181 protein-coding genes, 4 tRNA genes, 2 pseudogenes and 1 riboswitch are annotated in these 211,913 nt (G+C 67.2%); of the genes and pseudogenes, 67 read left to right on the top strand and 120 right to left on the bottom strand.

Features of this window, described 5'->3' with window-relative positions:
- The 6 genes from C9424_RS09580 to fabF form a co-directional block, all read left to right on the top strand.
- Positions 1-881 (top strand): transketolase-like TK C-terminal-containing protein (locus C9424_RS09580; RefSeq protein ID WP_442862024.1); only part of this gene is annotated, 881 nt, incomplete at its 5' end.
- Positions 882-1,098: 217 nt separating this feature from the next.
- Positions 1,099-2,343, top strand: a complete 1,245-nt coding sequence (locus C9424_RS09575) for a PucR family transcriptional regulator (protein ID WP_116766620.1) — start codon at positions 1,099-1,101, stop codon at positions 2,341-2,343.
- A gap of 87 nt (positions 2,344-2,430) precedes the next feature.
- Positions 2,431-3,360 carry an ACP S-malonyltransferase gene (locus tag C9424_RS09570; RefSeq protein WP_116766619.1) on the top strand — a complete coding sequence of 310 codons (930 nt, stop codon included), beginning with the start codon at positions 2,431-2,433 and terminating at the stop codon, positions 3,358-3,360.
- The gene (locus C9424_RS09565) at positions 3,357-4,418 is read left to right on the top strand and encodes a beta-ketoacyl-ACP synthase III (RefSeq protein ID WP_116766618.1); all 1,062 of its coding nucleotides are present in this window, start codon (positions 3,357-3,359) and stop codon (positions 4,416-4,418) included. The genes C9424_RS09570 and C9424_RS09565 overlap by 4 nt, the downstream gene beginning before the upstream one ends.
- 196 nt (positions 4,419-4,614) lie before the next feature.
- Positions 4,615-4,860 carry an acyl carrier protein gene (locus C9424_RS09560; protein WP_091256299.1) on the top strand — a complete coding sequence of 82 codons (246 nt, stop codon included), beginning with the start codon at positions 4,615-4,617 and terminating at the stop codon, positions 4,858-4,860.
- A 178-nt stretch (positions 4,861-5,038) separates the two neighbouring features.
- Positions 5,039-6,274 carry a beta-ketoacyl-ACP synthase II gene (gene fabF, locus C9424_RS09555; RefSeq protein WP_116766638.1) on the top strand — a complete coding sequence of 412 codons (1,236 nt, stop codon included), beginning with the start codon at positions 5,039-5,041 and terminating at the stop codon, positions 6,272-6,274.
- A 143-nt stretch (positions 6,275-6,417) separates the two neighbouring features.
- Here the strand turns inward: fabF and C9424_RS09550 are convergent, their stop codons facing one another.
- The 17 genes from C9424_RS09550 to C9424_RS09470 all read right to left on the bottom strand — a co-directional run bounded on the left by C9424_RS09550 (position 6,418) and on the right by C9424_RS09470 (position 20,434).
- Entirely contained in the window at positions 6,418-6,921 is a 504-nt protein-coding gene (locus C9424_RS09550; RefSeq protein WP_091256295.1) for a DUF3145 domain-containing protein, read from the bottom strand.
- A gap of 427 nt (positions 6,922-7,348) precedes the next feature.
- Positions 7,349-8,275, bottom strand: coding sequence for a tyrosine recombinase XerC (locus C9424_RS09545; protein ID WP_116766617.1), 927 nt, complete (start codon positions 8,273-8,275; stop codon positions 7,349-7,351).
- Between the two features lie 93 nt (positions 8,276-8,368).
- Entirely contained in the window at positions 8,369-9,556 is a 1,188-nt protein-coding gene (dprA, locus tag C9424_RS09540; protein WP_116766616.1) for a DNA-processing protein DprA, read from the bottom strand.
- A gap of 48 nt (positions 9,557-9,604) precedes the next feature.
- Positions 9,605-11,152 (bottom strand): YifB family Mg chelatase-like AAA ATPase, encoded by a 1,548-nt coding sequence (locus C9424_RS09535; protein ID WP_116766615.1) that lies wholly within the window; start codon positions 11,150-11,152, stop codon positions 9,605-9,607.
- The gene (locus tag C9424_RS09530; protein WP_116766614.1) at positions 11,153-11,509 is read right to left on the bottom strand and encodes a YraN family protein; all 357 of its coding nucleotides are present in this window, start codon (positions 11,507-11,509) and stop codon (positions 11,153-11,155) included.
- Positions 11,510-11,657: 148 nt separating this feature from the next.
- Positions 11,658-11,984, bottom strand: a complete 327-nt coding sequence (locus C9424_RS09525; protein WP_018773443.1) for a DUF2469 domain-containing protein — start codon at positions 11,982-11,984, stop codon at positions 11,658-11,660.
- Positions 11,985-12,077: 93 nt separating this feature from the next.
- A complete protein-coding gene (locus C9424_RS09520; RefSeq protein WP_116766613.1) occupies positions 12,078-12,743 on the bottom strand; it encodes a ribonuclease HII in 666 nt (221 codons plus the stop codon).
- A 10-nt stretch (positions 12,744-12,753) separates the two neighbouring features.
- Positions 12,754-13,515: a signal peptidase I gene (gene lepB / locus C9424_RS09515; RefSeq protein ID WP_116766612.1), complete on the bottom strand. Its 762-nt coding sequence runs from the start codon at positions 13,513-13,515 to the stop codon at positions 12,754-12,756.
- Between the two features lie 198 nt (positions 13,516-13,713).
- Positions 13,714-14,388 carry a signal peptidase I gene (lepB, locus tag C9424_RS09510; RefSeq protein ID WP_116766611.1) on the bottom strand — a complete coding sequence of 225 codons (675 nt, stop codon included), beginning with the start codon at positions 14,386-14,388 and terminating at the stop codon, positions 13,714-13,716.
- A 118-nt stretch (positions 14,389-14,506) separates the two neighbouring features.
- A complete protein-coding gene (gene rplS, locus C9424_RS09505; RefSeq protein WP_091256284.1) occupies positions 14,507-14,866 on the bottom strand; it encodes a 50S ribosomal protein L19 in 360 nt (119 codons plus the stop codon).
- A 235-nt stretch (positions 14,867-15,101) separates the two neighbouring features.
- The gene (gene trmD / locus C9424_RS09500; protein WP_116766610.1) at positions 15,102-15,923 is read right to left on the bottom strand and encodes a tRNA (guanosine(37)-N1)-methyltransferase TrmD; all 822 of its coding nucleotides are present in this window, start codon (positions 15,921-15,923) and stop codon (positions 15,102-15,104) included.
- A complete protein-coding gene (gene rimM / locus C9424_RS09495) occupies positions 15,924-16,511 on the bottom strand; it encodes a ribosome maturation factor RimM (protein ID WP_116766609.1) in 588 nt (195 codons plus the stop codon).
- 110 nt (positions 16,512-16,621) lie between these two features.
- The gene (locus tag C9424_RS09490; protein WP_018773450.1) at positions 16,622-16,864 is read right to left on the bottom strand and encodes an RNA-binding protein; all 243 of its coding nucleotides are present in this window, start codon (positions 16,862-16,864) and stop codon (positions 16,622-16,624) included.
- Between the two features lies 1 nt (position 16,865).
- Positions 16,866-17,291 (bottom strand): 30S ribosomal protein S16, encoded by a 426-nt coding sequence (rpsP, locus tag C9424_RS09485; RefSeq protein WP_091256308.1) that lies wholly within the window; start codon positions 17,289-17,291, stop codon positions 16,866-16,868.
- 186 nt (positions 17,292-17,477) lie between these two features.
- Positions 17,478-17,915: a hypothetical protein gene (locus C9424_RS09480; RefSeq protein ID WP_116766608.1), complete on the bottom strand. Its 438-nt coding sequence runs from the start codon at positions 17,913-17,915 to the stop codon at positions 17,478-17,480.
- A gap of 478 nt (positions 17,916-18,393) precedes the next feature.
- Positions 18,394-19,269, bottom strand: coding sequence for a VOC family protein (locus tag C9424_RS09475; RefSeq protein ID WP_116766607.1), 876 nt, complete (start codon positions 19,267-19,269; stop codon positions 18,394-18,396).
- An 82-nt stretch (positions 19,270-19,351) separates the two neighbouring features.
- On the bottom strand, positions 19,352-20,434 hold the full coding sequence (locus C9424_RS09470; RefSeq protein WP_116766606.1) for an amidohydrolase family protein: 1,083 nt from the start codon (positions 20,432-20,434) through the stop codon (positions 19,352-19,354).
- 79 nt (positions 20,435-20,513) lie between these two features.
- Positions 20,514-20,621: riboswitch (TPP riboswitch) on the top strand.
- Here C9424_RS09470 and thiC point away from each other — a divergent pair.
- On the top strand, positions 20,618-22,450 hold the full coding sequence (thiC, locus tag C9424_RS09465; RefSeq protein WP_116766605.1) for a phosphomethylpyrimidine synthase ThiC: 1,833 nt from the start codon (positions 20,618-20,620) through the stop codon (positions 22,448-22,450). Its footprint overlaps the riboswitch before it by 4 nt.
- 118 nt (positions 22,451-22,568) lie before the next feature.
- On the opposite strand, the gene C9424_RS09460 is transcribed toward thiC, so the two are convergent.
- Positions 22,569-23,711 carry a hypothetical protein gene (locus C9424_RS09460; protein ID WP_133247506.1) on the bottom strand — a complete coding sequence of 381 codons (1,143 nt, stop codon included), beginning with the start codon at positions 23,709-23,711 and terminating at the stop codon, positions 22,569-22,571.
- Between the two features lie 288 nt (positions 23,712-23,999).
- Here C9424_RS09460 and C9424_RS09455 point away from each other — a divergent pair, with 288 nt between their 5' ends.
- The 4 genes from C9424_RS09455 to C9424_RS09440 all read left to right on the top strand — a co-directional run bounded on the left by C9424_RS09455 (position 24,000) and on the right by C9424_RS09440 (position 27,775).
- A complete protein-coding gene (locus tag C9424_RS09455) occupies positions 24,000-25,073 on the top strand; it encodes a DNA polymerase IV (protein ID WP_442862023.1) in 1,074 nt (357 codons plus the stop codon).
- A gap of 37 nt (positions 25,074-25,110) precedes the next feature.
- Complete coding sequence (locus C9424_RS09450; protein ID WP_116766602.1) at positions 25,111-26,100, top strand: patatin-like phospholipase family protein; 990 nt, start codon at positions 25,111-25,113, stop codon at positions 26,098-26,100.
- A 189-nt stretch (positions 26,101-26,289) separates the two neighbouring features.
- A complete protein-coding gene (locus tag C9424_RS09445) occupies positions 26,290-27,105 on the top strand; it encodes an MBL fold metallo-hydrolase (RefSeq protein WP_116766637.1) in 816 nt (271 codons plus the stop codon).
- Between the two features lie 55 nt (positions 27,106-27,160).
- Positions 27,161-27,775: a hypothetical protein gene (locus C9424_RS09440; protein WP_133247505.1), complete on the top strand. Its 615-nt coding sequence runs from the start codon at positions 27,161-27,163 to the stop codon at positions 27,773-27,775.
- A 53-nt stretch (positions 27,776-27,828) separates the two neighbouring features.
- Here the strand turns inward: C9424_RS09440 and C9424_RS09435 are convergent, their stop codons facing one another.
- Positions 27,829-28,563 carry an alpha/beta fold hydrolase gene (locus C9424_RS09435; protein ID WP_116766600.1) on the bottom strand — a complete coding sequence of 245 codons (735 nt, stop codon included), beginning with the start codon at positions 28,561-28,563 and terminating at the stop codon, positions 27,829-27,831.
- A 71-nt stretch (positions 28,564-28,634) separates the two neighbouring features.
- Positions 28,635-30,224: a signal recognition particle protein gene (ffh, locus tag C9424_RS09430; RefSeq protein ID WP_091256272.1), complete on the bottom strand. Its 1,590-nt coding sequence runs from the start codon at positions 30,222-30,224 to the stop codon at positions 28,635-28,637.
- Between the two features lie 152 nt (positions 30,225-30,376).
- On the opposite strand from ffh, the gene C9424_RS09425 reads away from it, so the two are divergent.
- Entirely contained in the window at positions 30,377-31,765 is a 1,389-nt protein-coding gene (locus C9424_RS09425; RefSeq protein ID WP_116766599.1) for a glucose-6-phosphate dehydrogenase, read from the top strand.
- A 148-nt stretch (positions 31,766-31,913) separates the two neighbouring features.
- Here C9424_RS09425 and C9424_RS09420 read toward each other — a convergent pair whose 3' ends face one another.
- Positions 31,914-32,252 carry a P-II family nitrogen regulator gene (locus C9424_RS09420; protein ID WP_018773460.1) on the bottom strand — a complete coding sequence of 113 codons (339 nt, stop codon included), beginning with the start codon at positions 32,250-32,252 and terminating at the stop codon, positions 31,914-31,916.
- Positions 32,249-33,613 (bottom strand): ammonium transporter, encoded by a 1,365-nt coding sequence (locus C9424_RS09415; protein ID WP_116766598.1) that lies wholly within the window; start codon positions 33,611-33,613, stop codon positions 32,249-32,251. The genes C9424_RS09420 and C9424_RS09415 overlap by 4 nt, the downstream gene beginning before the upstream one ends.
- 342 nt (positions 33,614-33,955) lie before the next feature.
- On the opposite strand from C9424_RS09415, the gene C9424_RS09410 reads away from it, so the two are divergent.
- Complete coding sequence (locus C9424_RS09410; RefSeq protein WP_425547261.1) at positions 33,956-35,113, top strand: MFS transporter; 1,158 nt, start codon at positions 33,956-33,958, stop codon at positions 35,111-35,113.
- Between the two features lie 241 nt (positions 35,114-35,354).
- Positions 35,355-36,986 (top strand): hypothetical protein, encoded by a 1,632-nt coding sequence (locus C9424_RS09405; protein ID WP_237563382.1) that lies wholly within the window; start codon positions 35,355-35,357, stop codon positions 36,984-36,986.
- Between the two features lie 87 nt (positions 36,987-37,073).
- Here the strand turns inward: C9424_RS09405 and ftsY are convergent, their stop codons facing one another.
- The 3 genes from ftsY to smc form a co-directional block, all read right to left on the bottom strand.
- Positions 37,074-38,288 (bottom strand): signal recognition particle-docking protein FtsY, encoded by a 1,215-nt coding sequence (gene ftsY / locus C9424_RS09400; RefSeq protein WP_116766596.1) that lies wholly within the window; start codon positions 38,286-38,288, stop codon positions 37,074-37,076.
- Positions 38,289-38,397: 109 nt separating this feature from the next.
- Positions 38,398-40,146, bottom strand: coding sequence for an HNH endonuclease signature motif containing protein (locus tag C9424_RS09395; RefSeq protein WP_116766595.1), 1,749 nt, complete (start codon positions 40,144-40,146; stop codon positions 38,398-38,400).
- Between the two features lie 485 nt (positions 40,147-40,631).
- Complete coding sequence (gene smc / locus C9424_RS09390) at positions 40,632-44,306, bottom strand: chromosome segregation protein SMC (protein ID WP_202615821.1); 3,675 nt, start codon at positions 44,304-44,306, stop codon at positions 40,632-40,634.
- Between the two features lie 271 nt (positions 44,307-44,577).
- Between smc and C9424_RS09385 the strand changes: the two genes are divergently transcribed.
- From C9424_RS09385 to C9424_RS09375, 3 genes are read left to right on the top strand one after another with little or no spacing between them, the layout of a single operon-like run.
- Positions 44,578-45,600: a 3-oxoacyl-ACP synthase III gene (locus tag C9424_RS09385; protein ID WP_116766594.1), complete on the top strand. Its 1,023-nt coding sequence runs from the start codon at positions 44,578-44,580 to the stop codon at positions 45,598-45,600.
- Positions 45,594-48,296 carry an alpha/beta fold hydrolase gene (locus C9424_RS09380; protein ID WP_116766593.1) on the top strand — a complete coding sequence of 901 codons (2,703 nt, stop codon included), beginning with the start codon at positions 45,594-45,596 and terminating at the stop codon, positions 48,294-48,296. Before C9424_RS09385 ends, C9424_RS09380 begins: the two co-directional genes overlap by 7 nt.
- Positions 48,293-49,276, top strand: a complete 984-nt coding sequence (locus C9424_RS09375; protein ID WP_116766634.1) for an NAD-dependent epimerase/dehydratase family protein — start codon at positions 48,293-48,295, stop codon at positions 49,274-49,276. The genes C9424_RS09380 and C9424_RS09375 overlap by 4 nt, the downstream gene beginning before the upstream one ends.
- A gap of 43 nt (positions 49,277-49,319) precedes the next feature.
- On the opposite strand, the gene C9424_RS09370 is transcribed toward C9424_RS09375, so the two are convergent.
- The 7 genes from C9424_RS09370 to coaD form a co-directional block, all read right to left on the bottom strand.
- Positions 49,320-50,447, bottom strand: a complete 1,128-nt coding sequence (locus tag C9424_RS09370; protein WP_237563381.1) for a hypothetical protein — start codon at positions 50,445-50,447, stop codon at positions 49,320-49,322.
- Positions 50,444-51,724 (bottom strand): MFS transporter, encoded by a 1,281-nt coding sequence (locus C9424_RS09365; protein WP_442862022.1) that lies wholly within the window; start codon positions 51,722-51,724, stop codon positions 50,444-50,446. Before C9424_RS09365 ends, C9424_RS09370 begins: the two co-directional genes overlap by 4 nt.
- Before the next feature lie 159 nt (positions 51,725-51,883).
- Complete coding sequence (gene mutM, locus C9424_RS09360) at positions 51,884-52,852, bottom strand: bifunctional DNA-formamidopyrimidine glycosylase/DNA-(apurinic or apyrimidinic site) lyase (protein WP_116766592.1); 969 nt, start codon at positions 52,850-52,852, stop codon at positions 51,884-51,886.
- 9 nt (positions 52,853-52,861) lie between these two features.
- Positions 52,862-53,581 carry a ribonuclease III gene (gene rnc / locus C9424_RS09355; RefSeq protein ID WP_116766591.1) on the bottom strand — a complete coding sequence of 240 codons (720 nt, stop codon included), beginning with the start codon at positions 53,579-53,581 and terminating at the stop codon, positions 52,862-52,864.
- 21 nt (positions 53,582-53,602) lie between these two features.
- Positions 53,603-53,806, bottom strand: coding sequence for a 50S ribosomal protein L32 (gene rpmF, locus C9424_RS09350; protein ID WP_056738282.1), 204 nt, complete (start codon positions 53,804-53,806; stop codon positions 53,603-53,605).
- A 36-nt stretch (positions 53,807-53,842) separates the two neighbouring features.
- Positions 53,843-54,367, bottom strand: a complete 525-nt coding sequence (locus tag C9424_RS09345) for a YceD family protein (protein WP_091253231.1) — start codon at positions 54,365-54,367, stop codon at positions 53,843-53,845.
- A 177-nt stretch (positions 54,368-54,544) separates the two neighbouring features.
- Positions 54,545-55,045 carry a pantetheine-phosphate adenylyltransferase gene (gene coaD / locus C9424_RS09340; RefSeq protein WP_116766590.1) on the bottom strand — a complete coding sequence of 167 codons (501 nt, stop codon included), beginning with the start codon at positions 55,043-55,045 and terminating at the stop codon, positions 54,545-54,547.
- 48 nt (positions 55,046-55,093) lie between these two features.
- Here coaD and C9424_RS09335 point away from each other — a divergent pair, with 48 nt between their 5' ends.
- The 3 genes from C9424_RS09335 to C9424_RS09325 are packed head-to-tail and all read left to right on the top strand — an operon-like array spanning position 55,094 to position 57,995.
- The gene (locus C9424_RS09335; protein WP_337189816.1) at positions 55,094-56,002 is read left to right on the top strand and encodes an SDR family NAD(P)-dependent oxidoreductase; all 909 of its coding nucleotides are present in this window, start codon (positions 55,094-55,096) and stop codon (positions 56,000-56,002) included.
- Positions 55,999-57,207 carry an aminotransferase class I/II-fold pyridoxal phosphate-dependent enzyme gene (locus C9424_RS09330; protein ID WP_116766589.1) on the top strand — a complete coding sequence of 403 codons (1,209 nt, stop codon included), beginning with the start codon at positions 55,999-56,001 and terminating at the stop codon, positions 57,205-57,207. The genes C9424_RS09335 and C9424_RS09330 overlap by 4 nt, the downstream gene beginning before the upstream one ends.
- Positions 57,208-57,209: 2 nt before the next feature.
- Positions 57,210-57,995, top strand: a complete 786-nt coding sequence (locus tag C9424_RS09325) for a spermidine synthase (protein ID WP_202615820.1) — start codon at positions 57,210-57,212, stop codon at positions 57,993-57,995.
- Here the strand turns inward: C9424_RS09325 and rsmD are convergent.
- The 5 genes from rsmD to C9424_RS09300 form a co-directional block, all read right to left on the bottom strand.
- Positions 57,992-58,573, bottom strand: coding sequence for a 16S rRNA (guanine(966)-N(2))-methyltransferase RsmD (gene rsmD, locus C9424_RS09320; RefSeq protein WP_116766588.1), 582 nt, complete (start codon positions 58,571-58,573; stop codon positions 57,992-57,994). The two genes, C9424_RS09325 and rsmD, sit on opposite strands and share 4 nt — an antisense overlap.
- Positions 58,574-58,612: 39 nt before the next feature.
- Positions 58,613-60,865 carry an ATP-dependent DNA helicase RecG gene (locus C9424_RS09315; RefSeq protein WP_116766587.1) on the bottom strand — a complete coding sequence of 751 codons (2,253 nt, stop codon included), beginning with the start codon at positions 60,863-60,865 and terminating at the stop codon, positions 58,613-58,615.
- Complete coding sequence (locus tag C9424_RS09310) at positions 60,855-61,871, bottom strand: DAK2 domain-containing protein (protein WP_237563386.1); 1,017 nt, start codon at positions 61,869-61,871, stop codon at positions 60,855-60,857. Before C9424_RS09310 ends, C9424_RS09315 begins: the two co-directional genes overlap by 11 nt.
- 22 nt (positions 61,872-61,893) lie before the next feature.
- Positions 61,894-62,949 carry a thiamine-phosphate kinase gene (gene thiL / locus C9424_RS09305; RefSeq protein ID WP_442862025.1) on the bottom strand — a complete coding sequence of 352 codons (1,056 nt, stop codon included), beginning with the start codon at positions 62,947-62,949 and terminating at the stop codon, positions 61,894-61,896.
- 87 nt (positions 62,950-63,036) lie between these two features.
- On the bottom strand, positions 63,037-65,655 hold the full coding sequence (locus C9424_RS09300) for a hypothetical protein (protein ID WP_133247504.1): 2,619 nt from the start codon (positions 65,653-65,655) through the stop codon (positions 63,037-63,039).
- A gap of 210 nt (positions 65,656-65,865) precedes the next feature.
- Between C9424_RS09300 and C9424_RS09295 the strand changes: the two genes are divergently transcribed.
- The 5 genes from C9424_RS09295 (at position 65,866) to C9424_RS09275 (ending at position 70,329) form a co-directional block, all read left to right on the top strand.
- Entirely contained in the window at positions 65,866-66,453 is a 588-nt protein-coding gene (locus C9424_RS09295) for a YdcF family protein (RefSeq protein ID WP_116766583.1), read from the top strand.
- 133 nt (positions 66,454-66,586) lie between these two features.
- Positions 66,587-66,934 (top strand): hypothetical protein, encoded by a 348-nt coding sequence (locus tag C9424_RS09290; protein ID WP_133247503.1) that lies wholly within the window; start codon positions 66,587-66,589, stop codon positions 66,932-66,934.
- Positions 66,935-66,983: 49 nt separating this feature from the next.
- A complete protein-coding gene (wecB, locus tag C9424_RS09285) occupies positions 66,984-68,129 on the top strand; it encodes a non-hydrolyzing UDP-N-acetylglucosamine 2-epimerase (protein ID WP_116766581.1) in 1,146 nt (381 codons plus the stop codon).
- A 181-nt stretch (positions 68,130-68,310) separates the two neighbouring features.
- Complete coding sequence (locus C9424_RS09280) at positions 68,311-69,195, top strand: glycosyl hydrolase (RefSeq protein WP_116766629.1); 885 nt, start codon at positions 68,311-68,313, stop codon at positions 69,193-69,195.
- A gap of 285 nt (positions 69,196-69,480) precedes the next feature.
- On the top strand, positions 69,481-70,329 hold the full coding sequence (locus tag C9424_RS09275; RefSeq protein ID WP_237563380.1) for a glycosyl hydrolase: 849 nt from the start codon (positions 69,481-69,483) through the stop codon (positions 70,327-70,329).
- Between the two features lie 158 nt (positions 70,330-70,487).
- Here the strand turns inward: C9424_RS09275 and C9424_RS09270 are convergent, their stop codons facing one another.
- Complete coding sequence (locus C9424_RS09270) at positions 70,488-71,864, bottom strand: UDP-glucose dehydrogenase family protein (protein WP_116766579.1); 1,377 nt, start codon at positions 71,862-71,864, stop codon at positions 70,488-70,490.
- Positions 71,865-72,074: 210 nt separating this feature from the next.
- Between C9424_RS09270 and C9424_RS09265 the strand changes: the two genes are divergently transcribed.
- From C9424_RS09265 to C9424_RS09255, 4 genes and pseudogenes are all read left to right on the top strand, one after another.
- Positions 72,075-72,980: a hypothetical protein gene (locus C9424_RS09265; RefSeq protein WP_116766578.1), complete on the top strand. Its 906-nt coding sequence runs from the start codon at positions 72,075-72,077 to the stop codon at positions 72,978-72,980.
- Between the two features lie 58 nt (positions 72,981-73,038).
- On the top strand, positions 73,039-74,334 hold the full coding sequence (locus tag C9424_RS09260; RefSeq protein ID WP_161958215.1) for a glycosyltransferase family 4 protein: 1,296 nt from the start codon (positions 73,039-73,041) through the stop codon (positions 74,332-74,334).
- A 311-nt stretch (positions 74,335-74,645) separates the two neighbouring features.
- A pseudogene (locus C9424_RS22210) lies at positions 74,646-75,008 on the top strand (protease inhibitor I9 family protein); the annotation flags it as partial.
- 87 nt (positions 75,009-75,095) lie between these two features.
- A complete protein-coding gene (locus C9424_RS09255) occupies positions 75,096-76,238 on the top strand; it encodes a S8 family peptidase (protein ID WP_237563379.1) in 1,143 nt (380 codons plus the stop codon).
- Between the two features lie 115 nt (positions 76,239-76,353).
- Here the strand turns inward: C9424_RS09255 and C9424_RS09250 are convergent, their stop codons facing one another.
- The 14 genes from C9424_RS09250 to C9424_RS09185 all read right to left on the bottom strand — a co-directional run bounded on the left by C9424_RS09250 (position 76,354) and on the right by C9424_RS09185 (position 95,572).
- A complete protein-coding gene (locus tag C9424_RS09250) occupies positions 76,354-77,433 on the bottom strand; it encodes a glycosyltransferase family 4 protein (protein WP_116766575.1) in 1,080 nt (359 codons plus the stop codon).
- 24 nt (positions 77,434-77,457) lie between these two features.
- Complete coding sequence (locus C9424_RS09245) at positions 77,458-78,117, bottom strand: hypothetical protein (RefSeq protein ID WP_133247502.1); 660 nt, start codon at positions 78,115-78,117, stop codon at positions 77,458-77,460.
- A 5-nt stretch (positions 78,118-78,122) separates the two neighbouring features.
- A complete protein-coding gene (locus tag C9424_RS09240) occupies positions 78,123-80,276 on the bottom strand; it encodes a glycosyltransferase family 2 protein (protein WP_133247501.1) in 2,154 nt (717 codons plus the stop codon).
- Between the two features lie 659 nt (positions 80,277-80,935).
- Complete coding sequence (locus tag C9424_RS09235; RefSeq protein WP_116766572.1) at positions 80,936-81,850, bottom strand: alpha/beta fold hydrolase; 915 nt, start codon at positions 81,848-81,850, stop codon at positions 80,936-80,938.
- A complete protein-coding gene (locus C9424_RS09230; protein ID WP_116766571.1) occupies positions 81,847-84,141 on the bottom strand; it encodes a glycosyltransferase family 2 protein in 2,295 nt (764 codons plus the stop codon). The genes C9424_RS09235 and C9424_RS09230 overlap by 4 nt, the downstream gene beginning before the upstream one ends.
- 12 nt (positions 84,142-84,153) lie before the next feature.
- Positions 84,154-86,070, bottom strand: coding sequence for a glycosyltransferase (locus C9424_RS09225; RefSeq protein ID WP_116766570.1), 1,917 nt, complete (start codon positions 86,068-86,070; stop codon positions 84,154-84,156).
- A 4-nt stretch (positions 86,071-86,074) separates the two neighbouring features.
- Complete coding sequence (locus C9424_RS09220) at positions 86,075-86,890, bottom strand: hypothetical protein (protein ID WP_116766569.1); 816 nt, start codon at positions 86,888-86,890, stop codon at positions 86,075-86,077.
- A gap of 13 nt (positions 86,891-86,903) precedes the next feature.
- Positions 86,904-88,214: a UDP-N-acetyl-D-mannosamine dehydrogenase gene (gene wecC / locus C9424_RS09215; RefSeq protein ID WP_116766568.1), complete on the bottom strand. Its 1,311-nt coding sequence runs from the start codon at positions 88,212-88,214 to the stop codon at positions 86,904-86,906.
- 7 nt (positions 88,215-88,221) lie between these two features.
- A complete protein-coding gene (locus C9424_RS09210) occupies positions 88,222-90,144 on the bottom strand; it encodes a glycosyltransferase (protein WP_237563378.1) in 1,923 nt (640 codons plus the stop codon).
- A 3-nt stretch (positions 90,145-90,147) separates the two neighbouring features.
- On the bottom strand, positions 90,148-91,038 hold the full coding sequence (locus tag C9424_RS09205) for an ABC transporter ATP-binding protein (protein ID WP_116766567.1): 891 nt from the start codon (positions 91,036-91,038) through the stop codon (positions 90,148-90,150).
- Positions 91,025-91,936, bottom strand: a complete 912-nt coding sequence (locus C9424_RS09200; protein ID WP_116766566.1) for an ABC transporter permease — start codon at positions 91,934-91,936, stop codon at positions 91,025-91,027. The genes C9424_RS09205 and C9424_RS09200 overlap by 14 nt, the downstream gene beginning before the upstream one ends.
- Positions 91,933-93,666, bottom strand: a complete 1,734-nt coding sequence (locus C9424_RS09195; protein WP_237563377.1) for a glycosyltransferase family 4 protein — start codon at positions 93,664-93,666, stop codon at positions 91,933-91,935. The genes C9424_RS09200 and C9424_RS09195 overlap by 4 nt, the downstream gene beginning before the upstream one ends.
- Positions 93,666-94,907: a glycosyltransferase family 4 protein gene (locus C9424_RS09190; RefSeq protein WP_237563376.1), complete on the bottom strand. Its 1,242-nt coding sequence runs from the start codon at positions 94,905-94,907 to the stop codon at positions 93,666-93,668. Before C9424_RS09190 ends, C9424_RS09195 begins: the two co-directional genes overlap by 1 nt.
- 23 nt (positions 94,908-94,930) lie before the next feature.
- Complete coding sequence (locus tag C9424_RS09185; protein WP_116766563.1) at positions 94,931-95,572, bottom strand: hypothetical protein; 642 nt, start codon at positions 95,570-95,572, stop codon at positions 94,931-94,933.
- A 232-nt stretch (positions 95,573-95,804) separates the two neighbouring features.
- Here C9424_RS09185 and C9424_RS09180 point away from each other — a divergent pair, with 232 nt between their 5' ends.
- A complete protein-coding gene (locus C9424_RS09180) occupies positions 95,805-96,305 on the top strand; it encodes a DUF3515 family protein (RefSeq protein ID WP_116766562.1) in 501 nt (166 codons plus the stop codon).
- Between the two features lie 48 nt (positions 96,306-96,353).
- On the opposite strand, the gene C9424_RS09175 is transcribed toward C9424_RS09180, so the two are convergent.
- The 6 genes from C9424_RS09175 to leuC form a co-directional block, all read right to left on the bottom strand.
- Entirely contained in the window at positions 96,354-97,484 is a 1,131-nt protein-coding gene (locus C9424_RS09175) for a D-alanine--D-alanine ligase family protein (RefSeq protein ID WP_425547180.1), read from the bottom strand.
- Between the two features lie 17 nt (positions 97,485-97,501).
- Positions 97,502-98,584 carry an NAD(P)H-dependent glycerol-3-phosphate dehydrogenase gene (locus C9424_RS09170; protein ID WP_116766561.1) on the bottom strand — a complete coding sequence of 361 codons (1,083 nt, stop codon included), beginning with the start codon at positions 98,582-98,584 and terminating at the stop codon, positions 97,502-97,504.
- Positions 98,581-99,327, bottom strand: coding sequence for a lysophospholipid acyltransferase family protein (locus C9424_RS09165; RefSeq protein WP_116766560.1), 747 nt, complete (start codon positions 99,325-99,327; stop codon positions 98,581-98,583). The genes C9424_RS09170 and C9424_RS09165 overlap by 4 nt, the downstream gene beginning before the upstream one ends.
- Before the next feature lie 10 nt (positions 99,328-99,337).
- Entirely contained in the window at positions 99,338-100,663 is a 1,326-nt protein-coding gene (gene murA, locus C9424_RS09160; RefSeq protein WP_091253277.1) for a UDP-N-acetylglucosamine 1-carboxyvinyltransferase, read from the bottom strand.
- Positions 100,664-100,931: 268 nt separating this feature from the next.
- Complete coding sequence (gene leuD / locus C9424_RS09155) at positions 100,932-101,534, bottom strand: 3-isopropylmalate dehydratase small subunit (protein WP_116766559.1); 603 nt, start codon at positions 101,532-101,534, stop codon at positions 100,932-100,934.
- A 92-nt stretch (positions 101,535-101,626) separates the two neighbouring features.
- Positions 101,627-103,081, bottom strand: coding sequence for a 3-isopropylmalate dehydratase large subunit (gene leuC, locus C9424_RS09150; protein WP_116766558.1), 1,455 nt, complete (start codon positions 103,079-103,081; stop codon positions 101,627-101,629).
- Between the two features lie 130 nt (positions 103,082-103,211).
- Here leuC and C9424_RS09145 point away from each other — a divergent pair, with 130 nt between their 5' ends.
- Both C9424_RS09145 and C9424_RS09140 read left to right on the top strand, forming a co-directional pair.
- Positions 103,212-103,931 (top strand): IclR family transcriptional regulator, encoded by a 720-nt coding sequence (locus tag C9424_RS09145; RefSeq protein ID WP_026266447.1) that lies wholly within the window; start codon positions 103,212-103,214, stop codon positions 103,929-103,931.
- Positions 103,932-103,944: 13 nt separating this feature from the next.
- The gene (locus tag C9424_RS09140) at positions 103,945-104,481 is read left to right on the top strand and encodes a DUF1697 domain-containing protein (RefSeq protein ID WP_116766627.1); all 537 of its coding nucleotides are present in this window, start codon (positions 103,945-103,947) and stop codon (positions 104,479-104,481) included.
- Between the two features lie 479 nt (positions 104,482-104,960).
- Here the strand turns inward: C9424_RS09140 and C9424_RS09135 are convergent.
- Positions 104,961-105,033: transfer RNA gene (locus tag C9424_RS09135), tRNA-Glu, on the bottom strand.
- 129 nt (positions 105,034-105,162) lie between these two features.
- Positions 105,163-105,234, bottom strand: a tRNA-Gln gene (locus C9424_RS09130).
- Between the two features lie 347 nt (positions 105,235-105,581).
- Between C9424_RS09130 and C9424_RS09125 the strand changes: the two genes are divergently transcribed.
- Positions 105,582-106,979, top strand: coding sequence for a hypothetical protein (locus C9424_RS09125; protein ID WP_116766557.1), 1,398 nt, complete (start codon positions 105,582-105,584; stop codon positions 106,977-106,979).
- Here the strand turns inward: C9424_RS09125 and C9424_RS09120 are convergent.
- The 17 genes from C9424_RS09120 to C9424_RS09040 all read right to left on the bottom strand — a co-directional run bounded on the left by C9424_RS09120 (position 106,976) and on the right by C9424_RS09040 (position 129,534).
- A complete protein-coding gene (locus tag C9424_RS09120) occupies positions 106,976-108,370 on the bottom strand; it encodes a sialate O-acetylesterase (protein WP_116766556.1) in 1,395 nt (464 codons plus the stop codon). The two genes, C9424_RS09125 and C9424_RS09120, sit on opposite strands and share 4 nt — an antisense overlap.
- Before the next feature lie 178 nt (positions 108,371-108,548).
- Entirely contained in the window at positions 108,549-109,289 is a 741-nt protein-coding gene (locus C9424_RS09115; protein ID WP_116766626.1) for an HAD family hydrolase, read from the bottom strand.
- 61 nt (positions 109,290-109,350) lie between these two features.
- Complete coding sequence (gltX, locus tag C9424_RS09110) at positions 109,351-110,889, bottom strand: glutamate--tRNA ligase (RefSeq protein WP_116766555.1); 1,539 nt, start codon at positions 110,887-110,889, stop codon at positions 109,351-109,353.
- 117 nt (positions 110,890-111,006) lie between these two features.
- A complete protein-coding gene (locus C9424_RS09105) occupies positions 111,007-111,783 on the bottom strand; it encodes a fumarylacetoacetate hydrolase family protein (RefSeq protein WP_116766554.1) in 777 nt (258 codons plus the stop codon).
- A gap of 83 nt (positions 111,784-111,866) precedes the next feature.
- Positions 111,867-112,679 (bottom strand): MBL fold metallo-hydrolase, encoded by an 813-nt coding sequence (locus C9424_RS09100; protein WP_116766553.1) that lies wholly within the window; start codon positions 112,677-112,679, stop codon positions 111,867-111,869.
- A gap of 31 nt (positions 112,680-112,710) precedes the next feature.
- The gene (locus C9424_RS09095; protein WP_133247500.1) at positions 112,711-113,085 is read right to left on the bottom strand and encodes a DUF1304 family protein; all 375 of its coding nucleotides are present in this window, start codon (positions 113,083-113,085) and stop codon (positions 112,711-112,713) included.
- Between the two features lie 176 nt (positions 113,086-113,261).
- Positions 113,262-114,374, bottom strand: a complete 1,113-nt coding sequence (locus C9424_RS09090) for a branched-chain amino acid aminotransferase (RefSeq protein WP_116766551.1) — start codon at positions 114,372-114,374, stop codon at positions 113,262-113,264.
- Between the two features lie 143 nt (positions 114,375-114,517).
- Positions 114,518-115,570: a 3-isopropylmalate dehydrogenase gene (locus C9424_RS09085; protein WP_116766550.1), complete on the bottom strand. Its 1,053-nt coding sequence runs from the start codon at positions 115,568-115,570 to the stop codon at positions 114,518-114,520.
- A gap of 183 nt (positions 115,571-115,753) precedes the next feature.
- A complete protein-coding gene (gene metG, locus C9424_RS09080; protein WP_116766549.1) occupies positions 115,754-117,313 on the bottom strand; it encodes a methionine--tRNA ligase in 1,560 nt (519 codons plus the stop codon).
- 9 nt (positions 117,314-117,322) lie between these two features.
- A complete protein-coding gene (locus C9424_RS09075) occupies positions 117,323-118,090 on the bottom strand; it encodes an ABC transporter ATP-binding protein (protein ID WP_371129565.1) in 768 nt (255 codons plus the stop codon).
- A complete protein-coding gene (locus tag C9424_RS09070; protein WP_116766548.1) occupies positions 118,087-120,873 on the bottom strand; it encodes an ABC transporter permease in 2,787 nt (928 codons plus the stop codon). Before C9424_RS09070 ends, C9424_RS09075 begins: the two co-directional genes overlap by 4 nt.
- Before the next feature lie 205 nt (positions 120,874-121,078).
- Complete coding sequence (serA, locus tag C9424_RS09065) at positions 121,079-122,674, bottom strand: phosphoglycerate dehydrogenase (protein WP_116766547.1); 1,596 nt, start codon at positions 122,672-122,674, stop codon at positions 121,079-121,081.
- A 153-nt stretch (positions 122,675-122,827) separates the two neighbouring features.
- Positions 122,828-123,853 carry a ketol-acid reductoisomerase gene (ilvC, locus tag C9424_RS09060; RefSeq protein WP_091253334.1) on the bottom strand — a complete coding sequence of 342 codons (1,026 nt, stop codon included), beginning with the start codon at positions 123,851-123,853 and terminating at the stop codon, positions 122,828-122,830.
- Between the two features lie 97 nt (positions 123,854-123,950).
- Positions 123,951-124,463, bottom strand: a complete 513-nt coding sequence (ilvN, locus tag C9424_RS09055; RefSeq protein ID WP_018773531.1) for an acetolactate synthase small subunit — start codon at positions 124,461-124,463, stop codon at positions 123,951-123,953.
- 2 nt (positions 124,464-124,465) lie between these two features.
- Positions 124,466-126,364: an acetolactate synthase large subunit gene (locus C9424_RS09050; RefSeq protein WP_091253335.1), complete on the bottom strand. Its 1,899-nt coding sequence runs from the start codon at positions 126,362-126,364 to the stop codon at positions 124,466-124,468.
- Positions 126,365-126,744: 380 nt separating this feature from the next.
- Positions 126,745-128,466, bottom strand: coding sequence for a dihydroxy-acid dehydratase (gene ilvD / locus C9424_RS09045; protein ID WP_116766546.1), 1,722 nt, complete (start codon positions 128,464-128,466; stop codon positions 126,745-126,747).
- 99 nt (positions 128,467-128,565) lie between these two features.
- A complete protein-coding gene (locus C9424_RS09040; RefSeq protein WP_116766545.1) occupies positions 128,566-129,534 on the bottom strand; it encodes a LysR family transcriptional regulator in 969 nt (322 codons plus the stop codon).
- Between the two features lie 200 nt (positions 129,535-129,734).
- Between C9424_RS09040 and C9424_RS21420 the strand changes: the two genes are divergently transcribed.
- From C9424_RS21420 to C9424_RS09005, 6 genes are all read left to right on the top strand, one after another.
- Entirely contained in the window at positions 129,735-130,760 is a 1,026-nt protein-coding gene (locus tag C9424_RS21420) for a sunset domain-containing protein (RefSeq protein WP_161958214.1), read from the top strand.
- Positions 130,761-130,789: 29 nt separating this feature from the next.
- Positions 130,790-131,887 carry a PQQ-dependent sugar dehydrogenase gene (locus tag C9424_RS09025; RefSeq protein WP_237563375.1) on the top strand — a complete coding sequence of 366 codons (1,098 nt, stop codon included), beginning with the start codon at positions 130,790-130,792 and terminating at the stop codon, positions 131,885-131,887.
- A 115-nt stretch (positions 131,888-132,002) separates the two neighbouring features.
- Positions 132,003-132,078, top strand: a tRNA-Lys gene (locus C9424_RS09020).
- Between the two features lie 365 nt (positions 132,079-132,443).
- Complete coding sequence (locus C9424_RS09015) at positions 132,444-132,929, top strand: hypothetical protein (RefSeq protein ID WP_116766541.1); 486 nt, start codon at positions 132,444-132,446, stop codon at positions 132,927-132,929.
- On the top strand, positions 132,926-133,891 hold the full coding sequence (locus tag C9424_RS09010) for a hypothetical protein (RefSeq protein ID WP_133247499.1): 966 nt from the start codon (positions 132,926-132,928) through the stop codon (positions 133,889-133,891). The genes C9424_RS09015 and C9424_RS09010 overlap by 4 nt, the downstream gene beginning before the upstream one ends.
- A 159-nt stretch (positions 133,892-134,050) precedes the next feature.
- Positions 134,051-134,275 (top strand): hypothetical protein, encoded by a 225-nt coding sequence (locus tag C9424_RS09005; protein WP_133247498.1) that lies wholly within the window; start codon positions 134,051-134,053, stop codon positions 134,273-134,275.
- Between the two features lie 135 nt (positions 134,276-134,410).
- On the opposite strand, the gene C9424_RS09000 is transcribed toward C9424_RS09005, so the two are convergent.
- The gene (locus tag C9424_RS09000) at positions 134,411-135,139 is read right to left on the bottom strand and encodes a PKD domain-containing protein (protein WP_116766538.1); all 729 of its coding nucleotides are present in this window, start codon (positions 135,137-135,139) and stop codon (positions 134,411-134,413) included.
- 882 nt (positions 135,140-136,021) lie between these two features.
- On the bottom strand, positions 136,022-136,210 hold the full coding sequence (locus C9424_RS08990; RefSeq protein WP_116766536.1) for a hypothetical protein: 189 nt from the start codon (positions 136,208-136,210) through the stop codon (positions 136,022-136,024).
- 143 nt (positions 136,211-136,353) lie between these two features.
- Between C9424_RS08990 and C9424_RS08985 the strand changes: the two genes are divergently transcribed.
- Complete coding sequence (locus C9424_RS08985) at positions 136,354-136,980, top strand: DUF2510 domain-containing protein (protein ID WP_116766535.1); 627 nt, start codon at positions 136,354-136,356, stop codon at positions 136,978-136,980.
- A 50-nt stretch (positions 136,981-137,030) separates the two neighbouring features.
- Here C9424_RS08985 and C9424_RS08980 read toward each other — a convergent pair whose 3' ends face one another.
- Positions 137,031-137,468: a universal stress protein gene (locus C9424_RS08980; protein ID WP_116766534.1), complete on the bottom strand. Its 438-nt coding sequence runs from the start codon at positions 137,466-137,468 to the stop codon at positions 137,031-137,033.
- A 371-nt stretch (positions 137,469-137,839) separates the two neighbouring features.
- Between C9424_RS08980 and C9424_RS08975 the strand changes: the two genes are divergently transcribed.
- Positions 137,840-138,271 (top strand): hypothetical protein, encoded by a 432-nt coding sequence (locus C9424_RS08975; protein WP_116766533.1) that lies wholly within the window; start codon positions 137,840-137,842, stop codon positions 138,269-138,271.
- 92 nt (positions 138,272-138,363) lie between these two features.
- On the opposite strand, the gene C9424_RS08970 is transcribed toward C9424_RS08975, so the two are convergent.
- Entirely contained in the window at positions 138,364-138,873 is a 510-nt protein-coding gene (locus C9424_RS08970; protein ID WP_237563374.1) for a MarR family winged helix-turn-helix transcriptional regulator, read from the bottom strand.
- 100 nt (positions 138,874-138,973) lie between these two features.
- Between C9424_RS08970 and bcp the strand changes: the two genes are divergently transcribed.
- From bcp to C9424_RS08940, 6 genes are all read left to right on the top strand, one after another.
- Positions 138,974-139,450 carry a thioredoxin-dependent thiol peroxidase gene (bcp, locus tag C9424_RS08965; RefSeq protein ID WP_116766532.1) on the top strand — a complete coding sequence of 159 codons (477 nt, stop codon included), beginning with the start codon at positions 138,974-138,976 and terminating at the stop codon, positions 139,448-139,450.
- Positions 139,451-139,510: 60 nt separating this feature from the next.
- Positions 139,511-139,592: transfer RNA gene (locus C9424_RS08960), tRNA-Leu, on the top strand.
- Between the two features lie 229 nt (positions 139,593-139,821).
- Positions 139,822-140,490, top strand: a complete 669-nt coding sequence (locus tag C9424_RS08955) for a fasciclin domain-containing protein (protein WP_116766531.1) — start codon at positions 139,822-139,824, stop codon at positions 140,488-140,490.
- A gap of 227 nt (positions 140,491-140,717) precedes the next feature.
- Entirely contained in the window at positions 140,718-142,388 is a 1,671-nt protein-coding gene (locus tag C9424_RS08950; RefSeq protein ID WP_237563373.1) for an ABC transporter substrate-binding protein, read from the top strand.
- 79 nt (positions 142,389-142,467) lie between these two features.
- Complete coding sequence (locus tag C9424_RS08945) at positions 142,468-143,970, top strand: malate:quinone oxidoreductase (RefSeq protein ID WP_116766530.1); 1,503 nt, start codon at positions 142,468-142,470, stop codon at positions 143,968-143,970.
- Between the two features lie 169 nt (positions 143,971-144,139).
- Positions 144,140-147,334 (top strand): efflux RND transporter permease subunit, encoded by a 3,195-nt coding sequence (locus C9424_RS08940; RefSeq protein ID WP_116766529.1) that lies wholly within the window; start codon positions 144,140-144,142, stop codon positions 147,332-147,334.
- On the opposite strand, the gene C9424_RS08935 is transcribed toward C9424_RS08940, so the two are convergent.
- The 3 genes from C9424_RS08935 to ectB form a co-directional block, all read right to left on the bottom strand.
- Positions 147,331-151,617 carry a Pls/PosA family non-ribosomal peptide synthetase gene (locus C9424_RS08935; protein ID WP_116766528.1) on the bottom strand — a complete coding sequence of 1,429 codons (4,287 nt, stop codon included), beginning with the start codon at positions 151,615-151,617 and terminating at the stop codon, positions 147,331-147,333. The genes C9424_RS08940 and C9424_RS08935 overlap by 4 nt on opposite strands.
- Before the next feature lie 15 nt (positions 151,618-151,632).
- The gene (locus C9424_RS08930) at positions 151,633-153,099 is read right to left on the bottom strand and encodes an aspartate kinase (protein ID WP_116766527.1); all 1,467 of its coding nucleotides are present in this window, start codon (positions 153,097-153,099) and stop codon (positions 151,633-151,635) included.
- 71 nt (positions 153,100-153,170) lie between these two features.
- Positions 153,171-154,442, bottom strand: a complete 1,272-nt coding sequence (gene ectB / locus C9424_RS08925; RefSeq protein WP_116766526.1) for a diaminobutyrate--2-oxoglutarate transaminase — start codon at positions 154,440-154,442, stop codon at positions 153,171-153,173.
- A gap of 625 nt (positions 154,443-155,067) precedes the next feature.
- Between ectB and C9424_RS08920 the strand changes: the two genes are divergently transcribed.
- Both C9424_RS08920 and C9424_RS08915 read left to right on the top strand, forming a co-directional pair.
- The gene (locus C9424_RS08920) at positions 155,068-156,204 is read left to right on the top strand and encodes an LLM class flavin-dependent oxidoreductase (protein ID WP_091253517.1); all 1,137 of its coding nucleotides are present in this window, start codon (positions 155,068-155,070) and stop codon (positions 156,202-156,204) included.
- On the top strand, positions 156,204-156,665 hold the full coding sequence (locus C9424_RS08915; RefSeq protein ID WP_116766525.1) for a MarR family winged helix-turn-helix transcriptional regulator: 462 nt from the start codon (positions 156,204-156,206) through the stop codon (positions 156,663-156,665). Before C9424_RS08920 ends, C9424_RS08915 begins: the two co-directional genes overlap by 1 nt.
- Before the next feature lie 81 nt (positions 156,666-156,746).
- On the opposite strand, the gene C9424_RS08910 is transcribed toward C9424_RS08915, so the two are convergent.
- Entirely contained in the window at positions 156,747-157,550 is an 804-nt protein-coding gene (locus C9424_RS08910) for a transglutaminase-like domain-containing protein (RefSeq protein WP_116766524.1), read from the bottom strand.
- Between the two features lie 73 nt (positions 157,551-157,623).
- Positions 157,624-158,451 carry a hypothetical protein gene (locus C9424_RS08905; protein ID WP_237563371.1) on the bottom strand — a complete coding sequence of 276 codons (828 nt, stop codon included), beginning with the start codon at positions 158,449-158,451 and terminating at the stop codon, positions 157,624-157,626.
- A gap of 83 nt (positions 158,452-158,534) precedes the next feature.
- Here C9424_RS08905 and C9424_RS08900 point away from each other — a divergent pair, with 83 nt between their 5' ends.
- Together C9424_RS08900 and C9424_RS08895 are read left to right on the top strand one after the other, a co-directional pair.
- A complete protein-coding gene (locus C9424_RS08900) occupies positions 158,535-159,209 on the top strand; it encodes a DUF1684 domain-containing protein (protein ID WP_116766523.1) in 675 nt (224 codons plus the stop codon).
- A gap of 4 nt (positions 159,210-159,213) precedes the next feature.
- Entirely contained in the window at positions 159,214-159,699 is a 486-nt protein-coding gene (locus C9424_RS08895) for a GtrA family protein (protein ID WP_116766522.1), read from the top strand.
- Between the two features lie 87 nt (positions 159,700-159,786).
- Here the strand turns inward: C9424_RS08895 and C9424_RS08890 are convergent, their stop codons facing one another.
- The 5 genes from C9424_RS08890 to C9424_RS08870 are packed head-to-tail and all read right to left on the bottom strand — an operon-like array spanning position 159,787 to position 165,782.
- Positions 159,787-161,001: a cysteine desulfurase family protein gene (locus C9424_RS08890; RefSeq protein WP_116766521.1), complete on the bottom strand. Its 1,215-nt coding sequence runs from the start codon at positions 160,999-161,001 to the stop codon at positions 159,787-159,789.
- An 8-nt stretch (positions 161,002-161,009) separates the two neighbouring features.
- Positions 161,010-161,951 carry a carboxylating nicotinate-nucleotide diphosphorylase gene (gene nadC / locus C9424_RS08885; RefSeq protein ID WP_116766520.1) on the bottom strand — a complete coding sequence of 314 codons (942 nt, stop codon included), beginning with the start codon at positions 161,949-161,951 and terminating at the stop codon, positions 161,010-161,012.
- A gap of 2 nt (positions 161,952-161,953) precedes the next feature.
- Positions 161,954-163,765: an L-aspartate oxidase gene (nadB, locus tag C9424_RS08880; RefSeq protein ID WP_116766519.1), complete on the bottom strand. Its 1,812-nt coding sequence runs from the start codon at positions 163,763-163,765 to the stop codon at positions 161,954-161,956.
- Positions 163,762-165,069: a quinolinate synthase NadA gene (gene nadA, locus C9424_RS08875; protein WP_116766518.1), complete on the bottom strand. Its 1,308-nt coding sequence runs from the start codon at positions 165,067-165,069 to the stop codon at positions 163,762-163,764. Before nadA ends, nadB begins: the two co-directional genes overlap by 4 nt.
- Complete coding sequence (locus C9424_RS08870) at positions 165,066-165,782, bottom strand: NUDIX hydrolase (protein WP_091253495.1); 717 nt, start codon at positions 165,780-165,782, stop codon at positions 165,066-165,068. Before C9424_RS08870 ends, nadA begins: the two co-directional genes overlap by 4 nt.
- 196 nt (positions 165,783-165,978) lie before the next feature.
- Here C9424_RS08870 and C9424_RS08865 point away from each other — a divergent pair, with 196 nt between their 5' ends.
- Positions 165,979-166,593, top strand: coding sequence for a maleylpyruvate isomerase N-terminal domain-containing protein (locus tag C9424_RS08865; protein ID WP_161958213.1), 615 nt, complete (start codon positions 165,979-165,981; stop codon positions 166,591-166,593).
- 13 nt (positions 166,594-166,606) lie between these two features.
- Here C9424_RS08865 and C9424_RS08860 read toward each other — a convergent pair whose 3' ends face one another.
- Positions 166,607-167,080 (bottom strand): Lrp/AsnC family transcriptional regulator, encoded by a 474-nt coding sequence (locus tag C9424_RS08860; RefSeq protein ID WP_116766516.1) that lies wholly within the window; start codon positions 167,078-167,080, stop codon positions 166,607-166,609.
- A gap of 186 nt (positions 167,081-167,266) precedes the next feature.
- Between C9424_RS08860 and C9424_RS08855 the strand changes: the two genes are divergently transcribed.
- The 6 genes from C9424_RS08855 (at position 167,267) to C9424_RS08830 (ending at position 173,749) form a co-directional block, all read left to right on the top strand.
- Positions 167,267-168,667, top strand: coding sequence for an amino acid permease (locus C9424_RS08855; RefSeq protein ID WP_116766515.1), 1,401 nt, complete (start codon positions 167,267-167,269; stop codon positions 168,665-168,667).
- Between the two features lie 226 nt (positions 168,668-168,893).
- Positions 168,894-169,931: a thiamine pyrophosphate-dependent enzyme gene (locus C9424_RS08850; protein WP_116766514.1), complete on the top strand. Its 1,038-nt coding sequence runs from the start codon at positions 168,894-168,896 to the stop codon at positions 169,929-169,931.
- Positions 169,924-170,967 (top strand): alpha-ketoacid dehydrogenase subunit beta, encoded by a 1,044-nt coding sequence (locus tag C9424_RS08845; RefSeq protein WP_116766513.1) that lies wholly within the window; start codon positions 169,924-169,926, stop codon positions 170,965-170,967. The genes C9424_RS08850 and C9424_RS08845 overlap by 8 nt, the downstream gene beginning before the upstream one ends.
- Entirely contained in the window at positions 170,960-171,289 is a 330-nt protein-coding gene (locus C9424_RS08840) for a biotin/lipoyl-containing protein (protein WP_043482513.1), read from the top strand. Before C9424_RS08845 ends, C9424_RS08840 begins: the two co-directional genes overlap by 8 nt.
- Before the next feature lie 4 nt (positions 171,290-171,293).
- Positions 171,294-172,121 carry an alpha/beta fold hydrolase gene (locus tag C9424_RS08835; protein WP_116766512.1) on the top strand — a complete coding sequence of 276 codons (828 nt, stop codon included), beginning with the start codon at positions 171,294-171,296 and terminating at the stop codon, positions 172,119-172,121.
- Positions 172,122-172,444: 323 nt separating this feature from the next.
- Positions 172,445-173,749 (top strand): hypothetical protein, encoded by a 1,305-nt coding sequence (locus C9424_RS08830; RefSeq protein WP_116766511.1) that lies wholly within the window; start codon positions 172,445-172,447, stop codon positions 173,747-173,749.
- Positions 173,750-173,830: 81 nt separating this feature from the next.
- Here the strand turns inward: C9424_RS08830 and C9424_RS08825 are convergent, their stop codons facing one another.
- The 3 genes from C9424_RS08825 to C9424_RS08815 all read right to left on the bottom strand — a co-directional run bounded on the left by C9424_RS08825 (position 173,831) and on the right by C9424_RS08815 (position 177,413).
- A complete protein-coding gene (locus C9424_RS08825; RefSeq protein ID WP_116766510.1) occupies positions 173,831-175,162 on the bottom strand; it encodes an MFS transporter in 1,332 nt (443 codons plus the stop codon).
- Between the two features lie 191 nt (positions 175,163-175,353).
- Complete coding sequence (hpaB, locus tag C9424_RS08820; RefSeq protein WP_116766509.1) at positions 175,354-176,808, bottom strand: 4-hydroxyphenylacetate 3-monooxygenase, oxygenase component; 1,455 nt, start codon at positions 176,806-176,808, stop codon at positions 175,354-175,356.
- Between the two features lie 53 nt (positions 176,809-176,861).
- Positions 176,862-177,413: a flavin reductase family protein gene (locus C9424_RS08815; protein ID WP_116766508.1), complete on the bottom strand. Its 552-nt coding sequence runs from the start codon at positions 177,411-177,413 to the stop codon at positions 176,862-176,864.
- 242 nt (positions 177,414-177,655) lie between these two features.
- Here C9424_RS08815 and C9424_RS08810 point away from each other — a divergent pair, with 242 nt between their 5' ends.
- Positions 177,656-178,372: an IclR family transcriptional regulator gene (locus tag C9424_RS08810; RefSeq protein ID WP_116766507.1), complete on the top strand. Its 717-nt coding sequence runs from the start codon at positions 177,656-177,658 to the stop codon at positions 178,370-178,372.
- Positions 178,373-178,464: 92 nt separating this feature from the next.
- On the opposite strand, the gene C9424_RS08805 is transcribed toward C9424_RS08810, so the two are convergent.
- The 6 genes from C9424_RS08805 to C9424_RS08780 form a co-directional block, all read right to left on the bottom strand.
- Positions 178,465-179,814 (bottom strand): MFS transporter, encoded by a 1,350-nt coding sequence (locus tag C9424_RS08805; protein ID WP_237563384.1) that lies wholly within the window; start codon positions 179,812-179,814, stop codon positions 178,465-178,467.
- A 183-nt stretch (positions 179,815-179,997) separates the two neighbouring features.
- Positions 179,998-183,066, bottom strand: a complete 3,069-nt coding sequence (locus C9424_RS08800) for an AAA family ATPase (protein WP_116766505.1) — start codon at positions 183,064-183,066, stop codon at positions 179,998-180,000.
- A complete protein-coding gene (locus C9424_RS08795) occupies positions 183,063-184,283 on the bottom strand; it encodes an exonuclease SbcCD subunit D (protein ID WP_116766504.1) in 1,221 nt (406 codons plus the stop codon). The genes C9424_RS08800 and C9424_RS08795 overlap by 4 nt, the downstream gene beginning before the upstream one ends.
- A gap of 62 nt (positions 184,284-184,345) precedes the next feature.
- On the bottom strand, positions 184,346-185,362 hold the full coding sequence (locus C9424_RS08790; RefSeq protein ID WP_116766503.1) for an MIP/aquaporin family protein: 1,017 nt from the start codon (positions 185,360-185,362) through the stop codon (positions 184,346-184,348).
- A gap of 160 nt (positions 185,363-185,522) precedes the next feature.
- A complete protein-coding gene (locus C9424_RS08785) occupies positions 185,523-185,864 on the bottom strand; it encodes a DUF202 domain-containing protein (RefSeq protein WP_116766502.1) in 342 nt (113 codons plus the stop codon).
- Positions 185,861-186,217 (bottom strand): YidH family protein, encoded by a 357-nt coding sequence (locus C9424_RS08780; protein ID WP_091253459.1) that lies wholly within the window; start codon positions 186,215-186,217, stop codon positions 185,861-185,863. The genes C9424_RS08785 and C9424_RS08780 overlap by 4 nt, the downstream gene beginning before the upstream one ends.
- A gap of 172 nt (positions 186,218-186,389) precedes the next feature.
- Between C9424_RS08780 and C9424_RS08775 the strand changes: the two genes are divergently transcribed.
- Positions 186,390-187,559, top strand: coding sequence for an ADP-ribosylglycohydrolase family protein (locus C9424_RS08775; RefSeq protein ID WP_116766501.1), 1,170 nt, complete (start codon positions 186,390-186,392; stop codon positions 187,557-187,559).
- A 405-nt stretch (positions 187,560-187,964) separates the two neighbouring features.
- On the opposite strand, the gene C9424_RS08770 is transcribed toward C9424_RS08775, so the two are convergent.
- Complete coding sequence (locus C9424_RS08770; protein ID WP_116766500.1) at positions 187,965-188,516, bottom strand: DUF4395 domain-containing protein; 552 nt, start codon at positions 188,514-188,516, stop codon at positions 187,965-187,967.
- 116 nt (positions 188,517-188,632) lie between these two features.
- Positions 188,633-189,661 carry an exonuclease domain-containing protein gene (locus C9424_RS08765; protein ID WP_116766499.1) on the bottom strand — a complete coding sequence of 343 codons (1,029 nt, stop codon included), beginning with the start codon at positions 189,659-189,661 and terminating at the stop codon, positions 188,633-188,635.
- Positions 189,662-189,776: 115 nt separating this feature from the next.
- Between C9424_RS08765 and C9424_RS08760 the strand changes: the two genes are divergently transcribed.
- A complete protein-coding gene (locus tag C9424_RS08760) occupies positions 189,777-190,544 on the top strand; it encodes a VTT domain-containing protein (RefSeq protein WP_091253452.1) in 768 nt (255 codons plus the stop codon).
- Positions 190,545-190,645: 101 nt separating this feature from the next.
- On the opposite strand, the gene rdgB is transcribed toward C9424_RS08760, so the two are convergent.
- The 6 genes from rdgB to clpS form a co-directional block, all read right to left on the bottom strand.
- On the bottom strand, positions 190,646-191,323 hold the full coding sequence (rdgB, locus tag C9424_RS08755; RefSeq protein ID WP_237563370.1) for an RdgB/HAM1 family non-canonical purine NTP pyrophosphatase: 678 nt from the start codon (positions 191,321-191,323) through the stop codon (positions 190,646-190,648).
- A complete protein-coding gene (rph, locus tag C9424_RS08750; RefSeq protein ID WP_091253448.1) occupies positions 191,320-192,078 on the bottom strand; it encodes a ribonuclease PH in 759 nt (252 codons plus the stop codon). Before rph ends, rdgB begins: the two co-directional genes overlap by 4 nt.
- Positions 192,079-192,138: 60 nt before the next feature.
- Entirely contained in the window at positions 192,139-192,936 is a 798-nt protein-coding gene (locus C9424_RS08745) for an MBL fold metallo-hydrolase (RefSeq protein ID WP_116766498.1), read from the bottom strand.
- Complete coding sequence (gene murI, locus C9424_RS08740; protein ID WP_237563369.1) at positions 192,933-193,973, bottom strand: glutamate racemase; 1,041 nt, start codon at positions 193,971-193,973, stop codon at positions 192,933-192,935. Before murI ends, C9424_RS08745 begins: the two co-directional genes overlap by 4 nt.
- 85 nt (positions 193,974-194,058) lie before the next feature.
- The gene (locus tag C9424_RS08735) at positions 194,059-194,625 is read right to left on the bottom strand and encodes a DUF2017 domain-containing protein (protein ID WP_116766496.1); all 567 of its coding nucleotides are present in this window, start codon (positions 194,623-194,625) and stop codon (positions 194,059-194,061) included.
- On the bottom strand, positions 194,618-194,983 hold the full coding sequence (clpS, locus tag C9424_RS08730) for an ATP-dependent Clp protease adapter ClpS (protein WP_116766495.1): 366 nt from the start codon (positions 194,981-194,983) through the stop codon (positions 194,618-194,620). The genes C9424_RS08735 and clpS overlap by 8 nt, the downstream gene beginning before the upstream one ends.
- A 37-nt stretch (positions 194,984-195,020) precedes the next feature.
- Here clpS and C9424_RS08725 point away from each other — a divergent pair, with 37 nt between their 5' ends.
- From C9424_RS08725 to C9424_RS08715, 3 genes are all read left to right on the top strand, one after another.
- Positions 195,021-196,349, top strand: a complete 1,329-nt coding sequence (locus C9424_RS08725) for a nicotinate phosphoribosyltransferase (RefSeq protein WP_237563368.1) — start codon at positions 195,021-195,023, stop codon at positions 196,347-196,349.
- Positions 196,350-197,018, top strand: a complete 669-nt coding sequence (locus C9424_RS08720; RefSeq protein ID WP_116766494.1) for an isochorismatase family protein — start codon at positions 196,350-196,352, stop codon at positions 197,016-197,018.
- A gap of 84 nt (positions 197,019-197,102) precedes the next feature.
- Complete coding sequence (locus C9424_RS08715) at positions 197,103-197,450, top strand: hypothetical protein (protein ID WP_116766493.1); 348 nt, start codon at positions 197,103-197,105, stop codon at positions 197,448-197,450.
- Between the two features lie 92 nt (positions 197,451-197,542).
- Here C9424_RS08715 and C9424_RS08710 read toward each other — a convergent pair whose 3' ends face one another.
- The 8 genes from C9424_RS08710 to C9424_RS08675 all read right to left on the bottom strand — a co-directional run bounded on the left by C9424_RS08710 (position 197,543) and on the right by C9424_RS08675 (position 207,359).
- Complete coding sequence (locus tag C9424_RS08710) at positions 197,543-199,333, bottom strand: DEAD/DEAH box helicase (RefSeq protein WP_116766492.1); 1,791 nt, start codon at positions 199,331-199,333, stop codon at positions 197,543-197,545.
- A 231-nt stretch (positions 199,334-199,564) separates the two neighbouring features.
- Positions 199,565-199,882 carry a DUF3039 domain-containing protein gene (locus C9424_RS08705; RefSeq protein WP_370122952.1) on the bottom strand — a complete coding sequence of 106 codons (318 nt, stop codon included), beginning with the start codon at positions 199,880-199,882 and terminating at the stop codon, positions 199,565-199,567.
- 82 nt (positions 199,883-199,964) lie between these two features.
- Positions 199,965-200,747, bottom strand: a complete 783-nt coding sequence (gene nagB / locus C9424_RS08700; RefSeq protein WP_116766491.1) for a glucosamine-6-phosphate deaminase — start codon at positions 200,745-200,747, stop codon at positions 199,965-199,967.
- A gap of 61 nt (positions 200,748-200,808) precedes the next feature.
- Entirely contained in the window at positions 200,809-202,380 is a 1,572-nt protein-coding gene (locus C9424_RS08695; protein ID WP_116766490.1) for a transporter, read from the bottom strand.
- The gene (locus C9424_RS08690) at positions 202,362-203,177 is read right to left on the bottom strand and encodes an ABC transporter ATP-binding protein (protein ID WP_116766489.1); all 816 of its coding nucleotides are present in this window, start codon (positions 203,175-203,177) and stop codon (positions 202,362-202,364) included. Before C9424_RS08690 ends, C9424_RS08695 begins: the two co-directional genes overlap by 19 nt.
- Before the next feature lie 113 nt (positions 203,178-203,290).
- Positions 203,291-204,391 carry an NADH:flavin oxidoreductase/NADH oxidase gene (locus C9424_RS08685; protein WP_116766488.1) on the bottom strand — a complete coding sequence of 367 codons (1,101 nt, stop codon included), beginning with the start codon at positions 204,389-204,391 and terminating at the stop codon, positions 203,291-203,293.
- The gene (locus C9424_RS08680) at positions 204,391-205,395 is read right to left on the bottom strand and encodes a tetratricopeptide repeat protein (protein WP_116766487.1); all 1,005 of its coding nucleotides are present in this window, start codon (positions 205,393-205,395) and stop codon (positions 204,391-204,393) included. The genes C9424_RS08685 and C9424_RS08680 overlap by 1 nt, the downstream gene beginning before the upstream one ends.
- Positions 205,396-205,451: 56 nt before the next feature.
- Positions 205,452-207,359: a hypothetical protein gene (locus C9424_RS08675; protein WP_116766486.1), complete on the bottom strand. Its 1,908-nt coding sequence runs from the start codon at positions 207,357-207,359 to the stop codon at positions 205,452-205,454.
- Between the two features lie 207 nt (positions 207,360-207,566).
- Between C9424_RS08675 and C9424_RS08670 the strand changes: the two genes are divergently transcribed.
- On the top strand, positions 207,567-208,868 hold the full coding sequence (locus C9424_RS08670; RefSeq protein WP_116766485.1) for an AI-2E family transporter: 1,302 nt from the start codon (positions 207,567-207,569) through the stop codon (positions 208,866-208,868).
- A 75-nt stretch (positions 208,869-208,943) separates the two neighbouring features.
- Here C9424_RS08670 and C9424_RS08665 read toward each other — a convergent pair whose 3' ends face one another.
- Together C9424_RS08665 and C9424_RS08660 are read right to left on the bottom strand one after the other, a co-directional pair.
- Positions 208,944-209,771, bottom strand: coding sequence for an alpha/beta hydrolase (locus C9424_RS08665; protein ID WP_116766484.1), 828 nt, complete (start codon positions 209,769-209,771; stop codon positions 208,944-208,946).
- Positions 209,772-209,820: 49 nt separating this feature from the next.
- Positions 209,821-210,183 (bottom strand): ATP/GTP-binding protein, encoded by a 363-nt coding sequence (locus C9424_RS08660; protein WP_116766483.1) that lies wholly within the window; start codon positions 210,181-210,183, stop codon positions 209,821-209,823.
- A gap of 65 nt (positions 210,184-210,248) precedes the next feature.
- On the opposite strand from C9424_RS08660, the gene nucS reads away from it, so the two are divergent.
- Complete coding sequence (gene nucS, locus C9424_RS08655) at positions 210,249-210,944, top strand: endonuclease NucS (RefSeq protein WP_116766621.1); 696 nt, start codon at positions 210,249-210,251, stop codon at positions 210,942-210,944.
- 290 nt (positions 210,945-211,234) lie between these two features.
- A complete protein-coding gene (locus tag C9424_RS08650) occupies positions 211,235-211,438 on the top strand; it encodes a cold-shock protein (protein ID WP_011692441.1) in 204 nt (67 codons plus the stop codon).
- A 203-nt stretch (positions 211,439-211,641) separates the two neighbouring features.
- Here the strand turns inward: C9424_RS08650 and C9424_RS08645 are convergent.
- Positions 211,642-211,913, bottom strand: a pseudogene (locus C9424_RS08645) (phosphatidylglycerol lysyltransferase domain-containing protein); the annotation flags it as partial.

Below are 211,913 nucleotides of genomic sequence, written 5' to 3'. Positions count from 1 at the left end.
GTTTCCAGCGCACCGGCGACTCCTTCTGGGCCGCCGCGGACCAGATGACCCGCGGGTTCATCATCGGTGCCACCGCCGGCCGCACCACCCTGACCGGTGAAGGCCTGCAGCACGCCGACGGCCACTCCCCGATCCTCGCCGCCACCAACCCGGCCGTCGTCACCTACGACCCCGCGTACGGCTACGAGATCGGCGTGATCATGCGCGACGGCCTGGAGCGGATGTACGGACCCGACTCCGAAGACCGGAACCTGATGTACTACATCACGGTCTACAACGAGCCGATCGCCCAGCCGGCGGCGCCGGCCGAGCTCGACGTCGAAGGCATCACCAAGGGCATCTACCTGCTGGCACCGGCCAAGATCGACGGCCCGCGCACGCAGATCCTTGCCTCCGGCGTCTCCGTCCCCTGGGCCCTCGAAGCCCAGCGGATCCTCGCCGAGGACTGGGGCGTCTCCGCCGATGTGTGGTCCGTGACGTCCTGGAGCGAACTGCGCCGCGACGCCATGGCCGCCGAGGAAGAGGCCTTCCTCAACCCCGGCCAGCCGGCCCGCGTCCCGTTCGTCACGCAGCAGCTCGCCGGTGCCACGGGTCCGATCGTTGCGGTCACCGACTACATGAAGGCCGTGCCGGACCAGATCCGGCAGTTCCTCCCGAACGAGTTCGCCTCGCTCGGCGCGGACGGCTTTGGCTTCTCCGACACCCGCGCCGCTGCGCGCCGCTTCTTCAAGAACGACATCCACTCGGTAGTGGTCCGTTCCCTGCAGATGCTGGCCCGCCGCGGCGAAGTCGATGCCCAGGCACCGGCCCAGGCCATCGAGAAGTACCGGCTGCTCAACGTGAACGCCGGCACCACCGGCAACGCGGGCGGCGACTCCTAACCGGACGCCCCGCCGGCCGCGAGGCCAGGCCCGGCGCCCGACGGCGGCCCTCACCAATTGGTGAGGGCCGCCGTCGGCGTTTAACCGGTGTGGTCCCCCGTCTCTCCGGGGGCGGGCCTCACCGCGATCCCGGCGCGGGCCGGTGTGATGCAGGACAACGGCAGTTGTAGCCTTCTCACAAATGGAGCTTGGGCGGCGCGCCCCGTATGCTCGATGCATGGCAGAGCCGATCACCACTCCCGAAAAACGCAAGCCGACCTCGCGGGCGATGACTCCGGAGAAGGCTGAGACCCTCAAGAAGCTTCGGGCGAGCGTGGGCCAGTTGTCGACGACGACACTGCGCCAGCTGGAAAAGTCCCTGCCGTGGTACAGCCGGCTGAACTCGGACGAACGCTCCGCCTTGGGCATGGTGGCCCAGAACGGCATCGCGGCGTTCGTGACCTGGTACGAACGGCCGAGTTCGCCGTCGTGGATCCTGTCCGACGTCTTCGGCACCGCCCCCACCGAACTGACCCGCTCCATCAGCCTACAAAAGGCGCTCCAGCTCATCCGGATCGTCGTGGAAGTCGTCGAGGACCAGGTCCCGGTCATCGCCCCGGAAGCGGACCAGGGCGCGCTGCGCGAGGCCGTGCTGCGGTACTCGCGGGAGGTCGCCTTCGCCGCCGCCGACGTCTACGCCCGCGCCGCGGAATCCCGCGGATCCTGGGATACCCGGTTGGAAGCCCTGATTGTCGATGCCATCCTGCGCGGCGAAAACACGGACGCGCTGCGGTCCCGGATCGCGGCCCTGGGCTGGAAGGCGCAGGAACGGTTCACGGTCATGGTGGGGAATTCGCCGTCGGAGCCGAGCGCCAGCTACGTCAGCGAACTGCGCCGCACCGCGGGGCGCTTCGCCGAGGACGCACTGGTGGGGATCCAGGGCGACCGCCTCATCCTCATCCTGGGCGGACTCCAGGACCGGGAGACCGCGTACCTAAAGCTCAGCGAACTCTTTGCCCCCGGCCCGGTGGTGTACGGCCCCGAGGCGGGCTCCCTCCTCGAGGCCAGCGGTTCGGCCCAGTCAGCCTTCGCCGGCCTCACCGCGGCCCGGGCGTGGCCCTCCGCGCCGCGTCCGGTGGCAGCCGACGACCTGCTCCCCGAGCGCGTGATCTCCGGCGACGACGCCGCCCGCCGCTCGCTGGTCAAAAACATCTACCGCCCCTTGCTGGCCGCCTCCAACGGGCTCGTGGAGACCCTGGGCACGTACCTCGAGCTCGGCCATTCGCTGGAGGCAACGGCCCGGGAACTCTTCGTCCATGCCAACACGGTGCGTTACCGGCTCAAGCGCGTGTGTGACGTCACAGGGTGGGACCCGCTCCTGCCGCGGGAGGCGTTCGTGCTCCAGACCGCCCTCGTGGTGGGCCGGCTTTCGACCCCGCCGAAGGCCCCCGCGGAGCGGCAGCCTCCCCGCAACGGGTCCTGAATCGTTGTAGACTTCCTACAAACTGACCCAGTGAGCTTGGTGCATGAAAACACGAATGTTCACGCGGTAATTTGGAAAGCTGGTTACGTGCTTGCAATCGTCTGCCCTGGACAGGGCTCCCAGACCCCTGGTTTTCTGGCCCCCTGGCTGGAACTACCACCCGTCGCAGGCCTCCTGGCCTCCCTCAGCGAAATAGCAGGCATCGACCTCACCGCCCACGGCACCACCTCCGATGAGGAAACCATCAAGGACACTGCCGTCGCGCAGCCCCTGATCGTCGCCGCGGGCCTCGTGGCCGCAAAGTCACTGTTCGACGTCGAACTCAGCACGCTTCCGGTCATCCTGGCCGGCCACTCCGTCGGCGAAATCACCGCGGCCTCGCTGGCCGGTGTCCTGACGGAAACCGAAGCCATGACGTTTGTCCGCGAACGGGCCAACAGCATGGCCGCCGCCGCTGCCGCCACCCCGACCGGCATGAGCGCCGTCGTGGGCGGCGACCCGGCCGACGTCCTCGCGGCCATTGAGGCCTCCGGCGCCACCGCGGCCAACGTCAACGGCGCAGGCCAGACCGTGGCCGCCGGAACGCTGGAGCAGCTCAAGGCCCTGGCCGGGAACCCGCCGGCCAAGGCCCGGGTCATTCCGCTGAAGGTTGCGGGCGCGTTCCACACCCCGCACATGGCCCCGGCCGGCGCCGCCCTGCAGGCACTGCGCCCGTCGCTGCACCCGCGGAACCCCCAGGTGCCGCTGCTGTCCAACTTCGACGGCGCGGAAGTCACCGACGGCGGCGCCGCCGTCGACAGCCTGATTGCCCAGGTCTCCCGCCCGGTCCGCTGGGATCTCTGCATGGAGACGATGGTGCAGCGCGGCGTGACCGGCCTGATTGAACTGGCTCCCGCCGGAACACTCGCCGGCCTCGCCAAGCGCGGTATGCCCGGCGTCAAGACCGTCACCGTCAAGACCCCGGACGATCTTTCCGCGGCCCTGGCCCTATTTGCAGAACTGGAGGGAGGGGCATGAGCGTTCCCACTCTGAAGCAGGCGCCCGTGCAGGAAAACACCCGCATCATGGGTATCGGCGCCTACCGGCCCAGCGTCATCGTGACCAACGAGGACGTGTGCCAGTGGATCGATTCCTCGGATGAATGGATCCGCCAGCGCACCGGCATCATCACCCGGCACCGCGCGCCCGCCGATGTCAGCGTGATCGACATGGCTGAAGGCGCCGCCCGTGAGGCCCTGCAGAAGGCCGGCATCGAAGCTTCCCAGCTCGGCGCCGTGATCGTCTCCACGGTCACGCACCCCTACGCGACCCCGTCCGCGGCCGCGAGCCTGGCCGACCGCCTCGGCGCGACGCCGGCCCCGGCCTTCGACATCTCCGCGGCCTGCGCCGGCTACTGCTACGGCATCGCCCAGGGCGACGCCCTGGTGCGCTCCGGAGCGGCCACCTACGTCCTGGTGGTCGGTGCCGAGAAGCTTTCCGACGTCATCGACAACACGGAACGGACCATCTCCTTCCTGCTCGGCGACGGCGCGGGCGCCGTCGTGATCGGCCCGTCCGACACGCCGGGCATCGGCCCCTCGGTCTGGGGTTCGGACGGCAGCAAGTGGGACGCCATCGGCATGACCCACTCCATGCTGGATATCCGCGAGCTCGCCCTGACCGGCAAGCGCGGCGCCGCTGTCAGCGCCGAGGAAGCCGCCGTGACGGACGCCTCCCTGTGGCCCACCCTTCGCCAGGACGGCCAGACTGTCTTCCGCTGGGCCGTGTGGGAGATGGCCAAGGTGGCCCAGCAGGCCCTGGACGCTGCCGGCGTCACGGCTGAGGACCTCGCCGCCTTCATCCCGCACCAGGCCAACATGCGGATCATCGACGAGATGGCCAAGAAGCTGAAGCTGCCCGAGACCGTCAAGATCGCCCGCGACATCGCCGACGCCGGCAACACTTCCGCGGCGTCCATCCCCCTTGCCACCCACCGCCTGCTTGAGGAAAACCCCGAGCTCAGCGGCGGGCTGGCGCTGCAGATCGGCTTCGGAGCCGGACTGGTCTTCGGCGCCCAGGTGATAGTGCTTCCCTAGGTAGCCACCGCCTTCCCGAACTAAATACGTTTCACCTGTTTCACCATTGCAGAGCATGAGGTTCACTATCTGCCCCCAAGCTCTGCACAGCTCGCATTTCCCGCACCAAGCCGAATCCCTCGGTTTGAATCATTTCCGCCCTGACGGCCGGCATTTCACCGGCAGCCTGGGGCAACAACTAGAAAAGGAGCCATCAATGGCTAACAACGAAGAGATCCTGGCCGGCCTGGCTGAAATCGTCAACGAAGAGACCGGTCTGGCCCCGGAGGCTGTCGAACTGGACAAGTCCTTCACCGAAGACCTGGACATCGACTCCATCTCCATGATGACCATCGTGGTCAACGCCGAGGAGAAGTTCGGCGTCCGCATCCCCGACGAAGAGGTCAAGAACCTCAAGACCGTCGGCGACGCCGTGAGCTTCATCGCCAACGCCCAGGCCTAAGTCTGGCTTTCCGCCGGCAACGGCGGACCCGGTGGCCGGTCCGGGCGTTCCAGCAGCGCCCGGACCGGACCGCCAGCACCACCATCAAGTGCACGACCCCAGTGATTTCCCCACGCAGGCCCCGGCCATCCCCTTCACGGTTCCGGACACGGCAGGCGCACCGACAGAGAGTGATCCCATGGCACGCAAAGTAGTCATTACCGGGCTGGGTGCCACCACACCCATCGGCGGCGATGTCCCCACGATGTGGAAGAACGCGCTCAAGGGCGTCTCCGGCGCGCACACGCTTGAGGACGACTGGGTGGCAAAGTACGAACTGCCCGTTCACTTCGCCGCACGCGCCTCCACCCCGGCCCTTGAGGTCCTGAGCCGTGTCGAAGCCAAGCGCATGGACCCCTCGACGCAGTTCGCCGTGGTTGCCTCCCGCGAGGCCTGGGCCGACTCCGGGATCACCGAGATCGACCACGACCGCCTCGCCGTGGCCTTCGCCACCGGCATCGGCGGCGTCTGGACCCTCCTGGATGCCTGGGACACCCTGCGCGAAAAGGGCCCCCGCCGCGTCCTGCCCATGACCGTTCCAATGCTGATGCCCAACGGCCCCGCCGCCGCGGTCAGCCTCGACCTGGGCGCCCGTGCCGGCGCCCACACCCCCGTCTCCGCCTGCGCATCCGGCACCGAGGCCGTCCACATGGGCCTGGACCTGATCCGCTCCGGCAAGGCCGACGTCGTCGTCTGTGGCGGCGCCGAGGCCGCGATCCACCCGATGCCGATCGCCGCGTTCGCCTCCATGCAGGCCCTCTCGCGCCGCAACGACGATCCCGAGCACGCCTCGCGCCCCTACGACCGCGACCGTGACGGCTTCGTCATGGGCGAAGGCGCCGGTGCCCTCGTGCTCGAAGCCGAGGAACACGCCCTGGCCCGCGGCGCCCGGATCTACGCCGAACTCGCCGGTACCTCGGTCACCGCCGACGCCTACCACATCACCGCCCCGGACCCCGAGGGCCTCGGCGCGACCCGCGCGCTGAAGGCTGCCATGTTCGACGGCCGCATCCAGCCCGAAGACGTGGTGCACGTCAACGCGCACGCCACCTCCACCCCGGTCGGCGACAAGCCCGAGTACACGGCGCTCAAGGCCGCCCTGGGCAAGCACGTGGACAGCGTGGCGGTCTCGGCCACCAAGTCGCAGATGGGGCACCTGCTGGGCGCCTCCGGTGCGGTGGAGGCCGTGCTGACCGTCATGGCCGTGTACGACCGCAAGGCACCGGTGACCATCAACCTCGAGAACCAGGATCCGGAAATCCCGCTCGACGTCGTCACGACGGCCCGCGACCTGCCCGCCGGCAGCATTGCGGCGCTGAGCAACTCGTTCGGCTTCGGCGGACACAACGCCGTGATCGCGGTACGCAGCGTGTAGTTGCCGCACGGCCCCGGCCGAATGACGGCAGGCCCGAATGACAGATGGCGGCAATGTTCCTCGTGGACATTGCCGCCATCTGTGTTTGGCGCCTAGCTATGGAAGTGCTGCGGTGGTGCGCCTGGTGCTGGGCCGGGCGGGCCCTAACCGACCTGGTGGAGCCAGCGAACGGGGGCGCCTTCGGCGGCGTGGCGGAACGGCTCGAGTTCCTCGTCCCAGGCCTCGCCCAGGGCGAGCGAGAGCTCGTGGTAGACGGCCGAAGGGTCGCCGGCACCGGATTCGTAGGCGTACCGGATGCGGTCCTCGGAGACCATGATGTTGCCGTGGACGTCGGTGGTGGCGTGGAAGATCCCCAGCTCCGGGGTGTGTGACCAGCGTCCGCCGTCGACACCCTGGCTCGGCTCTTCGGTCACTTCATAGCGCAGGTGGGCCCAGCCGCGAAGAGCGGACGCCAATTGAGCCCCCGTGCCCGGCGTACCGGTCCACGACAGCTCGGCCCGGAACATTCCGGGCGCGGCAGGCTGCGGGGTCCACTCCAGATCCGTCCGCTTGTCCACGACAGACCCTATGGCCCACTCGACGTGGGGGCACAAGGCAGTCGGGGCCGAGTGAACGAACAACACACCGCGGGTCAGTGCAACAGACATTCCATCCTCCATAGCTGTAGGTACGTCTTCCCCAACGACCTCTGCCTGGATGTCTGTCTGTTGCGCGGATCCGAAATTGTGCCGGCGGTCCCTGCCAGACTACTAATATACAACCGGGTTCGAAGCTGGGACGTGGTGCATTCCAGCTTCAAGTTCAACTTGAAACTTCCCGGGCGTGAGTTTTATTCTGCCCTACCCCTCCTAATTACGCCAGTGCGATTCGGCGCGTCCTTTTCGGCGCGCCGAATTCGTCTCCGGAGACCGCGAGGGGAGCGCCCGGCGGGGCGGATCACGGGCTGACGGGGCTGACGGCGAAGGGCTGCGGGGCGGATGACGGGGCCCGTGAGGAGGCTGGGGCGCGGATGCTGTCACTCCACGCGGCGGCCGCTGTACCGGAGGGCACGGACGTCGCGCTAGAAGCCGGGGATCAGGCCCGGGGGTGCGCCTGCTGGTAGCTTTGCCGGAGCCTCTCCACGGACACGTGGGTGTAGATCTGCGTGGTGGCAAGGCTGCTGTGGCCGAGGATTTCCTGCACGGCCCGCAAGTCCGCCCCGCCGTCGAGCAGATGCGTCGCAGCGGAGTGCCGCAGCGCGTGCGGGCCGGTGGCTGCGGTGTCCCCCAGCCTCTCCAGCATGTCCTTGACCACGCTGCGGACCTGGCGCTGGTCCACCCGGCCGCCGCGCGCGCCCAGGAAGAGCGCCGGGCCGCTGGACCCGGTGGCGAGGGCCGGCCGACCCCGACGGAGCCAGTCGTCGACGGCGAGCGCCGCCGGAAGCCCGTAGGGCACCGTGCGTTCCTTGTTGCCCTTGCCGAGTACCCGCAGGGTCCTGCGGTCCGGGTCGAGGTCATCCACATCCATCCCGGCCAGCTCCCCGACCCGGACGCCTGTGGCGTAGAGCAGTTCGAGCATGGCGCGGTTGCGCAGGGCCAGCGGTTCCCCCTCCGCGGAGGCGGCTTCGGCATCGTCCACGAGCCGCTGGACCTGTTGCTGGTGCAGGACGCCGGGCAGGGACTTCTCCCGTTTCGGGGCCTTGAGCCGCAGCGCGGGATCGGCGTCGATCAGCTCCTCGCGGACGGCCCATGCGGTGAACGCCCGGGCGGTGGCGGCGCGGCGGGCCAGCGTGGCGCGGGATTTGCCGGACTCACTCTGGGCACCAAGCCAGCGCCGCAGGGTTCCGAGTTCCAGCCCGGCGAGGTCCTGGATCCCTTCGGTCGCGGCATGGGCCAGCAGGCTTTCGACGTCGGAGAGATACGCCCGCACCGTATGGGCCGACCTCCCCCGCTCAGCTTCCAGGTAGCGGCCGAAGCGTGCGGCGGCGCCGTCGAGTGCGGCGGGGAGATCCTGTGTAGACACCCTCCTACTGTGGCAGTATTCCGGGCGCATTCTCAGGAGCCGGGCGGCGAGCCGCGGCATACCGGCCGCTGCATGCGGACGTCGGCGGCCATGTCAGGTCGCTTTCCCGGAGCGTTTCCAGCCGCCGTGCCGGGATTCGGCCAGCCCCAGCAGCCCGAGCCGGCCAAGTCCGGCACGGACCGATTCCACGCTCAAGCCGCCCACTACGGCCAGCTTCTCGACCGAGCTCGTGGTCCGCAACGGCAACGCATCGAGCAGGATCAAGTCCTCGAGGGTGAGGCCGTCATGGACTTCTGCCCGGCCGGCCTTGTCCGGGGGCAGGGCCTCACCACTCGGGGAGGCGAGCTCGGCGATTTCCCCCGCGTCCGTGACGCACACGGCCCCGCCTTCCCGAAGCAGCCGGTGGCAGCCGGCGGAGTTGGCGCTGTGGATGGATCCGGGCACGGCGCCCACGGCTCTGCCCAGGCTTTCGGCGTGGTGGGCCGTGTTGAGGGCGCCGGAGCGCCACCTGGCCTCGACAACCACCGTGACGGAGGCCAAGGCCGCAATGAGCCGGTTCCGCTGGAGGAACCGGTAGCGGGTGGGTGCGGATCCGGGCGGGACTTCGGCCAGGACTGCGCCGTGGTCCGCCACCGCCCGGAGCAGGTCCTCGTTCCCGGCGGGATAGAAGCGGTCCACTCCCCCGGCCATGACCGCGATGGTGGGCAGGGCGCCCGTGCCTCCGGCCAGCGCGGCCCTGTGGGCGTGGGCATCAATCCCATAGGCGCCGCCGGAGACGACGGTGAAGCCGCGCTGGGCCAGGGAGTACGCGAGGTCACCCGTCACCGAGGCGCCGTAGCTGGTGCTGTCCCGGGAGCCCACCAGGGCGATGGCTTTGGCCGCGGGCGGCAGCTCCTGCTCGACGCCGCGCCACCACAGGCACACGGGCTCCTGGAGTCCGAGGTCGGCCAGCTGCCGGGGCCACAGCTCATCTGAGGGGATGATGATCCGTCCGCCGAGCCGGCGCATGGTGGCCAGGTCCCGTTCCGGTGCGAGGTCGGGGATGCGCGGCGCCCAGCGCTGCAGCGCCCCGGCCAACCCTGACCAGCCGCTGCCGGAGCCGCTCTCTGCCAGGATCGCGGTGATCTCCCGTTCCAGCTCGGGACCGGCGGCGAGCCGGCCGCACGCGATCCTCAGGGCGTCCTGCGCTCCTGCGGCCTGCACCAGGGCCAGGGCCGCCGCGTCCTGAGGCTCGAAGAGGCGGGACAGTGCGGCCCGGGCGGTTCGTACGTCGTCGCTCATGGTGCTTCCTTTCGCGTGGCGTTTGGGGGTACGGGGTCGTGCCCGGGCTCAAGGAGTCGCCGTCGCGGCCTGGCGGAGGCCCAGCGCCTGGCCGACGTCGTCCGTGTCCGGGACGTCGTGCCGGGACAGGTCCGCCAGCGTCCAGGCGAGGCGCAGCACGCGGTCGTAGCCGCGGGCTGTCAGGACGCCGCGTTCCAGGGCGTAGTCCAGGACGCGCGTGGTGGGTGCACTAAGCCGCAGGGCTCCGCGGAGCAGCCGTCCCGGCACCTGCGCGTTCGTTTCCAGCCCGAAGGGCAGCAGCCGCTCCAGCTGACGGGCCCGGGCCGCGCGGACGCGCTCTGCGATGCTCGCAGTGCCTTCCTCGGCCGCGGGCTGGCCGAAGCCGGCGAGCGAGACGCGCTCCACTTCGAGCTGGATGTCCACCCTGTCCAGCAACGGGCCGGAGAGCCGGGCCTGGTAGCGGCGACGCATGGTGGGTGTGCAGACGCAGTCCACTCCCTTCCCGGTGGCCTTGCCGCAGGGACAGGGGTTGGCCGCGAGGACCAGCTGGAACCGGGCGGGATAGGCCGCGGCCCCCGCCGAGCGGTGGATGACCAGCTCGCCGCTTTCCAGCGGCTGCCGCAGGGCGTCCAGGACGCCGCGGTCGTACTCGGGGGCCTCGTCGAGGAAGAGCACTCCGCGGTGCGCGCGGGACGCTGCCCCGGGGCGCGGCAGCCCTGACCCGCCGCCGATGATGGCCACCGCCGTCGCGGTGTGGTGCGGGTTCTCGTAGGGCGGCCGGCGCAGCAGCTGCACGGAGCCCGAGGGCAGCGAGCACAAGGAGTGGATGGCGGTCACCTCCATGGCCTCGGTGTCGCCCAGGTCCGGCAGGAGGCCGGGCAACCGCTCGGCCAGCATGGTCTTCCCGGCACCGGGCGGCCCCGTCAGCAGAAGGTGGTGGGCACCCGCGGCGGCCACTTCCAGGGCGCGGCGCGCCGCGGCCTGCCCGGAGACATCGCACATGTCCGGCGCCAGTGCGGGACCGGTGCCGGAATCAGGGCTGTCGGCGTCCTCGGGCTCGGGCTCGAAGTCCAGGGCGAGGTCCTGCGGATCCGCGCCGCAGTCGAACGCGAGTCTGGCCAGCGTGGCGTAGCCGCGGACCCGTGCGCCCGGGACGAGTTCGGCCTCGGCCACGTTGGCCCTGGCCACCACGACGTCCGGGTAGCCGGCCCGCACCGCGGCCATCACCGCCGGAAGGATGCCCCGCACGGGCCGCAGACGGCCGTCCAGGCCGAGCTCGGCGATGAAGACGGTGCGGCCGGTGGACCGGATGTCATTCGCCGCCAGCAGGACGGCCATGGCAATGGCGAGGTCGAAGCCCGAGCCGCGCTTGGGCAGGGAAGCCGGGATCAGGTTGGCCGTAATTTTCCGGCGGCTCAGCGGGATTCCCGAGTTCTGGGCGGCGGAGCGGATCCGTTCCTTGGCCTCGTTGAGCGAGGCGTCCGGCAGTCCCAGGATCACGAACGCCGGCAGGGTCTGGCCGATGTCTGCCTCGACCTCCACGATGTAGCCGTTGAGGCCCACCAGGGCGACCGAATAGCTCCGGCCCAGCCCCACCTAGCCCACCCCCTTGAGGTGTTCGACGGCGGGCTCGCCGGTGCCGTCGTCGATCACGGCGATCACGTCCACGCGGCAGGGCGGCGCGCCCAGCCCCTGGACACGGCACCACGCCGACGCCAGGCGGTGGAGCCGGGCCAGCTTGTCCGCGCCGACTGCCTCGAAGGGATGGCCGTAAGCGAGGGATTTGCGGGTTTTCACCTCGGCGATGACCAGGGCGTCGCCGTCGAGCGCGACAATGTCGATCTCGCCCTCAGGGCAGCGCCAGTTGCGCTCCAGCACTCGCATACCAAGCGATTCAAGGTAGCCGGCGGCGAGGTCCTCCCCGCGCCGGCCCAGCACATCCTTAGCTCTCATGCCTCCAGCGTGCAGCGCCGCCGGGAACGGCCATAGAGCACACTTGGGCTATGTGGAAACCCTCATGGAAAGTCCCTGCGCGGGCCCTGTGGAGGAAGAGTCGAGCAAATACAGCGGCAACCGGCTGCCGCGAAAGTTCCCGCGGGGATCAGTTGCCGAGGTCCTCGACCTTGGGCAGGGCCAGTTCCTCGCTGCGGGGCAGTTCCTCGACGTTGACGTCCTTGAACGTGATGACGCGGACGCTCTTGACGAACCGGGCGGAGCGGTAAACGTCCCACACCCAGGCGTCCTGCAGTGTGAGGTCGAAGTAGACCTCGCCGTCGGCGCTGCGGGCCTGCAGGTCTACGTGGTTGGCAAGGTAGAAACGCCGCTCGGTCTCGACCACATAGCTGAACAGCCCGACGACGTCGCGGTATTCGCGGTAGAGCTGTAGCTCCATGTCGGTTTCATAGTTTTCAAGGTCCTCGGCACTCATGGTTCCATCTTGCACCATCCGGCGCCGGCCGCGCGCCACAAGTCCGGTCCGCGCCGGCCGTCGCAATGGGGACGGGAGTGCGGCCGCGGCACGCTAGAGCAGCTGCCAGCTGACCCTGTGGTACGGCGTTGGACCGGCGGCACGGAGCGCTTCCTTGTGCGCGGCGGTACCGTAGCCCTTGTTCTCGTCCCAGCCGTAGGCCGGGTATTCGATGTGCAGCTCGCTCATCATCCGGTCCCGTTCCACCTTGGCAAGGATGCTGGCCGCGGCGACGCTGAGGCACTGCATATCGGCTTTCACGAGCGTGTGCACCGGGGCGTCGCAGCCGGGGTCGGCGGGAGCCTCGTCAAACAGGGAGGGCTGGAGATCGGGCGAGAGCCAGTTGTGGCTGCCGTCGAGCAGGACGACCTCGGGCCGGACGCCGGCGGCGAGGACAGCGCACCAGGCGCGGTTGCCGGCCAGCCGGAGGGCGCCGATGATACCGAGCTCGTCGATCTCGTTCGCGGACGCGTGTCCGACGGCGGACGCGACGCTCCAGTCCCGGACCACCGGCACCAGCCGCTCACGGTCGGCGACCTTGAGCAGCTTGCTGTCCCGGACATCGGCCAGGAGCTTCTGCCGTTGCAGGTCGACGACGGCGATCCCCACGCTGACGGGGCCGGCGAGGGCACCGCGGCCGACCTCGTCGATGCCCGCGAGCAGCCGCGCGCCGGAGCGGCGGAAACGGCGTTCGTAGTCGAGGGTGGGGGCGTCGGACATGGCGGGCGGCTTACTTTCCGGCCGGGGCGGGCACGCTGCGGAACACGCCCGGATAGTTGTCCAGTGCCGAGATCCTGTTCAGCGGCCAGGCGATGACGGCGGCCTGGCCTTCGATGTCCGACTCGTTGACGAATCCACCGTTGGTGCCCATGTGGGCGCGTGAGTCCGCGGAGTGGTTGCGGTTGTCGCCCATGACCCAGACCTTGCCGGCTGGCACGACGACGTCGAAGTCGCGGACCTGGGGAATCTCGGCGGGATTTATGTACTTCTCGTCCAGCGGCGCGCCGTTGATGGTGAGCTGTCCGCCGGCGTCGCAGCAGACCACGTGGTCGCCGGGTAGCCCGATGACGCGCTTGACCAGGTGCTGTTCGGAGTTGTCCGGGAGCAGGCCGACGAACGTCAGCCCGTCCTGCACCCAGGTGAAGGGGCCTTTCGTCTTCTGGGCTGCGGGGGCGAGCCAGCCCTGGCTGTCCCGGAACACCACGACGTCGCCGCGCTGGAGGGCGATGGGCTGCGGCACGAGGAGGTTGACGAAGATGCGGTCGTTCACGTCGAGGGTGTTGACCATGGATTCGGAGGGAATGTAAAAGGCCCGGAACAGGAAGGTCTTGATCAGGAAGGACAGCACGACCGCCACGACGACCACGGTGGCCACCTCCTTCAGCCACAGGAAGAGCGGGCTGCGCCCTTCACGGGCCTTGGCCCGCTTGGCCCGCCGGGAGGACTTCCCGGCGTGGGCAGGTCCGGCGGGCCGCTCCTCGTGGGCAGCCACGGCGGCCCCACCAGCGTCGGCACTGTCAGAATCAGGCCGGTGAGAATCAGGCCGGTCAGAACCAGGCCGGTCAGAATCAGGCCGGTCCGCGCGCGGCGCTCCACCGCTGGTGTCCTGCTCGTCGGGGATCGCCGAGGAGGTCACCCGGGGTAGGTCCTGACCCTGCGGATCAGGACTGCGCGGTTCGGTCTCGGGCATCTACTGTCCGTTCGTCGTCGTCGTTGTCGCAGCCGATTGAGGCCGCGCTACTGCTGCAAATCTATCAAGCGGCCAGATGATCTGTACCGGCCGGCCGATGACGCGTTCCAGCGGCACCATGCCGCCGCCGGGGGCGCCGAGGAGGCTCCGGGAATCGGCCGAGAGGGAACGGTGGTCCCCCATGAGCCACAGCCGCCCGGCCGGCACCTCAACACTGAACTTCATTTCACTCGGGGTGTCCCCCGGGTACACATAGGGTTCCGCAACTTGCTGGCCGTTGACTGTGAGCCGGCCGCTGGCGTCGCAGCACACCACGCGGTCTCCGGGCAGGCCGATCACACGCTTGACGTACGTGGTGTCGCTGCCGGCGAGGCCCAGCCAGCGTCCGGCTTCGGCGAGGGCGTCCACCACGGGTCCGTTGCCGCTGTTCAGCGGGGCGAAGGAGCCTCGCCCGTCGAAGACCACGACGTCGCCTCGGTTCAGGGACTCAGGGCCGGTCCGCTCCACAAGGATCCGGTCCCCGGTGAGCAGGAGCGGTTCCATGGACGCGGACGGGATGTAGTAGACATCCACCCACAGCGAGCGGACCACGGCGCTGATGGCCACCGCGAGCACCAGGGCCAGCAACGCAAAACGCCAGCCCGGTTTCCTGGGCTGGCGTTTTGGCTGTTCCATGTTCCGTATCCCTTGGCGCTGTCGTGAACTAAAGTGCGCTGTTGCGGATAGCTCCGGCGGCACGCCGGGCACGGTCCGTGGACCCGCGGCGGAAGACTGCGTGGAAGTCCGGGAGGACTTACTTGGCGGTCTGGAAGTCGCGCTTTTCCTTGATCTTCGCGGCCTTACCACGCAGGTTACGCATGTAGTAAAGCTTGGCGCGGCGCACGTCACCCTTGGAGACGAGCTCGATCTTGTCGATGATCGGGGAGTGCACCGGGAAGGTACGCTCCACGCCGACGCCGAAGGAGACCTTGCGGACGGTGAAGGTTTCGCGGACGCCGTCGCCCTGGCGGCCCAGGACGAAGCCCTGGAAAACCTGGACGCGGGAGTTCTTGCCTTCGATGATGTTCACGTGAACCTTGATGGTGTCACCCGCGCGGAACTCGGGAACATCGGTGCGCAGCGAGGCTGCATCTACGGAATCGAGGATATGCATTGATCCACTCCTGGTGAACGCCACAGGTCACTCACGTTGGGTTACGGCGGCCAGGCCAGGGGGCGTTTGCCGCCCGGAATTGTCCGCCGAAAGTTTGTCAATCCGGCCCTGTCAGGAATAGACGGGACCGGGGTGCCGGGCTGTTGGTAGCGCTCCCCCTGTGGCAGGTTCGCAACCCAGCAGGCACAAGGACTAATTTTGCCACATTTGGTGCGGGTTAGCCCAATCCCCTCGGCTAGGCGTCCGGACGCCGCTTGAGCCGGCCGTCGACGACGTCGTACCCCAGGTCGGCGAAGGCCGTGCGGTCCGCGCGGGGCAGTTTGCCGGCGTCGAATTCGGCGAGCAGATCAGGGCGGCGTTCGGCGGTGCGCCGGTACTGCTCGTGCCGGCGCCACTGGGCGATCTTGCCGTGGTTGCCGCTCAGCAGCACTGCCGGGACGTCCCGGTCCCGCCAGCTGGAGGGCTTCGTGTAGACGGGGTACTCCAGCAGCCCGTCCGAGTGGGACTCTTCCACGAGGGACTCGGGATTGCCGACGACGCCGGGCAGCAGGCGCCCGATTGCCTCAACCATCGCCAGCACGGCGACCTCGCCACCGTTGAGGACATAGTCCCCCAGGCTCATCGGGCGCACCGTGAAGTGGTCCGCCGCCCATTCCAGGACCCGTTCATCGATGCCCTCGTACCGGCCGCAGGCGAAGACCAGCTGCTCCTCCTCCGCGAGCTGATGGGCGGTGGCCTGGGTGAACCGCTCCCCCGCCGGCGACGGGACAATCAGCACCGGCTTGCGGGCATCCCCGGAATCCCCGGCACCCGCAGCGTCCCCGGACCCCTCGGCCGCGACGGCGGTGAGGGCCTGCGCCCAGGGCTCGGGCTTCATGACCATCCCGGCGCCGCCACCATAGGGCGTGTCGTCGACCGTGCGGTGCCGGTCGGTCGTGAAGTCCCGCAGGTCATGGACCCGCAGGTCCAGCAGGCCGTCCTGACGGGCCTTGCCGATCAAGGACAGTTCCAGCGGGGCCAGATACTCCGGGAAGATGCTGACGACGTCGATTCTCATCTACGCGTTGCTCCCGGCCTCGGTGCCGCGTTCTCCAGCCGGCTGGTTCCCGGCGGCCGGCTCGTCAGCGGACTCGTCCGCGTTGACCTCGAAGAGTCCGGGCGGCGGGGTGACCACCAGGTACTTGTCCCCCACGTTGACCTCCGGCACGATCTGCTCGACAAACGGGACCAGGACCTCCTGACCCGCGGCCGTGGTGACCACCAGCAGGTCCTGGACGGGCATCGTGTGCAGTCCGGAGACCTTGCCCACCACGTTGCCGCCCACCCGGACGTCCAGGCCCACGAGCTCGTGCTCGTACCAGCCTTCATCGTCGTCGTCGGCGCCGATGTCCTCGGTCTCGATGAACAGCTTGGCCCCGCGCAAGGTCTCGGCCTGGTTGCGGGTCTCGATCTCGTCGAAGGCCAGCAGCAGGATGTCCTTGTTCCAGCGGGCGCTGAACACCGTCAGCGGCCCGGAGGACGCGGGTTCCACGATGAACTGCGTACCGGGGACAAAGCGGTCGCCGGGCGCATCGGTGAGCACCTGGACGGTCACTTCGCCGCGGATGCCATGGGGTTTGCCGATTCGTGCGACCTGGAGCTGCATCTGTTCCTCTGTTCGGGGTGGGTCGGGGTTGGTTGGCGCGGAAAACAGTCCGGCCCCTCCACCATTATCTGGTGAAGGGGCCGGGCTAAAGACAAGTAATGCTGAACGCGTTAGCGGCGGCGGTCCGTGTCGACGACGTCGACCCTGACCGGCTCGCCGTCCGCCAGCGCCGCAACCACAGTGCGCAGTGCGCGTGCGGTCCGGCCCTGCCGGCCGATCACCCGTCCGAGGTCGTCCTGATGAACGCGCACCTCGAGGGTTTCCCCGCGGCGGTTGTTCTTCGCACTGACCTTGACGTCCTCGGGGCTGTCAACAATCCCGCGGACCAGGTGTTCGAGCGCTTCTGCCAGCAATTTACTCAGCCTCGGTGGTCTCTGCTTCGGCGGCGTCGGCGGGAGCCTCGGCAGCTTCGTCCTTCTTGGCCTTCTTGGTGATGGCTTCCGGGATGATCACGGAACCCTTTTCCGGCGTAACGAAGGCAGCCTTGGGAGCCTTCGTCTTCAAGGTTCCCTCCTGGCCCGGGAGACCCTTGAACTTCTGCCAGTCACCGGTGATCTTGAGGATCGCGGCAACCTGCTCGGACGGCTGTGCGCCGACGCCGAGCCAGTACTGGGCACGGTCCGTGTCGACCTCGATGTACGAGGGCTCTTCGGTCGGGTGGTACTTGCCGATCTCTTCGATGGCACGGCCATCACGCTTGGAGCGTGCGTCCATGACGACGATGCGGTAGTACGGTGCGCGCATCTTACCGAAGCGCTTAAGGCGAATCTTTACGGCCACTTTTGTGGTCACTCCTGTTTCTGAAACGGGGTCGAGCCCGGCGTTCTGCACCCGTGGGGCGGGCCGTACTAGGGGGTTCTAAAGGACAAGATCCGGACGCGGAGAGAGGGGCCACGCAGATCGAGTACCTGTTCATTGTGCCAGATGACCGGCAGGATTTCGACTTGACACGGCCTGGCCGTCCGGTCAGGACGTCCAGACGTAGAGACCGGACTTGGTGGCGGGGTCAATTCCGGCGGCCAGTTCGGCGATCCGGCGGACATAAGCCCGGGCCTGGTCCGCACCGAAGGGCATGTCCTCCTCGGCGGCCCAGTTGGCCGCAACGTCCTCGAGGACGTCGCCCTCCCCCTCGGTTTCGTAGGTGAGCAGTTCCGCGAGCGTCCGGACCATGGCGGAGGGGACGCCGAGCAGGGAGTCGCTGGCCACGTCCACCATCGCCAGTTCGTAGTCCGCGCCCGGGGCGTGCACGGCCACTCCGGCGAGGTCGCCGAGCCGTTCGACCTCGAAGTCGCTGATGTCCGGGATGCGCACGGCGTCCGGGGCGGCCGCGCCGCCCGCTTCGAGCGCGCCGGCGCGTTTGAGGGCGGCGTCGTGGGTGGACACAAAGATTTCGGTAAATCCCATGCAGCTGGTCCTTAGATGTCTGGCGGCGCTTGGCCGCTGTTTTTGGCGTCGCTTCAGCCTAATCGCTTCAGCGCAGCCGCGCCCCGGCCGCTGGACATGCCCTCGGTGACCGTGTCCTCGGTGACCGTGCCGGACTGCGCGTCATCTGGCCCCGCCCGTGGACATGCCCTCCCCTGACCGTGAGCAATGGACATATGGCCGCTATGTCCATTCCCGGCCGCGACCGATGGACATGTCCAGCGGTCCTGTCAGCGAACAGCGTGCATGTCCGGCGGGGAGCTGTGAACGCTGGACATGTTCAGCGAACAGCGGGCATGTCCAGCGGGCGGCCGCGACCGATGGACATGTCCAGCGGTCCTGTCATTGGACGCTGTGCATGTCCGGCGGGGAACTGTGAACGCTGGACATGTTCACCGAACAGCGTGCATGTCCAGCGGGGAGCTGTTAACGCTGGACATGTTCAGCGAACAGCCCGCCCTTAGCGCACGGCTACGCGGATGCGGTTGCGCCACGGGTCCTCGAAGCGGAGCTCGGCGCCGGTGTGGTGCGAGTCGACGCCGGCCACCTTGAGGCGGTCAGCCAGGGAACCGACGTCGTCACCGGAGGGCACTTCGATGAGCACCTCGCCCAGGCCCAGGGTGTCGCGTCGGGGGCCGGCGCCGCGGCTGTTCCAGACGTTCATGGCCATGTGGTGGTGGTAGCCGCCGGCCGAGACGAACAGGGCCTGGCCATGCCAGCCCGCGGTCTTTTCGAAGCCCAGGGTGCCGACATAGAACTCATGCGCCGTGTGGACGTCGCCCACCTGCAGGTGCACGTGCCCGACGCCGGCGGCCGCCTCGCGCTGGCCGCTCAGGGACTCTTCGGTCAGGTGCTGCTGCAGGTAGCGCTGCGGCGGCAGCGCCAGACTGTCCATGACGACGTTCTTGCCTTCCCAGGACCAGTCCTGCCGCGGCCGGTCCCAGTACAGCTCGATGCCGTTGCCTTCGGGGTCGTTGAAGTAGAAGGCCTCGCTGACGAGGTGGTCCGCGCTGCCGGTGAAGGACTGGGGCTCGTACTGGGCCGCGCTGGCAACGGTGGCCGCCAGGGAGTGTTGGTCCTCGAAGAGGAGGGCGGTGTGGAAGAGCCCGGCTTCGCCGCGGGAGGGCAGATTCAAGCCCGGGGCGGGCGCCAGGTGGACCAGGGGCTTCTGCCGGCGGCCAAGGTAGAGTCCGCCGTCCTGTTCGGCCACGATGTCCAGGCCGAGGGCGCGCTGGTAGTAGTCGGTCATGAGCTTCATGTCGCCGACCTTGAGCATCACGGTGCCCATGGTGAGTGCGGCAGGAAGGAGATCCTGGGTGCTGGCTTCTGCGGTCATTGAAACTCTCCGGGGGTTCGGTGGCCACCGGGCTTTCGGTGACCTTGCATAGTATTAAATTACTTGAAGCTTCAATTTATTCCTAACGGGTTGGCCGGCCCCGCAGGACAATGTGCTTCAGTCCGGCCAGGGTCCCGAGGTCCTGTCGGGGGTCCTTCGCGCACACCAGTACGTCGGCACTGGCCCCTTCGGTGATGCCGTCCGCGCCGAGCCAGGTCCGCGCGGACCAGCTGGCAGCGCCGAGGGCAGCCGCGGCGGACAGCCCGGCGGCGTGCAGGGCCCGGATCTCGTCCACGATCCGGCCGTGCCTGATCACGCTGCCGGCATCGGTGCCGGCATAGATGGCCACCCCGGCCTCGTGGGCTTCGAGAACCCGCTCCGCGCGCCGCTCCCACAGCGAGCGCATGTGGGCCGCATAGCGGGGGAACTTGGCCTCCGCCCGCGCCGCGATGTCCGGGAACGTGGCGATGTTGATCAGCGTGGGCACGATCGGGACGCCTTGTTCGAGGAAGCGCGGCAGGTGCCTCGGCAGCAGGCCGGTGGCGTGCTCGATGCAGTCGATCCCGGCGTCGAGCATGTCATCGAGGGTGTCTTCGGCGAAGCAGTGCGCGGTGACGCGGGCCCCTTCATCATGGGCGGCTTGGACGGCATCCTTGACCGTCCGGGCCGGAAAGCTGGCGGCGAGGTCGCCGGCGTCGCGGTCGATCCAGTCCCCCACGAGCTTGACCCAGCCGTCGCCGGCACGGGCCTGCTTCCGCACGGCCTCGACCAGGCCGTCCGGTTCCACCTCGACGGCGAAGCCGCGCAGGTAGCGCCGGGTGCGGGCGATGTGCCGGCCGGCGCGGATGATCCGCGGAAGGTCCGTGCGCTGCTGGAGCCAGCGCGTGTCGTGGACGGCGCCGGCATCGCGGACCAGGAGGGTCCCGGCGTCGCGGTCCGTGACGGCCTGGGTCTCCGCGGCGTCCTCGGCAACGTCTCCGCCCGGGCCGAGGCCGATGTGGCAGTGTGCGTCCACCAGCCCGGGAATGACCCAGCCATCCAGCACGCGCTCCGGCGCGGCGCCGGGCCGGTGGAACGTGAGCCGGCCGTCGACGGACCAGAGGCCGTGGCGTACCGTGTCCGGCCCGGCAAGGACGGGGCCGCTGAATTCGATGATGCCGGTCATGGCATCAAGGGTAGTCCCCATGTCGCTGCGTCGGCCGCGTCACACTGGACAGCCGTCCGGCGGCGCGTGGTAGCTTCATCTACGACCACACGGGTGCCCCTGCAGGGGCTGAGATCGGGCTGACGCGGCCTGCGACCGTTGAACCTGTCCGGGTAATGCCGGCGAAGGAAGTGAGTATTTTCCGTGAATACGCAAATTGCACAGCACAGCCCTATCCAAAACCAGTCCGGCCAAAACCTGCCTGCCGACTCTGAGGCGGGCGCGACGCAGTCATTGAAGTCCCACTCGCTGGCCTTCACGACGGACCCGGAGCACGGCATCCGCGTCCCGGTGACCGAGATCGCGCTGGAACCCTCGCCGGGCGGCGTCGAGAACCCTCCATTCCGGGTCTACCGCACGGCCGGGCCGGGCAGCGATCCGGTGGTGGGGCTGGCCCCGTTCCGCAACGGCTGGATCGCCGGGCGGGGTGACACGGAGCCGTACCGCGGCCGGGAACGCAATCTGCTCGACGACGGCAGGTCCGCGGTGCGCCGCGGTGCCGCCTCCGCGGAATGGCGGGGCGCCCCGCCAGAGCCCCGCCGCGCGGTCGAGGGCCGGACGGTCACCCAGATGCATTACGCGCGGCAGGGCATCGTGACACCGGAAATGCGGTTTGTTGCGCTGCGCGAGAACTGCGATGTGGAGCTGGTCCGCAGCGAGGTGGCAGCGGGCCGGGCCATGATTCCCAGCAATATCAACCACCCGGAGTCCGAGCCGATGATCATCGGCAAGGCGTTCCTGGTGAAAATCAACGCCAACATCGGCAATTCCGCGGTGACCAGCTCCATCGCCGAGGAAGTGGACAAACTTCAGTGGGCCACCCAGTGGGGTGCGGATACGGTGATGGACCTCTCCACCGGAGACGATATCCACACCACGCGCGAATGGATCATCCGCAACTCCCCCGTCCCGATCGGAACGGTCCCGATCTACCAGGCGCTGGAGAAGGTCAACGGCGAGGCCAACGCCCTGACCTGGGAGATCTTCCGGGACACCGTGATCGAACAGTGCGAGCAGGGGGTGGACTACATGACCATCCATGCCGGGGTGCTGCTGCGCTACGTCCCCCTGACGGCCAACCGGGTCACCGGGATCGTGTCCCGCGGCGGTTCCATCATGGCCGGCTGGTGCCTGGCGCACCATCAGGAGAACTTCCTCTACACCCACTTCGACGAGCTCTGCGAAATCTTCGCCAAGTACGACGTCGCGTTCTCCCTCGGCGACGGGTTGCGGCCCGGCGCGACGGCGGACGCCAACGACGCCGCGCAGTTCGCCGAACTCGACACGCTGGCCGAACTCACCCAGCGGGCCTGGGAGTTCGATGTGCAGGTCATGGTGGAGGGCCCAGGACACGTGCCGTTCCACCTCGTCCGGGAAAATGTGGAGCGCCAGCAGGAGCTCTGCAAGGGTGCCCCGTTCTACACGCTGGGGCCCCTGGTTACGGACATCGCACCGGGCTATGACCACATCACCTCGGCGATCGGCGCCACGGAGATTGCCCGTTATGGCACCGCGATGCTCTGCTACGTGACGCCCAAGGAGCATCTGGGGCTGCCGAACAAGGACGATGTGAAGACCGGAGTGATCACGTACAAGATCGCCGCCCACGCCGCCGACCTCGCCAAGGGCCACCCCGGAGCGCACGAACGCGACGATGCCCTGTCCAAGGCGCGGTTTGAGTTCCGCTGGCGGGACCAGTTCGCGCTGTCCCTGGATCCGGTGACCGCCGAGGCCTTCCACGATGAGACGCTCCCCGCGGAGCCGGCCAAGACGGCGCACTTCTGCTCGATGTGCGGCCCCAAGTTCTGCTCCATGCGGATCAGCCAGGACATCCGGGACGAATATGGTTCCGCCGACTCGCAGGCGGCACTGGCGCAGATGGCCGCCGGGATGCGGGAGAAGAGCAACGAATTCCTGGCAGCGGGCGGCAAGGTCTACCTGCCCCAGCCGACCGTGGGAGCACAGGCCTCGGCCTAGTCCGCGGTCCGGGACGCCTGCCCTGCTGGGCGGGCGCCCCGGACAGCCATGGGGATGGCCCCCTGATGAGGCACTAGCGGGATGCGACAAGGCGTTCCGACCGCGCGACGCGTCGCTCTCAGGATGTCGGCGTCGGTGCCGGCGTCCGTGCCGGATTCGGCGTCGGCGTCCGTGCCGGATTGGCGGCGATGTTCCTGTAGAGCTCGGAGTTGAGCGTCGTGTGGCCGTGGTCGTCGGTGACGTAGACCTCGAAGGTGAAGATGCTTGCGTCGTGGTCGAGCGCGAACTCGATCGTGGGGCTCGTTACGGAAATCGCCCCTTCCGAGATGATTCGGCCATACTTCTGCTCCGGGGGACTGAGGTCTGTGCCGCGCTGCGCGGGGTCGCGGATGAAGTATCGGACCGTGTACGGCGCGGACGGCAGTGACCGCAGGGTCGGGAAGAAGCTGAAGTCTCTTGTGCCGGGCTTGAACTGCTCCGCACGCCACTGGTAGGCGGTTACGGCGGGCGTGAGGGCGTCGTCGAGGTCGCGGATGCCGGTGCGGTTCGTTTGGGCGTCGAAGCTGCGGTCATGCCCGCCGAAGGCTTTGGCGACCGGTCCGAGACCGAAGCCGAGGGCCAGGCCGAGCCCAATCGAGACCATCGGGATGAGGATTGCCGCCACGCGTGCCCGGCGCAGCAGACCCGTCCTCACGGATTGTCGGTGCATCGAGAGCGTGTTCGGCACAGCGCCTGTGTACACAGTTCTCGAGTACGGGCTGCCGGCCGCGCGAGCCCATGCCTCGATGTGCGCGGCGCGCGGCGGCAAGGGGGCTTCCGCGCCCCCAACGTAGTTCCAGTAGGCCAGAAACGGCAGCGGCAAGTCCCGGAGCCGGCCATACGGGTCCCTAAAGGTGAAGGTCGGGACCATCCGGTACTGGATGCCCCCGCGCCCGGCGTACCGGTGGGGATAGGGGTGGAAGTCTTCAAGCTGCGTGCGATCGACCCTGGCCCGGGCGAGGAACGCCTTCGTCACGATCGCCGCGTCCGGCGTGAGCGTGACCCACTCGCCGGCGTACCAGAGCAGGACGGCGCCGAAGACCGCGAAAATGATTGCCCCCGCCATGATGAGCGCCTCCGCCCAGGCCGCGATGATCGTGCTGTCGCGCTCGTTGACCAGGATCGAGCCGGCTACCGCCGCGACCGCGAGCGCCAGCAGGCCCGCACCGAGGGCCGCGCCAGCCCAGCCCGGCATCCGCAGCGCACGAATGCGGGTCGGCAAATCATCCTCCCGGAAGTGATCCCCTGAACTTGGAACGACCATCGCTACCCCCATCCCCGCTCCCCCGTCGCCGAGTGTAGTGCCCAGACACCGTTTCCGACAATGAATGCGCAGGTCAGGGGCAGGAATGAGGGCGCACCCCTTTTCACCGCTTGGTGTTGCTCGACGGGACTTTGAGTTGTCTTGCAACCCATGCGTTCCGAGGCAAGGTCAGGACGCCGCAGTCTCCGCGGCCAAGCCCGGTGGAGAGCCGATGCTTGCCAGGGATGTTTAGGGCAGACTGGTGGCGTGAGCGGAATCCGGTGGGTGCTGCACGTCGATCTCGACCAGTTCATCGCGGCGGTCGAAGTGCTCCGGCGGCCGGAGCTTGCGGGCAAGCCGATCATTGTCGGCGGTCGGGGCGACCCCACGGAACGAGCTGTGGTGTCGACCGCATCCTACGAAGCCAGGGCGTTCGGCGTGGGTTCCGGAATGCCCTTACGCATTGCGGCCCGGAAAGTGCCCGACGCTGTGATCCTGCCCGTCGATCAGGAGGCTTACCTCGCGGCGTCTGAAACGGTAATGGCTACCCTGCGCGCGCAGCCCGGCGCCACCGTGCAGGTGCTGGGTTGGGATGAAGCCTTTGTAGGCACGGAGACGGAGAATCCGGAGGCCTACGCCCGGCAGGTGCAGGCCGCTGTCCTGGAGCAAACGCGGCTGCATTGCAGCGTGGGCATCGGCGACACGCTGGTCCGGGCAAAGGTCGCTACCGGGTTCGGCAAGCCGGCCGGCGTCTTCCGCCTCACTGCCGGGAACTGGCTCGATGTCATGGGCAGTCGGCCCACCAAGGACCTGTGGGGCGTCGGAACCAAAGTGTCGGGCCGCCTGGCCAAACTCGGCATCAACACAGTGGCCGAGCTCGCCGCGTCCGAGCCCCAGGTCCTGGTCCCGGAGTTCGGCCCCAGAATGGGTCCTTGGTACGCGGAGCTCGGACGCGGGGACGGCACCAGCGTTGTGGACGATACCCCGTGGGTTGCCCGCGGGCATAGCCGGGAGACCACCTTCCAGCGCGACCTGACCGAGCCCGCCCAGGTGGACGACGCCGTGAGGGAGCTGACGGCGCGTGTCCTTGAGGATGTTGTGGCCGAAGGACGGCCCGTGATTGGGCTGACCCTCAAGGTTCGGTACGCGCCGTTCCTCACCACGACCCACGCGAGGAAGATTCCCGAGACATTCGACCGGAACGAAATCCTCGCGCGGGCCTTGGACCTCGCAGCCGGAATCGAAGCCGGCCGTCCGATCCGGCTCCTGGGCCTGCGGGCCGAAATGGCAATGCCCGACGATGCCCGAAAGGGACATACGCCGACGCGCGGCGGTTGGTGACGACGTCGCTGCAGGCAATTCGCGAAAGGCGACTCCCATGAACACAACACCTTCTTCGAGTCTGCACCTCACCTCGGCGACGGCCTCCGACCGGCCGAGGTCGGACCAGGATCTGCCGCAGGTCGACGCCATACGGCGGGTGCGTGCCGCGGGTGAGCGAGCATTGGTCCTCGGTGGTGGCGGATCGGCAGGCAATGCGTGGTTGATCGGTATCGTCGCCGGCCTGTCTGAAGCCGGTTTGGATGTCACCGAGGCTGATCTGATCATCGGGACGTCGGCCGGATCAACGGCGGCGGCCCAAATAACTGGCGCGGCGCCGACCCAACTGCTTGCCCAAATCCTTGCTTCTGCGCCCCAACAACGGACTGGTCCGGTCGGATCCGACGGCGGACGCGTTCCAGGTGGGCCGGCCGACCATCTGGAGAGAACGAGGGGAATCATCGGGGCCGCTGATGATGCGGCCGATATGCGCCGCAGAATGGGCGCGGCGGCGCTCGACATGGATGCGGCGTCGGATGGCTCCGGGCAAACGCGGTGGCGCGCTACCGTCGCCGCGCGGCTGCCCAGTCAGCTCTGGCCGCAACGAACGGTGCTCATCACGGCGGTCGATGCCCATACCGGTGAACCGGTCGTGTTCGACCGCGACAGCGGAGTCGACCTGGCGGACGCCGTCGCCGCCAGCTGCGCCAGTGGCTTCGCCTACACCATCGGCGACAACCGATACATCGACGGCGGCTACCGGCGCAACGAGAATGCCGATCTGGCAGCCGGATACGGGCGGGTGCTGGTGCTGTCACCACTTGGCGGCAGAACACGGACACCGTTGGACTGGGGCATGCATCTTGCCGCACAGGCCGACGAACTCCGCGCACGCGGCAGCGGAGTCGAAACGATCTTGCCGGATAGCAACTCCCTCAACGCATTCGGCAGCAATCTGATGGATCTGTCAACGCGTCCGGCCGCCGCTCAAGCGGGTTACGACGAAGGCAGAGCCCTTGCCGAGCAGCTCACCGAATTCTGGCGTTAGCGCCCACGAAATCAGTCGGCTCGGTGGGCATGACGTCATCTGTTCATGCCTCGGATGCCTGACCCGACGACGTTCACGCGCCTGGACGGCCTCGGATGTGAAGCCATCGGGCAACGACTCAGTGACCTCCAGGCGGCCCGTTCCCGCGAATCATTGTGGGCCGGCGCCGGGCAAGCTACTATTTCACCCGTGCTGAGGCAGGTTGCGGATGGTGTGCTGGTCCACGAGAGCGGGTTCTGCCAGAGCAACGCCGTGGTCGTGCAGGGGCGGGCTGGCGTGTTGCTCATCGACGCCGGTGTGCACGACGCCGAGATGGCCTGCCTCGCGAAGGATCTGTCCGATTCGGGTCAGGCCGTTGCGGCGGGATTCTCGACGCATCCGCATTGGGATCACTTGCTCTGGCACCCCGGTTTTGGAGCTCCTGTCCGTTGGGGCACCGCGCTCTGCTCGGATACGGCCCGCGAGCGGCTGTCGCACGGCATCGATTCACATCGGCTCGGCATCCCCGCTCAGGTGCCGATGGACCTGCTCGGCCTCATCACCGGCCTGCCAGTCGGGGCTGTGCAGATTCCCTGGGATGGCCCTCCTGTGCGGATCCTCGAGCATCAGGCGCACGCCCCTGGCCATGCGGCGCTGTTGATTGAGGAACGAGGGGTTCTTGTCGCCGGGGACATGCTTTCCGATGTCCTGATTCCAATGCTCGACCTGAGCGACACCGCTGACCCGATCGAGGATTACCTCGCCGCGCTGCATCTGCTGGCGAGCGTGGCCGGTGACGTCGATGTCGTCATCCCCGGGCACGGGTCCGTCGGAGGAACCGACCAGGTCCACGCACGGATCGATCAGGATTTGGCATATGTGCACGCCTTGCGTGACGCACGTGATCCGAGCGACCCGCGCGTCGGCCCCTCGGCTCAAGAGGGCTGGGACTGGGTGAGCGACGTTCACTCACGGCAACTCGAGCGTCTCGCCGAAAGAAGCGCCCGCGGCGGGATCCCCGGCTAGCGGTTGCTCAAACCAGTATCGCGGCCAGCATGGCCGGCCTTTTGGGGGAGGTCTAATGAGTATGAAGCGTCCGCTGGGCACGGCACTGGGGGTCATGGGAGTTGCGGCCCTTCTCGTCAAACTTGTCGTCAAGTTCCACGAAGCCATCAGCTATCCGGACGGTCTCAAGGTCTTTGGGGTGGCCCTGCTCATCATGGCGGTTGCCATACCGCCCTGGTTGGCGTGGCTGTTCCACAGTGCGAGAACATTCAAGACGCGGCTGCAGAAAGACCATCCTGGAGCCCTTGTTGTCGACACCTTTTGGACCGGGCAGGAACTCGGGAGATTCCTCAAGAAAGGGCCGTTGATATCAAAGACGAAAGGGAGGGGATTCATCCTGGACCTGGTCGCAGACGCCCGCGGTCTCCAGCTGGTCAGACAACGACGGCGACCAGTCTATTTCGGAATCGTGCCTTGGGAGCGGGTTGTCTCAGTGAGAATGGATACCCTGCGGAGGCCACTTAGTCGCCGTGCCCTGTTGGTCATTGAGATTGAATCGCGGGACACCCCGTATGTCGCAATCATCCGTTTGGTGCCTTCCGGAAGGCAGAACAGGGAAACTGGAATGTCGCTTGCCGACCTGATCCTAGCGAGGCGGCCTCGCATTCCCTTCCTGGAGGATCGTGCATAGCCTGGGCTGCCCGTCGGAGGCGAAACGACACCCCGCTTGGGGGACGCTAGTTCTCAGGAAGCCCGGGCATGCTGGAGCCGACTGACCTCGCCGATGAACGAGCGGATGACCCGGTCCCCTTCGGTGGAATCCTGGGGCCGGTGTCCGCCCGGGGCGGTGCGGTGCAAGGCGCCGGTCTCGCGCAGGTAGCCCGCGATTTCCTCGTAGAGGGGTTCCCAGCCGCCGGTCAGGACCAGCGTCGGCACGCCGGGCACGATCTGCAGCGGCGCGTCCCACGGCGGAGCCTGCAGGCGGAGCCGGCGTGCGGCCCGGAGGGCCTCCGGCGTCGTGGCCCCCGGGGCGTCGGCGGCGAAGACACGGCGGATATATTCGCGCTGGAAGTCGTCGTCGCTGAGGTTGTGCCGGACATCGAAAAGCGGCTGCATGAGCGCCCGGTGCGCGGCGGTGGCCGGGAGCTCCGCGGTCAAGGACAGGCAGGCCGGTTCCACCAGGGTCAGGGACTGGACGAGGTCGGGGCGCTCGACGGCGGCGATCATGGCGGCGATGGCGCCCTGCGAGTGGGCCACCACGTGGCCGCCGGCCTCGCCGCGGCCGTCGTCCGCCAGTGATGCGAGCACGATGGCGGCGTCGGCGGCGAAGTCGGATTCAAGCGGTTCCGCAACGGGGTCAAACCCGTGCCGGCGCAGGAACAGGGCGTCGTAGTCCAGCGCCATCCCGTGCTGCTTTGGCCACGCGGCGGCCCCAAAGCTGCCAGCCCCGTGGACGAAGACTACGCGCTGCTTGAACATGGTCTAACCCTATGGCACTTCAGTGCTGATGCCGCCGGCGACACAGCCCCGGCGGCATCAGCGTGCGGTGGCTATTTGCTGCCGCCGAGGAACTTGTCGAAGCCCTTGGGCAGGTTCAGCTGGGACGGATCGAAGTCGCCGCCCTGCTGGCCGAACGACGCTCCGGTGGGCAGGGCCTTGGCGCCGGCCGCACGCCGGGCCTCGGCGTCGCGCAGTTCCTGCGCGGCCTTGGCCGGGTTGCCGGAGCGGGCCTTCTTCTTGGGCGCTGACTTGGCACCCTTGCGGGCGCCTCCCCCGCCACCCATGCCGGGCATCCCCGGCATTCCGGGCATGCCGCCGCCGGCGGCCATCTTCTTCATCATCTTCTGGGCCTGGGCGAAGCGCTCCAGCAGGCCGTTGACCTCGGAGACGTGCACACCCGAGCCGCGGGCGATGCGGGCCCGGCGGGAGCCGTTGATGATCTTGGGTGCCACGCGCTCGTGCGGGGTCATCGAGCGGACAATGGCCTCGACCCGGTCGATCTCGCGCTCGTCGAACTGCTCCAGTTGCTGCCGGATGTTCTGTGCACCCGGCATCATCATGAGCATCTTCTTCATGGAGCCCATGTTGCGGATCTGCTGCATCTGGGCGAGGAAGTCGTCCAGGGTGAAGTCTTCCTGGTCGGCGAACTTCTTCGCCATCCGGGCGGCCTCGTCCTTGTCCCAGGATTTCTCGGCCTGCTCGATCAGGGTGAGGACGTCACCCATGTCGAGGATGCGCGAGGCCATGCGGTCCGGGTGGAAGAGCTCGAAGTCGTCCAGGCCTTCGCCGGTGGACGCGAACATGACCGGCTTGCCGGTGACCGACGCGACGGAGAGCGCGGCACCGCCGCGGGCGTCGCCGTCGAGCTTGGACAGCACGATGCCGGTGAAGTTGACGCCCTCGTCGAAGGCCATTGCCGTGTTGACGGCGTCCTGGCCGATCATGGAGTCGATGACGAACAGGACTTCGTTGGGGACGATGGCGCGGCGGATCTGGCGCGCCTGTTCCATCATGTCGGCGTCGACGCCGAGACGGCCGGCGGTGTCCACGATCACGACGTCGTGGAGGGTGCGCTTGGCTTCCTCGACGCCGGCGCGAGCGACGGCGACCGGGTCACCGGCGGGGTGGTCAAGTTCGGTGGACGTGGCGCCCGGGTGCGGGGCGAAGACGGGCACGCCGGCGCGCTGGCCGACCACCTGCAGCTGGGTGACGGCGTTGGGGCGCTGAAGGTCGCAGGCAACGAGCATCGGGCTGTGGCCCTGGGCCTTGAGCCACTTGGACAGCTTGCCGGCCAGGGTGGTCTTACCGGCGCCCTGGAGGCCGGCCAGCATGATGATGGTGGGCCCGGTCTTGGCCAGGCGGATCCGGCGGGTCTCGCCGCCGAGGATCTCCACGAGTTCCTCGTTGACGATCTTCACGATCTGCTGGCTCGGGTTCAGCGCGCCGGATACCTCGGCGCCGAGGGCACGCTCACGCACGCGGCCGGTGAACTCCCGGACCACGGGCACGGCGACGTCGGCGTCCAGGAGGGCACGCCGGATCTCCCGGACGGTGGCGTCAACGTCCGCCTCGGTCAGGCGGCCCTTGCCACGCAGATTCTTGAAGGTTGCTGTCAACCGGTCAGAGAGTGAATTGAACACGCGCCGTGCACTTCTTTCAGTGGATCTACAGGTGGCGGCCGGTCCGGCACGCCAGCGTCGTGACTGGTGTTCGCCTGAACGAACCGCCTCGACAACGGGACTCGACTATCTAGGGTACCAAGATGAGCCTTCAGGATGGCATGCTGGCTTAGGTGACCAGCCAATTAACTGTAAAAACCCTCCTCATCCTGGGTGCCTCGGGCGATCTCACCGGCAGGCTCCTGCTTCCCGGACTCGCCCGCCTGGTGGCCCGGGGCCGCGCAGACGGCCTCGCGTTAGTCGGTGCCGGATCCGACCCGTGGACGGCCGAGCAGTGGCTGGAGCGGATCGAGGAATCTTTCGCGGACGAGAACTCGCAGGCCGATACCGAGGGCAAGCATGAGCTGAAGCGGATCCGCCAAGAGAGCACGTACCACCAGCTCGACGTCACCGCCGGCGGGCAGCTCGCCGGGCTGCTGAAGGAGCTGGAGGGCCCCGTAGCCGTCTACTTCGCCCTTCCGCCGCACGTCAGCCAGCTCGCGTGCGAGGCGCTGGCCCCGGAAGACGTGCCCGCCGGGACCCGGCTGGTGATGGAGAAGCCGTTCGGCTCGGACGAGCAGTCCGCCCGGCACCTGAACAAGACGCTGGCGGCGCTGGTCCCGGAGGACCACATCCACCGGGTGGACCACTTCCTGGGCAAGGCAACCGTCCTGAACATCCTGGGCCTGCGCTTCGCGAACACGTTCCTGGAGCCGGTGTGGAACCGTCAGTACATCGAAAAGGTCGAGATCGTATTCGACGAAGACCTCGCCCTGGAGGGCCGGGCCCGCTACTACGACGGCGCCGGCGCCCTGCGGGACATGATCCAAAGCCATCTGCTGGAGATCATGGCGCTCATGGCGATCGAGCCCCCGGCGTCCGTGGACGAACGCGACCTGCGCGATGCCATTGCCACGGTGCTGCGCGCCAGCAGCATCAAGGCCCCGTACCGCCAAAGTACCCGCCGGGCACGCTACACGGCCGGTTCCATCGACGGCCGGAAGGTCCCGGACTACGCCAAGGAAACCGGGGTGGACCCGGCCAGGGACACCGAAACCCTCGCCGAGGTGCAGCTCGGGATCGACAACTGGCGCTGGCAGGGCGTGCCGTTCATCCTGCGTTCGGGCAAAGCGCTGGGCACCAAGCGCAAGGAAGCCGTGGTGACGTTCCGGCCGGTGCCGCATCTGCCGAAGGGGTTCAGCGGCGTGGACGCCCCCAACCAGCTGCGGATCGGTTTTGGCCCGGACACGCTGAAGTTCGACGTCGATGTGAACGGCCCCGGCGATGTCCTGAGCCTGGACCGGGCCACCCTGCAGGCCGAGCTGAGCGCTTCCGAGCTCCTGCCGTACGGTGAAGTGCTGGAGGGCGTCCTCACCGGCGATCCGCTGCTCTCAGTGCGGGCGGACACCGCCGAGGACTGCTGGCGCATCCTGGACCCGGTACTGAAGTCCTGGGCGGCCGGACATGTGCCGTTGGAGGACTATCCCGCCGGGACCTCCGGCCCGGAGGACTGGCCGGCCTAGGCGGACGCGACAAGGCCGCTTAGTAGCGCGCAACCCGCTGGAGGCGACCGCAGAAACGACGAAGCGGGCCGGATGCCTTTTCAGGCATCCGGCCCGCTGTGTCAGGACCGCTGTGTCAGTGCCGCGTTCCGCGGCGGAGCGGGTGCAGCTAGATAGCTGCCGCGCCGCGCTCTCCGGTGCGGACCCTGACGGCCTCGAACACATCCATCGTCCAGACCTTGCCGTCGCCGGCCCGGCCGGTGTTCGAACTGGCGATGATGACGTCGAGGATGTCGTCCGCCTGTTCGTCGGTGGCCAGGACTTCTACCCGGATCTTGGGCAGGAGGTCCACGTTGTACTCAGCCCCGCGGTACACCTCGGTGTAGCCGCGCTGCCGGCCGTAGCCGCTGGCTGCACTGACCGTCAGGCCCTGCACACCGTAGGCTTCGAGACCTTCGCGAATAGCCTCCAGCTTTTCCGGACGGACGATTGCCGTGATCAGTTTCATGCCCCCACACTTTCCTTACCCGTTGCGTTCTTCTTGCCGTTGGACGTGACGTCCATCGGGGCTGCGGAGACTGCGTCTTCGCCCGGCTTGCCGGTGATGAGTTCGTGCAGCGGCTGGAAGCTGCCGCCGTGGCCGCCGACGCCGAACTCGTAAGCGGTCTCTGCGTGCAGGCTCAGGTCCACACCGACGACTTCCTGTTCCTGGGAGACCCGGAAGCCCATGAGCTTGTGGATCGGGAAGGCGATGATGAACGTCATCACGGCGGTGAAGACGATCGAGAACACTGCGGCGAGGGTCTGGGCGACCAACTGCGTGGTGCCGCCGCCGTAGAACAGGCCCGCGGTGCCCTGGGTCGGGGTGGCCAGGAAGCCGATCGCCACGGTGCCGACAACACCGGAGACGAGGTGGACACCGACGACGTCGAGCGAGTCGTCGTAGCCGAACTTGAACTTCAGGCCGACGGCGAGCGCGGAGGCCACACCGGCGACGACGCCGAGGGCGATCGCACCGAGCGGGGAGACGTTGGCACAAGCCGGGGTGATGGCGACCAGGCCGGCGACCACACCGGAGGCGGCACCGAGGGACGTCGGGTGGCCGTCGCGGAAGCGTTCCACGGCGAGCCAGCCGAGCATGGCGGCGGCCGGGGCGGCCAGGGTGTTGATCCAGATCAGGCCGGCCTGCTCAACGGTCGCGGCGGCACCGGCGTTGAAGCCGAACCAGCCGAACCACAGGATCGCGGCACCGAGCATGACGAACGGAATATTGTGCGGGCGGTGGTTCGGGTCCTTGCCGAAGCCCTTGCGGTTGCCGATGATCAGGACCAGGATGAGGCCCGCGACGCCGGCGTTGATGTGGACCACGGTGCCGCCGGCGAAGTCGATGACCGGCGCGAACGTCTGGCCGAACCAGCCGCTGGCAGAGAAGAGACCGCCGCCCCAGACCATGAAGGCCATCGGGGCGTAAACCAGCGTTGCCCAGATCGGGGTGAAGACCACCCAGGCGGAGAACTTGGCACGGTCGGCGACCGCACCGGAGATCAGGGCCACAGTGATGATGGCGAACGTGGCCGCGTAGCCGACCTTAAGCAGGTCAGCTGGTTCGGTGAAACCGTGGAGGCCGAAGTGGCTGAACGGGTTGGCGAAGATCTGGAAGAAGTTGTCCTCGTTGGCCGTGGCCATCGAAGCGCCCCACAGGACCCACATGATCCCGACGGTTCCAATGGCGACGAAGCTCATCATCATCATGTTCAAAGCCGACTTGGCACGAGTCATGCCGCCGTAGAAGAATGCTAGACCCGGGGTCATGAACAGCACGAGTGCCGCGGCGACCAGGAGCCAAACGAGACCTGCGGTGAGTTCCATGGTCTACGTCCTCTCTTGCTATTAGGTGCGGAGTAGTCCGCCGGTCCCAACGCATTATTTGCGTTCTACATCGAGTTTCGCGGGGCCGTGTTTCGCTGGCGGAGGATTTAGATTGCCGGGTTGTTACAAGAACCTCCCGGACGTAAATGGTGCATCTCACACTTGTTACGGTTATGTTTCATCCGCATAATCCCGCGCTTTAGGACCAGCAGCCCGCCGGCCCCTCTTCTCCCCAAGGACTAACGCACTATGAGCAAGACCTCCCGCCCCGCCGGCGAAGCCGCCCCCAAGCTGCCCGCCGTGGCGCACGGGCGTTCCCGGCTTCCCCGGGACATCAAGGTGATGCTGGTGGCGGCCTTCCTGATCGCGATCGGCTTTGGCCTTGTCGCGCCGGTACTCCCCCAGTTCGCGACCACTTTCAACGTCGGCGCGACGGCGGCGGCGGTGATCGTGAGCATCTTCGCCTTCATGCGGCTGGTCTTCGCCCCGGCCGGCGGCGCGCTGATCGTAAAGTTCGGCGAACGGCCCGTCTACGTTGCCGGTCTGCTGATTGTGGCGGCGTCGACGGCGGCCTGCGCCTTCGCCCAGGACTACTGGCAGCTCCTGATCTTCCGCGGGCTCGGCGGGGCGGGGTCGGTGATGTTTACCGTGGCATCCATGGCGCTCGTGGTCCGGCTCGCGCCGCCGAAAAGCCGCGGCCGCGTCTCCGGGGCCTACGCCTCGGCATTCCTGATCGGCAACGTCTGCGGACCGATCGTCGGCGGCCTGCTCGCCAACTTCGGCCTGCGCGTGCCGTTCCTTGCTTACGCGGCCGCCCTCGTGCTGGCGGCCATCGTGGTGCAGACCCAGCTCAGCCACGTCCCGGCCGCCTCGCGGGAGCCCGGCGCCACGGCCCCGGCGATGGAACTGAAAGACGCGCTGCGGGACAGCGCGTACCGGGCCGGCCTGTTTTCGAGCTTCGCCAATGGCTGGGCCACCTTCGGGGTGCGGATGGCGACGGTGCCGCTATTCGCCGTCGTGGCCCTCGGCGCCGGTCCGGAATCGGCCGGCTGGGCACTGGCCGTGTTTGCGGGCGGCAACGCGGTGGCGCTGACGTTCTCCGGCCGGCTCGCGGACAGCCTCGGCCGCAAGCCGCTCCTGCTCGCCGGACTGGTGGTCACCGGCACGGCTACGGCGGCTATCGGGTTCACTCACCAGCTGCCTTGGTTCCTGCTCGCGTCCGCCTGTGCGGGGATCGGCTCCGGGCTGTTGGGACCGGCCCAGCAGGCTGCCATCGCCGACGTGATCGGCAATGAGCGTTCCGGCGGCCGCGTCCTGGCCGTCTTCCAGATGGCCTCTGACAGCGGCGCGATCGTCGGACCCGTCGTGGCCGGGCTGCTGGCGGACCGTCTGGGCTACGGCTGGGCCTTCGGCGTCACGGGCGGCATGCTGCTGGCCGCCGCCGCTGTGTGGCTCCCGGCCCGGGAAACGTTTGTCCGGCACACCGCGAACCGCGCCTAGCCCGGCGTGCCGGGGAACGCCGCAAACTGTATCCGGCCCGGGCCCCCGGGGCCAATGACCGCAGACGGTGCCCTGACACGAACCCGCTGGTCAGCGACTGCCTCCGCCCTTGGCTAAGCTGGGGTCACTTGCCACAACCCTCCGGAGGTAATCCCCCATGGCCAGATTCGACTCTTCCCCCGGGAAAGCCGATAGCCCTGACCCAACCAACCCCGCGAATGCGGCTAATCCGGCGAACGCAGTGACTGCCGGAAAGAAGAAGCGCGCACGGATTATCGCCGGCACCGGAATCGTCGCCGTCCTCGCGGCCACGGCGGTGCTGGTTCCCCTGGCTCTCGGCGGACCCACCCAGGCACCGCCGGCACCACAGGCCACGTCCGAATCCGCCCCGGCGTCCGGCCCTGCCGAGGTGGGGCCGCCGGTGACGTACTACCAGCAGGCGGGTCCGCCGGCCGGGTCGCCGCTGGAAAAGGTTGAGCCCCTTAAGGTGGACGTCTCCAGCGACCTCGTGGGCACATCCCTGAACAAGGGCCTGACGGGAATCTCCCTGGAGGCAACGGACTTGGCAGACCCTGACCTCAGCGCCGACAACGCGTCGATGGTCAAGCTCCTGAAGGAGATCGACCAGCCTGTCCTGCGCTTTGGCGGCAATGCCGTGGACCGGCGCTTCTTCTGGACCTCCACCGGCGAGGCCGTCCCCGCCGGCTACAAGGGAGACAAGACCCACCCCGTCAAGGCCGTGGGCCCGGCGGACCTGGCACGGGTAAAGACTCTTCTTGAGGCCGGGAATGCCACGATCAGCCTGACGGTGGACCTGGGCCATTACGATCCGGCCCGGGCGGCAGACATGGTCAAGAACGCCTCGGAGATCTTCGGCGACCGTTTGCTCAGCGTCACGGTGGGCAACGAACCCAACGGCTTCGTCTTCAACGATGTGAAGACCGGCACCGGCTACAGCCTGGACCAGTACCTCCGGGAACTGAAGGACTACGCCAACGCCATCTACGCGGTGGCCCCCAAGGTGCCCATCTCCGGCCCGGGTGCCTATGACCAGAAGTGGTGGCAGCCGTTCGTCGATGCTGACCTCCCGCAGAAGAAGATCCTCACGTTCCATAACTACCCGCTGTACAGCTGTGACGGCAGCGACCCCAAGGGCTCGCCCACCATGGCCAACCTGATGAGCCAGCTGATGCACGACCGCGCCGCCGATTACCAGAAATCGGCCCTCAAGGTCGGCCAGGACGCAGGCCTGGAGACATGGCTCCCGGAGACCGGGATCGCCGCCTGCCCCGGCTCGAACGAGACCTCCCGCACCCACGCCTCGGCCCTGTGGGCGGCGGACTATGCCCTCAACGCCGCCCAGCTGGGCATCACCCGGATCGGTTTCCACAGCTCCCTGCAGACCTGCAAGGGCGGCCCGCCCCTGTCCGCGATCTGCAGCGCCGGTGCCTACCCGTTCGGCAACGGCCAGATGTCCGGCCGGGCCAACTTCTTCGGCATCTCCATGGTGGCCGAGCTTGAGGCCGGCAAGTTCATGAAGCTGAACAGCTCCGGCGGCGGGCTGGCGTTCAGCTACGCGCTGCAGAACGCGGACGGCAGCACCAGCGTGGTGATCGTCAATGAAAACGACCCCGAGAAGGCCGCGCAGACCGACGTCACCCTGAACCTGCCGGGCAAGCCGGTGACCGGGACGATGACCCAGCTCAGCGGCCCCAGCTACAAAGCCGAGGACCAGACCGTGATCGACGGCGCCAAGTCCGAGCCGAAGCCCCTCGCCGAGCGTGCCACGGTGCCCGGCTTCGCCTATAAGTCAGGGACGCAGCAGTTCAAGCTGACGGCCGGAACCGTGACGGTGCTGCACTTCACGTACTAGCGACATCCCGCTGACTTCGCGCAGCACAGCCAGCAGCAAAAAGTGCCCCGGTCCTCTGCGGACCGGGGCACTTTTTTGCGTGCGTGGTTAGTTCAGCAACGCGTCGACGAACGCTTCGGCGTCGAACGGCGCGAGGTCATCGGCGCCTTCGCCCAGGCCGATCAGCTTGACCGGCACGCCCAGGGACTTCTGGATGGCGACGACGATCCCGCCCTTGGCGGTGCCGTCCAGCTTGGTCAGGACGATTCCGGTGATGTTGACCACCTCGGAGAACACCCGGGCCTGGTTGAGCCCGTTCTGGCCGGTGGTGGCATCCAGGACCAGCAGGACCTCGTCCACCTCGGCAAGCTTTTCGATGACCCGCTTGACCTTGCTGAGCTCGTCCATGAGGCCCACCTTGTTCTGCAGCCGCCCTGCGGTGTCGATCATGACGACGTCGACTTCCTGGTCGATGCCGGCCTTGACGGCCTCGTAGGCCACCGAGGCGGGGTCAGCGCCGTCGATGTCCGACTTCACGGTGGGGACGCCCACGCGCTGGCCCCACGTGGCCAGCTGCTCGGCGGCGGCCGCACGGAAGGTGTCGGCCGCGCCCAGCAGCACGTCCTTGTCCTCGGCGACGAGCACGCGGGCCAGCTTGCCCACGGTGGTGGTCTTGCCGACGCCGTTGACGCCGACCACCATCATGACGGCAGGTTTGTCGGCGTGGCGCTCCACGTGCAGGGTGCGGTCCATGGTGGGGTCCACGAGCTTGATGAGTTCTTCGCGGAGCAGGGCCTTGACGTGCTCGGGGTCCCGCGTGCCGATCACCTTGACGCGTTCGCGGAGCGCATCCACGAGCTGCATGGTCGGTTCGGTGCCGAGGTCCGCCAGCAGGAGGGTCTCCTCGACCTCGTCCCAGACGTTTTCATCGATCTTGTCCGCCGAGAGCAGGGCCAGAAGCCCCTTGCCCAGGATGTTGTTGGACTTGACCAGCCGCTCGCGCAGCCGGATAAGGCGCCCGGCCACCGGCAGCGGCGTTTCCACCGGTACGGTTTCCAGGCCGGCCGCGTTGTCCGGCACCTCGACCGTTTCGAGTCCTTCGACCTCGACGCCGCCCGGCGCCTTCCGTTCAGGCGCCGGCGCTGGCGCCGGACGGTCCTCCACAAGGGTCCCGGCTCCCGGGGCCTGCACGGGGTCGTTTGCGTCGCGCGTGCCGGGATAGTTCTTGACGTTCTTCCGGGTCTTCATGAGCACCGGGATCAGCGCGCCGAGGACCACCAGCACAGCGAGAATGGGCAGAATAATGGGGAGGATGTCGTTCACTCCCCTAGCTTCTCACAAACCCCAAATGGGCCGTGGCCAGCGATTTCGTTCTGCTTGGACCTCTGAGCTGCTCAGACGTCGACACCGCCCAGAGACGTGAGGTTGCCGATCATAGAAATGAAAGCACGAGTTCTTCGGGGGTGGGGTCGTCGAGGGGTGCCGGCCAGCCGGGGTCGTCGGTGTTTGCGGCGGGGAATGGGTGCCCGGCCGTGAAGTGGTGCCAGTCGGGGAAGGGGTCCGGGGGCAGTTCCGGCTCGGGACCTTGGTCGGGATCCTGGATGGGGTCCTGGTCTGGGTGCCCGGTGGGGCCCGGGCCCGGAGGATGGTCCGGATCCGCGGGCACGCGTCGCTCCGGCCGTGGGTCTGTTGCTGTAGCCGTGATCGGGAGGTGGTCCGGCCAGCGGGGCGGTTCCCAGTCCTGGCGCTCGCTCGGATAATAGCGTTGTGAGGGTGAAATCCAGCCCGGCGGGCTCGTTGTGCTGGCCCCGCTCGGTGTCCAGGCGGAGGCGTGTTTGAGGCGGTGATGTTTCGGGCAGGGCTGGCCCAGGTTGGCGATACCGGTGGTGCCCCCGTCGGCCCAGGCCAGGAGGTGGTCCGCGTCGTTGTCCAGGGAATGGTTGTTGCAGCCGGGGAACGGGCACCTGCCGTCGCGGAGCCGGAGCCAGTGCCGCTGCGCCGCCGTCAGGCGGTAGCTGCTCCGCCCGATTTCCAGCGGCGCCCCGTCCCGGGGATCGGTCAGGACCCGGTAGAAGGAACCCGCGCCGCCGGCAACGAGGCGGCGGGCCATCGACGGCGGGATCGGCCCGTACCCGTCCAGGACGGCCGGCTCGTCCGTGAGGCCCAGCAGCGACAGGACCGGCACGGTGACCAGGACCTGCGCCCGCGGGGTAGGAACACCCCCGCCCACACCGGTTCCGCAGTGAACCATTCCACCGCCGGCCGTCCCTCCCGCGGCAAGTCCGTTGGTGCCGCCGCCGGCGGCTGTTGCGGCTGTGGTCCCTGGGGTGGGGCCGGTGTCGTTGGTGAGGAGCCAGGTCGCGGTGATGTCGGCGCGGAGCTGGGCCAGGGTGCGGGTCTCGGCCGGGAGCCGGGCCGAAAGCCAGGCCATGCCGTCCCGGTCCGGGACGAACTCGACCCGCCGGTCCGCGACGCTCACGGTGTGGCGTGCCTCGATGCTCTCCGGATGGTGGCGTTCGCGCCAGGTGCGGGCCTTGGCCCGGAACCGGGACGGCACAAGCTCCCCGGCCGCACAGCCCCGGGCCGCCCCGGGCGCGGCGGGGTCCAGGAAATGCCCCTCCAGCGAGGCCGCCCCGGCAGAATCCAGGCCGCCGGTTTCCTCGGCAAGGATCCGGGCGTGCTGCCAGGAAATCGTCCCGGCCCGCAACGCCGCCCAGGTCAGCGACAGCCCGGTCGTCAAGGCCCGGGCCTCGGACAAGAGCGCCCCGGCGGTGCGTTCGCTCACGGTCAGGACACACGCGACCTCGGCGACCAGGGCCATCTCCTGGACGGCACGGTCCCGCACGGATCCCGCCGGCGGGGCCAGGAACCTCGCCGCCCGGGCGTAGTCGGCGGCCAACTGAACCTTCAGCGCCGCCGTCCGGGCCTCCAACCGGGCCACCTCAGCCAACCCGTCCAACAACCCATCCGCCAAATCCCGCAACGGATCAGAGTCCCGGAGGGCACCGGCATCCCGCAGGGCGCCCGCATCCCGTTCGGCGGCGGCCGGATCAGAGCGGTCCGGGCCCTCGGAGCCGGACCCGAGCAAGGCAGCCAGCACAGCCACAGACGCGGCAACGGCCTCCACCGCCGCCTTGGCGTCCGCGCCGCTGTCCCCGCTCCAAGCCACCCTGCTTTGCATACCCCAAGTCTATGAAGAGGCACCGACAATCTTGATGCTGCTCCGACGGGACGCCGGCACTGATATCAGTCCTGCGAGGGGTTACCGTCAAGAGAGGGAGGACCGGGTCGCTGAACTCATCGGGCGATCGAGCCGGTGGTGCTAAGCCAATGCGGCGGCGCTTGTGGGATTGGAAATCGGGTAGGCGGTGAACGACTTCATGTAGCGCGGCTTCTGCGGCAACGGTCCGGCGTCACGGGGAACGCCTTGCGGACACCGCGAACGTCCAGTGACCTTACCCGGTCCGTGGATTCGTCCTCGACGGCCGCAGCAGCACCGGTTCTTCCGGACACCGTCGCTGAGCTATTTGCCCTGCTGCGCCCGCGGCGCCGGCCCGCAACAAGAGCGGTGACTACCGGCTCCGGACTTTTGCCGGGAAACGGTCGCACCGGCCGGCCAAAGCCGTCACATCCAGCTGGGAGGCACGTCCTAGATCTTGGCTCTGGCTAGACCTCCGCTGTTAGCCGCTGGCTGATGACCGTGGAGACACCGTCGCCGCGCATCGTGACGCCGTACAGGGCATCGGCCACCTCCATGGTGCGTTTCTGGTGCGTGATGACGATCAGCTGGCTGGATTCGCGCAGCTCTTCGAAGATGGTGATGAGCCGGCCCAAGTTGGTGTCATCGAGCGCTGCTTCCACCTCGTCCATGACGTAGAAGGGCGAGGGCCGGGCCTTGAAGATGGCCACAAGCAGCGCCACCGCCGTCAGGGAACGCTCCCCGCCGGACAGCAGCGAGAGCCGCTTGATTTTCTTTCCCGCCGGGCGCGCTTCCACCTCGATGCCGGTGGTGAGCATGTCCGAGGGGTCCGTCAGGACCAGCCGGCCCTCGCCGCCTGGGAACAGCCGGGCGAAGACCCGCACGAACTGCCGCGAGGTGTCCTCGAACGCTTCGGCAAAGACCTTCTGGACGCGGTCGTCGACTTCCTTGATGATGTCCAGGAGGTCCTTGCGGCTGGATTTCAGGTCTTCGAGCTGGGTGCTGAGGAACTGGTGGCGTTCCTCAAGCGCGGCGAATTCCTCGAGGGCCAGCGGATTGACCTTGCCCAGGGCCGAGAGGTCGCGTTCGGCGCGTTTGAGCCGCTTTTCCTGTTCCTCGCGGTCGAAGGGCTTGCCTTCGCTAATTTCCCGGCCGTCTTCGTCCACCGGGGCGCGCAGCGGGGCCCACTTGTCGCCCGATTCGGCGGCCGGCACCGGGACGGGCTGGTCCGGGCCGTAGTCGGCCACGAGTTGGTCGGCCGTCAGCCCGAGCTCTTCGATGCTCCTGAGTTCCAGCGCCTCGATGCGCAGCCGCTGCTGGGCGCGGGCGAGCTCGTCGCGGTGCACGGAGTCAGTGAGTTCGGCCAGTTCGCGGGCCAGGGCGTCGTTGCCGGTGCGGACCGCGGCGAGTTCGCGCTCCATTTCGTCCCGGCGTTCCTCGGCGCTGTCCCGCTCCCGGCGCGCCAGCTCCACGGAGACGTCGATGAACCCGAATACCTGCTCCACGGCGTCGGCGACGGCGGCGGCGCGCCGGGCCTGGAGCCGGCGGCGGCGGGCCCGTTCCGCAGCCTCTTCACGGGCGCGGCGTTCAGTGGCGGCGGCGCGTTCCAGCGAGGTGGCCCGGTTGCGGGTGGCTGTGAGTTGTTCCTCGGCGCTGCGCAGGGCGAGCCGGGCCTCCATCTCGGCTGTGCGCGCCAGCGAGGCGGCCAGGGCCAGGGCGTCGCGGTGTTCCGGAGAGGGTTCCTGCTCCGCGGGGGCTTCCTGGGCCGCGGCGTGCCGCGCCGCCACCGCCTCGAGTGCCTCCTGTTCGCCGGCGATGTTGGCCTCTGCCCTGGCCAGGGACGCGGTGAGCCGCTCACTTTCGCCGACGGCGCTGCGCAGCACCGAGTTGAGGTGGCCCAGGCGTTCGGCGACGGCGGCGAGCTTCGCGTCGGAGTCGTGGAGCTTCGCGAGGGCCCCGTCCGCGCGGTCCTGGGCTTCGGCTCGCCGGGACCGGGCGGTAGAGAGGGCGAAGCGGTTGCGTTCGAGGCCGGCGGTGACGGCGGCCAGCTTGGCGGCGGCATCGTCGACGGCGGCCTGGACTTCCAGCAGCGACGGCGCCGTCGCGGAGCCACCGGTGACGGTCAATGCCGTGACGACGTCCCCGGCCCGGGTCACGGCGGTGAGCCCGGGATATGCGGCAATCAGGTCCGCCGCAACGTCGAGGTCGTCCACGACTGCGACGCCCGCCAGCAGGGCGGCCAGCGGCAGCCCGGCGGTATCGGGTGCCGTCACGGACACCAGTTCCGCCGCCCAGCGCGCTCCGGCTGGAAGCGATGTGTCGGCGGGAAGCGTGGTCTCGGCACCCAGGGTGGTGCCGATGCGGTGTGCGGCAGCAGCCCCAGCCGCACCGGCAGTCGTCGCCGCACCGGCGGAAGGATCGGCGAGCAGCAGCGCGGCGCGGCCGGCGTCGTCCTCGCGCAGAAGCCGCACGGCGGCGGCGGCCGTCTCCCGGTCCCGGACCACCACGGCGTCGGAGGCGGTGCCGAGGGCCGCGGCGACGGCGGCCTCGAAGCCAGGCTCGACCGTGATCATGGACGCCAGAGAACCGAGCACGCCGGCGGCCAAAACTCCCGAGTCGCCTGCACCGAGCACGTGCTCGGAGCCGTCCTTCCGGTTCAGGCCCAGCTGGAGGGCATCGCGTCGGGCCACGAGGGCGCCACGTTCCCGTTCGCCCTCGCGCTCGGCCGCTTCCAGTTCCTCGATGCCGGCGAGGATGTCGTCCAGCTCCGCACTGGCGGCCTCGTACTCGGCGTCGAGCGATTCCTCGCCGTCCTCAACGCCTGCCACCTGTGATTCCAGTGCGGTGAATTCGCTGTGTGCCTGTCGGCGGCGCTCCTCCCCCGCTTTTTGCGAGTCGCGGAGGCGTCCAAGCTCGGCCTGGGCCGATTCCACTCGGGACCGTGCCGCGCCGACCTGCCCGGCGAGCCGGGCCAGGCCTTCGCGCCGGTCCGCGGCGGCGCGTAGCAGGGCCGCCAGCCGCTTGTCCTCGGCGGCGGCGGCCTGTTCGGCGGCCTGCTTGGCGGCAGTCGCGGCGTCCAGCGCCCCGGTGCGGTCCAGGATCTGGCGTTCCAGCCCGGCCTGCTCTTCGCGGACGCGGGCGGCCTGTTTCTCCAGCTGGTCCGGATCCCTGCCGGTGTCGGGAACCACGTCCGCGGCGCCCAGCAGGCGGCGGCGTTCCTCGGCGAGCGAGCCCAGGGAACGGAGCCGTTCTCGTCCCGTGGAAAGGGTGTACCAGTTGTCGCGGGCGGCGTTCAGCGCGGGCGTGGCCTCGGCGGCAAGCTGCTCGAGGACCGCCTGGCGCTGCCGGCCGGCCTCGAGGTCGCGTTCGACGACGCCGCGGCGCGCCTTGAGCGCCGACTCATCCGCGACGTCCCGGGCCAGCGCGGACTGCAGCTGCACGAGGTCGTCGGCCAGCAGGCGTGAGCGGGCGTCGCGGACCTCGAACTGGACGGTCTGGGCACGCCGGGCCACTTCGGCCTGCTTGCCCAGCGGTGTGAGCTGCCGCCGGATTTCGCCGGTGAGGTCGCTGAGCCGGGACAGGTTGGCCTGCATGGCTTCGAGTTTGCGGACCGTCTTTTCCTTGCGGCGTCGGTGTTTGAGGATGCCGGCGGCCTCCTCAATGAACCCGCGCCGGTCCTCGGGGGTGGCGTGCAGGACCTTGTCCAGCTGCCCCTGGCCGACAATGACGTGCATTTCGCGGCCGAGGCCCGAATCGGAGAGCAGCTCCTGGATGTCCAGCAGCCGGCAGGCCGCGCCGTTGATGGCGTACTCCGAGCCGCCGGTCCGGAACAGGGTACGCGAGATCGTCACTTCGCTGTACTCGATCGGGAGGGCGCCGTCGCTGTTGTCGATGGTCAGGGAGACGTGGGCCCGGCCCAGGGGCGGACGGCCGGAGGTGCCCGCGAAGATCACATCCTCCATCTTGCCGCCGCGCAGGGTTTTGGCGCCCTGCTCGCCCATGACCCAGGCCAGGGCGTCCACCACATTGGACTTGCCCGATCCGTTGGGGCCCACCACGGCGGTGACGCCGGGTTCGAATTCAAACGTTGTCGCTGAGGCAAACGATTTGAATCCCCGGACGGTCAGACTCTTCAGGTGCAAGGTACTTCGGATCTCCTGGCTGGCGGACTGGGCACGCTGTTGGGCGAAAGCATGATTCGGACGGACATGGATGGTCGGGGACGGCCCCGGGTACCTACAATCTACTGCGGAGCTGCGGCAATTCCGCGCACACCCGTGCGAGGCCGCCGCAGATGCCGCAGGCGGCATGTGCAGAAACCTGCCGGCACCGGGCATAGTTAAGCTCTTGGGCTTGTGTTTGAAGGGGCAGTCAACCGCTGGAGCGCAGGACGGACATGAACAGGGGCTTGAATTGGTAGGGAATGCGACATTCCGGCACTACAACACCGCGTTGCTTTCGGTGAGCAGCGTCGAAGCTCCGACGATCGTCAGTTCCAAGGATTTCGACCACAGGCTGGCTTTGACCCTGCGGCGGCTGAAGTTCCCGCCGAAGCTGCTCGAACGGGTCGCCGGCATCACGCACCGGCGCTGGTGGGCCCCCGGGACATCGTTCGACGACGCGGCCATCGAGGCCGGCGCCAAGGCCCTGGCCGAGTCCGGCATCGAAGCGGCCGACGTTGGCCTGCTGATCAACACCTCGGTCACGCGGCGCAACCTCGAACCCTCTGTCGCGGTGAAGATCCACCATGCACTCGGCCTGCCGTCGTCGGCCATAAACTTCGACCTCGCCAACGCCTGCCTCGGATTCGTCAACGGTATGACCCTGGCGGCCAGCATGATCGACTCCGGCCAGATTAAGTACGCGGTGATCGTCAACGGTGAGGATGCCCAGGCCACGCAGGAGGCCACCCTGGAGCGGCTGCAGCGGCCCGAGACAACCCGCGAGGACTTCAACCGCGAATTCGCCACACTCACCCTGGGCTCCGGAGCCGCTGCTGCCGTCCTGGGCCCCGCGGACCAGCACCCCGGGGCGCACCGGATCGTCGGCGGCGTGATGCGCGCCGGCACCGAGCACCATGAACTGTGCGTGGGCGGCATCGACGGCATGGCCACCGACACCAAGGGCCTGCTCGACGGCGGCCTGCAGCTCGTGGTCGATGCCTGGAAGGAGGCACAGCCGGAGTGGGACTGGGCTTCGATGGACCGCTACGTGACGCACCAGGTCAGCAACGCCTACACCCAGGCCATCATCGACGCCATCGACCTGGACCCGGACAAAGTGCCGATCACGTTCCCGCACTGGGGCAATGTGGGCCCGGCCTCCCTGCCCATGACCCTCGCGGCGGAGGCGCAGACCCTCGTGACCGGGGATCGCGTGCTGTGCATGGGCGTCGGCTCCGGCCTGAACACCGCCATGGTGGAAATCGTTTGGTAACCGCCGACTGGACCGGCGTCGACCCCGAATGGTCGCGCGACATCGATGTGGCGTCCACTTCCGCCGCGGATGAGCCTGGAACCCTGCGCCGCTGGCACCTGCTCGATAACGGCGCCCAGCTCGCCCGCCGCGGCCTGACTCCCGCCGGCACGCTGCTGTGCGTGCACGGCAACCCGACGTGGTCATACCTGTGGCGGACCCTGCTGGCGGCCGGTTCCGACCCCGCGCATCCGTGGCGTGTGATGGCCGTGGACCAACTGGATATGGGCTTCTCCGAGCGCACCGGCACGTTCCGGCGCCTGGCGGACCGGATCAACGACCTCGGCGACCTCACCGCCGCCCTCGGGCTGGACGGGCCGGTTGTCACCGTCGGCCACGACTGGGGCGGCGTGATCAGCCTCGGCTGGGCCCTGGCGCATCCGCAGCAGCTCGCCGGTGTCGTGCTGACCAACACTGCCGTCCACCAGCCCCCCGGCTCACCCATCCCACCGGCCCTGCGGCTGGCCCTGCACCCTGCCGTACACCGCTGGGGAACGACGACGTCGGACACCTTCCTGCGGGTGACGCATTCCCTGGCCCGCCCGCCGCTCGCAGAGGACGTCCGCAGTGCCTTCATGGCCCCCTACCGGGGCGCCGGCCGCCGCGCCGGCGTGGGAAACTTTGTCGCCGACATTCCCGCGGACGCCTCCCATCCGAGTTTCCCGGCGCTCACCCGCGTCGCCGAAGGCCTGCGCAGGCTGAGCGTACCGGCCTTGATGCTCTGGGGACCGCGGGACCCGATCTTCTCCGACCGGTACCTCAAGGACCTCATCAGCCGGCTCCCGCACGCGAAAGTCCACCGCTTCGAGGGCGCCGGCCACCTGGTCGCGGAGGACCGGGACATTGCCGCCCCCGTCTTCGATTGGCTTGCCGAGCGCGGCCGGGACAGCAACCCCGCGGACGGTCCGGCACCGGTAAACCCGGCGCCCGAACCACCAATGCCTGAACCCTCGACGCCGGCCCCCGGCACCGGGCTCGCGCCCCTGTGGGCGCCGCTTACCGGGCTGGCGGCAGGACCCCATGCCGGGGACACCGCCGTCGCCGAGATGGCCGCGGAAGGCAGCGTCGCCCGCTCGCTCAGCTGGCAGGAGCTGGAACGGAATATCACCGCCCTCGCAGCCGGCCTGCAGGAATCCGGTGTCCGGCAGGGCAGCCGGGTGAGCCTGATGGTCCCGCCGGGCGTGGACCTGACCGTGGTCCTCTACGCCTGCCTGCGGCTCGGCGCCGTGGTGGTGGTGGCCGACGCCGGCCTCGGCACCCGCGGCCTGAACCGCGCCGTGAAGGGTGCGACCCCGGATTACCTCATCGGAATCGACAAGGCCCTCGCCGCCGCGTCGGTGCTTGGCTGGCCCGGCCGGCGCATCAGTGTGCGGGACCTGCCCGCCGCCCGCCGCCGCGTCCTCGCCGTCGAGACTTCCCTCGCCGCCCTCGCCCGCCGCGGAGCCACACTCAGCCCGGACCCCGGCGAGGCCCCGGCCCCGGGCCCGGACTCCCCCGCCGCCGTGCTCTTCACCTCCGGCTCCACCGGTCCGGCCAAGGGCGTGGTGTATACGCACCGGCAACTGGCCGCAATGCGGGACACCGTGGCCGCGACGCTGGCGATCCGCCCCGGCGCACGCCTCGTGGCAGGCTTCGCACCGTTTGCCCTGCTGGGACCCGCGCTGGGGGCAGTGTCGGTGACGCCCGCCATGGACGTGACAGCGCCCCGCACCCTCACGGCCCGCGCGCTGGCGGACGCCGCCGCGGCGATCGACGCCACGGTGGTCTTCGCCTCGCCCGCTGCCCTGCGCAACGTCCTTGCGACCCAGGGCCGCTTGGACGGTGCCGGCCACGAGGCCCTGGGTCGCGTGGAGCTGCTGCTCTCAGCCGGCGCGCCCATCCCCGCCTCCCTCCTCGCAGAGGTCCAGCGGCTGCTGCCCCGTGCCTCGCTGCACACCCCGTACGGGATGACCGAGGCGCTGCCCGTCACGGACATCAGCTTCGAACAGATCTGCGCCGCTGAGGCCGATGCCGCCGCCGGCACCGTCGCAGGGGCCGGCAACGGCGTGTGCGTGGGCCGGCCGGTGCACGGCGCCCGAGTGGCCGTCATCCCGCTCGACGCGGACGGCTCAGCCCCCGGGAACCGACCCGTCACCCAGCCGGGATTGACCGGCGAGATCCTCGTCAGCGCCCCGCATGTGAAGGAAAGCTACGACAGGCTCTGGCTGACCCAGCGCGAAAGCGTCCGCACGGCCGGATGGCACCGCACCGGCGACGTCGGGCACTTCGACGCCGCCGGGCGGCTCTGGGTGGAAGGCCGCCTCGCGCACGTCGTGACCGCGCCCGGTGCTGTTGTGACGCCTGTCGGCGCCGAGCAGGCCATCGAGCGCCTGGACGCCGTCGGGCTGGCCGCCGTCGTCGGGGTCGGCCCCGCCGGGACGCAGGCCGTCGTCGCCGTCGTCGAAACCATTCCGCCGGTGCGCCGGGCCGGCCCCGCGGCGCCGTACCTCGCCGGGCGCGTGCGCGACGCGGCCCGTCAGGCCGGCGTCAGCGTCTCCGCCGTGCTCACCGTCCCCTCCCAGCCGACCGACATCCGCCACAACGCCAAGATCGACAGGGTCCGCCTGTCCCGGTGGGCTTCCGCGGTGCTGGCCGGCGGCCGGCCGGGCACGCCGTGAGAGTCCTCGTCACCGGCGCGAGCGGCCTGCTCGGGCGGGAAGTCACCGGGCTTCTGGTGCGTCAAGGCCACGCCGTCACCACCTTCCAGCGCCGTCCTGCAAGCGTCGATGGCGCCGCGGACCTCTCCGGGTCCGTCACGGACGACACCGCTGTCCGCCGCGCCGTCGCCGGGGCCGAGGCTGTCATCCATCTGGCGGCGAAGGTCTCCTTCACGGGCCGTGCCGCCGATTTCGACGAGGTGAATGTCGACGGCACGCGCCGCCTGCTCCGTGCGGCGCGCGACGCCGGCGTGCGGGATCTGGTGTTCGTGTCCTCCCCGTCCGTGGCCAATTCCGGGGCTGCTATCGCCGGACTGGGCGCCGAGCCGGCGGACCCGGCCCGCGCGCACGGCGACTACTCGCGCACCAAGGCCGAGGCCGAGCTGCTGGCGCTGGCCGCGGACTCGCCGGACTTCCGGGTTGCGGCCGTGCGCCCGCACATCGTCTGGGGTCCGGGCGATACGCAGCTGGTGGAACGGGTGCTGGAACGTGCCGGCCGCGGACGCCTGCCGCTGCTCGACGCCGGGGCGGCCCTGATCGACACCACTTACGTGGACAACGCCGCCTCGGCCATCGTCGCCGCCCTGCACCGCATAGAGCACATTCACGGCCGGGCGCTGGTCATCACCAACGGCGAGCCCCGCCCGGTCGGGGAGCTGCTGGCGGGCATCTGTGCCGCGGGGGGCGTCCCCGCGCCGTCGTGGCGGGTGCCGGGCAGGCTCGCTCGGGCGGCCGGATCAGTGGTTGAGAAGCTCTGGGCCCGTTCCGGCCGGTCCGACGAGCCGCCGATGACCCGGTTCCTCGCCGAACAGCTCTCCACCGCCCACTGGTTCGACCAGCGCGAGACCCGCGAACTCCTCGACTGGACCCCCGCCGTGTCCCTTGATGACGGCCTGGCGAGGCTGGCCAAGCACTACGGTTCACTTTGCGGCGGCGCTTGAGGGTGCTGGCCGGTTCCTAAGGACGTGGGCGACGTCCGCCGCTCTACCGGACCACCGAGGGGGAAAACCCGTGCTCGATGAAGAGGACGGGCTGCGCGGCCGGGTCCGTTGTGATGGACCAGATGTCGCTGTCCACTTCGGAGCCGTCCCGGGGAAGGGCGTACAACAGGGTGGAGTTGTCCAGCCACTCAATCTGATCGTCAATGCTCTGTTTCTCCGCCAGGACGGTTTCCGTGCTGCGGGCGAGGTCCAGGACGGCGACACTGCGGTGGCCGGTCAGGGTGCCGTTGTCGCTCTTCTTGTAGGCGATGCGGGTGCCGTCCGGGGAAACGGACGGGCATTCTATGCCGCTGCGGACCACGGTGAGCGTCCGGCCGGCAATGCTGCCCTGGACCAGCCAGATGTGCCCCTGCGAGGACGCCGTGGCGTAAAAGACGTCGGGCTTTCCGGGAGCAAACGTGACGCCCCAGATGTTCCTGTCCGTGGCCTTGATCCGGGTGCCGTCCAGTATCAGGGCGAAGCCCTCGAGGCTTCCGCTGCTCTGGCCTGTTTTACCCCGGATGACTGTTTCGGTGGAGAACCCGGCGGCGGAGTAGGAATGACCTGACACGAAGACGGTGGTGGCCATCAGGGATCCGTCGGCGCTGGTCCTGGCCCTGTTGGGGATGCCGGGCAGCGGCCAACTTCGCGTCTCCTGCCAGGTGCTGTTGTACACGCTGGCCTGGAAGGTGGTGGCCAGTCCCTGCTTGGTCTGCAGGCACAAGGTCTGATCGTGCGTGCCGTAGACGCGGTCGCAGCTTGCTCCGCTCAAGGCGCGCTGACCGCCGGGCCCGGACAGCGGCACGGTGGCGGCCGAGCCGAACCCCTGGCCCGGCGCGGTGTTGCGGAACAGGACGAAGGGTGCCGCCGGCAGGGCCATGGATGTGGTGACGTCGACCGGCGGCGGTGCACTCTGGCTGGCCTGGGCGTCCCGGAAGGCCAGCCCGGCGTAGAGTCCCGCCGCCGCAATGGCGCCCACGGTGATGAGCACCAGGGCGAGGAGGCGCTTCCTGCTGATCGCGACCCGCTGGGCTGAGGTTTCGGTTCCGGTCGTGGCTTCTTTCCCGGGCTCGGATGCCTTTCCTGTCGCGGAACCCTTTCCGGGCGGCCGCCCGGCGCGGGTGGCCGTCATGCGCCGGCCTCCTGTGCACGGGACGTGCGCATCAGCACGGCCGCGGCCACCAGTGCCGCGGCCAGGCCGACGGCGGCCGTCGTCATTGCGGCGGGGGCCCCGACGGCGAACCAGAGGATGCCGAAGCCGGCCGACGCCGCCATCCGGCACAGCGCCACCACAGTCTGGGCGGCCCCGATGCCGGTGGCCACTTTGTCGGGGCTGACCAGCCGGCTCGCCAGCGCGGCCAGCACGCCGTCGGTTGCGGCGTAGAAGACTCCCAGGAGCACCAGGCACGCCACCGTGACGCCCAGGCCGCCGAACGGCACTGCGGCCAGCAGGTAACACGCCAGCAGCGCTCCGTGTCCGCCCAGAAACACCCGGATCCTGCCCCAGCGGTCCGCGAACCGGCCCAGGGGAACGGCCAGCGCGAGGTACACGACGTTGGTTCCGACATAGAGCAGCGGGAACCACTGCACGGCGAAGGAGTCCCGATCCTGGAGCACGAGGTAGATGAAGCCGTCCCCGACGGTCAGCAAGGCCAGGATCCCCGCGGTCACGAGCAGGCGGGTCAGTCCGGCGTCCTTCAACTGGCTCCACGTGAAGGGCGGCCGTGCCCGGTCCGGCTTCTGCGCGGTCCGCGGAGTCCTGCGGTCCGGCACCACCAGCACCAGGAGGGCGACGCCGATTACCGCGAAGGCGAGCGAAACTACAAAGACGGTGCTGAACCCGTTGGGGATGAACAGGAGGATCAGGAACGCCAGCAGCGGCCCTGTTGCGGCGCCGACGGTGTCGAGCATGCGGTGCACCCCGAAGGATCTCGCCAGATGTTCCGGTTGGGCAGCCGATGAGATCAAGGCGTCCCGCGGCGCGGTGCGGATGCCTTTGCCGATGCGGTCGCCCGTCACGATCCCGGTGATCGCCCAGAACCCGCCCGCAAACAGGAAGCCGACCCGGGCCAGCATGGAGAGCCCGTAGCCGGCCACCGCCACCCGTTTCGGGTGGCCTGTGCGGTCCGATGCCCACCCGGCGGCAATACGCACCACCGCGCTGACGCCCTGGTTAAGCCCGTCAATGAACCCGAAGGCAATGGTCGAGAGGCCCAAAAATCCGGTGACGTACAGCGGCAGGATGGCGGACACGGATTCCGAGGAGATGTCCGTGGCCATGCTGACGATGCCCAGCCAGAGAATGACAGGCGAAAGCCGGAAGGCCACGCCCGGTCCGGGCAGGGTCTGCGTCCCGGTGGCTCCGGAATTCTTCCTGCCGCCGGTGCGGTCGGCCATTGAGATGTACACGACGGCCTACCCGTGCGCGTCCGGCGTCGTGTCGGCCCTTTTGACTCCGCCTTTAACGCCGGAGCGATAACGATTCCTATTGTCCCCAGCTCCCATGGCGACAGTTTGTCACCGGCCAAGAGGGGTGCGTAAGCGTAGGACTACTTGTTTTTGGTCTGCCTACCAGCGGCCGTTACGCGGTCTGGGCTGGCAGACGGGGCAGGTATAGGACGAGCGGTTCATGAACTGCTCCCGCCGCATGATGCTCACGAGGCCTGCCGCGGCGCAGCGCTTGCACTCCTGGCCTTCACGGCCGTAGGCGTTGAGGGAGCGGTCGAAGTATCCCGAGGCGCCGTTGACGTTGACATAGAGCGAATCGAAGCTCGTGCCGCCGGCGGCCAGGGCATCCGTCATGACCTCGCGGGCGGCGTCGAGCACGCGCAGCGCGTCGGCCCGGCGCAGGGTGTCGGTGGGCCGGGCATAGTGCAGCCGCGCCTTCCAGAGGGCCTCGTCGGCGTAGATGTTGCCGATCCCGGAGACCAGGCCCTGGTCCAGGAGCGCCCGCTTGAGTCCGGTCTTGCGGGCACGCAGGCGCCGGTAGAAGGTGTCGAAGGAAAAGTAGGGATCCAGCGGGTCCCGGGCAATGTGCGAGGCTTCCTCGGCGATGAGCGGGAGCGGGGTTTCGGCGAGGCCGCCGGGGCCGCCGTCGTCCGTGGGAATCAGCGAGGTCAGGAACAGGCCGCCGAAGATGCGTTGGTCCACGAACCGGAGCTGCTCCGGCATGCCCAGGGCCGGGCTGAGCCGCAACCGGACTTTCAGGTGCTTCTCGTCCGGCACGCCGGGGTCCTGCATGAGCAGCTGGCCCGACATCCCCAGGTGGGCCATGAGGGCAACGGCGGGGGCCGGTTCTCCCGGGGCAGCATCTGCGGAGGGGGCCGGGGTGTCCGCCAAGGGCATCCAGAGGAATTTGCCGCGGCGGACCACATCCAGCACGCGCGCGCCTTCAAGGTTGCCGGCGAAGTCCTCCGGTCCCAGGGCGTGCCGGCGCAGGGAGCGCGGATCCAGGACGTCGACGGCGGTGATGGTCCGGCCCCGCACCCAGCTCACGAGCCCGCGCCGGACCACCTCGACTTCGGGCAGTTCAGGCAATGCCGCTGCCTAGCTGCCGGTTTGGGTGTCGGAAGCCTGGGTGTCGGCAGCAGGGGTGGTCAGCCGGCGCCAGGCGTCGGCCGCAGCTTCCTGCTCGGCTTCCTTCTTGGAGTTGCCGGTGCCGGTGCCGTAGTCCGTGCCGCCGATCCTGAGGACGGCCTCGAACGTCCTGGCGTGGTCCGGTCCGGAGCCGTCAACCGCATAGTTGATGGTCCCGAGCTGCCGGCTGGCCGCCAGTTCCTGGATGCTCGTCTTCCAGTCGGTTCCCGCGCCAAGGGCCGCGGCGTCCTTCAGCAGCGGGCCGATCAGCCGCATGACCAGCTGCCGTGCCGTCTCGATGTCGTTGGAGAGGTAGGTGGCGCCAATCAGCGCCTCCATGGTGTCCGCCAGGATCGAGGCCTTGTTCTTGCCCTCGGTGAGCTTCTCGCCCTGTCCGAGGTAGATGTACTCGCCCAGGCCGATGCTGCGGCCAATGCCAGCCAGCGCCCGTGTGCTGACGACGGCGGAACGGCGCTTGGCCAGGTCGCCTTCGGGCAGCGTGGGGTTGTCACGGTACAGCGCGTCAGTGACGGAGAACCCCAGGATGGAGTCGCCGAGGAATTCGAGCCGTTCGTTGGTGGGGATGCCGCCGTTTTCGTAGGCATAGGAACGGTGTGTGAGCGCAAGACGAAGCGTCCCGGCGTCAATAGTGACACCGAGACGCTTCAGAAGCTCTTCAGTTGAAGACATCTTTTTCAGCCTGTTGGCGGATTAGACGTCTGCGACCTTGCGGCCCTTGTACTCAAGGAACAGCGCGGTGCCAGCCGAGTCGGTAACGACCTTTGCCTGGTGCGGCAGGCTGTAAACAACCTGGCCGTTCTCTACGGTCTTCACCAGGTGGGGGGCAGTTGCCTTCCACTGGGAGCGGCGGGCGCGGGTATTCGAGCGAGACATTTTCCGCTTCGGGACAGCCACGGCTAACTCATTTCTCTCTAGTCCAACACTTACAAATCAGTTTTGCCGGTCAGGCTTAGCCAAGTCAGCCAGGGCGGCCCAGCGAGGATCTACGACCTCGTGGTGATGCCCCGGCTCGTCTTCCAGGCGAACTCCGCATTCGGAGCAAAGGCCCTGGCAGTCTTCCCGGCACACCGGCTGGAACGGCAGTATGGTGACAACTGCGTCCCGCAACACCGGCTCAAGATCGATTAGATCGTGCTCGACTCGACGTTGCTCTTCTTCGTCTTCTTCGTCCGAGAACACAGCGTCCTCATAGAAGAAAAGTTCTTGCACATCAACCTCTTGGTCATACGCAAGGGGATCCAGGCATCGGCCGCATTCGCCAGTTACTTCAACGAGCGCGGTTCCTGATACCAGAATTCCTTCGTGTACGGCCTCGAGCCGCAGATCCAGCTCGACATCCGAGCCTTCCTGCACGCCAATGAGTGCCACACCAAGATCACTTGGTGCGGGTACATGTTCCTTCAGCGTCCGCATGCTTCCCGGACTGCGTCCGAGGTCCTTGACGTCGAACGCCAGGGGCGAACTAGCATCTCGTTTAATGAGAACTCCTGTTGAACATATGACCGACGTACCATCTTAGCCTGAACTTCCGGACGGACTCAAACCGGGCAGCAGGTCAGCAGCATGATGCCGCAAACCGGCCCCCGGGACGGGCCGCGCAACCGGCAGCAGGCCGCCGAGTACCGGTCAAGCTTACACTTTGCGGGCACGGTTCTGGACCGGCTCCCCCGGAGCCAGCCGCTTCAGCACGGACCGGGGCACAAAGTCCGAGATATCCCCGCCCAGGGTGAAGACCTCTTTGATGAGGGTGGAGGACAAGTGCAGGTAGTGGCTCTCCGCCGGCAGGAACACCGTCTCGACGCCGGTCAGCTGCCGGTTCATCGTGGCCATCGGCAGCTCGTAGTCGAAGTCCGAGGACGAGCGCAGGCCCTTGACGATTGCGGAGACGCCGCGCTGCCGGCAGTACTCGGCCAGCAGTCCCTCCCCCACGGGTTCCACCACGATGCCGCGCAACGATGCGAAGGTTTCCCGGGCCATGTCGATCCGCTCTTCAAGGCTGAAGCGGTACTTCTTGGCGTAATTCGTGGACACGGCCACGATCACCTCGTCGAAGAGGCCCGCGGCACGGGCAATGACTTCCAGGTGGCCATTGTGAATGGGATCAAAGGAGCCAGGGCATACGGCGCGTCTCATGGTCCGAACCTACCGTATACGCGCCGCGGGCCGGGATAGCATGGCTGAATGTCAGCATCGAAGAACCGCTTCGCCCTGCCTTTTGCCATGCAGCCTGCTGCCGCGCAGCCGTTCACCATGGACGGGGGCGTGGCCCTGGTCACCGGCGCCGCCATGGGCATGGGCCGGCTGTACGCCCTCCGTGCCGCCCGGGAAGGCGCCGCGGTGGTGATCCTGTGGGACATCGACGCCGACGCCCTGGCCAGCACCGCCGCCGAAGTCACCGCCCTGGGCGCCCGCGCCGTCCCCCGGACAGTGAATCTGGCGGACCCCGCCGCGATCGCCGGGGCCGCCCGGGAAGCCCGGGCCGAAGGGCCGCTGGCGCTTCTGGTGAACAACGCCGGGATCGTCCGCGGCGCGTACTTCTGGGACCACACCCCGGACCGTGACATCGCCCTGACCATGGATATCAATGCCCTGGCCCCCATGTATGTCACCCTCGAATTCCTGCCAGACATGATGGCCGACGCCGGCCGGCCCCGCCGGATCCTCAACGTCGCCTCCGCCGCCGGCACGGTGTCCAATCCCCGGATGAGCGTCTATGCCGCGTCCAAATGGGCCGTCATCGGCTGGAGCGACTCGCTCCGGCTCGAGCTGGAGCAGCAGCGCTACCGCCACCTGGCCGTCACCACGTTCTGCCCCAGCTACATCTCCACCGGCATGTTCGAGGGAGCCCGCGGTCCCCTGCTGACCCCGCTCATGACACCGGAGGATGCCGTGGACCGGGCATGGCGGGCCACCGTCGCCGGGCAGCCGCAGCTGATCGCCCCCGGTATGGCCAAACTCGGCAAGGTGCTCAAGGGCATCCTGCCGGTGCGGGCCTGGGACTTCGTCGGCGGGAAGGTCTTCGGGATCTACTCCACCATGGACAAGTTCACCGGCCGCGCCGTCCCCGACACGAAGGCCGGCCCCCGATGACCGCGCCGCTCCCCCTTCCGTGGCAGCGCGCCGCGACGGGCGCCAACCTGCTCTCCCCGGACGGTTCGCTGGGCGTAACGATCTTCGAGGAGATGACCACCCTGGCCCTCAGCACGGGTGCCATCAACCTCGGCCAGGGCTTTCCGGACGAGGACGGCCCCGTGGAGATCAAGGAGGCCGCCCAGGCCGCCATCGCCGCCGGCGCCAACCAGTACGCGCCCGGCAAGGGCATCCTGCCGCTGCGGGAGGCGATCGCCGTCCACCAGCAGCGGTTCTACGGGCTCGCTCCGGACCCCGAGACGGAGATCATCGTCACCACCGGCGCCACCGAAGCCATTGCCGCGTCGCTGCTCGCACTAGTGGGCCCCGGAGATGAGGTGCTGACGTTCGAACCGTTCTATGACTCCTACGGCGCCATCATCGGGCTCTCCGGAGCCACCCACGTCACGGCCCCGCTCCTGGCCCCGGATTTCATGCCGGACTCCGCCGCGCTGGAAGCTGCCTTCAGTGCGCGCACCAAGGTGGTGCTGGTCAACAACCCGCACAACCCCACCGGGGCCGTGTTCCCCCGCGAGGTCCTTCAGCGCGTCGTCGAACTCGCCGAGAAGCACGACGCCGTCATCATCACCGACGAGGTCTACGAGCACCTCACCTTCGGCGTCCGCCACATCCCGATCGCCACGCTGCCCGGAGCGGCCGAACGCACGCTGACCATTTCCTCCGCCGGCAAGACTTTCTCCTTTACCGGTTGGAAGATCGGCTGGATCTCCGGGCCGGCGCATCTGGTGGCCGCCGCACGGACCGTCAAGCAGTTCCTGAGCTACAGCTCCGGCACGCCCTTCCAAGCGGCGATCGCGGTGGGGCTGGGCCTTCCGAACGAGTTCTACACCGGCATCGCAGACACCCTCCGGTACAAGCGCGACATCCTCAGCGAGGGACTCCGCGCGGCCGGCCTTGACGTCCTGACGCCGCAGGGGACGTACTTCGTGAACGTGGATACCTCTCCGCTGGGGATCACTGATTCCGTGGAGCTGGCCCGCCGGCTCCCGGCCCTCGTGGGCGTCGCCGCGATCCCGGTGCCGGTGTTCTGCCACGCCGACGGCGCCGAGCGCACCCGCAGCCTGCTGCGCTTCGCGTTCTGCAAGAAGCTGCACGTGCTGGAGGAAGCGGCCGAGCGGCTGGCGACCCTGCGCGGCAGGCTGTGAGAATGGCAGAGAAGCAGCCCGGCGCCTCACGGTTCCTGCGGACCACGGGACAGCACGCCGAAATCGAACCGGATCCCTTTACCGACGGCGGCTTCGTGCTGAGCATCGGCGGCGCGGAGCAGTCCCACGTCAATCTGGCCGATCCCGGCGACATCTTCTACGAGTACCTGCGCAGGATCGGGCACGTGGTGGACCTCGCCGCTCCGTGGGGCGAGCCGATCACGGCGCTGCACCTGGGCGCTGGTGCCCTGACGCTGGCCCGCTACATCCAGGCCACCCGGCCAGGCTCGGTCCAGTACGCCGTGGAGCTGGAGCGCGAACTGCTGGACTTCGTGCTGGCGCAACTGCCCCTGCCGGAGGGAACCCGGCTGCACACGGTGATCGGCGATGCCCGCGACGCCCTCGCCGGGCTTCCTGCGGAGCTGCGCTTCGACGTCGTAATCCTGGATATTTTCTCCGGGCCGGAGGCGCCGGCACATATCGCGTGCACCGAGTTCTATGAGGAGGCTGCAGCACGGCTGACGCCGCGCGGGGTCCTGATTGTCAACGTGGGCGACGAACCCGGGCTGACCCTGGTCCGCAGCCAGGTCGCGGCCCTGCGCCGCGCCATGTGGGACGTCGCGGCCTTCGCGGAGGCCGGGATGTTCACCGGCTGCTACCCCGGCAACATCATCCTGACCGGGACGCAGGGCCCGTGGCCGGAGGTCTGGACGGCGGCCCTCACGGCCCGCGGTCCGCATCCGGCCAAGGTCCTCGCCGGCGTCGAACTGGACGTACTGTCCGATTAGTCCGCGGCCGCGACGCCGGGTTCGGCGAACCACAGGCGGGTTTCCCCGTACTTCTTCTCGGCAAATCGTTCCACGCCGTCGGGCCACTCCGGTTCGGGGCTCCTGGAGGAGCGTTCCACCACGACGACGGCCCCCTCGCCCAGGTGCGGCACCAGCTTGGCCAGCACGGCGGCGAGCGCCGGTTCGTCCAGCGGGTAGGGCGGGTCCAGGAACACCAGGTCCCAGAGCACGGCATCGGCGGTCCGTTCCAGGAACGATTCGACCTTGGAGCGGTGCACGGAGACCACCTTGCGGCGTGCCACGGTGTTGACCAGGTCCGCGTTCTTCTGGCAGACAGCGCTGGCCTTGGCGTCGAATTCGACCAGGTCCACAGAATCGGCGCCACGGCTGCCGCTCTCCACGCCGAGTGAGCCGGATCCCGCGTAGAGGTCCAGCACCCGGGCACCGGCAATGACGTTGAAAGCGTCCAGCCGGGAAAACAGCGCTTCCTTGACGCGGTCGGTCGTGGGACGCGTCATGTTCCCGGGGACGCTGGTCAGGGGGCTGCCGCCGGCCGAGCCGGCAATGATCCGGCTCATGCGCGGTCCCCCGTGGACGTGTGTGCCTGGCTCGTGGTCCTAGCCGCGTTCAAGGAACGCCTCCTTCTCGGGGTTCAAGTATTCGTCGATGGCCGCGGCGAGCAAGGGCCGGCCCGCCAGCGTGGGATCGGCGGCCACGATCCGCTGGGCGTCCTTCCGGGCCCGGGCAATCACGTCCTCGTGTTCGAGCACGCGCAACAGTTTCAGTGTGGAGCGCCCGCCGGACTGCGAGGCGCCCAGGATATCGCCCTCCCGGCGCAGTTTGAGGTCCTCCTGGGAGAGCTCAAAGCCGTCCGTGGTGGCCGCCACGGCGTCCAGCCGGCGGCGGCTCGGATGGCCCGGCTCCAGTGTGGTGACCAGCAGGCAGGTCCCCGGCAGGCCGCCGCGGCCCACCCGGCCGCGCAACTGGTGGAGCTGGGAGATGCCAAAACGGTCCGCGTCCAGGATCACCATGAGCGTGGCGTTGTGCACGTCCACGCCGACCTCGATCACGGTGGTGGAGACCAGCAGCTTGGTCTGGTTGGCCGTGAAGGAGGCCATGGTCTCGGACTTCAGGGCGGGGTCCTGCCGGCCGTGCAGTGGCGCGACCGGCACCCCGGCCAGGGCCGGCTCGTCCCGGAGGTGTTCCACGACGCCGGTGACGGAGGCGAGCTCCCGCGCGCCGTTCTCGCCTTCCAGGTCCGCGGCGGACGGTTCGGCCTCGCCCGGGGTGAAGTCGCCGTCGTCGTCCTCGCCGATCTTGGGGCACACCACGTAGACCTGGTGGCCGGCGTCGATCTCCTCCCGCGAACGGGACCAGATGCGGCCGGCCCAGGCCGGGTGCTCGGCGAGCCCCACCACGTGGGTGGAGATCGGCGCGCGGCCCGCGGGGAGTTCGTCCAGGACCGAGGTTTCGAGGTCCCCGAATACAGTCATGGCCACGGTCCGGGGAATCGGGGTGGCTGTCATGACCAGCAGGTGCGGGGGTTTGCTCGCCTTGGCCCGGAGGGCGTCGCGCTGTTCGACGCCGAAACGGTGCTGTTCGTCCACCACGATCAGTCCGAGGTCGTAGAAGGACACGGTCTCGCTGAGCAGGGCGTGGGTGCCGATCACGATTCCGGCTGTCCCGGAGGCCGCGTCGAGCATGGCCTGCTTCCGCGCCGCGGTGGGCATGGAGCCGGTGAGGAGCGTGACCTGGACGGCGTCCGGACCGAACCCGCCGAGCATCCCGTCCCGGGAGAGCGGTCCGAGCGTGCGCCGGATGGATTCGTAGTGCTGGGCGGCAAGGACTTCGGTGGGGGCGAGCAGGGCCGCCTGCCCCCCGGCGTCCACCACCTGCAGCATGGCGCGCAGGGCCACGATGGTCTTGCCGGAACCCACCTCGCCCTGGAGCAGCCGGTTCATCGGCGAGTCCTGCGCGAGCTCTTCGGAGAGCGTCTTGCCGACGGCGGCCTGCCCGGCGGTCAGCGTGAACGGCAGCTGGCGGTCGAAGGCGGGCAGAAGCCCGTTTGGTGCCGGGCGCCGGGCCGTCGCTTCCTCGGCGGCCAGCTGGGCCCGGCGGCGGGCCAGGGCCGACTGGAGCACCAGGGCTTCCTGGTAGCGGAAGCGGTCCCGGGCGCGCTGCCAGTCGGCCGGGGTTTGCGGGGCGTGGATCAGCCGGTAGGCGTCCGCGACCGGCAGGAACTTCTCCCGCGCCGCGATCTCCGCGGGCAGCGGGTCGCCGAGGGCCTCGAGCTCGAGGGTGTCCAGCAGGGTCGAGATGACCTTCTGGATGGACCAGCTGGTGAGTTTCGCGGTGGCCGGGTACACCGGAATCGGCATGGCCGCGAGCTTCTCCGGGTCCAGGCCCGGGGTCTCGGGGTCCTCGTCGAGCAGCAGGAAATCGGGGTTGGTCAGGCCCAGGGAGCCGCCGTAGCGCGTGACCTTGCCGGAAAACATGGCGCGCCGGCCCGGCTGGAGCTCGGCCTTGGCCCGGAACCCGTTGAAGAAGCTGACCTTGAGCGTGCCCGGCAGTCCGCCGCCGGTTCGTCCGGAACCGGCGGTCCCGGCGTCGTCGGAAATCACGACGTCGGTGAGTGAACCGCGCCGGGCGCGCATGGCCCGGGTGCTGTTGGAGATCACCCGGGCGATCAGGGTCACTTCCTCATCCAGCGGGACCTCGCTGATGGGTGTCAGCTCGCCGCGGCTGAGATAGCGGCGCGGGAAGTAGTTCAGGAGGCCGCCGACGGTGGTGATGCCGAGGTGTTTTTCGATGACAGCCGCGGAGCGCTTGCCGATCCGGCGTTCCAGGCCCAGTTCAAGTTCAGCGTGCATATCCGTCGGGGTTTCGGGTTTCAGCGGCCAGGACCGGGGCCACGGCGGCCGCGGTGACGGCGGCCTCTGTCTCCGGGTCGCGCGGCAGGGCGAGCTCGCTCACGGAGATGTCCGTGGGCTCGCCCAGGGAACGGATCAGCGCAACGGCAGGTTCGGCATCCAGGACGTGGACGTGGACGCGCCAGCGGTAGTGCCCGGCAGCATCCACGGCGCCGCCCACCTGGCTCATGATCACGGAGTCGCCCATTTCGTCGAGCCGCTGCCGCATCATGGCGGCGTCCAGCGGGGACAGGGAGATGGTGCACATGAGTTCGACGCCGTCGTCGCGGGGCATGCCGACGTGGATGTGCGGATCCTGGACGTCGTAGCCGTGCAGGCCGTCCAGCAGTTCGCTCTGGAGCTCCTCGCCCAGCACGGCGGAGCGGAGGCAGTCCAGGATCAGGAGCATGCCCACGCCGCCGGCGTCCACCACATGGGCGGCGTGCAGGGCAGCGAGCTGGTCCTCCGTGTGCACCACGGCGGCCAGGGCTGCCTCGACGGCGGCGTCCAGGGCCAGGCCGAGGGTCTGGTTGCTGTCATCGCCGTCGTGCGCGGAGTCCACGGCAGCCACGGCGCGGGCGGCGGCTTCCATGACGGAGAGCATGGTGCCGGGCACGGGATCGCTCAGCGCGGACCAGGCCCGGAGCTGGGCCCGGTTCAGGGCCGCAGCCAGCAGCGGCGAGCTGATCCGGGTGTGTCCGGCCAACGGTTCGGCGGCGGCGCAGAGGAACACGGCAAACAGTGTTCCCGAGTTGCCGCGGGCCTGTTCCATGGCCGCCTGGCCGGCCTGCGCCAGGACGGCGCCGACGTCGTGCTGGGCGGGGTCAGCGGCACGCGCCGCAGCCCGGGCGGTCAGGTAGAGGTTGGTGCCGGTGTCGCCGTCGGCCACGGGAAAGATGTTGATGGCGTTCAGGCGGTCGCTGTGGTTTCCGAGCGTTGTCTCCGCCTTGCTCAACCACCGCTTCATCGCTTGCGCGTTGGCGGCAATTTTAGTCTGCAAAGTGATCCCATCCCACAGCGTCAGCGGGCCTGCCCGCGATCTTTACTCCCGTGCTTTCAGTTGGTGCAGGGGTCTCTACCGAGCCTATCGCAGTGAAACCGGCAGGGAGCTGAACCCCCGCGGGGAATGTAGCCAACAGCCCGTGGTCTTCGCCCCCGCCCAGGACCCAGGGCATCGGGTCTGCCCCCAGCAGCTCCGACGCCGGCAGCAGCGGAACAGCGAGTTCCTTCAGGGCGGCGGCGTCCAGGTTCAGCACGGCATGGCTGGCCGCGGCCATGCGATTGCCGTCGCGGACCAGGCCGTCCGAAATGTCCATCATTGCCGACGCGCCGGCGTCACGGGCCGCAGGGCCCGCAGCGAGCGGCGGCAGCGGCCGGCACTGGGTGTCCATGAGGGCTCGCTGTGCGGCCGTCAGCTCCACGACGCTGATCTCCGACTCCAGCAGCGCCAGGCCGGCGGCGGCGCGGCCCACCGTTCCGGCCAGGGCCACAGTGTCCCCCGGCCGGGCCCCGGAGCGCAGGACCGGCTCCTTGCCGTCAAGGGTGCCCACGACCGCCACGCTGACGGCCAGTTCGCGGCCGCGGCCCAGGTCCCCGCCGGCCACCGTGCAGCCGCGGGCGCCCAGCTCCCGGATGCCGGCGGTGAGGCCGTCCGCGAAATCCTCCACCCAGGACACCGGGGTTTCCGGCGGCATGGTCAGGCTCACCACAAGGGACGTGGACCGGGCACCCATGGCGTTGATGTCGCTGAGGTTTTGCGCGGCCGCCTTCCAGCCGACGTCGTACCCGCTGGTCCGGTAGCCGTTGTTCCATTGCAGCCGGAAGTCCTGGTCCGCCACCTGGGTGTCGATGCTCAGCACCGTGCGCCCGTCCGGCGCCGCGACAATCGCGGCGTCATCCCCCGGCCCGAGCAGCAAGGACGTGGGCGCCTCCGGCCCGCCGGCGGGCACCGGGATGATGAGCCGCGGGAAGATGCGCTCCAGCAGCTGGGACTCCGAAAGCCCGGCGACGGTCAGGCCGGCCTCCGCGGGCTGGGTTTCGGACACGGAAGTTACAGGCACGGGAGCTTCAGGCACGGGAGTTTCAGGCACAGCCCTACGCTACCGCGAGGGGCTGACACCGCCGAACGGGGGCTAGAAGGTGGCCTTGAGGCAGCCGAGCTGAGTGTTGCCGGAGGACATCCCGGCTACGCCCAGGCCCCAAGCGCACACGGTGTACACGCCGCGTTTGGTGACGGGGATGACAATCCGGTAGCCGTGGTTGCCGGAGATCTGGAGGACCGAGTTGACGTCGGCCCTGTACCGGTTGGCCACGTAGGCCGTCCCCTTCGTGGTGCCGTCAGGGGACGTGACGTAGAGGTGGATGGGAACGTTTGCCCGCGTCATGCCCGGGTCCACGCTCCAGCCGCTGGCCACGAGCGCGGATCCCATCCCGCCGAGCTGGACCTTAACGGACTCCAGGTACCCGACCGGCGCGGGCGTGGCGGCAACGCTCACCGTTGAGCAGCCCAGGAGGCTGTTGCCCAGCGGGAAGACGCTGACGGCGATGCCGTAGGCGCAGATTTTGTAGTTACCCGGCGTCGTGACCGGCAGCGCCACCCGGTAGCCGTGGTTTCCGGTGGTCGCCATGACCGTGTTGACGTCGGCCCGGGACTGGTTGGCCGTATAAGCGGAACTCTTGGTGACACCCTTGGGGTCGGTGACGTAGAGGTGGACCGGGATGGAGGCAGCCGGAGTTCCGGGATCCAGGCTCCACCCGGTGGCCGTGATGGTGGCCGTCGCCGCGTCCGTCTTGACCACGGTGCTTTCCAGGAAGCCGGCGGGCGCCGGTGTTGCCCGTGGCGTCACGTATTTACAGCCCAGGATGCTGTTGCCCAGGCTGAATGCCGTGACGGCAATGCCGTAGGCGCATACCTTGTACTGCCCGCTCATGGTCACGGGGAGGTCCGAGGTGAAGCCGTGGCTTCCCGTCACGGACATCACCAGGTTGACGTCCGCGCGGCTCTTGTTGGCGGTGATGGCCTGGGACGTCGTCTTGCCTGCCGGATCGGTCACGTAGAGGTGGACCGGGATGGACGCAGCGGGCGTTCCGGGATCGTAGCTCCAGCCGGTGGCCCGCAGCACCGTCGCCCCGCCGGCCCTGGTGAGTGTCAGGGACTCGAGATAGCCGGCGGTGGCCGGCGTCCCTGCAAGGGTCAGGGACTTGCAGCCCAGGTCCGTCGGTTCGGCGCTGCTCAGGGCGTAGACGCAGACCTTATATACGCCGGCCGCGGTCAGATTGAAGGAACGGGTGAACCCGTGGTTGCCGGTCACCTGCATGACCTTGTTAACGTCCGCGCGGACCTGGTTCGCTGCCACGGCGTAGCCGGTTGCGGTGCCGCCGGGCGGCGTCACGTAGATGTGGACCGTGGATGATTCGGAGGGCTTGGCGGTGTCATACGCCCAGCCGGCGATGTCCAGGCTGGCCTTGGCGCCGGAGCGGTTGATGGCCATGGACTCGACGTAGCCGACGGCGGGCGCTCCGGGCGGACGGATGGTCACGCTGGCCGCGGTGTCGGTGACCGAATCGATGCTCACCTTGGTGCCGGCGTGCGTTGTGAAGGTCTGTCCGGCCTGCCAGGCCTGGGTGTTGCTGTAGTAGCCGTTGAAGGCGGCCGCGCGGGTGTCGGGCGGGAGCAGGATCGAGGAGTTGCCGCCGCCCTGCTGGGTGATCTTCACACCGCGGTTTCCGGCCTGAGCGATCACGGAGTCGTAGCCCACCGGAGCCCGGAGCTCGAGGTAGTAGACCTCGCCGGATTTCGGGTCAGTGAACTTCACTGCCCGGTTGGCGGCGTCGCCGGCCCAGGGTGCGAGGGTCACCTTGCGGGGCCCGGAGACTGTGCCCAGGTTGGTGATCTCGTTGCCGTTGCCGAACCGGCCCATTTCCCAGAGGCTGGCGCTGATTTCCGGCATGACGTCCCAGTGCGAGATCCCCATGAGGTCCAGGTTGTCGCCATAGGGCTTGATGCTGCAGGTGGGATCAGCAAAGCCCGCGTAGGGACCGGAGGCCACGTCCATGGCCCCGCTGCCGCACAGCAGGCTGTTGGCGTGGTCCATGCCCAGGGCATGGCCGAACTCATGGGTCAGTACGGGGGTTGCGAGCCGGCTGTTCTGCGGCATCAGGATCCGGCCGCCCGTGGTGCCGTTGCTGTAGGTCATGCCGGCGGTGCCGTTGCTCAGGTACGCGCCGGGGATGAAGATCACAAGCGCAGTGTAGGCACTCTGCGTCCAGCCCAGCTCCTGGGAGACTATGTCCACGATCTGCGACGGTGACTGCGTGGATTTCGCGGCCGACTTGTGCAGCAGGCGGGACGAGCTCAGGGCAATGTCCACGCGCCCGGCGGTGGCGTGCGCCCAGTAGCGGTTGGCCGCGCTGAGGGAGGCCTTCGCCGCCGCCATCGGCACGGCGGCGTCCGTCTCCGCTGCGGTCTTGTCGGCCAGCTGCACGGTCACCAGGGTGGTCTTCAGGGTGCCTGCCAGCGGCGCGCTTACGTAGGTGTACTCGCTCCTCGCCTTGTTGGCCGGCTGCTCGGGCCGGACAAAGTCATCCACCTGCCCCTGCGGGCTCGGGTCCGACACGGCTGGAACAGCAACGGCCGGAACAGCAACGGCTGGAACTGCAACGGAGGGAACGGCCGCCACAGCGGTTTGGGGCAACGCTGCTGCCAGCATCACGGCGGCAATCACTGTTGCCGCTATGTTCAGTTTTCGCAAGATTGCTCGCTTAGGGGTGAGACCGCCGGCGGAGACCTGGTGGTGGGAGCGACGTAAGGTGCCTATAGCATAAACGCCAATTCCCGCCTGTCACCCCACTAACTTTGATCCCTTAAATCACAACTGCATCACGCATTTTTGTTTGCAAGCTTCTGCGCAGTAATGGCGCACCATTTCGCCACCTGAAAACCGCGTGCCAAACTCTTAGCCGTGCCTCCTTCCGTCGCCGCGGTCAATACCGCCACCCGCAGGGTGCTTGCCTTCGCCGTCGGAGGCCTCCTGTTAGCGCTGATCATTGCCACCCAGATGTTCGTCAACGTGGATCCGCTCAGCGTTCACCGGACTGACGCAGTCATCATGCTCGGCGGGGCGGCATCTGAGCGACTCCCGGTGGCACGCCAGTTCCAAGCCGAATTTCACATCCCGATCCTGGTGATCTCCCACACGGACACCGTGGGCAACCGGAGCGCGGATGAGACGTGCAATTCCGCAGCCTTCCCCAACCCGGACCTCATCTGTTTCAGGCCCCCGGACCTGGACACCCGCGGCGAGGCTGAGTCGATCTCCCGGCTCATCGAAGCCAACGGCTGGAAGTCCGTCACCGTGGTGACGTCCAGCTATCACGTCACCCGCGCGGGTCGCCTGATCGGGCAATGCACGACGGCGGACGTCCAGATGGTTGCCTCCCACCCGGACCTGGATGTCTTCCAGTGGATCCGGCGGTTTGTGATCGAAACGGGAGGCCTGATCGATGCCACCTTTAGGCCGGAATGCGCCAATCACGGGGCGGAAATGTAACAATTGAACCTCATCCGGTTGAACTGGTCAGCCGGTTCGGGCATCTGACCGAGGCGAGGAGGACACGCTGGAACACTCTCCCGACGGCGCTGCCCCGCTGGTTGCCGCACCCCGGCACCTGCGCAAGCGGCGCATGCACACGGAGATCCCGGATGCCCTTCTGGTGCCCGGGGCGGAGCCTCTTCCGCTCAACGGGCCGCCGCCAGCCGCCGCGCAGGCTCCTGTATTTCAGGACCCGGCAGACATGGACAACGCCTACTGGGGGCCCGCCGACCAGGACCCGGCTGACACTGAAGCCCCGGAGGAACCCGCGGATTCAAACCCGGCAGAGTCGGGCCTGGAAGCCGCCATCCAGGAGAAGGAATCCCAGCAAGTCGCCCGCGACATGCTCCACCGGCGCAAACGGCGGGTGGCCCTTCTGGCCGTTCTCGTTGTAGTCCTGGCCGTGCCGGCCATCGTGCTGGCCCTGCTGCTCGGCTAAGCCGGGCCACAGACCTTACCAACCACTCGCACACACTTGGGGAATAACCATGCACAGCATCATGCCGATCTTCGGAACCAGGCCGGAAGCCATCAAGATGGCGCCGATCGTCAGCGCGCTGCAGGAGTCTCCGCTCTTCCGCTGCATCGTGACGGTCACGGGGCAGCACCGCGAGATGCTGGATCAGGTCAACGAACTCTTCGGCATTGTTCCGGACCATGACTTGAACATCCTGCAGCAGGGGCAGTCCCTCTCGGCCATCATGACGCGGACCATCGACGGGCTGGAAAAGCTCTTCGCCGGCACCCGGCCGGACGCCGTCGTCGTCCAGGGCGACACCACCACCTCCACGGCCGCCGCCATCGCGGCGTTCTACCACGGCATCCCGGTGGTCCATGTCGAGGCCGGGCTGCGCAGCGGAGACCTGCTCTCGCCGTTCCCCGAGGAAGCCAACCGCAAGATCACCAGCCAGATCACCCGCTTGCACCTGGCGCCCACCTCCACCAGCAGGGAGAACCTGCTGAGGGAAGGCATCAACGCTGAAGACATCGTGGTCACGGGAAATACCGTGATCGACGCCCTGCTCGCCACCGTCGACAAGCAGCTCCCCTTCACAGACTCCCGACTGGAAGCACTGGCCGCCGGCGACCGTCCGGTCCTGCTCGTCACCACGCACCGGCGGGAAAACCAGGGCGAATCCATGCGCAGCGTGGGACGGGCCCTGGCCCGGATCGCCGACGCCGAGCCGGACCTGGTGATCGTGCTGCCGGCCCACAAGAACCCGGTGGTGCGGGAGGCCGTCCTTCCCGCGCTGGAGGGCAAAGGCAACGTCCTGGTGACGGAACCTCTGGCCTACGGCGAATTCACCCGGCTGCTCTCCCGAGCACACATCGTCCTCACGGACTCCGGCGGAGTGCAGGAGGAAGCACCCAGCCTCGGCAAGCCGGTCCTGGTGATGCGGGACAACACCGAGCGGCCAGAGGCCCTGGAAGCCGGCACCGTGAAGCTGATCGGCACGGACGAGGAACGGATTGTTGCCGAGGTGACCAGCCTCCTGCACGATTCTGCGCACTTTGCGGCCATGGCAAACGCCGTGAATCCCTACGGCGACGGCAAGGCTGCGGCCCGGACGGTGGCAGCTATTGAGGAGCTTCTCGGCGTCGGCTACCGAACCGCGGAGTTCAGCGGCGCGTAGGCTCCGTACGTCGCCGGCCAAGCCGCCCGGCACCCGGCCTTCGATGTGAGTCGGAGGGGCCTTTCGTGAAACAATTAGTGTTCAGCAGGCAAGGATGCGGGTTGCCAGCATCACGTTGTCCGTCGGCGGATCTGGTACCCCGGATTCGACCCTGAACCGACGGCGACGCCAGGGGGTGCAAGTGGACCGCAGGGACTTTCTACGACTATCAGTGGCGGCCTCAGCCGCCGCCGCCCTGGCGGCGTGCACCCCGGATACGACGCCCGGCCCCCGGCCGCCGTCGACCTCGCCCACACCACTGCCCCGTCGACCCATACCGCCGTTCGCGAGCAAGGGCCTGGGCATGCCGCGCTTCGGCGGATTCGGTTTCAAGGAGCTGGATTCCCTGAACCTGGACTGGTTTTACGACTGGGGACCTGACTACCCGCCCCTCCGGGCTGCTTCGAGCCAGGCCGCTGAATTTGTGCCCATGGTCTGGGGGCGCGGCTCCTTGGAACGGAAGGCCATAGAGCAGGTGCGGTCCGAAGTGTCCTGGACAGGCGCCGACAATCTCCTCGGCTTCAACGAACCCGACCACACCGGCCAGGCAGACATGTCCGTGGACACTGCCATCAGTCTCTGGCCCCAGCTGGAACAGGCCGGCCTCAGGCTGGGCTCTCCGGCCCCGGTTCAGGCGCTGGGCGACTGGCTCAAAAATTTCATGGACCAGGCATCCAAGAAGGACCTGCGGGTGGATTTTGTCGCGATGCACTGGTACGCGCCGCCCCACGGGGACTCGTTCCTCCGCACGGTGGAGAAACTGCACGAACGCTACGGGAAGCCCGTCTGGATCACCGAATACGCCGTCGCCGACTGGAAGGCCACTGCGAAGTCGCCCAGCCGGTTCACGGAGAAGGAAATCCTGGCGTTCATGAAAGAGACCGTCACCGGACTCCGGAAGATGCCGTACGTGGAGCGATTCGCATGGAAAACGCGGGCCCACGGCGACCCCATCATGGGCGCCTCCGCCCTGTTCCGGAGCAACGGCTCCCTCACCCCCACCGGCGAGCTCTACCACTCCCTCTAGGACCTACCTCCAGCCAGTGTCCTGGTGCCGCTAGGGGCCCGCAGAAAATTGCGTCTTTCCTGTGTAAAACCGGGACTTTCCTGAGTGTTCCCCGTGCTATGTTGACTTCAGCCACAACTGAATCAGGGACCACACAGGCCAGAGCAGTCACATCCCGACGCCGCCACTCGTGAGCGGAATCCGTCGGGACGCACCCCGCCGCTGGCCTTTGTTGTCCCCGCAGCTGTCACAGAACCCAGCAACCCTCCACGAAGGGAACTCATGGAACGCCGTAAGTTTCTCACTATGCCCCTGGCTGCAATGGCGGCGCCCGGCGCCCTGCTGGCCGCCAACGCCGGAACCGCCCAGGCTGCTACGGCACCGACCGCAATCCCGACCGTCCCCGCCGTCACGCTGCCGGCTGATACTCAAAAGGGATTCGGCTGGGGCGGCAAGGACGCCCTGGCGCTCACACAGATCAAGAGCCTCAAGCTGGACTGGCACTACACCTGGGGTGCGCACTACAACGTCACCACCAATCCCCCGTTTGTTCCCATGGTCAAGAGCGAACGCACGCTGCTGGAGCAGGACGCCCTGGGCTGGGTATCGCGCCAGCTGGCGGAAACGAAGACCAAGCACCTGCTGGGCTTCAACGAGCCCGACAACACCTCCCAAGCGAACATGAGCGTGGACAGGGCCATCCAGCTCTGGCCAAAGCTGATGGCAACCGGGCTGCGGCTCGGGTCTCCGGCATGCACCAGCCCGGGCAGTGCATGGCTGGCCGATTTCATGGCCAAGGCCAAGAACAAGGGCCTCCGTGTGGACTTCTTGACTACGCACGTCTACGCCTGGCCCAGGGCCGATGACTTCCTGAACAAGATCACTATGATGCACGAGAAATATGGCAAACCCATCTGGGTGACCGAGTACGCGGTGGCCGACTGGAATGCCACGGCCACACGGCCTTCCATCTACACCCGGGCCCAGACCGAGGACTTCATGCGGGCCACCGTCGCCGGCCTGCGCGCCATGCCGTTCGTCGAGCGCTTCGCCTGGAAGACCCGCCCGGCTGGGGACATCAAGATGGGCTGCTCTGCCCTTTTCCACACCAACGGCTCCCTCACCACCACGGGCAAGCTCTACGCGTCCCTGTGAGGCGCTGAGCGCCTCCTGCTGTGGCCGGACACCCAGGTGTCCGGCCACAGTCCGTTAACTAGTCTGTTAGAACAAATGAAGGATCCCGCCGGAGCGCATGCTCCGGCGGGATCCTTCCCTGTTGAACCTGTTGTATCAGCTGTGAGGCCGATGTGCCGCTAGTTGGCGGCGGCGAGCTCCAGCAGTTCGCTCTTGTGGCCGAGCGAGACGATGTCCCAGCCTGCCGCGGTCCATTTCTCGTGGTCCAGGACGTTGCGTCCGTCAAACATGCGCTTGTGGGACACAGCGGCAGCAAGCTCCGCGGGATCGACGTTTACGAATTCGTTCCATTCCGTCAGCAGCATGACCAGGTCGGCGTCCGCCACGGCCGTCGCCAGGGAGTCAACGTAGTTCAGGCGCGGGTAGCGCTTGGCGGCGTTGGCGTTGGCGGCGGGGTCGTAGACGCTGACGTCGGCTCCGCTGTTGAAGAGCCTGGCGGCTACGTCCAGTGCCGGTGAGTCACGGACGTCGTCGCTGTTGGGCTTGAACGCGACGCCGAGGACGGCGACGCGCTTGCCTTCCAGCGCGCCCAGCAACGTCTCGGCGACGTGGACGGCGCGGTCACGACGGCGGAGGTTCACTTCGTCGACTTCGTTCAGGAAGCGCATGGTGCTGTCCAGGCCGAGCTCGGATACCCGTGCCTGGAGCGCCCGGATGTCCTTGGGCAGGCAGCCGCCGCCGAAGCCGATGCCGGCGTTGAGGAAGCGACGGCCGATCCTGGCGTCGAGACCGATTGCGTCGGCCAAGGTGCGGATGTTGCCGCCGACGGTCTCGGTGACCTCGGAGAAGGCGTTGATGAAGGAGATCTTGGTCGCCAGGAAGGCGTTCGCCGCCACCTTGACCAGTTCAGCCGTCTCAAAGTCGGTGGAGATGAATGGGGTTTCTCGGCTGATGGCGTCGGCGTAGACCTCGCGCAGAGTCGCTTCAGCGGAGGCGGAATCCACGCCGATGACCAGGCGGTCGGGGCGCAGGGTGTCCTCCACGGCGAAGCCCTCGCGCAGGAACTCGGGGTTCCAGGCGAAGTTTACTGTGACGCCGTCGCGCGCTTCTTCGGCGACGAGGCCCTTGAGGCGGCGCGCGGAGCCGACCGGAACGGTGGACTTCCCGACGATCAGGGAGTCCTTCGTCGCGGCGCGGGCAATGGCTGCCACGGACGCGTCAACGTAGGTCATGTCGGCAGCGTGCTCACCGGCGCGCTGCGGGGTGCCGACGGCGATGAAGTGGACATCACCGAAAGCGCCGGCTTCTTCGAACGAAGTGGTGAAGCGCAAGCGTCCGGACTCAGTGTGCTTGCGCAGGAGCTCCGGCAGGCCGGGCTCGTGGATGGGCAATTCGCCTCGGCTGAGGCTGTCGATCTTTTCCTTGTCGACGTCGACCCCGAGTACCTCGAAGCCGAGCTCCGCCATGCATGCCGCATGGGTCGCGCCGAGGTATCCCGTACCGATCACGGTTAGTCGTAGTGTCACTAGTCCCCCAGTAGCTGCAGTAAATTTCATTGCGTTGGGCGCAGATGGCGCATCCAAACGGGACCACTATATATCGTTTGGTCACGGTGTCCCTCCCCTTGCCCCTGGAAGTGACATAGCTCTAGCGGCTGGCACCCCATCGCACGTCACCTGAAATTACTGGAATCCCTCAGTCATCGAGGCCAGCGAGGACAGCCGCGGTGAGGAAATGGCTGGTCGGAACATGACTACCATGTATCCATGCTGCAAACGATTCCCGTGATACCTGCCGACAGGATCGACGCTGGTGCGACGAACGTACCCGTCACAGAGGTCTCTGCCCACCTCCCCTTTGCGCCAGCTTCTGGTCACGGGGCTAGCAGGTACTCTGCCGTCTTGTCGGACGGCCTGCCCCTGGAGGCACTTCTCGTCAACAAGAACTCAGATCTGCTGGTTGTAAGCCTCCACGGCGCTACCGACCGCAACAAATACCACCTGCCCCGCTTCGAGTGGCTCCGGAGCCTGTTGACCACCGAATTCAGCAGCTTGTACTTCTCGGACCCCACGCTTCATCATCGCGACGATTTGGAGCTGGCCTGGTACACGGGCTCCACAAACCTCGACTTGTACCCGCTCCTGGCGGAGTGGGCCTGTTCGGCTGCCGATGCCGTCGGCGCGAAAGGAATTCTCTTCCTGGGGTCTTCGGGGGGCGGGCTGGCGGCATTGCAGATGGCAACTTACATTCCTGGGAGTATGGCGTTGCCGTTCAGCTGCCAGACGAGCATCGCGAACTACCTCATTAACGGGACCCTCATGGGAGCACAGCGCAGGTACGTCGAAACCGTCATGCCGCACCTCGCCCCGGATGGGCCATGGGCACTGACACCGGATGAAGACTGGTCTGTCTCGCTGGGCGCCAGGTCTTCAGCTCTAGTCCGATACAGCCAGCATCAGCCCAATCTTGTGTACTACGTTCAGAACAGCAATGACTTCGCACACGTCGAACAGCACTACCGGCCGTTCCGCGATGTCATCGAGGCGAGCCCCAACACGGACAATGTGCGGTTCCACGTCTACGAGGGTCCGAAAGCCCACAACCCTCCCGTTCCCACGGTATTTCACGAGCAATTGGACAATGCCGCGGAATGGCTTCGGGGCACGCTTTAGTTAGTACGGCGCAACCATTTTTGCGTGTCAATCTGCCCCAATGACAGGAGTAAGCCACGTGGCTGAAGACAGATATTTGGTCATAGCTAATGCTTACCCCAATGATTCCAATATCTATAACTATGGGTTTCTGCATCGCAGGGTGAAGAAATATCTCGACGCCGGCCTGGCTATTGACGTTTTTCGCGTCGATACCAACGAACCCGAGCTAAGAACCTACGTTTTCGACGGAGTCACTGTCACTACGGGGAATCGAGACATTTACACGCAATATATTATGGCCTCTGATCACGCAAGCTTTCTGGTCCATTTCCCATTGGACTACATCATTGCCCCGCTAAGCACCCACAAACCGTCAACTCCGATCATCGCGTGGCTTCACGGCTACGAGACCCTAAGTTGGCACCGGCGATGGTACGACGCCGTCGACGTTGCGGGATTCATGGATAGAGTGAAGAGCCTCAGAGCGCACGGCGAGAACAAAAAAGTCCCGTTCCTGCGAGAGCTCTATCAGGCCGAACATCGTGATATCAGGTTTGTCACCGTCTCCAATTGGTTCCTGAAACACAGCGTAGAGCCGGATGCGGGAGTTCGCGTTTCGAACGTAAGCGTCATACCGAATGTGGTTGACACCGAGCTTTTCTCTTATATTCCTAAGGATCCGGCCCTGCGCCATAAAGTGCTCATTATTAAACCGTTCACGGGGTATAAATATGCCAACGATCTGGTTGTGAAGACAATCCTTTCCCTTCGCCAATCGCCTTCCTTTGACAAGATGCAGTTCAGCATCTATGGAGATGGCCCGTTTTTTGATGAGACCGTCGAGCCGCTTCGGGAGTTGGAAAATGTGCAACTCACTAAGGCATTTCTACGCCAGGAGGAAATTGCCCGCCTTCATGCCGAACATGGCATTTTTCTCAGCCCTACGCGCTGGGATTCCCAGGGAGTCTCCATTGGCGAGGCCATGAGTTCCGGACTTGTTCCGGTGTCCACGGCGATTTCAGCTATTCCCGAATTCGTAACCCACGGGACGAGCGGGCTCCTAGCCGCCCCTGAAGACCCTGACGATCTGGCTTCCTGCGTGGAAATGCTGGTGGATTCGCCTGAAACTTTTGCTCGCCTCTCCGAACAGGCGACAATCCATGCCCGAGAGGTTTGCGGGCCAGAAGCGACCACCGACCGGGAAATCCAACTCATCAAGAATCCGGAGCTCGGACGGAATACGGACACAGGAGAAGTGGCCTGGGAAGCTGCGTATTCCGACCTTGAGGACGAGCTGTTCTCTGTATTGAACCATTTCTCGGAAAGACTGGATGCTCCGGGCGTTGCTGATTCCGCTCCGCCTTCGAAGTAGTCAAATCCCCCCGGCAGCATCTGCACGCTGCCAACATATCGGGGGTGTCCCGTGGGGCAACGCGAGTAGGGCCAAGTAGGCCGGCGGTGAGTGGACCACCCGTGTGCTTTTTCCTCTTGAGGGATTGACTGCGCTCTAGCAGCCAGAAGTCGTTGAGGCGCCGGCTGCTGTCAAATGTTATCCGCCTCTCCCCATATGGTTCGTTCTATCGCATCCTCCAGAGGGACAGGAGCACATCATGAGCGTCGCGCCCGGCACGGATTCGGGGAAAGGGACTTCTGTAGGGGCCGCAAAAACCACGAAGGAGTTCGATGAGCACTTCAGTCAGGCGTGCATCCGCGAGAAATGAAGCACAATCCCAACGACGAACCGTCCAGCGCCTGAGCATCGTGGCGACGTGCCTGAGTGCCCTGCTTGTCGCCGGGGGCGCACTACCCGGCCAGGCGTCTCCGCCAGCGGATGCCACGCTTAAGCCTGGGCACGGCAAAGTCCTCGCAGATCACTTCATCGTCGTCCTCAAAAATGGATCTGATGCTGCGGCGGTTGCGCGCCGCAATAATGTGAAGACGAAGTATGTCTATACCGCTGCGTTGTCCGGGTTCGCAGCAACCTTGTCCAAAGCGGATTTGGCCAGAGTCCGCAAAGACTCCGCCGTCGACTACGTGGAACCAGACGGCGAAGTTACTGCGTCGAAGCAAGCCCCACCGCCTGATCCCGCAGCCAACAAGGCACCGGGCCAGCCCGGGTCAGCTTCTCCGGATGTGACCACCGACGCCACACAAACAGGAGCCACGTGGGGCATCGACCGCGTGGACCAACGCACCGGCATCAATGGCACTTATAACTACACCGACACCGGGTCAGGAGCCACCGCCTACGTCATCGACACCGGCATAAACACCGCCCACGCCCAGTTCGGGACCAGAGCCAGCGTCGGTTTCGACTCCGTAGGCGACGGCCGCAACGGACAGGACTGCAACGGCCACGGAACGCACGTCTCCGGGACCATCGGAGGATCCACGTACGGCGTGGCCAAGTCGGTGTCCCTGGTGGCAGTCCGGGTACTGGACTGCACAGGTTCCGGGACATTCTCCGCGGTGATCGCCGGGATTGACTGGGTCACCTACAACCACAACGGACCCTCCGTCGCCAACATGAGTCTCAGCGGCGGTTTCAACCAGGCAGCCAATGACGCCGTCACGCGATCTATCGCAAGCGGAGTCACGTATGCCTTAGCGGCAGGCAATAGCAACGACAACGCCTGCAACTATTCTCCGTCCTCCACTCCATCAGCACTGACTGTCGGCGCAACCAGCCTGACTGGCGGCACAGACGTCAGGGCATCCTTCTCCAACTGGGGGACGTGCCTGGACGTATTTGATCCGGGAGTCAACATCACCTCGGCGTGGATCGGAAGCACGACTGCGACCAATACCATTTCGGGAACGTCGATGGCCGCCCCCCACGTGGCCGGTTTGGTGGCACTGTATCTCAAGAGCAACCCATACGCTTCGCCCGCAACCGTCATGGCGGTTATCAAAAGCACCGCGGTCACCGGAATCGTGAGCAACCCCAACGGATCACCGAACCGCTTTGCCCGCAAATGGAACGGCAACCTCACCGCGAACGGGGTCAGCGGCTATCAACCTGACGGTTCCTCGTGGTATCAGGCTGGCGCCGGCTATATCCAAGGCTGGCTCGCCGGGGCCGCGGGGCGGGACACTGATCTCTACCTCGAACGCTGGAACGGCACCACATGGGTCACGGTCGCCGCGTCAGCGACCCTGACACCACGCGAACGCATAGCGTATCTGGGGACAGGGGCCTCGTACTATCGGTTCCGCATCTACCAATTCACCGGCGGGGCTGGAAGCTACGATCTCTGGAGCAACCACCCCTCCTGACGAGGCGAAGGTCGTGCAGGGCGCAAGAAGAGAGGCTTAGGTGGTTTGACCTTGTCAACCCACCTAAGCCTCTTCTGATCCCCAAATGAATGAAGGGGTAAAACCCGTGCTTCTGTCAGGAAGCAAATACCGTCAGCGCATTGACCATCATCGCTGCAGCGTTTTGTTGACTTCGATCCGCAAGTATCCTGGAACGGCCCTCGACCTGCGCATCCGCGTAGGCTTCGGGAATCAATATCCGTTCCAAGTCAGTTTCCAGATCGACAATCTTGCGACCGACTATCGGGTAGTCGGCAAAGTTGGACCAGACGCCTACATCGAGGTTGGGTCCAACCTGGAGCCCGGCGATGCCCCTTGCCCCGGCGGCCAAACACGGAGTGCCCACTGCCAGGCTCTGCATTGCGCCTCTTCCGGCTGAGACGCTAAAGACTGCCTTATTCATCAGGCGTGGGACATCGTCAGCAGGTACCCAGCCGCGCATGACGACAGAGACGTTCGGGTAGTCGACAATGTAGTTTGCCAGCTCGCGATCAACTCTGTTCCGCTCGGGACCGTCTCCCAGAATCTCAATGTCCCAATGGATATGTCGAGCCTGGTGGAAGAGTCCGCTAATCAGGAGCTTCAGAGCCCGAACTTGGCTGCGTTTGTCCTTGTCGATTCTTGACGCCATAACGATGGAACCGTGTCCGTCCACGATCTTCTCGTCGAGACCCAGGAGAGGATATTCGAATCGATCCATGTCCACGCCGTTGGGAGCGACATGGACGCGCTCCGGTTCGATTCTGCACAGGTCCACCAGAAGATCGCCGATCTGCTCCGTGGTCACCAGAAAACCGTCAACCAGGTGCTGCCATGTGTAGACAAAGTCGTGGTGAAAGCCATGGAACATGGCGACGACTTTGGTCTTCATGACCTCGTTCACGAACAGGGCGAATTTCCGCGACTCGAACGGTTGCGCGAATACCATGTCATAGCGGGGCCCATTTCGGACCTCTTCGGCAACCGCGGTCCAGTCTGTCCAGTCAACACGAATTACCCGGGCTCCGACTTCCTCGCCCTTCTCAGCCACGAGCCCGTCCCGCACGACCAGCGTCACGTCGTGGCCGCGCTCAAGAAGCGTTGCCGCAGCCCCAACAACGTATTCGTGGAGCCCACCCCATTCGGCAACGGTATAGGCCGGTAACAGAATTCTCACGAAGTCTCCTCTACGGTCAAGATGTCAGTGGCCCGGTTCGGAGCGGTCAAACTCCAGACCCAAGCCGACCGATCCGAGGAGATCAAGGAGAGACGCCAGCTGTTGATCAGTAAATTCAGCGTCCGCCGGGCACACAAGTGTGGAAACTTGGAGATCAGCAGCGAACAGGACGGCAACGGCAAGGAATGGATAGAGTTGCTCATTCCCGGCACGCTGTCCCGCGTGAAGCCAGGCGTTGCTGGACAGCGTCAGACGGTCGAACGTAAACAGCCTGCCGGTCGCAATGTCGGAACGGACGACGTTCAGGCCGATTCTCCGGGTTGCATCCAGCGAGTTGATCCGCTCCGACCCCATGACCGCGTCCGTTTCAAGCGCCAGCTCGAGTCCTCCGCGCCACGTAAGCGTTCCAGCACCAGAGGACACGTTGGTCGGAACTATCTGTCCGTTGCCGGAGAAACGGCTGATGGCAGCTGCTACGTCTGACGACATTGCGAAGGGTGCGTGGAACCGTCCACCCATGTGCGAGCCGAAAACCAAAGTCGTGGCAACCGCCACCCTGTCGGCCCAGTTTGATGCCGGCGAGGCATCCATCCAGAATTCCGAGACAACCGGAAAGGCGTCCAAGTATTCGAGGTCGTGAGCCACGAGCCCGGCACGTCCGGATTTGTCGTTGATCCAAGACACCTTCATTATCGATTCACCAATTCCTGAATGCGCAATTCCGCTACTTCCGAATCCAATCCGTCGCTACCGCGCCGGTAGAGCGCCAGATCGGCCTCGTTCCGGCCTTCCACCGCACGCGCAAAGGCCTGAAGGGCCTTCGGCTCGTCTTCGAAGACATACACGGTGAAGGCGAATCGGTAATCCTGACTGATGGAGAGGGTGATTTGCCGCTTGAGGTCTGCCTCTTGCTCCAAGCCAGTCGGAGCGTCGGCGGCATCTGTATTCGTCCAAACGATGGCTGCAGGGATTCGGCCCGGCTTGGCCATGAGTCCGGTCAGCCCTTGGAGCCGACTGCGAAGGGCCCGGTCCAGGATTTCCGCCGGCGCCTCCCTCGGGAGCTCCATTGAAGGGTTAAGTTCGCCCTCCAATCGCCCGCTAACGCCCAACTTCTGCATGGCAGCAAGGTCCTCCAGCGTCACGTTCAGGAAGTCGGCGTATTCGCCGACGATCTTTCCGGTTTCATCTTCCTCGCAGAGGATGAAGCTCGTGCTCTTGAGCTTCTGCAGGCGGCTGGCCTTGTTGGCTACATTGCCCTGAACGTGGAGCGAACGTACTGCCAGGTGGTCTGGCAGGTACTTTCCGAAGCTCTCCTCGAGCTTGCCCTTCTCCGCAATCTTGGGCCAAAGGATTGCTTTGCTTTCTTCCTTCAGTGCGGCGATGTCGTCATCGGAACCAGCGAACTGCAGCATGAATCGGGAAAGCTCAGCCGCGTACTTCTGCCGTGTGCCGTCTGAGTTACTCACCTGTGTGGGGTGCATACGACGCAGGAAGAGCACCTTTCCCGTGTGTACCCAGGACACCCCTGACCTCATCATGCGCAGCGCCAAATTGTGGTCCACAGCGCTGGAGATCGTCTCGTTGTATCGGAACTGCCGGATAAGGCGGGTCTCCACGAGCCACGTTGCGTGGCCCGGGGTTTGGCCGGTGACCAATGACACGGGCATGCAGAACTGTTCCCTGATGACATGGAGGACCATCTCGCCGGTGATGTCGTCGAAGTTGACCCAGGAACCGTAGCTGGCTTGAACGCCGGCCTTGATTCCGGAAAGGCTCACTTCGAGTCGCCAAGGCAACATGATGTCGTCGTCGTCGTGGACGGCGGTGAAGGTGCCTCGTGAAATGTCCGCCACCGTGTTCCTGGCAGCGGCGATCCCGCGGTTCTCCTGGTAGACATATTTGACGCGCTCATCGTCGAATGATTCGACAACAAGCCGGGTAGCGTCAGTGGATCCATCATCAACGACGATGAGTTCGAAATCTTCTACTGTCTGCGCCAGCACTGAGTTAATGCTGTCCCGCAGGTAGTCGGCCCGGTTGTACGTCGCAATTGCAACAGTAACCAGGGGCGGGGCGTCTGCTGGGCGGTTCTTCCAACTGGTCACGTTGCGGATGTAGGTCTCGTCTTGCTCAAGCCGGTTGAGCCGCTCGGCAATGTCACCGGCTGAATCGGCACGGGCGGCCGCAGCGTCAGAGTCATCCACGGCCGGAGCCACAAAGCAACGAATTCCCTCGGCAGAGCGCTGATCGAAGATCACTCCCATGCGTTTCATGCGCAGCTTGAGGTCGCAGAAGGCACGAGCGGTTTTCTTTTGTTTCTCGTCGAATCCACGAAGCCGCAGCAGTGAGTCACGATCAACGAGCACCGGGCTTCCCGGAGCCCAGACGGAACGACTCACGGGGACACGTGCCGCGTCAGACCATTCCAACGTGTCCGTCAACGCGGCCGTGGCGAGACGAGGCGGAAGATCCCGCCCGGGGATGATGACCATACTGGCCGCTGCAGACCGGACAGACTCGATGGCGTCCTTCAGACCAGCCGGACTAAACATCATGCAATCATCGAGCGCAAGAATAACGTCGCCCGTCGAAATTGCGACGCCCGCGTTTAACTGAAGGCCTGCACTGTCCTCGGGATCGCATCCGATGACCTGCAACCCGGTCGCCGGCCTGGACCGCAAATCCAACTCGATGTCGTCGGCACGCTCGCCGTCGACCAGCAGGATAATTTCGTGGTCTATCCCGCTCAATGCAGCGCCGATTGTTTTCGCCGACAGCCATATCCGATCGGGGCCCGAGGTCACGGCATTCACAATGACGGAGACGGTCACACGCGTGCTCAATTGAAACTCCCTAGTGGACTCGTGCGAACTACGCTGTGAACCGGACCGGAGGCGGCAGTCACGCTCGGCAGGTCGACTTGGGAATACCAAAGTCTGCCAATGACTGTTGGTATTTGCTCGGGGGCCATTTCCGCGTGCCAAACCCGAACGCCGATCCGCATGGAATCAAAAGGTGTCTCACTGGCAAGGAGGCGGGGGATTTTTGTCACGGTCCCTGCCTTCATGGCTGGGACATATGCGAAAGTCCGCTGTAACGCCTTGGAGTAGTTCCAGTTCATGTCCCGAGGATCCAGAACTTCGGAGCCAGCCGAGACATTCTCCAACGTGAGCATGAATTGCTTATCCGCATCCACATCGGCTAGTGCCTGAATCCCAATCGATAGAGAATTTCTCGGCACAAGAAGTTTTATTTCAAAGCTGTGGAGGCATTTATTATCGCCAGTCAATCTGTAATCCCTCGTCATAGTAGATTTCGCCGTATCTAGCGCTCCGCCAAATGCAAATCCGCATGCTAATCGGGATGTTCCCCATACTTATCACTGTCAACGACCCTAGCACGCTCGCCGTGACCGATTTTCGACACCGTTAGGTATGAAGTCCCCCGCTTGGCTGCTCCGCGTCCAAGCCCTTGATCTCCGATCAGATGACAGGAGAAAGTTTCATTCACCGTCCATCTTTGCTTCACCCAGCCGGGACCCGAAGAACTCCTGGTGTGCCTCCTGGATATTCCGCAGGAAACGGTGCCGCGCGGGCGGCTCGTGGCCTTTGGACATCGGCTCGAGCACGAAACGGAGCCGTCCCGATGGGTCCATCCCGCCCGTTTCAGGATCAGTGGACCGTACTTGGGCGAACGGCGCGTAGTGTTCCTCGATGTGATCCAGGTCGTTGGAGTTTTGGACATAGCGCACGAAGTTGGGGATTTCCGGCTCGGCATAGAGCCGGCGAAGGTTGACTCGCTCCGCAAAGTCCGCTTCTACGGCGTCAATCGTGTCGTAGCCGGGGAATGCTGCATTCACGAGCACTTTGGCAACCCAAGGAATGTAGTCACCCACGCGAGTCTGGGGCGAGAAACTAACAGCAAGGGACCCCGGTATGCGGCGCGAAATAGCCATCGCCGCATACCCGCCTCCGCTGGACCCGGCCAGAACAATGTGCTCGTAGCCGCCGTCGGCCGCCACCTGCTGGACAACAGCAGCGATGTCATCGGCAAGGTCCTGCTCCTTTGTGCCGATGTACCACCCGAGGGGAATCTTCTCCCCCAGCTCAAGGGTGGTGTCAGCAATGAGAAGGACGCCGGCGTCCAGGTTGCCGAGCGTCCGGCGCCATTCAAAGCGCGGGAGCTGGAACTTGGACCGCACCAGCGAGCCATGGAAGCTCACAATCAGTGTCTTGGACGGCCTGGGAGCGTACAGGGTAACGATATCCAAGGGTCCGCCGGAAGGGGATGGCACCACGTACTCGTAATGCTGCGACGCCTTGTGGTCGATCTCGCTGGCCGAATCGATGCGGCGGATCTCTACAGCATTCCGCTCGTCCCAGGCCGTGCTGGTGGTGGTTGTTTCTTGCGAATTCACGGAGTTTCTCCTGTTTCAAAGGCGCCCACGTTGGAGCCTGTCAGTGCAAGCGGAGCTTCCTCCGCCGGGGTATCGGGAATGGTTAGAATTTCCGGCTGGGCTACGTGGTCACCGACGGACTTTTGTCCGTGCCCGGACTCGGCGATGACCCGGAAGGTGCGTTCGTTGAGCGGAAGCCACCGTACGGGACCACCGAACACGGACAACAGGTTGCGTTCCACTGTCCCGACCTCGTACTTGTGTTCATCCGTTTCCCAGTTGTAGGGCGGCTCATCCGTCCACACGGACACGGCGTCCGCTGTGTGACCGCTGCGCAGCTCGCGGCTGTACTGGAATGCGGTGGGGTCATACACGTTGACTTGCGCAGAGCGCACGCGGTCCGTCGCTTCGACCCGGATAAGACGCCCTTCGTGGAAGGCCTCCATGAGCTCGTCTGAATACGATGAGTCGATGGAACTCGTGTGAAGCAGGCTCGGATAGTGCATCAGGCCAATCCTCTGTCCCTTCGCGGCCGCAACTGCCAGATGCTCCAGCATCAGCTCGGCCACCAAGGAGTCGGCGCCGAAATCGCCGACAAGCAGAATATCAAGTTCCACGTCCTGCTGATTCGCGCCGGACGGCAGGAACCGTGCAGGTGCTGGGAACGCACGTTCGGCAAGCGGGAAGTCCAAGTAGCCCGTGTGCTCGCCGGCGCGGATCTTCTTGTGCCAGTGCTCGTAGGAGTCGCGGTAGGACACCCGGTCCGGCGACCTGTACCCGAGACGGAAATCCTCCATGGAAAGGTTCGAGGATCCCACGAGGGACAGCGTCAAGGGAGCCTCGCAGACCTCGAGAGGCTCTTTGTCATTGACGAGGGCCATGTAGCGGAGGATGAACTCCGTGTCCGCGGCCTTCCGGACGGAATCCCAGTGACCCAGGTGCTCCCGGATGGTGGCGGTGTGGAACATGGTGGAGACGTGGGCCGGGGTGATGAAGGCTCCGCGCCATCCGCGGTAGTGGAAGAAGAGGTCTTCGTCCGCGCGCGTCCAGGGAGCGGAAACAAGCCTTCCGTCGCTTTGCTGCCGGGCACCTCGGACCAGTCGCTCGATCTTCTGCGGGTGCTGCCAGTCGTCGCCGTCGAAGATCGTGATGAATTCGCCCTGAGCCATGGTGTAGCCGATGTTGCGCGACGTGTACGCACCGGCGTTGGGCTCGTTGAGCACCACTTTAATGCGTGCGTCCACGGTCAGCCACTTGTTGAGCCGTTCCGCGGCGTCCCCGCCGGAGCCATCGTCAACGATGATGATTTCGATGTTCCGGTAGCTCTGATCCAGAGCCGACTGGATCGCGAGATCCGTGTACTCGTCCGGCTTGTAGACGGGCATGACGATGCTGACGAGGGGGCCGTCCGTCACCGGGGTCGGCACCTCTGCCTTCAGCCGGAGAAATGCCGGGGCGGACCCTTCGGCGAGCGAAAGCCGGGAAAGCCCTGCCCGCACGTAGATGTCGTTGATCTCGGCGAGCCAGCGCTCGGCGTCGGCTGAACTGTCCTTGAACGGGTTGGCAGCGTTGGCACGGTAGAGGTGGAGGTCGTTGCCGTTCAGTTCGTCGGCCTTGTAGAGACCTTGAAGCCTGATGACTTCCCCGCCCTGACCGGTCCGGGCCAAGGCGTCGAGGAAGAACTCCCCGCGGCGCTTTTTGCCGAACGGCTTTGCGCCGAGCCGCTGGTAGGCGTATTTGTACAGCGTGGCCGCGTTGAGGATGTCGTCCTGGAGAATGTTCTGCCGGAAACACAGATCGGCCAGATGCAGGAGTGCGGAACGCGGCGCCTTGTCCAGGACGGGTTCCACGCTGCGCCGGCTCTTTCCCCCGATCCGGTACATTTCCAGGGCAGCCGACATGTCCCGCCAGCCCCACCGGCCCATGGTTGCCGTGCTCACCAGCACGTCGCGCCCATCAACGGAATGCAGCTTGGTCAACCGCTGGGCAAGACGCGCCTCCGGGATCCGGGAGCGGGCACCCCATTCGACGAGAGCCCCGGGGCGCGGGGCCGGCGGAGTCGCGGCCAGCTTGGCCCGTGCGGCGATGGCGCGCTTGGTCGCTTGCCGGGACGCCCTGAGAAGCCGGTCCACGTACAGCGCGCCGACGGCCAGTGCGGCTGCGAAGACCACCACCACCAGCCCCAGGAGCCACGGGTTGCGTGCGTAGGCAGCCGCAACAACCAGGGCGAAGAGGACAGCGAAGCAAGCGGCGGCCGCTTTCTTCTTCGGGGACAGGCGCGCAATTCTGCGGAGAGCTTGTTGAAGTTTCATTCGCTGAGCATCCTAAACGTGCGGTTTGGTGGTGTAAGCGGAAGGGGAAGGAACGGGCACCCGGGCGAAGTGGCTGCGCATGGCATCGAGCCGTGCTCCTGCCGAAGGCCCCGGAACGGCGCCGATCTGCGGCGGCGGGACGAAACCGTCCCATTGTTCGGCCACGCTCTGCAGGAAGATGCTGTCGTCCGGATTCCAGGTGTGGCCACCGTGTGAATCCGCGCCGGAGTGGCGTTGCATCATGTAGTTCTGGCCGTGGGAGCGGTAGATCAGTCCCCCGGCGGCCTGGACGGCCTGCAGGAGGCAGCGATCGACGGCGCGGTGGACCGGCCGCCATCCGCCCAGCTGCCGCAGCTCGTCCCGGCCGAGCATCATGGTGCCGCCGGCAACGTGGTCCGAGTACTGCTCGCCAAGCGGCGGCCGGCGGGTGGTGATGTCCAGGCTTTCCAGGTAGACGAATTCAACTTGTGCCCCCACCAGGGTGGCGCCGCTGAAGTCTTTTGCATGAACGAGGTCCCGCAGGTGGTGCGGGCCGTACCAGTCGTCGTCGTCCATCTTGCAGACCAGATCGCCGCTGGCGGCACTGACTCCGGTGTTCAGCACCTCGCCAAAAATCATCTCGGCCGGGACGGAGCGCAGCTGCAGCTCGCCGGGATAGGCCTCGACGGCGCGCCGGACCTCGGGCAGATCGGCGTCGAAGCCGTGCAACACCACCACCACTTCCAGGACTTCCCAGCTCTGGCGCGCCAGCTGACCCAGTGCGGAGGCCAGCTTCTCGGGCCGGCGGGTGGCCAGGACCACGCTCACGGACGGCACGGGAAGCAGGGGCCTGCCGAGCTGGCCCAACAGGGTGTTCCAGACGGCCTTCGGGCTGAAGAGGTCCAGCGCCGTGCGGCGAAGGTCGATCGACTTCGATTCCCGCAGCACCGTCGGGTCTCCGGCGTCGAATGCCTGGATACGGTTCACCAGCTGATCGCCGAGCAGGGAACGCACCGGTGCAGCTAAGTCTCGTGCCAGCAGCGGCACGCCGGCGACGGCGAGCTGGCTCAGGCGCCGTGCCAACTGCCAGTCCAGGCCGCCAAAGCGGGTGCCGTCCACCTCGAGGTACTTGTGGGGGCGCAGGGCCGCCAGGCCGGCTTCGCTCAGCTCTCCCCCGTGGCCGAGCTCGCCCGGTTCGAGTGCGCGCGCCGGCTTCTCGGCGTAGGGCAGGAAGCCCATGGGCGAGACGACGGCGGTATCGACCGGGGGGAGCACGGTCCCAGGCGGTGTCCAGACGGGCGGGGTGACGCGTCCGGGGTTGTCCGCTGTCTGCCCGCTCAGCTGCTCCGTGAGTTCGGCGGGCCCGATCAGCACGTCGACGGAATAGATGTCATCCGGCTCGGGCTGCAGGAGCTGCTCCGTCATGAAGCTGCCCAGGGCGTCCCCGGCGAGCCAGGCGCTGGCCGAGGGCTCGGTGATGCCGACCCGCAGTCCGCCCAGCACCGGCCGCGGCGCAACGGGGGCACAGCAGCCCAGTGCGGCCAGGGCGGCAGCATGCACGTTCACCCATTTGCCGCCTTCAACCACGACGGCGAGGCCAAGCCCGGGCACGGTGAGTGCGGTTGTGCCGGCCTTGACCTGGAGGCTGCGCGGGGTCCAGGCCGGGAGATCGGCAGCCGGGAAGAGTCCGCGGATCACCAGCACAAACCGTTGCGCCCGTCCCTCGCTGCGGAACAGGGGAAGCAGTGCCCGGGCCTCGGCCAGCGATTCCGCCTGCACAACGTAGGTGGCCCACCAGAGCTGGTCCGCAGGGACGGCGTGCTGCCAGCCGGCCCCGGTCCGGGGATCACGGTGTTCCCAGTCCGTGCGGGCGTAGTCGAGTCCAAGGTCCAGTGCCAGCTCAGCCATGGAGTGGTCCGTGGAGCCGACCAGGACGCTCTTGATCTGCATGTTCCTAGCTCCCGGCCCGGCCGGTGCGGGCCTTCAGCCGGCCCAGGATGTAAGCCGGCCCCTTGCGGGCAATCGCGCGGGCACGGGAGAGGCCCCGGTTCGGGGCAAGGCCCTGTTCCAGGCGGCGGCGTTCGATCTCGGACTTCTTAAGCCGCGCCTCGAGCTGCCGGATCTGCTGCTCATAGTCGTGGCGCGTGGCGCTGTCAGCCAGGTCCCGGACCACGATATTCAGGTCAAGGGTGGCGGCAGCGCCTTTGCGCAGGTGGAGTTTGGGCTTGGGCCGGCGGAAGTCGTGCAGGCCCAGGGCACTGCCGGAGACCCATCGCTCGCCGCCGGCGCTGCGCGCAGATTGCTCGGGGTCGCCGGAGCCGGACAGCTCCCGCAGGGTGGCCGTCGGCCAGAGTTCGATCGCGCCGGGCTGCCCGTCCACCAGTGCCCTGAGGACCAGGGCCTGCGTCTGCCGCAGGGTGTCGATCATGGCCTCCAGCGAGTGCAGGGCCACGGCCGTCCCGGCGCTGAGCACCAGGGTGTAGGAGGACTCGGCAATGTGCTGTCCGTCGGTCCGGACAAAGGCGAAGCGGCGGTCGGTGGCCAACCATTCCTCGAGCTTGGGCCGGGCTCCGTCTTCCACGAGTATGTCCACGGCGAAGTCCTGGCACGCCGAGCCGAATAGCGATGCGACGGTCCCGGCAATCTCCAGATCCGTAGCTTTCGCGGCCCGGATCAGGATCCGGACAAGAGGAGTCTCCCGCCGCGGCGTGTGCAGGGCCTTGAGTGCAAAGCCGGCCTCGCGCAGCTCTTCTTCAATGGACGCTGTCACTGCGTGGCTTCCCCTATCCACCTACGCTTGCTCCCACGGGGGTGTGCGGCCGGCTGGAATCCGCAGGCTCCTGCTGGTTCCAGATGCCCTTGGTGTCAATGACCTGCTTGCCCTCCAGGGCCACGGAGTCAAGAGTCAGGAATTCGTCGTGGTCCACCAGGAGCATCACCAGATCTGCCTTGGCTACGGCTTCCTCCATGCCGTGGAGGCGCGCGAGCCCGGACGCTGTCAGGGCAGCGGGGAGTTCCTCGACGTTCGGGTCGACCACCAGGACGGTGCTGTCCGGCAGCTGCCGGACCAGTTCCTGGACGATCGTCACCGACGGCGACTCCCGGACGTCGTCGATGTTGGCCTTGAAGGCCAGTCCGAGGACAGCGACGGTGGCACCCGGCTGATCGGCCAGTGCCTGAACTGCCTGCCGGACCACGTGGTGGGGCTTGGAGTCGTTGACTTCCCGCGCTGTCCGGATCAGTCCGGAGTGCTCCGGGACGGCGTCCACGATGAACCAGGGGTCGACGGCGATGCAGTGCCCGCCGACGCCGGGGCCGGGGCGCAGGACGTTCACGCGGGGGTGGTGGTTCGCGAGCTCGATCAGCCGCCAGACATCGATGCCGAGGCTGTCGCAAATCAGCGAGAGCTCGTTGGCAAAGGCGATGTTGACGTCGCGGAACGTGTTTTCCACCAGCTTGGTCATCTCTGCGGTGGTGGCATCCGTCAGCAGGATTTCGCCCTGGCAGATGACCTCATACAGCCGCTTGGCCAGCTGGGCGCCTTCCTCGGTGAGGCCGCCGATCACGCGGTCGTTGGTGACGATTTCGATCATGATCCGACCCGGCAGAACGCGCTCCGGGGAGTGCACAACGTGGACCTGCTTCTTCCCGGGAGCCGCGTCGAGCGACAGGTCCGGCCGCAGTTCCATGAGGTGGGCGCCCAGGCGTTCGGTGGTGCCGGGAGGCGACGTCGATTCCAGGACCACCAATTCACCACCGCGGAGCTTCGGCGCGAGGGCCTCGACCGCGCTGCGGAGGTAGGAGAGATCGGCCCCGTTGCCCTCGGCCAGCGGGGTGGGCACGGCAATGATGTAGGCGTCGGCCGCAGGCACGGTGGTCATCGCCACGAGGTTGCCCAAGCTGACCGCGCCCGAGACCACCACGCCCATGTCGGGTTCCACGAAGGGAACCTCTCCACGGTTGACGGCGTCAATGGTGGACTGCTTCACGTCGACGCCGGCCACGAGCTTGCCTTTGGCGGCGAAGCTGGCCGCGGTGGGCAGGCCGATGTAGCCGAGCCCGATGACGGCAACATCAAAAATCGTCTCGTCCATGTTTTCCCTAAACTAAAATGTGGTCTTCGGGCGAACCGAAGAACTGAACTTTTGAAGTAGCCAGGAGCTCTTCATTGGTGATGGGCCAGGTGTGCGAGGCCACGTCGGCGCCGCGCATCTGGCAGTAATTGAAGCGGTCTGCCGAGTAGATCCTGGCGTCGGCCTCGATGACGTCGCTCAGGAAGCGCGAGTCCTCTCCGCGTGGCACAGGCTGGAACGGAAAACGCCTGAAGGTGTCCGTGGCGGCGAAGATGGTCGGCCCGGAGACTGCTTCGACGTAGCGGTGTTCCAGTTGCGGGTTGCGCAGGATAGTAGCCCCCGCCCCGGCCAGGTGCATGTAGTGCGCCCGCTTGCCCACAACTTCAGCTTCGGAGTACATCATGGCGTGGACCTGGTCACCCAGGTACAGCGGGCTGTACAGGTCATCGTCGTCCCATTTGGTGGCGAACCGGCCGTCGGCCTTCGCCACGAGGGAATTGAGGCACTCACCGAGCATGGTCTGCTGCGGCTCCTGAAGAACCACGACGTCGAGAATCCCCGCTTCCAGGCATTTGCGCCGGAACGCGGATTCGTCGATCTCAAACCCGTGCGCGAGGTACACCAGCTGGACGTCCACGCCCTGCTGGGCGGCCACCCCTGCGATAACATGCTCCAGCTGCTGCGGCCGGAAACTCGACACGAGGACCGACACCTGGGCACGGGGGCCCGGGACGGCCAGCTCGGGCCGGGCCGCGGCCGCGATGCTCTGTGCCCGGTGGCTGAAGGTGTGCTCGGCCCAGATCCTGCGCTGGGCCTTGTGGACCAGGCGCTGGGCATAGCCCGGGTTGGCGGTCAGTGCCTTCAGCAGGTGTGCGGCATCTTCGCGCGTGCCTGCGGTGGGGATTTCATTGCCCGGGAAGAATTCCGTGATGGCGGCGCTGGGGGTCGAGACCACGCAGGATCCGGCCGCGGTGATCTCAAAAATCCGCCGCGCGCACATGGACGGCGAGTCCGTGACGGAGTTGACGTTGAGGAAGACTTTGTACGCCTTGTAGGCGGTCAGCATCTGTTTGTAGGACAGGGAGCCCACAACATGCTTCTTCAGGATCCCGGGGAACTGATACTGCGGCTGCCGGCCGAGCTGCCGGGAGAAGATCTCAAAGCCGGGGCGCTTGCCGGCCGTCGCGTCCACGGCCGCTCCCAGCAAGTACTCCATCTGCCGACGGCGATCCTCGTACTTATGCGCAAAGTACATTCCGGCGAAGGCGATCTCCCGTGCGTGCCAGCCGTGCCGGGGCCGGGCCGGGTTGTGGATCCGCGGCTGCGCGGCAAACGGCAGCACGGAAATCCGGTTGTGGCCCAGGTCCTCGCGGTAGCGGGGAAGCATGTTGGAGTCAGTGGTGAAGACGTGGTCGAAGAGTTTCGCGGCAGGCAGGAAGTCCTCGTAGTGGGGCGGGTCTTCCTTGTTCCAGAAGACCGCCGGAAGTCCGGCCGCCCGGCAACCCTCAACGAGGTCGCGGAAGACCGGCGAAGGCCCTGCAGGGCTTGTGATTTTTCCCCGCCAGAGACCGGCGTTGCCGGCCCAGGCGGACTCGACGACGACGAAGTCCAGGGCCTCGTCACGCAGCTGCTCTTCCCAGCTGTCCGGCCTAAGCGCCACGACCGTCCACTCAGCGGAGAACGCGGCAGCGGAGAAATCATCCATGATGATGCCCACGCGCAGCCGGGGATTCCTTGGCTCAGCAACGCCAACCTCGGCTTCACGGAAGATCAGGTGCCGGCCACGTCCCAAGCCGCGCCAGGCCCCTTCCGCTCCGCGGACACCGGAAAGGCTGGCCTCATCGCGTTCGGCGGTGCTGCGGTGCAGGTAGCTCTTGACCTGTCCCATGCCGCCCTGGCGGGCGTGCCACAGCGCGCGGCGCCAATACGCCGTCTTGTCTCGAAAACTCATTGGCTACCTGGACCGCTTCCAGCCGTTGGGAAGCAGGGTGGTACGCATTTCGGGCAGGCTCGCCATCAGCTCAGCACGGATTTGGCGGCCGTAGTCGGCATTGCCCTCATTCATGCGCCAGATGAAGTTCCGGTATTCCTTGGCGACTTCGTCCGGGGTTCCGTCCATGATGAAGTCGCCCTTGTCGATCCAGATGGCGCGGTTGCACATGCCCGTAATGGTCCCGAGACTGTGGCTGACCACAAACACCGTTCCAGCCTGGTTCGTGACCGTCTCCATCCGTTGCTTGGAACGTTCCTTGAACTGGGCATCGCCGGTGTTCAGGGCCTCGTCAATGAGCAGGATTTCGGGGTCCACCGCAGCGGCAATGGCAAAGCGGAGGCGCGCGCCCATGCCCGAAGAATAGGAATTCATCGGGTGGTAGACCTCGTGCTCCAACCCGGACATCTCCACGATGTCATCGAACTTGGCATCGATTTGGGCGTGGCTCATGCCCATGGCCAGGCAGCCGAGCCTAATGTTCTGGGCGCCCGAGATGGAGCTGATCAAGGCGGCGTTGACGCCCAGCAGGATGGGGTTGCTCGCGGCGTAGACGGTGCCGGAGTCGGGGATGATCAGCCCGGCCAGAACCTTCATCAGTGTGCTCTTGCCTGAACCGTTGCGGCCGATGACACCAATGGAGTCACCTTGATTGGCCACGAAGGAAATCTTGCTCAAAGCCGTGGTCTTTACCGCTGTGTCGCCGAGACGGCGGTTCCTCAGGCTCTTCACAATGGAGGTCCGGGCATTTGTCCGCCCGGGAGTATGGTTCTTGGTCCGATAGACGACCGAAATGTCATCCACGACCACTGTTGGCTCCAGGATAGGGCCGCCCGATGCCTCAAACACGTCCATAGCTCTCCTCCCCGCGCCAGAAAACAAAGAGTCCCACGGCGACCGATCCCAGTGCCCACAGGCCCAAGACCGCCCAGGCCCGCCAGGACGGTGTGGTGTCGTAAAGAACCGTGTCACGGATGACCTTGATGACCTGGAACACCGGGTTGAAATCCATGATGGTGCGCATCACCGGGTACTTGCCAAAGCGCTCCTCGGCAAAGAAGACCGCCGAGGCATACATCAGGAATCGAACCACAAATGTGAGCAGCATGCTAAGGTCCGGGACCTTCATGATCAACGGTGCCAGCATCATGCCGATCCCCAGGTTGAACAGGAATTGCAGCAGGATCGCCGGAATGATCAGGAACCACCGCCACGTGATTTCCTCGGCCGGTGCCGTGAAGATCACGAAGAGCAGCATGACGATCGTCACGGGAATGTTGGAGATGAGTTCCCGCACGTTGAGCGCCAGGGGCAGGGCCGCCCGGGGAAACTGGAAGGCCCGGATCATGGACTTGTTACTGGTGAGCGACTTAGCCCCACCCAGGATGGACCGCGTGCTCATCTGGAACGTAAAGACGCCGATGATCAGGTAGCCGATGAAGTTTTCAATGCCCTTGCTGGTGCTCAGGAACACGCCAAAGATCAGGTAGTAGCTGAGGCCGCTCAACAACGGGGTCAAGACGAGCCATGCGGTACCCAGATTGTTTTTGTCGTGGCCGCTCTGCACCCTGGCCCGGGCATCGAACAGGATGAAACTCCGGCGGTCCCACAACTGGACCAGGTAGTCCAGGAAATCGGGACGCTGCCCCACTTTGCTCAGCCGGGCAAGGTTCACGGGCACCGAGACGGTGGCGGGTGCTTCCGTCTGCACGGCTTCGGTTTGTTCCGCTTCCGTTTTTTCTTGGATGCTCATTTAGTTACTCCCAGCATTTCCAACTCTCGTGCCAGGGCAACCGCGTTGGCGGCCCATGTTCTTTCCTGCAACACGCGTTCCCGGCCGGCAGCTCCGAACTTTGCTCCAAGCTCCGGGTCCGAAAGCAACTCCCGGATAGCCTTGGCGAAGGCGGCAGGATCCCCCGCCGCCGCCAGAAAGCCGGTCACCCGGTCCTCGACGATTTCCGCCAGTGCCGGCAGGTCGCTGGCCACTACAGGCCGGGCGGAGGCCATGGCTTCCACGGGTTTGAGGGGTGTCACGGATCGCGTCACCTCCAAGTCCTTGCGCGGCACAACGAAAACATCCAGCGCTTGATGGTACAGGGCCGTCCGGCTCCGGGGCACGCGGCCTGTGAAGATGATGCGATCGGCGTAGCCGCTTCGCTGCGCCTGGATCTGCAGCGCTGGCAGGGAAGAACCGTCGCCGACTATCAGGAGACGGAGCTGAGGAAGGTCCTCCGCGAGCAGCACAAACGCGGCCAGCAGGTCCTCAATCCCTTCATAGGGTACCAAGCTGCTGACTGTGCCAATGAATTGCCCGTCTTCTGCAAGACCGAGCTCGCACCGGGCGCTGGCTTTCTCCTGCGGCTCGGAGAGGAAATCACCGCCAACGGCGTTGGGGGCAATCAGGACCTTGCTCCCCGGAATCCCGGCGGCGACAATGTTCGCCTTCATGGCGGTCCCGAGGGTCAGCACCAGGTCAGCGTCCTGCATGACGTCCGTTTCCCGGTTCTGAAACAGCCGGTATCTCTCGCTGTTCCGGGCCTCGGGCCCGCGGGTGGAGGCCCACGTGTCGGCCAGCTGGCCGCGGACCTCGTAGACCCAGGGAATGCCGAGGGCCTGGGCCACGGCCCGCACTACCAGTCCGTTGACGTAGTGCGTGGTGGTGTGCAGGACGCTCGGCTTGAAGTCCAGGGCCACGGCGAGCAACTCCTCCGCCTGCTGCTGCAGCCGGGCGTCAATGGTCTGGGCCATCGTGGCGGGCAGGAGCCGGCGGTACCGGATGCCGTCCACGGTGTCTGTGGCTTTGGCCAGGAGCTTCCCCACCTGCACGGGGTACCCCATCCGCGTGACTGCCAGCACTTCCCAACCGGCCGCCTGCTGCGCCAGCAGCGTGGAGTGGGAGCGCTGGGCATAGCCGCTGGCGGTGTGCGGCAGGGAATTTGTCAGAAGATGAAGGATCCGGCCGGGAACCGGTGTGTACTCCCGGCGCTCCAGCGACGGCGATGCGTCCGCCAGAATTGCCGCCTCGGCCGCCAGGCGCGCCCGTTGCCGCAAGCCCGCCGCTCCCGCGCCGTCGAGCGCCTCCACAGCTTCGCTGACGGCGCCGTCGTACCAGAGCCGCCGTGCCCGGGCCTGCTTCGCATGCTGCGCCGTGCCAGCCTTGGCCAGAAAGACATCCGACATCGCCGGAAGGTTGGCTGCGAGGGCGACGTCGGCGAGGCGCCGCGCGCGCTCACCTTCGACGTTGCCGCCGGCGGCGATGCGCAGCCGGCGTTCGACGTCGGAGCCGTCTCCGGCGGCGAGTGCCGCGAACAGCACGGCCGCGGAGGTGGAGTCTTTAGGGGCGAGTTGGCACAGGCGCTTCGCGAGCGGAAGCACGGCCGAGGGCATCCTGCGCGAAAGCTGCAGGAACAGGATGACGGGATCGTCGGTCAGGTGCTGCCTGACGACGCTCTGGGCCAGCCTGACGTTGTTGAGGAGCTGCATCATCGGTTAGTGCGGGTTTCCGCGAGCAGTTCGGTGATGAGTTCCATGTACCGGCCGGCAAGTTGCCCGTACTCGGCGTTCGCTTTGACCCACTGGCGGCTGTCGCCGTTGCGGACCAGGCGGCCGCGGTCGGCCGCCAATTCGCGCCACAGAGCCGCCAGCTCTTCCGGATCACTGGCCACGATGTCGCCGGCCTCGGCATCAGAGACGATTCTGGCCGCTTCTCCACGCACCACGGCGGTGATGTGCCGGCCGATGGCCAGGACCTCGTAGGTCTTGGACGGCACGGTGGTTTCGAAGGACTTCCAGTCGTCCCGCAGGGAGACGATGCAGGTGTCAGCCGACGAGTAGCGCTCCAGCATGTCGTCACCGGTCAGGGGCGGGTGGAAGGTGACCGGAGCCTTCAGCTCACGTGCCAGCTTCTCCAGCGCGGGCCTCTGCGTTCCGTGGCCCACCATGTGCAGGTGCATGGAGTCCCCCACGAGGGCGCTCGCGCGGATCGCGACGTCGAGCTTCTGGCTCTCGCCGTGGTTGCCCAGGTACAGGGCCTCGAAGACGTCCCGCTCGGGTTCAGGCGGCCCGACGACGGGGATGGCGTCCAGGTGCACGCCGTTGCTGACGGTGGCCACATTGCGGACTCCGCGCGATCGCAGCGTGGCGGCGAAACCCTCCGTGACGGTGACCACGAGGTCCGCCCGGTGCTGGACAAAGTCCACCACGTGTTCCACAACGCTCTTGACGCTGCCTTGGACCAGACGGGCGTCACGGGCCAGGTCCGGCCAGGCATCCCGCATTTCCACGATCAGCGGGACACGGCGAATTTTGGCCAGGGCATAGCCTGCTGCCAGTGACGGCAGACCGGGTGCGGTGACAATGACCACGTCGGGCTTGCGGACCATCATTCCGGCCGGGACTGACAAGAAAGCGGAATAGCACTGATCCAGCAGCCGTGCGGCACGGGAGTTGCCGTGGCGCAGGTACGGAACGTGAAGAATCTTCTCGGTGAACTGGCCGTTGCGCAGCCGGAACGGCCTGCCCGCCATCCAGCGCGGGAGGGCCCGCCTGCCGAAGGGGTAGTGCGCCACCGGCGTTACGACGTCGACGTTCCAGCCCGAGTGGGAAAACTCCTTGATCATGGCCGTCCAGCGCCGCTGCGGCGGACTCTGTTCGGGCCAGTAGGAGTGGGTGATCAGCGTGATCTGCAGGCCGTCATCCGTGGTTTTGGCCGCACTCGACTCCATCAAGACTTGATCTTGCATGGGTGTCAGGACTTACGGGTGCGCGGAAGACCAGTGGCTTTTTTCGAGCTGATGAACCTGAAGTAGACAAAGCCCAGGCCCAGCAGGACGAGCACAGTGATGGCCTGAACGGCCAGGGGGCTGCCGGTTGCAACGGCCACCGCGGCCTGGACCTCTGACTTCACCATGACGGGAGGGTCAGTGGGAGTGGCGATGACGGCGGGGGCCGTCGACGGCGCGACCGACGGGGTGGGCGTGGGGGTCGGCGTCTCCGACGGGGTTTCCTCGACCACGGGAGCCGGGGCAACGGGTGCAACGACGGCCGGGGTTTCCACCACGGGAGCGGGCGTTTCGAGGGGCACAGCCGGCGGCTCGACGGGCACGACAGGTACCACGGGCGGGACTACCGGTGCCGGGGCGGGGTCCACCGGCGGAGCCGGTGTCACAACGGGCGGGGCCGGAGTTTCCACGGGCGTCGGCACGATCACGGGTTCGGTCGGCGTTACGGGCGCCGGATCCGTCGCCGGGGCTGTCGGTCCCGGGTCGGCGGGCGTCTGGGAGGGTGAGACCGCCGGAGCCAAGGGGCTCGGGACCACCAGGTCATCGGCGTTTGCGGCTGTCGCCGTGCCCGCGACTGAGGCGGCCAGGAGCAAAGCTCCCAGCCCCATTCGTATAGTTTTCTTTCGGCTGCACGACGTCATCGACAGTCCCTCCCCCACAGTGCGAGATTGAATCAGGTGTGCGTTATGCGGCCAACACTAACGTCATTGTCGGCAGAGCCCCAGAGGTGCACGAGGTCCCAGTCTACTCGAAGGCTAGAGTCAGGCTGTTCAAAGAGATGCTACCCGCAGACCCTAAAGTGTGGCCATAGCGCCACGCGGGGCGGGTTAAGCTGGATGAATGCTCCCGTTCAGCCGCCTTGTTTCCGCGCGTTTTCCCCTTCTTGTGGCGGCTGCCGCAGCCGGCCTGGCGTTGACATCCTGCTCGCCGGTAGTCGACGTCACGCCCGCGAAAGACGCCGCGAACGCGGCCTGTGCACCGATGATGCTGGCCCTTCCCGATGCCATTGGCGACGCCAAGCTGCGCAAGACCAATGCCCAGGCGACGGCGGCCTGGGGAGACCCGTCCCTGGTGATCCTGCGCTGCGGTGTCAACGTTCCGGGCCCCACGACGGACCGCTGCGTGAGCGTCAACGGCGTCGATTGGGTCATCAAAGAAGGCAACCCGGTGTGGACGCTGACGACGTTCGGCCGCGAACCGGCCACGGAGATCCTCATGGATCCGGACAAGATCAGCTCGGCTACCGTGCTGGCGGATCTCTCCCCGGCGGCGCTGAAGATTAAGGCCACCCGGAACTGCGTCGGCCAAGAGGACCTGCAGAACCTGCCGACCAGCAAGTAAGGGACCCGGCGCCGTGACGCCGGGCCCGGCGCTAGTGCCCCGCGGGGCCTAGCGCAGCCCCGTCTTGCGGTGCAGCGCGAGGTAGATCAGCTCGTCGATCAGTTCCGCATAGCCCAGGCCAGTGGCCTTCCACATCTGCGGGTACATGCTCTTGGGCGTGAACCCGGGCATCGTGTTGATCTCATTGATGATGAGCTCGCCCTCAGGTGTGTAGAAGAAGTCCACCCGGCTCAGTCCCTCGGCGCCGACGGCGTCGAAGGCGACAGCGGCCAGTTCCCGTACCCGGGCGATTGCCTCGTCGGGGAGGTCGGCCGGGCAGCTGAGCGCGGCAGCGTCGTCGACGTATTTGGCGTTGAAGTCATAGAACTCGTGTCCCCCGCCCGCCACGGAAATCTCGCCCGGCATGGACGTCCGGGGAGCATCGGTCCCCCGGCCTTCCAGCACGGCGCATTCAATCTCGCGGCCCGTGATGCCGGCCTCGATGACCAGTTTGGGGTCGTGCTCGCGGGCAGCCTCGATCGCGGCGTCCAGGCCCTCAAGCGAATCCACTTTGGAGATGCCCATGGAGGACCCCGCCCGGGCCGGCTTGACGAACACGGGGAAGCCGAGCTGGTCCACGCGTTTGCGGACGGTCTCGGGATCCGTGAGCCACTGCCGGTCGGTCACGGCGATGTACGGCCCCACGTGCAGCCCGGCCGACTCAAAGACCACCTTCATGAAGTGCTTGTCCATGCCGACGGCTGAGGCCAGCACGCCGGCGCCCACGTAGCGGGTGTCGGAGAGTTCCAGGAGGCCCTGGATGGTCCCGTCCTCGCCGAACGGCCCGTGCAGGAGCGGGAAAACGACGTCGACGGCGCCGAGTTCCTGCGGAACCGCGTTCGGGGAGGCGACGATCAACTGGTGCTCGCCGCCGATCTCGGCCAGCGCCACGGTCTGCGTCGACGGCGCCACTTCAGGCAGCGACGTCGCCGAAAGCGACCATTCGTTGGTGTCGCCGGAGGCCAAAACCCACTGGCCGGTCTTGGCGATCCCGATGGGGATGACGTCGTACTTGTCCTTATCGATCGCACCGAGCACGCCGGCGGCTGTCACGCAGCTGACGGCGTGCTCGCTTGAGCGGCCGCCGAAGAGTACCGCGACGCGGGGTTTGGACTGGCCTGTGCGGGCTTCTGTGGTCATGTTGTTCTCTGACACTCTCAGTAATCGCCTTCGGGTTTCAGGTCCCGGGACAGCAGCAGCGGACCCAGTTCGTCTACGGACAGTTTTCCGGCCAGGACGGCGACGACGGCTGCCGTGATCGGCATGTCGACGCCGAGCTTTCCGGCAAGTTCGTGGACCGCCTGGCTGGACTTGATGCCTTCCGCGGTCTGCTTCATCTCGGCCGTGACCTGATCGAGCGTCAGTCCCTTGCCAAGAAGCCGGCCGGCGGTGTGGTTTCGGGACAGCGGGGAGGAGCACGTGGCCACGAGATCGCCCAGGCCGGCGAGCCCGGCCATGGTCCGGGCCTCACCGCCCAGGGCAAGGGTCAGCCGGGAGGTCTCCGCCAGGCCGCGGGTGATCACCGAGGCCTTGGTGTTGTCCCCCATTTTCTTGCCTTCGCAGATACCCACGGCCAGGGCAATGATGTTCTTGACGATTCCGCCGATTTCGACGCCGACCACATCAGTGGTGGTGTAAGGGCGGAAGTAGGGCGCGGTGCAGCTGCGGGCAATCCAGCCTGCCGTGATCGGATCCGTGCAGGCCACAACGGACGCAGTCGGCTCGTCCCGGGCGATCTCCATGGCCAGGTTGGGCCCGGAAACCACGGCGACGCGGTTGGCGGGCAGGTCCAGCTCCGCGCAGATGACCTCGCTCATGCGGGCATCGGTGTGGAGCTCGAGGCCCTTCATGAGGGATACGACGACGGCGCCCGGCGTCAGGTGCTTCTTCCAGGCCCGCAGCTGCGGGCGCAGGGTCTGCGCCGGAACTGCCAGGATCACGAGTTCCGCACCGGCCAGGACCGCGGCGACGTCCGTGGAGGCCGTGATGCTGGACGGCAGCGCGACACCGTTCAGGTACTGCTCATTGCGGTGCACGGCATTGATCTGGTCCACGACTTCGGGCCGCCGGCCCCAGAGGCGTATGCTGCGCTGGACTCCGGAGGCGGTGGCCGCGTCGGCGACCACTTTGGCGAAGGTGGTCCCCCATGAGCCCGCCCCCAGGACGGCCACGGTGGTGGCGGAATCTGTTTCGCGGAAGGCCGGCGCCGGAAGGTCCGCCGTCACTGATTCCGCGCTCATGTGGTGACGTCCGGGTCAATGCGGCCGTGGCTGGGCTGGTTGTGCGCTGCCGGGTCCCAGCGCTCTGCCGGCGGCTGTTCGCCGCGCAGTCCGGCCAGGAGGCCGGTTATCGCGTTCATGATGACGTTCGTGGCGGCGGTGAGCGTCGCCCGGTCCAGCGGGCGGCCTTCGAAGGCGCTCAGGTCTACGGGATCCCCTACTACCAGGCGGGAAGTCTTGCGCGGGAAGAGGTGCAAACGCTTGGCGTAGCGCGGCAGGACCTCTTGGGCACCCCAATGGGCCATAGGCACCACGGGGATGCCACTCTCCAGCGCCATGCGCGCGGCGCCGGTGTGGCCCTTCATCGGCCACAGGTCAGGGTCCCGGGTCAGGGTCCCTTCCGGGTAGATGATGATCGCCCCGCCCTCGTCCACGATCTCCTTGGCGAGTTGCAGCGAGCGGTTCGCCCCCGCCGTCGTGCGTTCCACCGGGATCTGCTTGGTGGACCGCAGGATCGCCCCCAGAACCGGAACCTTGAAGAGGCTTGCTTTGGCGAGGAAGTGCGGCATGCGCTTCTGGTTGTAGAGCATGTGCCCCACTACCAGCGGGTCGATCTCCGTGCAGTGGTTGGGGGCGGCGATGAAGCCCCCGGCGGGAAGCTTTTCCAGGCCTTCCCAGTTTTTGCGCATCAGCAGATTCATCACCGGCCGGACGATCCCGGCGACTGTCACAAATGTGGCGTGGCTCTTGGCCGTTTCCTTCACAAGGTCCCCGCTACTTGGCCGACGTGATGTCGAAATCGGCGCCGAGGCCCGCGAGCTTCTCGGTGAAGCGCTCGTAGCCGCGGTTGATGATGTCAATGCCTGTGACGCGGGAGGTGCCGGTGGCGGCCAGTGCGGCGATCAGGTGGCTGAACCCGCCGCGCAGGTCCGGCACGTCGATGTCGGTGCCCTTGAGCTGCGCCGGTCCGGAGATCACGGCGGAGTGCAGGAAGTTGCGCTGGCCGAAACGGCACGGCACGCTGCCGAGGCACTCGCGGTGCACCTGGATGTTGGCGCCCATGCGGATGAGGGCCTCGGTGAAGCCGAAGCGGTTCTCATACACGGTTTCGTGCACGATCGAGACGCCCTCGGCCTGGGTCAGGGCGACGATGAGGGGCTGCTGCCAGTCGGTCATGAAGCCCGGGTGAACGTCAGTTTCGAGGACCAGCGGGTTGAGCTTGCCGCCGCGGTGGTAGAAGCGGATGCCGTCGTCGCCGATGTCCATGCCGCCGCCGACCTTGCGGTAGGTGTTCAGGAACGTCATCATGTCGCGCTGCGTGGCGCCTTCAACAAAGATGTCGCCGCGGGTGACCAAGGCCGCGGAAGCCCAGGAGGCCGATTCGTTGCGGTCGGAGAGGGCGCGGTGGTTGTAGCCGCCGAGGTCCTGAACGCCTTCGATCCGGATGGTGCGGTCAGTCTGGACGCTGATGATCGCGCCCATTTTCTGCAGCACCGCGATGAGGTCCACGATTTCCGGCTCGGTGGCCGCTCCGGAGAGTTCGGTGATGCCCTCGGCGCGCGTGGCGCTCAGCAGGACCTGCTCGGTCGCGCCGACGGACGGGTACGGCAGGGCAATTTTGGCACCCTTGAGGCCGTTCGGGGCGGAGATGTGGATGCCGCCGGGGCGCTTCTCCACCACGGCACCGAACTGGCGCAGGACATTCAAGTGGTAATCGATCGGACGGTCGCCGATCTTGCAGCCGCCCAGGTCCGGGATGAAGGCCTCGCCGATGGCGTGGATCAGCGGCCCGCACAGCAGGATCGGGATGCGCGAATCGCCGGCGTGGGCGTCGATCGCCGTGCTGGAGGCGGTCTTAGCACCCTTCGGGTCAAGCGTCAGATCACCGGTGACAGGGTCCTTATCAACCCTGACGCCATGGAGTTGAAGCAGGCTCGTGACAACCTCGACGTCCTTGATTTCCGGGACGTTGCGCAACACCGATGGTTCATTGCCCAGCAGGGCAGCCACCATGGCTTTGGGGACAAGATTCTTGGCCCCGCGAACGGTGACGCGGCCAGTTAGCGGGACGCCTCCGCGGATTGTCAGAACACTACTCATATACCGGTTTCCTCACGACTACTCGCCCCCAAATCCTTACAAAGGCTCCAGCTAAGCATAGGAGTATCCGTTACCGATCCGAAATACGGAGCCCTTCGGCGGGGCGCGCGGCGGGTGTTTGTGCGGATGTCCAGCCCCGACAAACACGAACGAACACGAATGCCGCCGTCGAGTCTTATAACTCGACGGCGGCACATCATCACCGGGCTCAGCGGCCGGCGGCGTCCCGAAGTCCGGAGCCCCGGAGCCGGGGCACTGCCCCGCGGTCCTAGGACAACCGGGCGGGCAGCGTCTTGGGCTTGAAGGCGGGCCGCGTGGCCTCGTACGCGGTGATGTCTTCTTCGTGCTGGAGGGTCAGCCCGATGTCGTCCAGGCCTTCCAGGAGGCGCCAGCGGGTGTAGTCGTCGATCTCAAACGGCGCCACAATGTTGCCGCACTGCACAGTCTTGGAGACGAGGTCCACGGTGACCTCGGTGCCGGGGGCGTTCTCGAGCTCCTTCCAGATCAGCTCGATGTCGTCCTGGGCCAGCTCGGCGGCGAGCAGTCCCTGCTTTCCGGAGTTGCCGCGGAAGATGTCGGCGAAGCGGGAGGACAGCACGGTCTTGAAGCCGTAGTCCTTAAGCGCCCAGACAGCGTGTTCGCGGGACGAGCCGGTGCCGAAGTCGGGGCCGGCCACCAGGACGGATCCTGCGTTGAACGGCGCCTGGTTGAGGATGAACGACGGGTCCTTGCGCCACGCGGCGAAGAGCGCGTCCTCGAAGCCGGTGCGGGTGATGCGCTTGAGGTACACGGCGGGGATGATTTGGTCCGTGTCGACGTTGCTCTGGCGCAGCGGGACACCGATACCGGTGTGGGTGGTGAACTTTTCCATGGCGGATCCTTCTCAGGCTGTATGGATCGAGGCTGTGTGGATCTGGGCTTCAGGCCTGGGTTTGCGGCCTGCGCTTCAGATCCGGGGAGGGGCTAGGCGACGCCGGTTCGGAGTGCCGCGGACTCCGGAGCGGGGTCCAGGTCCGAGGGCGAGCTCAGCGTGCCGCGCACGGCCGTCGCCGCCGCCACGACGGGCGAGACGAGGTGGGTCCGGCCGCCCTTGCCCTGGCGTCCTTCGAAGTTGCGGTTGGAGGTGGAGGCGCACCGCTCGCCCACTTCCAGCTGGTCCGGGTTCATGCCCAGGCACATTGAGCAGCCGGCGAACCGCCATTCGGCGCCGAAGTCCTTGAAGACCTTGTCCAGGCCCTCGGCCTCGGCTTCCAGGCGTACCCGGGCCGAGCCCGGAACAACGAGCATGCGGATGTTGGGGTCCTTGGTGCGGCCGCGGATGATGTCCGCTGCGGCACGGAGGTCTTCCATCCGGGAGTTGGTGCAGGAGCCCAGGAACACCGTATCCACGCGGATGTCTTTCATCGGCGTGCCGGCCTCGAGCCCCATGTACTGCAGGGCGCGTTCGGCGGCGGCCTTGGCGTTTTCGTCGCCGAAGTCGTTCGGCGAGGGCACCTTCGCGGACAGGGATACGCCCTGGCCCGGGTTGGTCCCCCACGTCACGAACGGTTCCAGGGTGTCGGCGTCGAGGTCCACCTCGACGTCGAACACCGCGCCGTCGTCGGTGCTCAGCGTGTTCCAGTATTCGACGGCGGCGTCCCACTCTGCGCCCTGGGGCGCGTGCGGGCGGCCGTACATGTAGTCGTACGTGGTCTGGTCCGGAGCCACCAGCCCGGCGCGGGCGCCGGCCTCGATGGACATGTTGCAGATGGTCATCCGGGCTTCCATGGACAGGGCCCGGATGGCGGAGCCGCGGTACTCGAGCACGTAGCCCTGGCCTCCGCCGGTGCCGATCTTCGCGATGACGGCCAGGATGATGTCCTTGGCGCTCACCCCGGGGCGCAACGTGCCCTCGACGTTGATGGCCATGGTCTTGAACGGCTTCAGCGACAGCGTCTGGGTGGCCATGACGTGCTCCACCTCGGAGGTGCCGATGCCCATGGCGAGCGCCCCGAAGGCGCCGTGCGTTGACGTGTGCGAGTCGCCGCAAACCACGGTCATGCCCGGCTGCGTGAGGCCCAGCTGGGGACCCACCACGTGCACGATGCCCTGCTCGGCGTCGCCGAGGGAGTGCAGGCGGACGCCGAACTCCTGGCAGTTGTTGCGCAGCGTCTGGATCTGGGTCCGGCTGGTGAGGTCGGCAATTGGCTTGTCGATGTCCAGCGTGGGAGTGTTGTGGTCCTCGGTGGCGATGGTGAGGTCCGGGCGGCGCAGCTTGCGGCCGGCGAGCCGCAGGCCTTCAAATGCCTGCGGCGACGTAACCTCGTGCACCAGATGGAGGTCGATGAAAAGGAGGTCCGGCTGGGCGTTGGCTCCTTCGCCGTCCCCCTTGCGCACCACGTGCGCGTCCCAGACTTTCTCGGCCAGTGTCTTTGCCACGGCCTTCTCCCTTCACTGCGGTGATTAATGTGCGTTCCTGCGGGCTGTTGCTTCCACTGAACCAGCACAGCCAAGTAATACGCCAGCGCATTGACTTGCATCTCAGATAATGAGACGTCAATATCATTACATGGACAATTCTAGTGGAGTCGGTGTCATCGATAAAGCGGCCCATGTGCTTGACGCACTTGAGGCCGGCCCCACCACCCTGGCGCAGCTGGTTGCTGCGACCGGGCTGGCACGGCCCACCGTGCACCGGCTGGCCCTCGCCCTGGTGCATCACCGGCTCGTGAGCCGCGATATCCAGGGCCGGTTTGTCCTGGGCAGCCGCCTGGTGGAACTGGCCTCCGCCGCCGGCGAAGACCGCCTCATCGCCTCCGCCGGGCCCGTGCTCATGCAGCTGCGCGACGCCACCGGCGAGAGCGCCCAGATCTTCCGCCGCCAGGGTGACTGGCGCGTTTGCGTGGCCTCCGCCGAGCGGCCGATCGGCTTGCGCGACACCATCCCCGTCGGCACCCAGTTGTCCATGAAGGCCGGCTCCGCCGCCCAGGTGCTGCTGGCGTGGGAAGATCACGACCGCCTGCTGGAAGGCCTCCAGTCCGCCCGCTTCACCCCCACCGTTCTGGCCGGAGTACGACGCCGGGGCTGGGGGCAGAGCCTCGGCGAACGCGAGCCTGGTGTCGCCTCCGTTTCGGCCCCGGTCCGCGGGCCGTCCGGCCGCGTGATTGCCGCCGTCTCCATTTCCGGTCCAATCGAGCGCCTGACCCGCCAGCCGGGACGGCTGCACGCCGAAGTGGTCTGCAACGCCGGCCGTGTCCTCACGGAAGCGCTCCGCAAGACCAACGACTAAGTATGCTGTGCCCATGAAAAGCTATGCGGTGTTCCTGCGGGGCATCAATGTGGGCGGCATCAACATCAAAATGGCCGACCTCAAGGACGCGCTCAAATCCCGTCCCTTTGCCGGCGTCAAGACCTTGCTGGCCAGCGGCAACGTGGTGCTAGCCAGCGAGCTGGACCAGGCCGGCGTCAAACAGGAATTCGAGGCGTGCCTGCGGGAGACCTTCGGCTATGACGCCTGGGTGGTGGTGCTGACGGCGGACCGGGTGGCGGCCCTCGTGGAGGCCTGCCCCTACCCGGCCGACGACGCGTCCACCCACACCTACCTGACCCTCGCCTCCGATACCGGCGTGCTCGCAGAACTCTTCGAGTCCGGCCGCGCCCTGGACGGGACCGAGCTCACGCAGCTGGGTCCGGAAGCGCTGGCGTGGCTCGCCCCCACCGGCGGAACCCTGGACAGCCCGTTCAGCAAGCTCTCCTCGAAGGCCAAGTACAAGGCCGCCACCACCACCCGGAATCTTCGGACCATGGTCAAAGTCCGCGACGCCGCGGCCGGGCTGTAGCCGGCCGACCTCGAGCCCGCCGGCCCGCCGGACCGGAGCGCGCAGCCCCTGCCGCCGGGCCTCGAGCCTGCAGGCCGGGCCTCGAGCCTGCCGGCCGGAGCCCGCAGCCCCTGCCGCCGGGCCTCGAGCCTGCAACCGTTACCCACGCGCGACTGCACGGGCGACTGTCTTCAGTTGCGCGTTGAACGACTTCAGGCGGCGGCGGACCTCAAGCTATGCGGGCCACAACGGGCTCCACCAAACCGCCGCGCTACACCGGGAGATCTACGAAACCGTTGCCTCGGCGGACATGGTCCCAATGGCCTGATTCCTTTTCACCCTGCATCGATTGCTCCGTAGCCGCCCTTTTGACCCGCCAGAAGGGCAGTTACGGAGCAATCGACGGGATGAGCGGGGGTTCCGGGGTAAGGGGGGTTCCCGGGCGGCCATCAGGGAAAAGCAAAACGGCCCCGGGCTGATGCCCGGGACCGTTTTCGTTGTGACCCCAGCGGGATTCGAACCCGCGTTACCGCCGTGAGAGGGCAGCGTACTAGGCCGCTATACGATGGGGCCGCGTACTTCCAGAACAGCATTTCTGCCATTCAAGCCAAATGATTGTTTCATACACTTGGCCGCTGTTTCAAATCGGCTCAGCCGATTCAAAACTTCCGAATATTCGCGGAAATCCGAGAATTTTCAGAGCTGGGATACCAGGACTCGAACCTAGAATGACGGTACCAGAAACCGTAGTGTTGCCAATTACACCATATCCCAATGGCACTTTCGGACCGGATGTTTGGGCCTAAACCCTCGCTCCCGGCGCCTCAGCACGAGTAATTACTTTACCCGAGAGTTTTCACTTGCACAAATCGGGGATCTGGCGCCGGGGCGAACGGCCCCCTCCGCCCCGAACGGGACGGCCCCAGCCGGAAAACCCGGGCCCACCCTTGCCAATCCGGCGGAAACAAGTTTACGCTCGGTAAGTTACCAACGAGTAACCACCCCTCCCCCACTCTGCTGCGGGCAGCTTTGCGACTATTTTCCAGTGTTAGCTGCATCACAGCTTCCGGGGTGGCCGGTGGCAGAGCAGCTGCCGGCGAGACCGTCGAGAGGATTCACTTGTGTCACAGAGTCGTGCCGCCGCCAGTCAGACCCGCGCCCGGACCCGCGGGCAGCAAATTGCCATCGCCATCCTGGCGCTGCTGCTCATTGCCGTACTGGGGTTCTATACCCTCGTCACGGGACGCATCACGGATGGGTCGGCCAAGCTCAAGGACGGCGCCGGCCAGGCCTCGGCCGGGGCTGATCAGTTGAAGGACGGGGCCGGTAAGCTCGCCAACGGCGCCAGCCTGGCCGATGCCGGGGCCGGCAAACTTTCCGCGGGGGCGGAAAAGGTCTACTCGGGCATCAGCAGCCAGCTCGCCCCGGGGGCGGACAAGCTCCAGGCCGGCGCCGGGGAACTGGCCGAAGGCGCCGTCAAGATCGAGACGGACGTCAACGGCAAGCTCGCCCCCGGCGTCTACAAGGTCGATGACGGTGCGCAGAAGCTCGCGGCAGGGGCCGTGCAGCTGTCCGCCGCCCTGACCCCGACGCCGGCAGGCAACGCCGAGAACAACCTCGCCGACGGCGCCACCCAGCTCGCCGACGGCGCCGCCCAGCTTGCCGGGGGCGCCGCCGCACTCGCCGCAGGAACGGACCAGCTCAAGGGCTACCGCGGTGCCAACGGCAATCCCGAAGCCGGAACCGGAACCGCTGCCTTGGCTCAGGCGCTGGAACTCCTGCAGGCCGCGGCCAACGACCCTGTCCAGGGCCTTGTTCCTCTGTCCGTCGTGAAAGACAAGATCGCCAAGATCACCGCAGGCGCACGCAAGCTGGATGCCGGCGCCACCCAGCTGCAGGCCGGCGCGCAGCGGCTGCAGGACGGCGCGGGCCAATTGCATGCGGGTACGGGAAAGCTCACGGCCGGTTTCGCCACGCTGGCCGGCAAGCTCAACAGCCAGGACCCGGCCAACCCGGGCGTGGTGCTGGGCACCCGGCTCCTGGCCGACGGCACCTCCAAGATCCGTGTTGGGATGGACGGGGTCCCCGGCGATCCCGAACACCCGGGTCTGCTCAAGGCCGCCGCCCGGATGACCGACGGCAGCTCCCGGCTGGCCGACGGAACCGTTGCCCTGAACGCCGGCATCAAGGGAACTCCGGGCGATCCGGCCAACCCCGGCCTGCTCAACGGCTCTCAGGCGCTGGCATCAGGGGCCTCCGAACTCTCGGCCGGGAACACCAAGCTGGCCGACGGGTTCTCACGGCTTGCCACGGGCGCGGACAAGCTCGCGGACGGGAACGCCCGGATCGCTGACGGCACCGGCACGCTCTATTCCGGTGCCGCAGCGGTGTCTCCCGGCACTGTGCTCCGGCAGTCCGACGCCGCGATGGCTCTAGGACTCGTCGGGGTGCTTGGGCTGGGTTCCGTGGGCGCCTTCCTGACACTGCGGCGGAAGCAGGCAGCGGCGCAGAACTCCTAGCGCGTGCCGGCGACCTTGGCGGTGCCGGCCGACGTCCTCGACGCGGAGACGTACCCAGCCTTGGAACCAGTGACTTTCACCGTCAGCGTTCGGCCCCGGTCAGCGGGGCCAGGCTTGTACGAAGGCCCGGTTGCTCCGCCAATGGCCTTTTGCGAGCGATACCACTGGTAGCTCAGCGTCACCGGGCCGGGGCCCCAGGTGCCGGGCAGCGCGGTAAGCCTGGCCCCCACCTTCGCGGTGCCCCGAATCGTCGGCACCGAGGGGACGAGGGGGCCGCGGACCACCTTGGTGGTGCCGCCCGAGGTCCTCGAGGCGGAGGCGTAGCCGGCCTGGGAACCGGTGACGGCCACGGTAATGGTTCGCCCCAGGTCAGCGGCAGCGGGCGTGTACGAAGCCCCGGTCGCTCCGCTGATCTTTCCATGCGAGCGATACCACTGGTAGGCCAAGGCCACCGGCCCGGGGCCCCAGGCACCGGGCATCGCGGTGAGCGTGGTGCCCACCTTGGCGGTGCCCAGGATCGTCGGCACCGGTGCGCTGAGCGGAATGGCGACCACACCTGCGGCCTTCCAATAGCCGGCCAGATAGGAGCTCCCCAGGTACTGGATACCGTCCCGGGAGAAGTGGGTGGTATCGCCGGCATTGACGCCGCCGGTCTTGGACTGCGCCAGTGCGGTGTAGGGCACACGCGCCGGGGTCTCCTGGTGGCTCGTGTCGACATTGCTCCGGCCCGGCACGGCTGCAATGCCCTCAGGTGCCATGCGGCCCAGCACAAAGGGCAGCGTGGGCGCAGCGAGTTTTGCCCGGAAGAACCCAATCAACTCATCCAGCTTCGCGCCGTATGCCGCGGCCGACATCGTCGAATTGTTTTCGCCTTGATGCCAGAGAATGCCCTTGACCTCCACCACGTAGCCGGCGGCCCTCGCGGCCGCCATTCCCTCGAGAGTCTGCGTGACCGCCAGGCCCGGGAGATCCAAAGCCGGTGCCGTCGCTGCACCGACTGACCAGGTGAGGGTAGCCGGGGCACTTGTGAATCCGGTGCGGCCGTGCGCTGCGGGAATGATGAGGACCCCAACATTAGCGGGTTGGGTTTCCAAGTATTCGCGGGCCATCGTTGTAGCGGGCGAGATCCCGGTCGAAGTGTCGTGCATGTCCAGGGGCACCGTCGCGGCCCGAAAGGTGCGCGCTTTTGCGCCGTACTGGAAGATCCGCGGGTCCGCCGCGTCGGCGGCTCCGCCGATCGGCAGGCCGCGGCCGGACATGTTCGACTGCCCTGCCGCCAGGAACACATGCAGAATCTTGGTGGACGTCCCCGTGTGTGCGGGAACCACCCCCGCCAGCATCAATCCGGCAACCGCCAGGCCAATCACTAGCCCCCGATAGTATCTGGCCATAGCTTTATACACGGATCCCCCATCCGTCGTTGGGCGAAGCCGCCCGTGCCACTAAAGAACTTGCATTCGCAGGAAATACTACAGCGTCTTTAGTAAAACCTGCGCAAATCCTTGGGAGATTCCGGGGAGAGACTGCGGCGGAAAGGCGCCGTCATAGGGCGGAGGCCTGGGGAACCGGCTACGCCAGCAGGTCCAGCAGGGAGCTGACCTGGCGTCCGAGGAAGCCCGGGGCCGGCTCCCCGCCGCGGTTCAGCCAGACGCCGAGGAGGCCTGCCGCCGTCGAACCTTCAGCATCGAGTAGCCGGTTGTCGCCGATGTACAGCGTTTCGCCCGGGCCGGTGCCGATGCGGCGGACACCCTCGAGATATATGGCGGGGTCCGGCTTGGCGGCACCGACGGTGTCGGTCCCCACCAGGACGGCAATCCGTGCCAGCCCGGCCGCGTCCAGCTTCACGCGCTGGTAGTCGTGGACGTTGTTGCTGACGGCGCCGTAGGGAATGCCGGCGGCGTCCAGGGCATCCAGCAGCGGTCCGACGTCGTCAAACGCCCGGACGTAGCCGTGCTGGCGGCTTGCGTAGGACGTCACCCAGTGGTGGGCTTGCTCGCCGTCTTCCAGTTCGACGCCGAAGTGCTCCAGCGCCGCCCGGCCGCGGAGCAGCCGTTGCTCGTTGAACGTCAACTCACCGGCCAGGTAACGGTCGTAGAAATGGGTGGTCTCGTGGGTGAAGATCCGCCCGAACCTCACCCACCCGGCCTCATCGAGGCCGGGCAGGAGATGCTCACTGACGTCACGCAGAGCGGTCGTCATGGCGAATTCGAGGTCCACCAGGGTGTCATCGATGTCGAACAGAACCCCACGGACAGCGCCGGCGCCCAGACCCGCCGCCAGGATGGCGGGGCCCGGCGTGCGGCCAGCCATGGTCTCGTTCACAGTCTCGTTCACAGTCCCGGGTCCGGGCGCGGTCTCCATCGGCGGAACGTCAGCCGCGGAAGGCGCGGAGGCGGGCCAGGGAGGAGTCCTTGCCCAGGATGACCATGGATTCGAACAACGGCGGGGAGATCCGGCGGCCGGAGACGGCCGTGCGGACGGGCCCGAACGCCAGGCGCGGCTTGACACCGAGGCCTTCCACGAGGGACTCCTTGAGGGCGGCCTGGATGTTCTCGGCCGTCCAGTCGGCAACGGGCTCCAGCGCGGCCAGGGCGGCGTCGAGGACTTCGGTGAGGTTTTCCGGCAGGCCCTTGCGGGCGTCGTCGGCGACGTCGATCGCGTCGTCGGCCTTGAACAGGAACGCGATCATCTCCGGCGCTTCGCCCAGCAGCGAGATGCGTTCCTGGATCAGCGGCGCGGCCTCGGCCAGGACTTCCTCCTCGCGGGCGGTGAGGGTCTCCCCCACGAATCCGGCGGCCTGCAGGTAGGGCACCAGCCGGCCGCGGAAGTCCTCCGGGTCAAGCATGCGGATGTGGGTGCCGTTGATGGCTTCGGCCTTCTTAATGTCGAAGCGGGCCGGGTTGGCCAGGACGTCGTTGACGTCGAAGTTCTCGATCAGCTGGTCCACGGTGAAGATGTCCTCGTCGGCGGAGAGGCTCCAGCCGAGCAGGGAGAGGTAGTTCAGCAGGCCCTCGGGGATGAAGCCGCGGTCCCGGAGCAGGAACAGGTTGGACTGTGGGTCGCGCTTGGAGAGCTTCTTGTTGCCCTCGCCCATGACGTACGGCAGGTGGGCGAAGACCGGCATGTAGCTTGCGACGCCGATGTCCATCAGCGCCTTGATCAGCACAACCTGGCGGGGCGTGGAAGAGAGCAGGTCCTCGCCGCGGAGCACGTGGGTGATGCCCATGAGGGCGTCGTCCACGGGGTTGACCAGGGTGTAGAGCGGGGAGCCGTCGGCGCGGACAATGACGTAGTCCGGGATGCTGCCGGCCTTGAACGTGATCTCGCCGCGGACCATGTCGTTGAAGGTGACGTCTTCATCGGGCATGCGGACGCGCAGCACGGGCTGGCGGCCCTCGGCCTTGAACGCGGCGAGCTGCTCGTCGGTGAGTTCGCGGTCAAAGTTGTCGTAGCCGAGCTTGGGGTCGCGGCCGGCGGCACGGTGGCGGGCTTCGACTTCCTCCGGTGAGGAGTAGCACTCGTAGGCGTAGCCGGCGTCGATCAGCTTGGCCACGACGTCCTTGTACAGGTCCAGCCGCTGTGACTGGCGGTAGGGCTCGTGCGGGCCGCCGACTTCCACGCCTTCTTCCCAGGTGATGCCGAGCCATTTGAGGGCCTCCAGCAGCTGCTGGTAGCTCTCCTCCGAGTCGCGCGCCGCGTCCGTGTCCTCGATCCGGAACACGAACGTGCCCTTGGTGTGCCGGGCGTGGGCCCAGTTGAAGAGGGCGGTGCGGATCAGGCCTACGTGCGGGGTGCCCGTGGGTGACGGGCAGAACCGGACACGGACCGGGGTGTCAGTGGTGACTTCACCGGTGGAGGCAGCAAGCGGGGCGGAGCTGGAGACGGCGTCGGACGCGGAAGCAGTAGTCATAGTGGTACCAACATTACCAATCTCTACCGCGGCCGCTTGTCCGGAATACCGCTACGAAAACGGACAGCCGCACCGTGGATCCACGGTGCGGCTGTCCGAAATCGGCGCGAAAAACCCTTAGCGGCGCACCACCGGGTTGGAGAGGCGTCCGATGCCCTCGATCTCGACCTCAAAGCGGTCCCCGGCCTGCACCGCGCCGACGCCGGCCGGGGTGCCTGTCATGATGACGTCGCCGGGCAGGAGGGTGAAGGCCTGCGAGACGATGGAGACGAGTTCCCGGACGCCGCGGATCATCTGGTTGGTGCTGCCGTCCTGGCGCAGTTCGCCGTTGAGCCGGCCCTGGATCTGCAGGTCCTCGGTGTCGAGTTCGGTCTCGATCCACGGTCCCAGCGGCGCCGAGGTGTCAAAGCCCTTGGCCCTGGCCCACTGCAGGTCCGTCTTCTGGACGTCGCGCGCGGTGAGGTCGTTGCCGCAGGTGTAGCCGAAGATCACGTCGTCCACCCGGTCCTCGGGCACGTCCTTGCAGATCCGGCCGATCACGACGCACAGCTCGGCCTCGAAGGACACGTCCTCGGAGAACTCCGGCAGCACAATGGGATCGTTGGGCCCGATCACGGAGGTGTTGGGCTTGAGGAACAGCAGGGGCTGCTGCGGGACCTCGTTGCCCAGCTCACGGGCATGTTCCGCGAAGTTGCGGCCCACGCCGATGACCTTGCTGCGCGGAATGATCGGCGCCAAGAGGCGGACGTCTTCCAGCTTGTGCTTCATGGGGGTTCGTTCCACGCCGTGGAAGAAGGGGTCGCCCTTGATGACAGTGACTTCCTCACTGCCGGGCTCACCTTCCACGATGCCGTAGAGGGGATCAGAATCAACTACAAACCGGGCGATACGCATGGTTCCAAGCGTACCGTCCCCGGCGGGCGCCCCTCCCCCAACTGGCTCGCACTTGGGGCCGTTATGAGCGCTGAAAACGGCTTCTACTGCGAGTTAGTTGGGTGGATGCGCAGGTAGTCCAGCTGCGCAGCGACCGAAAGCTCCGCGGCGCGGCGGACGGAAGGATCGACGTCGGCGTACACGGCGTCCGTGACTGCGCGGACATCGGCGTCAGCGCCGACGTCGGCGCCCAGGGCCGCGAGGGCGGCCCGGACCTGCTTGAGCCTGCCCTGCCGGTGGTCCCGGTAGGCGCGGGCGACCGCGTCGAGCGCCGGGAGTACGGGGCCGTGGGCAGGCAGCACTGTGGCGGGTCCGAGGCGTTCCAGCTTGTCCAGCGAGTCGAGGTAGTCGCGGAGCGTGCCGTCGGGGTAATCCAGCACGGTGGTTCCAGAGCCCAGGATCGTGTCCCCGGTCAGCACCGAGCCGTGCGGGCCGTCCTGCGGCAGGTGGAAGCACAGCGAATCCGAGGTGTGGCCCGGCGTCGCCAGGACCCTGATCTCCACCCCGGCGGCATGGAGCGTTTCGCCGTCCTGCAGCGGGAGCGCGCCGTGGCAGTGGGCGGGATCCGCGGCCCGTACCGGCGCGCCTGTGAGCTCGGAAAACCTCGCGGCGGCGGCTGTGTGGTCCGCGTGCCGGTGCGTGATCAGGATGAGCTCGATCCGGCCCTCCCCGGCCAGCGCCTTCAGGTGCGGTTCGTCGAGGGGCCCGGGGTCGACGGCGACGCTGGCCGCCGCCGCCGGGGCGCCGATGAGATAGGAGTTGGTTCCGGCCAGGCTCATGGGCCCGGGGTTCGGGGCGAGCCGGAACCGGGTCAGCTCGCTGCTGCGGACAATGCCGGCGGAGGTCTCGGAATTCACGGTCCCATCCTCGCACTTCTTCCGGAAGGCCTTAGACGAGCAGGAGGGTCGCGATGATGAGCGGCAGGAGCCCCTCTGCGATGGCGCTGCCCCAAAGCCGCCGCTCGGACAGAAACAAAATGAGGCCGAGTACCACATGGCTGGTACAAATGAACAACAGGAGCGCCTGGCCGGCTGCGGCATCGGCTCCCCCGAGCATGATGGCCCCCGCGATGGCACCGATCCCCCAGATCACGTTGTAGAAGCCGAGATTCAACGTCCCCAGCCAGGCGGCCTGGACGTCGTCCGGTTCGGCGACGAATAGCCGCTCCAGACGCTGGTCGCGGATGAAGAACGACTCGGCTACACCGACGACGATCAGCAGGCCCCCGAAGACCACGCCCAGAACCTGGATAAGCCCGGTCATCTGCTCATTGTGCACCCGCGGCTCCGGCCTCGAACAGGGCCGATTGGACAGGTTACGCCGTACTTCAGCGCATTTTTCACCAAATCTCAGACGCCGACGGCGGCCCCCACCGAAAGGTGCGGGCCGGCGTCGAGAGTCACAATGTGTGTCCTACATGCTGCGCCTGGATTTTGTACCTAGGCGAGGCGGGTCAGCCAGCCGTGAGTGTCCTCCACGGTGCCGGTCTGGATGCCGAGCAGCTGGGCGCGGATGGCCATGGTGGTCTCCCCCGCCTTTGCGTCTTCGGAGCCGATGAACTCCGTGGCATCCTTGAGCACGCCGATGGGGGTGATGACGGCGGCGGTGCCGCAGGCGAAGACCTCGGCGATCTCGCCGGAGGCAACGCCGTCGCGCCATTCATCCAGGGTGATCTTGCGTTCGGTGACTTCGCGGCCCATGTCCCGGGCCACCTGGATCACGGAGGAGCGTGTCACGCCCTCCAGGATGGTGCCGGACAGCGCGGGGGTGACGAGCGAGCCGTCCTTCATGACGAAGAAGACGTTCATGCCGCCGAGTTCCTCGACCGCGTTGTCATTGAACTGGTCCAGGAAGAGGACCTGCTTGCAGCCGTGGGCCTCGGCTTCCTGCTGGGCGATCAGCGAGGCGGCGTAGTTGCCGCCGCACTTGGCAGCGCCCGTTCCGCCGCGGCCGGCGCGGGCGTATTCACGCGAGATCCAGATGGAGACGGGCTTGAGCTCGCCGCCGAAGTAGTTGCCGGCCGGGGAGGCGATCACGCGGAAGGAGACCTCGCGCGCTGCCCGGACGCCCAGGAAGGCCTCCGTGGCGATCATGAACGGCCGCAGGTACAGGGCCTCGCCGTCGCCGGACGGGACCCAGTCCTTGTCCGCCGCGACGAGTTCGCGGATGGCGCCGAGGAAGTACTCCTCCGGCAGCTCAGGGAGCGCCAGGCGCCGGGCGGACTTGTTCAGGCGGGCGGCGTTGGCCTCGGGGCGGAACGTCCAGATCGAGCCGTCAGCGTGCCGGTAGGCCTTGAGTCCCTCGAAGATCTCCTGGCCGTAGTGCAGCACCGCGGCGGAGGGGTCCAAGGAAATGGGACCGTAGGGCTCAATTCGCGCGTCATGCCAGCCGCCGTTGCCCTCGGCGTCGACGCTGTAGTCGACAACCGCGGTGTGGTCGGTGAAATAGTCGCCAAATCCCGGGTTCGCCAGGATGGCTGCACGCTCTTCAGCAGACTTCGGGGTCTCCGACAGGTGCTGGGTGAATTCGACGCCATGGGCAGTCTGAGTCATGGTTCCTCCACGATCGGCTGCCTGGTGTGGGAACGTGGTTCACCGTCGGACCACGGCAGCATTTTGGTGATTCGAAACTAGCTTACGCCCGTTGGCAGTACCGGTTCTGCGCTGCCTGCAGTGCAGTGACTGCGGCCGGGGGGCTACAGCGCCGCCGCGATGGCGTCGCCCACCTCGCTGGTGGTGCGGACGGCGCCGTTGCGGGCCTCGACGTCGGCGGTGACGGCCGCCTCGATCTTCCGGGCGGCGCCAGCGAACCCGAGGTGGTCGAGCAGGAGCGCGGCGGAGAGGATCGCGGCGGTGGGGTCGGCTTTCTGCTGGCCGGCGATGTCCGGGGCGGAGCCGTGGACCGGTTCGAACATCGACGGCGCGGTGCGGTCCATGTTGATGTTGCCGGAGGCTGCCAGACCGATCCCGCCGGTCACGGCTGCCGCGAGGTCGGTGATGATGTCTCCGAACAGGTTGTCGGTGACGATCACGTCGAAGCGGGCCGGATCGGTGACCATGAAGATCGTGGCGGCGTCGACGTGGAGATAGTCGTGGGTGACCTCGGGGAACTCCTGGGCCACGGCCTCGACCGTGCGCTTCCAGAGCTGGCCGGCGAAGACCAGGACGTTGTGCTTGTGCACCAGGGTGAGCTTCTTGCGGGGACGGTCGTTGGCCCGGCGGAAGGCGTCGCGGACCACGCGCTCCACGCCGTGGGCGGTGTTCAACGAGACCTCGGTGGCGACCTCGTGCGGCGTGCCGGCGCGCAGCGTGCCGCCGTTGCCCACGTAGGGGCCCTCGGTGCCTTCGCGGACCACGATGAAGTCGATCTCGCCGGGGTTGGCGAGCGGGCTGCCGACGCCGGCGTAGAGGCGGGAGGGCCGCAGGTTGACGAAGTGGTCCAGGCTGAAACGCAGCTTCAGCAGGAGCTCGCGCTCGATGATGCCGGAGGGGATCCGGGTGTCGCCGGGGGCTGCGCCGACGGCGCCGAACAGGATGGCGTCGCGGGTGCGGAGGTCCTCGAGGGTGGCTGCGGGCAGGGTCTCCCCCGTCTCCAGCCAGTGCTCCGCGCCCAGTTTGTAGTGGGTCTGCTGGAGCACGATCCCCTCGGCGGCCGCGGCCTGCTCGAGAACCTTCAGGGCTTCGGCGGTGACCTCGGGGCCGATGCCGTCGCCCGGGATGACTGCCAGATCAATCGTGGATGCGCTCATATTTTCAGGGTAGCCAAGTGATCCACATTCTGGTCAAGTCGTCTCACTATTCAAACACCCCCGCCGACGCACCCTCACGTCCTGCAGGAAAAAGCGAAACGCTCCCGCTCCTCCAAGGCGGAGGTGCGGGAGCGTCACTCGAAACGCCGCAGGATCTGCGGGAGCGTCCGGAGGTGTGCAGGCTCAGGCGTCGGCGGGTTCCTCGTACTTCGGGAACACCGGGGCCGGAGCGGGCAGCTGGGTGCCGGCGGCGATCGGCGTGCCGAGGGCCGCGAACTGGCGCGCCTCGCCCTCGGGCTGGCCGAGCGTGTCCAGGATGGCCGCCGTCGCCGTCGGCATGACCGGCTGGGCCAGGATGGACACGATCCGCAGCACCTCAAGCGTCACGTACAGGACCGTGTTCATGCGCTCGACGTCGGTCTTGCGCAGCACCCACGGGGCCTGTTCGGCGAAGTAGGCGTTCGTGTCGCCCAGGACAGCCCAGATGGCTTCCAGCGCGCGGCTGAACTCCTGCTTCTCGAACGCGGCCCGGACGGTGTCCAGCAGGGCGTTGGCCTGGTCCAGCAGCGCGGTGTCCTCGGCGGAGAAGCCGCCCGGCGCCGGCACGCGGCCCTCGCAGTTCTTGGCCACCATGGACAGCGACCGCTGGGCCAGGTTGCCGAAGTTGTTGGCCAGGTCCGAGTTCATCCGGCCCACGATGGCCTCGTGGTTGTAGTTGCCGTCCGCCCCGAACGGGACCTCGCGCAGGAAGAAGAACCGCACCTGGTCCAGCCCGTACTGCGCGACGAAGTCCGCCGGCGCCACCACGTTGCCGAGGGACTTGGACATCTTGACGCCGTTGTTGTGCAGGAAGCCGTGGATCATGATGCGCTTGGGCAGCTCCAGCCCGGCGCTCATGAGGAAGGCCGGCCAGTAGATGGCGTGGAACCGGGAAATGTCCTTGCCGATCACGTGGACATCGGCCGGCCAGTACTTCTTGAAGGATTCCGATTCGGTGTCGGGGTAGCCGACGCCGGTGAGGTAGTTGGTGAGGGCGTCGACCCACACGTACATGACGTGGGTGTCGTTGCCGGGCACCGGGACGCCCCAGTCGAACGTCGTGCGGCTGATGGACAGGTCCTCCAGGCCGCGCTTGACGAAGCTGATGACCTCGTTGAACCGTGACTGGGGGGCGCCGAATTCCGGGTGCGCCTCGTAGAGTGCCAGCAGCTTGTCCTGGTAGGCCGAGAGCCGGAAGAAGTAGCTCTCCTCGGCCGTCCACGTCACAGCGGTATCGGTTTCGCGGGAGTAGCGGAGCCCGTCATCTTTGAGAACGGTCTCGTCCTCGCCGTAGTACGCCTCGTCGCGGACCGAGTACCAGCCTTCGTACTTGGACAGGTAGATGTCCCCGTTGGCTTCCATCTTCTTCCAGATGGCCTGCGATGCCGCGTAGTGGTCGGCGTCGGTGGTGCGGATGAAGCGGTCGTAGGAGATCCCCAGGGCGGCGTGGGCCGCCTTGTAGATCTCGGCGTTCCGGTCCACCAGCTCCTTGGGCGTGACGCCTTCCTTCTCGGCGGCCTGGGCGATCTTCATGCCGTGCTCGTCCGTTCCGGTCAGGAAGAAGACGTCGAACCCGTCCAGGCGCTTGAAGCGGGCCATCGCATCGGTGGCGATGTACTCGTACGCGTGGCCGATATGCGGCACCCCGTTGGGGTACGTGATGGCCGTGGTGATGTAGAACGGGGTTTTTTCAGAAGAAGTCACGGTCTAAATCTAGATCAGTTCGGTCAGGGTATCGCTCTGGCGGACCAGTTCGTGGTCATGTGAAGCCACCAGCACGGCAATGCCGTCCGACGTCGTGTCCTTGAGGATGCTGATGATGCGGTTAGCCGCGGCACGGTCCAGGCTGGCCGTCGGCTCGTCGACCACCAGGACCCGGGTGCCGAGGATGAGGGCGCGGGCGATCGCCACGCGCTGGCGCTCACCGCCGGAGAGCTGCGCCGGGCGGTGGCGCATGCGCCGGCCCAGGCCCACGAGGTCCAGGAGGTCCTTGGCCATGTCACGGCGCTTCTCCACCTCGCCATCCGGCACGGCCGGCAGCAGGACGTTTTCGAGTGCGCTCATCCCGTCGATCAGGGCGCCGCCCTGGTCGACATAGCCGATCAGGGCCCGGCGGCGGTCGGCGATCTCGTCGTCGCCCATGGTCTCGAGCGAGTCGCCTTCCCAGAACACCCGGCCCGACGTCGGCAGGGTCAGGCCCGCGCCGACGGTCAGGATGCTGGTCTTGCCGGAGCCGGAGCGGCCGGCGACACAGTGCATCTCGCCGGCGTGCAGCGTCATGTTGAAGTCGTCCACGACGTTGACGGGCTCGGCACCGCCCTTGCCGCCGCCGTAGTGGATGGTGATGTTGCTCAGTTCCAGCGGGGTGGCGTGGTCCGTGGCCTTCACGATCGTGTTGGCGCGGGTCTTGTGCGCACCGCGACGGGTGCTGGCGGTCATCCGGTCGTGTGCCTCCCGGTCAAGGTTCAGCTCGTTAGTCATTGGACCACTTTCGTTGCAATCGGAATCCAGCAAAGTACAGCCACGAGGCCGGCGAGAGCGGCCCACAGTGCGGCATAGGGGGCGAGGAGGAGGCCGATGCCGAGGGCGCCCACAATACCCAGCGGCAACGCGACGGTTCCCACCATGGCATTTTCGAAGAAGCGGACCTGGCCCAGCATGTCCGGGTTCCAGCCCATGGCCCGCAGCGTGCCGAGGTACTGGCGCTTGGCCTGCAGCTCGAACCGCCCGGTGACCATGGTCAGGACCAGGCCGACGGCCACGCCGGACAAGGCCAGGATGATGCTTGGGAGCGCGATGCTGGCCGCAGCCAGCCCGCCCAGCGCACTGGCGCCGGCGGCCCGGGGAATGTCGATCAGCAGGGCGACCAGTCCGCCTACGGCGGCGGCGAAAACACCGACGGCAACAGCCAGCGCGATGGTGTTGAATTTGTTGGTGCTCAGCTGCCGGTTGGCGAAGGTCAGCGGGGAATCAATCGCCATGAGCCGCTCATCGTGCTGCGGTTCCTGGTCCACTTCCTCGCGGTGGCGCAGCTGCTGCGCGGCGAAGAACGCTGCGCCCACGTACAACGCCAGGACCGAGGCCGAGACGATCGCGGTGGCCGCACTCCAGGTGATCAGGCTCAGGGCGATCCCGACGACGGCCAGCAGGCCCGCGCCGACGCCGAATTCGGCCAGCACCCAGGAACGGATCCTGCGCTGCGTCCAGCCCATGGCACGCAGGGTCCCGGCCTCGCTGCGCCGTTTGCGGACGTAGCTGACGGTGGAGGCACCCGTTAGCAGGGCGGCACCGCAGAGGGTCAGGAACAGCAGGGTCAGGTTCGTGGTGGTCAGGGAGCCGGAGACGGCGTCCGCGGCGTTCTGGCGGACCCACGACTGCTGTACGGTGCCCAGCGGTGATTCCTTGCCGGCGTCGTCCTTGGAGTAGCCGGGAACGGCGATGCTGGCGTCTTCGCGGGCGGACCCGGCCACGACGGTGGCTTCCAGGCCCATGTCGCGGATCTCGTTGGCGAGCTTCTCGATGTCGGGCTGCGCCTGCTTCCAGCTGCCGGGGACCTTGGCCCGGACGCGGACGGCGTCGATCACGTTGGCGTTAGTGTCGTACCCGCGGGCGGCGGCGAGGCCGTAGTAGTCGGTGATGGCGCCGGCGGACTGGCTGACCAGGCCTGTGGCGCTCAGGGACGGCTTGAGTTCGGTGCTGGTCTGGTTGCCGGCCGCGTCCTTGGTCAGGGTGAACGGCGCGGGGTCGTAGCCGCCCAGGGGCAGCCGGTTGACGTCGCCGGCAGCTTCCTTGACCGCCGAAGGGTCGAACGTGCCGTAGACCATGGCCAGCGGGGTGGCGAGCTTCTTGCCGGTCTCGAGGTTGTCCCGGTAGGAGCGCTCGTCAACGGGATCGCGCTGAGTCTGGTCGACGGCGGCGCCGTTCGCGGCCTTGTCCGGGAGCCGGTTCACGGTGACCCAGTCGCCGGGCGTGGCGCTCTTGTTCGCCGCGCCGTTGGCGGCGGTTTCACCGTCTTTGTACTTGGGGGCAGCGGCGAAGTTGGTGGTCCAGGTGGCCGGGTTGTAGAGGCCCTGGCTGAAGGATGCGGTGTCGCCCATGAGCTGGGTGAGGTCCTTGGACCCGGGCCAGGCGAGGGCGAACGGGGACTTGGAGACGAACGGGAGGTAGTCCTTGTCCAGCGAGCGGGTCACGGTGCCGACGTCCTTGGTGACGTTGCCGGAGTCGTCGATTTCCTCGATCTTGACCGAGTACTTCAGGTCCAGGGCGGTGCCGGTGCGCACGATCAGCGGAATCGCCTGCGAATCGGCGGTGAGCTGGCCGTCGCGCTTGGCCTGCTGGTACTGGGTCATCAGCGGGGCCCAGTACTTGAGCTTGACGCCGAGGAAGTCGGGGCCTTCCTTGAGCTCGTCCATGCTGATGCCGTTGGTGAAGAGGCTCTCGAAGTGGCGGCCGATCGCGCCGGCGTTGCGGGCATCCGCGGGCGGGGCCTTCTCCAGCGGAGCAAGGAAGTCACCGGCCGTGCCGAGCAGGGCGCGTTCGGAGACGGGGTCGACGGCGACCACGGACTCGGTCACCTGCGGCGCCATGGGCAGGGAGACCGAGAGGTTGAAGAGGTTGTGCTCGGAGCCGCCGGCGGGGGTGGGGAATTTGATGCCGGTTTCGCCGGCCGGGCCCTGAATGCGGACGTTCTTGCCGCCGGCCACCTGCTCTTCGACCAGCTTGGCCTTGCCGAGGGTTCCTTCGGCCGTGGTCTTGAAGAGAGTCTGGTCGGAGTGGCCGTCGGAGCTGACGGCGCTGGCGGTGAGGCGGTATTTCTTCGGGGTGTCGCTCAGGACAGATTCCGCGGCCGGCCATTTGCTCGGGTCCGTGGCGGTCGGGTCGCCGGCCGTGCCGGCGAGGCCTGCGTTGAAGCCGAGGTAGTCGGTGGCGTCCAGCCGGGGTGCCTCGAGGTTCTGGGTGACGCGGGAGACCAGGCTGATGGGCGCGGCCACCGACGTGCCGGAGAGCTTCCGGATCGCGTCCAGCTGGTCGAAGCTGATGCCGCCCTGCCCGGTGGCGATGTCCGGCTGCATCAAGCTGCCGTTGTCACCGGCCTTGGCCTGGACCAGGACGTCGTAGAGCCCCCGGGAGTTTTGGTCCACGGTCCTGCTCAGCGCCGCCTGGGACTGACCCTGGACGAGGACTGACAGGCACATGGCCACGATCAAAATGGACGCGGTCAGCAGAAGCACTCTGCTTCTGATGAACCTCTGGACGGCGTTCATTGGGCTCCTGAAAGCTGGATTGCGTGCGCACGCCGCAGTTCATTTCCTGCGGAATTGAAGGCGTCCCGTGCCGGGCGTGCAAAAGTAAAGGCCGGTCTGCCGGCCAAGACCCGAAATTCGGTCCTAGCCATTGTACGCAGACCGGCCGCCCGCTCACGGACGCCGGCGGCTCTCAAGCCGCCGCCGGCGCCCTGCGGGGAGGATTTCAGTCCTCGAGGTCAACCTCGCGGACCATGTCAGCGCCGATCCCGGCCTTGATCGCGTCAAGGACCTGCTGGGGAACGGAGCTGTCGATGGTCAGCAGGGCGAGCACCTGGCCGCCTTCTGCCTGGCGTGCCACCTGCATACCGGCGATGTTGATGTTGTTCATGCCCAGGATGTGGCCGATGGTGCCGATCACGCCGGGGCGGTCCGAGTAGGCCACCACCACGAGGTGCTCGCTGATCGGGATCTCCACCTCGTAGCCGTTGACGCCCACGAGCTTCTGGATCTGCTTCGGGCCTGTGAGGGTTCCCGCGACGGAGATCTGGCTGCCGTCGCTGAGGGCACCGCGCAGGGTCAGCACGTTGCGGTAGGACTCGGTGTCCGGCGTCGTGATGAGCCGGACGTTGATGCCGCGCTGTTCGGCGATCACCGGGGCGTTGACGTAGGAGACCTGCTCGGTCACGACGTCGGCGAAAATCCCCTTGAGGGCCGCGAGTTCCAGGACCTTGACGTCGAGGGAGGAGATCTCGCCGGCCACCTCGATGTCGAACTGCGTGAGGGAGGCGTGGGTCAGCGCGGTGAAGATCCGGCCGAGCTTTTCGATCAGCGGGATGCCGGGGCGGACGTCCTCGGCAATGACACCGCCGGCGACGTTGACGGCGTCCGGGACCAGTTCGCCGGCCAGCGCGAGGCGGACGGACTTGGCGACGGAGACTCCGGCCTTCTCCTGGGCCTCGTCGGTGGAGGCGCCCAGGTGCGGGGTCACCACGACGTTGTCGAGCTTGAAGAAGGGCAGGTCGGTGCTGGGCTCCTTGTTGAAGACGTCGACGCCGGCACCGGCGATGTCACCGGCCTGGAGCGCGGTGTAGAGGGCTTCCTCGTCCACCAGGCCGCCGCGGGCGACGTTGACGACGTAGGCCGTGCTCTTCATCTTCTTGAAGGCGTCGGCGCCGAGCATGCCGACGGTCTCCGGAGTCTTGGGCATGTGGATGGTGATGAAGTCCGACTGCGCGAGGAGCTCATCGAGGGTCACCAGCTGGACGCCGAGCTGGGCGGCCCGGGCGGAGGTGATGTAGGGGTCGTACGCGAGGATCTTGGTGTCGAAGCCCTTCAGGCGGGCGGCCACCAGGGCGCCGATCCGGCCGAGGCCGATGATGCCGATCTTCTTTTCGAAGAGTTCGATGCCGGTGTACTTGGAGCGTTTCCACTCCCCGTCCTTGAGCGCGGAGCTGGCCTGCGGAATGTGGCGGGCGAGGCTCAGGATGTGCCCGACCGTCAGTTCGGCGGCGGAGACGATGTTGGAGGTCGGCGCGTTGACCACCATGACGCCGGCCTGCGTGGCGGCCTTGATGTCCACGTTGTCCAGGCCCACGCCCGCGCGGGCGATCACCTTGAGGTTCTTGGCGGCGGCGATGGCTTCGGCGTCCACCTGGGTGGCGGAGCGGACCAGGATCGCGTCGACGTCGGCGATCGCGGAGAGCAGCTGGGAACGGTCGGAGCCGTCAGTCTGGCGGATTTCAAAGTCCGGGCCGAGGGCCTCGACTGTGGCGGGTGAAAGTTCCTCAGCGAGGAGTACGACAGGTTTGGTGCTTGTCACCGGTGACCTCTTTAGCTCTCTTGTGTATCTGGTGGGGATTTTGGTGAATCAGGTGGTGCTGGTGAGACGGGTGGTGCTGGACAGCAGGGAAGCCGGACCCCCAGGAAAAAGGTGTCCGGCTCCCCTGCCGGGCAATATTTAGCGGGCCGCGGTTTAGCGGGCTGCTGAACCTTCGACGTAGTCCGCGTCCTGCTGCTGCCAGGCGAACAGGGACCGCAGTTCGCGGCCCACGGCCTCGATCGGGTGCTGCTCGGCCTTGGCACGCAGCGCCTTGAACTCGGGAGCGCCGGCGTCCTGGTCGTCGATGAAGCGCTTGGCGAAGGCGCCGTCCTGGATGTCCTTCAGGACTGCCTTCATGTTCTCCTTCACCTCGGGGGTGATGACGCGCGGGCCGGAGACGTAGTCGCCGTACTCTGCGGTGTCCGAGACGCTCCAACGCTGCTTGGCGATGCCGCCTTCCCACATGAGGTCAACGATGAGCTTGAGCTCGTGAAGCACCTCGAAGTAAGCGATCTGCGGCTGGTAGCCGGCCTCGGTCAGTGTCTCGAAGCCGTACTGGACCAACTGGGACACGCCGCCGCAGAGGACAGCCTGCTCGCCGAAGAGGTCCGTTTCGGTCTCTTCGGTGAAGGTGGTCTTGATGACGCCGGCGCGGGTGCCGCCAATGGCCTTGGCGTAGGACTTGGCCAGCTCCCAGGCGGAACCGGTGGCGTCCTGCTCAACGGCGATGATGTCCGGGATGCCGCGGCCGGCTTCGAACTCGCGGCGCACGGTGTGGCCGGGAGCCTTCGGGGCGATCAGGATGACGTCAACGCCCTCCGGTGCCTTGATGTAGCCGAAGCGGATGTTGAAGCCGTGGGCGAAGGCGAGGGCCTTGCCCGGGGTCAGCTTGTCCTTGATGGAGTCGTTGTAGATCGAGCGCTGGTACTGGTCCGGCGCCAGGATCATGATGACGTCGGCCCATTCGGCGGCGTCTGCGACGTTCTTGACCGTGAAGCCTGCGTCCTCGGCCTTGGCGATGGACTTCGAGCCTTCCTTGAGCGCGATGGCAACCTCGACGCCGGAATCGCGCAGGTTCAGCGCGTGGGCGTGGCCCTGGGAGCCGTAGCCGACAATGGCAACCTTGCGACCCTGGATGATCGACAGGTCTGCGTCGTCGTCGTAGAACATTTCAGTCACTTGCGTAACTCCTCTTGAGTGGTTTTTCGATGTTGTCTGTGGTGCTGCGGTTTGGGACGCAACGCTCGGCCAGGCAGTTGCCTGCGCCGTTACTTGCCTATGCGCTGCGTAAGGCCCTGTCACTCATGGAGCGGGATCCCCGCCCAACGGCCAAGGTGCCGGACTGCACGATTTCGCGGATGCCGAAGGGCTCAAGCACTGACAGGAGTGCCGTGAGCTTCTCGGGGTGGCCCGTTGCTTCAATGACCACCGACTCTGTGGAGACGTCGACCACTGAAGCGCGGAACAGGTCTGCAGCCTGGGTGACCTGCAGGCGTGTTGCGGCATCCGCACGTACCTTGACCAGGATGTGGTCGCGCTGTACGGAAGATTCTGAGGTGAGCTCGACGATCTTGATCACGTTGACCAGCTTGTTCAGCTGCTTAGTGACCTGTTCGATCAGCTCGCCGTCGGCGTCGACCACGACGGTCATCCGGGACATGCCCGGGACCTCGGTGGGGCCGACGGCCAGGGAATTGATGTTGAAGGCCCGGCGGGCGAAGAGGCTGGCGACGCGGGTCAGCACACCGGGCTTGTCTTCGACCAGAACGGACAATGTGTGGCGGGTCATGTTCAGTCCTCCTCTTCCCATTCCGGGGTCATGTTGCGGGCAACCTGGATCTGGTCGTTGCTGACCCCCGAGGGGACCATCGGCCACACCATCGAGTTGGGGCTCACGACGAAGTCGATGACCACGGGGCGGTCATTGATCTCCAGGGCCTTCTGGATGGTGGCGTCGATGTCCTCGTCGCGTTCGCAGCGGAAGGCAGCGCAGCCGTAGGCGTCCGCCAGCTTGACGAAGTCCGGAATGCGGATCGTGTCATGGCCGGTGTTGAGGTCGGTGTTGGAGTAGCGGCCCTCGTAGAAGAGGGTCTGCCACTGCCGGACCATGCCCAGCGAGGAGTTGTTGATGATGGCAACCTTGATCGGGATCTTGTTGATCGCGCAGGTGGCCAGTTCCTGGTTGGTCATCTGGAAGCAGCCGTCGCCGTCGATCGCCCAGACCACGCGGTCGGGTTCACCCACCTTGGCGCCCATGGCCGCCGGCACGGCGTAGCCCATGGTGCCGGCGCCGCCGGAGTTCAGCCAGGCGTGCGGGCGTTCGTACTTAATGAACTGCGAGGCCCACATCTGGTGCTGTCCGACGCCGGCGACGTACACACCCTCGGGTCCGGTCAGGGCACCGATGCGTTCGATCACGCGTTGCGGGGCGCTGAGGCCGTCCTCGGGTTCGGTCCAGCCGAGCGGGTAGGTTTCCTTGAGGTTGTTCAGGAATGCCCACCAGTTGGTCAGATCCGGGGTGCCGAAGGCTTCGAACTGCGTGCGCAGGGCCTCGCTCAGTTCCGGAATGATCTCCTTGACCGAGCCAACGATCGGGACGTCGGCCGTGCGGTTCTTGGAGATCTCCGCCGGATCGATGTCGGCGTGGATGACCTTGGCGTTCGGGGCGAAGGACTTCAGGACGCCGGTCACCCGGTCATCGAACCGTGCGCCGAGGGTGATGAGGAGGTCGGACTGCTGCAGGGCGGTCACGGCGGAAACGGTGCCGTGCATGCCCGGCATGCCAACGTGCTGCGGGTGCGAGTCCGGGAACACGCCGCGGGCCATCAGGGTGGTCACGACGGGTGCGCCGGTCAGCTCGGCCAGTTCGCGCAGCTCGGCCGAGGCGTGGGCCTTGACCACACCGCCGCCGACATAGAGCACGGGCTTGCTGGCGGCGGTGATGAGCCGGGCGGCCTCGCGGACCTGCTTGCTGTGGCCGCGCAGCACCGGCCGGTAGCCCGGCAGATCGATCTTGGGCGGCCAGGAGAACGTCATCTGGCCCTGCTGGGCGTCCTTGGCGACATCGACGAGGACGGGTCCCGGGCGCCCGGTGGAGGCCAGGTGGAAGGCCTCGGCCATGACGTGCGGGATGTCGTTGGGGTCGGTGACCAGGAAGGAGTGCTTCGTGATCGGCATGGTGATCCCGACGATGTCCGCTTCCTGGAATGCGTCGGTGCCGATCACCCCGCTGGACACCTGGCCAGTGATGGCCACCATCGGCACGGAGTCCATGTGGGCATCCATGATGGCGGTGACGAGGTTGGTGGCACCCGGGCCAGAGGTGGCGATGCAGACGCCAACCCGTCCGGTGACCATGGCGTAGCCTTGCGCGGCGTGGCCGGCTCCCTGTTCGTGACGGACCAGAACGTGGTTCATTTTGGAGGCCATCAAGGGGTCATAGGTGGGCAGGATCGCGCCACCGGGCAAACCGAAAATGTCCTGGACGCCGAGTTCTTCGAGCGAGCGGACAATTGCTTGCGAACCGGTCATAACGGTCGGGGGTACGACGTTGTTCGGTCCGAGGACAGGAGAGACGGCAGCAGTGTCGACGCCGGCGTCAGCCGGACGTTCGACGCGATCCGGAGCCTTGTGGGCTCCAGCGGACTTTGTGGCCATCAGCGAGGGGCTGATCGGCGATCCTTTGCTCATCGGACTCTTCCTTTGTGGATCTTCGGTGATCGTGGAACTTCTTGGGTCTTGCGTGGTGCTGGTGCTGCGGGAAATAAAAAAACCCCTCAGCCGAGTGGCTCTTCGAGGGGTTGCGCGTGACGGTTCGTTACCAGTCGGGCTAGTCAGCCACGCGCTTGGTAAGTACGACGACGGATGCACCGGCGGTAACGATCTCGATCATGCGTTCAGTTTTCCCTCTGAGTGAGACAAGTGTCAACGAGCCGGGCACCTGTCTCACTATTTGGACAACGCTGTCCACTGGATGAACGCCACCCCAACTAGCTCGCAGTTATTGGCCGTTATGCCCGCTCATAACGGCCACAGGTGCGAGCTAGTTGGGTTTAGCTGTTCAGCGTGCGCTACCCGCAGTAGGCGCCGGTGGAGGCGCTGTGGACGAGCTTGGCGTACTTCGCGAGGACGCCCTTGGTGAACTTGGCCGGCAGGGGTTCCCAGCCGACCTTGCGGGACTCGAGCTCGGCCTCGTCGACCAGGAGGTCGAAGGTGCGGGCCGCGATGTCCACCCGGATCCGGTCGCCGTCCTTGACGAACGCGATCGGGCCGCCGTCGACGGCTTCCGGTGCGACGTGGCCGATGCACAGGCCCGTGGTGCCGCCGGAGAAGCGGCCGTCGGTGAGCAGCAGGACGTCCTTGCCCAGGCCCGCACCCTTGATGGCGCCGGTGATGGCGAGCATCTCGCGCATGCCGGGGCCGCCCTTGGGTCCCTCGTAGCGGATGACGACGACGTCGCCCTTGTGGATCTCGCCCTTGTCCAGCGCGTCCAGGGCGCCCTGTTCGCGTTCGAACACGCGGGCGGTGCCTTCGAAGACGTCCGCGTCGAAGCCGGCGCTCTTGACGACGGCGCCCTCGGGGGCCATCGAGCCGTGCAGGATGGTGATGCCGCCGGTCTTGTGGATCGGGTTGTCCATGGCGCGGAGCACTTTGCCGTCCGGGTCCGGCGGGTTGATCGCGGCGAGGTTTTCCGCGACGGTCTTGCCGGTGACGGTGAGGCAGTCACCGTGCAGCAGGCCGGCGTCGAGCAGGGCCCTCATGATGACCGGCACGCCGCCGATCTTGTCGACGTCGGTCATCACGTAACGGCCGAACGGCTTGAGGTCGCCCAGGTGCGGGATCTTGTCGCCGATCCGGTTGAAGTCGTCCAGGGTCAGCTCGACCTCGGCTTCGCGGGCGATGGCGAGCAGGTGCAGCACGGCGTTGGTGGACCCGCCGAAGGCCATGGTGACGGCGATCGCGTTCTCGAAGGCCTTCTTGGTCATGATGTCCCGGGCGGTGATGCCCAGGCGCAGGAGGTTGACCACGGCTTCGCCGGACTTGTGCGCGAATGCGTCGCGGCGGCGGTCCGCGGAGGGCGGCGCGGCCGAGCCGGGCAGGGACATGCCCAGGGCCTCACCGATGCACGCCATGGTGTTCGCGGTGTACATGCCGCCGCAGGCGCCTTCGCCCGGGCAGATGGCCTTTTCGATGCGGTCCAGGTCCTCGCGGCTCATCTTCCCGGCGGCGCAGGCACCGACGGCCTCGAACGCGTCGATCAGGGTGACTTCCTTCTCGGAGCCGTCCTCGAGCTTGACCCAGCCGGGCATGATCGAGCCGGCGTAGAGGAACACGGCTGCGAGGTCCAGGCGGGCCGCGGCCATCAGCATGCCGGGCAGGGACTTGTCGCACCCGGCCAGCAGGACGGAGCCGTCGATCCGCTCGGCCTGCATGACGGTCTCGACGGAGTCGGCAATGACTTCGCGGGAGACGAGGGAGAAGTGCATGCCCTCATGCCCCATGGAGATGCCGTCAGAGACGGAAATGGTGCCGAACTGCATCGGGAACCCGCCGCCGGCGTGCACGCCTTCCTTGGCGCCCTGGGCGAGCCGGTTCAAAGAAAGGTTGCAGGGAGTGATCTCGTTCCACGAACTCGCCACACCGATCTGGGGCTTGGCGAAATCGTCATCGCCCATGCCGACCGCCCGGAACATACCGCGCGCGGGCGCGGCGTGGATTCCATCGGTAACGACCCGGCTGCGGGGCTTGATGTCCGGCTTGGTGTCTGCTGCTGTTTGGGTGTCCTGACTCATGGCTCAAAGTCTAGGGGTCTGCCCCGGACCCCAACGACCCCATGAGGGAGCGTTAAGCGGAAAACCGGGAATATTTCGATCAAATAGTGGACTCTCATCTCACATGATGAAATCCGCGGCCGCTTGGCCGCGAATTCGGTGAGCCGCGTCACGCTGTTGCGGAGCTTCGGCGACAGCTTGGGCCTCGGCCTTCAGCATCGCCAGGACCTGCTGGATGGTGGTCCGGGCCGCGACGTCGGGACGGGCGAGGGCAACAATGCTGCGGTTGGCCTTTACGCCTTCGAGCGGGCGCAGGACGAATCCGCGGTCCTGGTTGCTGACAGCCGTGTACCGCGGCAGCAGGCTCAGCCCGTGGCCGGCGCTGACAAGGGCTTCGAGCACACGCAGATCGGGGAACTGCTGGGCGCGGACAGCCTGCGAGCCGGCCCGCAGCTCAATCTGGCGCAGCACGGTGTCGAAGGGAAAGCCCTCGGGAACGCCCATCCAGGGGAAGCCGACGACGTCCTCGGCGCACAGCGTGGCCTTAGCGGCCAGCGCGTGCCCCGCGGGCAGGGCCACGTCCAGGGGTTCCTCCAGCAACGGCACCACGGCCAGGCCCTGGCCGCCGAAGACTTCGGGACCGTCGACGCTGTGGGCCAGGACGATGTCGTAGTCCGCGGTCAGCCCGGCGAACCCGGCAACGCCGGGATCCTCGAAGTGCGCTTCGAAGCGGAGGCCCTCGATGGCCTTGACCCGGTGCAGGAGGCCCGGGAGGAACATCTCCGCGGCGCTGGGAAAAAAGGCCGCCACAACCCGCGTCTGCCAGCCCCGCCGGTAGGTGTCGATGGTTGCCTCGGCCCGTGCCATGGCGGTGGACACCTCGGCAGCAGCGCCTGCCATGGCCAGGCCAGCCTCGGTGAGCCGCACTCCCCTGCCGGACTTCTCCACCAGGACCACGCCCAGTTCTTCCTGCAGGGTTTTGAGCTGTTGAGACACAGCCGACGGCGTCACGTTCATGGCCTCGGCGGTGGCGCCTACCGTGCCGCGGTCGGCGAGTTCGCGCAGAATCCGCAGTCGCTTGAAATCCATGAGGCGAGGCTACACGGCGGGCCTTGCTCGTTTTCGGTTTCCGGCCAGCTCGCGGGGCCGCCCGTGCCCTCGCGGCAGGCGGCCGTGTCGGCCCCGGGAAGGGTGGACAGCCGGCTTGGCCCGGACGTACCGTCAAGCATCGGCAACCGTGCCTCATGGACTGAATCTCATGGACTGAATATGGACTGAAAGGCTCTGCTATGGACTGGATAGTCTGGCTCGTCGTCATCATCGTGGTGGTCGCTGTGGTCTGGGCCGTGCTCAACCGCAATAAGAGCCGCCCGGGCGCAGGTTCCGCCTCCGCCGGAACCACCAGCACCGGCAGCTCTTCCGGCACGGCGGCCGGTTCGACGGCGGCGGGTTCGACGGCGGCGCCAGCGCCAGAAGCGATGCAAACACCTGAGGCGCCCTCGGCGGCGATGCCGCCGGCCGAGATGGCTGCACCGGAGACCCCTGCGCCGCAGGCCACTGCAGAGAAGATGACCCCCGCTCCCGAACCGGCAGCGCCCCCGACGATCGAACCGGCCGCGGGCGCAGCCACGGCCGCGGCAGGCGCGCCGGAAGCCGCCGGCGTTGCGGACAGCACCGAGTGGGAGACCCAGTGGTCCGAGACCGCCGCACCGGCCGATGCGCATGCGGCCACGACCCACCACGAACCGGCCCACGCTGCGCACGTTCCAGGAGTTGCCGCCGAACCGGCGGCTGCTGCCGGGCCTCCGGTGCACCATCCCGAATACACCGAGCCCCACTCGCCGACCCTGCCCGGAGCTGAGACGGCAGCCGCGGAGGCAGCCGACAATGAAGGCGCCAACGTCAGTGCCGGGAGCGCTGCCCCTGGTGTTGCGAATGCCACCGGCGCCGCCGCCGCAGCGATGCCCGAGTCGCCCGGCCCCGCTACAGGAGCAGCACCAGCGGCAGCGCCCCTTGCCGACATGGAGACCACGCAGATGGCCGCCTCGTCCGCGGCAACGGAGGCTTCCGCAAGCCACACGACCGAGCCCACGGGCCACCTCGCTACTGACCAGCCCTACGGCGAGGGATCGGCGGCCCCGGCGGCCGACGGCAGCGGACCGGAAGGCTTCACCGTCAAGGGCAACGCATTGTCGATGACCTACTACGAAGACTCCAGCCCGGCCTACGAAGAAGCCCGGGCGGAAGTATGGTTCGTCTCCGCAGCACACGCCGAAGCCGCCGGATTCCGGCCGCCCCGCCGGACGCGCCAGTAGCAGCCGGCCCGGTTCCTACAACTTTCGCCTTGCTGCTCCGCCATGTCGTGGTCAGGGCAACAGCCCTCGCCGTTGCCCTGTTTGTCTCAAGCGCCTGCACCGGCGGCGGTGCCTCCTCTCCCACGCCCCCGCAAGGGGGCGGCCCTGCCACGGGCGCGCCGGGGACGGCGGGTGAGCCCACGGTGGCGGAGCGGATTGACGGCCTGCAGTTGCCGTGGTCCACGGTCTACCTGCCGGACGGCACCGCCGTCGTCTCCGAACGCGACTCCGCCCTGCTACGGACCATCAACGGCGGACAGCTGGGCACCCTCGGCAAGGTGCCCGGCGTCGTACCCGGCGGCGAAGGCGGCCTCCTGGGCCTTGCCCTGTCCCCTGACTTCGCGACGGACCACTACCTTTACGCATATTTCACCGCGGCCCAAGACAACAGAATCGTCCGCATGCGGCTCGAGGACCGCGGCGGGCGGTGGGAACTGGGCGCCCCGGAGACTGTTTTCACGGGGATTCCGAAGGCTGGCACGCACAATGGCGGACGGATCCGTTTCGGTCCCGACGGCTTTCTGTATGTGGGAACCGGCGATTCGCAGCGCCGGGAGCAGCCGCAGGACAGCAGGGCCCTCGGCGGGAAGATCCTCCGGCTCACCGCCGATGGCCGGCCGGCGCCCGGAAACCCTTTCGGCGAGAACCCGGTCTACAGCCTGGGCCACCGGAACGTGCAAGGACTCGCCTGGGACAGCGCGGGCAGGCTGTGGGCCAGCGAATTCGGCCCCGATGTCAACGACGAGCTCAACCTAATCGTGCCCGGCGGCAACTACGGCTGGCCGGACGTGACGGGCGCCCCGCACCGCACCGGCTTCCTCGACGCCAAAGTCGTGTGGCCGTCGACGGCGGATTCCTCGCCCAGCGGGCTCGAAATTGTCGGCAACACCGCCTACCTGGGCGCCCTGCGCGGGCAAAGGCTGTGGGCCGTTCCCCTCAAGGGCGAATTCGCCCGCGATCCTGTGAGCTATTTCACAGGAAAGTACGGTCGGATCCGGAACGTTTCACTCGCCCCCGACGGCCGCCTGTGGCTCCTCAGCAACGGCGAAAACCCTGATTTTGCGCTGATTTTGAACCTTCACGCCTAGCGCGACTCCTCCCCCGCGCCTCGATTTCACACCGCGGCCAAACTCGTGTAGAGTTTCATGTCGTTGCGGAGAACAACGGGGAAAGAAAAAGCCCCGATGAACAAGAACAACAGATGCACCTCTAGCTCAACTGGCAGAGCAATTGACTCTTAATCAATGGGTTCCGGGTTCGAGTCCCGGGGGGTGCACCACAGAGAAACCCCGTCTTCGCAGGCTTAGCGGCCTGCAGGGCGGGGTTTCTTCTTGCCATAATTCCTCCGAGGCGATATTCACGGGCTAGTTATTTGCGCCAAGGTGTCCCGATCTTTCGTCCGCCGCGCGGTTGCGAGTCACAGGGCAGCTCAACAGGTAACACCTACCTCGGTGAGGGCGTCAAGGCGCGCTTTGTCATTCCTCCGGACATGGGTGACGCTCCAGACGAACAACTGGCAGAGACGAACGTTACTTCTTCCGACACGCCGGGTGCCGGGAAGGCCCCTGAACAGGGCTGATAGGCTCCTCCTTTGGAGTCAGGGGACTCTGGCCACTTATCGGACTATCCCAAGGATCAGCTCCCATGGACTACAGCGTCGCCCGAGCACGGGCACGGACTGCGGAAGACAGCCTGCGGCTACAGGAACCAGTCTCCATGCGCTCCATCCAGGCCCACCTGGAGTCCGCCAGGGGGCGCCGGATCGTCATCAAGCCCATCGACAACACACCCACGGACAAGGTCTGCGGCCTGTGGTTCGGACTGGACGACCTGGATCTCATCCTCCACGCCAAGGCGGCATCGGAGGTGCACCGCCAGCAGATCGTGCTGCACGAGTTCGCCCACATGATCCTCCGCCACGAGCAGGAGGACCTCTCGCACGACTACGCCAAGACCTTCTTCCCGGACCTCGGCCCGGAGCGCGTCGTCTCGGCCCTGAAGCGCACCGATTTCTTCAATGAGCTCGAGGTAACTGCCGAACTCCTTGCCGACCGGCTGGCCTCCCGCATCCGCCGCTCCTACCGGCAGCCGGACGCGGAGCCGGGCAACTTCGGGGCGGTCTTCGGATGATGCAGTTCCTCATGGCCGCGGCACTCTTCCTCTTGGCCGGGGCCCGCATTCCCGCCCTGCTTCGCAACCGCACCGATCTGGTGTTCTCCTGCGCCGTGTACGGAGCCATGGGCTCTTTGCTCATGTCCCCGATTGTCTATGTCCCCGTCGACACAGCCCTGGGCGGGATGAACCTGGTCAAACTGATCCTGAACTCCCTGATGATTATTTCCCTCTGGTATCTGCGCCTCGCCGCATACGCGGCCATCGCCCCGGAAGCCGGCGGTCGCCGGTCCTGGTGGACACGCACCCTGCCTCTGACGCTCACGCTGACCCTGCAAACCGCGTTCTTCATCCTCACAGGGCCCACCATCACGACCCCCGCCTGGGGCATCTACGAGGACCGCTTCCCAGCCCTCCTGTTCTCGCTGATGCTCACCCTCTTCATCTGTTCGATGAGCGCGGAAATTGCCGTGATCTGCTTCCGCTACGTCCCGCGTATGAGCCGCTCGTTCCGAGTCGGCTTCTCCATGCTGGGCGCCGGCTGCATCATGGGTTTCCTGGTGATGGCCGAGATGTGTCTCTCCCTGCTGGCCCGACACCTGACATTCCTGGCCATACTGGTCAGGCCTGATTTCCCGTACCATCAGCTGGAGCTGGCCGCGACCGTCCTGGCCGGCGCCGGACTCACGATCCCGGCGGTTGCCGGCAGGGGCGCCCGCAAAAAGCTCCACCGCTGGAACACCGAAACCCTCGCGCGCGTCGAGACCATCTGGGCCAAAGCGTTGCAGAACACTTCTCTTGACCGGACCCTTGAGGCCGACCCCCAGGCGCCGGTACAGGACCGGCTGCACCGGATGGTTGTCGAAATCCGGGACGCTGAACTCGCTGCGGGCACTTCGGCGACCTTCCTGACCGCGGAGGAGCGCAGCTACCTGCTCTCGGTCGAAGCAAAGCTCCACGTCGCCCCTGCCCTGGCATAACCTGCGGCAGCTACAGAAAGCTCCCCTGTACCTCCTGACGCACCCGACCCGCCGAACACGCCCGAGCGGTACGGACATGTACGGGATCTACCGGTCGGGGCCTTCGCCAGCCGTATCCCCACCCGGCTTCGCCGGTTCACCCCGACCATCCTGGCGCTGATGATGGACAAACCCGAGGTCGCTGTTGCCCTGGGCCTGAAACCTGCCCCGGCAGTGCTGCGCGTACCGTTCAACGCGGTGCTGCGGTTCCGCTCCCTCAAGGCCAGGCGGCGCCCCTTGCCAACCGAGCCCATATTTGTGCCGGGAAGGATGAACGTCGTGGCCTACCCGGACGGATACACCCTGGACCAGATCGGCCCCTGGGGGAAATCAGCCAACGTCTGAGGCTCGGGGCAGCCCGGGCCCGAGCCGCTTCCGCTGACCGGTTAGCCCTTGATGCCATCCGGTGCGGGATCACCCGTCTTCGCAGGCTCAGGGGCCCGCGGGGCCGGGTTTTCTTTTTTGTCCGCTAAGCTTCCCTCATTTCGCGGCCGGCAGGGTCGTTCCCGCCCGGTCGCCGACGGCGCCGTCGGCGGTGATGCCGAAGACCTGCAGGAGGACGTCCTTGTCGCGCTGGATGTCGGTGACCGTGACGGACCGGGCCGACTTGTAAGCGCGGCCGGCCGGGAACCCGTTCACGGCCACACCCCAGGAGTCAGCCGTCGGGTCGTTCGATTCCCACGTGACCTTCACCTGGGTGCCGTCGGCGGAGACGACCTCGGCCTTGACGTTGGTCGGCGGGACCGGGCGGACGCCCCCGGGTCCCGGGCCCGTGCCGACGTGGACCGGGGTCTTCAGGATGTTGGCGCTGCCGAGCGGGTTAGAGACCCGCAGGATCATCACGCCTTCGAACGGCCGGGCGTAGACGTGCTTGAGGATCGGCGACCGGGTGGTCGTGTCGTAGGTGCCGTCCCCGTCCAGGTCCCACTCGTACTGGCCGATGACGCCCTCGGAGGATGAGGCGTCGAAGTTGATCTCCTGGCCGGGCCTGGCCCAGTAGGCGTTGATCGGCAGTCTAGCTACGACGTCGACCCGGCTGCCGCCCAGGGGCATCGTGTTGACCTGCAGGGCCCCGCCGGCGGCCTGGCTGGGTTGGGCCTGGCTGGGTTGGGCTTGCCCCGTTGGTCCCTGGCTCGCAGACGCCTGGCTGGCGGGTGCGGAGCTGCTCGGTGCCGTTGCCGGGACCTTGGACTCCGACGGCGGGCTCACGGCAGGTGTTGCCTGTCCCGGCTCGTGTGCGCAGCCTGTGGCCAGCATCAGTAATGCCACCGCGGTGGTCCAGCAAATTGCCCGGCACAGCCCCATAAAATCCCCCATTGACCGATCCTGCCACGGGTAAACGCCTACGGATAGATCAAGACGCCAGCAGGAAGCGTCGTTCTACCGCGACACTCACCGGGCCGAGGTTCCGTGCCGGCAGGAGGTGGAACCCTACGATGGGGAGGATGAACTCCATCCGGAAGGCCTGTCGCATAGCCGCCGTGGTTCTCGTGCTCGCGGCGTCGCCGCTCCTCCTGGCGCGGCCCGCAGTGGCGGCTCCCTGCACGCCTGCCGGCCTCATCCCCGTGAAGATCTGCCCCGCCGCGCCGACGCCGGGCCCGCCGTCCGCTCCCCCGGGTTCCGGTTCGACACCGCCGAGCACCCCGGCACCGTCGACGTCGGCCGCCGCGCCGTCCCCAACGCCACCCGCGCCACCGTCACAAGGACAGACGGCCCGGCCCGCACAGGTCCCGGCGCCCCCGACGCCCGGCCCGGTTCCATCCGCCGGTCAGGGCGCCGCCGGTCAATCGGCCACGGGGGCCGTTCCGGCCCCGGTCACGGCTGACACATCCGGGACTCCGGCATCGGGCGCCGGCCACGGGACCGTGCCCTCACCCGCCACGCCACTGGGCAGCCCTGCCGGACAGGATGTTCCCGGACCTGACGGGCAGAGCGGCCTCACCGGCGGTGCTCTGTTGGCGCTAGGCGGGCTCCTCCTGGGCTCTTCGGCAGCGATTGGCCTCCGCCGGCCAGGCCGGTCCTAAAGAGGCCGTCGAACCGTCACAGCGAACTGTGGCGGTTCGGCGGCCGCTTGAATGACATCCTGTTGTCTTAGACCTTCTCGCGGGACCGGTCTACGACGTGTTCCGGCTCCTCGACGGTGAATTCCTTGGTGCGGCGGGGGAAGGCCCAGAACTTGAATTCCTTTGCCTCCGGCCGGGGCTCCCGGCGTTCCCCGGATTCCCGTGCGGCATCCTTCCTGGTATCACGCCCGAAATCCTTGTAGTTCGAATAGCACATCACTGGCCTCCTTCATGGTGATTGCCCCTTAATCGTCCTCCCGATCCGTTGGCACGTCGAGACTCTCGCTACCACCGCCGCCCCGATGTACGCTCAGTCTCAGTAACAGAGATCGCCCGCGCACCGGAAAAGGATGAACAGCCATGACCGTCCCGCCCAGCACGTCAACCCCCGGTCCTGGCTGGTATCCGGACCCTGCCGGATCGGGCCGGCTTCAATGGTGGAACGGTACGGCGTGGACCGGGCAATTCAACGCACCGCAGTTCCAGGGCCAGACCCCGCGACCGGTAGAACCCCGGAGACGCATCAGTGACCGGACACCTGTCTACAACGCGTACGTCTGGACGATCGTGGCCCTGCCGCTCGTGCCGCTCATTCTGCTGATGTTCTGGAACCCGGCGATCCGGTTGCGGACCGTCGGTGCACGGCAGGTCCAGACCGTTGATCCGGCGTCGATCTTTACAACGCCGTACTTCCTGCTGGTGGCCAGCGGCTTCCTGGTGTACGGCGTCTCCGCCCTCCTGGCCTATCTGGACTGGGACAAGCTGCGCAAGGACGGCGTTGTCAGGCCGTTTCACTGGGCGTGGGTATTCCTCAGCAGGGAGGTCTACGTCATCGGCCGTTCCGTGATTGTCCACGAGGTGGCGCCGCGGCGCGGGCTCGCCCCGGTGTGGGCCACGATCGGCGTAACGGTCCTCGCGGTGGTGCTGGTCGGCTTCAAGATGTCCTCGCTTGTGGCCACCCTGGCGAACCAGGCGGCGTCGATCTAGGCAGCGTAGACGTAGGCAGCGTAGACATAGGCTGCGTCCGGGACAGGTGCCTAGCTTTCATCTCCTGTCCGGATGATCAGGAGCGGACACCGGGCGTGGTGAGCCAGCTGGGAGGACACGGAGCCCAGCAGCATCCCCGTAAACCCGCCCAAGCCACGGGAACCGACAATCAGCAGGTCCGCTTCGCGCGACGCCTCCACAAGAGCGGCCGCCGCATTGCCCTCGACAAGACGCCCGGTGACCGGAACCCCCTGATCGGCCACGCGCTCAAGTTCGTCGTTGAGGATTGTCTGTGCGTCGCGCTCGAAGCCGGCGTAGTCCCAGGCCTGGCCCGCGGCATCCGTGACGTAGGGGTAGTGCCACGAAGCCAGGACAATCACTTGTCCGTTCCTGAGCTTTGCCTCCTGGATGCCCCAATCGAGGGCTGCTTGGGACTCTGTGGAGCCGTCGACCCCTACGACGACCACGAACGGACTGCTGATAGCCATACCATTTCCTCCGACCCGGTTGAGGCTCTCTGGTTGGCACCATCATCCTCTCGCGGCCCGCGTCCGGACATCCCCCAAACAGCATGGGAAGCAGGGACTTTAGTCCCTGTCGAGAGCCCGAAACCGCGCGTTGACTGGGAAGGTGCTCCGGGCAACGATCCCGGAACGACACCGGTCCCGCAGACCCGGACCGCAGACCCCCGGCCAAGTTCCCGGGCGGAAAACTCCAGTGTTTATCATGTCGACTCCCCGATTCCCTGTCTGGGATCGCGTCCAGAGACGCGGGCTCCCGCCGACGCCAGGCCGGCCTTGCGTGGGCCGTGCGTCGGCGGGAGAAATGGGGGCGTCGATCCCCTCTAAGGATCAAGGTAATGAACAAGGCTATTCGCATCATCGGAACAACTGCTGTCACGGCGGCATTGGGTTTGGGCGCCAGCGCCCTGCCCGCCAGCGCCGCTGTGACTACTTCCAACATCTCTTGGAATCAATCTTCGTTCGAACACCGGCACCAGATGCGGGACAACCACCAGCACGATACCAATAACGGCTGGTGGGACGGTGAGGACCGGTGGCATGACAACGGCGACGGGTGGGGCTGGCGTGACGACAACGGCAATTGGCGTGACGACAACGACCACAATGGCTCGTGGACCGGCCACGACGGCTGCCGGCATGACAAGGACGGATTCTGGGACCATAACGGAAACCGGCACGACAACAACAACAACAGGCACGACAACAACAACAGGCACAACGACAACAAGCACAAGGACAACAAGCACCACCCCCACACAATCTGGTGACCGGGCGCCGCTAAGGGCCTGGGGATAGGACTGAGCAAGACGGCGGGAATTCTCCCGCCGTCTTGCTCATCTTCGTCTTCCGTGCGGGGTGGCTAGTTCAGCGGGGTGGCATTCGCCGCGAGACCAGGCTCCGAGGCGACGGCAGGATCCGCGGCAGTGACAATGGCCTTGACCTCGGCAGACGTGGACTTGGTGGCCAGCACCCGCACCACCGCTTGAAGCTCCTGGCGCAACACGTCCGGGTCAATCGGCGTCGCGGCGAGCACTGAGCGCTCCATGTCCGCGGCGGCGGTAACGGCCTCGCGGCCTTGGTCTGTCAGCGACACCACCTGGCTGCGCCGGTCCGAGGCGCTGCGCTGCCGCGAAATGTGGCCGTGCGCTTCCAACCGGCTCAGCGTCTTGCCCATGGTCTGGGCCTGGACCCGCACCAGCTGGGCTAGTTGGGCTTGCGTCATCGGCCCGTTCGCCGAGAGCACCTCCATGGCGATCACCCCGGCATGGGTCAGGCCAATGGCCCCCAATTTTTCGTTCCAGGAGTGTTCTACGAGACGTGCTGCCGTGGACAATAGGCGGCCCGTGGGCCAGCGATCCATATCAGGCATACCCAAGAGTATAGCGAGCAGCGGATTCGTCGGGGGCCATTCCGCTCACTACGCTGGATAATCACGCCACTTAATCCCGCACTTCGCCAAGGAGACACCCGTGCCTGAACGACTCATTCCCGGTGCTGCAGCACCGGACTTCACCCTCAAGAACGCCGAAGGACAGGAAGTCAGCCTCCGCGACTTCCGGGGCCGGAGCACCGTCATCTACTTCTACCCGGCGGCCTCCACCCCGGGATGCACCAAACAGGCCTGCGACTTCAGGGATTCCCTCGCCTCACTGCAGCAGGCAGGCTATGACGTGGTGGGCATCTCCCCCGACCCGGTCGGAAAGCTCGCAAAATTCGCCGCCGCCGAGGGGCTGACGTTCCCGCTTCTCTCCGACGAAGACCACGCCGTCGCGGAGGCCTATGCGGCCTGGGGCGAGAAGAAGAACTACGGCAAGACCTACCAGGGCCTCATCCGCTCCACAATCGTTGTCGATCCCGACGGCACCGTGACGATCGCGCAGTACAACGTCCGGGCCACCGGGCATGTCGCGAAACTCCGCCGGGACCTGAAGCTCGACGCCGAATAGGTACAATGGAGCCTGACGTCCGCCGCCGGGGTTCTTCCCCCCGGACGACGACGGCGCCGCGCGCGAGTGGTGAAATTGGCAGACACGCAGGATTTAGGTTCCTGTGCCTTCGGGCGTGGGGGTTCAAGTCCCCCCTTGCGCACACAGAGAGAACCCCGGTCTTCGGACCGGGGTTCTCGTCGTTTACAGCGGATTTTCCGGGGATTCCCCGGGGTTGAAAAAGAATTTCAACCCCTCACCCATCCGCGTCCTCCGAGCAGCCGAATACCCATTGAGACACCAACCAAGGGTCGGTGCCCAACAGTCGGGAAAGGGCCGCAGCGGCTAAGTTCGCCGCCGGCAACCATCGGCACAACAAAGGAGAAACCGAAATGCAGACCATCAAGCGCACCACGTTCGCCGTTGCAGGTATCGCAGCCGCCGCCATGCTCAGCCTCACTGCCTGCGGCGGATCCAGCTCCAGCGCAGCTCCTGCCTCCTCCGCACCGTCGGAAGCCAGCACGGCGCCGTCCCCGTCCATGAGCACCTCCGCCGCAGCGATGGATCCGGCCGCCAACCTCGTCGGGCCCGGCTGCGCCGCCTACGCCGCCCAGGTTCCCAGCGGTGCCGGCTCCGTCTCGGGCATGGCCCTTGACCCGGTAGCCACCGCCGCGTCCAACAACCCGGTCCTCACCACCTTGACCGCTGCCGTTTCCGGCAAGCTCAACCCCAAGGTAAACCTGGTGGACACCCTGAACGGCAGTGAATTCACCGTCTTCGCCCCGACCGATGACGCTTTCAAGAAGATCGACCCGGCCACGATCGAAGCACTCAAGACGGACGACGCCACGCTCAGCAAGATCCTGACCTACCACGTCGTTCCCGGCAAGATCACTCCGGACCAGATCGTCGGCACCCACAAGACCGTTGAGGGCGGTTCCGTCACGGTGACCGGCACCAAGGATGCCCTGAAGGTCGACGGCGCCAACGTTGTTTGCGGCGGCGTCCAGACCGCCAACGCCACTGTCTACATGGTCGACTCCGTCCTCATGCCCAAGTAAGCAGCATCCAAGCACTCCTGCCCCGGCTCCAGCCTGACTCCCTGGACCACTAGGAGAAGCGATGGCCCGCACCTCGTGGTGCGGGCCATCGCTTTTGCGGGCGCATGCGGCCCGTGACGGTGCGCCGCAAAAGATCCCGGACTCCGCCGTCAACTAGACTGGGGCTGTTCCGCAGCCGGCGGACCATCCAGCTCCCAGAGGTGATTCCTTCAGTGCCCAGCAGTAGAGTGCCCAGCAAGATAGCGCGGCGTATTGCCGCCAGCATCGGGGCCGTTCTCCTTGTGCTGCCGCTTGCCTCTTGCACCGGCGCCCTCAGCCCGGCACCCGGCTCCGCAACCTCCTCGGCCGCCTCCAGCGCCGCGCCCACCGCGCTCTTCACCTTCGGCACCGGCTCCGATCCGCTGGGGCTCGATCCCGCCCTGGTCTCCGACGTCGAGTCCTACCGCGTCACCCGGCAGGTCCTCGAAGGACTGGTCGGCGTGGACCAGACCACCGGTGAGCCCACACCGCTGCTGGCCACCGAGTGGTCCCAGAGCGATGACGGCCGCGCGTACACGTTCAAGCTGCGCGAGAAGGTCACGTTCCAGGACGGGACGCCGTTCAATGCCGCCGCCGCCTGCACCAACTTCAACCGCTGGTTCAACTTCCCCGCGGCCCTCCGCCAGCAGGCCACTGGCACCACGTTCAAGGGCGTCTTCAAGGCCCACGCCGACCAGGCGCCGCTGTCCATCTACAAGAGCTGCACCGCCGTGGCGCCGGACAGCGTAAGGATCGACCTCACCCAGCCCTTCACCGGATTTCTCCAGGCCCTCACCCTCCCGGCCTTCGCGATGTCCTCCCCGCAGGCCCTCGCTGCCGGACACGCGGACGTCCTGGACCAGAGCCGCGGCGGCCAGCCCGTGTCCGCCTACGGCCTCCACCCGGTGGGCACCGGCCCCTACTCGTTTGGTTCCTGGGACACCGGCAGCGTCACCCTGACCAGCAACAAGAACTACTGGGGGGACAAAGGTCAGATCGGGACCATCAAGTTCGTGACCTACGACAACCCGCAGACCCGGATGCAGGCTCTTCTCGACGGCAAGATCGACGCCTACGACGCCGTCACCGTGGGGAACTTCGACCAGCTGGTCAAGAGCGGCAAACAGATCATCCAGCGGGACCCCTTCTCCGTCATGTACCTGGGCATGAACCAGCAGGTTCCGATCCTGCAGAACCTCAAGGTGCGCCAGGCGATTGAAATGGCGCTGGACAAGGACACCCTGATCCGGCGGTTCTTCATCGACAACACCGCGCAGGCATCCCAGTTCGTTCCGCCCAAGCTCAGCGGCTTCAACAACAACGCCCCGTCGCTCGGCTACAACCCGGACAAGGCTAAGGAACTCCTGGCCGAGGCCGGCTACAAGGGCGAGGAACTGAAGTTCTACTACCCGCTCAACGTCACCCGGCCGTACCTGCCGACGCCGGAAAAGGTGTACGCCGAGATCAGCCGGCAACTGACCGCCGTCGGGCTCAACATCAAACCGGTGCCCGTGGACTGGACCGACGGCTACCTGCAGAAGGTCACCTCGCCCGGCGACCACGCCCTGCACCTGCTCGGCTGGAACGGCTCATACTCCGACCCCGACAACTTCGTTGGTCCGCTGTTCGGCGAGGACACCGGCGAATTCGGCTACCAGGATCCCCAGGTCTTCTCCAAGATCGCCCGGGCCCGGGGATTACCGGACGGCAAGGACCGCACGGCCGAGTACCAGACCATCAATGCGCAGATCGCGGCCACGGTGCCCGCGGTTCCCATTGCCTTCCCGATCTCGGCCCTGGCCTTGTCCGATCGGGTCCTGAAGTACCCGGCGTCCCCGGTGTTGAACGAAGTTTTCACAAAGGTCGAGCTAAAGCCTTGACGCCCGGGCCCAATTTCAGTTAGTGGGCCGTGCGGGGATATTCTGTGACAGCCAGAGCCGCTGCTATCGGAGACTGATTGTGACTTTCATTTCCAAGACCCAACATGCCGACGTCGTCCTGATTGGCGGCGGCATCATGAGCGCCACGCTCGGCGCTTTCATCAAGCAGCTTGAGCCGAACTGGACCATCTCGCTGTTCGAACGGCTCGACGAGCCCGGGCTGGAAAGCTCCGGCCCCTGGAACAACGCCGGCACCGGGCACGCCGCCCTATGTGAGCTTAATTACTCCCCCGCAGCCAAAGACGGCTCGGTGGACCCCGGCAAGGCCCTGAACATCAACGAGCAGTTCCAGCTGTCCCGCCAGTTCTGGTCCCATCTCGTCTCGAATTCCCTGATCGGCTCCCCCAAGGGCTTCATCAACACCGTCCCGCACATGAGCTTCGTGATCGGCGAGGACCACTCCAAGTTCCTCCGCACCCGCTATGAGGCGCTCAAGCCGAACCCGCTGTTCCGTTCCATGGAGTACTCCGAGGACCAGGCCCAGATCGCCAAGTGGGCCCCGCTGATCGTCAAGGGCCGCGACCCCAAGCAGCGCGTCGCGGCAACCCGCGCCGCCGAGGGCACCGACGTCGACTTTGGCGCCCTGACCCGGGAACTGACCACCTACCTCGGCAACAACGGCGTCGAGATCAACTACGGCCACAACGTCAGCGACATCAAGCGGGCGTCCGACGGCGGCTGGGACCTCTCGCTGAAGCACCCCCGCAGCGGCGAGCACGGCTCGATCCACGCGAAGTTCGTGTTTGTCGGCGCGGGCGGCGGCGCCCTCCACCTGCTGCAGGCCTCCGGAATCCCCGAAAGCAAGGGTTTCGGCGGCTTCCCGGTCTCCGGACAGTTCTTCCGCTGCACCGACGAGACCATCGCGGCCCAGCACAGCGCGAAGGTCTACGGCCAGGCATCGGTCGGCGCCCCGCCCATGTCCGTACCGCACCTGGACACTCGCTACGTCAACGGCAAGCGCTCCCTGCTGTTCGGCCCGTACGCGGGCTTCTCCACGAACTTCCTCAAGAACGGCTCCTACCTGGACCTGCCGCTGTCAATCCGCCCGTCCAACATCATCCCGATGCTGGCCGTGGCCAAGGACAACATGGACCTCACCGCCTACCTGGTCAAGGAGGTCGCCAAGCGCCACGGCGACAAGGTCGAGGCCCTGCGCGAGTACTACCCCGAGGCCAAGGACGGCGACTGGGAGCTCATCACCGCCGGCCAGCGGGTCCAGATCATCAAGAAGGACCCCAAGAAGGGCGGCGTGCTGCAGTTCGGCACCGAGGTCATCGCCGGACGCGATGGCAGCATCGGAGCCCTGCTCGGCGCTTCCCCCGGCGCGTCCACGGCCGTGCCGATCATGATCGAACTGCTCCAGAAGTCCTTCCCCAAGAACTTCAAGGGCTGGCAGTCCAAGCTCAAGGACATGATGCCCGGCTACGGTATCAAGCTCAACGACAACCCTGAGCTCGCCGCGCAGCTGGAAGCCGAGACGGCCAAGACGCTGCAGCTTGAACAAGTCGCCGCCCACAGCTAAACCCTCCGGGCGCGGGCCGCGGCGGCCCCTGGTTTGGGAGCCGCCGCAACGCTTATGTTGTTCCCGTTGTGCACCAGGGCTGCGCAGTACATCTGGGCACTACATCTGTGCAGTACGTCTATGCAGTACATCTGTGCAATACGTCGTCGACCCGCCAGGAGACTATGAGATGTTCCGGCTCGCCAAGCTGTCCCTCGCCAACCGGGCCCTGATCGCACTGGTCACGGTGTTCGCCTCGGTGTTCGGCGTGATCACGATGTCCTCGCTGAAGCAGGAGCTCATCCCGTCCATCGAATTCCCGCAGATCACGGTGATCACCTCGATGCCCGGTGCGTCTCCGGAAGTCGTGGACAAGCAGATCAGCGCTCCGCTGGAAACGGCGCTCAACGGCGTCGAGGGGCTGGAGTCGACGTCGTCCACGTCCCGCAACGGCGTCTCACAGATCACCCTGGCGTTCACGTACGGCACCAACCTGGACCGGGCCCGCAACCAGATCGACCGGGCCATCTCCAACGCCCAGCAGGCCCTGCCGAAGGACGTCCAGCCGCAGGCCATCGCCGGCAGCATCAGCGACTTCCCGATCGTGTTCCTCGCCGTGTCCTCGGACAAGCCGCTCAGCGAACTCAACGCCGATCTCGCCCGGCTCAGTGTCCCCCGACTGCAGAAGCTCGACGGCGTGAGGGGCGCCGACGTCACCGGCGGCGCCACCCAGCACATCCAGATCCTGCCGCGGCCCCGGGACATGGCGGCGTCCGGCGCGAGCATCCAGTCCATCAGTGATGCGCTGAAGAACAACGGTTCGCTGGTTCCGGCCGGCACCGTCGAAGAGCAGGGCAAGACCCTCTCGCTGCAGATCGGCAGCCCGGTGGACTCCCTCGACGCGATCAAAGCCCTGCCCCTGGGCGCCGCCCGCAACGCGGCAACGATCGGCAGCGTCGCCGATGTCAGCCTCGTCGAGGATGCCCGCACCTCCATCACGAGGACGAACGGCAAAGAAACCCTCGCCCTGTCCGTGACCAAGAAGCCCGAGGGCGACACCGTCGCGATCTCCCATGCGGTCAAGGACGCCATCCCCCAGCTCGAGGCCGAACTCGGCTCCAACGCCAAGTTCACTCCGGTCTTCGACCAGGCGCCGTTCATCGAGAAATCGATCAAGGACCTCACCACCGAGGGCCTGCTGGGCCTGGGCTTCGCCGTGCTGGTGATCCTGGTGTTCCTGATGTCCGTGCGCGCGACCTTGGTGACCGCCGTGTCGATCCCGTTGTCCCTGCTGATCACCTTCATCGGGCTTTCGGCGACCGGCTATTCCCTGAACATCCTTACCCTCGGAGCACTCACGATTGCGATCGGCCGCGTGGTGGACGACTCGATCGTGGTCATCGAGAACATCAAGCGCCACCTGAGCTACGGCGAGGACAAGATCACCGCCATTGTGACGGCGATCCGCGAAGTCGCCGGCGCCATCACGGCGTCGACCCTGACCACCGTGGCCGTCTTCCTGCCGATCGCCTTCGTCGGTGATCTGGCCGGCGAGCTGTTCCGGCCTTTCGCCCTCACGGTGACCATCGCCCTGCTCTCCTCGCTGCTGGTCTCGCTCACCATCGTGCCGGTGCTGGCGTACTGGTTCCTGCGCGCGCCCGCCGTCACGGACTCCCCGGCCGGTTCTGCCGCTGGCATTGCCGCCAAGGCGCACGAGGCCGAGCAGCGCACGCTGCTTCAGCGCGGCTACCTGCCCGTCCTGTCCGGCACGCAGCGCCATCCGGTCCTCACGCTCGTCGCCGCCGCCCTGGTGCTCGGCGCCACCGTGGCGATGTCCCCGCTTCTCGCCACCGACCTGCTGGGCCGTTCCGGCGAGAACAGCATGACCGTCCGGCAGGCCCTGCCGGCCGGCACGAGCCTTGCCGATGCCAGCGCTTCGGCCATCAGGGTCGAGAACGTGCTGCGGGGCATCGACGGGATCCAGGACGTCCAGTCCACCACCGGCAACGCCCAGACCGGTTTCTCGGCCCTTCTATCCGCCGGCGCGTCGAATTCGACATTCACGGTGGTAACGGACGAAAAGGCCAACCAGGACAAGCTCCAGGACACAGTCCGCGCCGAGCTCGCCAAGCTCGGCGACGTAGGCAAGATCACCGTCGGTTCCCAGCAAGGCGGCTTCGGCACGTCCTCCACCGTGGATATCACCCTCAAAGCCGCCACGACCGCTGACCTCCGGACCGCCAGTGACGTGATGGTCAAGGCCATGGACGGGGTCCCCGGCAGCAGCGAGGTGGCCACCAACTTGGCCGCCAGCCAGCCGGTAGTCCAGGTCAAGGTGGATCGGGCCAAGGCCGTCGCGGCCGGCCTGAACGAAGAGCGCGTGGCCGGGGTCCTGGCCGCCACGATCAGCCCTATTCCCGCGGGGACGGTGCGGATCGACACCGACGACTTCCCGGTCCGGATCGGCGAGGGCACCCGCTTCACGAGCATCGACGCCATCCGGCAGATCCCGCTCCCGACGGCGGCCGGCGCCGTGCCGCTGGGCAGCATCGCCTCCGTGGAACAGGTCGACGTCCCCGTCTCCATTACCGCCAGCAACGGCCAGCGCACCGCGAAGGTTTCCGTGACGCCGTCGGGCGCGAACCTTGGTGCGGTGAGCACGGAAGTCCAGAACCGGCTCACGTCAGTCCAGCTCCCGCCGGGGGTTACCGCCACGATCGGCGGCGCCACGACGCAGCAGGCCGATTCGTTCCGCCAGCTGGGGCTCGCGCTGCTGGCCGCCGTCGCGATCGTCTACGTGATCATGGTGGCTGCGTTCAAGTCCCTCGTGCAGCCTTTGATCCTGCTGGTCTCCATCCCGTTCGCGGCGACGGGAGCCATCGCCCTGCTCGTCGTGACGGGGGTGCCGCTGGGGCTGCCGTCACTGATCGGCATGCTGATGCTCGTGGGCATCGTGGTGACCAACGCGATTGTGCTGATCGACCTCATCAACCAGTACCGCCAGCCGCGCAACGGCGAACCCGGAATGAACGTGGCGGACGCGATCACCCACGGCGCCCGCCAGCGCCTCCGCCCCATCCTCATGACAGCCCTCGCCACAGTGTTCGCCTTGACGCCGATGGCGCTGGGCCTGACCGGCGGCGGGGGGTTCATCTCCCAGCCCCTGGCGATCGTGGTGATCGGCGGCCTGATCTCCTCCACCGCGCTCACGCTCATTCTGGTGCCGGTGCTGTACCGGCTCGTGGAAGGGCGTCGTGAGCGGAAGGCGCTGCAGAAGTCGCTCCCCCGGGGACGCCATTCCGGGCCGGCCGTGGCCAAAGATGTCCCCGACGGTTTCCCTGACGATTTGCCCGAGGACGCTCCCGTACCCAGCAGTTCGCGCTAGGAGTGGGATCCCGGTGCCCCAGCCTTGGCCCGCGCTGCCCTGTGCGGCCTGTGGGTCCCCCTTGACAGCCTGAGCAGGCCACCGGCCGGCTCGACGGCGTCCCTGTGGCGGGGGCCGGCATGGCGGGGTCCGCCGTTGCGGGGTGCGCCGGGGATTCCGGCAGGACGCGGCTCGGGTATGGCGGGGGTCATCACTTCGCGCGCCGGATTGCCGGTATATGTTGCATTTTCCGGGACGTCTTCGCCCTTCATCAGGAGAGCGTCGGCCCCCAGCACTGAGCCGTCGTGCATCGTCACCCCGTAGTTGACCCAGGAATCCACGCCGAGGGAGCAGCGGTTGCCGATCACGATGTGATCGGACTTGAACGCGCCGTCTTCCATGGAATGACCCTGAATGGTGGTTCCTTCATTGAAGGCACAGTCATCACCGATTGCCACGAGCGTTTTCTCCGGCAGGTTGGCGCCTGCATCGTAGAGCCGTTTGCCGACTTTGACGCCCAGCATTCTCCAGATCAGGGGCTTGAAGGGCGTCCCGTTGAACGCCGGCATGGCCAGGAGCTTCCAGAGGCGTTCGTGCCGCCAGAAGTAAGGATCGTAGATGGAGCAGTATTGCGGCTTCAGGCGGCGGAAGCCCATGACCGAACGCTCGGCAAGCACGGCAACCAATACGCGGAACACCAGCAGGGCGAGCATCATGGCGGCGATCGCCGGCACGCCGACAAGACTGAAAGCCGACACGGCAACGGCGCTGCAGAGCGTGGCGACAAATAGCAGGACCCAGCGCACGGCCAGGAACAGCACCATGCTCACGATGTTGTGCCGGTTTTTTGCCGGTAAGGCCCGGTTCCTCGCCTCCTCGATCTTTTGGTCATCAAATTGGGCGTCACGCTGAACCGACCGCGGAATCTCGAACGGAGGCGACCCCAGCAGCCCCACACCCGACCGAACCGGACCGTCGATCGGAATCATCACTTTCGTGGCCAGCAGGCAGTTCTCCCCGACCCGGGATCCAATCGGAACGGTGATGGCGTTGCCGAGGAAGTTGTGGCCGGCGAGGCGGACGGTCGACAGGCGGAACGAGGTGTTGGAGAAGTCGGCGTTCATCATATTCAGGCCGTCCGCGACCATCGTTCCGGTCCCCACGGAGTTCAGGAACGGGGACTCATGGGCCAGCGTGGGGCCGAAATTCGATCCTGTTTGTTCCACCTTCCCAAGGTTGTAACCCAGGGCCTTCAGATAGTGCACGATGTAGGAACTGTCGCCGAAGACGTCTTTGTACAGCCTGACGTTCGAGAGACGGGAGATCATCCGTTGGATGGTGAAGTGCACCCCGTACAAGGGATAGACCTTGTCCGGCTTGATGAAGCGGTTAAGCAAACGCGGGACGGTGAAGACCGTGATCAGCCCGGTGATCAATCCGACAACAAAGAGCACCAGCGTGACGGCAAAGACGTCGGCAAAGAAGCTCATGGCGCCCAGCTGCAGGTGCCCGGTGCTCAGATAGGGCGGCAGGAGCGCCGCCAGCGCGAGGATGACGGCCGGAGCCACCAGGACGAGCCGGTTGAATAGCTGGAGCAGACTGAAAATCACCCTCCGGCGCGTGCTGCACCGCATGGGCGGGACCCGCCGGTATTCGGTGGTGGTGCGCGCCGCCGGTGAACCGTGCCAGACTTGCCCGTCGGGCACGGCCTGCGGCGTCTGCAACGACGAGCTGTGGCCCAGCTGGGTGTCGTCCCCCATTGACGTGCCGATGTCCAAGGTGGTCTTCTCCGACACCAGGACATTTCTCCCCAAGGTCACTGGACCGATATCAATCATGCCTGAACGCGCCCGGAAGCAGAGCAACGAAGAGTTCTTGTGGATTACCGTATTGTCACCGATAGTGAGCAGGTCCGGGCAGGCGGGCACCTTCCGGGAGAAGATCACCACGCCCTTGCCGATCTTGGCCCCCAGGAGCCGCAGGTAGAGCACGTAGAGCGGCGAGCCCACGAAAAGCACAAGGGGGTTTGCGCGGGTAAGGGTCTTCGCGGTCCAGAACCGCAGGTAGGCCAGGCTCCATAGTCGGATGTGCCCCGGCTTCCACCGCCCCACCAGAATCCACTTTGCGAGGATCGGGGTTACGGAAAGGATCACGAACATGGCGGCGCCAAAACCGATCGACCGCACCCACATGTCCAACAGGTTGCTTCCCCCGGACGTCCACTGGAAGCCGATAACCAACAGGAAAGCCGCGTACGTGGTGTAGCCGAGGAAAATCAGCAGCTGGATAACCCCGCACATGAAGTAGCTGAACGAGCTGGCCTGGGGCATCGGTGCCGGGACCGCAGTGCCGGTGTCCGGCACGGCCGCGCTGAGAACCGATGCGCTGTGCCTGGCTTCCAGGCACGTGGCGAGCTGCCGGACCGTGGGGTTCTCGTAGATGTCCTGCATTGCTGCCGGCGGCAGGGCGGTTTCTTTTCTGATGCGGGCGCAATAGCGCGCCATCAGCAAGGAGTCAGCCCCCAGGTCGTTGAAGAAGTGGGCGTCTGTGGACACCTTGTCAAGGCCCAGCACTGCGCCCAGCTGCTTCGCCAGGGCCTCTTCGGCAGGAGTCGTCGGGGCGGTGTAGGAACCGGCGGCCGCCTGACTGATCCTGTGCTCCGGCCGGGGCAGCCGCTTCCTGTCCACCTTGTCACTGGCCATCATGGGCAGGGCATCCAGTTGTTCAAAATAGGCCGGAACCATGTACCCGGGAAGCCTGGTGCGCAGCATCCGGTGGAGGTCATGGGCATCAACGCCCGTGATGTCATGGCGGAGGGTGTAGTAGGCGGCCAGTTCCACCGTTCCGGGTTCCGGTTCATAGGTTTGAACGACTGCCTGCGCAATTCCGGGCAGTTGCAGGAGGACGGATTCTATTTCGCTCAGCTCGATGCGGTAGCCGCGTATCTTGACCTGCGTGTCGATCCGTCCGAAGTACTCGAGGTCTCCGTCGTCGTTGATCCGTCCGAGATCCCCGGTGCGGTAGATCCGGCCGGAGGGGTTGTTCTTGATGCCCAGGAAGTCCGGGATGAAGGCCCGCTCCGTCAGGTCCGGCCGGTTGACGTAGCCCCGTGCCAGCCCCACTCCTGCCAAGCCGATTTCCCCGGTTTCGCCCGCCGGCAGGGCCCGGGGCTCCACGGGATCAACAATGACGGCCGTGTAGGTGGGCAGGGGCACGCCGAGGGACACGGGCGTGTCCGGGTCAAGGAGGGACCAGGTGGCAGTCACCGTCGCTTCGGTCGGGCCGTAGACATTCAGGAATCGACGACCCGGGCGGTGCCAGCGCTGGACGAGATCCCGCGGGCAGGCCTCCCCGGAGACCAGGAGAAACCGGAGACCGGGCAGATCATCCTCAAGGGTGGCCAGCAGGGTTGGAACACAGCAAAGGGCTGTGATCCGTTTCGCCTGCAAGTACTCCGCGAGCTCGGCGCCCAGCATGCTGGAGCGTCCGGGTTTAGGTACCAGGGTCGCTCCCACCATCCAGGCAACCCAGATTTCCTCCACCGAAAAATCAAAGGCGATCGTCATGCCCTGATACACGCGGTCCGTGGGCTCCATGCCGTAGACGTCAGCGGCCACCCGGACAAAATTGCAGATGCTGGCCTGGTCCACCGCCACACCCTTCGGCCGGCCCGTCGAGCCGGACGTGTAGATGATGTACGCCAGCTCATCCTTGGTTCCGCCCTTGGCCGCACCGTTCAGGCGCGAGGGGTCCTTGGCGTCGACCTGGGCCTGTACATCGTCGAGACACACCGTCACAGCGGCCACTTCGGGCATCAAGTCCTTCAGGTGCGACAGTGACAGGATCATCGCCACATTGGCGTCTTCCACAATGTACTGGAGACGGTCGGGGGGAAATCCGGCGTCCAGGGGAACATAGGCCGCGTGGATCTTCAGGACGGCGAGCATCGCCACGTAGGCACGCCACGGCTGGTCGAACAGCAACGCAATGCGGTCACCCGGGCGGGCACCACACACCAGGAGATGCCGCGCCAGCTGGTTCGCGCGTTCATCCAGTTGCAGATACGTCAGGACGATGTCCCCTGAATCCACGGCGACCTGATCCTCCAGCCCCTGTTCCCGCAGGCGGTCGCAGCGATCCTCAAACAGCTGGTCCAGCCGCTCCCCCCGCTGCCAGCGGGCGGTTTGATCCGGTGCGGCCGATGTGAGGATCGTTCCCCCCTCAGAACCGCCGTTCACCGACATCTTTCCGCGCAACTCAGGGGGCCGGGTGAGGCCGTTGCCGATCCTCGCGGTCTTGCCCATCCTTTAGCTCCTTCGCTAGAAGTGACGTGCCACGGCTCTGTCGCCTCGCGCGACAGCCGTCCTGTCTTTGCCGGATATCGCAATCCAGGTGCCGACCGGGCGGCCGCCGGCGGGCACGAGAGTGCCCATGCGACCCGTCGCCGCCGCCCCGTCCGCCGTCGCCATGCCAAACGCCAGGCGAACGGCCCGTTCGGCATCCGCGAGCCGGTCGGTGGGCGTCGCGGCCCCCAGGCAGGTCTCCGACATATCGACCAGATCGAGGCCCACATCGGCGTCGGAAAGGGCCTTCAGGAATGTGCAGAAGATTTCCGGCGAGGACCTCATGCCCAGGCCGGTGACGGACACTCTGCCCATCTCGCTGTCGTGCTGCAGACCCTGAAATCCGATGGCTCCCTTGGCCGCGTTCAACACGGAAAGGGCTTGCGCCGCCTGGGCTGCCGGAAGGATCAGGGCAACGTCCGAGCGCCGCGACCCCGTGCCGGCCGGTGTCTGGACGACCGTCTGGACGTTGGCCCCGGACCGCGAGAGCACTTGGAAGATGCGCGAAATGCTGTCCGGTTCGTCCGGAATGCCAACGACGATAATTTTCGACGCCGAGTTGACCCCGGCTACCGCAGTCACCACGGGTTGCTCGCCCGCGGGCGGGCGCAGCGCACCGCGGTCAAGGCCAGGCAGAATCAAGGTTCCTGCTTCCGGCACGAAAGAGGACCTGACATGGATCGGAATACCGAACCGGCGGGCATATTCCACGCACCGCAGGTGAAGTACCTTGCACCCGGAGGCCGCGAATTCAAGCATCTCTTCGCTTGAGAGGACGTCCAGCTTGCGCGCTGTCGGGACAACACGCGGGTCCGCGGTATAGACACCGTCAACATCCGTGTAGATCTCGCAAATACCGGCGCCCAGTGCCGCGGCAAGCGCCACCGCGGTGAGATCCGAACCACCGCGCCCGAGGGTGGTGATTTTCCGCCGCTTCTTGGTTCTGCCCTGGAATCCAGCAACGATCGGCACTTCGCCGCGGGCCAGACTCGTGCGGACACGGCCCGGCCTGACATCAGTGATGTGCGCCTTGCCGTGAATGTTGTCGGTGATGAAGCCGGCCGCGCTGCCGGTGAACGTCCGCGGCACCTGGCCCAGATCTGCCAGTGCGATCGCCAGGAGTGCCGAGGATACGAGTTCGCCGACGCTCAGGAGGGCATCGAGGTCGCCGGGAAGCGGCCGGGTGGAAACTTCGGCCGCCAGGTCGCAGAGATCATCCGTGGTGTCGCCCATGGCGGACACCACCGCAACTACCCGGAATCCCTCCTCACGCGTCTTGGCGATCCGCTCGGCGGCACGGATGATGCCTGCGGCATCGGCCAGCGACGAACCACCGAACTTTTGCACGATGACGCTTCCCGGGGGGACACTTCCCGGGGGGATGCCCCGTGCTGTTTCCGCTGGATCGCCATCGTTAGCCGCTGTGGCTTTGCGGGTACCCATTTCTCCCCCGAAATCTACTTCGATTCTTGCGAGCGGTCCTTGCCCCACTGTCGGGGCGTCCGTGCGGATGATCAAACAGTGGATGCCAAGGCGACAGGAACGCCGGTGACGGCCTCTGCGGCCCCGGCGAGAATATCGAGTCCCTTCCGCAGGTTCTCGTGGCTCATGGTCAGCGCGGGCATTGCCTTGATGACCTCACCCTGCGGACCCGACGTTTCCACGAGCAGCCCACGGGCGAACGACTCAGCCGCGATCTTTTCCGCAGTCCCCGGGTGGGGGTAGTAGACACCGGCGAGCAGGCCCCGGCCACGGACGGTGGCGCCGTCGATGCCGGTCGCGATCTGCGAAAGCCCCTCGTGCAGTTGCGTAATGAGCCCCGCGACATGCGACTCGAACCTGCCGTCCTGCCAGTAGTGCTCCAGGGCAGCGGCTCCGGTGACGAAGGCGGGGTTGTGGCCCCGGAATGTTCCGTTATGCTCGCCGGGTTTCCAGATGTCCAGCTCGGGCTTGAACAGTGTCAGTGCCATGGGCAGCCCGAAGCCGGAAATGGATTTTGACAGGCAGACGATATCCGGGGTTATAGCCGCATCCTCGAAACTGAAGAATGTTCCGGTGCGTCCGCAACCGGCCTGTACATCGTCAACAATGAGCAAGATGTCATGCTGGTGGCATAGCTCCGCGAGGCCCTGGAGCCACGATGCCCGGGCGGCCCTGAGCCCGCCCTCGCCCTGGACCGTTTCCACGATCACGGCGGCGGGTTTGTCGAGTCCGGATCCGCTGTCCTCCAGCGCGTGCCGGAGCCACAGGAAGTCCGGCGTCTGACCGTCGAAGAATCCGTCATAGGGCATGCTCGATGCATTCGTCAGCGGCACACCGGCGCCCTGCCGTTTCATGGAATTGCCGGTCACCGACAATGAGCCCAGGGTCATCCCGTGGAATGCGTTGGTGAAGCTGAGGATATGTTGCCGGCCGGTGACTTTACGCGCCAGCTTCAGGGCCGCTTCCACTGAGTTTGTTCCGGTGGGACCGGGGAACATTACTTTGTAGTCCAAATGCCGGGGCTTGAGGATGAGCTCCTGGAATGATTCCAGGAAGCGCCGCTTGGCAGGCGTTTTCATGTCGAGCGAATGAACGATGGCGCCGGAAAGTAGGTAATCCACGAGCGGCCGGAGCAGTACCGGGTTGTTGTGGCCGTAGTTCAGTGCTCCGGCCCCGGAAAAGAAGTCCAGATATTCCCTGCCATCCTCACCGTAGAGGGTGCTGCCGGCGGCCCGCTCAAACACGGTGTCCCAGCTGCGGCAATAGCAGCGGACTTCAGATTCCAAAGTTTCAAAGATGTCCATCTTTCGATGTCCCCCGTACTTCTGCGACTAGCGAAGTGTCCCGAGCGTGGATTCAGCTCAGGCTCCCGGATGACGGGCAACGGAAGGATGCAGCACGACATCTGCGGCGTGCTGATCACTGCTCCCACGGAGCCCGTATTTTTTTCACCAATGGAGTATTTCCATACGTGAACGTGGCAGCTAATGCCTGCCCGAATGTGTTGCTATGCCTAGGCTAGTCTCAGGCAGCTCTCAGCACCTGAGTATTAGGTACTTGTTTTTTCCACCCAAACGGCTGGTGGACTACCCGATTCGGTGGAGATCCAACAATTCTGCCAGCGCCTGGCAATGTCGAATAAGGACGTCCGGCCCTTGCGTTGTTGCATCAACCCTTCCGGACATTGGCGTCTGACACGGTCGCGGACGTCAGGCCCACCGGACATTTCCTTGAGCAGGTCCGGGTTGGTGTTGGCGAGGGTGCCGCAGGCTTCGTGGCAGCAGGGTGTCAGCAGCCAGGATGGCCGCAGCCGCAAGGTAAGGGAATATCCGGCCGCTCCGGGCGTTGTACCCACCGATACATGCAAATGCATGTAACTCGGTTATAGTGGAAACAGTTCCCGGATCACCGGCCATGGAAAGGCACATCATGCAGATCGGCGTCTTCAGCGTCAGCGACATCACCACCGACCCCACCACGGGCCGCACCCCCACCGAGCACGAGCGCATCAAGGCGTCTGTGGCGATCGCCAAGAAGGTCGAAGAGATCGGCATGGATGTCTATGCCATCGGCGAGCACCACAACCGCCCGTTCTTCTCCTCCTCCCCCACCACCACGCTGGCCTACATCGCTGCCCAGACAGAGCGCATCATCTTGTCCACGGCCACCACGCTGATCACCACCAATGACCCGGTCAAGATCGCGGAAGACTTCGCGATGCTCCAGCACCTCGCGGACGGCCGCGTGGACCTGGTGCTGGGCCGCGGCAACACGGCACCCGTCTACCCCTGGTTCGGCAAGAACATCCAGGACGGGATCGAACTTGCGATCGAGAACTACAGCCTGCTGCGCCGCCTCTGGGATGAGGACACCGTCAACTGGTCCGGCAAACACCGCACCCCGCTGCAGAACTTCACGTCCACGCCCCGCCCGCTCGACGGCGTCGCCCCCTTCGTGTGGCACGGCTCCATCCGCACGCCGCAGATCGCCGAAGTGGCCGCCTACTACGGTGACGGCTTCTTCGCCAACAACATCTTCTGGCCCAAGGAGCACTACCAGCAGCTGATCGGCCTCTACCGCGAGCGCTACGAGCACTACGGCCACGGCAAGGCGGACCAGGCCATCGTGGGCCTCGGCGGCCAGTTCTTCATGCGGAAGAACTCCCAGGACGCCGTCAAGGAGTTCCGCCCCTACTTCGACAACGCCCCGGTGTACGGCCACGGCCCGTCGCTGGAAGACTTCACCTCCCAGACCCCGCTGACGGTCGGCAGCCCGCAGGAAGTCATCGAGAAGACCCTCACGTTCCGGGAATACTTTGGCGACTACCAGCGCCAACTCTTCCTGATCGACCACGCCGGCCTGCCGCTGAAGACGGTCCTGGAGCAGCTGGACCTGTTCGGCGAAGAGGTCCTGCCGGTGCTCCGCCGGGAATACGCCGCACTCAAGCCCGCGCATGTCCCCGAGCCTCCCACGCACGCCGGCCGGGTAGCCGCCGCGCTGGCCGCGGGCACCGGCGACGGCGCAGCGGCAGAGACAGCGACAGAGACCACCAGCCAGGACGCGTGATGCACGCCAAGACCACAGAATCGCCGGTGCGCCTCGCCGCGGAAACCTGGGAATCACTGTTCCGCGCCCAGGTGGCGGTGATGCGCAAGCTACAGGCGGCACCGGCGTTCAAAGCCCTGGCCCTCAATGAATACGACGTCCTGTTCACGCTCTCCCGCTGCCCCTCCGGATGGCTGCGCCTGAACGAGCTCAACGACAACGTCCTGCTGAGCCAGTCGAGCCTGAGCCGGCTGGTGGAGCGGCTCGAAAAGCGCGGCCTCGTGGAACGGACGCCGGCCCCCGACGACGGCCGGGGCATCCTGATCCGGCTCACAGATGCCGGAAGAGACCTGCAGAAGCAGATCGGCCGGGAGCACGTCCGGGACATCGCCGCCCTGGTGGGGCCGGCTCTCTCGGCCGCCGAACAGCAGGAACTGCTGCGGCTGACCGAGAAGCTCCGCGCCTCGGTCGCCGCGCGCTGACGGTGGCCGGCCGGCCGGCTGCCGGCTCGCAAAGGCGCCCCTTCCGGAAACGTCCGGAAGGGGCGCCTTTGCATATGGTGCCTACCGGATGGCGACGAGCTTCGCCGGGTCTTCCACCGGCAGCACATCCACGATCGCGGTGACTTTGATGTCCTGCAGGGACAGGCTTCCGCCCACCGTCGAGAGGAAAGCTGTGTCCGAGGAATCGCGCCCGGCCGTGATTCTCAGCATGCTTTCCCGCGGTGCCAGGCCGGTGGGGTCGATGATGTGCCAGGCTCCGTTGATGTGTGCTTCGGCCACAGCGTGGAAGTCCATCGGGGTCAAGCCCGGCGCATACACGGCCGCCAGCCGGGCCGGGACGTTCTTGGACCGCAGCAGGGCAATGGCGAGGTGGGCGAAGTCCCTGCAGACACCACGACGGTGCAGGAGCGTTTCGACGGCGCCGTCGGTCCCCCGCGAGGAACCGCTGACATAGCGCAGTTCGCTGAAGACCCAGTTGCGGACAGCGTGGAGCAGCTCTTCGCCCTGAAGGCCGCCGAATTCGGCATACGCTGTGGGCAGCAGCCGGTCAGACTCCGCGTAGCGGCTGGGCCGGACATACCGGATCAGTTCCATGAGGCCCGGTTCTTCGGGCAGAGCTACACCGGTGACCGTGGCCGAGTACTCCACCAGGACTTCTGCGGGTTCGGCGAATTCCATGTAGTGGAACCGCCCGCCGTGGTGGTCCGAGAGCTCCGTCAGCGGCACCTGCCCGCCGCCCGCGGTCACCGACAGCGACTCTTCCAGGGAGTCGTACCCGGCGTTCCGGGCCACGGCCACGGCGAGCGCCACCTTGGTCTCGGCGACGGTTTTGAAGGCCAGGCGGGCGGCTACAGTGCGTTCCATGTATCTCCGGGATGTGAGGTGAGGGCAAGGTGAAGTCGCCGTCGACGGCCCGGGGATGTGCGGGTGTGCGGGACTAGTTTTTGATCTTCAGAGACATTAGCATCCGCTGGACGTTGGCAAATTCGGACCCGTCGTTAACGTACTTGGCGGCCTGGTCAAGGGTGTCGAACGCCTTTGCCGGAGCGACCTTCTGGTCCGGAGCCAACGGCTTGAGCACCGTCAGGTCGGCAAAGGAATAGTCGCCCTTGCCGTCCGGGCCGCGGACCACGTTCGGCAGCGCGCAGCTCTTGCCGCCGGCCCCGCCCACCACGTTCGTGATGCCGTAGGAGCCGAAGTACTTGTAGCCCTGGATGACCCGGAACACCACGTGCGGATCGATGGTCCCCTCGCCGCCCCGGTGCGGCAGGTCGACGGGCACGCTGCTGACCACGACGTAGTTCCGCGCGTCGCCGTCCGAGCAGGCGGGGACGGGCTGCGGCGCGAGCCCCGTCTGGAGGGTGGCCAGATAGGCGCCCTTGGCGTCTTTGACCTCGATTTTCAGTGCGCCCGGGAGCGTGCCGGCGTCGGGGGCAACGGACTGGACAATCCAGTCCTGCGGCACCTCAAAACTGACGGTCTTTGCCGGATCGGTGAAGAGTTTCCAGGCCGACGCCGTGGAGCCCGGGGTGGTGGAAACGCTGGCGGACGGCGTCGGGCTCTGGGCGGGAGCCGACGTCGTACTTTCCGTTGCGCTGCTGCCGGCCGTCCACACGGGCGCCCCTTTGCCGTCGCTGCTGCAGCCCGAGAGCGCCACCGCCGCGACCGCGAGCGCGACGCCGGCGCGCAGCGCGGCGTTCCGAGTCCCGGTGGTGCCTGATCCTTTGGCGGTGCCTGATCCTTGAGCGAGGTCCCTCCCAGTCATGGAGTCAGCGTAGCTTGGGTCCTGGTCCAGCGCCGGGATCCGGGGCAGAAATACGGCACAGGGAAAGCGGATACGCTGGGGGCATGGCCGAACAGCACTTTGACGGAACGCATTTTGGGGAGCACGGTGATGCTGCAGGCATGTCAGCGCTCGATATCGCGGACTGGCGGCTGCGCACCTTTGCCCTGTACGCCACCACGCGCAAGATCGCGGCCGACAGCCCGGCGGAGGCCCATTCCTACTGGCGCCAGGAGCGGGACCGCATGTTCGGCACGCACCCTGCGTCCGCGCTGACCGCCGAGGCCAAGGCGAGCTTCGGCGGATTGAAGACGGCGGACTACGATCCGATCTACCGGTTCTATGTTCCCCTGACCTTGGAAGGCGCAGGCCGGGAAATGAACGTGGAGACCGGGACCGACGGCCTGGTGCGGTTTGTCCGGCTGGGTACGTTCGATCTTCCCGAGATGGGACAGCTCGCGGTCTGGAAGCTCAGGGGCTACGGGGGCGGCATCTTCGTGCCGTTCCGTGATGCCACGGCCGGTCAGCCGGGCGGCAGCTACGGGGCCGGACGCTACCTGCTGGATACCATCAAGGGCGCTTTCCACGGTGTGCGGGGCTCCGGGCCCGACGCCGAATTCATCCTGGACTTCAATTTCGCCTACAACCCCTCGTGCGCCTACAACGAAGCGTGGGCCTGTCCCCTTGCGGGTCCGGCCAACCGGCTGGCCGTGGACATCCCCGTGGGCGAACTGTACTGAGCGGATGGAGTCCCAGCTCGAACAGCAGTCCCCCGCACCCGGCGTCGTCCGCGGGCCGAACACCCGGCGCCACCGCGGAATCCTGCGTTACCCCGTGGTCCGGCAGCTCCTCCGGTTCACGGGCGTCGGCGTTGTCTGCACGCTGACGTCCCTGGCCTTGTACGCCCTGTCCCGGCCCTGGTTCGGTGCCCAGCCGGCCAACGCGACGGCCCTGGTCCTGACCTCCTTCATGAACACCGCACTCAACCGGCGCCTGACATTCAAGATCACCGAACGCCGCCGGATGAAGCGCGACCACCTCAACGGCCTGATCGTGATCCTTGTGGCACTGCTGATCACCGGCGGCAGCCTGGCCGTCCTGCACTGGGTCCGTCCCGAGGCCACGGTGGCCGAAGAGCTCTGGACCACTACCCTCTCCGGCTTCGCCGCCACCGCGGTGCGGTTCACGATGCTGCGGCACTGGATCTTCCGCCGCGCCCGCCACCGCTAGCGTCACCCCCGCTGAATACCCCGGTTGCGCTATCACTTATGGCTGCTCCGGGCGCCCCGGAACAGCCATAAATGATAGAGCAACGATTCAGGTGCCGAGGGCCTGGACCCCGGCGACGGCGATGCCCACGGCAGCGGCGGCCTGACGGAGCTCCTCCGCGGTCACGGTCGCATCGAAGCTGAACCGCACGGCCGTTTGGGCGACCTCGGGTTCGATGCCCATGGCCAGCAGCACGGGCGACGGCGCGTCCGAGCCCGCCGCGCACGCCGACCCGCTGGAGCAGATCACGCCCTGGCGTTCGAGTTCCAGCAGCACTGACTCGCCGCTGGTGCCCGGGAAGCAGAAGGAAGCCACGGAGGGCAGCCGCTCGGTGGGATGCCCGGTGAGGATGGCCCCGGGAACACCGGCCAGCACAGCTGCAATGAAGTCCTCGCGGAGGTCCGCGACGCGCCGGGCCGGGTCCTGAGCCGGTTCTGCCGCCACGTCGGAAACAACGCCCTCGGCCGTTTGTCCCGCCGGTCCCGGCTGTGCGGCCCCGGCAAGAGTCAGTGCCGTCGCCAGCGCCACGGCTCCGGCGACGTTTTCCGTGCCGGAGCGGCGCCCGCGTTCCTGGCCGCCGCCGTGGACCAGCGGTTCCAGCCGGATCCGGCCGCGCACGAACAACGCGCCGCTGCCTTTGGGCGCGCCCAGCTTGTGGCCTGAAATGCTCAGCGCATCCACGCCCAGCGCGCCCGTGTCCAGCGGCAGCCAGCCGGCGGCCTGGACGGCGTCGGTGTGGAACGGGATTCCGCGGCCCCGGGCCAGCGCCGCGAGCCGGGCGATGGGCTGCACCGTCCCGACCTCGTTGTTGGCGTACATCACGCTGACCAGCGCGGTCCGGGGCCCCAGCACGGCAGCCAGCGCCTCTTCCGTGACCTGCCCGTAGCGGTCCACGGGAATCACGTCGACGATGAAGCCATGGACGCGTTCGAGGTACCGGGCGGATTCTTCCACCGCAGGATGTTCGACGGCGCTGATGGCCACCCGGTCCAAGCCCGGGTCGGCGGCGCGCCGGGCCAGGGCGATGCCCTTGACGGCGAGGTTGTCCGCCTCCGTGCCGCCGGACGTGAAGATGATCTCCCCGGACCGGCAGCCCAGGGCCTTGGCCGTCGCGGCCCGGGCCCCGGCGAGCGCCGTGGCAGCCGTGTCCCCCAGGGAGTGGTGGCTCGACGGGTTGCCGAACTCGCCCGTAAGGTACGGCCACATGGCTTCCAGCACCTCGCGGCGGACCGGGGTGGTGGCCGCGGCGTCGAGGAAGATCACGGCGGGCCTCAGCCCGCTGCCGGGTCGACGGCGGGGGCGACAGCCAGCTCGATATCGAGGCCGAGGTCCAGGGCCGTGACGCTGTGGGTCAGGCCGCCGATCGAGATGACGTCCACCCCGGTGGCCGCGATGTCCGCCACGGTGGCGAGGTTGACGTTGCCGCTGGCTTCGACCCGGGCCCTGCCGCCCACCAGCCGGACGCCGGCCGCCAGATCGGACAGGGAGAAGTTGTCCAACATGATGGTGTCCACCCCGGCGGCCAGGACCGGCTCGATCTGCTCCATGGTGTCCACTTCCACCTCGAAGTGAGTCGTGTGGCCGAGCTGGGCCTTGGCGCGCCGCAGCACCTCGGTGAGCTTCGCCGGATCGCCCCCGGTGAGGACCGCCAGGTGGTTGTCCTTGGCCAGGACGGCGTCCGAGAGGCTGAAGCGGTGGTTGGCGCCGCCGCCGCAGCGCACGGCGTAGCGTTCCAGGACCCGGAGCCCCGGCGTTGTCTTGCGGGTGTCGGTGATCCGCGCGCCGGTACCGTCCACGAGCGCCACGAACTCGGCGGTCCTGGTGGCGATGGCGCTCATCCGCTGCACCAGGTTCAGCCCGACGCGTTCGGCCAGCAGCACGGCGCGGGCGTTCCCGGTCACCCGGGCCAGTGCAGTTCCGGCAGCAAAGGACTCGCCGTCGTTGACGAGGAGTTCGACGACGGCGTCAGGGTCGGTCAGCGTCATCGCCGCGGCGAACACCTCGCCGCCGCTCAGCACGCCGGGAACGCGGGCGTTCAATACCGCCCTCGCGCGCGCCTGCGCGGGGATGAGCGTCTGCGAGGTGATGTCGCCGTACGGGGCGTCCTCCTGGAGCGCCGTGTGCAGGACGGCCAGGACGGCGGCCCGGGGCAGGCTCCCGGCGAGCGCCGCGGTGCGGGAGGGCAGGGTTTCCGGGGCGGCGGTTGCTGTCATGGCTAGATCCTTTGCATGGAGCGGGCAGCGGCATGATGCCGGCCGCTGGAGGTCAGTGAGGCGGGACCGGACTGCACGGCAGCCTCGGCATGGTCTTCCGTGGGTGCAGTGTCGTTCGAGCGGGCGGCGTCTGCCAGGCGGGAGGTGTCCGCCCGGGCGGTGTCCGCCCGGTAGTGGGCTCCGACGGACTGCGTGCGGTTCAGGGCAGCCGCCACAAGCAAGCGGGCCGCGAGGAGCAGGTTCCGGTCCTCGCGGGCGCCCTGGTCCAGGCCGGCACTGTCCCCGGCGGCAAGCCCCGCCGCCCACTGCCCCAGCTGGAGCGCGGCGGCGGCGAGCTCGGCGCCGGTGCGCGTCACTCCGGCAGCCGCGGTCATGAGCCGGCCGAGGGCTGCACGGCTGAAGGGAACCCCGGCGGCGCCGGTGCGTGGAGGAACAGCGGCCGCGGACAGGTCGAGGCTACCGGCGTGGACGTCCCCTCGCGCCGGTGAGAACCATGTCGTCTCCGGCGCGGGGGCACGCAGGAAGTCTTCGACGGCGCGGCGGCCGAACACGAGACCCTCCAGCAGCGAGTTGCTCGCCAGCCGGTTGGCCCCCTGGGCGCCGGTGCGGGCGACCTCGCCGGCGGCATAAAGGCCCGGAACGGACGTGCGGCCCCACAGATCGGTGCAGACGCCACCCATCCAGTAGTGGGCGGCCGGGGACACGGGTACCGGCTCGGCGGTCCAGTCATACCCGGCGCCCCGGGTGGCGGCCGTGATGGTCGGGAACCGCCGGGCGAGGAATCCGGTGCCGCGGGCGGACTCGATGCCGCGCGCGTCCAGGTAGACCGGGCTGTCCGGTGCGGCGCCCGTGGCGGCCAGGTGTAGGGCGATGCTGCGGGAGACGACGTCGCGCGGGGCGAGCTCGGCGTCCGGGTGGTAGTCCGGCATGAAGCGGTAGCCCGCGGAGTCCAGCAGCACCGCCCCCTCGCCGCGGACCGCTTCGGAGATGAGCAGGGCCGGCGGCCCGCCGGGGACCTCCTCGGCGGCAAGGGTGGTGGGGTGGAACTGGAAGAACTCGAGGTCCCGCACCGCGGCGCCGGCACGCCAGGCCAGGGCGAGGCCGTCGGCGGTGGCGACGGAGGGGTTGCTCGTGCGGGCAAACAGCCGGCCGGCACCCCCGGTGGCGAGGAGGACGCCGTCGGCGGCCAGCTGGTGGGTCCGGCCGCCGGCCAGATATTCCACGCCGGTGACCCGGGGCGGCGTCGTGCTGCCGGGCCGCGAGGGTGATCCGGGCTGGCAGTCGGGCCCGGCGTCGGTCAGGAGGTCCGTGACGAACGCACTGGTCTCCACCCGGAGCAGGCCCTGGACGGCCCGTTCCAGGACAGCGGCGACCAGCCCGCGGGCGATGCAGGCGCCCGTCGCGTCCCCGCCGGCGTGCAGGATGCGCGGCGCGGAATGCGCGGCTTCGAGGCCCAGGGCCGGGCCGCCGTCGGGACGGGCGTCAAAGTGCACGCCGTAGCGGCCCAGGCCGGCGATGTCCCGGACGGCCTCCGTGCAGAGGACCCGGACGGCCTCGGCGTCGTTGAGCCCGGCGCCGGCGGCGAGGGTGTCGGCGATGTGCGCGGCTACGGAGTCCCCGGGGGCGGCGTCCTCGGCCGCCAGGACGGCAGAGACACCGCCCTGGGCGTAGAAGGTATTGCTTTGCTCCAGCGTCCCCTTGCTCAGGAGGACCACCTCGATGTCACGGCCGCTGCCGGCAGCCGCGTCGGAAGCGAGCAGCGCGGCGTAGAGCCCGGCAACGCCGCTGCCGACGATCACCAGCCGCCTGGTCACGGCCGCGCCGCCAGCATGCGTTCCAGCGCCACCTTTGCCGGGGCCGCGACGTCGTCCTCCACCGTGATGCGGTTGACCACTTCGCCCCGGACGAGCGCTTCCAGGACCCAGGCAAGGTAGCCGGGGTGGATGCGGTACATCGTGGAGCAGGGGCAGATCACCGGGTCCAGGCAGAAGATGGTGTGCTGCGGGTACTCCGCGGCCAGCCGGTTGACGAGGTTGATCTCCGTGCCGACGGCGAAGGTGGTGGGCTCCGTGGCGGCGGCGATCGCCTTGCGGATGAAGTCGGTGGAGCCGGCGGCGTCGGCGGCGTCGACCACCTCCATGGGGCATTCCGGGTGCACGATGACCTGCACGCCGGGGAACTCGGCCCGGGCCTTGTCGATCTGGCCGACGTTGAAGCGCTTGTGGACGGAGCAGAAACCGTGCCAGAGGATCACGCGGGAGTCCTGCAGCGCCTGTTCATCGTTGCCGCCGAGGTCCTTGCGCGGGTTCCACATGGGCATCCTGTCCAGCGGGACGCCCATGGCCTTGGCGGTGTTGCGGCCCAGGTGCTGGTCCGGGAAGAAGAGCACGCGCTGGCCGCGCTCGAACGCCCATTCGAGCACGGTGGCGGCGTTCGAGGAGGTGCAGACAATGCCGCCATGCTCGCCGCAGAAGCCCTTGAGGGCGGCCGAGGAGTTCATGTAGGTGACCGGAATGACCGGAACCCGGCCGTCGGCGTCGGGTTCCGTGCCGAAAAGCTCCTCGAGCTGTTCCCAGCACTCGGTGACCGAGTCGATGTCCGCCATGTCCGCCATGGAGCAGCCCGCGGCAAGGTTGGGCAGGATGACGGCCTGCTCGGGCCGGGACAGGATGTCCGCAGTTTCGGCCATGAAGTGGACGCCGCAGAAGATGATGGCTTCGGCTTCCGGGCGGGTCAGTGCCGCGTTGGCGAGCTGGAAAGAATCGCCCACGAAGTCGGCGTATTCGACCACTTCGTCGCGCTGGTAGAAGTGCCCCAGCACGACGGCGCGTTCCCCCAGTGCCGCTTTCGCGGCGCGGATGCGGGCGTCGAGTTCGGCGTCGCTGGCGAGCTTGTACTCCTCCGGCAGCTGCCCCTGCCGCGGGGTCGACGCCGGGGCGGCGTCGGCGGATGAGGCGCCGGGACCGTACGCGGGCACCCCGGCGAGGGCCTCGGCGAGGTCGAAGTCCCACGGCCCGCGCGCCAGGGCGGGGCTGCAGGTGTTGGCCGCCGCGCCGCCTGCCATGGTGGTGGCCTGCTCGCGCGTGATCAGCTGGATTGCCGTGTTGACGCTGCTCATGGTGTGCTCCTGTTGTCTGGGTCAAGGCCGGGGCGGCCGGTAAAGCGGTAGAGGCGGGGCGGGCGGTGCTTGCCGCCCTGCAGGTATTGGTCGGTTTCTTCGATTTCCGGCGTGGCCTTGACCTGCCGGCGGAAGTTGGCCGGATCGAGCTCGCGGTCCAGGACGGCCTCGTAGACTTCCCGGACCTGGGCGAGGGTGAAGTACTCGCCCAGCAGGTGGTACGCGATGGATCCGTAGGCCATCTTGTTGCGCAGCCGCCACAGGGCGTAGTCGATGATCGCGTTGTGGTCGAAGGCGAGCTCGCCGAGCCGGTCGGCGCGGAACCAGCGCACGTTCTCCGACTCGTCCGCGAGCGCGGCCTCCGTGGGCTGGACCAGCGCCCAGTACACGATCGAGACGACTCGCTGGGTGGGTGAGCGGTGCAGGCCGCCGAAGGCGTAGAGCTGCTCGAGGAAGTTCGGGGCCAGTCCGGTGGTCTCGCGCAGGTTCCGGGACGCGGCATCCTGGAGGGACTCGGAGTGCGTGAGCGGGCCGCCGGGCAGTGCCCAGAGGTCCTTGAACGGTTCCCGGATCCGGCGCACCAGCGGGATCCAAAGGGTGGGCCGTCCGGACCGCTCGCTGGGACGCAGCGCAAAGATCACGGTGGAGATGGCCAGCGACGGCGGGGCGAGCTGGCGCTCCGAGACGTTGGCAGCTGTCGTGTAAACGGCGATTCACCCCGCATTCCAGACTTCTGGGCGGTCCCCGTGGGGACCCCCGGAAGGTGCCGGCCCGACCGCCGGACTAGTTATAGTCAATGTGACTAGAACTAATTCTACGACCACTGGCTCCTGAAGCGAAATGTTGCGGGCCCCGCCGTCACTGCCGCCGCGGTTGGAAGCTCACGCCGGCGGGACAATAATCGGCGGTATGGATGCTGCGGAGATTAGATACTGCTACCTCGGAGCGGCGCGTGCGTTCCTGGACCTTGTGGAACACGTGCCCGAAGCCGCCTGGACCAGGCCGGCGCTGGGCGAGTGGGACGTCCGCGCACTGACCGGCCACACGAGCCGTGCGCTGAGCACCGTCGAGACGTACCTCTCCACCCCCGCCAGCGGAGACAGGCTCGACGGCCCGGTAGCCTATTTCCTGGCGATCCGCGGCGGCGTGCCGCCCGAGGCCATCGCCGCGCGCGGCCGGGAGGCCGGCGAAGCCCTCGGGCACGACCCGGCCGCCGCCGTCAGCAAGCTCGTGGACCGGGTCACGGAACTCGTCGCGAAGACCCCGGACGACGCGCCCGTCGCCACCGCCGCCGGGGCAATGACCCTCATCGACTACCTGCCGACCCGCAGCTTCGAACTCGCCGTGCACGGCCTGGACCTGGCCCGCGCCATCGGCCTCCCGCCGCCCGATACGCTCTCCCCCGCTATCGCCGCGTCCCTGGAACTCGCCGGGGCCATCGGCGCGCGGCTGCCCTCGGCCCCGGACCTGCTGCTCCTGCTCACGGGGCGCTCCGGACTGCCCGGGAACCTCAGCGTCGTGTAGGGCCGCCGTGGATTCACCGGCGTCCGGCCGCAGCCTCCAGCAGCGGCAGGGTGCGCCCCTGGAAGTGGGTGTTGAGGACGATCACGGAGGAGGAGCGCAGGACAGTCCTGGTGCCGATCATGGCATCGAGGACGCGCTGGAGGTCTGAATTGGAGCGCGCGGCTATGCGGGCCATGAGGTCCGAACTCCCGGAGACTGTGTGGATTTCAATCAGCTCGGGGATCTGCGCCAGGGCCTCCACGACGGCGTCGTGCCCGAGGTCCTGGTTGATCGTGAGGGAACAGAACGCCACCACAGGGAAGCCGAAGTGCGCCGGATCGGGCTGCGGCACCCAGGAGCCGATCACGCCGCCGCCCTGCATCCGGTCCAGCCGCGACTGCACTGTGGCGCGGGCCACCTTCAGGACCCGCGAGGCTTCCAGGACAGAGGCCCTCGGTGAATCCGTGAAAAATCGGACAATCTTTGCATCCAGCGGATCGACGTCCATGAATTCTTCCCTCCCAAGCAGCCCGGGCCGGACAAACCGTTGCCGAATTCCCGATTCAGTGAGCAAACTGCCACCATGGTCTCACGGCCTTGGCACTACGGCAGCCGGAAAGGCCGGGCGAAAGACGGTAAATTCAATAGGTCCCATAAGGACGCGCAGATCAAAAACCACACGAAGGTTCGCCACATGACAACGAAGTCCACCGCGAAGTTACCCGCCGCCCGTCCGGCCCCGACCCTGGGGCACAGCATGAAGCCGCGGCAGCTGACCATGATGGGACTCGGCAGCGCGATCGGCGCCGGCCTGTTCCTCGGCTCAGGTGCCGGAATCCAGGCGGCGGGGCCGGCCGTACTGATCTCCTACCTCGTCGCAGGAACCCTGATCATTTTGGTCATGTGGGCGCTTGGCGAGATGGCCGCTGCCAACCCCAACAGCGGCGCGTTCTCCGTCTACGCGCAGAAGGCCATGGGCAAGACCGCCGGCGCCACCGTCGGCTGGCTCTGGTGGCTGCAGCTCGTGGTGGTCATCGCCGCTGAGGCGCTGGGTGCGGCCGCCCTCCTGTTCACCGTATGGCCGGTGATCCCCGTCTGGGCGCTGTCCCTGATCTTCATGGCCCTGTTCACGGCGGTCAACCTCGCCGGCGTGAAGAACTTCGGCGAGTTCGAGTTCTGGTTCGCCATCCTCAAGGTGGCTGCCATCCTGCTGTTCCTCGGCATCGGCGCAGCCCTGCTGCTGGGCTGGCTGCCGAACGTCCCGTCCCCGGGACTGAGCAACTTCACCTCCAATTTCGCCCCGGCGGGCCTGGGCGGCATCGCCACCGCGCTCTTCGTGGTGATCTTCGCCTTCGGCGGCACGGAGATCGTCAGCGTCGCCGCGGCCGAGACGGAGAACCCGCAGCACAGCGTGGCACAGGCGATCCGCACCGTGGTCTGGCGGATCCTCGTGTTCTACATCGGCTCGGTATTCGTCATCGCCGCCGTCCTGCCCTCGACCTCGGCGGCCTTGAAATCCCCCTTCGCCGGCGTGCTCGACGCCGCCCGGATCCCCGGCGCCGGCGCCGCGATCACTCTGGTCGCCGTCGTCGCACTGCTGTCCGCCCTGAACGCCAACCTCTACGGCGCATCGCGCATGGTGTACTCGCTCGCCGAGCGCGGGGAGGCCCCGCGGTTCCTCTCAAGGCTCAACACGGCCCGGGTCCCCGTGCTGGCCGTCAGCGTCTCTGTCGCCTTCGGCTTCCTGGCCGCCGTCCTGGAGTTGCTCTTCCCGGACCGGATCCTGCCGGCCCTGTTCCAGCTTGTCGGGTCCACGTGCCTCGTGGTGTGGGGCTCAGCCCTCGTGTCGCAGCTGATCCTGCGCCGCCGCGCGGACCGGGACGGCACCCCGCTGCCGCTGCGAATGAAGGGCTTCCCCGGGCTGACGATCTTCGGCCTGGCGCTCCTGGCGCTGATCTTCGCCGTCGGCTTCAGCAGCCCCGAGAGCAGCAAACAGCTCTTCAGCACCCTGGCCCTCGTCGCCGGCATCGCGGCGGCATGCTGGATCGGCGCCCGCGTCACCCGCAACCGGGCCACCGCCCGGCAGTCGGAATAGCCTGGAGGGAGTGCCGCTTCGCTTCCGCGCAGCGGCACTCCCCCGGCACGGCCGTTACGCCCGCGCGGCACCCCGGAGGCGGGGCACGGCCATGGCAGGCCGGATTCACCGGGACGCTGGACAAATTGCCACATGTTTAGGCTTAGGGTGACGCAGAATTATGCAGTCTGGCCAGCAATACCTAGGCTGATTGCCCACCCTGCCGCCGGTGACTAGGGTCACAGGCATGGACACACTTCTCCCCGTGGCTTCCGGCGCCCATGCCGGGGCCCTTACTGCCGATGAGCTCCGCGAGCTCTATTCGCTGATGGTGGCCGTCCGGCACCTCGACACCTCGGCCATCGCCTGGCAGCGGCAGGGCATCATCCCCGGCTACGCGCCCGAACTCGGCCAGGAAGCGGCCCAGGTGGGCAGCGGCTACGCCGTGGACACCACCCGCGACTTCGTCTTCCCCACCTACCGTGAGATGGGCGTCGCCCGCACCATGGGCGTGGACATGGTGGCCTACATGTCCACCCACAAAGCCACGTGGCATGGCGGGCTGTACAACCCGGTGGAATCCCGGCTGGCCCCGATCCAGGCGGTCGTCGCAGGTTCCGTGCTGCACGCCGTCGGCTGGGCCCACGGCCAGACGCTGGACGGGAAGGACGGCGTCGCCCTGACGTATTTCGGCGACGGCGCGTCGTCCCAGGGCGATGTCCATGAGGCCATGAACTTCGCCGCCGTGATGAAGGCGCCCGTGGTGTTCTTCATCCAGAACAACGGGTGGGCCATCTCCGTGCCCACCGAACATCAGGTAGCCGGTGGTTCCGTCGCCGCCCGCGCCGCCGGGTACGGCATCCCGGCACTGCACATCGACGGCGACGACGTCGCCGCCGTCGTCGAGGCAACCCGCCGCGCCTTCGCGCACGCCCGGGCCGGCAACGGACCCGTTGTGATCGAGGCGATGACCTACCGCCGCGGACCGCACTCCACCTCCGATGATCCGGGCCGCTACCGCTCCCTCGACGAGGAGCGCGACGGCGCCGGCATCGATCCGCTCGAACGGCTCCGCCAGCGGCTGCTCGCCGACGGCATCGCCGACGAGGCCTTCTTTGCGGAGGCCCTCGCAGCGGCCAAGGCCGAAGAGGAACAGATCCGTACCGGCGTCCAGGCGCTCGGATCCCGGCCCGGCACTGAAATGTTTGACCTGGTCTTCCAGGAAACCACCCCTGCCCTGCAGGCCCAGGCCGCCAGCTGGCGCGAGGAGTCCGAACATGTCTAACTCGATGCTTGAAAGCGAGGCTGTGGTGGAAAGTCCCGCATCAGCCACCGTGATGTCCATGCAGCAGGCGCTCAACCGCGCCCTCGACGAGGTCCTGGCGGACAACCCGAGAACCCTGATTTTCGGCGAGGACTGCGGCCGGCTCGGCGGCGTCTTCCGGATTACGGACGGCCTGCAGGCCAAGCACGGCCCGCAGCGGGTCTTTGACACCCCGCTGGCGGAATCCGGCATTCTCGGCATGTCCGTGGGCCTGGCGATGGCCGGCTTCCACCCCATCCCCGAGGTCCAGTTCGACGGCTTCGCCTACCCGGCCATCAACCAGATCGTGTGCCAGATCGCCCGGATGAACTACCGCAGCCGGGGCACCATGCCCATGCCGATCACGCTGCGCGTGCCCAGCTTCGGCGGCATCCGGGCGCCCGAACACCACGGCGAAAGCCTCGAGGCGCTCTTTGCCCACGTCCCGGGCCTGAAGGTCGTCTCGCCGTCGAACCCGCACGAGGCCTACCACCTGCTCAAGTACGCCGCGACGCGGCCGGACCCGGTCATCTTCATGGAACCGAAGTCCCGCTACTGGCAGAAGGGCGAGGTCGACCTCGCCCGGCACGATGCGGCCGGGGTCTCCCCCACCGGGGCCAAGGTCATGCGCGAGGGCCGCCACCTGACGCTCGTCGCGTGGGGCGCCATGGTGGCCCGCTGCCTGCAGGTGGCCGAGCTCGCCGCGGAAGACGGGATCGACATCGAGGTCCTGGACCTGCGCTGGCTCAAGCCGATCGACGCCGAGGCGCTGGCCGCCTCCGTGCGCAAGACGCGCCGCGCCGTCGTCGTCCATGAAGCGCCGCTCACCTCGGGCCTCGGCGCCGAAGTGGCGCAGCTGATCACACAGAGCTGCTTCGGCACGCTCAAGGCGCCGGTGGAGCGCGTCACCGGCTTCGACGTCCCGCATCCCTCCGGCGATCTGGAAGACGAATACATCCCGAACATTGACCGGATCCTCTTCGGGATCCAGCGAGTATTGGAGTACAAACGTGGCTGAAATTTCCTTCCCGCTGCCGGATCTCGGCGAGGGCCTGATCGAAGCGACCGTGCTGGAATGGCTCGTTTCCCCGGGAGACCAGGTGGAGCGCAACCAGCCGCTCGTGGAGGTCGAAACCACCAAATCGGCCGTTGAATTGCCCAGCCCGCAGGCAGGTAAAGTGGTGCGTATCCACGGCGGGCCCGGTGACAAGATCAATGTCGGCGAGCCCCTGATTGTGTTCGAGGTCCCGGACAATACCGCCGGCATCGTGGGCACGGTCCCGAAGGAAGAGGCACCGAAGCGCCGGGTCCGCCTGAGCGCCGTACTTGATGAGGACTGACACCATGAGCGGCAGACACACCGGCGAACAGCATTCCCACACCGTGGAGGGCACCGACCCCCAGCTGTATGTGGAGGTGCATGAGCCCCAGAACGACGCCGGGCTCCGTCCGATCCTGCTGCTGCACGGGTTTTCCTCCTCCTCCAAGCTCAACTGGGAGGACACCGGCTGGCTCACCGCACTCCTGGACGCCGGCCGTCGCGTCATCACCGTGGACCTGCCAGGTCACGGCCGCAGTGGCGCCCCCGAAGATATGGACTCCTACTCCCCCAGCCGGATCCGTGCGGACCTGCTCCAGATCGCGTTCGACGCCGGCGCGCGTCCCCTGCGCGACGGCGACCCGTCCAGCGGGCTCGACGTGATCGGCTATTCGCTGGGGTCCCGGCTGGCCTGGGAGTTTGGCGCCACCCAGCATGAGCTCGTGCACCGCCTGGTGCTGGGCGGGCCGAACACCGCGGATCCGCTGGCGGACTTTGACCTCGTGGCCGCGCAGCGGTACCTGGCCGACGGCACCCCGATCGCCGACGCATCGACCGCCGAACTGCTGAAGATGGCCCAGTTGCTGCCCAGCAACAACATTTTCGCGCTGCTCTCGCTCGTGGAGGCCATCAAGGGCGAGCCGTTCGATCCTGCCGAGGCAATCCCGCCCATGCCGATGCTGCTGGTGGCCGGGGAGAAGGACGACCGCGCTGCTTCCATGCCGGACCTCGCCGCCCTGGGGGCCAAGTCCGGCGCCATGGTGGAGCAGCTCACCCTGCCCGGCCGTAACCACACCAACGCCGTCACCAGCCGCGCCTTCAAGCAGGGGGCCATCAGCTTCCTGGCCGTCTAGGGCCTCCCTCAAACAGCAACGCGGGGTCACTTAGCGCCGGTCCGATTCGACAGGATGGGCGCCAAGTAACCCCGCGTTGCTTTTGCGCGGACTACTGATGGCTGCTGACGGCCCGGTTTCCGGCATGGCAGGTGCGTCCCGTCCCTCGGCCCAACCTTTTTCAAAGTTGCACTTCCTATCCTGCCCAAAGGGGGGGCCTGTATTTGGAGGATCAGCAAGGCCCGGTCACTGAGCGGATCCACAAGCGTCGGAGGAATGGGGAGCTGTAGGAATCGGCGTGATTCCAAGTGTTTTGACCGATCGCCTGAACATTGGAGATCAATATGTCACCCCTGGAGCAGTTGAAGATCGGACGCCGCTCAATGTTGGGTTTAGTCGCAGCGACATCGCTGCCGGCCGTTCTCCCGGTCCTGGGCGCTCCACCAGCTGCCGCCGCCGTGACCGCGCCCGAAGCACTGCTGGCCCCGGTCGCCTACGCGGTCCCGGACCGGGCACCCCTGACCGCCACGACCCTCACGGGAACGTCCCGGCTGCAGTCGGAGATCATGGTGGCCATGGACAGGAACCGGGTCCGGGGATGGAACTGCTACAGCGGCACTTTGAAGGAAACCCGGGACGAAGGGCTGACCTGGACAACTGTCAGGACGTTTGCCGGGGAGTTCGTCGAAGCCGTCGTTCCCCTGGACAACGGCGAGCTGCTGGTGTTCGTCCTGATTACGGCCACCAACATGCGGCGCGCATATGTGTCCAGCGGCTACGGGTCCGGCTCGGCCTCGTGGACGGTGGTCCTGAACGGGTCCAATCCCCAGGTCAAGTTTGCTTCCGCTTGGGGGCTCGCCGTCCACGACAACATTGTCCTGGCCAACGAATACGGACCGAAATCCGGCTACACGTGGTCCGGTGGCACGGAAATTATCGCCGAGGGCAAGAACGCGCGTTACACGTATCTGTCCCTGGACTACGGCAGGACGTGGACGACAATCTTTGACCTGAATGCATGGCTGACGGCAAAGGGCCGCAGCACGAAGGGGCATCACCTTCACGGAGTGGCCTGGGATCCCTACTGGGACCGTATCTGGCTCAATTTTGGGGACAACATGTCCGGAGCCGGCTCCAACGGCGTCCTCTACTCCGACAACCTCGGGGCAACATGGCAGGAAGCCCACTACTTCTCGGGTACGAACGGAACGCAGACTGTGGGCATTCTGCCCCTGCCCCGCTGCGTCCTCCTGGCGGGGGATGTCAATCCTTCCGGACTGCACCGGATCAATCGCACCGAGGGCAAAATTCACACAGGGCACTACACGCTGGATCTCGCCTATGACGCGCCGGCAAGTCTGGGTATGCATCTATGCCAGGGCATCAGCCGGATCAGGCGCGTGGGGGATGACGCGCCGGCCTTTTTTGGCTTCTGTCCCGATGTTGCCTCCGGGTACTCCTTTGTCATCGCAACGTTCGACGGCTACACGGTGACCGAAGTCTGGCGGGACAAGGATGCCCGGCCTGCCGGCCAAGGTATCCGGAACGTCCTGGGCCCGACCTTGCGCGGAGACCTCATCGTCGCCTCAAACGACGGCAGGGTGGCCGGGAAATGGTCCCAGTTCAAGGGCAGCGCCCCCGGGTACTAGAACAGCAACGCGGGGCCACTTGCGGCCCGTCCGAATGGTTCGGATGGCCCGCAGGTGACCCCGCGTCGCTGTTGTGCGGTTCTAGTGCTTGCTGAGGCCCAGCGGGCGGCCGCGGGTTTCACCGGCCAGCAGGACGCCGACGGCGGAAATGACGCACAGGATCATGATGTAGATGCCGATGGAGCCCGTCCAGTGCGTGCCCTGCAGGAGCGCTTCGGCGATCATGGCCGCGAAGGCGCCGCCGAGGATGGCGCCGAACGCGTAGCCGATCGAGATGCCGGAGTAGCGGACCTTGGCCGGGAACATCTCGGCGTACATGGCGGACATGGGGCCGTAGGACAGGCCCAGGCCGATCGTGAGGACGAACAGCGCCACGCCGTAGAGCACGATGTCCTTGGTGTCGATGAGCGCGAACATCGGGATCATCCAGGCGAAGACGATCGCGTAGCCGAGCAGGAACGTCTTGACGCGGCCGATCTTGTCCGAGAGCCAGCCGCCAACCAGCGTGAAGATCAGCCAGCCGAAGGAAGCCAGCGTGGTGGCCAGCAGGATCTGCGGGGTCTGCATCTTCAGTGTCTTGGTGGCGTAGGAGATGAAGAAGGCGATCAGCAGGTAGCCGGCGGCGTTGTTGCCGATGAAGATCATCGTGGAGTAAAGGACGGCCTTCTTGTGCTTGCGGATCAGCTCGCCGAGGGGAGCCTTGCTCTCCTCCTTGCGGTCTTGCATCTCCTTGAAGACAGGGCTTTCGGACACGGCGCGGCGGATCAGGTAGCCGACGACGATCAGCACGATGGAGAGCAGGAACGGCACACGCCAGCCCCAGGAGGCGAAGTCTTCCTTGGACATGCTGGTGTTCAGGAAGTACAGCAGGCCCGTGGCGAGGATCATGCCCACCGGTACACCGATCTGCGGGTAGGCGCCGAAGAGGCCTCGCTTGCTCAGCGGAGCATGCTCCACGGCCATCAGCGCGGCGCCGCCCCATTCACCGCCGGCGGAGAAGCCCTGGATGACGCGGAGCGTGATGAGCAGGATGGGGGCCCAGACGCCGATCTGCGCGTAGGTGGGCAGCATGCCGATCAGGGCCGTAGCGGCACCCATCATGACCAGCGTAAAGACGAGCATGGCTTTGCGGCCGAGGCGGTCGCCCAGGTGGCCGGCAACGATCGCGCCGAGCGGGCGGAACAGGAAGCTGATGCCGATGAGGGCAAAGGACAGGATCTGTGCCAGGCCGGGGTTGGATGCGTTCAGCGGGGCCAGGAACAACGGTGACAGCAGCGTTGCCGTCAGCTGGGCAAAAATAAAGAAGTCGTACCACTCGATGGTGGTGCCGACCAGCGTCCCGGCGAGGACCTTGCGTTCCTCATGTTTGTTGCTGGGACCCGCTACTGAATCTACGGAAGAAGTTACGGTCATTGGAACTCCGTTGCTGGGGGCAGAGGTACTGCCCGGGGTGGGTGCGAAGTGACTAGCTGGTGCCTCGTGGAACTCGTGCCGCAGGAGCTGCGGATCACTCTAATTACTGATCGAACGGTCAGTTGGTATGTAGGATACTACTATGAAAATGTGATATCCCGCACACATTTCCGGGGTGCGTCTTGCGCGCCTCAGTCGGTGCGGGCCAGGAAGTCGCGGATCCGGGCGCGGACCGGCTCACGGTCGTAGCTGTTCACGAGGGCGCCGGCCATGCGGACGGGGTCCCCGAAGAAGAAGTACTCGTAGAGCGACTGCCGGCCGGAGAACCCGGAAATCGAGGCGTCGAAAGCCAGCTTGAAGAGCCGGACGCGCTCGGGACCGGTCAGGGTTTTGCCCTGCAGGTACAGCTCGATGTCCGCGCGGGCCTCGCTGTTCACGTCCGCCTCGCCCGGCAGCGCCATGAGGCCCGACGCAGAGAACTTGCGGATGATCTGCGGGAAGCGCTGGGCGATCTTCGGGTACCAGTTGCGGGCGGCGTTCAGGGTGGACCACTTGGGCAGCATGACGCCGGCGTCGTTGAGCTCGGCGTCGGCTTCGGAGGCGCGGACCAGCGCCCGGCCGATTTCGACGTCGATAATCAGCTCCGCGATGTCCTCCTGGATGTGCTGGAAGCCGTCGATGCCGATCGATTCGGCCAGCTCGGATGCCAGGCCCAGGAAGAACTCGCTCTTGGCGATGGTGCGGGTGACCACCTGGTGGGTCATGAGCGCGCCGGCGCCGGTTTCGGAGTAGAAGCTGTTGCACAGTTGCGGGTTGCCGAGCATGAAGATGCGCTCGTTGGGCACGAAGACGTGGTCGAAGACCGCGACGGCGTCCATTTCCTCGTAGCGGGAGGCGAGCGGCTCGTCGTGGGTGCTGCCGCCGTTGTAGAGCGAGGTGCGGCAGAGGTAGCGCAGGCCCGGAGCATCGTTGGGGATGGCGAAGGCGTAGGAGTAGGGGGCGTCTTCCGGGGTGCCGCGGAGCACCGTGGACGGGAAGACGAGGAGCTCGTCGGCGATCGGGGCGATGGTGGCAAGCATGCGCGCACCGTGGATGACGATCCCGTCCTCGCGCTCCTCGATGATCCGGGCCGACAGCTGGCCGCCGAGCTGCTCCGAACCGGAGACCGAGCGGTTCACTTGCGGCGGGATGAGGGTGTGCGTGGCGAGGACGTCGTTCTCCCGGGCCCACTCGTAGTAGTTGCGGATGTTCTCACCGAACTTCGGATCCGCCTGAGAGAACCACTTCTCGGCAGTGCTGAGCGCGGTGAGCGAGGAGTTCATGTAGTCCCCGGAGCGGCCAAGGAAGCCGTTGGAGGACTCGGCCCACGTGGAGATGGCCCGGCGCCGGCGCTGGAGGTCCTCAATGGTCCTCGGCACCAGGAAGGACGCGTTGACGAGGTCGCCGGTGCTCGGCGAGGTGTAGGTCAGCGCGTCCTGGTACTTCGGATCATGCTGCATGTCGAAGAGCCTGGCGTAGGAGCGGGCCACATTGCGGAAGGCGGGGTGCTCGGCGATCTTCTCGCTGACCACCTCGCCGTCGATCACCACATGCGGGGTCATGGCGTTGAGCTTGTCCAGATACTGCCGTCCGGTGCGGATACCCATTGGTCTTTCTCCAGTCGTCGTTGAGCTGAGCGGTCTTGAAGGGGGTGCGGGGGCTAGAGCAGGTCTTCCATGCCCAGCTGGCTTTCCGGGATGGTGGTGAACGATCCGTTGGCGAACGCCAGGGCATCGCCGTTGCGGTAGTTGAAGTCCGCGACCTCGCCGATGTACAGGGTGTGGTCGCCGCCGTCGTAGGCCGCCCAGGGCCTGCACGCGAAGTAGGCGAGCACATTGGACAGCCGCGGTGCGGTCTCCCCTTCCACCCACAGCGGCTCGGGCCCGGGGCGGCCGGCGAAGTGCATGGCCAGCTGCCGCTGCTCGGCGCCGAGAATGTTCACCGTGAAGGGCCGGCCGGCGAGTTCATCGTGCGCCTTGGCGGTGCGGGCGATGCTCACCAGCACCAGCGGCGGGTCCATCGAGACGGACGTGAAGGAGTTGACGGTGATGCCGTGGCGCTTCGTCACCCCGTCGAAGGTGACGATCGCGACGCCGGTGGCGTACCTGCCGAGGCTGCCCCGGAAATGGTTGGCCCGCGGGTCGGCCGCCCGGCCGTGGACACGCCCGGCGCCCGGGGCATCCCCGGCATGGTCGCGAGGCTCGGCAATCATCGATGATCCCTTGGGTTCGGTGGCGGTCTTCCCAGGCTGCGCTTTCAGCGCGTGCTCTCACGGGCTGTAGTTGTCCTGGCGCTGTATTTTCTCTTGGGCTTTTTATGCTCGGGCTTTTTATACGCTGTTGTTCTATAATCGAACAAATAGTTCCCATATAGAACGCTAGCGGACCGTGAGCCGGAACACAAGAGCCTCCGGCGAAGCCGGCTTACCGCGACCCCGCCCCTAGGATGGATCCCATGACCCCGAACGCCGGCAGCGCCCAGGCCTCCCCATCCCAGACGCTCTCCCGCGGCATCAGGGCCCTGGAGATCCTCGCCGAAGCACAGCAGCCGCTCACCATCGCCGAACTCGCCGACGCCATGGGTGTCCACCGCTCCGTGGCCTACCGCATCCTGCGCACGCTCGAGGACCATTCGCTGCTGGTGCGCGACGACGGCGGCCGTGTCCAGCCGGGCCCGGGCCTGGCCGTCCTGGCGCGGGGCGTCTCGCGCAACCTGCAGTCCGCGGCCCTGCCGGAGCTGACCCAACTGGCCAACACCCTGACGATGAGCGCCTTCGTGGCCGTCTGGGACCGGGAGGAGTGCGTGACGCTGGTGACCGTTGATCCGCGGCACAGCGGCCCCGCCGTCGTGCAGCACCCGGGATCGCGGCATCCCATCAGCGCCGGCGCGCCGGGCATCGCCATCCAGTCCGCCTTCACGGAACAGGAGTGGCAGTCCCTGGCCCCGGGCATCCCGTACCGGGCCGAAGCGGCCGAGGCCCGGCGACGCGGCTTCGCGGCGAGCCACGACGAGGTCATTACCGGCGTGTCCTCCCTTGCGGTGCCGCTGCGCGTGCCCGGAGGCCGGCCGGCTGCCCTCGCGGTGGTCTACATCCGCGCGGCACAGGATCCGGACGAGGTCGCCGGCGCCCTCACGGAGGCGGCCCGGCGCATCGAGGCACAGTTGGGCTAAACGCCCGCGCCCTGGCCCGTCGTCCTGTCCCAACTGACTCGCAGCTAGGGCCTAGGGCCGCTTTCAGCGCTCAAAACGACCATAGCTGCTAGTCAGTTGGGGGTGTTCTTCCCGCGTTGCCGGAGGACGACGGCGGCGGCGGTCCCCAGGAGGAACAGCGCCGTCGCGGCGCACACCGGCACGAGGAACGCCGTTGAAAACCCGAAGTTCTGGGCGAGCTGTCCGGCGATGGAGGATCCGAGCGCTGTGCCTGCGACGATGCCGCTGGCCAGGGCCGTCATGACCGTGCCGAGCTTTCCGGCCGGAGCCACGAGGCCGCCGATCGCGAAGACGGTGACCATGAGCGGGCCGACGGGCAGGCCCAGGACGAGCAGCACGAGAACCATGGGCAGTGCCGTCGCGGGCAGCAGCAACAGCGGAGCAAGGCCGGCCATGAGTGCCGCGCAGGCGATCCAGCGGGCGTTGACCGTGAGGCGACGGGGCCAGTACGCGACCGAGAGGGCGGCCGCGGCAGAGCTGAGTCCCATGGCGGCGTAGAGCAGGCCCGCGAGCTCGGACGTGGCGAAGCTGGCGGAGAAGGAGCTCAGCGCTGTCTGGGTGGAGCCGAAGAACGTGCCCATGCACACCATCGCGAGCGCGGGAAGGGCGACGGCGGCCAGGGTCCGGAGGCGCCGTGGCGTCGGGGCGTCCCGGTCCCGCTCCCCTGCCGTCCCGGCGACGGAACCGGCAGCCGGCCGCCGGGGGGTGCGGATCACGGCATGGTGCGTGGGGTGGACGGCGAAGGCGGGTACGAGGACAACGGTCAGTGCCGCAGCGAGGGCCAGCGGCAGCCACGGCGCGAGCAGGCTGGCGAGGACACCGACCAGTGCGGGACCAAGCACGAACGTGAGTTCGTCCGCTGTGCTCTCATAGGACAGGGCGGTGTCCAGGTCCGCGGAGGTTGCGCCGGCCGCGCGGCCGGCACCGGACGTCCGGGATGTCAGTGCCATCCAGCGGACCCGGGCGAGCGGGCCGACCTGCGGGCAACTGGCCCCGGCCACGAAGGCCGCGGCGAGCGCGGGGGCGCCAGCGGCAAGGTCCTGCACACCGGAAATCAGGTACGCCGCGAGGATCAGGGCGACAATGGCCGCGGTATTGGCGATGGCGGACACCAGCAGGACTCCGCGCTGGCCGAGCCGGTCCGCGAGGACGCCCAGGACGGGAGCACCCAGCGCGGAACCGATGCCGACCGCACCGGCTGCGGCGCCGCCCACGGCATAGGATCCGGTGACGGCGGTGACAAGGGTGAGGGCGCCGACGGTGAGCATGGCCAGCGGCAGTCGCGCGAAGAGCCCCAGCGGGATGAAAGTCCGCCCGGCCAGCAGCGGCAGGCGGGCGAAGCGGCCGCCCTTCCCGGGCGCGGGGGCGGGCAGCGCGGGGGCCTGAACGGCCGGTACGGGCATGGGGTCGGCAGAGGTGGTTTGGCCGGCCGAGGGGATCGCGTCAAGAGCAGACGCCAATGAAGACGGTGAAGGGGACATGGTTTCCGGGTTCGTTCAATGGTGCGCATCGTCCCTCCTCCCGATGCGCGCGACCCGGTAACGAGTCCATGGTAGCTGACCCGGCGCCGCGACGGCAGGTCCTAGTCAGGCCCGGGCGTCGTCGCTGATGTGCAGGGTGGAACCGTTGCGGGCCTTGACCACCTGGAGCTGGGTGCCGATGCGCTGCTTCATTTCTGCCACATGGCTCACGAGCCCCACTACCCTGCCGCCGTCCCGGAGGCCTTCGAGGGCGTCCATGACCTGTTCCAGCGCCTGGTCGTCGAGGCTGCCGAACCCTTCGTCCACGAAGAGGGTTTCGATGTCCACGCCGCCGGACTCGTGCTGCACGACGTCTGCGAGCCCCAGGGCCAGGGCCAGCGAAGCCATGAAGGACTCGCCGCCGGAAAGTGTGGCGGTGTCCCGGCGCTGGCCGGTCCACTCGTCCACCACTTCCAGGCCGAGGCCGGACTTGGCGCCGCGCGCGGCCTTGGCATCGGTGTGCTGCAGGGTGTAGCGGCCGTCGCTCATGCCGATCAGTCGTTCCGAGGCGGCGACGGCCACCTGCTCCAGCCGGGCGGCGAGGACATAGCTGTTCAGGCTCATGCGGTAGGTGTTGTCGCCTCCGCCCCTGGCCGCTTCTGCCACGGCGCCAAGCAGCGCGGCACGGTCCCGCGGCGCCCGGCCGGCCGCGGCAAGTTCTACATACTCGCCGGCGATGCGCCCGAGGGTCCGGACGGAATTTTCTGCCAGGCCCGCCGCGAGCTCGGCGTCCCGGGATTGGCGTTCCGCAGCCGCCGACGCGGCGTGGAGTTCTTCGAGGGCGGCCTCGCTGACCAGCTCCCCGGCGGCCCGCTCGGCGGCGGCCAGGGCGAGCTCCTCTCCGGCGAACAGCTCCTGGATCCTCGCGGCCTCGTCCTGTCCCGCCCGGATGGCGGCTTCGAGCCCTGTCGCCTCCGGAGCCGGCAGCAGGGCGGCCCGTGCCGCGGCTTCGGTGCTGAAACCTGTGGCGGGGAGCGCCTGGTCCAGCTGTCGGCGAGCCTCCGCGGTGCGGGCCCCGGCCTGTTCCAGGGCCGACTGGGCGGCGTCTGCCCGCTCCAGGACCGCTGTTGTTCCGGTGAGGGCGGCGATCCGCTCCTCAAGGCTGGCGTGGCCGGCGCGCAACTTGTCCAGGGCATGCTCGAGAACTTTTGCCTGTTCGTCGACTTCGGCGATCGTGGACTGCGTTTGGGCGATGCCGGAGGCGGCCTCGGCCTTCGCCCGCTCTGCCGAGGCGATTGCCGTCTCAAGTTCTGCCAGCCGGGCCCGGCCGGCAGCAAGGTCCGTGGCAGCGCGGGCGGCATCGTCGGCCCGTTCACGGGCAAGTGCTGCATCGGCACGGGCTTCCTCGGGAGGCGTGCTGCCGCCCTGGGCCGCCAGCACGGCGACATCCTGCCGGGCCTCGGCGAGTTCACGCCCGAGGGCGGCCAGCGCCGCTTCTGCATCGTCGCTGGCTTGCTGTGCGGCCTTCTCGGCCTCCGCGACGGCCAGTGCAGAGGCCGCGGCCGGAGCCGGCTCCGGGTGCTCCGGGCTGCCGCAGACCGGGCACGGCACTCCGGCGAGGAGTTGGGCGGCGAGCTCGGCGGCGGCGTTGGTGAGCCGTTGTTCGCGGAGGTCGAGCCAGTGCTGCCTCAGATCCTGGTGGTCGTTCCGGACCGCTGCGTGACGTTCCGCGATTGCCGAGGACCCGGCCTCCGCAGTGAGGTAGCGGCCAACAATCGCCACGAGTTCGTCCGCCGCCGTGGCCTCCTTGGTGCGGAGCTGGGCTTCGGCGGCGAGCTCCTCAAGGGGGACGATTCCGGTGAGCAGCGCCTCCGATTCAGTGCGCAAGGCGTCCAGGGCCGCGGCGCCGGTCCGCTGCCGTGATTCCAGGGCCGTCAGTTGCAGGCGCAGCCGGCTGCTGCGGTCCGTGAGCTCCATAAGCCGGGATTCGTCGGGCAGGCGCTCGGTGAGCACGGCGCGCAGTGACCGCAGCCGTCCGAGGCCGTTCCGGAGGGCTGCGCTGTCGAAGGCTTCGGGCTCGCGGCCGGTGTCCGCCCCGGCATCGACGAGGTCCAGCCCGGCGAGCTCGGGGTCGGTGACGGCCGCGGACCTCAACTGCCGGGCGGCCTCCAGCAGGGCCGTTCCCGCCAGGTCCTCGGCGGCCCGGGCACTTTCGACGGCCCGCAGCTGACCGCCGAGCACTTCGGCTTTCCGATGCAGGCCCAGCGTGATGGCTTGTTCCGCCAGGGCGGTTGCCGCGGCGTCGGCATCATTCCGGCGCTGTTCCGCGGCGGCAAGTTTGGCGTGGCGGCTGGCCCGCGCGGTGGCAGCTTCCAGCAGTGACGCCTGATCCGCGGCGTGTTGCCCGGCTGCCGCGGCCGCGGTCCGGCGCCCGGTCGCGACGGCTGCCGCCGCATCGTCCAGCCAGGCCAGGAGGGCATCGGGGGCGTCCCTGCCGGGGGCATCGGCCGGGTCGAGGTCGAGTGCCGCGGTTTCGGACTCGGCCTGGGCCAGCAGCAGGTCGAGCCTGGTGGTGAGGTTTGCCACCTCCGCCTTCGCGGTCTGCGCCTGCCGGGACAGTTCCTGCTCCACCGCCTCGAAGCGCTGGGTCCCGAAGAGGCTCTGTAGCAGCTCCAGCCGGTCGGACGCCTTGGACCGCAGGAAGGCGGCGAAGTCGCCCTGCGGCAGCATGACCACGCGGGTGAACTGCTCCCGGTTCATGCCCAGGACGTCGGCGATCTCGGCTCCGGCCTCGTCATTCCGGCCGGATTTCTCCACCCACACGCCGTCGATGCGTTCGCGCAGCAGCGTGTTGGCCTGCTGGACCGTAAAGCCGTTCTTGCCCCGGGCGCTCGGCTTGTCCCAGGCAGGCGAGCGGGAAACTTCGAAGTGCCGGCCCTTGGCCGAGAACTCGCAGGTGACGCGGGGCTCGGCGGCGGCTTCCGCGTGGTCGCTGCGCAGCCGCTTACCGTCCTGCCGGGCACCGGGAACCGCGCCGTATAAGGCGAAGCAGATGGCGTCCAGGACGCTGGTTTTTCCCGCGCCGGTGGCGCCGTTGAGCAGGAACAGCCCGTGTGCGCTGAGACGGTCGAAATCGATCCGCTCCGTGCCGGCGAACGGGCCGAAGGCGGAAATCTCAAGGCGGTGGATCCTCACAGGGACACCCCTTCCAGGCGCACGGCTTCGAGGGCCTCGGCGAGAACCTTTGCTTCGGCGTCGGACGCGGGCCTGCCGCGGACGTGGTCGAGGAATCCGCAGCAGACGGAGAGGTCGTCGTCGGCCTCGGCCAGCCGGCTGCTGTAGCTGGCCTTCGGCGCCGCGCCGGGGCCGTCGGGATCGAACCCGAGCACCAGGGTGTCGGGGAACCGTGCCCGCAGCCGGTCCATCGCCTGCGCGGGGCGCGCGGCGTCCGTCAGCGTGATCTGGCAATAGGCGCCCTCCGCCCACGCGAATTCCTCCGACGCCAGGAGGTCCTCGATCTTCCCGCGCAGCACGGCAAGGGCCCGGGGTGCGTCCCACAGCACTTCGCGCACCTCGCCGATTCCATCGGCGTCGACCTCCACGAGCCAGCCGCCCTTCTTGTGCTTCGCTTCGGAGAAGGAGTAAGCCAGTGGCGAGCCGGAGTAGCGCACCGCCGTCGAGAGTTCCTGCCGGCCGTGCAGGTGGCCCAGTGCCGTGTAGCCAAAGCCGTCGAAGAGATCCAGCGGGACGGCGCCCACGCCGCCGATGCTCAGATCCCGTTCGCTGTCAGAGCTGATGCCTCCGCTGGCAAAGGTGTGCGCCAGGACCACCGAATGGACGGTCCGGGTCTCGCTCCGGCGGCTCACGTCTGCCCGGATCCGTTCGGTGGCGGCGCGTGTGACCTCAAAATGGCTCGCGGTCTCGACGCCCAGCTGTTCAGCTACGAGCCGGGGCTCAAGCCACGGGATTCCGTAAATCGCCAGCACCGGCCCTGTTTGGTCCCCTGTATCCCCACCGGCATCCCCATCTGCGGCGTCGTCCGCTGCGGCATCGCCGAGAGGAAAGAGCACGGGCTGGTCCAGTTCGTTCAGCCGCGTGCGCAGGTGCACTCCCCCGCGCTCAAGCAGCCGTGAGGCGAATCCCAGCCGGATGGCGGAGTCGTGGTTGCCGCTCGTCAGGACAACTTGGGCGCCGGCTCCCGTGAGACGCACCAGGGCGTCATCGAGCAGGCCGACGACGTCGACACCCGGCAGCGCGCGGTCGTAGACATCCCCGGCGATGAGGACGACATCCACTGCCTCGTCCCGGACAAAGGTGACAAGCTGGTCGATGAAGTCGCGCTGGGCATCCAGCATGCCGACGCCGTGGAAGGACCGGCCCAAGTGCCAGTCGGAGGTGTGCAGTAACCGCATATTCCTACGGTATCGGCTGGGGCCGACACTCTTGCGCCACCACCCCGCAGGGGTGACGGGGGTTACTCGCGGCCCTTGCGGTCGAAGAAGCTGCGGGCCTCGTCGTCCCCGGCGCGGACGGCGCCGGCCAGCCGTGCGTCGGCCAGCTCTGCGTTGTCCATCTCAGCATTCGCCGGCTCCGCCTCATCCAGCTCTGCATTCGCGAGCTCCGGGTCAGCCTTGTCGGCGGTGGCCCGGCCAGCGGGGGCCTTGCCGGCGGACTTGCCGCGCGCGGGCCGCGCGGGACGGGCGTCCGGCCGGGGAGCTGCCGGGGCCGTCGACTGGGCAAAGCCGCGGAAGACGAGTCCGGCGATGGCCGCACCCACCACGGGCGCTACCCAGAACAGCCACAGCTGCCCCAGCGCATCCGGACCGCTGAAGATGGCCGAGGCCGTGGCGCGGGCCGGGTTAAACGGAACATTGCCGATCGCCTGCCCAAACTGCAACAGCATCGCCATCGTCAGGCCGACCGCAAACGGGGCAGCCGCCTTGGCGGGGTTCCGGCCGGCCGTCGTGGCCAGGAAGACGGCCACGAGCAGGGCCGTGCCGAGGACCTCAACGAGCAAGACGCCGGCCATGGGGACCTGGATGATCGAGTGCTCGCCGAAACCGGCCGTCACCGTGGCAAACGCGGCCTGGCTGTCGTCAATCTTCGGCACCGTACGCAGGACGCCGAACAGGGCGACGGCGCCGAGCACGGCACCCACGAGCTGGGCGCCGATGTACGCGGCGGCGTCGGCCAGCCCAATCCGGCCCGCGATGACGTTGCCGAGGGTCACAGCGGGGTTGAAATGGCCGCCCGAGATGTAGCCGACGGCCAGCATCGCCGCCGTCAGGGCCACGCCGGCGGCAAGTGCGGCGGGCAGCGGGTTCGACTGCGGAATGGTGAACAGCGGCACGCCCAGACCTGCGACCACGACGATCAGGGTCCCGAACACCTCGGCGGACAGCCGGGCCAGGAGTGCCGGCCGGGGCGCATCGTCGCTGGCGGCCGGCGGCTGGACGCCGACGGTGTCGTGGGCTGGCACAGGCAGGGTCATGGTCAGGACTTCCTTCGCTGGTGGCGGCGCGCCCTGGGGCTGCAAGTGCGCCGTCGCTGGCCCGCCGCCGGGTCATGGACCGGGTACGGCATCGAGCCGCCCGGAGAATAGCTTCGCCAGCAGTCTGCCAGCGGAATCTGGATGTTCGCTGGGTTGCGGCTTAGCGCCCCAGCGCTACCGCGGCCACGGCGCTGGAGGCAAGGGCCATGACGGCGGCTGCGGCCCAGCGCAGCAGCGTTGCCGAAGGCGCGGTCGTGGACCTCCGGAGTTCGTGCCCGCGGACCAGCACGCACACGCCCAGAATCAGGGTGGCGGCCATGGCGACGAATGCGCAGACGCCCAGGTAATCAACACGCCCCGAAGGACCGCCCCGGGACGCCGCGAGCGCCCAGCTGCGCCAGATCAGCAGGTCCGCCACTATCAGGGCCAGCAGGGTCCGGCGCCAGGCCAGAGACGTCCGCTCGGGCTGCAGCCCGGGATCCCGGGCGTCTTCGGGGTTCACCGCGCCAGCAGGATCAGGGCGGCAAACACCAGGGCCGCGGCCGCGACGCCGATGGTCATCACCAGCATCAGCCCGGAGAACGGCAGCTCGCGGTTGTTCCGCATGGCCGCCTCCATGAGTCCCCACCGCTGGTAGGACAGGGCGGCCAGGCCGGCGCCCAGGAACGCGAGGATGACGCACAGAATAATCCGAATGGGTGCGGGAGCAATTTCCGGGGCCAGTTGGTCAATCGCCAGGGCCCCGGCAATCAGGGCCAGGGACGTGCGAATCCAGGCCAGGAACGTCCGTTCGTTGGCCAGGGAGAATCTGTAATCGGGCGTCGTTCCGGTCTTCCGCCACGTCGGTTCGCGCATTCGTGTCCTCTGGTCGTCCTGTTTGGCCTGGTTGTCTTTGTGGCCTGATTGTCTTGCCTGGCCTGGCGACGGCACCACCGGCGGTTGCTTCGCCCGACCGCTGGACGGGTCCTAACAGCACCCTACCGGCGTTCATTGGGTAGTGCGCGCGGCGGCGGGTAAATTTGAAGACATGAGCACCGAGCCCGGGACCACGCCCGCACCAGCCCCAGCACCCGGCCCGTCACACTCCCCTGCCCACGGTTCGCGCATTCACGGCTGCCTGCTGGGCGGCGCGCTCGGCGATTCGCTGGGCTACGCCGTCGAGTTCGACAGCATTTCCGCGATCCGCGCCCGGTTCGGCCCCGCGGGCCTGCAGGACTTTTCCGCTCTCGACGCCGCCAGCCCGTTTTCGGACGACACGCAAATGACGCTGTACACGGCGGACGGCCTCCTCGAGGCGCTCGAATGGGCGAACGACGGCGTGTCGGCCGACATCAACGCGTGCCTGTGGCTCGCGTACCTGCGCTGGCTGGGCACCCAGGGGGTCGCCGTGCCGGCGTCGGCCCCGGTCCAGCCGCCGCGCTGGATCGACGGCCAGGACGTTCTGAAGAACCGCCGGGCGCCCGGCAACGCGTGCCTGAGCGGACTCGCCACGGGCGAGATGGGGACCGTGCAGCGGCCGGTCAACCCCGAGTCGAAGGGCTGCGGCACCGTGATGCGTTCGGCGCCGTTCGGCCTGATCCCCCACCTCGAGCCCGAGACGGTCTACAAGCTCAGCTCTGACGCCGCGTCGCTGACCCACGGACACCCCGCGGCACGGCAGAGCGCCGGGGTGTTCAGCCTGGTCATCCATGCCCTGGCTACCGGACGCGGACTGCGCGAAGCCGCGGAATCGGCCCTCGCGCAGCTGTGCGGCGGCATCCTGCGGAAGGGCGAGGACCCGGACGCCGATGTGGTGTCCCGGCTGGAGGCGGCCCTGCGGCTGGCCGGGGACAGGCCGGGGCCCGGGGACAGGCTCAGCCCCGAGGACCTGGTCCGCGAACTCGGCGAGGGCTGGGTGGCAGAGGAAGCCCTCGCCGTCGCGCTCTACGCCGTGTTGGCCACCGCCCCGGGAATCGGGACAGAAACAGCGACGGCGGCCGGTGCCGCCGAGGAGCGCGCCGAGGCCCACTTCCGCGCGGCCATCGCCGTCGCGGTGAACCACAGCGGGGACAGCGACTCGACGGCGTCGATCGCGGGGAACATCCTGGGGGCGTACTACGGCGAGCAGTGCCTGCCGGCCGGCTGGCTGGCGGCCCTGGAGGCACCGGAGGTCATCCGGGGCATGGCGTCACGGCTGGCGGCCGTCACCGGCTCGTAACGTCGCCGCGAACCTGTGCGCTTGGCGTCAGGTCTTCGGTATTCGTGCAGCGCGGGACCGTCCATCTGCCGTCACCTGGGCCGGCTTTTCCGCGGGACATGCCCAGTTTTGCCTCGCCGCAACGGGCATGTCCATTCCGGGTTGCCGCATCCCTCCGGACATGCCCGGTCGTGCATCACCGCGAACGGCATGTCCATCCGCCACTGCTGTGTGCCCAGGACATGCCCAGTCGCGTCCCACCGCGAGCGACATGTCCATCCCTGGCCGCAGCAGCTCGTGACATGCGCATTCGCGGTGGCGAGGACTGGACATATTGCCTCTATGTCCAATAGTCAGAGCCTGCCGAGAACATGTCCGAAACAGACTCGTCGGATCATTGGCGCGCCGGATCTCTGGCGGAGGGCCTTAGGCGCGCCGGAGCGAAATGTTGTTGCAGGCCTCGCAGACGTCCTCGGGGATGACCCCGCGGCGCTGCAGGAATCCGAAAATGGTGCAGCCGAGGCAGAACCCGGCGAATGCTTCGAGGGACGCCGCGGCGATCAGCACAGCCAGCAGGACCCATGCGGCCGGCGCGAGGCCGGCGGCCAGCAGCAGCGCGGCGGCCGTCGACACGGCGGCGCCGATGCCCTGCGCGAACCGCTTGGGCGGGCCGGCAACAAGCCGCGTGCGGCCGAGCCAGGGCGTGATGACCTTGACCGAGAGCTGCGCCAGCGGCGAGATCCGCGGACCGAACAGCACGCGCAGCCAGAATCCCGCCGCGATGATGGCGAGCCCCCAGCCGAAACCGGTCAGCAGGGTCGCTGCGGACAGCACCACGACCAGTGCCGCGGTGATGCGGGCGGAGTACTCGTTCACCGGGTTCGGGAACGCGAACACCTTGCCCCAGTCAATTCCGCGCTTCGACGCCACTGATTTCGACCGAGCGGCGGGAGTCTGTGCATCCATCAGTTTGCTCATCCGCCAAGGCTACGAGCGTGCGCGCCACAGGGGGAATGATTGTTGCGCCATGTGACTGCCGGCAGGTTTATGCCGGCCCAGGCCGGCGGGGTTATCCGGGCCCCGGGCTGTCCGGTTCAGGCGGTGGCGGCGGCCACGTGTCCGCCGACCATCTGGAGGAATTCCCCCTCGGACAGGACTTCGATCCGCTGCCCGCGTTCGTGCAGTTCCAGGACGCGACGGGCTTTGCCGGTGATCCGGCCGGAGCGCAGGTCCGCGGCCACGAAGCCGTCGCCCACCACCAGGACGGTGGTGCGGGCCGTGACCCGGCTTTCGGGCCGGGCGCCGAGCTCGGCGGAGCGGATTTTGGCTTCGGGCCGGGGAATCGCCAGCTCGCCGGTGAACACGACGGTCTGGCCGAACAACGGGTGGTCGGGGCTGGCCCCGGCATTGGGTTCCGGGTTGGGACCTTCTTCCGGCCAGCCGGCAACGAACCGGCGGCCCGACGGCGCCCCAACATTTCTCCCGGCGTTTCCCCCGGCGAGCGCTTCCAGTGCGGCCAGCGTGGCCTTGGACAAAGGGTCGAGCCGGGGGTCGAAGGCCGGCTGGTGCGAGACTGCCATGCCCAGGGACAGATACAGTTCGGCAATGCTCGCCGCCCCGTTGCGGGCGGCGATGTCGATCAGGATCCCCGCACACGCGCGGGCGTCCTCGGCCGCATCATGGTGGTTGACCAGCGGCACGCCGGCTTCCTCGGCCGCGTACGGCAGCGAATTGGACACCAGTGAGTAACAGCGCCGGGACAGCACCACCGTGCAGACGTAGTCGTAGGCGGGACCGGGCAGTCCGGACACCTCCAGGCCAGAGCGGATCACGCCGAGGTCGAACGCCGCGTTGTGGGCCGCCAGCACATCGCCGCCGATGAACGCCCCGATCTCGGGGAACAGCTCCCCGAAGCGCGGCAGGCCGGCCACCTGGTCCGGGCGGATGCCGTGGATCCGGACGTTGTGGTGGTCGAAGGTGTCGTGGTTTTCCGGCGGCCGCATAAGCCAGGAGGCTTCGTCAACAACGACGCCGTCGCGGACCTTGCTCAGGCCAACGGCGCACGGTGAACCGCGGAAGCCGTTCGCGGTCTCAAAGTCGATCGCCGTAAAGTCCAAACCCACGGCTCAACTTTACCGCCCGACGGCGGGACCTCCGCACCGGCGCGGCCGGTCCCCGCAGCACTGCCGGGGCCGGCCGGCGGCCGTCAAGTACCCTTAACGGGTGAACCTTTTAGCTATGAGCGACTTTGCCGTGTCCGCCCTTGGCGGCGCCGGCCCGGTGCAGCCACATCTGGCCTCCTTCCTCCCCGACTGGCTCAACCCGCAGGTCTTCCTGGCGAATCCGGCCTTTGCACCGTGGGTGGTCCTGCTGGTCTGCGGCATCATCTTTGCCGAAACCGGGTTGCTGATCGGTTTCTTCCTGCCCGGCGACTCCATGCTGTTCACGGCCGGGCTGCTGGTGGCCACCGGCACCATCCAGGTCAACATCTGGGTCCTGACGGCGCTCATCATCGTCGCCGCGATCATCGGCAACCAGGTGGGCTACCTGATCGGGGCCACTGCGGGACCCTCCCTGTTCAACAAGCCCAATTCCAAGCTGTTCAAGCGTGAAAACGTGGAAAACGCGCACGCCTTCTTCGAAAAGCACGGCGGCAAGGCCCTGATTCTGGCTCGTTTCGTCCCGATCATCCGCACCTTCGTCCCGGTGATCGTAGGCGTCGCGCAGATGAGCAAGCGCAAATTCTTCACCTACAACGTGATCGGCGCGGTGCTGTGGGGCGGCGGCGTCACCCTCCTCGGCTACCTGCTCGGAGACAAGGTGCCGTGGGTCAAGGACAACCTCGACATCATCTTCATCGCCATCGTCCTGGTTTCCGTGATCCCGATCGCCATCGAAGTCATCCGCGGCGCCATCGCCAGGCGGCAGGCCGAGAAGTACGGCACGGACGTCGTGGAGGAGTTCATCGAGGAGCACGAGCCCGAAGAAGAGCGCAGGACCCCCTGACACACCGCACGTAAGAGGCGCCCCACAGTGTGGGGCGCCTCTCTTGCTTTAAGCACTCATAACGCCCTCAGCGGGCATCACACGGCACCTGCCGCGGCGGCCTACGTCCCGGCCAGGGCCTCGACGATGGCCGGCAGGAGTGCACGGAACGCATGGCCCCGGTGGCTGATGGCGTTCTTCTCCTCGGAACTGAGCTCGGCGCAGCTGCGGTCCAATCCGCTCGGCTGCAGGACGGGGTCGTAGCCGAAGCCGCCTTCTCCGCGCGGCTCGCGCAGGAGCATCCCTTCCAGCTGTCCGTACTCCACGACTTCCCGGCAGCCCTCGGCCGCGGACCCGGGCACCGCCAGGGCCGCGGCACAGACGAACGCGGCCCCGCGGTACTCATCCGGCACGTCGGCCAGCTGGGCCAGGAGCAACTCCAGGTTCGCGGCGTCATCTCCGTGCCGGCCGGACCAGCGCGCCGAGAAGATCCCCGGCGCACCGCCCAGCACGTCAACGGACAGTCCGGAGTCGTCGGCGATTGCCACGAGCCCGGTGGCCGCCGCCACGGCCCGCGCCTTCAGGAGCGAGTTTTCGGCGAAGGTCACCCCGGTCTCGGCGACGTCGGGGGCTCCGACGGCGCCGGCATCCACGACCTGCGTGTCAACGTCGAGTCCGGGCACCTTGCCGCGCAGCAGCTCGCGGAGTTCCCGCAGCTTGCCTTTGTTATGGGTGGCGAGGACCAGCCGGGGCGCCGTGCTGCCGGCATCCCGCAGGTCCGTGGAGGGCGCCTCCGTCACGGGGCTTCCGCCAGGGTGTCGCGCTGGATGGCGGCGAGCTGCTCCGTGCCCAGCAGCGCCAGATCCAGGAGCTTGTTCAGCTCGTCGCGGTCGAAGGGCGCGCCCTCGGCGGTGCCCTGGACTTCCACGAATTTTCCGGAGCCGGTCACCACGACGTTCATGTCCGTCTCGGCGCGCACGTCTTCGACGTAGGGCAGATCGAGCATCGGCACGCCGTCGATGATGCCGACGGACACCGCGGCGATGGTGTCGATCAGGGGCTCGGCGTTCTTGGCGATCATCTTCTTCTCGCGCGCAAAGCGGATGGCGTCCGCGAGGGCCACGTAGGCGCCGGTGATGGCCGCGGTGCGGGTACCGCCGTCGGCCTGCAGGACGTCGCAGTCCAGCACGATCGTGATCTCGCCGAGGGCCTTGGTGTCGATGATGGAGCGCAGTGAGCGGCCGATCAGCCGGGAGATCTCGTGCGTGCGGCCGCCGATTTTCCCCTTGACCGATTCGCGGTCGGATCGGGTGTTCGTGGCCCGGGGAAGCATGGCGTATTCGGCGGTGACCCAGCCGCGGCCCTCGCCCTTGAGCCAGCGCGGGACGCCCTCCGTCAGGGAAGCCGTGCACAGCACGCGCGTGTTGCCAAACTCGATCAGGGCCGATCCCTCGGCTTGCTTGGACCAGCCGCGCGTGATGCTGATCGGGCGCAGCTGATCGGCGGTGCGGCCGTCGGCGCGGATGACGGGGACAGTAGGAGCTTGGGAAGTCATGTCTTTAGCTTATCGACTTGCCCGGCCCCGGCTGTGCCGGGGTCGAAACAGTGCCGGCGTCTAGACGGTGTAGTGCACACCCGCGACGGCGACGGCCACGTCCTTGCCGAAGACCTCCTTGGCCTCGGCCATGACGGTGGTCGGGGATGTCCAGACGGGGATGTGCGTCAGCAGCAGCCGCCGGGCACCGGCGGCGACGGCGGCCTCCCCCGCGCGCTTGCCGGTCAGATGCACGTCCTTGATGGCGTCGTCGCGGCCTTCCTCGAAGGCCGCCTCGCACAGGAAGAGGTCGGCGTCGCGGGCCGCATCCTCGAGTCCGCTGCAGGAGTCGGTGTCCCCGGAGTAGCTCAGGACGCGCGTGACGGGGTCGCCGACCTTGTCCGGTTCGGTGACCTCCACGCGGAGCGCGTACGCCTCTTCCACCGGGTGGTTGACGGCGTAGGGGGTGACGGTGAACGGGCCCATGGTCACCGGCTTGCGCTCGGACCAGTTGCTGAAGTCGAATTCCTCGTGCATCCCGGGATCCAGGTCCAGGCCGTAGGCGGTGGCCATGCGGTCGGCGGTGGCGGCCGGTCCCCACACCGGAATCCGGCCCTTGCCCCAGCCGCCCGGCTTCCAGCGCACGGCAACATGGAGGCCGCACAGGTCCATGCAGTGGTCCGGGTGCAGGTGGCTCAGGAAGATCGCGTCAATGTCCTCCAGGTCCGTGTAGCGCTGGATCGCGCCCAGCGCGCCGCTGCCGATGTCCAGGACGATCTTCCAGTTCCGCTCGCCGTCGCTGGCGGTCAGCAGATAGCACGACGCCGGCGAGCCCGGTCCCGGAAAGGATCCGGTGCAGCCCACGATGGTCAGCTTCACAGGAGTGTTCCCCCGCCCGCGGATCCGCCCACGAAGTTGGAGATCCGCGGCCGGCCCGTGCCGGCCTGGGCGGCGGCAATCATCTCCGGGGTGATCCGGGCGAGGCTGCCGGTGGGGTACTGCGCCGCGACGTGGTCCACGTGGCGGACGCTGAGGACCTCGGGGCCGAGAAAGCGCCGGGCGAGGTGTTCGAACTGGGCGGCATCCCCGGTGGCAATGAAATTGTGCTCGGGGGCCGCGGCGTCCATGCGCTCGAGCCCGCTGGAGGCGAGGGCACGGTAGACATCCTTGGCCGTTTCCTCGGCGCTGGAGACCAGCGTGACGTCCCCGCCCAGGACGAAGGAGATCACGCCCGTGAGCAGCGGGTAGTGCGTGCAGCCGAGCACCACGGTGTCCACGCCGGCGGCTATGAGCGGTGCCAGATAGTCGCGGGCGACGGCGAGCAGTTCCGGCCCCGTGGTGATCCCGGCCTCCACGTAAGGCACGAACGCCGGGCAGGCCACGGACGTGATCTCCAGGTCCGGGGCGGCCGCGAAGGTGTCCTCGTAGGCGCGCGACCCGACGGTGGCCGAGGTCCCGATCACGCCCACCCGTCCCGTACGGGTCGCCGCGACGGCGCGACGCACCGCCGGCTGGATCACTTCGATCACCGGAATCCCGTACCGGGCGGTGTAGCGCTCCCGGGCATCGCGCAGCACGGCGGCCGAGGCAGAGTTGCAGGCAATGGTCAGCAGCTTCACGCCGGAGTCCACGAGCTCGTCCATGACGCCGAGGGCGTTGGCGCGGACTTCGGCGATGGGAAGGGGACCGTAGGGGCCGTTGGCGGTGTCGCCGACGTACAGGATGGATTCGTTGGGCAGTTGGTCGATGATCGACCGGGCCACCGTGAGCCCGCCGACGCCGGAATCGAAGACCCCGATGGGACGCGATCCCAGCTCCGATGCCGGTTCGGGGCCCGAGGGGCCTGTGGCGGTATTGCTCGTTGGGGTGTCCGCGGCAACAGCTGCGGCCGGGTCCATACTCGATGCTGAAGTCATGATTATTCGAGGATAGGACAACGCCTGCGGGGCGGCCATCACATTGTGGCGTGCAACTCGTGTCTCATGTGTCACACGTCCGCGCTCAGCGCCGGGCATCGAGCGAGTGCACCATCGCCTGGACCAGAGACTCCTGCAGCCACGTGGTGAAGTTGTAAACAAGCGCCAGGTAGCTTTCCACGTCCTCGGCCTGGGACCAGTCCTGCATGAGGTGGACGTTGTCCGCGTCGGCGTCGTCGCGGATGTCGAGTCGTTCGGCCAGGACCAGCCGGACATCGTTGAGGGCCGTGGCCCAGTGCCGGGCGTCGGCCGGGGTCAGGACAAGGTCCTCCCTGTCCAGGCTCAGGGCGGCCGCCTTCAACGCGCCGATCTTGCTTTCGCGCAGCGAGCGCTCGGTGTACCGGCGGAACTCGAGGGAGGCGTCGTCGTCGTTCTTCATCACGTTCGGCAGCAGCCGGCGCAGGGCCCGGTCCGAGGGCTCGCGGGCGTCGGCGTCCAGTCCCACCAGGGCGGCCAGCGGGTCCTCGTTGGCCCGCTCGGCCGGCTCGAGCATGGAGATGACGTCGGCAAAAAGGCTCCGCAGCAGTTCCCGTTCGGCCGGCTCCAGGTAGCCCTTGATGCCCTTGAGCCCGTACTTGAATGCCTTAGCCACGTTTTCCCTTGCCTTTGCCTGAGCCGCTCCCGGTGCCGCCGGTGGCTTTTTCCACTGTCGCCCAGAGGCCGTAGCCATGCATGGCGACCGCGTGCTGCTCCACCTGTTCCTTGCTGCCGTGCGCCACGATCGAGCGGCCCTTCTTGTGGACCTCCATCATGAGCTTGTTGGCCTTGGCCTCCGAGTATCCGAAATAGCTGCGGAACACGTAACTCACGTAGCTCATCAGATTCACGGGATCATTCCAGATCACGAGGTTCCAGGGGATGTCCGGGGCGGTCAGGACGTCGGTGGACGTCACCGTTCCGGTCTGGGTGCTCTCCCGTGTGTCGGGGCCAAGCGCAACGCTGAGGGTCATCTGTCCATTCTATGGGGATGCACACTAGAGTGAATTTGTGAGTTCATCAGCTGGCTGGGACCGTCCCCGCACGTCCCTGTACACCGATCATTACGAGCTGACCATGCTGCAGGGTGCTCTGCAGTCCGGTGCGGCCCACCGGAAATCCGTCTTCGAGGCCTTCGCCCGGAGGCTGCCGGACGGTCGCCGCTACGGGATCGTCGCCGGCACCGGACGCCTGCTGGAGGGTATCGCGAACTTCCGCTTCGGCGAGCCGGAACTGGACTACCTGCGCCGGACGAAGGTGGTCAACGACCAGACGCTGGAGTACCTGGCCGGCTACAGCTTCTCCGGCGACATCTGGGGGTACCCGGAGGGTGAGGCGTACTTCCCGAACTCCCCCGTCCTGATTGTGGAATCCACGTTCGCCGAGGCCTGCATCCTGGAGACCTACCTGCTCTCCGTGCTCAACCACGACTGCGCGATCGCCTCCGCCGCGTCCCGGATGATCACGGCGGCGGGAAACCGTCCGTGCATCGAAATGGGGTCGCGCCGGACACATGAGGAGGCGGCCGCCGCCGCTGCCCGTGCCGCGGTCATTGCCGGGTTCGACAGCACCTCCAACCTGGAGGCCGGATTGCGCTACGGGCTGAAGACCGTGGGCACGGCCGCCCATTCCTTCACGCTCCTGCATGACACGGAACGTGAGGCCTTCGAGGCCCAGATTGCCGCTTTCGGCCCGGAAACCTCGCTCCTGGTGGACACGTACGACGTCGAAACGGCGGTCCGCACGGCAGTCGACCTCGCCGGGGACAAACTCGGCGCGGTCCGGCTGGACTCCGGGGACCTCGTGGCCCAGGCCCAGTGGGTCCGCCAGCTCCTCGACGAGCTCGGCAATGACCACACCAAGATCGTGGTGACCTCCGACCTCGACGAATTCGCCATCGCGGCGCTGCAGTCCGCACCCGTGGACTCCTACGGCGTGGGGACGTCGCTGGTGACCGGGTCCGGGGCACCGACGGCGAGCATGGTCTACAAGCTCGTCAGCCGCACCGACGACGCCGGGGACTTCATTTCCGTCGCGAAGGCCGCCAAGAACAAAGCCAGCAAGGGCGGCCGCAAGTACGCGCTGCGCAAGCTCAACGAGCGCGGAACCGCCACCCAGGAAATCGTCGGCGTCGGCCACCACCCGGAGGATGACGGCAATGACCGTCCGCTCCTGCAGCAGTTCGTCAAGAACGGCGAGCTCCTGCCCGGGTGGACCGGCCCCGAGGGGGTCCAGCGCGCCCGGCGGCGCCACGCGGAGACCATGAGGGAACTCCCCGCCGTCGTCAACCGGCTGCAACGCGGCGAGGCGGCAATCCCCACCATCTACGAGGAGGACTGAATGTCCCGCGCCCTGATCATTGTTGACGTCCAAAACGATTTCTGCGAAGGGGGTTCCCTCGCCGTCGCCGGCGGGGCCGCCCTCGCCGGCGAGATCAGCGAGTACGTCGACGCCCACCACAGCCAGTTCGACCACATCGTGGCCACCCAAGACTGGCACATCGATCCGGGGGCGCATTTCTCGGAGGAACCCGACTTTGTCGACAGCTGGCCGAGGCACTGCGTGGCGGGCACCCGGGGGGCCGAACTCCACCCGGACCTGGACCCCGAGTACATCCAGGCATACTTCCGCAAGGGCCAGTTCGCCGCGGCGTACTCCGGTTTTGAAGGACTCCTGGCCCCCGAGGACGACGTCCCCACCGGGGACCGGAAGCCCGGCGCCATGCCCGTTGCCGAAACCGGCCCCGGCGCCGAAGACGCCGAAGACTCGGTGAGTGCCTTCGCCGCCGGCGATGATGCCATCGGACTGGACGACTGGCTGCAAAGCCACGACGTCGAGGATATCGTCGTGGTGGGCATCGCCACGGACTACTGCGTGAAAGCCACCGCCCTGGATGCCGTCCAGGCGGGCTACTCCGTCACGGTGCTGCGCGGCTTGACGGCCGGAATCGCCGAAGACCTCGACGACGCTGTGGCCGAGATGGAGTTCGGCGGCGTCGATGTCCTCTGAGCCCGCCGTCGCAGTAGACTCGAAATCCTTGCCAAGTCGCCAGTCTTGCTATTTTGACCGTCCCGTAGAACCCCGGAGTACACCATGAAGAAGACCCTGACCGTCCTGATTGCCGCCGGAGCGTTGCTCGCCGCCGCCGGCTGCTCGGCTTCCCCGCAGCTGACCAACGAGGAAACCTGCGCCCGGGTCAAGACCGTGGTCTCCGCCCCGTCGGCGACGTCTGACAAAGCCGGCATGAACAGGGTCGCCAACCAGCTGCGGCCCATCAAGGCTGCGGCATCGGATGACCTCCGGGCCCCGCTGCAGACCATCATCGAATACTTCGACGAGTCCGCCAAGCCCAACCCGGACGCCGCCAGGCTCGAAACCATGAAGGCCGATTACACCGCGGCCGGCCAGACTTACGGCAAGATCTGCGGCAACGGCCAGTAACCGGAGCGCAAGAGACTGTTTCACACAGCGAAGGGACCAGGCCATCGGCCTGGTCCCTTCGCTTTTGCTGCCATGCTGAGCGGCGCGGGCGGCTACTTCCGCCCGATGAACCAGTCCTGAAGCTTCCGCAATCGGGTCTGCAACTGTTCCTCGTTGGCCTGGGCGACGGCGGGGCCGCCGCAGACGGTCCGGAGTTTGGTGTGGATGACGCCGTGCGGGGTCCCGGTCCGGGCAGACCACGCCGCCACGTTCTTGGCCAGCTCGGTGCGCAGGTCCATGAGCATCCGGTGGTCGGGCACGGCCGGCACTGCCGCCTCGGGCGCGGCACCGGCCTGCGGGGCGCGCATGTTCTTGCGGTTCAGCTGCTCGTGCTGGCGCTGGCGCAACAGCGTGCCGACCTGTTCGGCGTCGAGCAGTCCGGGGATTCCGAGGAAATCGAGCTCGTCCTCCGAGCCCACCTCGCCGCCGGTGCCGAACTCGCCGCCGTCGAAGAGCACGCGGTCAAAGGACGCCTGCGAGTCGAGGGCCTCGAACTTGCCCTTCATCAGTGTGTCGGAGGCCTTCTCCTCACGGTTGGCCTCGTCCATGAGCGAGTCCTCGGGATTGAACAGACCGTCGCCGTCGTCCTTCTCCGGGCGGTCCAGGGCGTGGTCACGCTCGGCCTCCATGGAGTTGGCCAGCGCCATCAGCTGCGGCACCGAGGGCAGGAACACCGACGCCGTTTCTCCGCGCTTGCGGGCACGCACGAAGCGGCCCACGGCCTGGGCGAAGAACAGCGGGGTGGAGGTCGAGGTCGCATAGACGCCGACGGACAGCCGCGGCACGTCGACGCCTTCGGACACCATCCGCACGGCCACCATCCAGCGTTTGTCGCCGGCGGAGAATTCCTCGATCTTGTTGGAGGCCTTGGCGTCGTCGGAAAGGATGATCGTGGGCGATTCGCCAGTGATCTTCTTCAGCTGGCCGGCATAGGCCCGGGCGTCCTCGTGGTCGGTGGCGATGACCAGGCCGCCGGCATCAGGGACGCTCCGCCGCACTTCGCTCAGGCGCTTGTCCGCTCCGGCCAGGACGGCGGGGATCCATTCGCCGGCGGGGTTCAGCGCGGTGCGCCAGGCCTGCGAGGTGATGTCCTTGGTGACGGCCGACTCGCCCAGGGAGGCGGCCATTTCATCGCCCGCGCTCGTGCGCCAGCGCATCTGGCCGGAGTAGGCCATGAACATGACGGGGCGGACAACGTGGTCCCGGAGCGCCTTGCCGTAGCCGTAGGTGTAGTCGGCCTTGGAGCGGCGGATCCCGTCCCGGTCCTCGGCGTACTCCACGAACGGGATGGGCGAGGTGTCGGAGCGGAACGGGGTACCGGTCAGGGACAGCCGGCGGGCCGCGGGGTCGAACGCCTCGCGGAGGCCGTCTCCCCAGGACAGCGCCTCGCCGCCGTGGTGGATTTCGTCCAGGATCACCAGCGTGCGGGCGGCCTCGGTCTTGGCCCGGTGGAGCATGGGCTTGCTGGCCACCTGAGCGTACGTGACGGCGACGCCGATGAACCCGCGGCCGTGCTGGCCGTCGGCGTTCTTGAAGTTCGGGTCGATCGCGATGCCCACTTTGGCGGCAGCGTCGGCCCACTGGCGCTTCAGGTGGTCGGTGGGCGCCACGATTGTCACGCGGTTCACGACGCCGGACTCGATGAGCATGGACGCCACGCGCAGGGCGAACGTGGTCTTGCCGGCGCCGGGGGTGGCGACGGCAAGGAAATCCTTGGGATGGGTGCTGAAGTAGCTGTCCAGCGCCTCCTGCTGCCAGGCGCGCAGCTTCGGGGCGGTGCCCCAGGCGGCCCGCTCGGGATAGGCGGGGGGAAGCGTGGGTCCGCCGAAGAGTGTCTCTGTCACTGGGGCGCCCCCCATCCGCGCATGGCTGCAGCCGACGGAGAAACGCAATTAAGCACAAAAACACCAATCTTTTTCGGATGGACCGTGGGCAGTACAAATGCGCGGCGGCGCAGCGGCGCGCTGCCGTAGAGGAACATTGCACGGGCACTACAGGGCGCTTCCGGGGACTACAGAAGCGCCGCACCGTGACGCCTAACGGATCCTGTGCGATCCGCCAGCCCTCACGTGCCGCTATTTATCGCCGGAGCCCTTGCCGCCGTCGTTCCCGGGGCGAAGGCCCTCGTAAACTTCCTTGCATTCGGGGCACACCGGGAACTTCTGGGGGTCGCGGCCGGGCGTCCAGACCTTGCCGCAGAGCGCGATCACGGGCTCGCCGGTCAGCGCGGATTCCATGATCTTTTCCTTGCGCACGTAGTGCGAGAAGCGCTCCCGGTCACCGGGCTCCACTTCCTGGCGCAGTTCCTCGCGCTCGATCGTGGCCGTTGACGTCCCGGCTCCGGAGAGCTCGCGCATCGGGTCGTTTTCGAGAGGATCGGTCATGCTAGTCATGACACCCATCTTAGCCGTTGGAAGCGCGCGGCCGGACCCGCGCGCCGCCCGCGGCGGGGCTGCGCGATGCCGGCGGCCGGGCTTAGAGGCCCTGCCAGGCAGGTTTATGGTCATAGCTGTGGCGGTAGTAATCGGCGAGCCGCAGGGAGGACGCCGCCGCCTCGTCCACGAGGACTGTGACGTGCGGGTGCAGCTGCAGCACCGACGCTGCACAGATGGCGGAGACCGGGCCCTCCGCGAGATCCCGGACGGCCTGGGCCTTCTGCGCGCCGGTGGCGACGAGGATCACGTGGCGGGCGTCCAGGATGGTGCCCAGACCCTGCGTCAGGACGTGGTGGGGGACCTCGGCGAGGCTGCCGAAAAACCGTGAGTTGTCCCGGCGTGTCTGCTCGATCAGGGTCTTGATCCGGGTCCGGGACGCGAGGGACGAGCCTGGCTCGTTGAACCCGATATGGCCGTCGGTTCCGACGCCGAGGAGCTGCAGGTCCACTCCCCCGGCATCGCGGATGGCGTCTTCATACCTCTGGCAGGCCGCGGGGATGTCTGCCGCGGCGCCGTCGGGCACGTGCACATTGGCGGGGCTGATGTTGACCCGGGCGGTGAATTCGCGGGCGATCACCTGGCGGTAGGACTCCGGATGATCCGCCGGGAGTCCCACGTACTCGTCCAGGGCGAAAGCCCGGACCTGGCTGAAGTCCAGCCCGTCGCGCTCGTGCCGCAGCGCCAGCTCGCTGTAGATGGGCAACGGGGTGGAGCCCGTCGCCAGGCCCAGGACGGCCCCGGGTTTGCGGCGAAGCAAGGCTTCCACCGCATCGGCCGCCAGCGATGCGATCTGCTTGCTGCCCGGAAGGATGACAACTTCCATAATCCCTGCCTTCACCTGGCTTATCTGGCGTTCGGGTCTGCGCACTCCCAGCATGCACCCGTCAGCGGTTGACGGCCAGTTGTGCCAGCAGCTCCGGTGCCCGGCGGTCGAGCCAGATTCCGCCAACCCTGACCCCGGTGGCGAACAGCGCGAGCCCCAGCACCGGCCCCAGGACCAGGGCGATCCAGCCGGGCACGGTGCTGCCAGTGATGAACTGTGCGGCCACGAGCGCCACTTCGGGCGCCACGAGGACCATGAGGACCGCCATGCCGCCGAGCTGCACGGCAAGGGTCTGGGCCACGTTGCCCGGCGGTTTCTTGAACGGGCTGTCTCCCGGCAGCGGGACGCTCACCGTGTAGCGCGCCGAGACCACGGAGGACAGGCCCAGCCCGCTGAACAGCACGCCAAGCGACAGCCCCAGGACCGCGGGCAGCTTGGCCCAGTCACCCGTGAGGAAGAACGGCCCCACGCTGAACAGGAGCACGACGGGCAGCGCAAAGCTCAGGCACGCCAAAGCCCGGCCGAGCCGGTCGTCGGCGCCGCGCACTCCGGTGGCCACGTGCAGGGCGAACGCGGTGCTGTCGTAGGACACGTCCGTCGAGATGGACCAGGCCAGGAGGAAAGCCGTCAGCGGACCGACAAACTGGAACGGGCCGTAGAACCCGCTCTGGCTGCCCTGGAACAGGAACAGCACGGGCAGGAGCGGCACGACGACGAGGGCGCCGGCGTAGCGGGGATCGCGCAGCCAGTAGTACAGGGACCTCGCGGCGACGGCCGCCGCCGGGGTCGCCGGGAGCACCCCGAACAGGCCCGGACCGCCGGAACGGCGCTTGGAGGTTCCCGCGTAAGGCGGGGTCACCAGGGCACGCTGCAGCAGGACCTTCCAGGCCAGGGCGAGCCCCGCCAGCGTGGCCACCGCGATGAGGAATTTCACGGCGGCTGCCCCGTAGTGGCCGGCGGCGAGCTCGCCGCCGAGCGAAAAGGCCGCGCCGGCGGGTGTCCAGGACAGTGTCCGGGACAGGCTGGCCAGGAAGTCGCCTGAACCTGCGATTCCCTTCGCGATGCCCGCCACGATGGGGCCCATGAGGACCAGCGGGATGAGGAAGGCGACGGCACTGATGTCCTTGAAGCGCCGGGAGCTCGCCAGCCCTGCCGTCGCGGTGGTCACGACCTTCGACAGCACGACGCAGCTCAGCACGCCCAGCACCGCGCCCACGAGCGCGCCGGCCGCGGCGGGCACGCTGCGGGACCAGGTGCCCACGGTGGCGAGCGCGACGATGGAGGTGGCAAGGCCCGGTATGCCAATCAGGCCGCCCAGCGCCAGCCCCGCCAGCAGTTGCGGCATGGGCACGGCGAAGGTGGTGAAGCGGGCCGGATCCAGGGTCATGTCGGCGGCAGAGACCGCGACCGGGATGATGGCCCAGCCCAGGAGTGCTGCCGCGCCGCCCAGGACCACGACCGTCTGGGCGAGCTCAATCTCCTGGCCGCGCAGGAGCAGCAGCCCGGCCACCAGGAGCCCGACGATTCCCAGGGCGTACAGGGTGCCGATGCCGAGGCCCACCAGCTGCCAGGGGCTGCGCCTCACGCTGTTGCGCAGGAGGGTCAGCTTGAGCCTTAGAAGGTGCGCAACCATTCCAGTCCCTCCGTGTGGTTGCGGCCGCCCACGAGCTGCACGAAGCGGTCCTCGAGACTCGCCCCGGCACGGACTTCCTCCACCGTGCCGGCTGCGAGGACCCGGCCGCCGGCGACGACGGCGACGTGATCGCACATGCGCTGGACCAGGTCCATGACGTGGCTCGAAACGATGACCGTTCCGCCGGAGGCGACGTAGCGGTCCAGGATGTCGCGGATGTTGGCCGCGGAGATGGGGTCCACGGATTCGAAGGGTTCGTCCAGGACCAGGAGCCGCGGCGCGTGGATCAGTGCCGAGGCCAGGGCGATCTTCTTGGTCATGCCGGCGGAGTAATCCACCACCAGCGTGCCGGCGTCGTTGCCGAGGTCCAGGGCTGCCAGCAGCTCCGCCACGCGCGCGGCAACCGTGTCCCTGTCCATGCCGCGCAGCAGGCCTGCGTACGTGACGAGCTGTTCGCCGCTGAGGCGGTCGAACAGCCGGACGCCGTCGGGCAGGATCCCCATCAGTTTCTTGGCCTCCAGCGGATGCTGCCAGACGTCCACGCCATGGACCAGCGCGGTCCCGAAATCGGGGCGCAGCAGTCCCGTCGCCATGGACAAGGTGGTGGTCTTGCCGGCGCCGTTGGGGCCGACGACCCCGTAGAAGGATCCAGCAGGAACGTCCAGGGTGATGCCGTCGACGGCGATTTTGTCGCCGAAGCGCTTGGCGAGGCCGAGCAGGGACAGGGCAGGGACCGTCGGCGCGGACGGGCCGTGCGGGGCTGGCTGTCCCTGCTGGTCAGGGGTTTGGTAAGTCATGACGCTAGACTAACCGCCCCCGGTCGCGAAAAGGATCGTCCGCAAGGCGTAGCTTCCCCCGCGCTCGCAACCGCACCCCCGCAGCAACAACCCGCACCCACAACCGTAGAGTTCTAGAACGAATGGCGGGGTATGGCGCGCTCGTACTGCGGCGGCCAGGCAAGGTCGTGGCCGAGCTCGAACGCTGCCCGCAGCCACCAGTGCGGATCCCGCAGGGCGGCCCGGGCGATGAAGACGCCGTCGGCCTGGCCGGTGGCCACCGCGTGCTCGGCCTGCCCGGCCGAGGTCAGGAGTCCCACCGTGCCGGTCTTGACCCCGGTTTCGCGCCGGATCCGGGCCGAGAACCCGGTCTGGTAGCCGGGACCGATCGGAATTTGCTGGTGCGCCACGGCGCCGCCGGAAGAAACGTCCACCAGGTCCACTCCACGCTCCGCGGCGGCGCCGGCCAGCCGGACCGAGGCCTCGGCGTCGATCCCGCCCGGCGCCCAGTCGGAGGCCGAGATCCGCAGCAGCAGCGGCATGGAGTCGGGGATGACGCCGCGGACGGCGTCCACCACGGCAAGCGTCAGCCGGTTCCGGCCGGCCTCGTCCCCGCCCCAACGGTCCGTGCGGTCGTTGACGAGCGGGCTCTGGAACTGGTGGAGCAGGTAGCCGTGGGCGCCATGGATTTCGATCGTGTCAAACCCGGCAGCGACGGCCCGCACGGCGGCGGCGGCGAAATCGGCGATCACGCCGTCGATCTCCGCGTCAGTCATGGCCGACGGCGGCGCGTAGCCGTCGAAGGCACCGGTGCCGGGGCCCACGGTGTCCCAGCCGCCCTCGGCCGCCGGTACGCTGCCCGATTTTCCGGAGAACGGCCAGTAGGACGACGCCTTGCGGCCGGCGTGCGCCAGCTGGGTGCCGATCCTGGCCTCCGCAGTGCCGTGCCGGTGCACGAAGGCGGTGATGCGCTCCCAGGCCGCGGCCTGGCGGTCGTTGTAGATGCCGGCGTCGCGGGGGCTGATCCGGCCCGCCGCGTTCACGGCGTTGGCCTCGGTGAGGATCAGGGCCGCTCCCCCGGTGGCGAACGAGCCCAGGTGCATGAGGTGCCAGTCGGTGGGCACCCCCTCGCCGGTTTCGGGCTCGCAGCTGTACTGGCACATCGGGGAAACCCAGCCGCGGTGCTGCAGCCGCAGGGACCTCAGCTCCAGCGGCGTGAAGAGTGCGGATCCCACTAGAACAGCACCCGGGCCAGTCCCTGACGAGCCTTTGCGACGCGCTCGTCGCCGGTGCCCACGACGTCGAAGAGTTCGAGCAGCCGGACCCGGGCGGTCTCCCGTTCCGGGCCGAAGTTCCGGCCGATGAACGTCACGATCCGGCCGAGGCCGTCCTCGATGTGGCCGCCGGCGATGTCCAGGTCTGCGACGCCGAGCTGGGCGTCGAGGTTGTCCGGCTCATCGGCGGCGAGCCGGCGGAGGGCGTCGGCGTCGGGCCCGGAAAAGGACTGGAGGCGTGCCATGAGTTCCACCTGCGCCAGCCCGGCCTTGGCCTCGGCGTCGGAGGGCATCTCGTTCAGGGCCTGCCGGTAGGCGGCGGCGGCCGCGTCGTAGTGTCCGGCCTCGATCGCGTCGAAAGCGGCCTGGTGCAGCGGCGACAGCGGCGGAGCCTCCGGTTCCCCGCTGCCGGGACCGCCGGCGCCGATCCGTCCGGTCACCCCGTTGGCCGTGGCGACCTTGAGGAGTTCATCGAACAGGCTGCGCACCTGCTCCTCGTCGGCACCGCCCTGGAAGAGCGGGACGGGCTGGCCCTTGACGACGGCGACGGCGGTCGGCACGGCCTGGACCTGGAAGGCCTGGGCCAGTTGTGGAAAGGCGTCGATGTCCGCGGCGCCGAGCACGAGCCGGCCGTCGTAGCTTTCGACGATGTCCTCCAGGACGCCCACGAGTTGCCCGGAGTCCGGCGAATAGGAGGCCCACAGGGCGATCACCACGGGCACCTGCGCCGAGAGCTCCACCAGTTCCTGGAAGTTGCCTTCGGTGACGTCTACCCGCAGCGGACGATTGGCGTGTTCGGCGCCGCCGGCTGCCGGAGCCGGCGGAGCGTCGGCGGAGCCTGTCCGGCCCGCACCTGCAGCCGGCGGCGCGGGGCGCTGTTTCAGGGCGGAGAGATCGACGGCGCCGCGCAGGTTCAGCGGGTTGGCGGCAACTGGCGGGACCGGTCGGGAAGCTGGCGTTGTCATAGCTCCACTCTAGCCATTGAAGCCCCGCCCGGCGCCACCCGCGCGGCCGGTGGCGGCTACTTGAAAGCCGCCCCGACCAGGCCGCGGGTGGCGGCCACGAGCTTCATCGGATCCTTGGAGCCGGCTGGCGGAACATAGACCGCCACCGACTCGGCGAAGTTGAGCACCATGCCGGTGCTGGTCTCCTTGCCGCCGGCCAGCGCGGCCGCGTCGTCGCCGATCGTGAGCTTGTCGCCTTCGGCCTTCGGAGTGCCGTCGAAGGAGAAGTTCAGGCGGCCCAGGACCAGCGCCCCGCCGTCGGCCGTACGGAACACGACAGTGTTCTCGGGGGCTACCTTGTGCGTGAAGGCAAAGGTGCCGTTGACGCCGGACGTGACGACGTCGGCCTGGTAGGCGAGGGTGTCGGCGATGTACGGGGAGGACTGGCCTTCGACGAGCTTGTCCTTGAAGGCGGAGTCGGCCTTGGTCAGGCGGTCACCCAGCCCGGCGAGCGCTTCCTCGCCGCTGTACAGCAGGCCCGACTTGTCCGAGGGTGCCAGCGTCTCGGTGCCGCCCCGCCCGATTGCCGGGAACGTGGCTCCGGGCTGCAGCGGCGTGCTGCTGACGAGCTTGTAGTTGTCCCGCGGGGAGGCCTGCGTCAGGGTCAGCACCTGCGGGACAACGTTGCCTTCGCCCTGCGTCACGGCCATGACGGACCGGGGCCAGCTGCGCTTGTTGGTGACCACGGTGGTCAGGAGCTTCGTGGAGCGGACCGGCATCCGGGCCTCGTAGGAGCCCACCTGGGACCGGATCTTGTAATTCTGCGTACGCACCTCGAGCTCGGACTGTGCCACTCGCGGCTGCAGCTTGGCGGCGTCCTTGGCCGCGTCGCCGGCATCGACGGCACCGGCAACCTGTTCCAGGACGCGGCGGAACTGGGCGTCCAGGAGCACCGGGGCATCGGCGGCCTGGTCCGGGCCGGAGGTGCCCGGAGTCGCGCTGGCGGAGGCAGGGGCACTGGCAGCCGGAGCACTGGATGCCGGGGCGCTGGCGCTCGGCGAGGGGGCCGGCGTCTGGCTGGCCTGGGCTGCCACGGAGGTTCCGGTGACGGCGGCGGCCGTCAACACAGCAACCACGACGCCGGTTCGGCGTGCGGTGCGGGCACCCCGCTTCTGCTCGGGCACAGTTTGTTCACGCACGGTCTTTTCGGGCGCGGTCTTTTCAGGCGTAGCCGGCTGCGGCGCGGTGTCGGGGGCAGTCTCTCCAGGGCCGGCCGGCAGCGTGCCGCCCGTTGAACCCCGGCTCCCGCGGCGTGCCGCGGCCTTGGCCTGCGCGCGGCGGGCGAACGGGCTGCCCTCACCCCCGCCGGTCGGGGTGCCGGAGCGCCGGTTGCCGGCCTTGGGCTTGATGACCAGCAGGGCCACGCCGGCGATGATCAGCAGGCCGCCGAGCACCATGAACGGAATGGCCCAGGGCGTGGAGGTGTCGTTCGGGAAGGTCATCGTGATGGTGCTCGGGGCGGGCTTGGTGCCGTCCGTTGCGAGGAGGAGGGACCAGTCGCCGTCCGCCGGCGCGTTCCAGGAATAGTTCATCTCACCGCTGGCGTTTTCGGTGGTGACCCACAGATCCGATCCGGCGGGCGACGGCGCGGTTGCTTCGCCGTCGGTATGGGTCAGCTGCAGCGCCGTGCCGTCGTCGGACACGCCGGCGACCGTGTTGTGCGCGGTCTTGCCCACCCAGGCGTTGACGTCGTCCGGGCGTCCTGCGGCCAGCATGAAGCTGCCCTCGCCCTTGACGTTGATCTTCACGGTCCCGGGGTGCAGCGTCCTCAGCTTCTCGTCGAAGACGGTCAGCGGCGCCGCAGTACCGGCCGGAGCGGTGGCCGTGATGGTCTCCGGAGGAGCCCAAAAGGTCTTCTGGCCAATTCCAGCCAGCAGTGTCAGGAGGCCGAGCAGCACCAGGGCGACTGCAGTCTTGAAACGCAAAATACACCAATCATCAGCGGACACGTAGCTTCAATAGTAACCGTTTTGTTACCCGCGAGTCAGATCGGCGGCCCGGCCCGCCCCCGTCCGGGGACCCCGCGCCGGCGCCCCGCCCTTGAGCTGACAAGCCTGCTGATAGTGTTTGCGGTGATCATCACACCAGCGCAGCCGCCATGGCGCCGCAGAGAATTAAGGGCATTCACCGCAGTGACTGAAGATACGGATTCGTCCTCCGCAGGACCGGAAGAAGCCCAGGAATCCGGCAGCCAGAATCCTGCCCCGCAGCCGATTGCCTCCCGCCCCCGGGTGGCCGCCGCCGGCGTGCTTCTGTCCTTGGCCCGGCGGTTGCGTCAGCCCCTGCCGGGAGCCCAGCCGCGGCTCCGCTTCGAAATGCCTCCGGAGCACGAGGCCGAGGACGAAGGGGCGGCCGAGGCCGGTGACGCCGGACGCTTCGGCAGTCCCGGCCCCCGGATGTCCGCCCAGCATCCCCTATATATGGGCTTCATGGGCACGGTGGGCGTAGGCGTCGCACTCCTGGTCTACTGGATCGGCTCGAATACCACGCAGCTGCTCCTGTGGATCGTCACGGCGCTGTTCATCACCCTCGGACTGGATCCGGTGGTGCGCTGGCTCGAAGGCAAGAACGTCCCCCGGGCCGCCGGCATCCTTATGGCCGTTGCCACCCTGGCCCTCGCGGTCGCGGCGTTTTTTGCCACCCTGATCCCCACGATCGTGCAGCAGGTGACGCAAATCGTGCAGCAGGCGCCGAAGTGGGTCCAGGAGTTCGTTGACTCGGACTTCTTCCGGAGCATTGACCAGCAGTTCGGCATCAGGGACCGCATCACGCAGGAGCTTGAGAAGTTCGTCAACAACCCGGATGCCATGGGCGGCATCTTCGGCGGCGTTGTGGGCTTCGGCTCCACGGTGGCCAACGGGCTGTTCGGCGCGCTGATCGTGCTGGTCCTGAGCCTGTACTTCCTCGCGGCTTTGCCCGCCATGAAGAAATGGGGCTACCGGCTCGCGCCGCGCTCGCGCCGCCACCGGGTTCAAGCCCTGTCCGAGGAAATCACCGGCTCGGTGGGCAACTACGTGATCGGCCAGGCCGCTGTGGCGGTACTGAACGCCACCTTCGCCTTCATCGTGATGTCGATCATCGGAGTGCCGTTCGGAACGCTGCTCGCGTTCGTCGTGGCCCTACTGGCGTTCATCCCGCTCGTGGGCGGCATGATTGCCGGCTGCCTGGTGACACTCGTTGCGCTGACGGCCGGCTGGCAGACGGCGCTCGTGTTCGCCATCTGCTATTTCGCCTACCTCCAGTTCGAGGCCTACTTCATCTCGCCGCGGATCATGCAGAAAGCCGTGGCGGTACCCGGTGCCGTCGCCGTCATCTCGGTCATCGCCGGCGGCAGCCTGCTCGGCGTGCTCGGTGCCTTGATCGCCATCCCCACTGCGGCGGCGGTCCTACTGCTGCTCAAGGAGATCTTCATCGCCCGCCAGGACAACCGCTAAGTCGTTTTCGCACCGGAAAAGGACAGCCGCACCGTGGATCCACGGTGCGGCTGTCCTTTTCCGGTGCGGTTTTGATCAGGCGTGCGCCGTGGCCACCGGCCCGTCCCATTCCTGCGGCAGCACGGTTCCAGCGCTTCCGGTTCCGGCGCTGCCGGTCGCGGCGCGTCCAGGGAGGACCTCGTCCACGATTTCGTTAAGCACGCGCCCGGCGTACTTTTCCCCCACCCACAGGTGCTTGGCGCCCTCGACGCCTACCACCACGGCCTGCGGGACGACGGCGAACCTCTCCGCCGCCGCCGCGGGCTGCAGGTAGTCGTCGTGTTCGGGGACCAGCACCTTGAGCGGCTTGCCGGCCTCGGCCCACTCCTTCAGGTGCACGTCCGTGGCCCTGTGCAGCGGGGGTGAGAGCAGGACAGCCCCCTCGATGTCCGAGGCCACCGGCTCCGTGGCGCCGTACATGAGGGCGAGCTCGGTACCGAAGGACCAGCCAACGAGCCATCGGTTCGGCAGGCCGCGGTCCACTGCGAACCGAACGGCGGCCTCGACGTCGAGACGCTCGCCGACGCCTTCCTCGAAGGCGCCCCCGCTGGTCCCCCGCGGCGAGGACGTGCCCCTGGTGTTGAAGCGCAGCACGGCGATCCCCGCCAGGGCCGGCAGCCGGTAGGACGCCTTTCGGTAGACGTGCGAGTCCATGAAGCCGCCGTGCGTCGGCAGCGGGTGCAGCGTAATGAGCGTTGCCTTGATCTCGCCCGATTCCGGGACCGCCAGTTCGCCCACCAGCCGGTGTCCGTCCGAGGTCCGGAGTTCGACGTTCTCGCGGCGGGCCGGCAGGACGGTGGAAGCGCGGATGGGGGTGGGCGCGGACGGCTGGGTGAAGACGTACGACGCCGGATCAAAAGTCATGCTGACAAGCTTAGCTATAACGCTTGGCGATACCTGTTACCCCTACCCGTCAGCGGTACCAGTACGTCCGTGACCGCCAGCAGTTGCTGTGCCAGTGCCGGCGCTCCGCGAGGCCAGCGGCGGCGCCAAAGAGGTGGTCCTCGGACCAGACCACCAGGTGGGCGATCCCGGGTAGCACGGCCGTGGAGCAGCCGGGGCAGATGTAGGTCTTCTCGGCACGGCTTGCGGTGATGGAGCGGACCATCCATTCGCCGTCCGGTGCGCTCTCCCGGCGGGCAAAACCCGAGCGTGCGCGCTCCAGATCAAGTTCCGGCGCCGGACCGTTCCTGGCTCCGTGTTTGGCGCCGGAGCCTGATTTTCCTGACACGGTCTTTCCTGACACTGTGCGACGGGGTCGGTTGGAACGCGGCATGGTTCCATTCTGCCCCAGCCCCGCTGCCTCCCTGCTCCGCCGGCACAGACGGTAGAGTGGACCGGGTGCGTTTAGTCATAGCCCGTTGCTCCGTCGATTATGTCGGCCGCCTCAAAGCCCACCTCCCGCTGGCCACCCGGCTGTTGCTGGTCAAGGCCGACGGCTCGGTCCTGGTCCATTCCGACGGCGGGTCCTACAAGCCGCTGAACTGGATGAGCCCGCCTGCCTCGCTGCGGGTCTCCACCCCGGACGAGGTCGACGTCGAGGTCGGCGTCATCGAGCAGTGGACGGTCCAGTCCGCCAAGACCGATGACCGGCTCATCATCAACATCCATGAGCAGCTGCACGACACCTCCCACGAACTGGGCCAGGATCCCGGCCTGATCAAGGACGGCGTCGAGGCGGACCTCCAGCGACTGCTGGCCGCGCAGATTGAACTGCTCGGCACCGGGTTCTCCCTGATCCGCCGCGAATACTTCACCGCCATCGGCCCGGTGGACATCCTCGCCCGGGACGCCGACGGCGCCACCGTAGCCATTGAGCTCAAGCGGCGCGGTGACATCGACGGCGTCGAACAGCTCACCCGCTACCTGGAACTGCTCAATCGGGACCCGCTACTGGCACCGGTCCGGGGGATCTTCGCGGCCCAGCAGATCAAGCCGCAGGCCAAGGTCCTCGCCAAGGACCGCGGAATTGACTGCGTCACCCTGGACTACGACGCCATGCGCGGCGTTGACGACAGCGAGTCCCGGCTGTTCTGAGTACCCCCCCGCGGCAGGCTTTTCCGGGCGCAGATTCGCGTTAAGGGATTCTTTGCACAAAATTTATGCAATTCTCGCTTGCGCCCGTTGACCTGACGCAAGTGTCATGAAATTCTTATACGAGTCTTTGTGTAGGTGTTTTTTCATGCTCGCAAGACATGTTGCGAGCGTGAAGCTCCTGCCGCCACGGTCCGGGATCCGGGCCCGAAGCCAAGGTTCTTCTCGCAGAGTGACCAAGGCCGGTGTGAAGTGCGCCGGACTTATTCAAGATCCACAATGAGGAGAAACAAATGGCACAGGGAACCGTCAAGTGGTTCAACGCAGAAAAGGGCTTCGGCTTCATCACCCCGGATGACTCCGATGGCGATGTCTTCGTTCACTACTCCGAGATCCAGACCGGCGGCTTCAAGACCCTCGACGAGAACCAGCGCGTTCAGTTCGAGATCGGCCAGGGCGCCAAGGGCCCCCAGGCTACCGGCGTGACGCTGGTCTAGTCTCCCGCAGGGAACTGCTACGGCAATTCCCGCAATAAATGATCCCCGGCATTAGTGCCGGGGATCATTTTTTTGCATTGTTGGGCGCCCTGCTTTGTTAGGCGCCCTGCATTGTTGGGCTCCCTGTTTCGGCCGCACTGCTTTTGCGCGGGCGCCGCTGCGGCGGAACCAATGCTGGTCCGAATTGCCGCTACGCAAATGCGCTAGCGCACCAGGGTCCGCAGCAGGCGTGCGCTCTGCCGGACGGATAGCCCGGGAAGGTACGCCCGGCTCAGGGCCCGGCCCATCGCGGGCAGCTGCAGCGGATCCTGGTAATACAGGTACAGCGTGCGGTAGTCGGGTTTGAAGCGCGATTTGAAGGTTGCCAGCGACCGGAAGCCGTAGACCGGCTCCAGGGCTCGGCCCACGACGTCGAGGATTCCGGCCAGGCCCTCCGGTCCCGCGTCGCCGCGTCCGGCGTCCCCCGGCCCCGGTG

This window comes from Arthrobacter sp. H-02-3, assembly GCF_003097355.1.
Taxonomy (GTDB): Bacteria; Actinomycetota; Actinomycetes; order Actinomycetales; family Micrococcaceae; genus Arthrobacter; species Arthrobacter humicola.
The sequence above is the reverse complement of the archived record's forward strand: the minus strand, read 5'-3'. Positions and strand labels throughout refer to the sequence as shown.

Coding starts and splice junctions, on each gene's coding strand:
- trmD (WP_116766610.1), bottom strand. CDS start 15,923: ATGAGAATCGACGTCGTCAGCATCTTCCCGGAGTATCTGGCCCCGCTG.
- C9424_RS08815 (WP_116766508.1), bottom strand. CDS start 177,413: ATGATTGCCGAGCCTCGCGACCATGCCGGGGATGCCCCGGGCGCCGGG.
- C9424_RS08920 (WP_091253517.1), top strand. CDS start 155,068: ATGCAGATCGGCGTCTTCAGCGTCAGCGACATCACCACCGACCCCACC.
- wecB (WP_116766581.1), top strand. CDS start 66,984: ATGCACAGCATCATGCCGATCTTCGGAACCAGGCCGGAAGCCATCAAG.
- C9424_RS09575 (WP_116766620.1), top strand. CDS start 1,099: ATGGCAGAGCCGATCACCACTCCCGAAAAACGCAAGCCGACCTCGCGG.
- C9424_RS09315 (WP_116766587.1), bottom strand. CDS start 60,865: ATGCACGCTGAACTTGAACTGGGCCTGGAACGCCGGATCGGCAAGCGC.
- C9424_RS08795 (WP_116766504.1), bottom strand. CDS start 184,283: ATGCGGTTACTGCACACCTCCGACTGGCACTTGGGCCGGTCCTTCCAC.
- C9424_RS09225 (WP_116766570.1), bottom strand. CDS start 86,070: ATGCAGATCAAGAGCGTCCTGGTCGGCTCCACGGACCACTCCATGGCT.
- C9424_RS09520 (WP_116766613.1), bottom strand. CDS start 12,743: ATGTCCGACGCCCCCACCCTCGACTACGAACGCCGTTTCCGCCGCTCC.
- ilvN (WP_018773531.1), bottom strand. CDS start 124,463: ATGACCCGCCACACATTGTCCGTTCTGGTCGAAGACAAGCCCGGTGTG.
- coaD (WP_116766590.1), bottom strand. CDS start 55,045: ATGAGACGCGCCGTATGCCCTGGCTCCTTTGATCCCATTCACAATGGC.
- C9424_RS09140 (WP_116766627.1), top strand. CDS start 103,945: ATGAAAAGCTATGCGGTGTTCCTGCGGGGCATCAATGTGGGCGGCATC.
- rnc (WP_116766591.1), bottom strand. CDS start 53,581: ATGTCTTCAACTGAAGAGCTTCTGAAGCGTCTCGGTGTCACTATTGAC.
- nagB (WP_116766491.1), bottom strand. CDS start 200,747: ATGGAAGTTGTCATCCTTCCGGGCAGCAAGCAGATCGCATCGCTGGCG.
- C9424_RS08775 (WP_116766501.1), top strand. CDS start 186,390: ATGAGCACCGAGCCCGGGACCACGCCCGCACCAGCCCCAGCACCCGGC.
- C9424_RS09090 (WP_116766551.1), bottom strand. CDS start 114,374: ATGACTCAGACTGCCCATGGCGTCGAATTCACCCAGCACCTGTCGGAG.
- fabF (WP_116766638.1), top strand. CDS start 5,039: ATGGCACGCAAAGTAGTCATTACCGGGCTGGGTGCCACCACACCCATC.
- C9424_RS08860 (WP_116766516.1), bottom strand. CDS start 167,080: ATGGACGTCGATCCGCTGGATGCAAAGATTGTCCGATTTTTCACGGAT.
- C9424_RS08665 (WP_116766484.1), bottom strand. CDS start 209,771: ATGACTTTTGATCCGGCGTCGTACGTCTTCACCCAGCCGTCCGCGCCC.
- C9424_RS09205 (WP_116766567.1), bottom strand. CDS start 91,038: ATGGACGTGTTTGAGGCATCGGGCGGCCCTATCCTGGAGCCAACAGTG.
- C9424_RS09115 (WP_116766626.1), bottom strand. CDS start 109,289: ATGGCTGGCCGCACGCCGGGCCCCGCCATCCTGGCGGCGGGTCTGGGC.
- C9424_RS08905 (WP_237563371.1), bottom strand. CDS start 158,451: ATGACTGGGAGGGACCTCGCTCAAGGATCAGGCACCGCCAAAGGATCA.
- C9424_RS09075 (WP_371129565.1), bottom strand. CDS start 118,090: ATGACTAACGAGCTGAACCTTGACCGGGAGGCACACGACCGGATGACC.
- C9424_RS08970 (WP_237563374.1), bottom strand. CDS start 138,873: ATGCCTGATATGGATCGCTGGCCCACGGGCCGCCTATTGTCCACGGCA.
- rplS (WP_091256284.1), bottom strand. CDS start 14,866: ATGCATATCCTCGATTCCGTAGATGCAGCCTCGCTGCGCACCGATGTT.
- C9424_RS08705 (WP_370122952.1), bottom strand. CDS start 199,882: ATGACTAGCATGACCGATCCTCTCGAAAACGACCCGATGCGCGAGCTC.
- C9424_RS09175 (WP_425547180.1), bottom strand. CDS start 97,484: ATGACCACAGAAGCCCGCACAGGCCAGTCCAAACCCCGCGTCGCGGTA.
- C9424_RS08845 (WP_116766513.1), top strand. CDS start 169,924: ATGTCTAACTCGATGCTTGAAAGCGAGGCTGTGGTGGAAAGTCCCGCA.
- nadC (WP_116766520.1), bottom strand. CDS start 161,951: ATGACAGCAACCGCCGCCCCGGAAACCCTGCCCTCCCGCACCGCGGCG.
- C9424_RS08980 (WP_116766534.1), bottom strand. CDS start 137,468: ATGGCTATCAGCAGTCCGTTCGTGGTCGTCGTAGGGGTCGACGGCTCC.
- ectB (WP_116766526.1), bottom strand. CDS start 154,442: ATGGACATCTTTGAAACTTTGGAATCTGAAGTCCGCTGCTATTGCCGC.
- C9424_RS08810 (WP_116766507.1), top strand. CDS start 177,656: ATGACCCCGAACGCCGGCAGCGCCCAGGCCTCCCCATCCCAGACGCTC.
- C9424_RS08935 (WP_116766528.1), bottom strand. CDS start 151,617: ATGGGCAAGACCGCGAGGATCGGCAACGGCCTCACCCGGCCCCCTGAG.
- C9424_RS08855 (WP_116766515.1), top strand. CDS start 167,267: ATGACAACGAAGTCCACCGCGAAGTTACCCGCCGCCCGTCCGGCCCCG.
- C9424_RS08650 (WP_011692441.1), top strand. CDS start 211,235: ATGGCACAGGGAACCGTCAAGTGGTTCAACGCAGAAAAGGGCTTCGGC.
- C9424_RS09335 (WP_337189816.1), top strand. CDS start 55,094: ATGTCAGCATCGAAGAACCGCTTCGCCCTGCCTTTTGCCATGCAGCCT.
- C9424_RS09330 (WP_116766589.1), top strand. CDS start 55,999: ATGACCGCGCCGCTCCCCCTTCCGTGGCAGCGCGCCGCGACGGGCGCC.
- C9424_RS09265 (WP_116766578.1), top strand. CDS start 72,075: ATGCTGCAAACGATTCCCGTGATACCTGCCGACAGGATCGACGCTGGT.
- C9424_RS08985 (WP_116766535.1), top strand. CDS start 136,354: ATGACCGTCCCGCCCAGCACGTCAACCCCCGGTCCTGGCTGGTATCCG.
- C9424_RS08900 (WP_116766523.1), top strand. CDS start 158,535: ATGGCCGAACAGCACTTTGACGGAACGCATTTTGGGGAGCACGGTGAT.
- C9424_RS09270 (WP_116766579.1), bottom strand. CDS start 71,864: ATGAAATTTACTGCAGCTACTGGGGGACTAGTGACACTACGACTAACC.
- C9424_RS09010 (WP_133247499.1), top strand. CDS start 132,926: ATGATGCAGTTCCTCATGGCCGCGGCACTCTTCCTCTTGGCCGGGGCC.
- wecC (WP_116766568.1), bottom strand. CDS start 88,214: ATGGACGAGACGATTTTTGATGTTGCCGTCATCGGGCTCGGCTACATC.
- C9424_RS09005 (WP_133247498.1), top strand. CDS start 134,051: ATGATGGACAAACCCGAGGTCGCTGTTGCCCTGGGCCTGAAACCTGCC.
- C9424_RS08835 (WP_116766512.1), top strand. CDS start 171,294: ATGAGCGGCAGACACACCGGCGAACAGCATTCCCACACCGTGGAGGGC.
- nadA (WP_116766518.1), bottom strand. CDS start 165,069: ATGAGCAGCGTCAACACGGCAATCCAGCTGATCACGCGCGAGCAGGCC.
- C9424_RS09105 (WP_116766554.1), bottom strand. CDS start 111,783: ATGCGTATCGCCCGGTTTGTAGTTGATTCTGATCCCCTCTACGGCATC.
- C9424_RS08790 (WP_116766503.1), bottom strand. CDS start 185,362: ATGACCCTGCCTGTGCCAGCCCACGACACCGTCGGCGTCCAGCCGCCG.
- C9424_RS09050 (WP_091253335.1), bottom strand. CDS start 126,364: ATGAGCAAAGGATCGCCGATCAGCCCCTCGCTGATGGCCACAAAGTCC.
- C9424_RS09040 (WP_116766545.1), bottom strand. CDS start 129,534: ATGGATTTCAAGCGACTGCGGATTCTGCGCGAACTCGCCGACCGCGGC.
- C9424_RS09210 (WP_237563378.1), bottom strand. CDS start 90,144: ATGAGTTTTCGAGACAAGACGGCGTATTGGCGCCGCGCGCTGTGGCAC.
- C9424_RS08690 (WP_116766489.1), bottom strand. CDS start 203,177: ATGACTTACCAAACCCCTGACCAGCAGGGACAGCCAGCCCCGCACGGC.
- C9424_RS09370 (WP_237563381.1), bottom strand. CDS start 50,447: ATGACGGCCACCCGCGCCGGGCGGCCGCCCGGAAAGGGTTCCGCGACA.
- C9424_RS09410 (WP_425547261.1), top strand. CDS start 33,956: ATGCTGGTGGCGGCCTTCCTGATCGCGATCGGCTTTGGCCTTGTCGCG.
- C9424_RS08760 (WP_091253452.1), top strand. CDS start 189,777: ATGAGCGACTTTGCCGTGTCCGCCCTTGGCGGCGCCGGCCCGGTGCAG.
- C9424_RS08955 (WP_116766531.1), top strand. CDS start 139,822: ATGCAGACCATCAAGCGCACCACGTTCGCCGTTGCAGGTATCGCAGCC.
- C9424_RS09525 (WP_018773443.1), bottom strand. CDS start 11,984: ATGAGTGCCGAGGACCTTGAAAACTATGAAACCGACATGGAGCTACAG.
- C9424_RS09450 (WP_116766602.1), top strand. CDS start 25,111: ATGAACACAACACCTTCTTCGAGTCTGCACCTCACCTCGGCGACGGCC.
- C9424_RS09480 (WP_116766608.1), bottom strand. CDS start 17,915: ATGGGATTTACCGAAATCTTTGTGTCCACCCACGACGCCGCCCTCAAA.
- C9424_RS08865 (WP_161958213.1), top strand. CDS start 165,979: ATGGATGCTGCGGAGATTAGATACTGCTACCTCGGAGCGGCGCGTGCG.
- C9424_RS08930 (WP_116766527.1), bottom strand. CDS start 153,099: ATGGGTACCCGCAAAGCCACAGCGGCTAACGATGGCGATCCAGCGGAA.
- C9424_RS09560 (WP_091256299.1), top strand. CDS start 4,615: ATGGCTAACAACGAAGAGATCCTGGCCGGCCTGGCTGAAATCGTCAAC.
- C9424_RS09325 (WP_202615820.1), top strand. CDS start 57,210: ATGGCAGAGAAGCAGCCCGGCGCCTCACGGTTCCTGCGGACCACGGGA.
- C9424_RS09440 (WP_133247505.1), top strand. CDS start 27,161: ATGAGTATGAAGCGTCCGCTGGGCACGGCACTGGGGGTCATGGGAGTT.
- C9424_RS08915 (WP_116766525.1), top strand. CDS start 156,204: ATGCACGCCAAGACCACAGAATCGCCGGTGCGCCTCGCCGCGGAAACC.
- C9424_RS09530 (WP_116766614.1), bottom strand. CDS start 11,509: ATGAGAGCTAAGGATGTGCTGGGCCGGCGCGGGGAGGACCTCGCCGCC.
- C9424_RS08975 (WP_116766533.1), top strand. CDS start 137,840: ATGAACAAGGCTATTCGCATCATCGGAACAACTGCTGTCACGGCGGCA.
- C9424_RS08780 (WP_091253459.1), bottom strand. CDS start 186,217: ATGCGCGAACCGACGTGGCGGAAGACCGGAACGACGCCCGATTACAGA.
- C9424_RS09395 (WP_116766595.1), bottom strand. CDS start 40,146: ATGCAAAGCAGGGTGGCTTGGAGCGGGGACAGCGGCGCGGACGCCAAG.
- dprA (WP_116766616.1), bottom strand. CDS start 9,556: ATGAGCGACGACGTACGAACCGCCCGGGCCGCACTGTCCCGCCTCTTC.
- C9424_RS09420 (WP_018773460.1), bottom strand. CDS start 32,252: ATGAAACTGATCACGGCAATCGTCCGTCCGGAAAAGCTGGAGGCTATT.
- C9424_RS08825 (WP_116766510.1), bottom strand. CDS start 175,162: ATGACCGTAACTTCTTCCGTAGATTCAGTAGCGGGTCCCAGCAACAAA.
- C9424_RS09180 (WP_116766562.1), top strand. CDS start 95,805: ATGCTCCCGTTCAGCCGCCTTGTTTCCGCGCGTTTTCCCCTTCTTGTG.
- lepB (WP_116766611.1), bottom strand. CDS start 14,388: ATGGAACAGCCAAAACGCCAGCCCAGGAAACCGGGCTGGCGTTTTGCG.
- rimM (WP_116766609.1), bottom strand. CDS start 16,511: ATGCAGCTCCAGGTCGCACGAATCGGCAAACCCCATGGCATCCGCGGC.
- C9424_RS08895 (WP_116766522.1), top strand. CDS start 159,214: ATGGAGTCCCAGCTCGAACAGCAGTCCCCCGCACCCGGCGTCGTCCGC.
- murA (WP_091253277.1), bottom strand. CDS start 100,663: ATGAGTAGTGTTCTGACAATCCGCGGAGGCGTCCCGCTAACTGGCCGC.
- gltX (WP_116766555.1), bottom strand. CDS start 110,889: ATGACTACTGCTTCCGCGTCCGACGCCGTCTCCAGCTCCGCCCCGCTT.
- C9424_RS09275 (WP_237563380.1), top strand. CDS start 69,481: ATGCCCCTGGCTGCAATGGCGGCGCCCGGCGCCCTGCTGGCCGCCAAC.
- C9424_RS09565 (WP_116766618.1), top strand. CDS start 3,357: ATGAGCGTTCCCACTCTGAAGCAGGCGCCCGTGCAGGAAAACACCCGC.
- C9424_RS09550 (WP_091256295.1), bottom strand. CDS start 6,921: ATGTCTGTTGCACTGACCCGCGGTGTGTTGTTCGTTCACTCGGCCCCG.
- C9424_RS21420 (WP_161958214.1), top strand. CDS start 129,735: ATGGACTGGATAGTCTGGCTCGTCGTCATCATCGTGGTGGTCGCTGTG.
- C9424_RS09190 (WP_237563376.1), bottom strand. CDS start 94,907: ATGGAGTCGAGTGCGGCCAAAACCACGGATGACGGCCTGCAGATCACG.
- rph (WP_091253448.1), bottom strand. CDS start 192,078: ATGACTTCCCAAGCTCCTACTGTCCCCGTCATCCGCGCCGACGGCCGC.
- C9424_RS09095 (WP_133247500.1), bottom strand. CDS start 113,085: ATGACCGGGCTTATCCAGGTTCTGGGCGTGGTCTTCGGGGGCCTGCTG.
- C9424_RS09145 (WP_026266447.1), top strand. CDS start 103,212: ATGGACAATTCTAGTGGAGTCGGTGTCATCGATAAAGCGGCCCATGTG.
- C9424_RS08715 (WP_116766493.1), top strand. CDS start 197,103: ATGAAGAAGACCCTGACCGTCCTGATTGCCGCCGGAGCGTTGCTCGCC.
- hpaB (WP_116766509.1), bottom strand. CDS start 176,808: ATGGGTATCCGCACCGGACGGCAGTATCTGGACAAGCTCAACGCCATG.
- murI (WP_237563369.1), bottom strand. CDS start 193,973: ATGACTTCAGCATCGAGTATGGACCCGGCCGCAGCTGTTGCCGCGGAC.
- C9424_RS08770 (WP_116766500.1), bottom strand. CDS start 188,516: ATGAGCAAACTGATGGATGCACAGACTCCCGCCGCTCGGTCGAAATCA.
- C9424_RS09200 (WP_116766566.1), bottom strand. CDS start 91,936: ATGAGCATCCAAGAAAAAACGGAAGCGGAACAAACCGAAGCCGTGCAG.
- C9424_RS09290 (WP_133247503.1), top strand. CDS start 66,587: ATGCACACGGAGATCCCGGATGCCCTTCTGGTGCCCGGGGCGGAGCCT.
- C9424_RS08830 (WP_116766511.1), top strand. CDS start 172,445: ATGTCACCCCTGGAGCAGTTGAAGATCGGACGCCGCTCAATGTTGGGT.
- C9424_RS08660 (WP_116766483.1), bottom strand. CDS start 210,183: ATGCCGCGTTCCAACCGACCCCGTCGCACAGTGTCAGGAAAGACCGTG.
- C9424_RS09015 (WP_116766541.1), top strand. CDS start 132,444: ATGGACTACAGCGTCGCCCGAGCACGGGCACGGACTGCGGAAGACAGC.
- C9424_RS09070 (WP_116766548.1), bottom strand. CDS start 120,873: ATGAACGCCGTCCAGAGGTTCATCAGAAGCAGAGTGCTTCTGCTGACC.
- C9424_RS09310 (WP_237563386.1), bottom strand. CDS start 61,871: ATGAAGCGGTGGTTGAGCAAGGCGGAGACAACGCTCGGAAACCACAGC.
- C9424_RS09185 (WP_116766563.1), bottom strand. CDS start 95,572: ATGGGGCTGGGAGCTTTGCTCCTGGCCGCCTCAGTCGCGGGCACGGCG.
- C9424_RS08910 (WP_116766524.1), bottom strand. CDS start 157,550: ATGGAACGCACTGTAGCCGCCCGCCTGGCCTTCAAAACCGTCGCCGAG.
- C9424_RS08720 (WP_116766494.1), top strand. CDS start 196,350: ATGTCCCGCGCCCTGATCATTGTTGACGTCCAAAACGATTTCTGCGAA.
- C9424_RS09230 (WP_116766571.1), bottom strand. CDS start 84,141: ATGAAACTTCAACAAGCTCTCCGCAGAATTGCGCGCCTGTCCCCGAAG.
- C9424_RS09085 (WP_116766550.1), bottom strand. CDS start 115,570: ATGAGCGCATCCACGATTGATCTGGCAGTCATCCCGGGCGACGGCATC.
- C9424_RS08990 (WP_116766536.1), bottom strand. CDS start 136,210: ATGTGCTATTCGAACTACAAGGATTTCGGGCGTGATACCAGGAAGGAT.
- C9424_RS09475 (WP_116766607.1), bottom strand. CDS start 19,269: ATGACCGCAGAAGCCAGCACCCAGGATCTCCTTCCTGCCGCACTCACC.
- ilvD (WP_116766546.1), bottom strand. CDS start 128,466: ATGAGTCAGGACACCCAAACAGCAGCAGACACCAAGCCGGACATCAAG.
- C9424_RS08940 (WP_116766529.1), top strand. CDS start 144,140: ATGTTCCGGCTCGCCAAGCTGTCCCTCGCCAACCGGGCCCTGATCGCA.
- C9424_RS08695 (WP_116766490.1), bottom strand. CDS start 202,380: ATGGTTGCGCACCTTCTAAGGCTCAAGCTGACCCTCCTGCGCAACAGC.
- C9424_RS09470 (WP_116766606.1), bottom strand. CDS start 20,434: ATGACCGGCATCATCGAATTCAGCGGCCCCGTCCTTGCCGGGCCGGAC.
- C9424_RS08680 (WP_116766487.1), bottom strand. CDS start 205,395: ATGACAACGCCAGCTTCCCGACCGGTCCCGCCAGTTGCCGCCAACCCG.
- clpS (WP_116766495.1), bottom strand. CDS start 194,983: ATGACCCTCAGCGTTGCGCTTGGCCCCGACACACGGGAGAGCACCCAG.
- C9424_RS09195 (WP_237563377.1), bottom strand. CDS start 93,666: ATGCAGCTCCTCAACAACGTCAGGCTGGCCCAGAGCGTCGTCAGGCAG.
- C9424_RS08805 (WP_237563384.1), bottom strand. CDS start 179,814: ATGCCCGTACCGGCCGTTCAGGCCCCCGCGCTGCCCGCCCCCGCGCCC.
- C9424_RS09435 (WP_116766600.1), bottom strand. CDS start 28,563: ATGTTCAAGCAGCGCGTAGTCTTCGTCCACGGGGCTGGCAGCTTTGGG.
- C9424_RS09120 (WP_116766556.1), bottom strand. CDS start 108,370: ATGGCCAGATACTATCGGGGGCTAGTGATTGGCCTGGCGGTTGCCGGA.
- leuD (WP_116766559.1), bottom strand. CDS start 101,534: ATGGAAAAGTTCACCACCCACACCGGTATCGGTGTCCCGCTGCGCCAG.
- rsmD (WP_116766588.1), bottom strand. CDS start 58,573: ATGAGCCGGATCATTGCCGGCTCGGCCGGCGGCAGCCCCCTGACCAGC.
- C9424_RS08850 (WP_116766514.1), top strand. CDS start 168,894: ATGGACACACTTCTCCCCGTGGCTTCCGGCGCCCATGCCGGGGCCCTT.
- C9424_RS09415 (WP_116766598.1), bottom strand. CDS start 33,613: ATGGAACTCACCGCAGGTCTCGTTTGGCTCCTGGTCGCCGCGGCACTC.
- C9424_RS09170 (WP_116766561.1), bottom strand. CDS start 98,584: ATGAGCGCGGAATCAGTGACGGCGGACCTTCCGGCGCCGGCCTTCCGC.